The 228,328-nt window shown below is 71.7% G+C and carries 206 protein-coding genes, 1 tRNA gene and 4 pseudogenes; 129 read left to right on the top strand and 82 right to left on the bottom strand.

Annotation, left to right across the window (positions count from 1 at the left end):
• The first annotated feature begins 346 nt into the window (after positions 1-346).
• Positions 347-1,078 (top strand): tetratricopeptide repeat protein, encoded by a 732-nt coding sequence (locus LMU33_RS07110; protein ID WP_228619062.1) that lies wholly within the window; start codon positions 347-349, stop codon positions 1,076-1,078.
• Positions 1,079-1,179: 101 nt separating this feature from the next.
• Here the strand turns inward: LMU33_RS07110 and LMU33_RS07115 are convergent, their stop codons facing one another.
• Positions 1,180-2,466 carry a DUF1015 domain-containing protein gene (locus LMU33_RS07115; RefSeq protein WP_228618389.1) on the bottom strand — a complete coding sequence of 429 codons (1,287 nt, stop codon included), beginning with the start codon at positions 2,464-2,466 and terminating at the stop codon, positions 1,180-1,182.
• A gap of 73 nt (positions 2,467-2,539) precedes the next feature.
• Here LMU33_RS07115 and LMU33_RS07120 point away from each other — a divergent pair, with 73 nt between their 5' ends.
• The 4 genes from LMU33_RS07120 to LMU33_RS07135 are packed head-to-tail and all read left to right on the top strand — an operon-like array spanning position 2,540 to position 6,558.
• Complete coding sequence (locus tag LMU33_RS07120) at positions 2,540-3,568, top strand: HAD-IIA family hydrolase (RefSeq protein ID WP_228618390.1); 1,029 nt, start codon at positions 2,540-2,542, stop codon at positions 3,566-3,568.
• A gap of 55 nt (positions 3,569-3,623) precedes the next feature.
• Complete coding sequence (locus LMU33_RS07125) at positions 3,624-4,667, top strand: FecCD family ABC transporter permease (RefSeq protein WP_228618392.1); 1,044 nt, start codon at positions 3,624-3,626, stop codon at positions 4,665-4,667.
• Entirely contained in the window at positions 4,664-5,710 is a 1,047-nt protein-coding gene (locus LMU33_RS07130; RefSeq protein ID WP_228618394.1) for a FecCD family ABC transporter permease, read from the top strand. The genes LMU33_RS07125 and LMU33_RS07130 overlap by 4 nt, the downstream gene beginning before the upstream one ends.
• Positions 5,707-6,558: an ABC transporter ATP-binding protein gene (locus tag LMU33_RS07135; RefSeq protein WP_228618396.1), complete on the top strand. Its 852-nt coding sequence runs from the start codon at positions 5,707-5,709 to the stop codon at positions 6,556-6,558. The genes LMU33_RS07130 and LMU33_RS07135 overlap by 4 nt, the downstream gene beginning before the upstream one ends.
• On the opposite strand, the gene LMU33_RS07140 is transcribed toward LMU33_RS07135, so the two are convergent.
• Positions 6,542-6,889 carry a sterol-binding protein gene (locus LMU33_RS07140; protein WP_228618398.1) on the bottom strand — a complete coding sequence of 116 codons (348 nt, stop codon included), beginning with the start codon at positions 6,887-6,889 and terminating at the stop codon, positions 6,542-6,544. The genes LMU33_RS07135 and LMU33_RS07140 overlap by 17 nt on opposite strands.
• A 42-nt stretch (positions 6,890-6,931) precedes the next feature.
• Between LMU33_RS07140 and LMU33_RS07145 the strand changes: the two genes are divergently transcribed.
• The 6 genes from LMU33_RS07145 (at position 6,932) to LMU33_RS07170 (ending at position 12,943) form a co-directional block, all read left to right on the top strand.
• A complete protein-coding gene (locus tag LMU33_RS07145; protein WP_228618399.1) occupies positions 6,932-7,252 on the top strand; it encodes a hypothetical protein in 321 nt (106 codons plus the stop codon).
• 7 nt (positions 7,253-7,259) lie between these two features.
• The gene (locus tag LMU33_RS07150) at positions 7,260-8,075 is read left to right on the top strand and encodes a TlyA family RNA methyltransferase (RefSeq protein WP_228618401.1); all 816 of its coding nucleotides are present in this window, start codon (positions 7,260-7,262) and stop codon (positions 8,073-8,075) included.
• On the top strand, positions 8,072-8,989 hold the full coding sequence (locus tag LMU33_RS07155; protein ID WP_228618403.1) for an NAD kinase: 918 nt from the start codon (positions 8,072-8,074) through the stop codon (positions 8,987-8,989). The genes LMU33_RS07150 and LMU33_RS07155 overlap by 4 nt, the downstream gene beginning before the upstream one ends.
• A gap of 39 nt (positions 8,990-9,028) precedes the next feature.
• Entirely contained in the window at positions 9,029-10,771 is a 1,743-nt protein-coding gene (gene recN, locus LMU33_RS07160) for a DNA repair protein RecN (RefSeq protein WP_228618405.1), read from the top strand.
• Positions 10,772-10,794: 23 nt separating this feature from the next.
• Complete coding sequence (locus LMU33_RS07165) at positions 10,795-11,538, top strand: hypothetical protein (protein ID WP_228619063.1); 744 nt, start codon at positions 10,795-10,797, stop codon at positions 11,536-11,538.
• A 268-nt stretch (positions 11,539-11,806) separates the two neighbouring features.
• Positions 11,807-12,943: a glycosyltransferase family 4 protein gene (locus LMU33_RS07170; RefSeq protein WP_228618407.1), complete on the top strand. Its 1,137-nt coding sequence runs from the start codon at positions 11,807-11,809 to the stop codon at positions 12,941-12,943.
• 15 nt (positions 12,944-12,958) lie between these two features.
• On the opposite strand, the gene LMU33_RS07175 is transcribed toward LMU33_RS07170, so the two are convergent.
• The 3 genes from LMU33_RS07175 to LMU33_RS07185 all read right to left on the bottom strand — a co-directional run bounded on the left by LMU33_RS07175 (position 12,959) and on the right by LMU33_RS07185 (position 18,019).
• Positions 12,959-14,605: a PucR family transcriptional regulator gene (locus LMU33_RS07175; protein ID WP_228618408.1), complete on the bottom strand. Its 1,647-nt coding sequence runs from the start codon at positions 14,603-14,605 to the stop codon at positions 12,959-12,961.
• 44 nt (positions 14,606-14,649) lie between these two features.
• A complete protein-coding gene (locus LMU33_RS07180; protein ID WP_228618410.1) occupies positions 14,650-16,008 on the bottom strand; it encodes an FAD-binding oxidoreductase in 1,359 nt (452 codons plus the stop codon).
• 208 nt (positions 16,009-16,216) lie between these two features.
• On the bottom strand, positions 16,217-18,019 hold the full coding sequence (locus LMU33_RS07185) for a glycoside hydrolase family 15 protein (protein ID WP_228619065.1): 1,803 nt from the start codon (positions 18,017-18,019) through the stop codon (positions 16,217-16,219).
• Between the two features lie 581 nt (positions 18,020-18,600).
• Here LMU33_RS07185 and pyrG point away from each other — a divergent pair.
• The 11 genes from pyrG (at position 18,601) to LMU33_RS07240 (ending at position 31,546) form a co-directional block, all read left to right on the top strand.
• On the top strand, positions 18,601-20,271 hold the full coding sequence (gene pyrG / locus LMU33_RS07190) for a CTP synthase (RefSeq protein WP_228618412.1): 1,671 nt from the start codon (positions 18,601-18,603) through the stop codon (positions 20,269-20,271).
• Positions 20,272-20,354: 83 nt separating this feature from the next.
• Positions 20,355-20,981 carry an NUDIX domain-containing protein gene (locus LMU33_RS07195; protein ID WP_228618414.1) on the top strand — a complete coding sequence of 209 codons (627 nt, stop codon included), beginning with the start codon at positions 20,355-20,357 and terminating at the stop codon, positions 20,979-20,981.
• A gap of 182 nt (positions 20,982-21,163) precedes the next feature.
• The gene (locus LMU33_RS07200) at positions 21,164-23,230 is read left to right on the top strand and encodes a tetratricopeptide repeat protein (protein WP_228618416.1); all 2,067 of its coding nucleotides are present in this window, start codon (positions 21,164-21,166) and stop codon (positions 23,228-23,230) included.
• Positions 23,231-23,376: 146 nt separating this feature from the next.
• Positions 23,377-24,492: an alanine dehydrogenase gene (gene ald / locus LMU33_RS07205; protein ID WP_208903681.1), complete on the top strand. Its 1,116-nt coding sequence runs from the start codon at positions 23,377-23,379 to the stop codon at positions 24,490-24,492.
• A 379-nt stretch (positions 24,493-24,871) separates the two neighbouring features.
• Positions 24,872-26,005, top strand: coding sequence for a ParA family protein (locus LMU33_RS07210; protein WP_201842358.1), 1,134 nt, complete (start codon positions 24,872-24,874; stop codon positions 26,003-26,005).
• Positions 25,990-26,538, top strand: coding sequence for a hypothetical protein (locus LMU33_RS07215; protein WP_228618418.1), 549 nt, complete (start codon positions 25,990-25,992; stop codon positions 26,536-26,538). The genes LMU33_RS07210 and LMU33_RS07215 overlap by 16 nt, the downstream gene beginning before the upstream one ends.
• Positions 26,539-26,913: 375 nt before the next feature.
• Positions 26,914-27,987 (top strand): segregation and condensation protein A, encoded by a 1,074-nt coding sequence (locus LMU33_RS07220; protein WP_372477905.1) that lies wholly within the window; start codon positions 26,914-26,916, stop codon positions 27,985-27,987.
• On the top strand, positions 27,984-28,631 hold the full coding sequence (gene scpB / locus LMU33_RS07225; RefSeq protein WP_228618422.1) for an SMC-Scp complex subunit ScpB: 648 nt from the start codon (positions 27,984-27,986) through the stop codon (positions 28,629-28,631). The genes LMU33_RS07220 and scpB overlap by 4 nt, the downstream gene beginning before the upstream one ends.
• Positions 28,632-28,644: 13 nt before the next feature.
• Positions 28,645-29,718: a pseudouridine synthase gene (locus LMU33_RS07230; protein WP_228618424.1), complete on the top strand. Its 1,074-nt coding sequence runs from the start codon at positions 28,645-28,647 to the stop codon at positions 29,716-29,718.
• 66 nt (positions 29,719-29,784) lie between these two features.
• The gene (locus tag LMU33_RS07235; RefSeq protein WP_228618426.1) at positions 29,785-30,792 is read left to right on the top strand and encodes an ADP-ribosylglycohydrolase family protein; all 1,008 of its coding nucleotides are present in this window, start codon (positions 29,785-29,787) and stop codon (positions 30,790-30,792) included.
• A 4-nt stretch (positions 30,793-30,796) separates the two neighbouring features.
• On the top strand, positions 30,797-31,546 hold the full coding sequence (locus LMU33_RS07240) for a nucleotidyltransferase domain-containing protein (RefSeq protein WP_228618427.1): 750 nt from the start codon (positions 30,797-30,799) through the stop codon (positions 31,544-31,546).
• 322 nt (positions 31,547-31,868) lie between these two features.
• On the opposite strand, the gene LMU33_RS07245 is transcribed toward LMU33_RS07240, so the two are convergent.
• Entirely contained in the window at positions 31,869-32,582 is a 714-nt protein-coding gene (locus LMU33_RS07245; RefSeq protein ID WP_228618429.1) for a nucleotidyltransferase domain-containing protein, read from the bottom strand.
• A gap of 22 nt (positions 32,583-32,604) precedes the next feature.
• Positions 32,605-32,991, bottom strand: a complete 387-nt coding sequence (locus LMU33_RS07250) for a Rieske (2Fe-2S) protein (RefSeq protein ID WP_228618432.1) — start codon at positions 32,989-32,991, stop codon at positions 32,605-32,607.
• Between the two features lie 145 nt (positions 32,992-33,136).
• Between LMU33_RS07250 and aroH the strand changes: the two genes are divergently transcribed.
• From aroH to der, 5 genes are all read left to right on the top strand, one after another.
• A complete protein-coding gene (aroH, locus tag LMU33_RS07255) occupies positions 33,137-33,499 on the top strand; it encodes a chorismate mutase (RefSeq protein WP_228618434.1) in 363 nt (120 codons plus the stop codon).
• Positions 33,496-34,581, top strand: coding sequence for a prephenate dehydrogenase (locus LMU33_RS07260; protein WP_228618435.1), 1,086 nt, complete (start codon positions 33,496-33,498; stop codon positions 34,579-34,581). Before aroH ends, LMU33_RS07260 begins: the two co-directional genes overlap by 4 nt.
• A 104-nt stretch (positions 34,582-34,685) precedes the next feature.
• Entirely contained in the window at positions 34,686-35,381 is a 696-nt protein-coding gene (gene cmk, locus LMU33_RS07265) for a (d)CMP kinase (protein WP_228618437.1), read from the top strand.
• 53 nt (positions 35,382-35,434) lie between these two features.
• A complete protein-coding gene (locus LMU33_RS07270; RefSeq protein WP_228619066.1) occupies positions 35,435-36,022 on the top strand; it encodes a lysophospholipid acyltransferase family protein in 588 nt (195 codons plus the stop codon).
• 91 nt (positions 36,023-36,113) lie between these two features.
• On the top strand, positions 36,114-37,598 hold the full coding sequence (gene der / locus LMU33_RS07275; protein ID WP_228618438.1) for a ribosome biogenesis GTPase Der: 1,485 nt from the start codon (positions 36,114-36,116) through the stop codon (positions 37,596-37,598).
• Positions 37,599-37,660: 62 nt separating this feature from the next.
• Here der and LMU33_RS07280 read toward each other — a convergent pair whose 3' ends face one another.
• Together LMU33_RS07280 and LMU33_RS07285 are read right to left on the bottom strand one after the other, a co-directional pair.
• Complete coding sequence (locus LMU33_RS07280; RefSeq protein WP_228618440.1) at positions 37,661-38,077, bottom strand: hypothetical protein; 417 nt, start codon at positions 38,075-38,077, stop codon at positions 37,661-37,663.
• Positions 38,078-38,180: 103 nt separating this feature from the next.
• Entirely contained in the window at positions 38,181-38,966 is a 786-nt protein-coding gene (locus tag LMU33_RS07285) for a DUF8842 C-terminal domain-containing protein (RefSeq protein ID WP_228618442.1), read from the bottom strand.
• Positions 38,967-39,505: 539 nt separating this feature from the next.
• Here LMU33_RS07285 and LMU33_RS07290 point away from each other — a divergent pair.
• Positions 39,506-40,168, top strand: a complete 663-nt coding sequence (locus LMU33_RS07290; protein WP_228618444.1) for a LysM peptidoglycan-binding domain-containing protein — start codon at positions 39,506-39,508, stop codon at positions 40,166-40,168.
• A 77-nt stretch (positions 40,169-40,245) separates the two neighbouring features.
• Positions 40,246-41,295 (top strand): helix-turn-helix transcriptional regulator, encoded by a 1,050-nt coding sequence (locus LMU33_RS07295; RefSeq protein WP_228618446.1) that lies wholly within the window; start codon positions 40,246-40,248, stop codon positions 41,293-41,295.
• Here the strand turns inward: LMU33_RS07295 and ctaD are convergent.
• Positions 41,183-42,868, bottom strand: a pseudogene (ctaD, locus tag LMU33_RS07300) (aa3-type cytochrome oxidase subunit I); the annotation flags it as partial. The gene LMU33_RS07295 and the pseudogene ctaD overlap by 113 nt on opposite strands.
• A 412-nt stretch (positions 42,869-43,280) precedes the next feature.
• Between ctaD and LMU33_RS07305 the strand changes: the two are divergent.
• On the top strand, positions 43,281-43,496 hold the full coding sequence (locus LMU33_RS07305) for an I78 family peptidase inhibitor (RefSeq protein ID WP_228618448.1): 216 nt from the start codon (positions 43,281-43,283) through the stop codon (positions 43,494-43,496).
• Between the two features lie 118 nt (positions 43,497-43,614).
• Here the strand turns inward: LMU33_RS07305 and LMU33_RS07310 are convergent, their stop codons facing one another.
• Together LMU33_RS07310 and LMU33_RS07315 are read right to left on the bottom strand one after the other, a co-directional pair.
• On the bottom strand, positions 43,615-44,628 hold the full coding sequence (locus LMU33_RS07310; RefSeq protein WP_228618450.1) for a phosphatase PAP2 family protein: 1,014 nt from the start codon (positions 44,626-44,628) through the stop codon (positions 43,615-43,617).
• 237 nt (positions 44,629-44,865) lie between these two features.
• Complete coding sequence (locus tag LMU33_RS07315; protein WP_228618452.1) at positions 44,866-46,182, bottom strand: glycosyltransferase family 39 protein; 1,317 nt, start codon at positions 46,180-46,182, stop codon at positions 44,866-44,868.
• A 259-nt stretch (positions 46,183-46,441) separates the two neighbouring features.
• Between LMU33_RS07315 and LMU33_RS07320 the strand changes: the two genes are divergently transcribed.
• Entirely contained in the window at positions 46,442-48,091 is a 1,650-nt protein-coding gene (locus tag LMU33_RS07320) for an MFS transporter (RefSeq protein ID WP_228618453.1), read from the top strand.
• Between the two features lie 89 nt (positions 48,092-48,180).
• Positions 48,181-49,371 (top strand): acyl-CoA dehydrogenase family protein, encoded by a 1,191-nt coding sequence (locus LMU33_RS07325; RefSeq protein ID WP_228618455.1) that lies wholly within the window; start codon positions 48,181-48,183, stop codon positions 49,369-49,371.
• A 37-nt stretch (positions 49,372-49,408) separates the two neighbouring features.
• Here LMU33_RS07325 and LMU33_RS07330 read toward each other — a convergent pair whose 3' ends face one another.
• Positions 49,409-49,846 (bottom strand): cell division protein SepF, encoded by a 438-nt coding sequence (locus LMU33_RS07330; RefSeq protein ID WP_228618457.1) that lies wholly within the window; start codon positions 49,844-49,846, stop codon positions 49,409-49,411.
• 268 nt (positions 49,847-50,114) lie between these two features.
• Here LMU33_RS07330 and LMU33_RS07335 point away from each other — a divergent pair, with 268 nt between their 5' ends.
• From LMU33_RS07335 to LMU33_RS07385, 11 genes are all read left to right on the top strand, one after another.
• Positions 50,115-51,296, top strand: a complete 1,182-nt coding sequence (locus LMU33_RS07335; protein ID WP_228618459.1) for a DUF5685 family protein — start codon at positions 50,115-50,117, stop codon at positions 51,294-51,296.
• Between the two features lie 430 nt (positions 51,297-51,726).
• Positions 51,727-51,888 (top strand): hypothetical protein, encoded by a 162-nt coding sequence (locus LMU33_RS07340; RefSeq protein ID WP_228618461.1) that lies wholly within the window; start codon positions 51,727-51,729, stop codon positions 51,886-51,888.
• Positions 51,885-53,645: an FAD/NAD(P)-binding protein gene (locus LMU33_RS07345; RefSeq protein ID WP_228618463.1), complete on the top strand. Its 1,761-nt coding sequence runs from the start codon at positions 51,885-51,887 to the stop codon at positions 53,643-53,645. Before LMU33_RS07340 ends, LMU33_RS07345 begins: the two co-directional genes overlap by 4 nt.
• Positions 53,642-53,791 carry a hypothetical protein gene (locus tag LMU33_RS07350; protein ID WP_228618465.1) on the top strand — a complete coding sequence of 50 codons (150 nt, stop codon included), beginning with the start codon at positions 53,642-53,644 and terminating at the stop codon, positions 53,789-53,791. The genes LMU33_RS07345 and LMU33_RS07350 overlap by 4 nt, the downstream gene beginning before the upstream one ends.
• Before the next feature lie 3 nt (positions 53,792-53,794).
• Positions 53,795-54,892 (top strand): LLM class flavin-dependent oxidoreductase, encoded by a 1,098-nt coding sequence (locus LMU33_RS07355; protein ID WP_228618466.1) that lies wholly within the window; start codon positions 53,795-53,797, stop codon positions 54,890-54,892.
• On the top strand, positions 54,889-56,157 hold the full coding sequence (locus LMU33_RS07360) for an NtaA/DmoA family FMN-dependent monooxygenase (RefSeq protein ID WP_228618468.1): 1,269 nt from the start codon (positions 54,889-54,891) through the stop codon (positions 56,155-56,157). The genes LMU33_RS07355 and LMU33_RS07360 overlap by 4 nt, the downstream gene beginning before the upstream one ends.
• 50 nt (positions 56,158-56,207) lie before the next feature.
• Positions 56,208-56,990: a DUF1684 domain-containing protein gene (locus tag LMU33_RS07365; RefSeq protein ID WP_228618469.1), complete on the top strand. Its 783-nt coding sequence runs from the start codon at positions 56,208-56,210 to the stop codon at positions 56,988-56,990.
• 237 nt (positions 56,991-57,227) lie between these two features.
• Positions 57,228-58,127 (top strand): S1 family peptidase, encoded by a 900-nt coding sequence (locus LMU33_RS07370; protein WP_228618471.1) that lies wholly within the window; start codon positions 57,228-57,230, stop codon positions 58,125-58,127.
• Positions 58,128-58,434: 307 nt separating this feature from the next.
• A complete protein-coding gene (locus tag LMU33_RS07375; RefSeq protein WP_228618472.1) occupies positions 58,435-59,517 on the top strand; it encodes a S1 family peptidase in 1,083 nt (360 codons plus the stop codon).
• Between the two features lie 218 nt (positions 59,518-59,735).
• Positions 59,736-63,209, top strand: a complete 3,474-nt coding sequence (locus LMU33_RS07380) for a DNA polymerase III subunit alpha (RefSeq protein WP_228618474.1) — start codon at positions 59,736-59,738, stop codon at positions 63,207-63,209.
• Positions 63,206-64,219, top strand: coding sequence for a DNA polymerase Y family protein (locus tag LMU33_RS07385; RefSeq protein WP_228618476.1), 1,014 nt, complete (start codon positions 63,206-63,208; stop codon positions 64,217-64,219). Before LMU33_RS07380 ends, LMU33_RS07385 begins: the two co-directional genes overlap by 4 nt.
• Here the strand turns inward: LMU33_RS07385 and LMU33_RS07390 are convergent.
• Positions 64,197-64,571, bottom strand: coding sequence for a cupin domain-containing protein (locus LMU33_RS07390; RefSeq protein ID WP_228618477.1), 375 nt, complete (start codon positions 64,569-64,571; stop codon positions 64,197-64,199). The genes LMU33_RS07385 and LMU33_RS07390 overlap by 23 nt on opposite strands.
• 86 nt (positions 64,572-64,657) lie before the next feature.
• On the opposite strand from LMU33_RS07390, the gene LMU33_RS07395 reads away from it, so the two are divergent.
• Positions 64,658-65,104, top strand: coding sequence for a MarR family winged helix-turn-helix transcriptional regulator (locus tag LMU33_RS07395; RefSeq protein ID WP_228618479.1), 447 nt, complete (start codon positions 64,658-64,660; stop codon positions 65,102-65,104).
• Between the two features lie 167 nt (positions 65,105-65,271).
• The gene (locus LMU33_RS07400; protein WP_228618481.1) at positions 65,272-66,135 is read left to right on the top strand and encodes an esterase/lipase family protein; all 864 of its coding nucleotides are present in this window, start codon (positions 65,272-65,274) and stop codon (positions 66,133-66,135) included.
• 50 nt (positions 66,136-66,185) lie between these two features.
• Here LMU33_RS07400 and LMU33_RS07405 read toward each other — a convergent pair whose 3' ends face one another.
• The 3 genes from LMU33_RS07405 to LMU33_RS07415 all read right to left on the bottom strand — a co-directional run bounded on the left by LMU33_RS07405 (position 66,186) and on the right by LMU33_RS07415 (position 68,947).
• Complete coding sequence (locus LMU33_RS07405) at positions 66,186-67,148, bottom strand: lytic polysaccharide monooxygenase auxiliary activity family 9 protein (protein WP_228618482.1); 963 nt, start codon at positions 67,146-67,148, stop codon at positions 66,186-66,188.
• A gap of 290 nt (positions 67,149-67,438) precedes the next feature.
• Entirely contained in the window at positions 67,439-68,269 is an 831-nt protein-coding gene (locus LMU33_RS07410) for an FkbM family methyltransferase (RefSeq protein ID WP_228618484.1), read from the bottom strand.
• Between the two features lie 102 nt (positions 68,270-68,371).
• Positions 68,372-68,947 (bottom strand): CGNR zinc finger domain-containing protein, encoded by a 576-nt coding sequence (locus LMU33_RS07415; RefSeq protein WP_228618486.1) that lies wholly within the window; start codon positions 68,945-68,947, stop codon positions 68,372-68,374.
• A 103-nt stretch (positions 68,948-69,050) separates the two neighbouring features.
• Here LMU33_RS07415 and LMU33_RS07420 point away from each other — a divergent pair, with 103 nt between their 5' ends.
• On the top strand, positions 69,051-70,223 hold the full coding sequence (locus LMU33_RS07420) for an epoxide hydrolase family protein (protein ID WP_228618488.1): 1,173 nt from the start codon (positions 69,051-69,053) through the stop codon (positions 70,221-70,223).
• A gap of 75 nt (positions 70,224-70,298) precedes the next feature.
• The gene (locus tag LMU33_RS07425) at positions 70,299-70,757 is read left to right on the top strand and encodes a GNAT family N-acetyltransferase (protein ID WP_228618489.1); all 459 of its coding nucleotides are present in this window, start codon (positions 70,299-70,301) and stop codon (positions 70,755-70,757) included.
• A gap of 13 nt (positions 70,758-70,770) precedes the next feature.
• Here the strand turns inward: LMU33_RS07425 and LMU33_RS41350 are convergent, their stop codons facing one another.
• Positions 70,771-70,905, bottom strand: coding sequence for a hypothetical protein (locus LMU33_RS41350; RefSeq protein WP_283844101.1), 135 nt, complete (start codon positions 70,903-70,905; stop codon positions 70,771-70,773).
• A gap of 112 nt (positions 70,906-71,017) precedes the next feature.
• On the opposite strand from LMU33_RS41350, the gene LMU33_RS07430 reads away from it, so the two are divergent.
• On the top strand, positions 71,018-71,641 hold the full coding sequence (locus LMU33_RS07430; RefSeq protein ID WP_228618491.1) for a class I SAM-dependent methyltransferase: 624 nt from the start codon (positions 71,018-71,020) through the stop codon (positions 71,639-71,641).
• A gap of 88 nt (positions 71,642-71,729) precedes the next feature.
• On the opposite strand, the gene LMU33_RS07435 is transcribed toward LMU33_RS07430, so the two are convergent.
• Entirely contained in the window at positions 71,730-72,230 is a 501-nt protein-coding gene (locus LMU33_RS07435) for a ribonuclease FAU-1 family protein (RefSeq protein ID WP_228618493.1), read from the bottom strand.
• Entirely contained in the window at positions 72,211-73,140 is a 930-nt protein-coding gene (locus tag LMU33_RS07440) for a GNAT family N-acetyltransferase (protein ID WP_228618495.1), read from the bottom strand. The genes LMU33_RS07435 and LMU33_RS07440 overlap by 20 nt, the downstream gene beginning before the upstream one ends.
• A gap of 71 nt (positions 73,141-73,211) precedes the next feature.
• Here LMU33_RS07440 and LMU33_RS07445 point away from each other — a divergent pair, with 71 nt between their 5' ends.
• Positions 73,212-73,580, top strand: coding sequence for a GntR family transcriptional regulator (locus LMU33_RS07445; RefSeq protein ID WP_228618496.1), 369 nt, complete (start codon positions 73,212-73,214; stop codon positions 73,578-73,580).
• 3 nt (positions 73,581-73,583) lie between these two features.
• On the opposite strand, the gene LMU33_RS07450 is transcribed toward LMU33_RS07445, so the two are convergent.
• Both LMU33_RS07450 and LMU33_RS07455 read right to left on the bottom strand, forming a co-directional pair.
• The gene (locus tag LMU33_RS07450; RefSeq protein ID WP_228618498.1) at positions 73,584-74,354 is read right to left on the bottom strand and encodes a DUF72 domain-containing protein; all 771 of its coding nucleotides are present in this window, start codon (positions 74,352-74,354) and stop codon (positions 73,584-73,586) included.
• A gap of 15 nt (positions 74,355-74,369) precedes the next feature.
• Positions 74,370-75,479 carry a DUF5925 domain-containing protein gene (locus tag LMU33_RS07455; protein WP_228618499.1) on the bottom strand — a complete coding sequence of 370 codons (1,110 nt, stop codon included), beginning with the start codon at positions 75,477-75,479 and terminating at the stop codon, positions 74,370-74,372.
• Between the two features lie 130 nt (positions 75,480-75,609).
• Here LMU33_RS07455 and LMU33_RS07460 point away from each other — a divergent pair, with 130 nt between their 5' ends.
• Positions 75,610-77,028, top strand: coding sequence for a GH39 family glycosyl hydrolase (locus tag LMU33_RS07460; RefSeq protein ID WP_228618501.1), 1,419 nt, complete (start codon positions 75,610-75,612; stop codon positions 77,026-77,028).
• 27 nt (positions 77,029-77,055) lie between these two features.
• Here LMU33_RS07460 and LMU33_RS07465 read toward each other — a convergent pair whose 3' ends face one another.
• The 5 genes from LMU33_RS07465 to LMU33_RS07485 form a co-directional block, all read right to left on the bottom strand.
• Complete coding sequence (locus LMU33_RS07465; RefSeq protein WP_228618503.1) at positions 77,056-80,868, bottom strand: polysaccharide biosynthesis C-terminal domain-containing protein; 3,813 nt, start codon at positions 80,866-80,868, stop codon at positions 77,056-77,058.
• A complete protein-coding gene (locus LMU33_RS07470; protein WP_249813499.1) occupies positions 80,861-81,634 on the bottom strand; it encodes a polysaccharide deacetylase family protein in 774 nt (257 codons plus the stop codon). The genes LMU33_RS07465 and LMU33_RS07470 overlap by 8 nt, the downstream gene beginning before the upstream one ends.
• A gap of 19 nt (positions 81,635-81,653) precedes the next feature.
• Positions 81,654-82,643 (bottom strand): glycosyltransferase family 2 protein, encoded by a 990-nt coding sequence (locus LMU33_RS07475; RefSeq protein WP_228618506.1) that lies wholly within the window; start codon positions 82,641-82,643, stop codon positions 81,654-81,656.
• Positions 82,640-83,461, bottom strand: coding sequence for a glycosyltransferase family 2 protein (locus LMU33_RS07480; protein ID WP_228618508.1), 822 nt, complete (start codon positions 83,459-83,461; stop codon positions 82,640-82,642). The genes LMU33_RS07475 and LMU33_RS07480 overlap by 4 nt, the downstream gene beginning before the upstream one ends.
• A gap of 405 nt (positions 83,462-83,866) precedes the next feature.
• Positions 83,867-84,265: a hypothetical protein gene (locus LMU33_RS07485; protein WP_228618510.1), complete on the bottom strand. Its 399-nt coding sequence runs from the start codon at positions 84,263-84,265 to the stop codon at positions 83,867-83,869.
• A 240-nt stretch (positions 84,266-84,505) separates the two neighbouring features.
• Here LMU33_RS07485 and LMU33_RS07490 point away from each other — a divergent pair, with 240 nt between their 5' ends.
• Positions 84,506-85,300, top strand: coding sequence for an SGNH/GDSL hydrolase family protein (locus LMU33_RS07490; protein WP_228618511.1), 795 nt, complete (start codon positions 84,506-84,508; stop codon positions 85,298-85,300).
• Between the two features lie 18 nt (positions 85,301-85,318).
• Here LMU33_RS07490 and LMU33_RS07495 read toward each other — a convergent pair whose 3' ends face one another.
• The 4 genes from LMU33_RS07495 to LMU33_RS07510 form a co-directional block, all read right to left on the bottom strand.
• On the bottom strand, positions 85,319-86,962 hold the full coding sequence (locus tag LMU33_RS07495) for a serine/threonine-protein kinase (protein WP_228618513.1): 1,644 nt from the start codon (positions 86,960-86,962) through the stop codon (positions 85,319-85,321).
• Between the two features lie 60 nt (positions 86,963-87,022).
• Positions 87,023-88,522, bottom strand: coding sequence for a HoxN/HupN/NixA family nickel/cobalt transporter (locus LMU33_RS07500; RefSeq protein ID WP_228619068.1), 1,500 nt, complete (start codon positions 88,520-88,522; stop codon positions 87,023-87,025).
• A gap of 29 nt (positions 88,523-88,551) precedes the next feature.
• Positions 88,552-90,129, bottom strand: coding sequence for a tetratricopeptide repeat protein (locus LMU33_RS07505; RefSeq protein WP_228618515.1), 1,578 nt, complete (start codon positions 90,127-90,129; stop codon positions 88,552-88,554).
• 93 nt (positions 90,130-90,222) lie between these two features.
• Positions 90,223-91,782 (bottom strand): DUF4331 domain-containing protein, encoded by a 1,560-nt coding sequence (locus tag LMU33_RS07510; protein WP_228618516.1) that lies wholly within the window; start codon positions 91,780-91,782, stop codon positions 90,223-90,225.
• Between the two features lie 219 nt (positions 91,783-92,001).
• On the opposite strand from LMU33_RS07510, the gene LMU33_RS07515 reads away from it, so the two are divergent.
• From LMU33_RS07515 to LMU33_RS07525, 3 genes are all read left to right on the top strand, one after another.
• The gene (locus tag LMU33_RS07515) at positions 92,002-92,544 is read left to right on the top strand and encodes a sigma-70 family RNA polymerase sigma factor (RefSeq protein ID WP_228618518.1); all 543 of its coding nucleotides are present in this window, start codon (positions 92,002-92,004) and stop codon (positions 92,542-92,544) included.
• On the top strand, positions 92,541-93,377 hold the full coding sequence (locus tag LMU33_RS07520) for an anti-sigma factor (protein WP_228618520.1): 837 nt from the start codon (positions 92,541-92,543) through the stop codon (positions 93,375-93,377). The genes LMU33_RS07515 and LMU33_RS07520 overlap by 4 nt, the downstream gene beginning before the upstream one ends.
• Before the next feature lie 126 nt (positions 93,378-93,503).
• Positions 93,504-93,773: a hypothetical protein gene (locus tag LMU33_RS07525; RefSeq protein WP_228618522.1), complete on the top strand. Its 270-nt coding sequence runs from the start codon at positions 93,504-93,506 to the stop codon at positions 93,771-93,773.
• A 110-nt stretch (positions 93,774-93,883) separates the two neighbouring features.
• Here the strand turns inward: LMU33_RS07525 and LMU33_RS07530 are convergent, their stop codons facing one another.
• The 4 genes from LMU33_RS07530 to hmgA all read right to left on the bottom strand — a co-directional run bounded on the left by LMU33_RS07530 (position 93,884) and on the right by hmgA (position 98,512).
• Positions 93,884-95,092: a CaiB/BaiF CoA transferase family protein gene (locus tag LMU33_RS07530; protein WP_228618523.1), complete on the bottom strand. Its 1,209-nt coding sequence runs from the start codon at positions 95,090-95,092 to the stop codon at positions 93,884-93,886.
• A gap of 111 nt (positions 95,093-95,203) precedes the next feature.
• Entirely contained in the window at positions 95,204-96,358 is a 1,155-nt protein-coding gene (locus LMU33_RS07535) for a type ISP restriction/modification enzyme (protein ID WP_228618525.1), read from the bottom strand.
• A gap of 24 nt (positions 96,359-96,382) precedes the next feature.
• The gene (locus LMU33_RS07540; protein WP_228618527.1) at positions 96,383-97,132 is read right to left on the bottom strand and encodes a GntR family transcriptional regulator; all 750 of its coding nucleotides are present in this window, start codon (positions 97,130-97,132) and stop codon (positions 96,383-96,385) included.
• 45 nt (positions 97,133-97,177) lie between these two features.
• Positions 97,178-98,512, bottom strand: a complete 1,335-nt coding sequence (gene hmgA / locus LMU33_RS07545) for a homogentisate 1,2-dioxygenase (RefSeq protein WP_228618529.1) — start codon at positions 98,510-98,512, stop codon at positions 97,178-97,180.
• A 163-nt stretch (positions 98,513-98,675) separates the two neighbouring features.
• Here hmgA and LMU33_RS07550 point away from each other — a divergent pair, with 163 nt between their 5' ends.
• The 10 genes from LMU33_RS07550 (at position 98,676) to LMU33_RS07595 (ending at position 110,594) form a co-directional block, all read left to right on the top strand.
• Positions 98,676-99,233: a hypothetical protein gene (locus LMU33_RS07550; protein WP_228618531.1), complete on the top strand. Its 558-nt coding sequence runs from the start codon at positions 98,676-98,678 to the stop codon at positions 99,231-99,233.
• Between the two features lie 64 nt (positions 99,234-99,297).
• Entirely contained in the window at positions 99,298-99,915 is a 618-nt protein-coding gene (locus tag LMU33_RS07555) for a TetR/AcrR family transcriptional regulator (protein ID WP_228618533.1), read from the top strand.
• Between the two features lie 116 nt (positions 99,916-100,031).
• A complete protein-coding gene (locus tag LMU33_RS07560) occupies positions 100,032-102,263 on the top strand; it encodes a molybdopterin oxidoreductase family protein (RefSeq protein WP_228618534.1) in 2,232 nt (743 codons plus the stop codon).
• Positions 102,264-102,389: 126 nt separating this feature from the next.
• On the top strand, positions 102,390-103,775 hold the full coding sequence (locus tag LMU33_RS07565) for a CitMHS family transporter (RefSeq protein ID WP_228618536.1): 1,386 nt from the start codon (positions 102,390-102,392) through the stop codon (positions 103,773-103,775).
• 31 nt (positions 103,776-103,806) lie between these two features.
• Positions 103,807-105,042, top strand: coding sequence for an MFS transporter (locus LMU33_RS07570; protein WP_228618537.1), 1,236 nt, complete (start codon positions 103,807-103,809; stop codon positions 105,040-105,042).
• Positions 105,043-105,142: 100 nt separating this feature from the next.
• Complete coding sequence (locus LMU33_RS07575; protein WP_228618539.1) at positions 105,143-105,832, top strand: hypothetical protein; 690 nt, start codon at positions 105,143-105,145, stop codon at positions 105,830-105,832.
• Positions 105,819-106,505, top strand: a complete 687-nt coding sequence (locus tag LMU33_RS07580) for a class F sortase (protein ID WP_228618541.1) — start codon at positions 105,819-105,821, stop codon at positions 106,503-106,505. Before LMU33_RS07575 ends, LMU33_RS07580 begins: the two co-directional genes overlap by 14 nt.
• A gap of 136 nt (positions 106,506-106,641) precedes the next feature.
• Positions 106,642-107,982 carry an ABC transporter ATP-binding protein gene (locus LMU33_RS07585; RefSeq protein WP_228618542.1) on the top strand — a complete coding sequence of 447 codons (1,341 nt, stop codon included), beginning with the start codon at positions 106,642-106,644 and terminating at the stop codon, positions 107,980-107,982.
• Between the two features lie 125 nt (positions 107,983-108,107).
• Entirely contained in the window at positions 108,108-109,496 is a 1,389-nt protein-coding gene (locus tag LMU33_RS07590) for an aldehyde dehydrogenase family protein (RefSeq protein WP_228618544.1), read from the top strand.
• A 15-nt stretch (positions 109,497-109,511) separates the two neighbouring features.
• Entirely contained in the window at positions 109,512-110,594 is a 1,083-nt protein-coding gene (locus LMU33_RS07595) for a Zn-dependent alcohol dehydrogenase (RefSeq protein WP_228618545.1), read from the top strand.
• Between the two features lie 3 nt (positions 110,595-110,597).
• Here the strand turns inward: LMU33_RS07595 and LMU33_RS07600 are convergent, their stop codons facing one another.
• The 3 genes from LMU33_RS07600 to LMU33_RS07610 all read right to left on the bottom strand — a co-directional run bounded on the left by LMU33_RS07600 (position 110,598) and on the right by LMU33_RS07610 (position 113,102).
• Complete coding sequence (locus LMU33_RS07600; protein WP_228618546.1) at positions 110,598-111,536, bottom strand: DMT family transporter; 939 nt, start codon at positions 111,534-111,536, stop codon at positions 110,598-110,600.
• Positions 111,537-111,688: 152 nt separating this feature from the next.
• Positions 111,689-112,402: an ArsR/SmtB family transcription factor gene (locus LMU33_RS07605; protein WP_228618548.1), complete on the bottom strand. Its 714-nt coding sequence runs from the start codon at positions 112,400-112,402 to the stop codon at positions 111,689-111,691.
• 40 nt (positions 112,403-112,442) lie between these two features.
• Positions 112,443-113,102, bottom strand: coding sequence for a TetR/AcrR family transcriptional regulator (locus tag LMU33_RS07610; protein ID WP_228618549.1), 660 nt, complete (start codon positions 113,100-113,102; stop codon positions 112,443-112,445).
• A gap of 102 nt (positions 113,103-113,204) precedes the next feature.
• Here LMU33_RS07610 and LMU33_RS07615 point away from each other — a divergent pair, with 102 nt between their 5' ends.
• From LMU33_RS07615 to LMU33_RS07625, 3 genes are all read left to right on the top strand, one after another.
• On the top strand, positions 113,205-114,356 hold the full coding sequence (locus tag LMU33_RS07615) for an acyl-CoA dehydrogenase family protein (RefSeq protein ID WP_228619069.1): 1,152 nt from the start codon (positions 113,205-113,207) through the stop codon (positions 114,354-114,356).
• Between the two features lie 87 nt (positions 114,357-114,443).
• The gene (locus LMU33_RS07620; protein WP_228618551.1) at positions 114,444-114,731 is read left to right on the top strand and encodes a YiaA/YiaB family inner membrane protein; all 288 of its coding nucleotides are present in this window, start codon (positions 114,444-114,446) and stop codon (positions 114,729-114,731) included.
• A 73-nt stretch (positions 114,732-114,804) separates the two neighbouring features.
• Positions 114,805-115,428: a TetR/AcrR family transcriptional regulator gene (locus tag LMU33_RS07625; RefSeq protein ID WP_228618553.1), complete on the top strand. Its 624-nt coding sequence runs from the start codon at positions 114,805-114,807 to the stop codon at positions 115,426-115,428.
• A gap of 10 nt (positions 115,429-115,438) precedes the next feature.
• Here the strand turns inward: LMU33_RS07625 and LMU33_RS07630 are convergent, their stop codons facing one another.
• Positions 115,439-115,900 carry a MaoC family dehydratase gene (locus LMU33_RS07630; protein ID WP_228618555.1) on the bottom strand — a complete coding sequence of 154 codons (462 nt, stop codon included), beginning with the start codon at positions 115,898-115,900 and terminating at the stop codon, positions 115,439-115,441.
• A 116-nt stretch (positions 115,901-116,016) separates the two neighbouring features.
• On the opposite strand from LMU33_RS07630, the gene soxR reads away from it, so the two are divergent.
• Positions 116,017-116,475 (top strand): redox-sensitive transcriptional activator SoxR, encoded by a 459-nt coding sequence (soxR, locus tag LMU33_RS07635; RefSeq protein ID WP_228618556.1) that lies wholly within the window; start codon positions 116,017-116,019, stop codon positions 116,473-116,475.
• 27 nt (positions 116,476-116,502) lie between these two features.
• Here the strand turns inward: soxR and LMU33_RS07640 are convergent, their stop codons facing one another.
• On the bottom strand, positions 116,503-117,570 hold the full coding sequence (locus LMU33_RS07640; protein ID WP_228618558.1) for an RNA ligase (ATP): 1,068 nt from the start codon (positions 117,568-117,570) through the stop codon (positions 116,503-116,505).
• A 148-nt stretch (positions 117,571-117,718) separates the two neighbouring features.
• On the opposite strand from LMU33_RS07640, the gene LMU33_RS07645 reads away from it, so the two are divergent.
• A complete protein-coding gene (locus tag LMU33_RS07645) occupies positions 117,719-118,453 on the top strand; it encodes a hypothetical protein (RefSeq protein ID WP_228618560.1) in 735 nt (244 codons plus the stop codon).
• Here the strand turns inward: LMU33_RS07645 and LMU33_RS07650 are convergent.
• Both LMU33_RS07650 and LMU33_RS07655 read right to left on the bottom strand, forming a co-directional pair.
• Positions 118,399-119,127: a 3-keto-5-aminohexanoate cleavage protein gene (locus LMU33_RS07650; RefSeq protein ID WP_228618561.1), complete on the bottom strand. Its 729-nt coding sequence runs from the start codon at positions 119,125-119,127 to the stop codon at positions 118,399-118,401. The genes LMU33_RS07645 and LMU33_RS07650 overlap by 55 nt on opposite strands.
• Positions 119,128-119,239: 112 nt before the next feature.
• On the bottom strand, positions 119,240-119,842 hold the full coding sequence (locus tag LMU33_RS07655; protein WP_228618563.1) for a hypothetical protein: 603 nt from the start codon (positions 119,840-119,842) through the stop codon (positions 119,240-119,242).
• A gap of 219 nt (positions 119,843-120,061) precedes the next feature.
• Between LMU33_RS07655 and LMU33_RS07660 the strand changes: the two genes are divergently transcribed.
• Positions 120,062-122,848, top strand: coding sequence for a penicillin acylase family protein (locus LMU33_RS07660; protein ID WP_228618564.1), 2,787 nt, complete (start codon positions 120,062-120,064; stop codon positions 122,846-122,848).
• 27 nt (positions 122,849-122,875) lie between these two features.
• On the opposite strand, the gene LMU33_RS07665 is transcribed toward LMU33_RS07660, so the two are convergent.
• Positions 122,876-124,174 carry an alpha/beta hydrolase family protein gene (locus LMU33_RS07665; RefSeq protein ID WP_228618566.1) on the bottom strand — a complete coding sequence of 433 codons (1,299 nt, stop codon included), beginning with the start codon at positions 124,172-124,174 and terminating at the stop codon, positions 122,876-122,878.
• 93 nt (positions 124,175-124,267) lie between these two features.
• On the bottom strand, positions 124,268-125,488 hold the full coding sequence (locus tag LMU33_RS07670; protein WP_228618568.1) for an exo-beta-N-acetylmuramidase NamZ family protein: 1,221 nt from the start codon (positions 125,486-125,488) through the stop codon (positions 124,268-124,270).
• A gap of 104 nt (positions 125,489-125,592) precedes the next feature.
• Here LMU33_RS07670 and LMU33_RS07675 point away from each other — a divergent pair, with 104 nt between their 5' ends.
• From LMU33_RS07675 to LMU33_RS07685, 3 genes are read left to right on the top strand one after another with little or no spacing between them, the layout of a single operon-like run.
• Positions 125,593-126,366, top strand: coding sequence for an SDR family oxidoreductase (locus LMU33_RS07675; protein WP_228618569.1), 774 nt, complete (start codon positions 125,593-125,595; stop codon positions 126,364-126,366).
• A complete protein-coding gene (locus LMU33_RS07680; RefSeq protein ID WP_228618571.1) occupies positions 126,363-128,042 on the top strand; it encodes a class I adenylate-forming enzyme family protein in 1,680 nt (559 codons plus the stop codon). Before LMU33_RS07675 ends, LMU33_RS07680 begins: the two co-directional genes overlap by 4 nt.
• Positions 128,043-128,067: 25 nt before the next feature.
• Entirely contained in the window at positions 128,068-128,661 is a 594-nt protein-coding gene (locus tag LMU33_RS07685; RefSeq protein ID WP_228618572.1) for a TetR/AcrR family transcriptional regulator, read from the top strand.
• A gap of 132 nt (positions 128,662-128,793) precedes the next feature.
• Here LMU33_RS07685 and LMU33_RS07690 read toward each other — a convergent pair whose 3' ends face one another.
• The 3 genes from LMU33_RS07690 to LMU33_RS07700 all read right to left on the bottom strand — a co-directional run bounded on the left by LMU33_RS07690 (position 128,794) and on the right by LMU33_RS07700 (position 131,496).
• The gene (locus tag LMU33_RS07690; RefSeq protein ID WP_228618574.1) at positions 128,794-130,008 is read right to left on the bottom strand and encodes an acyl-CoA dehydrogenase family protein; all 1,215 of its coding nucleotides are present in this window, start codon (positions 130,006-130,008) and stop codon (positions 128,794-128,796) included.
• A 6-nt stretch (positions 130,009-130,014) separates the two neighbouring features.
• Entirely contained in the window at positions 130,015-131,037 is a 1,023-nt protein-coding gene (locus LMU33_RS07695; protein WP_228618576.1) for a phosphotransferase family protein, read from the bottom strand.
• 159 nt (positions 131,038-131,196) lie between these two features.
• Positions 131,197-131,496: a hypothetical protein gene (locus LMU33_RS07700; RefSeq protein ID WP_228618578.1), complete on the bottom strand. Its 300-nt coding sequence runs from the start codon at positions 131,494-131,496 to the stop codon at positions 131,197-131,199.
• 56 nt (positions 131,497-131,552) lie between these two features.
• On the opposite strand from LMU33_RS07700, the gene LMU33_RS07705 reads away from it, so the two are divergent.
• Together LMU33_RS07705 and LMU33_RS07710 are read left to right on the top strand one after the other, a co-directional pair.
• A complete protein-coding gene (locus LMU33_RS07705) occupies positions 131,553-132,506 on the top strand; it encodes an NADP-dependent oxidoreductase (protein WP_228618579.1) in 954 nt (317 codons plus the stop codon).
• Between the two features lie 34 nt (positions 132,507-132,540).
• Positions 132,541-132,675: pseudogene (locus LMU33_RS07710) on the top strand (zinc-binding dehydrogenase); the annotation flags it as partial.
• Here the strand turns inward: LMU33_RS07710 and LMU33_RS07715 are convergent.
• Genes LMU33_RS07715 through LMU33_RS07730 form a run of 4 tightly spaced genes read right to left on the bottom strand, consistent with a single transcriptional unit; the run spans position 132,672 to position 134,831 of the window.
• On the bottom strand, positions 132,672-132,995 hold the full coding sequence (locus tag LMU33_RS07715; RefSeq protein ID WP_372477899.1) for a DUF202 domain-containing protein: 324 nt from the start codon (positions 132,993-132,995) through the stop codon (positions 132,672-132,674). The pseudogene LMU33_RS07710 and the gene LMU33_RS07715 sit on opposite strands and share 4 nt — an antisense overlap.
• Complete coding sequence (locus tag LMU33_RS07720; protein WP_228618583.1) at positions 132,983-133,375, bottom strand: YidH family protein; 393 nt, start codon at positions 133,373-133,375, stop codon at positions 132,983-132,985. Before LMU33_RS07720 ends, LMU33_RS07715 begins: the two co-directional genes overlap by 13 nt.
• Positions 133,376-133,396: 21 nt before the next feature.
• Positions 133,397-133,912 carry an NUDIX hydrolase gene (locus LMU33_RS07725; protein WP_228618585.1) on the bottom strand — a complete coding sequence of 172 codons (516 nt, stop codon included), beginning with the start codon at positions 133,910-133,912 and terminating at the stop codon, positions 133,397-133,399.
• Between the two features lie 22 nt (positions 133,913-133,934).
• Complete coding sequence (locus tag LMU33_RS07730) at positions 133,935-134,831, bottom strand: DMT family transporter (RefSeq protein WP_228618586.1); 897 nt, start codon at positions 134,829-134,831, stop codon at positions 133,935-133,937.
• 329 nt (positions 134,832-135,160) lie between these two features.
• On the opposite strand from LMU33_RS07730, the gene LMU33_RS07735 reads away from it, so the two are divergent.
• The 3 genes from LMU33_RS07735 (at position 135,161) to LMU33_RS07745 (ending at position 137,578) form a co-directional block, all read left to right on the top strand.
• Positions 135,161-136,138 carry a hypothetical protein gene (locus tag LMU33_RS07735; protein WP_228618588.1) on the top strand — a complete coding sequence of 326 codons (978 nt, stop codon included), beginning with the start codon at positions 135,161-135,163 and terminating at the stop codon, positions 136,136-136,138.
• 101 nt (positions 136,139-136,239) lie between these two features.
• Positions 136,240-136,968, top strand: coding sequence for a molybdopterin-dependent oxidoreductase (locus LMU33_RS07740; RefSeq protein WP_228618590.1), 729 nt, complete (start codon positions 136,240-136,242; stop codon positions 136,966-136,968).
• Positions 136,952-137,578, top strand: a complete 627-nt coding sequence (locus tag LMU33_RS07745; RefSeq protein WP_228618591.1) for a cytochrome b/b6 domain-containing protein — start codon at positions 136,952-136,954, stop codon at positions 137,576-137,578. Before LMU33_RS07740 ends, LMU33_RS07745 begins: the two co-directional genes overlap by 17 nt.
• Here LMU33_RS07745 and LMU33_RS07750 read toward each other — a convergent pair.
• The 4 genes from LMU33_RS07750 to LMU33_RS07765 are packed head-to-tail and all read right to left on the bottom strand — an operon-like array spanning position 137,575 to position 141,364.
• Entirely contained in the window at positions 137,575-138,600 is a 1,026-nt protein-coding gene (locus tag LMU33_RS07750; protein WP_228618593.1) for an L-idonate 5-dehydrogenase, read from the bottom strand. The genes LMU33_RS07745 and LMU33_RS07750 overlap by 4 nt on opposite strands.
• A gap of 31 nt (positions 138,601-138,631) precedes the next feature.
• Positions 138,632-139,396, bottom strand: a complete 765-nt coding sequence (locus LMU33_RS07755; RefSeq protein WP_228618594.1) for an SDR family oxidoreductase — start codon at positions 139,394-139,396, stop codon at positions 138,632-138,634.
• Positions 139,397-139,409: 13 nt separating this feature from the next.
• Entirely contained in the window at positions 139,410-140,807 is a 1,398-nt protein-coding gene (locus LMU33_RS07760) for a GntT/GntP/DsdX family permease (protein WP_228618596.1), read from the bottom strand.
• A gap of 38 nt (positions 140,808-140,845) precedes the next feature.
• Complete coding sequence (locus LMU33_RS07765; RefSeq protein ID WP_228618598.1) at positions 140,846-141,364, bottom strand: gluconokinase; 519 nt, start codon at positions 141,362-141,364, stop codon at positions 140,846-140,848.
• Positions 141,365-141,504: 140 nt separating this feature from the next.
• Between LMU33_RS07765 and LMU33_RS07770 the strand changes: the two genes are divergently transcribed.
• Positions 141,505-142,206, top strand: a complete 702-nt coding sequence (locus tag LMU33_RS07770; protein ID WP_228618599.1) for a FadR/GntR family transcriptional regulator — start codon at positions 141,505-141,507, stop codon at positions 142,204-142,206.
• Between the two features lie 6 nt (positions 142,207-142,212).
• On the opposite strand, the gene LMU33_RS07775 is transcribed toward LMU33_RS07770, so the two are convergent.
• The gene (locus tag LMU33_RS07775) at positions 142,213-142,587 is read right to left on the bottom strand and encodes a YchJ family protein (protein ID WP_228618601.1); all 375 of its coding nucleotides are present in this window, start codon (positions 142,585-142,587) and stop codon (positions 142,213-142,215) included.
• Between the two features lie 174 nt (positions 142,588-142,761).
• Between LMU33_RS07775 and LMU33_RS07780 the strand changes: the two genes are divergently transcribed.
• Entirely contained in the window at positions 142,762-143,076 is a 315-nt protein-coding gene (locus tag LMU33_RS07780; protein ID WP_228618602.1) for a dsRBD fold-containing protein, read from the top strand.
• A gap of 6 nt (positions 143,077-143,082) precedes the next feature.
• On the opposite strand, the gene polX is transcribed toward LMU33_RS07780, so the two are convergent.
• The 4 genes from polX to LMU33_RS07800 all read right to left on the bottom strand — a co-directional run bounded on the left by polX (position 143,083) and on the right by LMU33_RS07800 (position 150,497).
• Positions 143,083-144,813 (bottom strand): DNA polymerase/3'-5' exonuclease PolX, encoded by a 1,731-nt coding sequence (polX, locus tag LMU33_RS07785; protein ID WP_228618604.1) that lies wholly within the window; start codon positions 144,811-144,813, stop codon positions 143,083-143,085.
• Between the two features lie 9 nt (positions 144,814-144,822).
• Positions 144,823-146,160, bottom strand: coding sequence for a M1 family metallopeptidase (locus LMU33_RS07790; RefSeq protein ID WP_228618606.1), 1,338 nt, complete (start codon positions 146,158-146,160; stop codon positions 144,823-144,825).
• A gap of 71 nt (positions 146,161-146,231) precedes the next feature.
• Positions 146,232-150,158: a Pls/PosA family non-ribosomal peptide synthetase gene (locus tag LMU33_RS07795; protein WP_228618608.1), complete on the bottom strand. Its 3,927-nt coding sequence runs from the start codon at positions 150,156-150,158 to the stop codon at positions 146,232-146,234.
• 251 nt (positions 150,159-150,409) lie between these two features.
• Positions 150,410-150,497, bottom strand: a tRNA-Leu gene (locus LMU33_RS07800).
• A 215-nt stretch (positions 150,498-150,712) separates the two neighbouring features.
• Between LMU33_RS07800 and LMU33_RS07805 the strand changes: the two genes are divergently transcribed.
• From LMU33_RS07805 to LMU33_RS07815, 3 genes are all read left to right on the top strand, one after another.
• Positions 150,713-152,038: a M20/M25/M40 family metallo-hydrolase gene (locus LMU33_RS07805; RefSeq protein WP_228618610.1), complete on the top strand. Its 1,326-nt coding sequence runs from the start codon at positions 150,713-150,715 to the stop codon at positions 152,036-152,038.
• A gap of 155 nt (positions 152,039-152,193) precedes the next feature.
• Complete coding sequence (gene chpH / locus LMU33_RS07810; RefSeq protein ID WP_228618612.1) at positions 152,194-152,427, top strand: chaplin ChpH; 234 nt, start codon at positions 152,194-152,196, stop codon at positions 152,425-152,427.
• A gap of 169 nt (positions 152,428-152,596) precedes the next feature.
• The gene (locus LMU33_RS07815) at positions 152,597-153,427 is read left to right on the top strand and encodes a chaplin (protein ID WP_228618613.1); all 831 of its coding nucleotides are present in this window, start codon (positions 152,597-152,599) and stop codon (positions 153,425-153,427) included.
• An 84-nt stretch (positions 153,428-153,511) separates the two neighbouring features.
• Here the strand turns inward: LMU33_RS07815 and LMU33_RS07820 are convergent, their stop codons facing one another.
• Positions 153,512-153,700, bottom strand: coding sequence for a DUF5703 family protein (locus LMU33_RS07820; RefSeq protein ID WP_014671721.1), 189 nt, complete (start codon positions 153,698-153,700; stop codon positions 153,512-153,514).
• Positions 153,701-153,747: 47 nt separating this feature from the next.
• Here LMU33_RS07820 and LMU33_RS07825 point away from each other — a divergent pair, with 47 nt between their 5' ends.
• Positions 153,748-154,473, top strand: coding sequence for a hypothetical protein (locus LMU33_RS07825; RefSeq protein WP_228618615.1), 726 nt, complete (start codon positions 153,748-153,750; stop codon positions 154,471-154,473).
• A 91-nt stretch (positions 154,474-154,564) separates the two neighbouring features.
• On the opposite strand, the gene LMU33_RS07830 is transcribed toward LMU33_RS07825, so the two are convergent.
• Both LMU33_RS07830 and LMU33_RS07835 read right to left on the bottom strand, forming a co-directional pair.
• The gene (locus LMU33_RS07830; protein ID WP_228618617.1) at positions 154,565-156,925 is read right to left on the bottom strand and encodes a helix-hairpin-helix domain-containing protein; all 2,361 of its coding nucleotides are present in this window, start codon (positions 156,923-156,925) and stop codon (positions 154,565-154,567) included.
• Positions 156,922-157,905 (bottom strand): aldo/keto reductase, encoded by a 984-nt coding sequence (locus LMU33_RS07835; protein WP_228618618.1) that lies wholly within the window; start codon positions 157,903-157,905, stop codon positions 156,922-156,924. Before LMU33_RS07835 ends, LMU33_RS07830 begins: the two co-directional genes overlap by 4 nt.
• Positions 157,906-158,066: 161 nt before the next feature.
• On the opposite strand from LMU33_RS07835, the gene LMU33_RS07840 reads away from it, so the two are divergent.
• Both LMU33_RS07840 and LMU33_RS07845 read left to right on the top strand, forming a co-directional pair.
• A complete protein-coding gene (locus tag LMU33_RS07840) occupies positions 158,067-159,122 on the top strand; it encodes an LLM class F420-dependent oxidoreductase (protein WP_228618620.1) in 1,056 nt (351 codons plus the stop codon).
• A 166-nt stretch (positions 159,123-159,288) separates the two neighbouring features.
• Complete coding sequence (locus LMU33_RS07845; protein WP_228618622.1) at positions 159,289-160,077, top strand: ferritin-like domain-containing protein; 789 nt, start codon at positions 159,289-159,291, stop codon at positions 160,075-160,077.
• Between the two features lie 25 nt (positions 160,078-160,102).
• Here the strand turns inward: LMU33_RS07845 and corA are convergent, their stop codons facing one another.
• Positions 160,103-161,098 (bottom strand): magnesium/cobalt transporter CorA, encoded by a 996-nt coding sequence (gene corA, locus LMU33_RS07850; RefSeq protein ID WP_228618623.1) that lies wholly within the window; start codon positions 161,096-161,098, stop codon positions 160,103-160,105.
• Between the two features lie 62 nt (positions 161,099-161,160).
• On the opposite strand from corA, the gene LMU33_RS07855 reads away from it, so the two are divergent.
• The 4 genes from LMU33_RS07855 (at position 161,161) to mshC (ending at position 164,685) form a co-directional block, all read left to right on the top strand.
• Positions 161,161-161,847 (top strand): histidine phosphatase family protein, encoded by a 687-nt coding sequence (locus tag LMU33_RS07855; protein WP_228618625.1) that lies wholly within the window; start codon positions 161,161-161,163, stop codon positions 161,845-161,847.
• A 112-nt stretch (positions 161,848-161,959) separates the two neighbouring features.
• Positions 161,960-162,550 carry a DUF3090 domain-containing protein gene (locus LMU33_RS07860; RefSeq protein WP_228618626.1) on the top strand — a complete coding sequence of 197 codons (591 nt, stop codon included), beginning with the start codon at positions 161,960-161,962 and terminating at the stop codon, positions 162,548-162,550.
• The gene (locus tag LMU33_RS07865) at positions 162,514-163,353 is read left to right on the top strand and encodes an SCO1664 family protein (RefSeq protein WP_228618628.1); all 840 of its coding nucleotides are present in this window, start codon (positions 162,514-162,516) and stop codon (positions 163,351-163,353) included. The genes LMU33_RS07860 and LMU33_RS07865 overlap by 37 nt, the downstream gene beginning before the upstream one ends.
• A gap of 102 nt (positions 163,354-163,455) precedes the next feature.
• Complete coding sequence (gene mshC / locus LMU33_RS07870; RefSeq protein WP_228618629.1) at positions 163,456-164,685, top strand: cysteine--1-D-myo-inosityl 2-amino-2-deoxy-alpha-D-glucopyranoside ligase; 1,230 nt, start codon at positions 163,456-163,458, stop codon at positions 164,683-164,685.
• An 86-nt stretch (positions 164,686-164,771) separates the two neighbouring features.
• Here mshC and LMU33_RS07875 read toward each other — a convergent pair whose 3' ends face one another.
• From LMU33_RS07875 to LMU33_RS07905, 7 genes are all read right to left on the bottom strand, one after another.
• Positions 164,772-165,692: a PAC2 family protein gene (locus tag LMU33_RS07875; RefSeq protein ID WP_228618631.1), complete on the bottom strand. Its 921-nt coding sequence runs from the start codon at positions 165,690-165,692 to the stop codon at positions 164,772-164,774.
• A gap of 175 nt (positions 165,693-165,867) precedes the next feature.
• Positions 165,868-166,539: a FadR/GntR family transcriptional regulator gene (locus LMU33_RS07880; protein WP_228618633.1), complete on the bottom strand. Its 672-nt coding sequence runs from the start codon at positions 166,537-166,539 to the stop codon at positions 165,868-165,870.
• 44 nt (positions 166,540-166,583) lie between these two features.
• Positions 166,584-167,129 carry an SMI1/KNR4 family protein gene (locus LMU33_RS07885; protein ID WP_228618634.1) on the bottom strand — a complete coding sequence of 182 codons (546 nt, stop codon included), beginning with the start codon at positions 167,127-167,129 and terminating at the stop codon, positions 166,584-166,586.
• 166 nt (positions 167,130-167,295) lie between these two features.
• Entirely contained in the window at positions 167,296-168,912 is a 1,617-nt protein-coding gene (locus LMU33_RS07890) for a glycerol-3-phosphate dehydrogenase/oxidase (RefSeq protein ID WP_228618636.1), read from the bottom strand.
• A gap of 48 nt (positions 168,913-168,960) precedes the next feature.
• Positions 168,961-170,499, bottom strand: coding sequence for a glycerol kinase GlpK (glpK, locus tag LMU33_RS07895; RefSeq protein WP_228618637.1), 1,539 nt, complete (start codon positions 170,497-170,499; stop codon positions 168,961-168,963).
• 65 nt (positions 170,500-170,564) lie between these two features.
• Positions 170,565-171,359, bottom strand: coding sequence for an MIP/aquaporin family protein (locus LMU33_RS07900; protein WP_228618639.1), 795 nt, complete (start codon positions 171,357-171,359; stop codon positions 170,565-170,567).
• Positions 171,360-171,725: 366 nt separating this feature from the next.
• Positions 171,726-172,490 carry an IclR family transcriptional regulator gene (locus tag LMU33_RS07905; RefSeq protein ID WP_228618640.1) on the bottom strand — a complete coding sequence of 255 codons (765 nt, stop codon included), beginning with the start codon at positions 172,488-172,490 and terminating at the stop codon, positions 171,726-171,728.
• A 281-nt stretch (positions 172,491-172,771) separates the two neighbouring features.
• Between LMU33_RS07905 and metH the strand changes: the two genes are divergently transcribed.
• The 4 genes from metH (at position 172,772) to LMU33_RS07925 (ending at position 180,899) form a co-directional block, all read left to right on the top strand.
• On the top strand, positions 172,772-176,284 hold the full coding sequence (gene metH / locus LMU33_RS07910; RefSeq protein ID WP_228618642.1) for a methionine synthase: 3,513 nt from the start codon (positions 172,772-172,774) through the stop codon (positions 176,282-176,284).
• A gap of 201 nt (positions 176,285-176,485) precedes the next feature.
• Positions 176,486-177,187 (top strand): HAD family hydrolase, encoded by a 702-nt coding sequence (locus LMU33_RS07915; RefSeq protein ID WP_228618644.1) that lies wholly within the window; start codon positions 176,486-176,488, stop codon positions 177,185-177,187.
• 432 nt (positions 177,188-177,619) lie between these two features.
• Complete coding sequence (locus LMU33_RS07920; protein WP_228618646.1) at positions 177,620-179,224, top strand: ABC transporter substrate-binding protein; 1,605 nt, start codon at positions 177,620-177,622, stop codon at positions 179,222-179,224.
• 97 nt (positions 179,225-179,321) lie between these two features.
• Positions 179,322-180,899: an ABC transporter substrate-binding protein gene (locus LMU33_RS07925; protein ID WP_228618648.1), complete on the top strand. Its 1,578-nt coding sequence runs from the start codon at positions 179,322-179,324 to the stop codon at positions 180,897-180,899.
• Between the two features lie 75 nt (positions 180,900-180,974).
• Here LMU33_RS07925 and LMU33_RS07930 read toward each other — a convergent pair whose 3' ends face one another.
• Together LMU33_RS07930 and LMU33_RS07935 are read right to left on the bottom strand one after the other, a co-directional pair.
• Complete coding sequence (locus LMU33_RS07930; protein ID WP_228618649.1) at positions 180,975-181,646, bottom strand: response regulator; 672 nt, start codon at positions 181,644-181,646, stop codon at positions 180,975-180,977.
• A gap of 14 nt (positions 181,647-181,660) precedes the next feature.
• The gene (locus LMU33_RS07935; RefSeq protein ID WP_228618651.1) at positions 181,661-182,692 is read right to left on the bottom strand and encodes a PD-(D/E)XK nuclease family protein; all 1,032 of its coding nucleotides are present in this window, start codon (positions 182,690-182,692) and stop codon (positions 181,661-181,663) included.
• Positions 182,693-183,366: 674 nt separating this feature from the next.
• On the opposite strand from LMU33_RS07935, the gene LMU33_RS07940 reads away from it, so the two are divergent.
• The 3 genes from LMU33_RS07940 (at position 183,367) to LMU33_RS07950 (ending at position 186,717) form a co-directional block, all read left to right on the top strand.
• Entirely contained in the window at positions 183,367-184,848 is a 1,482-nt protein-coding gene (locus LMU33_RS07940) for a site-2 protease family protein (RefSeq protein ID WP_443728962.1), read from the top strand.
• Between the two features lie 132 nt (positions 184,849-184,980).
• On the top strand, positions 184,981-185,883 hold the full coding sequence (locus LMU33_RS07945; RefSeq protein ID WP_228618655.1) for a tRNA (adenine-N1)-methyltransferase: 903 nt from the start codon (positions 184,981-184,983) through the stop codon (positions 185,881-185,883).
• A gap of 252 nt (positions 185,884-186,135) precedes the next feature.
• Positions 186,136-186,717, top strand: coding sequence for a hypothetical protein (locus LMU33_RS07950; protein ID WP_228618656.1), 582 nt, complete (start codon positions 186,136-186,138; stop codon positions 186,715-186,717).
• 19 nt (positions 186,718-186,736) lie between these two features.
• Here LMU33_RS07950 and LMU33_RS07955 read toward each other — a convergent pair whose 3' ends face one another.
• Complete coding sequence (locus LMU33_RS07955; protein WP_228618658.1) at positions 186,737-187,039, bottom strand: ferredoxin; 303 nt, start codon at positions 187,037-187,039, stop codon at positions 186,737-186,739.
• Between the two features lie 522 nt (positions 187,040-187,561).
• Between LMU33_RS07955 and arc the strand changes: the two genes are divergently transcribed.
• The 6 genes from arc to prcA all read left to right on the top strand — a co-directional run bounded on the left by arc (position 187,562) and on the right by prcA (position 193,705).
• The gene (arc, locus tag LMU33_RS07960) at positions 187,562-189,328 is read left to right on the top strand and encodes a proteasome ATPase (RefSeq protein WP_228618660.1); all 1,767 of its coding nucleotides are present in this window, start codon (positions 187,562-187,564) and stop codon (positions 189,326-189,328) included.
• 234 nt (positions 189,329-189,562) lie between these two features.
• The gene (dop, locus tag LMU33_RS07965) at positions 189,563-191,074 is read left to right on the top strand and encodes a depupylase/deamidase Dop (RefSeq protein WP_372477900.1); all 1,512 of its coding nucleotides are present in this window, start codon (positions 189,563-189,565) and stop codon (positions 191,072-191,074) included.
• 171 nt (positions 191,075-191,245) lie between these two features.
• The gene (locus tag LMU33_RS07970) at positions 191,246-191,464 is read left to right on the top strand and encodes a ubiquitin-like protein Pup (protein ID WP_023551933.1); all 219 of its coding nucleotides are present in this window, start codon (positions 191,246-191,248) and stop codon (positions 191,462-191,464) included.
• A gap of 392 nt (positions 191,465-191,856) precedes the next feature.
• Entirely contained in the window at positions 191,857-192,090 is a 234-nt protein-coding gene (locus LMU33_RS41630; RefSeq protein ID WP_308280764.1) for an endonuclease VII domain-containing protein, read from the top strand.
• Positions 192,042-192,887, top strand: coding sequence for a proteasome subunit beta (gene prcB, locus LMU33_RS07980; protein ID WP_228618661.1), 846 nt, complete (start codon positions 192,042-192,044; stop codon positions 192,885-192,887). The genes LMU33_RS41630 and prcB overlap by 49 nt, the downstream gene beginning before the upstream one ends.
• Before the next feature lie 62 nt (positions 192,888-192,949).
• Complete coding sequence (prcA, locus tag LMU33_RS07985; protein ID WP_228618663.1) at positions 192,950-193,705, top strand: proteasome subunit alpha; 756 nt, start codon at positions 192,950-192,952, stop codon at positions 193,703-193,705.
• A 73-nt stretch (positions 193,706-193,778) separates the two neighbouring features.
• Here the strand turns inward: prcA and LMU33_RS07990 are convergent, their stop codons facing one another.
• Entirely contained in the window at positions 193,779-194,807 is a 1,029-nt protein-coding gene (locus LMU33_RS07990; protein ID WP_228618664.1) for a LacI family DNA-binding transcriptional regulator, read from the bottom strand.
• 108 nt (positions 194,808-194,915) lie between these two features.
• On the opposite strand from LMU33_RS07990, the gene LMU33_RS07995 reads away from it, so the two are divergent.
• The 16 genes from LMU33_RS07995 to LMU33_RS08070 all read left to right on the top strand — a co-directional run bounded on the left by LMU33_RS07995 (position 194,916) and on the right by LMU33_RS08070 (position 211,436).
• Positions 194,916-196,175: an MFS transporter gene (locus LMU33_RS07995; protein WP_228618666.1), complete on the top strand. Its 1,260-nt coding sequence runs from the start codon at positions 194,916-194,918 to the stop codon at positions 196,173-196,175.
• Positions 196,176-196,184: 9 nt separating this feature from the next.
• Positions 196,185-197,546 carry a Pup--protein ligase gene (pafA, locus tag LMU33_RS08000; protein ID WP_228618667.1) on the top strand — a complete coding sequence of 454 codons (1,362 nt, stop codon included), beginning with the start codon at positions 196,185-196,187 and terminating at the stop codon, positions 197,544-197,546.
• A gap of 143 nt (positions 197,547-197,689) precedes the next feature.
• Positions 197,690-198,691, top strand: coding sequence for an FKBP-type peptidyl-prolyl cis-trans isomerase (locus LMU33_RS08005; RefSeq protein ID WP_228618668.1), 1,002 nt, complete (start codon positions 197,690-197,692; stop codon positions 198,689-198,691).
• A 110-nt stretch (positions 198,692-198,801) separates the two neighbouring features.
• A complete protein-coding gene (locus tag LMU33_RS08010; RefSeq protein WP_228618670.1) occupies positions 198,802-199,173 on the top strand; it encodes an FKBP-type peptidyl-prolyl cis-trans isomerase in 372 nt (123 codons plus the stop codon).
• Between the two features lie 181 nt (positions 199,174-199,354).
• On the top strand, positions 199,355-200,308 hold the full coding sequence (locus tag LMU33_RS08015) for a helix-turn-helix transcriptional regulator (RefSeq protein ID WP_228618672.1): 954 nt from the start codon (positions 199,355-199,357) through the stop codon (positions 200,306-200,308).
• Between the two features lie 15 nt (positions 200,309-200,323).
• Positions 200,324-201,313 carry a helix-turn-helix transcriptional regulator gene (locus LMU33_RS08020; RefSeq protein ID WP_228618674.1) on the top strand — a complete coding sequence of 330 codons (990 nt, stop codon included), beginning with the start codon at positions 200,324-200,326 and terminating at the stop codon, positions 201,311-201,313.
• A gap of 210 nt (positions 201,314-201,523) precedes the next feature.
• Complete coding sequence (locus LMU33_RS08025; protein WP_228619074.1) at positions 201,524-201,784, top strand: hypothetical protein; 261 nt, start codon at positions 201,524-201,526, stop codon at positions 201,782-201,784.
• 10 nt (positions 201,785-201,794) lie between these two features.
• Positions 201,795-201,989 (top strand): hypothetical protein, encoded by a 195-nt coding sequence (locus LMU33_RS08030; RefSeq protein WP_228618675.1) that lies wholly within the window; start codon positions 201,795-201,797, stop codon positions 201,987-201,989.
• Positions 201,990-202,249: 260 nt separating this feature from the next.
• Positions 202,250-202,528, top strand: coding sequence for a Sec-independent protein translocase subunit TatA (gene tatA, locus LMU33_RS08035; protein WP_228618677.1), 279 nt, complete (start codon positions 202,250-202,252; stop codon positions 202,526-202,528).
• A gap of 47 nt (positions 202,529-202,575) precedes the next feature.
• Entirely contained in the window at positions 202,576-203,526 is a 951-nt protein-coding gene (tatC, locus tag LMU33_RS08040; protein WP_228618679.1) for a twin-arginine translocase subunit TatC, read from the top strand.
• Between the two features lie 87 nt (positions 203,527-203,613).
• Positions 203,614-206,466 carry a DEAD/DEAH box helicase gene (locus tag LMU33_RS08045; RefSeq protein ID WP_228619076.1) on the top strand — a complete coding sequence of 951 codons (2,853 nt, stop codon included), beginning with the start codon at positions 203,614-203,616 and terminating at the stop codon, positions 206,464-206,466.
• A 342-nt stretch (positions 206,467-206,808) separates the two neighbouring features.
• Positions 206,809-208,476, top strand: coding sequence for an ATP-binding protein (locus LMU33_RS08050; protein WP_228618680.1), 1,668 nt, complete (start codon positions 206,809-206,811; stop codon positions 208,474-208,476).
• A complete protein-coding gene (locus LMU33_RS08055) occupies positions 208,473-208,877 on the top strand; it encodes a roadblock/LC7 domain-containing protein (protein ID WP_228618682.1) in 405 nt (134 codons plus the stop codon). Before LMU33_RS08050 ends, LMU33_RS08055 begins: the two co-directional genes overlap by 4 nt.
• Positions 208,874-209,302, top strand: coding sequence for a DUF742 domain-containing protein (locus tag LMU33_RS08060; RefSeq protein ID WP_228618684.1), 429 nt, complete (start codon positions 208,874-208,876; stop codon positions 209,300-209,302). Before LMU33_RS08055 ends, LMU33_RS08060 begins: the two co-directional genes overlap by 4 nt.
• Positions 209,283-209,903, top strand: a complete 621-nt coding sequence (locus LMU33_RS08065; RefSeq protein WP_228618686.1) for a GTP-binding protein — start codon at positions 209,283-209,285, stop codon at positions 209,901-209,903. The genes LMU33_RS08060 and LMU33_RS08065 overlap by 20 nt, the downstream gene beginning before the upstream one ends.
• A gap of 45 nt (positions 209,904-209,948) precedes the next feature.
• The gene (locus LMU33_RS08070) at positions 209,949-211,436 is read left to right on the top strand and encodes a cytochrome P450 (protein ID WP_228618688.1); all 1,488 of its coding nucleotides are present in this window, start codon (positions 209,949-209,951) and stop codon (positions 211,434-211,436) included.
• A gap of 44 nt (positions 211,437-211,480) precedes the next feature.
• Here LMU33_RS08070 and LMU33_RS08075 read toward each other — a convergent pair whose 3' ends face one another.
• Positions 211,481-212,431: an RluA family pseudouridine synthase gene (locus LMU33_RS08075; RefSeq protein WP_228618689.1), complete on the bottom strand. Its 951-nt coding sequence runs from the start codon at positions 212,429-212,431 to the stop codon at positions 211,481-211,483.
• 65 nt (positions 212,432-212,496) lie between these two features.
• On the opposite strand from LMU33_RS08075, the pseudogene LMU33_RS08080 reads away from it, so the two are divergent.
• From LMU33_RS08080 to LMU33_RS08090, 3 genes and pseudogenes are all read left to right on the top strand, one after another.
• Positions 212,497-212,937, top strand: a pseudogene (locus tag LMU33_RS08080) (GNAT family N-acetyltransferase); the annotation flags it as partial.
• Positions 212,934-213,285, top strand: a pseudogene (locus tag LMU33_RS08085) (ABC transporter permease); the annotation flags it as partial. The pseudogenes LMU33_RS08080 and LMU33_RS08085, both read left to right, overlap by 4 nt.
• 11 nt (positions 213,286-213,296) lie before the next feature.
• Positions 213,297-214,229, top strand: a complete 933-nt coding sequence (locus LMU33_RS08090) for a 5'-nucleotidase (RefSeq protein ID WP_228618691.1) — start codon at positions 213,297-213,299, stop codon at positions 214,227-214,229.
• Positions 214,230-214,242: 13 nt separating this feature from the next.
• Here the strand turns inward: LMU33_RS08090 and LMU33_RS08095 are convergent, their stop codons facing one another.
• Both LMU33_RS08095 and LMU33_RS08100 read right to left on the bottom strand, forming a co-directional pair.
• Positions 214,243-215,088, bottom strand: a complete 846-nt coding sequence (locus LMU33_RS08095; protein WP_228618693.1) for a siderophore-interacting protein — start codon at positions 215,086-215,088, stop codon at positions 214,243-214,245.
• Between the two features lie 130 nt (positions 215,089-215,218).
• Positions 215,219-216,148: a 5'-3' exonuclease gene (locus LMU33_RS08100; protein WP_228618694.1), complete on the bottom strand. Its 930-nt coding sequence runs from the start codon at positions 216,146-216,148 to the stop codon at positions 215,219-215,221.
• Positions 216,149-216,564: 416 nt separating this feature from the next.
• Here LMU33_RS08100 and LMU33_RS08105 point away from each other — a divergent pair, with 416 nt between their 5' ends.
• Together LMU33_RS08105 and LMU33_RS08110 are read left to right on the top strand one after the other, a co-directional pair.
• Positions 216,565-217,134, top strand: coding sequence for a helix-turn-helix domain-containing protein (locus LMU33_RS08105; RefSeq protein WP_228618696.1), 570 nt, complete (start codon positions 216,565-216,567; stop codon positions 217,132-217,134).
• Positions 217,134-217,853, top strand: coding sequence for a helical backbone metal receptor (locus LMU33_RS08110; protein WP_228618698.1), 720 nt, complete (start codon positions 217,134-217,136; stop codon positions 217,851-217,853). The genes LMU33_RS08105 and LMU33_RS08110 overlap by 1 nt, the downstream gene beginning before the upstream one ends.
• On the opposite strand, the gene LMU33_RS08115 is transcribed toward LMU33_RS08110, so the two are convergent.
• The gene (locus LMU33_RS08115; RefSeq protein WP_228618699.1) at positions 217,765-218,928 is read right to left on the bottom strand and encodes a TDT family transporter; all 1,164 of its coding nucleotides are present in this window, start codon (positions 218,926-218,928) and stop codon (positions 217,765-217,767) included. The genes LMU33_RS08110 and LMU33_RS08115 overlap by 89 nt on opposite strands.
• A gap of 70 nt (positions 218,929-218,998) precedes the next feature.
• Here LMU33_RS08115 and LMU33_RS08120 point away from each other — a divergent pair, with 70 nt between their 5' ends.
• Both LMU33_RS08120 and LMU33_RS08125 read left to right on the top strand, forming a co-directional pair.
• Positions 218,999-219,952 carry a LysR family transcriptional regulator gene (locus LMU33_RS08120; protein WP_228618701.1) on the top strand — a complete coding sequence of 318 codons (954 nt, stop codon included), beginning with the start codon at positions 218,999-219,001 and terminating at the stop codon, positions 219,950-219,952.
• A gap of 212 nt (positions 219,953-220,164) precedes the next feature.
• Positions 220,165-221,127 carry a phosphotransferase gene (locus tag LMU33_RS08125; protein ID WP_228618703.1) on the top strand — a complete coding sequence of 321 codons (963 nt, stop codon included), beginning with the start codon at positions 220,165-220,167 and terminating at the stop codon, positions 221,125-221,127.
• A 34-nt stretch (positions 221,128-221,161) separates the two neighbouring features.
• On the opposite strand, the gene LMU33_RS08130 is transcribed toward LMU33_RS08125, so the two are convergent.
• Both LMU33_RS08130 and LMU33_RS08135 read right to left on the bottom strand, forming a co-directional pair.
• Positions 221,162-221,869, bottom strand: a complete 708-nt coding sequence (locus tag LMU33_RS08130; protein WP_228618705.1) for a gamma-glutamyl-gamma-aminobutyrate hydrolase family protein — start codon at positions 221,867-221,869, stop codon at positions 221,162-221,164.
• 52 nt (positions 221,870-221,921) lie between these two features.
• A complete protein-coding gene (locus LMU33_RS08135) occupies positions 221,922-222,659 on the bottom strand; it encodes a FadR/GntR family transcriptional regulator (protein ID WP_228618706.1) in 738 nt (245 codons plus the stop codon).
• Between the two features lie 95 nt (positions 222,660-222,754).
• Between LMU33_RS08135 and LMU33_RS08140 the strand changes: the two genes are divergently transcribed.
• Genes LMU33_RS08140 through LMU33_RS08150 form a run of 3 tightly spaced genes read left to right on the top strand, consistent with a single transcriptional unit; the run spans position 222,755 to position 226,292 of the window.
• Positions 222,755-224,113 carry a glutamine synthetase family protein gene (locus tag LMU33_RS08140; RefSeq protein WP_228618708.1) on the top strand — a complete coding sequence of 453 codons (1,359 nt, stop codon included), beginning with the start codon at positions 222,755-222,757 and terminating at the stop codon, positions 224,111-224,113.
• A gap of 11 nt (positions 224,114-224,124) precedes the next feature.
• Complete coding sequence (locus LMU33_RS08145; protein ID WP_228618710.1) at positions 224,125-225,513, top strand: aldehyde dehydrogenase family protein; 1,389 nt, start codon at positions 224,125-224,127, stop codon at positions 225,511-225,513.
• Positions 225,510-226,292: a 3-oxoacyl-ACP reductase gene (locus LMU33_RS08150; RefSeq protein WP_228618711.1), complete on the top strand. Its 783-nt coding sequence runs from the start codon at positions 225,510-225,512 to the stop codon at positions 226,290-226,292. The genes LMU33_RS08145 and LMU33_RS08150 overlap by 4 nt, the downstream gene beginning before the upstream one ends.
• 9 nt (positions 226,293-226,301) lie before the next feature.
• On the opposite strand, the gene LMU33_RS08155 is transcribed toward LMU33_RS08150, so the two are convergent.
• Entirely contained in the window at positions 226,302-227,504 is a 1,203-nt protein-coding gene (locus LMU33_RS08155) for an amino acid deaminase/aldolase (protein WP_228618713.1), read from the bottom strand.
• Positions 227,505-228,328: the final 824 nt, after the last annotated feature.

A 228,328-nucleotide genomic window follows, 5' to 3' on the forward strand; every position in this document is an offset into this window, starting at 1 on the left:
TGGGTTCCGCCGTGATGACCGGGGTGGCGACCGTCCGTCCTTCCGCCGCGACGACGACCGAGGCGGTTACGGCCGGCGCGACGACCACCGAGGCGACCGCGGCGGCTTCCGCCGCGACGACCGACGTGACGACCGCGGTGGCGACCGCCGCGATGACCGTGGTGAGCGCGGTGGGTTCCGTGGTCGGGACGACCGTGGGGGCCGTGGGCCCCGTCGGGATGACCGCGGTGGTCGCCCCGGTGGCTTCCGGGGCCGTGACGACCGGCGTGACGACCGGCGTGACGACCGCCGGGGCGGTGGCCGCTTCCGTGACGAGCGTGACCGCGACCGCGAGCCGATCAAGCGGCTGCCGATCCCCGAGGACGTCACCGGTGACGAGATCGACACGGACGTCCGGCAGGAGCTCCAGAGCCTGCCCAAGACGCTCGCGGAGGACGTCGCCAAGAACCTGGTGATGGTGGCCCGGCTCATCGACGAGGACCCCGAGGGCGCCTACGCCTACTCCAAGGTGGCGCTGCGTCTGGCGTCCCGCGTGGCCGCCGTACGCGAGGCGGGCGGGTTCGCGGCGTACGCCAACCAGAAGTACGCCGAGGCACTCGCCGAGTTCCGGGCCGCGCGGCGGATGACCGGGAACGTGGACCTGTGGCCGGTGATGGCCGACTGCGAGCGCGGGCTCGGGCGGCCGGAGAAGGCGCTGGACATGGCCGGTGCCCCGGAGGTGCACAAGCTGGACAAGGCCGGTCAGGTCGAGATGCGGCTCGTCGCGGCCGGTGCCCGGCGTGACATGGGTCAGCTCGACGCGGCCATCGTGACCCTGCAGAGCCCGGAGCTGGCGTCCAACTCGCTCCAGCCGTGGACGGCGCGCCTGCGCTACGCGTACGCCGACGCCCTGCTGGCGGCCGGTCGCGAGGGCGAGGCGCGCGAGTGGTTCGCGAAGGCCGTGGAGGCCGACCGGGACGGCAGCACGGACGCCTCCGACCGGCTCGCCGAGCTGGACGGTGTGGAGTTCGTCGACGCTCTGGACGAGAGCGAGGGCGAGCCGGAGAAGCCGTCGCATGAGGACGGCGACGAGGGCTGACGGCAGTCGCCGGAAGGCAGCCACCGAAAGCCGCCGGAAGACAGTCAGTGAAAAAGGGGGCAGGTTCCCGTGGAACCTGCCCCCTTTCGCGTTCCGGGTACTCAGATCTCCAGCGCCCGCAGTACCAGCCCCGACGCCGGCTTCGGGCCGAACGACGTCGACTTGCGGGGCATCGTCACACCCTGGCGGGCCAGGTCGCGTACGACCTCCTCGCGGACGGGATGCATCAGGACGGCCGTACCGCCGTCGCGTTCCGCCTTGGCGACCGTCGCGGCCGTGTCGTGGATGTACGCGATGTGGGCCGGGGAGTCCTCGGGGATGTGCCAGACGTGGTCGAGGAGCGTGGCGTGCAGGACCGTGGCGTCGAGGGAGCGCCAGGCCGCCGGGCGGTCGGCCGGAATCGTCCGGGCCAGCAGGTCCGGGTCCGGGCGGTCCAGGAGGTGGAAGGCGCCGTCGCCGGCCAGCAGGAAGGCGTTGCCCGCGCAGGACGCGTCCGCCAGGGCCTCCAGCGCCTCGGCGAGCGGCGTGTCGAGGCGTCGTACCCGGAACAGGCCCTCCACCGCCGCGAGCGCGTCCGCGACCGGAAGCCCGTGCAGCAGGCGGTGGATGGCGCGTACGCGCAAGGGATAGCGGGCGGTGTCGACGAGGAGGACCAGGCCGTGGTCCCAGGGGCTGGGGGAGGGGTGCTCGGCGCGCAGCCGCAGGTAGGTGGCCCAGCGGTGGTGGCCGTCGGCGATCAGGGCCTGCTGGTGTGCGAGGTCGGACTGGATGCGGGCCAGGTCGGCGGGGTCGGTGACGGACCAGAGGCGGTGGTGGAAGCCGTCCTCGGTGGTCGTGTCCAGCAGCGGGGGCTTCTCCGCGGTGCGCTCGACGACCTCGGCCGCCGCCGTGCCGTCGCCGCGGTAGGTCAGCAGCAACGGCTCCAGGTTCGCGCGTGTGGCGCGCATCAGGGCCGCGCGGTCGGCGACCACCGGCGGCATGACGTCCTCGTGCGGCAGCACCACGCCCTCGGCCGGCTCCGAGACGCGCAGCGCGCCGATGACGCCGCGCTGGAGCATGCCGCTCTCGTCCCGCTGCTCGTAGACGTACAGGCCGGGCTCGGGGTCCGCGGTGAGGATGCCCTCGTCCAGCCAGCGGCGCAGGGTGTCGGCCGCCTGTTCGGTGCGGGCGGTCGGGGTGCCGGCCTGGGGCAGGATCAGCCGGACGATGTTGTACGGGTCTGCGGACTGGAGGTGGTGCACCCCGTCGGGGCGTACGACGACGTCGTACGGCGGTGAGGTGACGGAGGCGAGGCTGCCGACCCGGTCGGGGTCGTAGCGAAGGCCGCGGAACGGGGTGAGTTCCAGGCCCCGGCGCGCCGTTGCTTCCGAGTGACCTGCAGTGTTCATCCCGGCATCGTACGTGTGTCAGTGGCGTGCGGGATGATCGGGGGAAAGACGGTCGAACGAGGAGCGATGTGGAATGAGCCAGGCGGTCAGGACGAGCCCCGAGGGCAGTGGGCAGCCCCTGAGCGAGGCGTACGACACGGCGCTGCTCGATCTGGACGGGGTGGTGTACGCGGGCGGGAACGCCATTCGGCATGCCGTCGACTCGCTGGCGGTGGCCCGCTCGGGCGGGATGCATCTGGCGTACGTCACCAACAACGCGCTGCGGACCCCGGACACGGTGGCCGAGCATCTGACGGAGCTGGGCATACCGACGGGCGCCGATGACGTCATCACCTCCGCGCAGGCGGTCGCGCGACTGATCAGCGAGCAGGTGCCGGCCGGGGCGCGGGTGCTGGTGATCGGCGGCGAGGGGCTGCGGGTGGCGCTGCGCGAGCGCGGGCTGACTCCGGTGGAGTCGGCGGACGACGATCCGGCGGCGGTCGTGCAGGGGTACGGCGGGCCGGATCTGACCTGGGGCCGGTTCGCCGAGGCGTCGTACGCGGTGGCGCGCGGGGTGCCGTGGTTCGCGTCCAACACCGACCTGACGATTCCCAGTGGGCGGGGCATCGCGCCGGGCAACGGGGCGGCCGTGGAGGTCGTACGGATCGCGACGGGCAAGGAGCCGCAGGTGGCGGGCAAGCCGCTGCCGCCGATGCACCGGGAGACGATCATCCGGACCGGCGCCGAGCGGCCGCTGGTGGTCGGGGACCGGCTGGACACGGACATCGAAGGCGCGTTCAACGGCGGGGTCGACTCGCTGCTGGTGCTGACCGGTGTCACCGACGGCGCCCGGTTGCTCGCGGCGCCGCCGCAGCACCGGCCGACGTATGTGGACGCCGATCTGCGCGGGCTGCTCACCGGGCAGCCGGAGGTCACCGCTCTCACGTCCGGGTTCCGGTGCGGCGGGTTCGCGGCGACGGCCAGGGCGGACCGGCTGGAGCTGGAGGGCGACGGGGAGCCGCTGGACGGGCTGCGGGCGCTCTGCGCGGCGGCCTGGACGGCGGCGGGCGACGGCTCCTGCGAGCTGGACGGGGGGAAGGCGCTGGCGCGTCTCGGACTGTGACGCATTCGCGCCCCGGGGATCGAGGTCAATAGCGAGGGTAGGCTAACCTAACCTCGTGTTGGTCGACAGTCCTCCGGAACAGCGCGCGGAGACCGCCCCCGCGCCCCCAACCCGCCGGGCGGCAAGGGCCCTTGGGCTCCTGCTCTCCGTCCTGATCCTGGTGCTCGTCGCTCTGGCGAGCATCGCGATCGGCGCGAGAGCACTGTCTCCGGACCAGGTCTGGCACGGCCTGTTCCACGACACGGGGACCTACGGCGACGTCGTCGTGGACGAGCGGATCGCGCGCACGCTCCTGGGCCTGCTGGCCGGTGCCGCGCTCGGCCTGGCGGGCGCGGTGCTCCAGGCACTCACCCGCAACCCGCTGGCCGACCCCGGACTGCTCGGCATCAACGCGGGCGCCTCGGCCGCCGTCGTCACGGCCATCACCTGTTTCGGCGTCACCAGCCTCACCGGCTATGTGTGGTTCGCCTTCCTCGGGGCGGCTGCGGTCGGTGCGCTGGTGTGGTTCCTCGGCGGCAGCCGGGGCGCCACCCCGGTGCGGCTGGCGCTCGCCGGTACGGCGATCAGCGCCGCCCTGTACGGCTATCTCCAGGCCGCGATGATCCTGGACGACGCGGCGCTGGGCAGGATGCGCTTCTGGACGGTGGGTTCCCTGGCCTCGGCCACCGACTCGACCATCCTGCAGGTGCTGCCGTTCCTCGCGGCCGGCATGGTCCTCGCGCTCGCGCTGGCCCGGCCGCTGAACGCGGTCGCGATGGGCGACGACACCGCCCGCGCCCTCGGCGCCAACCTGGGCCGCACCCGCGCCCTGGCCATGCTGGCCGCCACCGTCCTGTGCGGTGCCGCGACCGCAGCCTGCGGCCCGATCGTGTTCGTCGGCCTGATGGTGCCGCACGTCGTGCGCTCCTTCACCGGCCCCGACCTGCGCTGGATCCTGCCGTATGCCACCGTCCTGTCGCCCGTGCTGCTGCTCGGCGCCGACGTCATCGGCCGGGTCGTGGCCCGCCCCTCGGAACTCCAGGTCGGCATCGTCACCGCGATCATCGGCGGCCCGGTCTTCATCTTTCTCGTACGACGGCGGAGGACGGCCCAGCTGTGAAGACCCGATCCACGACCCGGGCCGTACGCACCCCCGGCGGGCTCTCCCTGCGCCTGGACCTGCGGGCCCTGCTCGTCGTCGTCCTGCTGCTGGCCGCCGCCTGTGCCGCGGGCGTCGCGCTGATCGGCACCGGCGACGCGAAGATCCCGGCGGCCGACGTGCTCAGGACCCTCGCCGGGAACGGCAACGCCTACCAGGACTTCATCGTGAACGAGCTGCGGCTGCCCCGTGTCCTGGTCGGCCTGCTGGTCGGCGGCTCGCTGGGGCTCGGCGGCGCGCTGTTCCAGTCCGTCTCGCGCAACCCGCTCGGCAGCCCGGACGTGCTGGGCCTCTCCCAGGGCTCGACGGCCGGCGCGCTCGTCGTCATCGTGCTGCTGTCCGGCACGAGCACGCAGGTCACCGCCGGCGCGCTGATCGGCGGCCTGGTGACCGGACTCGCCATCTATCTGCTCGCCTGGAAGCAGGGCGTGCACGGATACCGGCTCGTCCTGGTCGGCATCGGCGTCTCCGCCGTCGCCACCGCGGTCAACGGCTATCTGCTCACCAAGGCCGACCTGGTCGACGCGGCCCGCGCGGTCGTATGGATGACCGGCTCCCTGGGCGGCCGGGACTGGGACCAGGTCTGGCCGCTGCTCGCCCTGTGCGCGGTACTCGTCCCGCTGGTCCTCGTCCATGCGCGCGGCCTGCGGATGCTGGAGATGGGCGACGACGTCGCGAACGCCCTCGGGGTGCGCGTGCAGCGCGTCCGGCTGGTGCTGATGGTCTCCGCGGTGCTGCTCACCGCGGCCGCCACGGCCGCCGCCGGACCCGTCAGCTTCGTCGCCCTCACCGCGCCCCAGCTGGCCCGGCGCCTGACCCGCTCGCCGGGCCCGAACCTCGTCCCCTCCCTCTGCATGGGCGCCGCCCTGCTGGTCGCCGCCGACTGGGCCTCACAGCGCGCCTTCGGCGCCGACCAACTGCCCGTCGGCGTGGTCACCGGCGTCCTCGGCGGCGTCTATCTGCTGTGGCTGCTGGTCACCGAGCGCAGGGCGGGCCGGATATGAGGGCCACCCCCGAGTCAGACAGCAAGAGGAGCACCGTGAACCGCCTGTCCGCCGAGAACGTCACCCTCGCCTACGACCAGCGCGTCATCGCCGAACAGCTGTCGGTGGAGATCCCGGACAACTCCTTCACCGTGATCGTCGGCCCGAACGCGTGCGGCAAGTCGACGCTCCTGCGGGCCCTGTCGCGGATGCTCAGGCCGGGCGGGGGCCGGGTGCTGCTCGACGGGCAGGTCATCCAGTCGATGCCCGCGAAGAAGGTCGCCCGGACGCTCGGTCTGCTGCCGCAGTCGTCCATCGCGCCCGACGGCATCACCGTCGCCGACCTCGTCGGCCGGGGCCGCTACCCGCACCAGGGTCTGCTGCGCCAGTGGTCGGCGCAGGACGAGCGGGTCGTGAGCGAGTCGATGCGGCGGACGGGGGTCGCCGAGCTGGCCGAGAGGTACGTCGACGAGCTGTCCGGCGGGCAGCGGCAGCGGGTGTGGATCGCCATGGCGCTCGCCCAGCAGACCCCGCTGCTGCTCCTGGACGAGCCGACCACCTACCTGGACATCCAGCACCAGATCGACGTCCTCGACCTGTGCGCCGAGCTGCACGAGACCCAGGGCCGGACCCTGGTCGCCGTCCTGCACGACCTCAACCACGCCGCCCGCTACGCCACCCACCTCATCGCACTGCGCGACGGCCGGGTGATCGCCGAGGGCGCCCCGAACGACATCGTCACCGCCGAGCTGGTGGAGCAGGTGTTCGGGCTGCGCTGTCAGGTCATCGACGACCCGGAGACCGGGACGCCCCTGGTGGTACCGGCAGCCCGGAAGGCGCGTGCCGAGCGGATCACAGCAGCTTCCTGAGCCGGAACAGATCCAGCAGGCTCGCCTCCAGCCGCACCCGGCCCCTGCCCCAGGCGGTCGCGAAGTTCAGCTCGCCGTCCACCAGGTCCACCAGGTCGTCCCCGGCCATGGCGAGCCTGATCTGCGCCTTCTCGTGCGGCGGGCCGGGGTGCGTCTCGTCCACCTCGATCCGCCCGCCGGTCATCCGGCCGGCGAAGGTGACGTCCAGGTCGGTGATGTGACAGCTCACCGAGCGGTCCAGGGCGGCGGCCGCGCGCACGTCGCCCTCGGCGCCCTGCATGTTGTCCGAAAGCTTGCCCAGTGCGGCGCGGCACTCCTCGATCGTGGCCATCGCCCATGACGGTACCCCAGCGGTTCGCGGTAGCGTCGGGGCATGAGCGACTCGGTTCCGGAGACGGAGATCCCGCAGGATTCGGTGCAGGAGGCGGCGGAGGCACTTCAGGCGTACGACCCCGCCGCGCCCGCCCCCCTGAACGTCCCGCGCACCCCCACCGGCAACGCCGAGGTCGACGCCCAGCTGGAACGGCTGGCCGACGCCGACCACCTCGCCACCGACGGCCACATCGAGGTGTACGAGGATGTACACCGAGGACTGCGCGACGCGCTCACCGCGCTCGACGCCCGCCCGGGACCTCCGGCGCCCTCACCGTCGTACCCGAAGGCGCCTTCACCGGCGTACCGACACAGGAGCTGAACCGAACGTGGCAGGAGTCGCACGCCGCCGTCTGGACGCGGAGCTGGTCCGCCGGAAGCTCGCGCGCTCGCGCGAGCATGCCGGCCAGCTGATCGCCGCCGGGCGGGTCACCGTCGGCAAGACCGTGGCGACCAAGCCGGCCACCCAGGTCGAGACCGCGGCCGCGATCGTCGTCCAGGCCGACGCCGGCGACCCGGACTACGTCTCCCGCGGCGGGCACAAGCTCGCCGGCGCGCTCGAGGTCTTCGTTCCTCAGGGGCTCGTGGTCGAGGGCCGGCGCGCGCTGGACGCGGGCGCGTCCACCGGTGGCTTCACCGACGTCCTGCTGCGCGCGGGCGCCGCGCACGTCGTCGCGGTGGACGTCGGATACGGACAGCTCGCCTGGTCTCTCCAGAACGATGAACGCGTCACCGTCAAGGATCGTACGAACGTACGCGAGTTGACGCTCGAGGCGATCGATGGAGAACCTGTGGATCTTGTCGTGGGCGACCTTTCCTTCATTCCGCTCGGCCTGGTGCTGCCGGCCCTGAAGCGGTGCGTGAAGCCGGACGCCGACCTGGTGATGATGGTCAAGCCGCAGTTCGAGGTCGGCAAGGAGCGGCTCGGCAGCGGGGGTGTCGTACGGAGTCCGCTCTTGCGGGCGGAGGCCGTGCGGGGAGTGGCCGAGAAGGCCTGGGAGCTGGGGCTCGGGGTGCAGGGAGTCACCGCCAGTCCGCTGCCCGGCCCCTCGGGGAACGTCGAGTACTTTCTCTGGCTGCGGGCGGGCGCACCCCAGGTGGACCCGGCCGACGTAGACCGTGCAGTGGCGGAGGGGCCGCGTTGACACAGAACCTGGCGCGTACTGTTTTCCTGCTCGCCCACACCGGGCGGCCCGCGGCGATCCGCAGTGCGGAACTCGTCGTCAAGGGCCTGCTGCGGCATGGCATCGGGGTGCGGGTGCTGGAGGAGGAGGCGTGCGACCTGCCGCTCCCGGGCGAGGTGCAGTTGGTGAAGGAGGCCACTCCGCAGTGCCTCGACGGGTGCGAGCTGCTGATCGTCCTCGGCGGCGACGGCACGCTGCTGCGCGGGGCGGAGTTCGCCCGGGCGTCCGGGGTGCCGATGCTCGGCGTCAACCTGGGGCGGGTCGGATTCCTCGCGGAGGCCGAACGCGACGACCTCGATCGGGTGGTCGACCGGGTGGTGGCGCGGTCGTACGAGGTCGAGGAGCGGATGACCGTCGACGTCGTCGTGCACCGCAACGGGGACATCGTGCACACCGACTGGGCGCTGAACGAGGCGGCCGTGCAGAAGGCCGGCGCCGAGAAGCTGCTGGAAGTCGTGCTGGAGATCGACGGGCGCCCGGTGACGGGCTTCGGGTGCGACGGGGTGGTCCTGTCGACGCCCACCGGATCCACCGCGTACGCGTTCTCCGCGGGCGGGCCCGTGGTGTGGCCCGAGGTGGAGGCGCTGCTGATGGTGCCGATCAGCGCGCACGCGCTGTTCGCCAAGCCGCTGGTCACGTCTCCGGATTCGGTGCTCGCGGTGGAGGTGCTGCCGCACATTCCGCCGGGCGTGCTGTGGTGCGACGGGCGGCGGACGGTCGAGCTGCCGCCGGGGGCGCGCGTGGAGGTACGGCGAGGGGCGGTGCCGGTGCGGCTTGCACGCCTCCATCACTCTTCGTTCACGGATCGGCTGGTTGCGAAGTTTGCGTTGCCGACGACCGGATGGCGGGGCGCGCCGCACCACTCGGCGGAGTGACAAAGGCGGGCCGTGTGCACTCCGCACCCCAGACCTCGTATGGTCTGTTCCGTGTTGGAGGAGATGCGGATACGGTCGCTCGGGGTCATCGACGATGCCGTCGTCGAGCTGTCACCGGGATTCACCGCCGTCACCGGTGAGACGGGTGCGGGCAAGACCATGGTGGTCACCAGCCTCGGGCTGCTGCTCGGTGGGCGGGCGGACCCGGCGCTCGTGCGGATCGGCGCCGAGAAGGCGGTCGTGGAGGGGCGGCTCACCGTCCCCGCGGACGCCGCCGCCGTCGTACGCGCCGAGGAGGCCGGGGCCGAGCTGGACGACGGCGCCCTGCTGATCAGCCGTACCGTTTCCGCCGAGGGGCGTTCCCGGGCCCATCTGGGCGGGCGCTCGGTGCCGGTCGGGCTGCTCGCCGAGCTGGCCGACGACCTGGTGGCCGTGCACGGGCAGACCGACCAGCAGGGGCTGCTGAAGCTGTCCCGGCAGCGGCAGGCGCTGGACCGGTACGCCGGGGACGCGGTCGCCGTGCCGCTCGCCAAGTACACCGAGGCCTACCGGCGGCTGCGGGCCGTCTCCGCCGAGCTGGAGGAGATCACCACGCGCGCGCGTGAGCGGGCGCAGGAAGCCGACATGCTGCGGTACGGCCTGGAGGAGATCGCCGCCGTCGAGCCGCGTGCCGGAGAGGACGCCGAGCTGGCCGAGGAGGCGGAGCGGCTGGGGCACGCCGAGGCGCTGTCGTCCGCCGCGACGGCCGCGCACGCCGCTCTGGCGGGCAATCCCGAGGACCCCGAGGGCATCGACGCCTCCACCCTCGTCGCGGGCGCCCACCGGGCGCTGGAGGCCGTGCGCTCGCACGACCCTGCGCTGGCCTCCCTCGCCGACCGGATCGGGGAGATCGGGATCCTGCTCGGCGATGTCGCCGGGGAACTGGCGGGGTACGCCGACGACCTGGACGCCGACCCGCTGCGGCTGGCGGCCGTGGAGGAGCGGCGGGCCGCCCTGACCGCGCTGACGCGCAAGTACGGCGAGGACGTGAACGCCGTCCTCACCTGGGCCGAGCAGAGCGCCGCCCGGCTCACCGAGCTGGACGGCGACGACGAACGGACCGACGAGCTGACCGCCGAGCGGGACGCGCTGCGCACCGAACTGGGCGGTCTGGCACAGGCGTTGACGGACGCGCGGACGGAGGCCGCCGAGCGGTTCGCCGCCGCCGTGACGGCCGAGCTGGCCTCGCTGGCGATGCCCCACGCGCGCGTGTCCTTCGCCCTCCGCCAGACCGAGGACCCGGAGGGCGTCGAGGTCGGCGGGCGAACGGTCGCGTACGGGCCGTCGGGCGTGGACGAGGTCGAACTGCTGCTCGCCCCGCACCCGGGCGCCCCGCCGCGGCCCATCGCCAAGGGCGCCTCCGGCGGTGAGCTGTCCCGCGTGATGCTCGCCGTGGAGGTCGTGTTCGCGGGCACCGACCCCGTGCCGACGTACCTCTTCGACGAGGTCGACGCCGGCGTCGGCGGCAAGGCGGCGGTCGAGATCGGCCGCCGCCTGGCCAAGCTCGCCAGGACCGCCCAGGTCGTCGTCGTCACCCACCTGCCCCAGGTGGCCGCCTTCGCCGACCGGCAGCTGCTGGTGGAGAAGACCAACGACGGCTCGGTCACCCGCTCCGGCGTCAAGGTCCTGGAGGGCGAGGAGCGCATCCGCGAACTCTCCCGCATGCTGGCCGGCCAGGAGGACTCCGAGACGGCCCGCGCCCACGCCGAGGAACTGCTGGCGACGGCCCGGGCGGACCTGTAGACGGGTTCTGGGGTGGCGGGATGATGGCCGAACGAAAGTCCCGCTCCCTCCTGCTGTCCGCCGCGCTCACCCGGGCCGGCCAGGCACTGCTCCGTACCGGTCCACCCGGCGGGCGGGAGCGCTGGGAACGGAAGAACCACGCCGGGCGCACGGTCGGGCTGTACGCCGGTCCCGCCGCCGCGGCCGGGGTGGCGCTGGCCGCGGGGCGGGTGCGTCCGGCTGCCGGGGCCGCCGTGCTCGCCGCCGGGATCTGCGGGGCGTACGACGATGTCGCCGGGGACGAGCGGCGGGGCTTCCGGGCGCATCTGCGGGCGTTGCGGGACGGTGAAGTCACCAGCGGGGCCGTGAAGTTGTTCGGTATCTCGGCCGCGGGGCTGGTCGCGGGAGCGGTGATGAAGGAGCGGGTGCTGGACAAGGTGCTCGCCGGGGTGGTGATCGCCGGTGCCGCGCACTTCGTGAACCTCGTCGACGTACGGCCGGGGCGGGCCGCCGGTGCGGTGCTCGCGCTCGGGGCGCCGGTGCTGTTGCGGAAGGGTCCGGGGGCCGGGCTGGCGGCCGCCGCGATGGGTGCCGCCGCGGCCGTCCTGCCCGACGACCTCGGGGAGCGCGTGATGATCGGGGACACGGGGGCGCATGCGCTCGGTGCCGCGCTGGGGGCGGCCGTCGTGGCGGGCAACCGGCGCGCGGGACTGCTCGCGCACGCCGTCGCGGTCGTGGCCGCCGCCGTCCACGGGGACCGGGTGAGCGCGTGGGCGCGGGCGCTGTGAGCGTCTGACCTCGCCGGACGCGGGCACACGGCGTTCGGCCCTGCCGGGATTCCCCTCACCCGTGTGGGTGACGTGCTCCGGCGCATTGCCCCGGCCCGCCGCACAGTGCGCCCTCCGGATTTCCCGTAACGGCCGTTCACCCTGGCATGCTTGAGGGCACACGGTCCGCGCGGGAGGCGCGCGGGGTACGTCCTTCCGCCCCTGTGAGCCCGCTACCTTCTGTACGTTTCCTCGTGACCGCCCACGCCGAACCAGGAGCCCCGGCCCCGTGAGCCCCCTGAGCAGCAACGCACCGCACGGCCAGTCGCCGCTGCGCACCGTGCAGGTGCTGGGCGGAGGCAACGCCGGCAGCAGCGCGCACGTGCGCTCGCTGGCCGAGGGGCTTGTGGCGAGGGGCGTACGGGTCACGGTGTGCGCCCCCGTCGAGGCCGACCGCGCCTACGACTTCACCGGCGCCGGTGCCGAACACGTGCACGTGCCGCGCAGCAGTGACCCGGTCTCGGTGGCCGCGCTGCGCACCGCCTGCGCCAACGCCGACCTGGTGCACGCGCACGGGCTGCACGCCTCCTTCCGGGCCGTCCTCGCGCTCAGCGGCCGGCCCACCCCGCTGGTCGTCACCTGGCACAACCGGGCACAGGCCGAGGGCCCGCGGGCGCATCTGCTGCGGGTGCTGGAGCGGCGGGTGGTGCGGACGGCGGCCGTCGTCCTCGGCACCAGCTCCGACCTGGTGGACCGGGCCCGGCGCACCGGCGCGCGGGACGCCCGGCTCGCCGCCGTAGGCCTGCCCGGGCAGCGGCGGCCCGTCGTCCTCGACGACCCCGACCGGCTGCGCCCCAAGGTACGGGCCGAACTCGGCGCCACCGGCCGTCCGTTGCTCATCGCGGTCGGCTCCCTCGACCGGCACCGCGGCTACGACCTCCTGCTCGACGCGGCCCGCGCCTGGCGGGACCTCGACCCCCTGCCGCTGGTCGTCATCGCCGGGGAGGGGCCGCTGCGGGCGGCGCTGCAGCAGCGGATCGAGGACGAGGAACTGCCGGTGCGGCTCATCGGGAGCCGGGAGGACGTGCCCGAGCTGCTCGCCGCCGCCGATCTGGCGCTGCTGACGAGCAGTTGGGAGTCGAGGTCCGTCCTCGCCCAGGAGGCCCTCCACGCACGCGTGCCGCTCGTCGCGACCCGGGTCGGCGGCATCCCCGACCTCGTCGGCGACGCGGCCGAACTCGTCCCGTACGGCGACCCGGAGGCGCTCGCCTCCACCGTCGTACGGCTCCTCGCGGACCCGGAGCGCCGGGAGGAGCTGCGCGAGCGCGGGGTGCGGCAGGCCGCCAGCTGGCCGACCGAGGACGAGACGGTCGCCCAAGTGCTCAGCGTCTACGACGAGTTGACACAGCCCCGGCCGCTGGCTTAGGGCACGTGTCCGCGCTCAGGGCACGTGTCTGCGGGCCCGCAGAGCAAGGCTCAACGCCAGTACCGTCTGCGGGTCGTCGAGGTCGGTGCCCAGCAACTCCCCGATACGGGCGAGCCGGTTGTAGAGGGTCTGCCGGTTGAGGTGCAGCTCGCGCGCCGTCTCCGCCTTGCGGCCGGCGTGCGCCAGATAGGTCTGCAGGGTCGGCAGCAGCGGCGGCCTGGACCGGTTGTCGTGGTCGCGCAGCGGGCCGATCGCCCGGTCCACGAACGCGGCGAGGTCGGGGTGGTCGCGCAGCCGCCACAGCAGCAGGTCGATGTCGAGGCGGCGGGCGTCGTACCAGGGCCGGTCGGTCAGGCCCTGGGCCGCGGTCGCGGTCTCCGCCGCGTGCCTGAGCCCCGCCGACGCGGCCGCCCAGCCGCCCGCCACGCCGACCACCACGACCGGCGGCGGCGAGCCCGGCCGGCGCATCCCGGCCCGCTCCACGCCCGCCCTGAGCGCCGCCGCCACCCGGTCGGCGACCGCCGAGCGCTCCGACTCCGAGCGCAGCCCGAGCAGCACCAGCACCCGGCCCTCCACCGGCCGCACGCCCAGCAGCACCGGCACGCCCACCGCGGCCAGCTCCTCGGAGACCGCACGTGCCAGCACCGCCCAGCCACCGCCGGGGGAGAGGCTGTCCCCGATCCGCATCACCACGGGCAGCAGCGGGCTGTCGCCGGGCTTGAAGCCGAGGACCCGGGCCTGCGCCGGGGCGTCCTCCGCGGTGATCCGGCCCTCGGCGAGATCGGTGAGGAAGTCACCGCGCCCGCGCGCCGCCAGTTCCTCCTCCTGCCGGGCCTGCATCAGCACCACGGCCAGGATCCCCGCCGCCCGCTCGGCGGCGATCCGGTGCACCGGGGCCAGCGGTGCGCGGACCGGCAGCAGGACCAGGCGGGCGCGCACCGAGCCCGCCGTACCGGGGCCGCCGCCGGGCACGTCCACCAGCACCGAACCGGCGGGCGGCGGTGCGTCCTTGTGCGGGCCGCGCAGCCCCTCCCACACCTGGAGCGGGTCCGCGCCTTCGGGCCCTTCCCCGGCGGCGTACAGCAGGCGGCCGTCGGCCGTCTCCAGGAACACCGGGTTGCCGCTGAAGTCCGCCAGGATGCCCAGCACCTGCGGCACCCCGCCGCCGCCCAGCAGCGCCTCGGTGCAGCGCCGGTGCACCTCCTCGGCGCGCTGCAGCAGGGCGTAGTGGCCGTTGACGATCTCGGTGTGGATCTCCTCGGTCACCGTCACGAACGGCACTTCGCGGTGCAGCTGGACCAGCGGCAGCCCGGCGGCGCGGGCGGTGTCCACCAGGGCCGCGGGCAGCCGGCTGAAACGCGGGCCCAGCTCCACCACCAGGGCGGCGATCCCGCGCTCGGCGAGGGTGCGCACGAACGCCCGCTGCTCGGCCGGACGGGTGCCGAGGCCGTAGCCGGTGGTGAGCAGCAGTTCGCCGCCCTTGAGCAGCGAGGCGATGTTGGGCACCTCGCCCGCGTGCACCCAGCGCACCGTGCGGCCCAGCCGGTCGGCACCCGCCAGGATCTCCGGGAGCCCGCTGCGCAGCCCCGGCAGTTCCAGCGCCCGCTGAACGGTGATCCCGGCGCCCTGGGTGTCGAATCGGTTGTCCGTACGGCTGTCCATGCACCGGACGCTACCTGCGTAAACGCCCTCGGGACAGCTCCCCGTCAGACGGGCTTGACGTTGTGGTTGAAGCGGAAGACGTTGTCCGGGTCGTAACGGCGCTTGACCTTCTCCAGCCGCAGCAGGTTCCCCGCGCCGAGGCCAGCCCGCACCCGCTCGGGGCCCTCGTCGCCGACGAGGCCCAGGCAGACGGCACCGGCGCTCCACGGCCGCACGTCGGCGCACGCGTCCCGCACCCAGGCCGTCGCCCGCTCGTCGTCGGCCGGGTCCGCCCAGCAGGCGAAGGGGTGCACCAGCCATGACGCGTCCCGGTACGGCACGGGGTAGTCACGGGGTCCGGCGGCGATCGCGCCGCCCAGCGGGAAGACCACGTGCCGGCTGCCGTTCGATCCGGGCATGCGGTCCGCGCGGGCGTGGAAGAGATCCACCAGCTCGTCGGGCAGATCCGTCAGGCACTCGGCCGACCAGTCGCCCCGCAGGCCCGACGGGGGGTCCAGCATGCACTGCACGTCCGCGTAGGGCAGCGCGCCGACGACCTCCGTCTCGTGCGGCAGCGCCAGCAGCGGCTCGGCGAACTTGCGCAGGCCGGCCTCGCCGCCCACGTACGTCAGCAGGGCACCGCACAGGAGCGGGAATTCCCCGGGCGGACCGGCCAGGTACAGCACGGTGCCGCCCAGCTCGTCCGGACCGGTACGGATGATCTCGCGGAAGGCGCGGACCACGTCGGGTCCGGACTCCGGCAGGCCCAGCAGCAGCGCCACCGAGAACTCCGGCAGCTCGTGCAGCTCCAGGGTGAGCGCGGTGGCGATGCCGAAGTTGCCGTCTCCGCCGTGCAGCGCCCAGAACAGCTCGGGGTTCTCGTCGGCGTTGGCGTGCACACGCTCGGCGTCGGCGGTCACCAGCTCCACGCCGAGGAGGTTGTCCGCGGCCAGGCCGAAGGCGCGGTCCAGCCAGCCGGTGCCGCCGCCCAGGACGTACCCGGCGACGCCGGTGCCCGAGGCCCGGGCGCCGGTGGTCGCGAGGCCGTACGGCTGGGTCGCCCCGTCCAGGTCGCTCGTCGTGGCCCCGCCCTCGACCCGGACCGCCTCGCCCGCCGGGTCGACGGTCACCTCGTGCATCAGGCGCAGATCCACGGCCAGCGCGCCGTCGACCCGGGCCCCCGCCAGGCCGTGCCCGCCGCCGCGGACGGCGATGTGCAGGTCCAGGTCCCGCGCGAAGCGCACGGCCCGGACGACATCGGTCGCGTTCGCGCACTGGGCGATCACCGCCGGGCGTCGGTCGATCATCGCGTTGAAGACCGTACGGGCGTCGTCGTAGCCCGTGTCCCCCGGGGCGAACACCTCCCCGGCCAGATCCTCCCGCAGCGCGGCGAGAGCCGTGCGCGCCTTCGAAGGGGGAGCCATGGCCGCCCCCTTTCCGGAAAGGGGTTTCGTCCGGTTACAGCTTAGGCGTGCCGGCGAGGCCCCGGGCGGCGGTCACCGACCTGCTGAAGGACGCCGACCTCCCGGACCTGCGCGGAACGACCCGGCGCGGGGCCCAACCGGCCGCCCATGAAGGGCAGTTACGCCGGCTCGCCGCCGAGCATGCCCGAGTGACGGCGACCGGACGGGCTCAGCCGCCGTACGCCCCCGAAGCCGTCAGCCGCAGCGCCGTGTCGATCAACGGCACGTGGCTGAACGCCTGCGGGAAGTTGCCCACCTGGCGCTGCAGACGCGGGTCCCACTCCTCGGCGAGCAGGCCGAGGTCGTTGCGCAGCGCGAGGAGCCGCTCGAACAGCTTGCGGGCCTCGTCGACGCGGCCGATCATCGCCAGGTCGTCCGCCATCCAGAACGAGCAGGCCAGGAAGGCGCCCTCGTCGCCCGGCAGGCCGTCGACGCCCGCGTGGGCGCCCTCCGTCGGGTAGCGCAGGATGAACCCGTCCGGGGTGGACAGCTCGCGCTGGATCGCCTCGATCGTGCCGATCACCCGCTTGTCGTCCGGCGGCAGGAAGCCCATCTGCGGGATCAGCAGCAGCGAGGCGTCCAGTTCCTGGGAGCCGTAGGACTGCGTGAAGGTGTTGCGCTCCTTGTCGTAGCCCTTCTCGCAGACGTCCCGGTGGATGTCGTCGCGCAGTTCCTTCCAGCGCTCCAGCGGGCCGTCCGCGTCACCGGACTCGATCAGCTTGATGGTGCGGTCCACCGCGACCCAGGCCATCACCTTGGAGTGCACGAAGTGCCGGCGCGGGCCGCGCACCTCCCAGATGCCCTCGTCCGGCTCCTGCCAGTGGTCCTCCAGGTAGCGGATCAGCTTGAGCTGGAGCAGGGCCGCGTAGTCGTTGCGGGCCAGGCCCGTCATGTGCGCCAGGTGCAGGGCCTCGGTGACCTCGCCGTACACGTCCAGCTGGAGCTGGTGCGCGGCGCCGTTGCCCACCCGGACCGGGGCCGAGTTCTCGTAGCCCGGCAGCCAGTCCAGCTCGGCCTCGCCCAGTTCGCGCTCACCGGCGATGCCGTACATGATCTGCAGGTTGTCCGGGTCGCCGGCGACCGCGCGCAGCAGCCACTCGCGCCAGGCGCGGGCTTCTTCGCGGTAGCCGGTGCGCAGCAGGGAGGACAGGGTGATCGCGGCGTCGCGAAGCCAGGTGTAGCGGTAGTCCCAGTTGCGGACGCCGCCGATGTCCTCCGGGAGAGAGGTCGTCGGGGCCGCGACGATGCCGCCGGTGGGGGCGTACGTCAGGGCCTTCAGGGTGATCAGGGAGCGGACCACCGCCTCGCGGTACGGCCCGTGGTACGTGCAGTGCTCGACCCACTCGCGCCAGAACTCCTCCGTCGCCTCCAGCGAGGCCTCCGGCTCCGGCAGCGCCGGGGGCTCCTTGTGCGAGGGCTGCCACGAGATGGTGAACGCGATCCGGTCACCCGGGGCGACCGTGAAGTCGGCGTACGTCGTCAGCGACTTCCCGTAGGTCTCGGCCTCGGTGTCGAACCAGACCGAGTCCGGCCCGGCGACCGCCACCGTACGGCCCTCGTGCTTGTGCACCCAGGGCACGACACGGCCGTAGGAGAACCGCATCCGCAGCGCCGAGCGCATCGGCACCCGGCCGGTGACGCCCTCCACGATCCGGATCAGCTGGGGCGCGCCCTCACGCGGGGGCATGAAATCGGTCACGCGGACCGTGCCGCGCGGAGTGTCCCACTCCGACTCGAGGATCAGCGAGTCGCCCCGGTAGCTCCGCCGGGCGGCCGTGGGCGGCGGGCAGTCGGCCGCGTGGGCCGGGCCGAGCCGCCAGAAGCCGTGCTCCTCGGTGCCCAGCAGGCCGGCGAAGATGGCATGCGAGTCGAAGCGGGGCAGGCACAGCCAGTCCACCGTGCCATCCCGGCAGACCAGGGCTGCGGTCTGCATGTCTCCGATGAGTGCGTAGTCTTCGATGCGCCCGGCCACGTGCAACTCCAGTCGAACGGCCACGTCGCCCCCGCGCAGGGGGGCTGTCGCTAGTGCGGTCAAGGGGTCGTTGTTATGCGTCGTTGAGCGGTGAAGCAAAGCAGCCCGCCGAGCCCTGAGGCAACACGACAGTCTTTGCTCAACGAACTGCCGCGCTCACGTTGTTCCGGGTGATGGTGGCGGGGGTGTGCCGTCGTTCCGGCCGGGCTCGGCAGCGAGTGTCCGAGCAGGATACGACGCACGTAGATGATCTGCGCGCCCCTCGGGGCAACCCGTGTGAGCCGAACGGGTGAGCAGCGGGTGATAACCATGTGACCTGCGTGTGCCTGTAGTGACAGGTGTGGCGACCTGCGCTGTCCTGGGCCGGGGGAGCCGCCCTGTTCCGGCGTGACGGAGCCGCCCCGTACCCGGGCGAGCGCGGAGCGTGGCCGGAAGCCATCTGCTCCAGGCGCTGATACCCTGGTAGCCCGTGGACCGGTGGGCCCGAAACCCCCGAACCGCAGCGACGGCACCTCCGGAGGCATCCGGGACGGCAGCCGCACCGCATCACAGACAGCGACCACGGGAGCCCCCTCTTGGCCATGCCGCCGAAATCTACGACGACCAAGCACATCTTCGTCACCGGGGGTGTCGCCTCCTCGCTCGGCAAGGGCCTCACCGCCTCCAGCCTGGGCATGCTGCTCAAGGCCCGCGGCCTGCGCGTCGTGATGCAGAAGCTCGACCCGTACCTGAACGTCGACCCGGGCACGATGAACCCCTTCCAGCACGGTGAGGTGTTCGTCACGAACGACGGCGCCGAGACGGACCTGGACATCGGACACTACGAGCGCTTCCTCGACCGTGACCTGGACGGCACCGCCAATGTCACTACAGGCCAGGTGTACTCGACGGTGATCGCCAAGGAGCGGCGCGGCGAGTACCTGGGCGACACGGTGCAGGTCATCCCGCACATCACCAACGAGATCAAGCACCGGATCCGGCGCATGGCCACCGACGAGGTGGACGTCGTCATCACCGAGGTCGGCGGCACCGTCGGTGACATCGAGTCGCTGCCGTTCCTGGAGACCGTCCGCCAGGTCCGCCACGAGGTCGGCCGGGACAACGTCTTCGTGGTTCATATTTCCCTCCTGCCCTACATCGGGCCCTCCGGCGAGCTGAAGACCAAGCCCACCCAGCACTCCGTCGCCGCGCTGCGCAACATCGGTATCCAGCCCGACGCGATCGTGCTGCGCTGCGACCGCGAGGTCCCGACCGCGATCAAGCGCAAGATCTCGCTGATGTGCGACGTCGACGAGGCCGCCGTGGTCGCCTGCCCCGACGCCCGCTCGATCTACGACATCCCGAAGACCGTGCACGGCGAGGGCCTGGACGCCTATGTCGTCCGCAAGCTCGACCTGCCCTTCCGTGACGTCGACTGGACGACCTGGGACGACCTGCTGGACCGCGTCCACAACCCCGACCATGAGATCACCCTTGCACTCGTCGGCAAGTACATCGACCTGCCCGACGCCTATCTGTCGGTCACCGAGGCGCTGCGCGCCGGCGGCTTCGCCAACCGCGCCCGTGTGAAGATCAAGTGGGTGACCTCGGACGACTGCAAGACCCCGGCCGGCGCCAAGGCCCAGCTGTCCGACGTGGACGGCATCTGCATCCCGGGCGGCTTCGGCGACCGCGGTGTGCTCGGCAAGGTCGGTGCGATCAAGTACGCCCGCGAGAACAGGATCCCGCTGCTGGGCCTCTGCCTGGGCCTGCAGTGCATCGTGATCGAGGCCGCGCGCAACCTGGCCGACATCCCGGACGCCAACTCCACCGAGTTCGACCCGGCCACCGGCCACCCGGTCATCTCCACCATGGCCGAGCAGCTGGACATCGTCGCCGGCGAGGGCGACATGGGCGGCACCATGCGTCTCGGCATGTACCCGGCGAAGCTCGCCGATGGCTCGATCGTGCGCGAGGTGTACGACGGCAAGGAGTACGTCGAGGAGCGGCACCGTCACCGCTACGAGGTCAACAACGCCTACCGCGCGGAGCTGGAGAAGAAGGCCGGCATCCTCTTCTCGGGCACCTCGCCGGACGGCAAGCTCGTGGAGTACGTGGAGTACCCGCGTGACGTCCACCCCTACCTCGTCGCCACGCAGGCCCACCCCGAGCTGCGCTCGCGGCCGACGCGTCCGCACCCGCTGTTCGCCGGCCTGGTGAAGGCGGCCGTGGAGCGTCAGCAGGCGGCGGACGCCCAGAAGATCTCGAAGTAACACAAGGGTTGTACGGTGGCCGGGGCGCGAGCATTCAGAACGATCGCGCCCCGGCCGTTCGCGCATGTGGGGAAGGACAGGGCATGACGATCAAGGACACCCCCGAGGAGTGGGAGGTCCGGGCGACGGAGACCCCCTTCACGGGCAACAAGACCTCCGTCCGCACGGACGACGTGGTCATGCCCGACGGTTCGGTGGCCCGCCGCGACTACCAGGTCCACCCCGGTTCGGTCGCCGTCCTCGCCCTGGACGAGGAGGACCGGGTGCTGCTGATCAACCAGTACCGCCACCCGGTGCGGCACAAGCTGTGGGAGATCCCGGCCGGCCTGCTCGACGTGCCCGGCGAGAACCCGCTGCACGCCGCCCAGCGCGAGCTGTACGAGGAGGCGCACGTCAAGGCCGAGGACTGGCGGGTGCTGACCGACGTCTACACCACGCCCGGCGGCTGCGACGAGGCCGTACGGATCTTCCTCGCCCGTGATCTGTCCGAGGCCGAGGGCGAGCGGTTCGAGGCGGAGCACGAGGAGACCGACATGGAGCACGCGCGCGTGTCGGTCGAGGAGCTGGTGCGCCGCGTCCTGGCCGGCGATGTGCACAACAACTGCCTGGTCGTCGGCGTCCTCTCCCTGGTGGCCGCGCGTGGCGGGGACGGCCTCGACGCACTCCGCCCGGCCGACGCACCCTGGCCGGCCCGGCCCTTCCAGTCCTGAGCCGCACGCGCCGCCCCGAACCGCACCCGTTCGTCGTACTGGTGTGACGATCGCCTGATCCGATCAGGGGATCTGTCCGTCGCGCTCCGCACGGCGCCTCGCAGAGCGTGAACTAGGCTCTTGCACGCCCGCAGCGGAAGATCCGGCGGGCTTGCGCGTGCGGTGGGACGGGAGTGTGGCCCGTGACGGATCAGGTGGTGCACCCAGGCGGCGTGCGACTGTCGGCGCACGAGGGCACACGAGACCATTTCCTGGGCCGCACAAGGGAGTTGAAGGAGCTGCGCGCCGACATCGAGCGCGCCGGCCTGGACACCCTCTCCGGCCGCAAGGCGCCACGCGCGCGCGTGCTGCTGATCGCGGGCCGCCCCGGCTCCGGCCGGACCGCCCTGGCCGAGGAACTCGTACGAAAGGTCGAAGGCCGCTACCCGGACGGGGTGCTGCGGGCCCGGCTCAGCGAGCCCGACGGCACCCCCGTCCCCATCGCGCGCGCCGCCCGCGAACTGCTCGCCGCCCTGGAGCTGCCCGCCCCGGCCGGCGCCGCCGAGGACGACCTCACCCAGGCGCTGCGCACTGCCCTCGCCGACCGGCGGGCCCTGCTGCTCCTCGACGACGCGGCCGGCGCCGAGCAGGTCGACGCGCTGCTCCCTCAGGCCCCGGACTGCCTGGTGGTGGCCGTCTCCTCGGGCCCGCTCACCGGCATCGCGGACGTCCGCCCCTGCACGCTCGGCGGCCTGGACACCAAGTCGGCGGTGGAACTCCTCACCCGCTACACCGGCACCGTCCGCATCACGGTCGACCCGCGCTCCGCCGAGAGCCTGGCGGAGGCCTGCCAGGGCCATCCCGCCGCGCTCGTCCTGGCGGGCGGCTGGCTCGCCGCCCGCCCCAAGGCCGCCGTCTCCGACCTCGCCAAACGGCTGCACACGGCCGCCGAGGACGGCACGGACGGCACCCCGCTGGCCCGCGTCTTCCGGCACGTCCACAGCGAGCTGCCCGGCCCGGCCGCCCGGATGCTGCCGCTGCTCTCCCTCGCCCCGGCCGGCCTGATCGACCCCCACACCGCCTCATCCCTCGCCGGCTGCTCGGTGAGTACCGCCCGCGCCGTCCTGGACGACCTCGTCGCCCTCGGCCTGCTGCGCGCGGTGGACTCCCCGCTGCCCCAGTACGACGTCCCCGGCTGTCTGCACCCGCTGCTGCGCGCCTACGCCCAGGCCCAGGAGCGCCCCGCGGAGTTGCAGCTGGCCCGGGCCCGGATGCTGGAGCGGACCGTACGGCTGCTGCAGGCCTGCCGGGCGATCACCGAGACGGACAGTCCGCAGGCCCGGGAGAAGCTGAACGCGATGCCCCACGAGGTGCGCTTCCCCACCCCGCGGGCGGCCGCCGACTGGCTGCTCATCCGGCGCCCCGCCCTGCTGGCGTCCGCACGTCTGGCGGTGGCCGACGGCGAGCTGGACACCCTCGCCCGGCGGCTGATGTCCCAGCTGGTCAGGGCCATGGTGGCGCACGTCGGCACGCAGTCCGCCGCCCACGACCTGTACGAGGTGCACAGCCTGGTCCTCGACGTCGCCGAGCGGCGCGGGCTGCCCCGGGAGCAGGCCGCGGCCCTGCTGAACCTGGGCGACGTGGACGCGCAGACCGGCCGTACCCAGGACGCGCTGGCACGATATCGGTCGGCCTTGGACGCCGGACGCAGAGCAAATGACCCGTACGCCATCGGTCGCGCAATGGAATCCGTAGGTGGCGCCTACCAAGAGCTCGCGGATCACGACCGGGCCGCGGACTGGTTCGGCCGGGCCCTCGCCGAGCGGCTGGCCCGCGGCGAGCGCGATCAGGCCGCCCGGCTGTACGGCCGTATCGCCACCGCCCACACCTACGCGGGCCGCTACGGCGAGGCCCTCAGGAACTGGCGGGCCGCCGTCGCCGGCTACCGCAGGAGCGGCGATGTCGCCGCCCACGCGCGGGCGTTGAGCGAGCTGGCCCGGGTCCAGGAGTACGCGGGACGGTTCGAGGAGTCCCTGCGTACCTGCCACGAGGCGGTGGAGTGGGCGCGGCGCGCCGACGACGTCCGGCTGCAGGCCGCGCTGCAGCTCCGGCTCGCCGACACGCTGGAGCACCTGGGGGACCCGACCGCGGCCCGTCTGCACCGCGCGGCGGCCGGGCGCATGCTGGACCAGGAGGCCCCGAACGACGAGGCAAGCCCCAAACAGGACGTTGAAGCCTGCGAAATCCGTAGTGCATCCAGCGAAGATTGATGCAATGAAAGGCTAGACACGCGGAACGCCTTCATTAGACTGGCTCTGCCGCACGTTCTCCTGCGGTGTCTCCCGGTATGCCCCCGCATGTCTGGGTACGTCTTTAAAGCACCCCCATACCCTCTGAGCCAAGGACCGTGATCTACGTGAAGGTCGGCATCCCCCGCGAGGTCAAGAACAACGAGTTCCGGGTGGCCATCACCCCCGCCGGTGTGCACGAGCTGGTGCGCAACGGGCACCAGGTCGTCATCGAGCGGGGCGCCGGCCTCGGCTCCTCGATCACGGACGAGGAGTACGTCTCCGCCGGTGCCGCGATCCTCGGCACCGCCGACGAGGTGTGGGCCACCGCCGACCTGCTGCTGAAGGTCAAGGAGCCCATCGCGGAGGAGTACCACCGTCTCCGCAAGGACCAGATCCTCTTCACCTACCTGCACCTGGCCGCCTCCAAGGAGTGCACGGACGCGCTCATCGAGTCCGGCACCACGGCCATCGCCTACGAGACCGTCGAGCTGCCGAACCGCGCGCTGCCGCTGCTCGCCCCGATGTCCGAGGTCGCGGGCCGCCTCGCCCCGCAGGTCGGCGCCTACCACCTGATGCGCGCGGCCGGTGGCCGTGGCGTGCTGCCGGGCGGCGTCCCGGGCGTGACCCCGGCCAAGTGCGTCGTCATCGGCGGCGGCGTCTCCGGCTGGAACGCCACCCAGGTCGCCGTCGGCATGGGCTTCGACGTGACCCTGCTCGACCGCGACATCAACAAGCTGCGCGAGGCCGACAAGATCTTCGGTACGAAGGTCAAGGCGATCATGTCCAACTCCTTCGAGCTGGAGAAGGCCGTCCTCGACGCCGACCTCGTCATCGGCGCGGTCCTCATCCCGGGCGCCAAGGCCCCGAAGCTGGTCACCAACGAGCTGGTGGCCCGCATGAAGCCCGGAAGTGTCCTTGTCGACATCGCGATCGACCAGGGCGGCTGCTTCGAGGACTCCCACCCGACCACGCACGCCGAGCCGACCTTCCAGGTGCACAACTCGGTCTTCTACTGCGTCGCCAACATGCCCGGCGCGGTGCCCAACACCTCCACCAACGCCCTCACCAACGCGACGCTTCCCTACATCGTCTCCCTCGCCAACAACGGCTGGGTCGAGGCGCTGCGCCGCGACGCCGCGCTCGCCAAGGGTCTCAACACCCATGACGGCAAGGTCGTTTACAAGGAGGTCGCCGAGGCCCACGGCCTGGAGCACGTGGAGCTGGAGACCCTGCTCGGCTGATGCAAAAGGCGATTCGTCAACACGAGTAGTCAACAGCGCGCACCCGGCCGGACCTTGCCCGACAAGGTCCGGCCGGATGTGTGTATGGTCACTTGGCGACTCTTGGTCAACTCGCCTCGAACGCAACCCTTCGACCGATTCGTACACCGGTGAAACCTGCTGTGCGACGGCCGTACGCCCTTGACAGCGAGATGTTTCATTGCCGACACATCCTGCCGGGTCCGGCGGATTGTGTTGCTGCGGACCGCCGACACGCCATAGAGTCGCCAACCGTCGGCATGGTGCCACGCTGACCTTGTCTAGAAGTTTCCTGGTCACCAAGGAGGTAAGACGACTTGTGAATGAGTCGACATTTTCTCCCGGGGGTGGTCAACCAGGAATGCCGGTCCGGGGCCAGGGCCCCGCGGGATTCGAGGCTGTCGGCTCCGTAGCTGTGCGCACCTTCGCAGCCCACCAGAGTTCCGGTCCGCAGGCGGCCGGGACAGCACACCAGAGCATGGATGGCCATCACGTGAACGCCATGGCCGGCGACGGAAGTGGCGCGCCCCACAACCACTTCGCCGACTACGACGAACTGCCCGAGGGGCACTTCTACGACCCCGACGCCGAGTACGAGCCCGATCCGGAGTACGCGGCCACGCTCGCGCCCGACGCGGCCCGCCAGCGCCGCGAGCGCGTCGGCCCGACCGGACGCCCGCTGCCGTACTTCCCGATCCCGGGCCCGCTGACCGACCACGGCCCCGCGAAGATCATCGCGATGTGCAACCAGAAGGGCGGCGTGGGCAAGACGACGTCGACCATCAACCTGGGTGCCGCGCTCGCGGAGTACGGCCGGCGCGTGCTGCTCGTGGACTTCGACCCGCAGGGCGCGCTGTCGGTGGGACTCGGCGTCAACCCCATGGAACTCGACCTGACGGTCTACAACCTGCTCATGGAGCGGGGCATGTCCGCGGACGAGGTCCTGCTGAAGACGGCGGTCCCCAACATGGATCTGCTGCCCTCCAACATCGACCTGTCGGCCGCCGAGGTGCAGCTGGTCTCCGAGGTCGCCCGCGAGTCGACGCTGCAGCGGGCCCTGAAGCCGCTGCTGCCCGACTACGACTACATCGTGATCGACTGCCAGCCCTCGCTCGGCCTGCTCACCGTCAACGCCCTGACGGCCGCTCACAAGGTGATCGTGCCGCTGGAGTGCGAGTTCTTCGCCCTGCGCGGTGTGGCCCTGCTGACCGAGACCATCGAGAAGGTCCAGGAGCGGCTCAACCCCGAGCTCGAACTGGACGGCATCCTCGCCACGATGTACGACTCGCGCACGGTCCACAGCCGCGAGGTCCTGGCCCGTGTGGTCGAGGCGTTCGACGACCACGTCTACCACACGGTCATCGGCCGTACGGTCCGCTTCCCGGAGACCACGGTCGCCGGTGAGCCGATCACCACCTACGCCTCCAACTCCGTCGGTGCCGCCGCCTATCGCCAGCTCGCCAGGGAGGTGCTCGCCCGGTGTCACGCCGAGTGAGTCTGCCCGGGGCCGACGAACTCTTCCGTACGACAGGGGGGATGGCGCTTCAGCCGTCGACTCCTCGGCGCGCGGCGGGTGGTGAGGCCCGGGTGCCGGCTCCCGCGGGGGAGAGCGACGACGTGGCCGCCGCCGAGGATGCACCGCAGTCGGTGCCGGTCCAGGGCGGCGACGGCGAGGGCGCGGAGCATGTCGCGGCGGAGGCCGAGCAGGACGGGGCCGGCGAGTCCCGCATCCGCCCCGCGCGTCGGCAGGCGGCGCAGGAAGGTTCTGGCGCCGCGCAGCCACGCAAGAAAGGGCGCGCGGCCACGCGCCGGCCCAGCGGCCGTGAGCGGCACGACGAGAAGATCACGGTGTACGTGTCGGCCGAGGAGCTGATGGACCTCGAACACGCCCGTCTGGTGCTCCGCGGCGAGCACGGACTGGCGGTCGACCGCGGGCGCATCGTCCGCGAGGCGGTGGCCGTGGTCCTGGCCGACCTGGAGTCCCGCGGGGACGCGAGCATCCTCGTACGCCGGCTGCGGGGGCGGTAGGGGTAGCCTGCGGGGGCTATGACCTCGAACGACGTTCCCCTCCCCGGCACCGGCGCCGGCCGTCGGCGTGCGCTGGGGCGGGGTCCAGGGGTTCCGGCGGTGGCGCCGAAGACCGAGCCGGCGCGGGCCGACGGCCAAGACGGCCTGCCGTCAGAGGCACCCGCAGCCATCCCACCCGACGAACCGGCGTCCGCACCGCCGGAAGAACCGACACCCGCCGAACCGGAAGCACCGACACTCGCTGAGCCCGAAGCTTCCGTAGCCGCCGGGCGGGAAGCCTTGGCAGTCGTCGAGCGTGAAGCTGCCGCGGTCGGCGAGCCGGGAGGGCCTGTAGCTGCCGACTCCGATGGGTTCGCGCCTGCCGGGCGGGAGACGCTGGGGGCTGCTGAGCCCGGAGCTCCCGTGGCCGCCGGGCCGGAAGCTTTCACAGTTGCCGCGCCCGAAGCTCCCGTAGCCGCCGAGGCGAAAGCCTTCACAGTTGCCGCGCCCGAAGCTCCCGCAGTCGGTGAGCCGGAGGCGCTGGGGGCTGCTGAGTCCGGAGCTTCCGCCGGTGCCGGGCCGGAAGTGTCCGTGATCGCCGGTGGCGGGGTGGCCGCAGTTGGTGGAGCCGGGGAGGGCGTGGAGCCCCAGGGGGCCGCGGACGGGGTCTTCAAGGTGCGGCTCGCCAACTTCGAGGGGCCCTTCGATCTGCTCCTGCAGCTGATCTCCAGGCACAAGCTGGACGTCACCGAGGTCGCCCTCTCCAAGGTCACCGACGAGTTCATGGCGCACATCCGGGCCATGGGACCCGACTGGGACCTGGACCAGACCACGGAGTTCCTCGTCGTCGCCGCCACGCTGCTCGACCTGAAGGCGGCCCGGCTGCTGCCCGCCGCCGAGGTCGAGGACGAGGCCGACCTGGCGCTGCTGGAGGCGCGGGACCTGCTGTTCGCACGGCTGCTGCAGTACCGCGCCTACAAGCAGATCGCGGACATCTTCAACCAGCGGCTCGATGACGAGGCCCGCCGCTGGCCCCGTACCGTCGGCCTGGAACCGCAGCACGCCGAGCTGCTGCCCGAGGTCGTCATCAGCATCGGCCCCGAGGGCTTCGCCAGGCTCGCGGTCAAGGCGATGCAGCCCAAGCCCAAGCCGCAGGTCTACGTCGACCACATCCACGCCCCGCTGGTCAGCGTGCAGGAACAGGCCGGAATCGTGGTCGCACGGCTGAAGGAGCTGGGCGAGGCCAGCTTCCGCGCGCTGGTGGAGGACACCGACGACACCCTCACCGTCGTGGCCCGGTTCCTCGCCCTGCTGGAGCTGTACCGCGAGAAGGCCGTCGCGCTGGAGCAGGAGACCGCCCTCGGCGAACTGCTCGTGCGCTGGACCGGCGGGGACACCGACACCGCACCGATGGTCACCGACGAGTTCGACCGGCCGCCCGAGCAGCCCAAGGAGGAGAAGAAGGCATGAGCGAGACCACAGAGCTTCCGCCGGGGCTGCGCGGCGCCGCCGACCTCGACCTCAAGCCCGCCCTGGAGGCGATGCTCATGGTCGTGGACGAGCCCGCGACCGAGGAGCACCTGGCCAAGCTGCTGGAACGGCCGAAACGGCAGGTCGCGGACGCGCTGCGGGAGCTGGCCGACGAGTACACCGTGCAGGGCCGCGGCTTCGAGCTGCGGTACGTCGCGGGCGGCTGGCGTTTCTACACCCGGGCCGAGTACGCGCCCGCCGTCGAGCGGCTGGTCCTGGACGGCCAGACCGCCCGGCTCACCCAGGCCGCGCTGGAGACCCTCGCGGTCGTCGCCTACCGCCAGCCGGTCAGCCGCAGCCGCGTCTCCGCCGTACGCGGAGTCAACTGCGACGGTGTGATGCGTACCCTCCTGCAACGGGGTCTGGTCGAGGAGGCGGGCACGGAACCCGAAACAGGTGCGATCCTGTACAGGACGACGAACTACTTCCTGGAGCGGATGGGCCTGCGCGGCCTGGACGAGCTTCCGGAGCTCGCGCCCTTCCTCCCGGAGGCTGAGGCGATCGAGGCCGAGACCCAGGAAGGGGTGCCGTCGTTCGACCCGGACGCGCCCGACGCGCCCGGTGCTCAGGACGCAGACGACTAAGACGGAAACCTTGATGCGAAGCAGCGGCAGCGGCAGTAACAGCGGCGGGCGCGGTAACTACCGCGGCGCCGGCAACAACCGGGACGAGCGGCAGGGGCAGGGGCGTCCCCGCAAGCCCCGCCCGGAGGAGCGCCGCTACGACGTGGGCCCCGGCGCCTCCCAGGACGGCCCCAAGTCCGGGCGCGGCGGCACCGCGCGCGGCGGCGCCAAGGGCGGCCCCAAGCAGCCCCAGCAGGGCGGCGGGCGAGGCCGTACCGCCCCCGCGCGCTCGCGTGAGTACGAGACGCGCGTCGAGGAGCGCAACCGGGAGCGCTACGCCGGCAAGAAGGACGTCAAGCTCCCCAAGACCTTCCCGGGTGCCGAGCAGGAGGGCGAGCGGCTGCAGAAGGTCCTCGCGCGCGCCGGCTACGGCTCGCGGCGCGCCTGCGAGGAGCTGATCGAGCAGGCACGGGTGGAGGTCAACGGCGAGATCGTCCTGGAGCAGGGCCGCCGGGTCGACCCGGAGAAGGACGAGGTCAAGGTCGACGGCCTGACGGTCGCGACGCAGTCGTACCAGTTCTTCTCGCTGAACAAGCCCGCGGGCGTGGTGTCCACCATGGAGGACCCGGAGGGGCGGCAGTGCCTCGGGGACTACGTCACCAACCGCGAGACCCGGCTGTTCCACGTGGGCCGGCTGGACACCGAGACGGAGGGCGTCATCCTGCTCACCAACCACGGTGAGCTGGCGCACCGCCTGACCCACCCCAAGTACGGCGTGAAGAAGACCTACCTCGCGGCGATCGTCGGCCCGATCCCGCGCGACCTGGGCAAGCGCCTGAAGGACGGCATCCAGCTGGAGGACGGCTACGCGCGCGCGGACCACTTCCGGGTCGTGGAGCAGACCGGCAAGAACTACCTGGTCGAGGTGACCCTGCACGAGGGCCGCAAGCACATCGTGCGGCGCATGCTCGCGGAGGCCGGCTTCCCGGTCGAGAAGCTGGTCCGCACCGCCTTCGGGCCGATCACCCTCGGCGACCAGAAGTCGGGCTGGCTGCGGCGCCTGTCGAACACGGAGGTCGGGATGCTGATGAAGGAAGTCGACCTCTAAAACGCCTTGCCGCGATCACCATCCCCCTTTATTGTCAGAGTGACGATAAAGGGGGATGGTGATCCTATGTCCAAGCGCGCCGCCACCGGGGCACTCCTGGGCCTCGCCCTCGGGGACGCCCTCGGCTTCCCGACCGAGTTCAACGACGTACCGTCGATCCTCGCCAAGTGCGGGCCCTGGCGGGAGATGGAGCTGCCGCGGCGCGCCTTCGTCTCCGACGACACCCAGATGACCCTCGCCGTCGGACGCGGGCTCAGGACGGCCATGGACCGCGGGTACCTCGCGCCGAAGCGGCTGGAGCGGCCGCTGCGCGAGGAGTTCGTGGACTGGTACCACTCCCCGGACAACAACCGCGCCCCCGGCCGCACCTGCCTGACCGCGTGCGCCCTGCTCAAGGAGGAGGGCCGGGCCTGGCAGGACGCCAGCCAGGTCGGCTCCAAGGGCTGCGGTGCCAACATGCGGGTCGCCCCCGTCGGGCTTGTCCCCGGTCTGAGCCCCGAACAGCGCTCCGGGGCCGCCCAGTTGCAGTCCGCGCTCACCCACGGCCACCCCACCGCGCTCGCCGCCTCCGACCTGACCGCCCACGCCGTCCACCTGCTCGCGCAGGGCACCGACCCCACGGGGCTGGTCGGACAACTCCGCTCCTACGCCCTGGACCACCGCACGCACTACGACCACACGTGGCTCGGCGACCTGTGGACCCGCTCCCAGGACCCCAGTCCCGAGCACTTCATCGCGCGCGGCTGGGACGAGTGCCTCGCCGTCCTCGACCGGCTCCAGCAGGCCGTGCGGACCGTCTCCCCGGAGACCGACCCGTGTCTGGCCACCGGCGCGGGCTGGATCGCAGAGGAGGCCCTCGCCACCGGGCTGCTGTGCTTCCTGCTCTTCCCCGACGAGCCCGTCACCGCCCTGCGCCGGGCCGCCTGCTCCGCCGGCGACTCCGACTCCATCGCCTGCCTCACCGGCGCGTTCGCGGGTGCCTGGCTGGGCGAACAGGCCTGGCCGGCGGACTGGGCGGAGCGGATCGAGTACCGGGGCGATCTGTCGGCCCTGGGAGCACTCTGGGACGCTTAGGCCCATGATCGACGACCTCGACATCGACCTGAAGCCCGTGGTCGCGGAGCAGCCCGACCCCCTGCTGTTCGCGACCGTCTCCGGAGCCCATCTGTACGGCTTCCCCTCGCAGGACTCGGACGTGGACCTGCGGGGCGTCCATCTGCTCCCGGCGGCCGATCTCGTCGGGCTGCGCGAGCCGGAGGAGACCCGCTCCCGGGCCTGGGTGCGCTACGGCGTCGAACTGGACCTCGTCACCCACGATCTGCGCAAGTTCGTACGGCTGATGCTGCGCCGCAACGGCTATGTGCTCGAGCAGCTGCTCTCGCCGCTGGTCGTGCACACCGGGGACGCGCACCGGGAGCTGGCCGCGCTCGCCCCCGGCGTCCTCACCGGCCACCACGCCCACCACTACCGGGGGTTCGCGGTGACCCAGTGGCGGCTGTTCGAGAAGACGGGCGAACTCAAGCCGCTGCTCTACACGTTCCGGGTGCTGCTCACCGGCATCCACCTCATGCGCAGCGGGGAGGTCCAGGCGCACCTGCCCACGCTCCTGGAGCAGCTCGACGCCCCCGGCTATCTGCCCGAGCTGGTAGCCGAAAAAGCGGAGCGGGAGCACGGCAGCGCCACCGTCCCGCACGCGCGCGTGGAGGCCGACGTCGAACGGCTGCACGCCGAGCTCGACGAGGCCCAGTCCACCTCGTCCCTCCCGGACACGCCGACCGCGCACGACGCCCTGCACGACTTCGTGGTCCGGGTCCGCCTGGCGGGCTGAACGGGGCGAGTCAGGAGCGTGGCCCTGTGGCCGACAGGTCCGCGGGGCCGCTGTGACGAGGGAGTGCGTGCGGGCGAACGGGGCGTGAGCAGCCACGCCCGCCGGACCGGCAGCGGCCGGGAGACGCCACCCACCGGAACGGGACGGCGGCGCCGCACCTCGCACCCCGGGACCAGCGGCTCCCGCCGGAATCGCACGCGAGCGACACCTTCGGCCCGCTCGCGCCGCATGCGGGAATCAACCCACCGGCCGGCGCGACCACGCACGGGCGACACCGCCGGTCAGCCCGGCCCGCGCCGCATGCGGAGGCCGGGGGCTGTGGTCATCGCAGGTCCGGTGCCGTGGCGGCGAGTGCCTCGTACGCCGATGCCCGGCGGGCCCGGTGGAGGAAGTCGGCCACCCGTGCCTCGTCCGGGTCGGGCGGGAGCGGGGTGCGGTGCAGGGCCTGTTCCGTCTCCGTCCCGAGCCGGGCCATCCACCTCTCGGCCTCGGCCCAGGGGACCTCGCCCCGCTTCACCGCGAGCAGCGGCTCCCGCTGGTCGCCGACGTCGATCCGCAGTTCACCGGTGCGCAGCAGGTCACGGGCGCTCATCAGCAGGCGCAGCAGGTGCATGGCGTGCTTCCACCGCGGGACGCCGTGCGTGCGGATGCCGGCGTCGAGCTTCCTGCGCTGGCCGAGGGCGTAGCGGGTGAAGGTGTCGTAGGCCCGGCGGGAGAGGAAGGCCCCGCGCAGGGACAGCAGCTCCCGGCCGGTGTCGTCGACCTGCTCCACCAGCGGGGAGTGCAGGCACTCCAGGATGTTCGGGTTGCCGCGCAGCGCCAGCTCGCAGAACCGCTCCAGCTCCCAGGAGAACTGCTCCTCGCCCGGCCCCTCCACATGCGTCGGCGGCTTCTCGAACCGCCAGAACAAGGGGGTGGGGGCGAGGAACACACCCCGCCGGTCGGTGTCGCTCGTGTCCGTCGCCAGACCGAAGGCCCGCGAACCCATGACACAGGCGTAGACGGTGTGGTCGCGTACCAGGGTCTCGGGCTGCATGCCCGGAGCGTACGCCGACCCCTCACGTCAGTTTGATCGAATTTCCCTGCACCTTGATCGACTTCGCCGGAAGCGGCCTTTTCGCAGGCCCGTGCGCCACGGAGCCGTCGGCGATGTGGAACTTGCTGCCGTGACAGGGGCAGTCGATCGTGCCGTTCGCGACCGTGCTCACCGTGCAGCCCAGGTGCGTGCAGATCGCCGAGAAGGCCTTGAAGTCGCCCTTCTTCGGCTGGGTGACGACGACCTTCTTGTCCTTGAAGATCTTGCCGCCGCCCTCCGGGATGTCCTTGGTGCTGCCCAGATCTCCGCCACTGGCTCCGTCGGCGTTGCCGCCGCATGCCGCGACGGGTGCGACGACCGCCGCCGCGCCCGTCGCCAGAACCGTGCGCCGCGTCGCGCCCTCGGTCATGCCAGCCTCCGTACAGAAGTCGAAATCGGTAGGTATCGGATGGTTCGCATCGTCTCAGTGATCGGGCGCCGTGCGCTGCCTCCGCGCTGGCTGACTACGCTGGACGGACCAAGAGCAGATCCGCATGTCAGCAGGGAGCAGCGCCGTGGCGGTACGAGCGGTCCGGGGGGCCGTCCAACTGGAGCGGGACGAGGCCGGGCACATGGACGAGCAGGTCGGAGCCCTGCTCACCGCGGTCCTGGAGCGGAACGGACTGACCGCCGACGACCTGATCAGCATCTGGTTCACGGCCACCCCCGACCTGCACAGCGACTTCCCGGCCGCCGCCGCCCGCAAGATCGGCATCGTCGACGTGCCGCTGATCTGCGCCCAGGAACTGGACATCGAGGGCGCGATGCCCCGGGTCGTACGGCTGCTGGCGCACATCGAGTCGGACAGGCACCGCTCCGAGATCAACCACGTCTACCTCGGCGCCGCGGCCGCCCTGCGCAAGGACATCGCCCAGTGAGAACCGCACTCGTCATCGGCACCGGCCTCATCGGCACCTCCGCCGCCCTGGCCCTCGGCCGGCGCGGCGTCACCGTCCACCTCGCCGACCACGACCCCGAGCAGGCCCGTACGGCCGCCGCGCTGGGCGCCGGCACCGACGAGGCCCCCGAGGGCCCGGTCGACCTGGCCATCGTGGCGGCCCCGCCCGCCCACGTGGCCGGCGTCCTCGCCGACGCCATGCGCCGGGGCGTGGCCCGCGGCTATGTCGACGTGGCCAGCGTCAAGGGCGGCCCGCGCCGTGAGCTCCAGGCGCTCGGCCTGGACCTGTCGGCGTACATCGGCACGCACCCCATGTCCGGCCGCGAGAAGTCCGGCCCGCTGGCCGCGACCGCCGACCTTTTCGAGGGCCGCCCCTGGGTGCTCACCCCGACCCGGGACACCGACACCGAGGTGCTCAACCTCGCCCTGGAGCTGGTCTCGCACTGCCGGGCCGTACCGGTCGTCATGGACGCCGACGCCCACGACCGCGCCGTCGCCCTCGTCTCCCACATGCCCCACCTGGTGTCCAGCATGGTGGCCGCGCGCCTGGAGCACGCCGAGGAGGCCGCCGTACGGCTGTGCGGGCAGGGCATCCGGGACGTGACCCGGATCGCCGCCTCCGACCCGCGGATGTGGATCGACATCCTCTCCGCGAACCCGGGACCGGTCGCCGACCTGCTCTCCGACGTCGCCGCCGACCTGGGCGAGACCGTCGAGGCGCTGCGCGCCCTGCAGTCCTCCGACGAGGCCAAGCGGCGCGAGGGCACCGCCGGCATCGAGGACGTGCTGCGCCGCGGGAACGCCGGTCAGGTGCGGGTGCCCGGCAAGCACGGGTCCGCGCCACGGGTCTACGAGACCGTCGTCGTCCTCATCGACGACCAGCCCGGCCAGCTCGCCCGGATCTTCGCCGATGCGGGCCGGGCGGGGGTCAACATCGAGGATGTCCGCATCGAGCACGCGACGGGGCAGCAGGCCGGCCTGGTCCAGCTGAGCGTGGAGCCCAAGGCGGCGCCGGTGCTGAAGGAGGCGCTGCGGGAGCGGGGCTGGGCGCTGCGGCAGTAAAGGCGGCCGCATGCGTCCGGACGAGTGACCCGCACCCAGTAACCTTGTGCAGGGCGCTCATGCCCCCCGCATCCGCCCACACCGCACCAGGAAGGTGTCCCTCCGTGGAAAACGGCGCCGCCCCGACCGCCAAGCCCGTGATCGTCGCGATCGACGGCCCCTCCGGCACGGGCAAGTCGAGCACGTCGAAGGCCGTCGCCGCGCAGCTCGGCCTGAGCTACCTGGACACCGGAGCCCAGTACCGGGCGATCACCTGGTGGATGGTGAACAACGGCATCGACCTGGAGGACCCGACCGCCATCGCGGCCGTCGCGGGCAAGCCGGTGATCGTCTCCGGCACCGACCCGGCCGCCCCGGCCATCACGGTCGACGGCGTCGACGTGGCCGGCCCGATCCGCACCCAGGAGGTCACCTCCAAGGTCAGCGCGGTCAGCGCGGTGCCCGAGGTACGCTCCCGGATCACCGAGCTGCAGCGCTCGATCGCCGCCGACGCCGAGAACGGCATAGTGGTCGAGGGCCGCGACATCGGTACGACCGTCCTCCCGGACGCCGACCTGAAGATCTTCCTCACCGCGTCCCCGGAGGCCCGTGCGGCCCGCCGCAGCGGCGAGCTGAAGGGCGCCGACATCCACGCCACCCGCGAGGCCCTGATCAAGCGGGACGCGGCCGACTCCTCCCGGAAGGCCTCGCCGCTCGCCAAGGCCGGCGACGCGGTCGAGGTGGACACCACCGAGCTCACCCTCGCCCAGGTCATCGAGTGCGTCGTCACCCTGGTCGAGGAGAAGCGGGCCGGGAAGTGAACCTGCCCTCCGAGAGGGGCGCCGAGGTCGGGCGGCGCATCGGTGTCGGCCTGATGCGCGGGCTGTTCAGGCCGCGCGTGCTCGGCGCCTGGAAGGTGCCCGCGAGCGGCCCGGTGATCTTCGCCGTGAACCACTCGCACAACATCGACGGCCCGATGGTCATGGGTGTGGCGCCCCGGCCGACGCACTTCCTGATCAAGAAGGAGGCGTTCGTCGGCCCGCTGGACCCCTTCCTGACCGGCATCGGCCAGCTGAAGGTGGACCGCGCCGCCGCCGACCGCACCGCGATCACCCGGGCCCTCGGGGTCCTGGAGGCCGGCGGAGTGCTGGGCATCTTCCCGGAGGGCACCCGGGGCGAGGGCGACTTCGCGGCGCTGCGCGCCGGGCTCGCCTACTTCGCCGTACGCAGCGGGGCGCCGATCGTGCCCGTCGCCGTACTGGGAAGCTCCGAGAAGCGGGGACGGTTGATAAAGGCGCTGCCCCCGTTGCGTTCCCGCATCGACGTCGTCTTCGGCGAGCCCTTCGAAGCGGGCGACGGAAGCGGCCGGCGTACGCGCAGGGCGCTGGACGAGGCGACCGAGCGCATCCAGAAGCAGCTCACCAGCCACCTGGAAAACGCCAGGCGCCTCACCGGGCGCTAGGCGACACTTGAGTAGTGGATCAGCCCACCGGGTTCGTCCCGTCAGGGCCTGTTCCACCGATCACCACAATGAACGACGAGGTACGGACTACATGAACGACGACATCCAGCCCGGCGACTCGGCTGAGCACGAGTACGACCACGGGGCTCTCGGCGACGCCGAGTACGCGGAGTTCATGGAGCTCGCCGCGGAAGAGGGCTTCGACATCCAGGACGTCGAGGGCGCCATCGAGGCGGCGGGCCACGGCCCGCTGCCCGTGCTCGCCGTCGTCGGCCGCCCCAATGTCGGCAAGTCGACCCTGGTGAACCGGATCATCGGCCGCCGTGAGGCGGTCGTCGAGGACAAGCCGGGCGTCACCCGCGACCGCGTCACCTACGAGGCCGAATGGGCCGGCCGCCGCTTCAAGGTCGTCGACACCGGCGGCTGGGAGCAGGACGTCCTCGGCATCGACGCCTCCGTGGCCGCCCAGGCCGAGTACGCGATCGAGGCGGCCGACGCGGTCGTCTTCGTCGTGGACGCCAAGGTCGGCGCGACCGACACCGACGAGGCGGTCGTACGGCTGCTGCGCAAGGCCGGCAAGCCGGTCGTGCTGTGCGCCAACAAGGTCGACGGCCCGAGCGGCGAGGCCGACGCGGCCTACCTGTGGAGCCTCGGCCTCGGCGAGCCGCACCCCGTCTCGGCGCTGCACGGCCGTGGCACCGGCGACATGCTGGACGCCGTGCTCGAGGTGCTGCCGGCCGCGCCGCGCGAGACCTTCGGCGGGGGCGGCATCGGCGGCCCGCGCCGGATCGCCCTGATCGGCCGGCCGAACGTCGGCAAGTCCTCCCTGCTGAACAAGGTGGCGGGCGAGGAGCGCGTCGTCGTCAACGAACTGGCGGGCACCACCCGCGACCCGGTCGACGAGCTGATCGAACTGGGCGGCGTGACCTGGAAGTTCGTCGACACGGCGGGCATCCGCAAGCGCGTCCACCTCCAGCAGGGCGCCGACTACTACGCCTCCCTGCGCACGGCAGCGGCCGTGGAGAAGGCGGAGGTCGCCGTCATCCTGATCGACGCCTCCGAGAACATCTCCGTGCAGGACCAGCGGATCGTCACCATGGCCGTCGAGGCGGGCCGCGCGATCGTCATCGCCTACAACAAGTGGGACACCCTCGACGAGGAGCGCCGCTACTACCTGGAGCGGGAGATCGAGACCGAGTTGGGCCAGGTCGCCTGGGCCCCGCGCGTGAACGTCTCGGCGCGCACCGGCCGCCACATGGAGAAGCTGGTCCCGGCCATCGAGACCGCGCTGGCCGGCTGGGAGACCCGCGTCCCCACCGGGCGCCTGAACGCCTTCCTCGGCGAGCTGGTCTCCGCCCACCCGCACCCGATCCGGGGCGGCAAGCAGCCGCGCATCCTGTTCGGCACCCAGGCCGGCACCAAGCCCCCGCGCTTCGTCCTCTTCGCCTCCGGCTTCATCGAGGCGGGCTACCGGCGCTTCATCGAGCGCCGCCTGCGCGAGGAGTTCGGCTTCGAGGGCACCCCGATCCACATCTCCGTCCGGGTGCGCGAGAAGCGCGGCGCGAAGAAGAAGTAACGGCGGTACGACGTCAAGGGCGGCCCCTGGAGATCCAGGTGCCGCCCTTCACCGTGCGCCGGTCACACGCCCCGGCGCGGCCCCGGAGGCAGCGCCGCCGGAACATGCTGCATCCCGGTGTCCTGCTGCTGCCGCCCGAGGCCGCCGACCCGCTGCCACTGCGACTGCTGCCGCGCGCTGTAGGCCCCGGCGCTGTAGGCGCTGTACGAGCTGCTGAACGACCCCGGCCGGTGGCCGCCGTACGGGCCGGTGGCATAGGTGCCCGTACGGTCCTGCAGGAGACCGAAGGGACTGAACCTCAGCCCCTCCTCCCCGCTGCGGTCACCGGGCAACGTGCGGAAGGTCTTGACCCACTCCGCGTAGAGCATGTCGTAGATCGGCGTCGCCGAGGCGCCCCCGACCCCGTCCTGCGTCGCCCGAGCGGACGGAACGGAGCCGAAGGCGGACCGGCGTGGGGGAGGAATGTCGTATGCGTGCACGTGTGTCCAAACGACCGGGGCGTCAAAGAGATGCGGTTGTGCAACCCCCTGGGGGTGCCCGGGGCGCCGGCGACGCACAGCCCTCGTCCCTCGGGCGGGAAGATCAGGTACCCGCGAGCGGAAGCGCCGCCGCGACCAGCTTCCCGCTCGCCGCGGCCTTGTCGAGGGACTCCCGCAGCAGATCCTCCCGCGGCTGCCGCCCGATCGACCCCACCGGCGCCGCGAACAGCACAACCTGCTGGTGCTTGTTCGCGGCGGCCCGCCAGCTGTCCGTGACCTGCAGCGGCTGGTGCGCCTGCCACCAGGCGACCGGCTGCCCGCCGTGCGCCGAGGGCTGCAGCACCGCGTGCAGCCGGCCCACGGCCAGCAGGACCGACCAGCCGTGCAGCACCGGCGGCACGGACGCCAGCTCCGTCAGCGGCATGAACCCCTGTTCGATGAGGAGCGGGAGGAAGTCGTCGCCGGCCCCGGTGGAGCCCGGGCGCACGATCGGCGAGGTCGGCTCGACCACGAGCGCGGGGTGCAGTTCGCCCTCGATCAGGACGAGCCCGCTGGTCACGCCGAGCACCGCCTGCTCGGGCGCGGTCTGTCGCTGCTCGCCCGCCGCGGCGCCGACGCCGCCGATGGACCGGACGGCGCCCTGCAGCTGCTCCTCGGTGACCTGGACGACCTGCGAGGGCAGGCAGCTGGCGTGGGCGAAGGCGAGGACGGCGGTCTCGTCGCCGACGAACAGAACGGTGCTGGTGCGCTCCTGCTCGGAGTCGCCCGGGGTGCGGCAGGACGTGCAGTCGTAACTGCCCGGGGCGTTCTCTCCGGCGAGCAGCCGGTCGGCTTCTTCGTCGCCGATCTCGGCGCGTACGGCGTCACTGACGTCGAGCATGCGCGGCACGATGGCTCCCTCGGGATGCGTGCTGAGGTCGGCCGGGTGGCTCCCGGCCGCTGAGTTCCGGGGTTCCGGGCTCATGAAGAAGACAACGGACGTCCTGTGGTGGGAGTCACGCCCCGGGTGCGACCGGTTCGAACCAACCAGCGCATACGGTCACCGTCGGTCCGGAATGTGCTACTCACGGTCAACTCGTCCCCACGTCAAGGAACTTGACGGGGTGAAGTGAATCACAGATCGCTTCTGCCGTTGGTCGACAAATCCGGAAATCAGCGAATGTAGTGGGTGGCCTAAAATCGCCGATACTCGCGGTAACCGGCAACTGGCCTGGAATGACAAGGAGTTGGTTGATTCCGACCGCTCGCCCTCCCTACATTCCTCCGCCGTGTGCAACGAGCACCGCTCGGGTACGTCCGACACCCGGCACCGGCACAGCACCACCGCCGGCACCGGTCACGCGGACGGGGCGGGCACGAGCAACCGCGGTCCTGCGCGGCGAGGCGTGCTCCGCCCGGGGGAACCCGGGTTCGTGGAGAGGGAATTACATGTCCGAGTGTGCCGATACCACCCGCAACACCGCCCGTCCCGACGGCGCCCGCAAGGGCCGTACGACGGCCGCGCTGGCCGGGGCCGCGCTGCTGGCCCCGCTGGGACTGCTGGCCGCCACCGGCAACGCCGCCGCGGCCGACAACGGAGTGTGGGACCGCATCGCCCAGTGCGAGAGCGGCGGCAACTGGCACATCAACACCGGCAACGGCTACTACGGCGGGCTCCAGTTCTCCGCCGGCACCTGGCGCGCGTACGGCGGCACCGCCTACGCCCCGACGGCCGACCAGGCCTCCAGGGGAGCGCAGATCGCCGTCGCCACCAAGGTCCAGCAGGCCCAGGGCTGGGGCGCCTGGCCGGTCTGCTCGGGCCGCGCCGGAGCCTCCGGCGCCGCCCCGGCGGCCGCGACCACCGGTACGAGCGTCGACAAGGGCAGCGTGACGGCGAAGTCCGCCCCGGCGAAGGCACCGGAACACCCGGCCGGCCACACCAACCGCAGCGAGTCCCGGGGCACGGGTGACTACACCGTCCGCGAGGGCGACACCCTGAGCGCCGTCGCCGAGCGGCACGGCACCACCTGGCAGCGGCTCTACGCCGCCAACAAGAAGGTCATCGGCGACGACCCGAACCTGATCGTGCCGGGCCAGCGCCTCGCGCTCTGATCACCGGGCACCCGCGCAGAGCAGCCGCTGTCCGTCGAGGACAGCGGCTGTCCGCGTTCCCTGACAGACTCGGCCCCATGTTGGAGACCTCGGCACGTCTGCTGCGGCTGCTCTCGCTGCTCCAGGCCCACCGCGAGTGGTCCGGCGCCGAACTCGCCGACCGGCTCGGCGTCACGACGCGCACGGTCCGCCGGGACGTGGACCGGCTGCGCGAGCTCGGCTACCCGGTCAACGCCAGCCCCGGCACCGGCGGCGGCTACCAGCTGGGCGCGGGCGCCGCACTCCCGCCGCTGCTGCTGGACGACGACGAGGCCGTGGCCGTCGCCGTCGGCCTGCGCACCGCCGCCGGGCAGGGCATCGAGGGCATCGGCGAGACCTCCGTACGGGCCCTCGCCAAGCTGGAACAGGTGCTGCCGGGCCGGCTGCGCCGCCGGGTGAGCGCCCTGGGCGCCTTCACCGTGCCGATGCTGCGCGGCGGCCCGCCGGCCGCGGACGTCGACCCGGCGCTCCTCACCGAACTGGCCAACCTGTGCCGGGACGCCGAGCGGCTGCGCTTCGCGTACCGCACGCACGACGGCGCGGACAGCCGCCGTACCGTCGAGCCGCACCGGCTGGTGTGCACCGAGCGGCGCTGGTACCTGGTCGCCTGGGACGTCGACCGGGCGGACTGGCGCACCTTCCGCGTCGACCGCATCACCCCCACACCGCCGCACGGGCCCCGCTTCACCCCGCGCGAGCCGCCCGCGGAGGACCTGGCCGCCTACGTCTCGAAGGGCGTCTCCACGCGCGCGTACGCCACGCATTCCGCGGTACGGCTGCTGGTGCCGCTGCACGAGGCCGCCGAGCGGATCTCGCCGTCGGCCGGGACGCTGGAGGCCGACGGCGAGGACACCTGCGTCCTGCGCAGCGGGGCGCCGAACCTCGAGGTGATGGTCATTCACATCATGATGACCGGCTTCGCGTTCGAGGTGATCGAGCCCGCCGGGCTGACCGAGGAGATCAGGAGGATCCGGGACCGGCTCGATGCGGCGCTGGCGCGGACCGCGGTACCTGCTCCTTCGCCACGTACTCCGGGTGATGCAGGTCGAACGCCGGGGACTCCGAGCGGATCCGGGGCAGCGCGTTGAAGTTGTGCCGGGGCGGCGGGCAGGAGGTCGCCCACTCCAGGGACCGGCCGTAGCCCCAGGGGTCGTCGGTCTCGACCTTCTCGCCGTACCTGGCGGTCTTCCAGACGTTGTAGAGGAACGGCAGCGTCGACAGGCCCAGCAGGAACGCGCCGATCGAGGAGACGGTGTTGAGCGCGGTGAAGCCGTCGGCCGCCAGATAGTCGGCGTACCGGCGTGGCATGCCCTCGGCGCCCAGCCAGTGCTGCACCAGGAACGTGGTGTGGAAGCCGACGAACAAGGTCCAGAACTGGATCTTTCCGAGCCGCTCGTCCAGCATCTTCCCGGTGAACTTCGGCCACCAGAAGTAGAAGCCGCCGAAGACCGCGAAGACGACCGTGCCGAACACGACGTAGTGGAAGTGCGCGACGACGAAGTACGAGTCCGTGACGTGGAAGTCCAGCGGCGGAGACGCCAGGATCACCCCGGTCAGGCCGCCGAACAGGAAGGTCACCAGGAAGCCCGCCGCCCACAGCATCGGCGTCTCGAAGGACAGCGAGCCGCCCAGCATCGTGCCGGTCCAGTTGAAGAACTTCACGCCCGTCGGCACCGCGATCAGGAACGACATGAAGGAGAAGAACGGCAGCAACACCGCGCCCGTGGCGAACATGTGGTGAGCCCACACCACGACCGACAGCCCGGTGATCGCCATCGTCGCGGCGACCAGCGTCAGGTAGCCGAAGACCGGCTTACGGCTGAACACCGGGATGATCTCCGTGATGATCCCGAAGAACGGCAGCGCGATGATGTACACCTCGGGGTGCCCGAAGAACCAGAACAGGTGCTGCCACAGCAGCGCCCCGCCGTTCGCCGCCTCGAACACCTGCGAACCGAACCGCCGGTCCGCCTCCAGCACCAGCAGCGCCGCCGCCAGCACCGGGAACGCCAGCAGGATCAGGATCGACGTGAACAGCGTGTTCCAGGTGAAGATCGGCATCCGGAACATCGTCATGCCCGGCGCGCGCATCCCGACGATCGTGGTGATGAAGTTGACCGCGCCCAGGATCGTCCCGAAGCCGGACAGTGCCAGCCCCATGATCCACAGATCCGGACCGACGCCGGGGGAGTGCAGGGAGTCGTTGAGCGGCGCGTAGGCGAACCAGCCGAAGGCCGCGGGCCCGTCCGGGGTGAACAGCGAGCCGAGCACGATCAGCCCGCCGAAGGCGAACAGCCAGTACGACAGCATGTTCAGCCGCGGGAAGGCCACGTCCGGCGCGCCTATCTGCAACGGCATCAGCTCGTTGGCGAAGCCCGCGAAGCTCGGGGTCGCGAAGAGCAGCAGCATGATCGTGCCGTGCAGCGTGAACAGCTGGTTGTACTCCTCGTTGCTCATGATCTGCAGACCCGGCCGGGCCAGTTCGGCACGCATCAGCAGCGCCATGACCCCGCCGGCCAGGAAGAAGCCGAACGCCGTGACCAGGTACAGATGCCCGATCTTCTTGTGGTCGGTGGTGGTGAGCCAGTCGACCACCACCCGGCCGGCCCGGTCCCTGCCGCGCACCGGCCCTGCCGTCGCCCCCGCGGTCTCCGTCCCCATCGCTTCGCCGCCTCTTCGCATCGTCGCGCCCGGGCCCGCCGCGGCACGCCTACCCGCGGACCGGCGCCATGATGCTCGCGGGGTCATCCGCTCCGACAGGGGGCGTGCGGCGTTGATGTGCTGAATCCGTGAAAATTCCCATGCGGCGTCAGATGCCCTGGCATCACTGCCGGATTCCGCGGGTAATCACATACCCGGACCCGTCAGGAGCCAGGGAGTGGAACTTTCCGCCGGGTAATTCGACGGGCTGCTCAGGGGGGCGCCAATTCTGTTCGATTATCCCGGCGCGGCTCTTCCCGAAACGCCCGTACGTGTGACCCGGTTCGAGGGAAACGCGGCCCCACAGCTGTGACAGAAGTGTGACGGTAGCCGGATACGGCTCTTACCTTGCGCTGCGCGGTAGCGTGGCGGCATGCCACCGATTCCCACTCCGCCAGCGGAGCCCCAGGACAGTCCGGACGGGTACGTCGGCCTCGACGCCGAGCACGCGGAGCGGCTCGCTCGGGACCGGGGATGGTCGACGGTACGGTCGCTGCCGCCGGGTGCGATCATCACCATGGAGTACCGGGCGGGCCGGCTGAACTTCGAGGTGCGGGACGGCGTGGTGGCCCGTGCCTGGAAGGGCTGAGGGCCGCCCCTTTCGGGCACATGCAGGGCGAAGGCCCCGTTTCCCTCCTTCGGGAAGCGGGGCCTTCGTCGTGTGCGCGGGGCCGTTGTGCGTACCGGGCCCGGGCGTCAGCGGCGCGTCACGGCCGGGCCGGCTGGGTCGTGCCGCGCGGGAGGCGGTCGGCGTGCGGCGGGCGGCGGCTGCCCGCCGGGGTGACCGGAGTGCGTTCCGAACGGGTCGTGTGCGGTCCCGGGGCCAGATGCGCCGGGCCTCTGGAGGCGCGGGCCGAGGCGACCGGCTCGCGCGCCGGGGCCGGCTGCTCGGCCGGTGCGCCGAGCGGCCTGAGCGCCACCGGTGTGACCGGCACTGCCGGTTCGGCCACGGGACGGCCGCGGCGGGCGCGCCAGCGGTCGCGCAGATCGAACAGGGCGGTCTCGGCCCTGGCGATCAGCGGCTCGAACCACGGCAGGGCGAGCAGGATCAGCAGACCGGCGGCCCAGCCCAGCAGCACGTCGCTCAGCCAGTGCGTACCGAGGTAGACGGTGGTGAGGCCGACGCCCAGCGACGTGATCGCGGACAGCGCCGACAGCCAGCGGCGCGCTCTCGGGGTGGAGGCCAGATAGGCCAGGATGCCCCAGGTCACCACCGCGTTGGCGGTGTGGCCGCTGGGGAATATATCGCCGCCCAGGCCCATCTCGTTCGAGCCGATCACGGTCGCGTAGTGCGGACCGAGGCGCCCCATGCCGAGCTTGGCGGCGCCGACCGTGATGTTGAGCAGCAGCAGCGAGGTGGCCAGGGTGAGCAGCGGGCGCAGCGTGTGCTGCCGCCAGGAGCGCCAGCCCAGCCAGGCCGCGACCATCACCGCGGTGGGGCCGCGCTGGCCGAGCACCACGTAGTAGTCGAGGAAGGCGTGGATCTGCGGCCACTGCTGGTACGGCCGGAAGAACATGACCTGCCAGTCGAGCCGGACCAGCCAGGACGTGATCACCACGGCCCACACGATCGCCAGGTAGAAAGCCAGGGTCGCGGTGAAGAGAACGACCCGGTGCCGGCTCATACTTGGCACATCGATGTGGGCCGGTCGTTCCGGCTCACGGTCGAGTCTGGCGAACACCCGGTCCAGACGCCGGGTGAGGTTTCGTTCGGTACGCACCCAATCGACGTTACAGCGGGTGAGCTGTGGTCCCGGTCGAAACAGCGGGTTTGTGATGACGATGTGATGTGGGAAACCTCTCAAGCGCGGCCCGAATTCCAGGCATTCCGCAATCCTGTGAGGTCGTTCTCTTCAATTCCTTTGATCATGCCGGGCGTTGTTTATATGCCGCTTATGAATGCGTTAACCCGGTCCTGGCGCGGAATTTTCCGGGGCGTCATCGGCCGGTGAAGTCGATCATGGAGGACCGGAGCCGTTCAGCCAGAACGCCCCGTAGACCGCCGTGGCGACCGCCAACCCGGCCGTGACCAGCACGGATCGGGACGTGCGCAGCCGGGCGAGGGCGCAGGCGAGCGGCAGCAGCACGGGGAAGGCGGGCATCAGCAGCCGTGGCTTGGAGCCGAAGTAGCTCGACGCGCACAGGGCGAGGGCGAGGACGACTCCGGTGTACACCAGCAGCTCGACCGGCTGACGCCTTCGGACGCCGGTCGCGTACAGCCACAGCAGCAGGGCCACCCCGATGATCAGGCCGGCCCCGGCGAACGCGGACGGAAATGACGTGAACTTGTCGGCCACGAAGCGTGCGAACGCATAGCCGCCGTCGAACCCGTTGCGCCATCCGGCCTGAACGTCCAGGTACCCGAGCACTCCTCTTCCGGTCCGCCGCCCGACCCAGAGCACGTAGCCGGCGGCGCCGAGCGGAGCGATCACCATGCCGAGCACACGGCGCCACGCGGGGGCGGGTGGGGCGCAGGGGGCGTGAGTGGCTGCCGGTGCTTCAGGGAGCTGTGGGTTGTGGGAAACGTTGCGCGCGCCGGGTGTGCGAGCGGGGGCTTGCGTGCCGCCGGACGCGCCCAGCGCGGGCGCGGGGGCGCGTCCGTCATTGTGCGTGCCGGGTATGTGCATCGCGCTCCGGTGCCGCACGAACGAGAGCACGCCCGCCACCCACACCGCCGCGACCACCGCCGCGCCCACCGGCCGGGTCAGCCCCGCCAGCGCCGCCAGCGTGCCCGCGGTGATCCACCGGCCGGTCAGCAGCGCGTACAGCGACCAGGCCGCCAGCGCCGTGAACAGCGACTCGCTGTACGCCATCGACTGCACGATCCCGACCGGCAGCACGGCCCACAGCAGGACGGCGCACATCCCCGCCCGCGGGCCGTACACCCGCTCGGCGACGGCGAAGATCCCGCAGGCCGCGGCGAGCGAGGCGAGCAGGCTGACGACGAAACCGGCGTCCGCGTACGACAGCGGGGTGACCGCGTGCAGCAGCCGCTCCAGCCACGGCAGCAGCGGAAAGAACGCGAGATCGGAGTGCACGTCGCCGTTCGGCAGCCGCACCTCGTAGCCGTACCCCGGCCCGGCGACCCGGGTGTACCACAGCGAGTCCCAGCGTGCGGTCAGCAGGGTGTACGCGCTCTTGCCGCGCGCGGCGCTCCACAGCGCCAGCACGACCAGCCCCAGGGCGCGCACCGCCGCATAGCCCAGGAGGGCCGGGGCCGCCCGGCGCAGAAGTGGGGCGTGGGGCGGGGCCCCGCGCGTGTCAAGATCGGTCACGGACTCGATTATCGACGGGCGGCGGAACCGGACCGGCCCCCGGGGCGTGGTCAAGGGGGGCCGACGTGGCGTACGCCACACGGGTTCCGTCCTGCGTGTGAGAGGTCCGCCACGTGTCGTGCTGGTGAACTCGCGTACGCTGACGAGTCACCCGCGTGGGTTTGCGCAGGCCGGAGACCCCGCTCCTCTCCGGCCGTACGACAGGGAGTCCCCACCTTGTCGGTCCGCCCCGCGCGCGGCACATCTGGGAGGTACGTACATGTCCGGGACGACCACGGCTGCCGTACGGCCGCGCCGTCGGGCGGCCGGTGCCGGTGCCAACCGCTGGGTCGTCCTCGTCGTCCTCTGCGTCAGCCTGCTGCTCGTCGCCCTCGACGCGACCGTGCTGCACGTGGCGGTCCCCGCCGTCACCGCGGACCTCAAGCCCAGTGCCATAGAACTGCTCTGGATCGTCGACGTCTATCCGCTGGTCTGCGCCTCGCTGCTGATCCTCTTCGGCACCCTCGGCGACCGGGTCGGCCGCAGACGCGTCCTGCTGCTCGGCTACGGCCTGTTCGGCGTCGCCTCCGCCGTGGCCGCCCTGGCACAGACCGCCGAGACGCTGATCCTCGCCCGCGCGCTGCTCGGCGTCGGCGGCGCCATGATCATGCCGGCCACCCTGTCGATCCTGCGTCAGGTCTTCCCCGACCGGCGCGAGCGCGCGCTCGCGATCGGCATCTGGAGCGCGGTGGCCGCCGTCGGCGCGGCCGTCGGCCCGCTGCTCGGCGGTTTCCTGCTGGAGCACTTCTGGTGGGGCGCGGTCTTCCTCGTCAACATCCCGCTGATGCTGGTCAGCCTGCCGGTGGGCCGGATCCTGCTGCCCGAGTCGCGCGGGAAGCAGAGCGGCCCCTGGGACGTCGTCGGCGCCCTGATGGCGGCCGGCGGCCTCTTCGGCGTCGTCCTCGGCGTGAAGCGGCTGGGCGGGGGAGAGGCACCGGCGAGTCCCTTCACCCTGCTGCCGTTGCTGGCCGGCGCGGCCCTCCTCGTCCTCTTCGTACGGCGCCAGCGCAGGCTCGCGCATCCGCTGGTGGACCTGCGGATGTTCCGCCGGCCCGCGTTCAGCACCTCGGTGGGCTGCATCGTGCTGGCGATGCTCGCACTGGTCGGCCTGGAGCTGATCGCCGCCCAGTACCTGCAACTGGTGCTCGGGCTCTCCCCCCTGGAGACCGGCCTGAGGCTGCTGCCCCTGACCGTCGCGGCGATGGCGGCGGGCCTGGCGGGCGCGCGGATGCTGCGCCGCTTCGGACCGCGCCGGATGGTCTGCTTCGGCTTCTGCCTCACCGCCGCCGCGGTCGTGACGCTCACCGCGATGGGCGGCACCGACAACGCACCGCTGCTGCTGTCCGGTTTCGTGCTGCTCGGCTTCGGTCTGGAGACCACGCTCTTCGGCGCGTACGAGTCGATGCTCAGCGAGTGCCATGCCGACCAGGCCGGCGGCGCGGCGGCGATCGGCGAGACCTCGTACCAACTCGGCGCCGGCATCGGCATCGCGCTGCTCGGCAGCGTGATGAACGCGGCCTACGCGCCGCATCTGCGCTCGGTGCCGGGCGTTCCCCAGCACGCCTCGGACGCGGCCGGCCACTCGCTCGGCGAGGCCTACGAGGTCGCCGGGCGGCTCGGTGGCCCCGTCGGGGCGGCGCTGCGCCGGACAGCGCGGGACTCCTTCGTGCACGGGCTGCATGTGACGCTGCTGGTGAGCGCGGTGCTGTTGCTGCTGGGCGCGGTGATGGCGCTGCGGCTGCCGCGGGTCATGCAGTGCGCGGAGCCCGCGGCGACGGTGGAACTGCCCGCGCCGCGGGAAGAGGAGAGGGAAGCGGAGAGCGAACAGCAACGGGAAACGGCGGCGGTGGAGTCCGGCGTCTCGGCCTGACGTACTGGACGTGCGGGACACCGCGCCGTAACGTCGGCGGCAAACAACTGGCTAGCGGTGCTAGTTTTCTGTGTGCCGGAGGGTGTCCCATGTCCGCGTCCGCGAAGTTGCCCCCCTTCGATCCCGCCGACCCGCTCGGGATCGACGACCTGCTGGAACCGGAGGACCTGGCCGTGCGGGACACCGTGCGGGCCTGGGCGGCGGACCGTGTGCTGCCCCACGTCGCCGAGTGGTACGAGAAGGGGGAGCTGCCCGGCATCCGTGAGCTCGCCAAGGAGCTCGGCGGGATCGGGGCGCTCGGGATGTCGCTCAGCGGATACGGGTGCGCGGGGGCCAGTGCCGTGCAGTACGGCCTGGCCTGCCTGGAACTGGAGGCCGCCGACTCCGGCATCCGGTCCCTCGTCTCCGTGCAGGGCTCCCTCGCCATGTACGCGATCCACCGGTTCGGCAGCGAGGAGCAGAAGCAGCAGTGGCTGCCCCGCATGGCGGCCGGCGAGGTGATCGGCTGCTTCGGGCTGACCGAGCCCGACCACGGCTCCGACCCCGCCTCCATGCGCACCCACGCCAAGCGCGACGGCGACGACTGGGTCCTCAGCGGCCGCAAGATGTGGATCACCAACGGGTCGGTCGCCGGGGTGGCCGTCGTCTGGGCGCAGACCGAGGACGGCATCCGCGGCTTCGTCGTTCCCACCGACACCCCCGGCTTCTCGGCGCCGGAGATCAAGCACAAGTGGTCCCTGCGCGCCTCGGTCACCAGCGAACTGGTGATGGACGACGTACGACTGCCCGCAGACGCCGTACTCCCGGAGGGCACCGGACTGCGCGGACCGCTCAGCTGTCTGTCGCATGCCCGCTACGGCATCGTCTGGGGCGCGATGGGCGCGGCGCGCAGCAGCTTCGAGGCGGCGCTCGACTACGCGAAGACGCGGGAGCAGTTCGGGCGGCCCATCGGCGGCTTCCAGCTCACCCAGGCCAAGCTCGCCGACATGGCGGTCGAACTGCACAAGGGGATCCTGCTCGCCCACCATCTCGGGCGGCGGATGGACGCCGGCCGCCTGCGCCCCGAGCAGGTCAGCTTCGGCAAGCTCAACAACGTCCGCGAGGCCATCGAGATCTGCCGTACGGCGCGGACGATCCTCGGTGCCAACGGGATCTCCCTGGAATACCCCGTGATGCGGCACGCCACCAACCTCGAGTCGGTGCTCACCTACGAGGGCACCGTCGAGATGCACCAGCTCGTGCTGGGCAAGGCGCTCACCGGGCTCGACGCCTTCCGCTGATCCCCGTCAGCAGGCAGGGCCGGTGAGCGGCCCTGCCTCAGCTCTGGTTGAAGAAGCCGTCCTCGCGGTGGGTGGACGCCTCGCCGCTGATGATCTGTGTGTCGGCCGGCGTGAGCAGGAACACCCGGTTGGACACGCGGTCGATCGAGCCGCGCAGACCGAAGATGAGCCCCGCCGCGAAGTCCACGACCCGCTTGGCGTCGCCGGGCTCCATGTTGGTGAGGTTCATGATGACCGGGACCCCGTCCCGGAACAGTTCGCCGATGGCGCGGGCGTCCCGGAAGCTGTCCGGGTTGACCGTGCCGATCCGGCGGCCCTTCTCCTCGGCCGTGTCCGAGGCCACCTTCACCCGGGGGTCGGTGACCCAGGCGCCCTCGGATTCGGTGCCCTCGGAGTACTCGTCGTCGTAGTAACGCTCGTCATCGTTGTCGTCGACGAGGCCGAGCCACGCACTCGCCTTGCGTACCGATCCCATGGACGCCTCCTCTCACAGCGGTCTTTTTCTGCTTTCCGCGTCCCTATGGTCATCCATGATGCGGACGGCGCGCCAAGTGGATAGACGCCGCGCGGGGGGTTTGTGACGGTACTGGTGCACAGCCGATCCGTCGAGAGTCCTTGTGCCCCAAGGGTCACGACACGTACGGCTGCTGACTGAGAGTGAAATATGATAGTCAGCGGCGGATGGGTGATGATCGGTGCGTCCGGGTGAACGTCAACGTCGTACCACATCACGGGGGATCGTCGTGTTCGGAATCGTCAGACCGTGCTCTCATCGACTCGGTGAAGTCCTCAAGGCCGAGTGGATGGCGCACTTGTGCGGGCTCTGTCTCGCCCTGCGCCGTGATCACGGGCAGCTCGCGCGTATTGTTACAAACTATGACGGCCTTCTCATCTCGGTCCTGACGGAGGCTCAGGCCGGACGGACCGCCGACGGCCGCCGTACGGCCGGGCCGTGCGCGCTGCGCGGGCTGCGCACCGCGTCCGTCGCCCAGGGCGAGGGCGCCCGGCTCGCCGCCGCCGTCTCGCTGGTGCTCGCCGCGGCGAAGGTGCGCGACCATGTCGCCGACCGGGACGGGCTGCTGGCCCGCCGCCCCATGGCCGCCGCCGCGCGCCGGGTCGCCGCGGGCTGGGGCAGGGCAGGCGCCCACAGCGGCGCCGCGGTCGGCTTCGACACCGGCGTCCTCGTCGAGGCCGTCGACCGGCAACTGGGCCTGGAGACCCTGGCCGGGCACGGCACCCCGATCCTGACGGTCACCGAGCCGACCGAGACGGCGACGGCGGCCGCCTTCGCGCACACGGCGGTGCTGGCCGGACGGCCGGGCAACGCGCAGCCCCTCGCGGAGGCGGGCCGGCTCTTCGGCCGGCTCGCGCATCTGCTGGACGCCGTGGAGGACCAGGAGGCCGACGCCGCGTCGGGCGCCTGGAACCCGCTCACCGCCACCGGCACCTCCCGCGCCGAGGCGCGCAGACTCGCCGACGACGCCCTGCACGGCATCCGACTCGCCCTGCGGGAGGCCGAGTTCGCCGACGGCAAGCTGGTCCATCTGCTGCTCGTGCACGAACTGCAGCGCTCCGTGGACCGCGCGTTCGGCACGCGCTCGTGCGGACACGCGCCCGAGGCCTCGTTCGGACCGCCGCCCGGTCACCACGCACCGAACGCGCCGGGCCACCCGTACGGCAACCCCTTCGGCGGGCAGCCGCCGCACCCGGACAAGCGGGGCTTCTGGGCCGGCTGCGCGGCCGCCCTCGGTCTGTGCTGCACCTGCAAGGTGTGCTGCGCCGACGAGTTCGAGGGCCCCTGGTCGCGGAAGAAGCGCGAGGGCTGCTGCGCCGACTGCGACTGCGACTGCGACCTGTCGTGCTGCGAGGCCTGCCAGTGCTGCGAGTGCTGTGAGTGCTGCTCCTGCTGTGACTGCGGGCTGTGACCGTGCCGTTCAGTTCGTCGGTTTCCTGGGTGATCTCCTGAAGCGAAAAGGGGTGCGAAGCGTGAGGGGAGGGGCGCGTGTGAAGGCGTGACGAAAGAAGCGGGAGAACGCGAGGAGGGCGCCCGCCGGACGGCAGGCGCGCGCAGGGGGTCAGCTCAACAGGAACAGGACCACACGCGACCGAAGTCGATGTGGGAGCGGGTGACCAGCCACTGCTGTGGATGCATGGGCCCAAGTGGAACAGGCATCCGGTTCCGCGTCAACTGATCTGAGACGTACGGCTCACAGTCCGGACAGCCTTGACAGTGCACCGAAACGCCCGCGTACTCTCGGTGGACGGCCCTGCTGAGGGGCTCGGCCGTACCCGCGCCGCTCGGCGCGCCCGTGTGAAGGCACCACCCGTGTTCCGCTCACGTCACGGAGCCTTCGCATGTCTTCCGGCACCCTCGCCACAGTCACCACCGCGGTGGAGACACCCGAGCCCGCCAACGCCCCACGGATCGTCCCGCAGCGCCGGTACGGCCGGTGGGCAGCGTTCGGCCGGCACCACATCGACAAGTACTACGCGCGCGGCACGGAGCACGCCCGATGAGGCCGCAGCTGGTGATCGTGGGAGCCGGGCCACGGGGGACCGGGCTGCTGGAACGCATCGCCGCCAACGCCCCCGAGCTGTACGCCGGTCGGGGCCTGGACATCCACCTGGTCGACCCGCACCCGCCGGGCGGCGGCCGCATCTGGCGCCAGGCGCAGTCACCGCTGCTGTGGATGAACTCGCACGCCGAGGACGTCACCATGTTCACCGACGAGACGGTGCTCATGGCCGGCCCGGTGCGCGAGGGCCCCACCCTGCACGAGTGGGCGGGCCTCGACGGCAGCACCTTCGCCGACCGGCAGCTCCAGGGCAGCTATCTGCGCTGGGTGTACGAGCGCGCACGGGCCGAGCTGCCCGAGGGCATCACCGTTCGGCACCATCCCCGGCGTGCCGTCAGGATCGGCGGTCCGCGCGAGGGCCGCCAGCAGGTGTGGCTGGAGGGCGACCCGCGTCCTCTCCCGGCCGACCTGGTGATCCTCGCGATCGGCCACCTTGACGCCCAACTCGGCGATGAACAAGTGGGGTTGGCCGCGTACGCCCGCGAGCACGGCCTGGTGCACCTGCCGCCCGACTTCACCGCCGACAGCGAGCTGTCCCCGCTGAAGCCCGGCGAACCCGTGCTCGTGCGCGGCTTCGGTCTGGCCTTCGTCGACCTGATGGTGCTGCTCACCGAGGACCGCGGCGGGCGGTACGAGGGCGACACCTACGTTCCCTCGGGCCGCGAGCCGGTGCTCTACGTCGGCTCCCGGCGCGGTGTGCCGTACCACGCGAAGATCGGCTACGGCTGGACCGGCGACCGGCCCCCGCTGCCCCGCTTCCTCGGCCCGGCCCAGGTCGAGGACCTGCAGAACCGTCCCGGCGACCTCGACTTCAGGCGCGATGTGTGGCCGCTGGTGGAGAAGGAGCTGGGCTTCGCCCACTACCACCGCCTCTTCACCGCCCATGCCGAACGTACGGCGATGGCCTGGGCCGACTTCGAGGAGAAGTACGCGGCCGCGAGCGACTCCGCCGAGGTGCAGGCGCTGGTCGCCGCCGCCGTTCCGGATCCGGCCGACCGCCTCGACCTCACCGCGCTCGACCACCCGCTGGACGGGGTGCGGTACGCCTCCCACGAGGACTTCCAGGAGGGCCTGCGGGGGTACGTCGAGGCGGACCTGAGCCGCCGTCACGATGCCTCGTACAGCGCGGACCTCGGCGTCTTCCTCGGGCTGCTCTCCGTCTACGGGCAACTCGTCCGCCTCGGGAACATCGGCCCCTGGTGGCACGGCTTCTTCAGCTACCTGGCGTCCGGGCCGCCCGGACCCCGGCTGCGGCAGATGCTCGCACTGTCCCGGGCCGGCCTGCTCAGGTTCGTCGGCGCCGACATGACCGTCACCGCCGAGGACGGGGTGTTCCGGGCCACGAGTCCCACCGTGCCGGGCTTCGCCGTCGAGGCCCGGGCGCTGGTCGAGGCCCGGCTGCCCGAGCCCACCGTCGGCCGGGCCCGCGACCGTCTGCTGCGGGAACTGCATGCCGACGGCGCCGCCGAGACCCGCGACGGACTGCTGCGGGTCGACCCCGGCGACGGCCGGATCCTCGACGGCGCCGGGCGGCCGCATCCGCGGCGCTTCGCGCTCGGCCCGTACACCGACGCCCGTACCCCCGGCGCCTTCACCCGGCCGCGCACCGGAGGGGCCGCGTTCCGGCAGAACGACGCCACCGCCCGGGCGGCGCTGGCCTTCCTGGGCATCTCACTCGAAAGGGAGAACGCGCGATGAGCGATCCGGAGAAGGAGGCGTCGGCGGGCGCGCGCCGGCTGCTGGAGAGGGTCGTCCGGGAGCCCGGGGTGCTGCTGTTCGACGAGCCGGCCTCGGCGCTCGTCGTCACGCACGAGCCCCGGGCGCTTCTGGCGAAGGTGCTGTGAGGCATGGGTGTCTCGTACGGCCGTGGGCCGCTGCATCTCGCCGCCGCCGTGGATCTGCCGGACTGTTTCGGTGCCGAACCGTACCTGGAGCTGGTCCGGCTGGCCGAGCGCGGCGGGCTGGACTTCGTGACGCTGGACGACTCCTTCGCCCGGCCCGGGCCCGACGCGCTCGCCGTGCTGTCCCGGGCGGCGCCCGCGACCCGGCGCATCGGTCTGGTCCCGACCGTCACCACCACCCACACCGAGCCCTTCCGGGTGCAGGCGGCCGTGGCGACGCTGGACTGGGTCAGCGGCGGGCGGGCCGGCTGGCGGATCGGCGTGTCGGCCGGTGAGGGCGAGGCCCGGCTCTTCGGCCGCCGGCCCGCGGCGCCCGGCCCGGACTTGTGGGACGAGGCGGGCGAAGTCGCCGATGTGGCGGCGAGGTTGTGGGACAGCTGGGAGGACGGCGCCGAGATCCGGGACCTGCCGTCCGGCCGTTTCCTGGACCGGGACAAGCTGCACCGCGTCGACTTCACCGGCGCCGCCTTCTCGGTCCGGGGCCCCTCGACCGTGCCCCGGCCGCCGCAGGGCCACCCCGTCCGCCTGGTCGACGCCACCGAGCGCCAGGCCCGCACCGTCGCCGCCCGGTACGCCGACGTGGCCCTGGTCCGCGCCGCGAACCCGGCGCAGGCGACCGCCGCACGCGACGAACTGCGTGACCGAGCCCAGGAGTTCGGGCGGAACCCGGACACCCTGCGGGTCCTGGTGAGCCTGCTCGTCGACCTCGGCGACGGCGAGCACGCGGCCGAGCCCGGACACGGGGGCGGGGGCCCGCGGGCGACCGGGCGGGGGCCGCTGTACCGGGGCGGCCCGGTCGACCTGGCCGACCTGGTCGCCGGCTGGCACGCCGACGGTGTCACCGACGGCTTCCACCTGGTGCCCGTCGAGCCGCGCCGTGACCTGGAGCGGCTGGTCAACGGCACGGTGGCGCTGCTCCAGCACCGCGGCCTGTTCCGCACCTTCTACCCGGGCAGCACCCTGCGCGAGCACCTGGGCCTGACCCGGCCCGCCAACCGGTACGCCGTGACCGGGAGGAACGTCATGACCGGGGGAATGTCATGACCGTACGCCCGCAGATGCACCTGGCGGTACGGTTTCCGGCGGCCGGCGACACAGCGGCCGGTGACACCGTGGTGCGGACCGGTCCGCGCACCGGCTCGCGGATCGCGTTCCCCGCCTGCGAACGCCTCGCCCGCACCGCCGAGCGCGGGCGGTTCGACTTCCTGCTGCTCGACGAGGGACTGCGGCTGCCCGAGCACCGGGGGCGGCTGCACGAGCTGGACCCGGTGGGATGGCCGGAGCCGGTCGCCGTACTGAACGCGCTCGCCGGGGTCACCACGCGGCTGGGGCTCGCCGCCACGGCGGACACCGCCTGCGGCGAGCCGTATGAACTCGCCCGCAGAATAGGCACGTTGGACCATCTGAGCGGGGGCCGGGCGGCCTGGCGGGTGGCGGCCACGCCGGAGGCCGCCGAGAACTTCCGCCCCGGCTTCCATCCGGAGCACGCTCCCCGCTCCACGAGGACCGCCGAGTTCGTCACCGTGGCGCAGTTGTTGTGGGACTCCTGGACACCCGACGGGACGCCCCGGCCGTTCACGCACCGGGGCCGGCACTTCGACCTCGCCGGCGAGTTCGGGCTGCCACGGTCACCGCAGGGGCGGCCCGTGGTGATCCGGGGCGACGACTGCGAGGAGGCACGGGAGCCGGCCGCGGCCACGGCCGATGTGCTCCTCACCCGGCATGCCCCGCTTGCGGCGGCCCGTGCCCGTCGTGCCGAGCTCGGGCGGCGGCTCGCGGCACACGGCCGTGCGCCGCGGGACGTGAAGGTCATGCCCGCCGTCACCGTCGTCCTCGGGGACACCGCCGCCGAGGCGCAGGAGCGGGCCGCCGGGATCAGACGGCAAAGGGTCACCCCGCAGTATGCGCTGTACGCGCTGGAGCGGCTCTGGGGCGTGGACCTCTGCGGCCACGACCCCGACGGCCCGCTGCCCGGGATCGCCCCGCGCAGCGGGGACCGCGAAACCCTGGCGCGCGTCGGGAGATTGCGGGCGCTGGCGGAGGAGAAGGGGCTCTCCAGCCGGGAGACCGTGATCGAGGCGAGCGGCAGGCCGTCCTTCGTCGGCACGCCCGACGCGGTCGCCGCCGATCTCGACGCCCATGTCCGCGAGGGAGCGGTGGACGGTTTCCTGCTCGCGGCCGACGGGCTGGAGGAGTTCGTGGACCGGGTGGTGCCGCTGCTCCAGGAACGTGGTGTGTTCCGCACGGAATACAAGGGCGCCACTCTTCGCTCCCACCTCGGGCTGGATCACCCGGCACGGGAAGGCTGAACACGGTTGAAGGAGTTGGCGCAGGTGACGCGGACGAAAGGAAGGACGGCATGACGACGGAAGCCGCCGATGCGTGGAAGCACTGGCACGAGACGCGCCTCGACGGGGTCTCGGCGCCCTACGGCCCGCTCGCGCTGACCGCCACGCACTGGGTCGAGGACCATCCGGACGGGCGACTTCCGGACATTCCCGGGACTTGGGTTGCCGATGGGGAGGGCGTGGTGCTCACCGCCGGCGAGGCCGACGGCCTGAGCGTGGACGGGCGGCCGTTCGCGGGCGAGGTCCGGCTCACCGCCGACCGCGGTCCGGAGGCGGAGGCGCGGGTCGCGCTGGGGGAGAAGCGGCTGGTCGTTCTGGTGCGCGAGGGCGTGTGGGGCGTGCGGGTCTACGATCCCGGGTCCGCCGCCCGCCGCGCCTTCAAGGGCATCGAGGCCACCCCGTACGACGCCCGTTGGTCGGTGCCGGGGCGGTTCACACCGTACGACGACACCCGCACCGTGCGGGTCGGCAACGCGGACGGGCGCGAGCGGGGGCTCGCCCTTGCCGGTGAGCTCGCCTTCGCCCTGGACGGACAGGAGCTGACGCTGCGGGTCGCACAGCAGGGCGACGGGCTGCTGTGGGCGGTGTTCGCCGACGCCACAAGCGGCGGCAGCAGCTTCCGGTTCCGCTTCCTGTACCCGGCCGCGCCGGACGCCGAGGGGCGTACGACCGTCGACTTCAACCGGGCCCAACTCCCGCCGTGCGCCTTCGCCGACCACTTCGTCTGCCCGTTCCCGCCGCCCGGCAACACACTGGACGTGGCGATCGAGGCGGGGGAGCGCGCGGTGAGCTGACGCGGTGCGGGCCGCGGCGCGTGTGGGCCGAACCGGTGTCAGGGGCTCCTGCGTAAAGGTGGTTTAAAGGCCAACGGCCGAAAGGCACTCTTGTGGCGACCGGTCGTTCGGCCGAATACTCCCCCTCAGCGCTTGTCAGGGGGCATGGATGTTCGGAACCCGGCGCCGCCCCCTGGCTGCGCCTCACGGGCACCGACCCCACATGGGCCCCCGACTTCCCCTGGGAGGGAACGAAAAGTGAGGATCAAGCGCAATACTCCCCACAACGGCACCGCGAGACGGACCCGGCTGATCGCCGTGGCCACCGGCCTCCTGGCCACGGCAGCGTTCGCCGCCCCCACAGCGAACGCCAGCGACGGCCACGCGTTCAGCGCCGCCCAGCTCAGCAAGGCCGACAACGCCGTCCTCAAGGCCGACGTACCCGGTACGGCCTGGGCGGTGGACAGCAAGACCGACCGCGTCCTCGTCACCGTCGACAGCACCGTGTCCAAGGCCGAGATCGCCAAGATCAAGCGGCAGGCCGGCGCCAACGCGGACGCGCTCACCATCAAGCACACGCCCGGCAGGTTCAGCAAGCTGATCAGCGGCGGCGACGCCATCTACGGCGGCCAGTACCGCTGCTCGCTCGGCTTCAACGTGCACAGCGGCAGTACGTACTACTTCCTCACCGCCGGTCACTGCGGCCAGGTGGCCTCGACCTGGTACAGCAACTCCAGTCACAGCACGGTGCTCGGCACCAACGTCGGCTACAGCTTCCCGGGCAACGACTTCGCTCTGGTGCGCTACACCAACTCCTCCATCTCGCACCCGAGCGCGGTGGGCGGTCAGTCCATCACGAGCGCGGCCACGCCGTCCGTGGGCACGACCGTGTACCGGCGTGGTTCCACCACCGGTACGCACAGTGGCCGGGTCACCGCGCTGAACGCCACCGTCAACTACGGCAGCGGTGACATCGTCTACGGGCTGATCCAGACCACGGTGTGCGCCGAGGGCGGCGACAGCGGTGGTCCGCTGTACGCGGGGACCGTGGCCTACGGTCTGACCTCCGGCGGCAGCGGTGACTGCACCTCCGGCGGTACGACGTTCTTCCAGCCGGTGACCGAGGCGTTGAGCTACTACGGGGTCACGCTGCCCTGACACTCCGGCTCGGGTCTTCGGGAGGCCCCCGCACACCAGGTGGTGTGCGGGGGCGTCTCGTTTCGGCCAGGTGGTGTCGTCACCGTCCGGTGAGGGTTACGTGCGTGTCGTGTTTGCTGTGCGAATTCCCCCTGGATGACTGTGCACGGTCAAGCGGAAGGAGGGGTGCAAGCCCTGTCCGTGCGCGTCCTGAAGTCAACCTTGTGTGCTCCCTGTGCCGTTCGGAAGAGTGGACGCTCGTCAACCAGCCTTCCGGTCCGTGGAGTCCCCACGACACGCGGACCATCCCCCCACAGGAGGACGTGAGTTGAAGCACCGACGCATAACCGGGCGGCGGGTCGCCGTGGCCGGTGCGGCAGTCGCCGCACTGGTCGCCGCGGGTGTCACCTTGCAGAATGCGAACGCCAGCGAGCCCGCGAAGTCCGCTCCGGAGCCGAAGGTTCTGTCCGCCCCGGCGGCCGGAAATCTCGCCTCGACCCTGCTGAAGAGCCTCGGCTCCGATGCCGCCGGCAGCTACTACGACGCCCGGGCCAAGAGCCTCGTCGTCAACGTGCTCGACCAGGCCGCGGCGAACGCCGTCGAGGCGGCCGGGGCCAAGGCGAGACTCGTCACCAACTCGTTGGCCGCGCTCGACGGCGCGCGGACGACGCTGAAGAAGGACGCGACCATACCGGGGACGTCATGGGCGACCGACCCGGTCGGCAACAAGGTCGTCGTCACCGCCGACAAGACGGTCTCCGGTGCGCAGTGGGCCAAGCTGAGCAAGGTGGTCGACGGACTGGGCGGCAAGGCCGAACTGAAGCGGTCGAAGGGGGAGTTCAGGCCCTTCGTCGCGGGTGGCGACGCGATCAGCGGGTCCGGCGGGCGCTGCTCGCTCGGCTTCAACGTGGTCAAGGGCGGGCAGCCGTACTTCCTGACCGCCGGGCACTGCACCGCGGCCATCTCCACCTGGTCGGACTCCAGCGGCAAGGAGATCGGGCAGAACGCGGAGTCCCACTTCCCGGGGACCGACTTCGGTCTGGTCAAGTACACGTCACAGGTGGACCACCCGAGTGAGGTCGACCTGTACGACGGGTCCACTCAGAAGATCACCGGTGCCGCCGAGGCGACGGTGGGGATGAAGGTGACGCGCAGCGGGTCGACGACCCACGTGCACGACGGGACGGTCACCGGCCTGAACGCCACGGTGAACTACCAGGAGGGCACCGTCAGCGGTCTCATCCAGACCGATGTGTGCGCCGAGCCCGGGGACAGCGGCGGATCGCTGTTCTCGGGGAGCAGCGCCATCGGGCTGACCTCCGGCGGCAGCGGTGACTGCACCTCCGGCGGGGAGACGTTCTTCCAGCCGGTCACCGCCGCGCTGTCCGCCACGGGGGCGCAGATCGGCTGACGCGTTCGGGCGTGCGTTTCATGGAGCCCCGTCCCCGGGTGTGCGGGGGCGGGGCTCCGTGCTGGGTGTCGCGGGTGACCAGCGTCAGGGCGTTTGCGCAGGTGAGGGACGGTCTCGCGGATGTCGTACACACGTTCGAGAATGGGGGTATGGTGGAGGTGGAAGTAGGGAACTGATGTTCGAGAGCCGTTCGGGGCTCACGAGTGCGGGAGGTGCGTGTGCCGGGCTTCGCGCATCTGCACACCGTCTCCGGGTTCTCCCTGAAGTACGGGGCATCCCATCCGGAGCGGCTGGCCGAGCGCGCCTCGGAGCGGGGGATGGACGCGCTCGCCCTCACCGATCGGGACACCGTCGCGGGGGTGGTGCGCTTCGCCAAGGCCTGCGCCGGGGTGGGGGTGCGGCCGGTCTTCGGGGTGGATCTGGCGGTGGGCGAGGCCGAGGCCGTACGGGCCGTGCGGGGGAGGCGGCGGGTACCGGTGCGTGGTGGTGCCTTCGTGGACGAGTCGGCTCCGCGTGTCACCTATCTCGCCCGGAATGCCCGAGGATGGGCAGACCTGTGCCGGATCATCACGGCGGCGCACAGGAGCGGGGACGCCCCCCTGCTGCCCTGGCCCGACAATCACGGCGACGGCCTGACCGTCCTGCTCGGTCCCGGGTCGGATGTGGGGCGGGCCCTTGTCGCGGGGCGTCCCGACCGGGCCGCACGGCTTCTCGGGGCGTGGCGCGAGGTCTACGGCGACGCCTTGCGGCTGGAGGCTGTGTGGCACGGGCGTGCGGGCACGGGGCCCGGGTCCCTGCGGCTCGCCGCCCGTACCGTCGGGTTCGCCGCCGAGCAGGGCGTACGGCCGGTGCTCAGCAACGCCGTGCGGTACGCCGATCCCGGGGCGGGGCCCGTTGCCGATGTGCTGGATGCCGCGCGGCGGCTGGTTCCGATCGACCCGCGCGGGGAGCTGGACTCCGGTGAGGCCTGGCTGAAGGACGCACAGGCCATGCTGCAGGTCGCCGAGCGGGTCGTGGAGGCTGCCGGGTACCGGCGGGACACCGCCCACCGGCTGCTGGAGCAGACCCTGGCCACGGCCGCCGAGTGCCGGGTCGACCCCGAGGAGGATCTCGGCATCGGGACCGTTCACTTTCCCGAGGCGCATCTGGTGGGTGCCGGGCGGCGCACCGCCCAGCGGGCCCTTGCCTCGCGGGCGGTGGCCGGGATGGTGCGGCTCGGGTACGGCGGGCGGCGCGAGTACTGGGAGCGGATGCACCACGAGCTGGACGTCATCGCCCATCACGGCTTCGCCTCCTACTTCCTGACGGTGGCCCAAGTGGTCGATGACGTACGGGAGATGGGGATCCGGGTGGCCGCTCGCGGTTCCGGTGCGGGCTCCCTCGTCAATCACCTTCTGGGGATCGCGCACGCCGATCCGGTCGAGCACGGGTTGCTGATGGAGCGCTTCCTCTCCAAGGAGCGTGTGGTGCTGCCCGACATCGACATCGACGTGGAGTCCGCGCGCCGGCTGGAGGTCTACCGGGCGATCATCGGCCGGTTCGGCACCGAGCGGGTCGCGACCGTGTCCATGCCGGAGACCTACCGGGTGCGGCATGCCATCCGGGACGTGGGCGCCGCCCTGTCCATGGATCCGGGTGAGATCGACCGGATGGCCAAGTCCTTTCCGCACATCCGGGCCCGGGACGCGCGCGCCGCGCTGGAGGAGCTGCCGGAGCTGAAGCAGCTCGCGAGGGAGCTTCAGCGGGGAGGGGAGAAGTACGGCAGGCTGTGGGAGCTCGTCGAGGCGCTCGACGCCCTGCCCCGCGGGGTCGCCATGCATCCGTGCGGGGTGCTGCTGTCCGACGCCTCGCTTCTCGCCCGTACGCCGGTGGTGCCGACCAGCGGTGAGGGGCTGCCCATGTCGCAGTTCGACAAGGAGGACGTGGAGGACCTCGGGCTGCTCAAGCTCGATGTGCTGGGCGTGCGGATGCAGTCGGCCATGGCGCACGCGGTCGCCGAGGTGGAGCGGGTGACGGGCGAGCGGATCGACCTGGACGCGGTGCCGCCGGGGGACCCGGAGACGTACCGGCTGATCCGTTCCACCGAGACGCTGGGCTGCTTCCAGATCGAGTCGCCCGGTCAGCGGGACCTGGTGGGGCGGCTGCAGCCGAGCACCTTCCACGACCTGGTCGTGGACATCTCGCTGTTCCGGCCCGGGCCCGTCGCCGCCGACATGGTGCGGCCGTTCATCGAGGCGCGGCACGGGCGGGCGCCGGTGCGCTGTCCGCACCCGGATCTGGAAGAGGCGCTGAAGGGGACGTACGGCGTCGTCGTCTTCCACGAGCAGGTCATCGACATCGTCGCCATCATGACCGGATGCGGCCGGGGCGAGGCCGACAGGGTGCGGCGGGGGTTGTCCGACCCGGAGTCGCAGGGGCGGATCAAGGTGTGGTTCGCGCAGCAGGCCGCGGCCAGGGGGTATGGGGCGGAAACGATTCAGCGGACCTGGGAGATCGTGGAGGCCTTCGGGTCCTACGGGTTCTGCAAGGCGCACGCCGTCGCCTTCGCCGTACCGACCTACCAGTCGGCCTGGCTGAAGGCCCATCATCCGGCGGCCTTCTACGCCGGGCTGCTCACGCACGACCCCGGGATGTATCCGAAGCGGCTGCTGCTGGCGGACGCGCGGCGGCGCGGGGTGCCGATCCTGCCGTTGGACGTGAACGTGTCCGGGGTCGCACACAGGATCGAACTGGTGTCTGAATCCCCTGGAGTGTGGGGACTTCGGCTCGCCCTCTCCGACGTGCACGGCATCAGCGAGGCCGAGGCGAAGAGGATCGCGGACGGGCAGCCGTACGCCTCCCTGGTGGACTTCTGGGAGCGGGCGCGGCCGAGCCGGCCGCTGGCGCAAAGACTCGCCCAGGTCGGGGCCTTGGACGCCTTCGGCGCCAACCGGCGCGATCTGCAGCTGCACCTGACCGAGCTGCACCGGGGCGCCCGGGGCGGTGGCGGCGGTCAGCTGCCTCCCCCACTGCTTAACGTGTGGGAGGTGCCCCCAGCGGGCGGGCGGAAGACCGCGCCGGCGGGCCTGCCGGACCTGACGTCGGCGGAACGGCTCAGCGCCGAGCTGGGTGTGCTGTCCATGGACGCCTCGCGCAATCTGATGGACGACCACCGGGAGTTCCTCAGGGAGCTGGGCGTGGTCTCCGCGCGCAGGCTGCGCGAGGCGCGGCACGGCGAGACCGTGCTGGTCGCGGGCGCCAAGGCGGCCACCCAGACCCCGCCGATCCGCTCCGGCAAGCGGGTCATCTTCTCCACGCTGGACGACGGCACGGGGCTGGTCGACCTGGCGTTCTTCGACGACTCGCACGACGCCTGCGCGCACACCGTCTTCCACTCCTGGCTGCTGCTGGTGCGCGGAGTGGTGCAGCGGCGCGGCCCGCGCAGCCTGAGCGTGGTGGGTTCCGCCGCCTGGAACCTCGCCGAGCTGGTCGAGCTGCGCGCCGAGGGCGGGCTCGAGGAGGTGGCGGCGCGGCTCGCGGAGCCGGTGGCCGAGGGCGCGGGTGGCGATCCGACCGGTGGGCGGCGGATCCAGCTGCCGACCGGATACCAGATGCATCCGTGGGCCGACCTGCGGCCCGCGGGACAGGAGGCCGCACAAGGGCCTGCTGCCGTACGGAAGTTGTGGCACCAGAGTCCGGGGAGTGCGGGATGACCATTCTCTGCGTACGTTTCCAGCTGCCGCCGATGCACGAGGCGGCCCTGCCGGGACTGCTCGGGTTGCTGGAGGACTTCACCCCGGTCGTGGAGGCGCTGCCGCCGGACGGGGCGCTGGCCGATCTGCGCGGTGCCGAGCGGTACTTCGGGCGCAGCGCGGTGGAGCTGGCCTCGGTGATCCGGGTGCGGGCCCTCGCGTTGTACGGCGTCGACTGTGTGATCGGCGCCGGTCCCGGCCCGATGCTGGCCCGCGTGGCGCTGCAGGGCGCCCGGCCCGGGGTGACGTGTGCCGTGCCCGAGGACCCGGACGGCATCGCGGAGTTCCTCGCCGAGCGGCCCGTGTCCGCGCTGCCCGGAGTCGGCACGGCGACCACCCGCACCCTGAGCGAGTACGGCCTGGACACCCTGGGCCTGGTCGCCGCCGCGCCGCTGTCCACGCTCCAGCGGCTCATCGGCGCGAAGGCCGGCCGCGAGCTGCGCGAGAAGGCGAGCGGCATCGACCGGGGCCGGGTCGTGCCGAACGCCGTGTCGCGGTCGCTGGCCACGGAACGCGCCTTCGACCTCGACGAACTGGACCCCGACCGGCACCGCAGGGCGCTGCTGTCCGCCGCCGAGGAGCTCGGCGCCCGGCTGCGCGCGGTGCAGAAGGTCTGCCGCACCCTGACCCTCACCGTGCGCTACGCCGACCGGTCCTCGACCACCCGCAGCCGCACCCTGAAGGAGCCGACCGCGCACTCGGCGGCCCTGACCAGGGCGGCCTACGGCATGTACGAGGCGCTCGGCCTGCAGCGCGCCCGGGTCCGCGCGCTCGCCCTGCGCGCCGAGGGTCTGGCCCCCGCCGACCAGGCCTCCTATCAGCTCACCTTCGACCCCGTGGACGAGAAGGCCCGCCGTATCGAGGAGGTCGCGGACCGCGCGCGGGCGAAGTTCGGGCCCAGGGCGGTGATGCCGGGGGCGCTGGGGCGTGGCGGCGGCTCCACGTCGGTCAGTTGGCCCAGGGCGGCGTGAGGCGGGTGCCGTCGGCCAGCTCCGCCTCCAGGCCGACGGAGGTGGTGACCCAGGAGAGCGCGGTGTGATCGGTCGGGTTCTCCAGGGCGAGGGTCGTACCGGGGTTGACGATCACCGTGTCACCGGCGGAGATCCGCTCGGTTCGACCGTCGAGCGTGACCAGCAGTTCCCCGACGAGCAGATGGAAGATCTCCTCACGGTTGACGGTGTGCGCGGGCGCCTTGGTGCCGGCCGGAATCTCCCCGCGCCAGGCGCAGAGCTCCTTGCTCCCGGTGAGCGGGGTGGCGTACGAGACGAAGCGGGCGCCGTGGATCTCATGGGTGGTGGCCTCGGACGAGCGGACGACGGGCATGGCGTGATCTCCGTTCGAGTGGTCAAGTGGCTTGACTATATGGTCAAGCTGCTTGACCAACATGTCAAGGGTGTTTCAATGCCTCCGTGTACAACTCCGAAGCCATGGCCCTGTCCGCCGCCCTGCTCGCCGTCGCCGGCGACCTCACGCAACGCATCCATGACGGGGTGACGGCGCGCGGGTTCGCCGATCTGCGGCCGGCCCACGGCTTCGCCTTCGCGCGGCTCGCCCCGGACGGGGCCACCGTCACCGACCTCGCGGTGCACCTCGGGGTGACCAAGCAGGCCGCGAGCCAGCTGGTGGACGAGATCGTGCGGAAGGGATACGCGGAGCGGCGGCCGCATCCGCAGGACGCGCGGGCCCGGCTGGTCGTGCTGACCGAGCGCGGGTGGGCCTGCACCCGGGCGGCGGAGGCGGCGGCGGCCGAGGTCGTGAGCGGGTGGGCGGGGCTGCTGGGCGAGGGGGAAGTGCGCGCGCTGGGGGAGCGTTTGGCGCGGATCGCTCCCTATGGTCCGATCAAGCCCGCCTGGTGACGGTCCGTCAGCGTTCGGCGGCACTCTGGTTATCACTGGAAGTTTTTACTGACGCGTAACTTCACACGTGTGCTACTCGCCCGTAACTTGACGAATGAACAGCATCCTCGTGATCCGGATCACAGGGCAAGGCCCCCACCTCCCTTGAGCCGCAAGGAGATCACACGATGCTGCCTTGGAAACGAGCGCTCAGACCGCTCGCCGCGCTGCTCCTCACCGCTGCCGTCGCCACCGTTCCCGCCGCAACGGCCGCCGCCGCAGACACCGCCCCCAGCAGTGGCTGGAACGACTTCTCCTGCCAGCCCTCCGCCGCCCACCCCCGTCCGGTCGTCCTGGTGCACGGCACCCTGGGCAACTCGGTCGACAACTGGCTCTCCCTCGCCCCGTACCTGAAGGACCGCGGATACTGCGTCTACTCCCTGGACTACGGCCGGCTGACCGGCGTCCCCCTCTTCTACGGCCTCGGCCCCATCGACAAGTCCGCCGAGCAGCTGTCGGCCTTCGTGGACAGGGTGCTCGCCGCGACCGGAGCCGCCAAGGCCGACCTGGTCGGGCACTCCCAGGGCGGCATGATGCCCCGCTACTACCTGAAGTTCCTCGGCGGAGCCGCCAAGGTGAACGCCCTCGTCGGCCTGGCCCCGGACAACCACGGTGCCACGCTGAGCGGCCTGACCAACCTGCTGCCGTACTTCCCCGGCGCCTCGGACCTGATCAAGGCCACGACCCCCGGCCTCGCCGACCAGATCCCCGGCTCCGACTTCCTCGCCAAGCTCAACGCGGGCGGCGACACCGTCCCCGGAGTGCACTACACGGTCGTCGCCACCAAGTACGACGAGGTGGCCACCCCCTGGCAGAGCCAGTACCTGAGCGGTTCGGACGTCCACAACGTCCTGCTCCAGGACCTGTGCCCGCTCGACCTCTCCGAGCACGTCGCCATCGGCCTGTTCGACCGCATCGCCTTCCACGAGGTGGCCAACGCGCTCGACCCGCCCCACGCCACCGCCACCACCTGCGCGTCCGCGTTCAGCTGACGTGCCGCCGGGGCCTGTCCGGCCTGAGCCGCCGGACAGGCCCCGGAACCTCAGCGGCGGTGGGCGCCACCCGTCGCGCGCCGCCGCACCGACAGGAACAGCGCCGCCGAACCGAGAGCCAGCGCCGCCGCGCCGCCGATCGCCACGTAGGCGGTGCCGGCCGAGGCGCCGGTCTCCGCGAGGTCGCGCGAAGTACCGGCCGCCTTCGGCGCGTTGGGCGCGCTGGAGGGCTGCTGTGCGGGGGCGGTCGTCTCGTCACCGCCCCGACCGTGGTGCCGCATCGTCGACTTGCCGGCACCGTCCGCGATCTGCCGGTCGGAGGGCGCGGAGGCGGCCGGCGCGGGCTCGGTACCGGTGTTTCCCCGATGGCCGCCGCCGAAGTCCACGTCCGAACAGGAGTAGAACGCCTCCGGGCTGTCCGAGCGCTGCCAGATCGCATACAGCAGCTGCCGGCCGGACCGTTCGGGAAGCGTGCCGGAGAACGTGTAGAAGCCGCCCGCGGCGACCGGGTCGGTGACCGTCGCCACCGGATGTCCCAGATCCAGCTCGGACCAGGCCAGCGGCTTGGCAGGGTCGTAACCGGGCTTGGTGAGATAGACCTTGAAGGTCCCCTTGTGCGGCGCCGTCACCCGGTACTTGAAGGTGTACGACCCGCCGTGCACGCCGGTCGCCGGCCAGTCGGCGCGGGCCAGGTCCAGGCCCTTGAACTCCTCGTTGTTCGCGCTGCACAGCCTGCCGTCCGGGATCAGCTTCCGATGCTGTCCGGCGGCGTCGCCGATCCGGATGCCGTTCCAGTCGTACAGCGCCTGCGTGCCGCCGGCCGCCACGGCCGCCTTGCACGCGGCCGACTTCGGATTCTCCGGACCTTCCGCATAGCACTGCGAGACACGGCTGACCGGATCGCCCATCGAACCGTGCGCGGAGGCCGGGGCAGCGGCGAGCACGGTCAGGGCGAGGGGCGGTAGACCGAGCGCGGCGACGGCGGCGGCCGTGCGGCGGGCACGAGCGGGCATACGGAACTCCTCGGAAAGACGGTCCCTCGGCGGGGCGGGAACCCGTGGGGGTGATCCGAAGCTAGCCCCAGAAAACCGCGAAATCGCCTGCTGGAGAGGGCTGGAGGAGATCCTTATGGTGCCGTTAAGGCCGGACTAACCGGGGGCTCAGGAAGAGGGGGAGCGACCGCCCTGCCCAGCTGCGCCCGAGCAGCCCTGCCGTCCGTTGCGGTCCGTGTTCGTCCGCAGTCGGACGCCTCCGTCGCGACGCAGCGGGCAGACAGAACCAGAGGCTGCGGGGTGCTGCGCGCTCAGGGCCTGACCGCGAACACCATGCCGATGTCGCCGGCCTGCTGCACCGGGTCCTGCTCGGTGCTGACCGTGAAGCCGTGCGCGAGGAGGACCTCGCAGACCGTGTCGCGGTTCTGCTGCCAGCGCTCCACCTCGACGACGGCCTGGCGGACAAGCGGCCAATGCCGTTCCTCGATGCCTCTGAGCACATCGAGTTCGGCGCCTTCCACATCGACCTTGAGCAGGTCGATGTGGTCGATGCCCTGCTCGTCGAGCGCTGATGACAAGGGCCTGACCTTCACCCGGTGCGTCTCAAGCCGTCGCATCACCCGCAGCTTGCGGCTGACGAGAAGGGCGAGGACGGGAGCGGGTACGCGGCGCAGGACCGGTCCCAGGCCGCCCTGGCGGATCATTTCGACGACGCTGGCGGTGACCCGCCGCCGCTCAGCCTCGATGTTCCCCTGGTCCCGCGAGGAGGACGAGAAGATCGTGGCGGCCGGAACGTAGCTGAAATCGAGCTCCTCGTCACGGGACGCCAGGCCGTAAGGGAGCGCGGTCAGGCGTCCGTTGAAGAACTCGCGAGCGTTGCGTTCGAGTGTCGCGTGCAGTGGCGGCACCGGTTCGAAGGCGTAGATCCGCACGTCCCCGTCCAGCCGCTCATAGACGGCCGCCGAGAACACACCGATGTTGGCGCCCACGTCGAGCACCGTCGCGCCCGGGGTGCACTCGACGCCGTGGGTGAAGTAGCCGCCCACCTCCTCGCGCAGGAAGGACGCCTCCCAACGATTGATACTGTGCAGTTCAATCGCTTTCATGGCCATGACAATGTGATGTATCAGGGTTGGAGCCAACAATCCAGCCCGCAGGCCTCACATCGGGCCGGGGATCAGAGAGGCCGGGGTTTGGCGCGGTTGTGGCACGAACCTCTGCCGTGCTGGGTAGCGGGATAACGATCAGTCCGCTGATCTGGGGTTTTTGCGCTGGTTGGCATTGAAGCGTGCTTTCTTCTGACGATTCCCGCACGTGTTCATGTCACACCATTTGCGGGTGCGGCTCTGGCTGGTGTCGAAGAAGGCGGCTTGGCAGGTTGGTGATGCGCACAAGGCCAATTTTCCGTCTCGTTCGCCTGCGATGATGCTGATCGCGTCGGCGGCGATCACGCTGAGGGCATCTTCCACGCAGGAAGCCGAGCTGAGCCGCCATCGCCGCTTGCCCTCGGGCGTCAGGACGGCCGCGGCTCGACCCTGAGCGCTGCAGTCATTGATGACTTGGACAGCGGAGGCAGGGAGAGTGTCCTGGATCGCGGCCGCTGTCGCGGCGGCGTGAATCGACTCCCTCAGTTCCCGAGCGAGGTCGAGCTGGGCAGGGGTGCAGGAGTCCACGGCGAGGCCGCTCACCGCCAGCCAGTCGACGAGTCGCTGCGGCGTGGGAATGCGCTCCACGGCGTCGCCGTGACGCTCCGACAGAGTCCCCGTGAAGCTGGTCGCCAGCACCTTACCGAGGCGGAAGTCGGGGAACGCAGGACGCATGGAACCACCTTAGCCGGTTGCGGCGTGGCTCGGAGAACTGCTAGAACCGCCTTAGCCGGTTCGCGATGGATCGTAGCCGGTTCCCCGACGGTCAGGAGGTCTCATGCCCCGTCCAACCGGCGACGTGCAAGCATTTGAAACCCACGCAACCGACGCTGACCTCGACGATCTACGCGCGCGACTGGCCGCGGCGCGGCTACCGGAGGCTGAGACGGTCTATCGCGCCGGGCCCGACCCTCGCCGATGGGAACAGGGCGTTCCTCTCGCCGACCTCGTCGATGCCGTGAACTACTGGCGCACCGGGTACAACTGGCGGTCGTTCGAAGCGCGCCTCAACCGGATCGGCCAGTTCCGCACGACCATCGATGATCTGGGAATCCACTTTCTGCACCGCCGATCCGTGCGCGCAGATGCCACTCCTCTGATCTTGACGCACGGGTGGCCGGGCAGCATTGCCGAGTTCATCGATGTAGTGGACGAACTGGCAGATCCGAAAGATGCAGACGCGCCGGCGTTCCACGTCGTGGTCCCGTCGCTGCCGGGCTTTGGTTACAGCGACAAGCCGGCCACCACCGGGTGGGGAACCGAAAAGATCGCGGCCGCATGGGTGGAGCTGATGGGAAGGCTCGGCTACAGCGAGTTCGTAGCCCACGGCGGCGACTGGGGAGGAAATATCACCACGGTTCTCGGCGGCAGGTTCCCGGCGCACGTTCTCGGCATCCACACATTGTTCGCGGAGGCGCCGCCCGGGCTGACAACGGACGGGCTGACGGCGGTCGAGCGCAAGTGGACCGAGGAAACCCGCGATTTCTGGCGCCACCGCGCGGCGTACGCGAAGCAGCAGGCGACCCGACCGCAGACCATCGGCTACTCGCTCGTCGACTCACCGGTCGGGCTTCTTGCCTGGATCCTCGACAAGTTCGCCGAGTGGTCAGACACCGAAGACAGCCCGTTCGAGAAGATTTCCAGAGACCGCGTTCTTGACGACGTCACCCTGTATTGGCTGACGCGGACCGGCGCATCGGCGGCCCGCATCTACTACGAAAGTCACAACTCGTTGGACCCCGAACTCCGGGTCGACGTCCCGTCGGCAATCACTATGTATCCCCGCGATATCGAGAAGTGTCCGCGCCCCTGGGCGCAGGAGCGGTACCGGCAGATCGTCCGATGGAGGTCGCCCGAAGCCGGGGGGCATTTTCCGTCGCTGGAGGTTCCCGGGTATTTCGTCAAAGATCTGCAAGAGGGCCTCGCGGCGGTGCTGGCCGCCAATCGGTGAACGCGGCCGGGTGCCGGCACTCGATCACCGTCCAAGGACGCGCCCAGGCTGCGCTCGGACAGATAGCGTGCGCCCATGACCGAAGAGATCCCGGAGCGTGTCCGGCCCGCTGTCGTCGACGACGTGCCGGCCGTCAAGGCCGTGACGGACGCGGCCTACCGGCACTACATCGAGCGCATCGGGGTGGTGCCACAGCCCATGGAGACGGACCACGCCGCGAACGTGGCCGCCGGGAAGGTGTTCGTCACGGGAGAGCCCGTCGACGGGCTGGTCGTGATCGAGGCGTTCGCCGGCCATCTGTTCCTGGACAGCATCGCCGTCCGCCCCGGCGCCCACGGCACGGGCGTCGGACGGCGGCTGCTGCGTTTCGTCGAGGCACGCGCGCGTGAGCTGGGCCTCGGCGAGATCAGGCTCTACACGAACGCGTTGATGTGGGAGAACCGGAGGATCTATCCGAAGTACGGATACGAGGTCGTGGAACGCCGCGTCGACGGGCCCTACGACCGCATCCACTACCGCAAGCGGCTGGACTGACGGCCCCGGCGGTTCAACCGTCGGGCCACCAGGTGCGTGCGACGTCCTTGCGCACTTCGGGGCGCCCGCAGGGGCGCTCCTCCGCCTCGTCGCGGATCCGGCGGCCGTCCGTCCTCTTCAGGGGCTTCTGCACGGTTGTGCGGCGCATGACTGCCTCCTTCAGCGCCTACCGAGTTTCCGTGTTGTCACGGAGGTAGACGCTTTTGGCGAGAGTTCCTCATCGGAGCCGGGTTGTCAGTGGCGGCTGTCACTCTTCGGGTATGACGAACGTGAACGACGACACGGTTGCGGCGGGTGCCCCGGAAGTCGACTGGGACGCCGAGGCCGACGCCTTCGACGACGAGCCCGACCACGGTCTGCGCGACTCCGGGATCCGTGCGGCCTGGGCGGACCGGCTCCGTTCCTGGCTGCCCGAGCGCCCCGCCGACCTCCTCGACCTGGGCTGCGGCACCGGCAGCCTGTCGCTCCTCGCGGCCGAACAGGGACACCGGGTGACCGGCGTGGACTCCTCCCCGGCCATGGTCGAGCGGGCCCGCGCCAAGCTCGCCGGGCGCGACGCGGTGGTCCTGCGCGGGGAGGCCGCCGCCCCGCCGGTCGGGGAGCAGCGCTTCGACGTGGTCCTCGTACGGCATGTGCTCTGGACCCTGCCGGAGCCCGGCCGGGCCCTGCGGCACTGGCGGGACCTGCTGCGCCCCGGAGGCCGCCTCGTCCTGGTGGAGGGCGTCTGGGGCACCCTGCACCCCGTGGGCATACCCGCCGCCCGCCTCACCGCGCTGCTCGCACCGCTGAGCCCGGACGTGCGCGTGGAGCGACTGTCCGGCGACCCGGTGCTGTGGGGCAAGGCCGTGGCGGACGAGCGGTACGCGGTGGTGGCGAGGGTGTGAGAGCGGGGGCCTGGAGCCGTCGCCGACTGTGCGGCGGCCCGCGCCGGGCGTGAGCCGGCGTGTGCCGGGCGGGCGGTGGCCGAGGGTGTCAGCACAGCAACTCCTCGAAGCCGCCGGCGCGGGCCAGCGCCTCCAGCTCGTCCAGGGCGGCCAGCGCGGCGGACGCGGCCTCCGGGTCCCTCTGCGTCAGCCCGCTCTCCGCGAACTCGTCCTCGTCCAGCCGCCGTACGTCCGTGCCGTCGGCGGAGCGCCACAGGTCCAGGTCGAGGTCCTCCACGACCAGTTCACCGCCGGTGCGGACCGCCGGGCGGGTGACGTCGCAGTACCAGCCCTTCACGGTGCCGTCGGCGGCGCGCACCTCCTTCACCGAGTACCAGCGGTTCCGCCAGTAGTACTCGGTGAAGACATCGCCCGCCTCGAAGCGGACGAAGCCGAAGTCGCGGTCGCCGGAGCCCGCCCAGGGCGCGCGTACGGTGATGCGGGTGCCGTCGTCGCCGAGCAGCTCGGCCGGGTAACGGATCTTCGTCCGGCCCGCCTTGACCAGGACGATGTCCAGCGGGGCCGCCGGTTCAGCCGAGTTCGCGGACATAGCGCACCTCCGCCGCACAGATCCCGTACCCGAGCCACTTGTTGACCGCGAGCATCGGGCCGTTCCCGGAGTCGTTGCCCGTGAAGGCCTCCCGGAACCCGGCGGCACGGGCCCGGTGCAGGGAGTGGGCCTTGACGAGCTTGGCCAGGCCGCGGCCCCGCTGGGCGCGCACGGTGCCGGTCATCGCGGTGGAGTAGCGGGTACCCCCGTCGGTGTAGGCCACGCTGAAGGCGACCGGACGGCCGTCGACACAGGCCGCCACCGTCAGCTCGCGGTCCAGCAGCGGATGCTTCCAGTACTGCTCGATCCAGGCTTCGTAGTCCGTGTACTCGAAGTCGACGTCGCCCGGTTCGTCCAGCATGGTCTCCGCGTCCAGCTCGAACAGCGGCCGCGGGTCGTCCGCGAAGTCCGCGGCCGTGCGCAGCTCGACGCCCGGCGGGGTCGCAGGGACGGCGGGGAGGCCGGCGTCCGCCAGGTCGAGGCGGAGGAAGTGGGCGGACCGGCTGCCGTGATAGCCGTGCCGTTCCGCGAAGGCGCGGTTGGCCGGCTCGTCGAGGACCCAGCTGAGCAGCCTGGTCGCACCCTGGGCGGCGAGGTACTCCTCGGCCGCCCGCAGCAGCAGCCCGCCGGCGCCGCGACCGGTCCGGTCCGGCCGCACGTAGATGTTCAGCAGGCCCTGGCCCGGCTCGGTGCTGTCGTGGGCCAGATGGACCTGGGCGGTGCCGATCACCTCGCCGTCCTCCTCCGCGACCAGCGGGCGGTAGCGGGCCTCGGGGGGCATGTGGGCGGCGTTGTGACGCACCGAGTCCGAGGTGAACAGGATGTAGGGCAGGGCGAGATGGCGGACCCGGGCGAACCCCTCGGTGTCGGCCGGCACATCGGGTCGCAGGTCGCGCACGATCACTGTCATGGGTAGGCACCGTAGGCGCAGGCGTGCCGGGGATGCCTCCGATTTTCCGGCGGGTGCGGGACAATCGGCCCGTGAGCCTGAAGATCCGCATCGATGACAGCGCGCCCCCGTACGAGCAGGTGCGAGCGCAGATTTCCGAGCAGGCGCGGTCCGGGGCACTGCCGGTGGGGTACCGGCTGCCGACCGTGCGGGGGCTGGCCGAGTCCCTGGGCCTCGCGGTGAACACGGTGGCCAAGGCGTACCGGGCGCTGGAGAGCGACGGGGTGATCGAGACGCGGGGGCGCAACGGAACGTTCGTGGCTGCCGCCGGCTCGGCCGCGGAACGCGAGGCTTCCCTGGCCGCTCAGGCGTACGCGGAGCGTGTGCGGCGGTTGGGGCTCGGGGAGCCGGAGGCGCTGGCCGCCGTACGGGATGCCCTGCGGGCGGCCTACGGGGGCTGAGGGTCAGCGCAGTTTCGCCGGCTCCGGGATCCGTGTCACCCTCAGCCCCGCCCGTCCCGCCGCCCTCCCGAACGTCACCGCGTCCCGCACCGCCGCACCCCCCGGATCGTTGTTGAAGTACGCGTACACGTCCTGCCCCCGCTCCCAGGTCGTCGCGATGCGGTCGACCCACGTCTCCAGGGACCGCTTGCCGTAGTGGGGCCAGGGGTGGGCGCGGCCCTGGTGGAAGCGGACGTAGCCCCAGTCGGTGGTGCGCCACAGCGGGGTGACCGGGCGGGCCAGGACGTCCGCCCAGCACAGGGCCGCGCCCCGGGCCGACAGGACGTCCCGCACCTGTGCCGTCCACCAGGAGTCGTGGCGCGGTTCGACCGCGACCCGCGTACCGGAGGGGAAGCAGGCCAGGCAGGCGTCCAGGAGCGCGGGGTCGGCGCGCAGGGTCGGGGGGAGCTGGAGGAGGACCGGGCCCAGGCGGTCGCCGAGGCCCGCCGCGTGGCTCATCAGGCGGTGAACCGGTTCCTCGGGCTCCTTCAGGCGCTTGATGTGGGTCAGATAACGGCTGGCCTTGACCGCGACCGTGAAGTCCTCCGGGACCCGGTCCCGCCACGCCTCGAAGTTCTCGCGGGAGGGGAGGCGGTAGAACGCGTTGTTGATCTCCACCGTCGCGAAGAGGCGCGTGTACTCCTCCAGCCACAGCCGTGCCGGGACCCCGGCCGGATAGACGAGGTCCCGCCAGTCCTTGTACTGCCACCCGGAGGTGCCGACCAACAAGGTCACAGCACCATCAAAGCACTACAGGTACAGGCCCGCGTCCGCGCCGTCCCGCGCCCCGGGCACCGAGGTCGGTGACGTGCCCCGGCGCAGTGCGAACAGCTCGGCCAGCGTCGCCCCGTCCCGGCCGACGGCCTCCTCCCGGCCGTCGGCCTCGCCGCCGAGCCAGCTCACCGCCTCCCGCTGGGTCAGCCTGCCCACCTCGATGCGGGCCAGACAGCGGCCGGGGCGGACCACGGCCGGGTGCAGACGCTCCAGGTCCTCGTTGGTGGTGACGCCGACCAGGACGTTGCGGCCCTGGCCGAGCAGGCCGTCGGTGAGGTTCAGCAGCCGGGACAGGGCCTGGCCCGCCGTGTGCTTGGCCTCGCCGCGGATCAGTTCGTCGCAGTCCTCCAGCAGCAGAAGACGCCAGCGGCCCTTGCCCGCCGAGTCCTCCTCGCCGATCGCGATGTCCATCAGATAGCCGACGTCGGAGAAGAGGCGTTCGGGGTCCAGGACGCAGTCCACCTGACACCAGTCGCGCCAGGAACGGGCCAGGGTGCGCAGGGCGGAGGTCTTGCCGGTGCCCGGCGGGCCGTGGAGGAGGAGCAGCCGGCCCGCGATGTCCTCCGGGGTCGTCTTCATCAGGCGGTCCATCGCCTCCGCCACCGGTGCCGTGTAGTTGGGCCGGACCTCCTCCCAGGTGCCCGCGGAGATCTGCCGGGTGGTGCGGTGCGGGCCGCGCCTGGGGGAGACGTACCAGAAGCCCATCGTGACGTTCTCGGGCTGTGGCTCGGGCTCGTCGGCGGCGCCGTCCGTGGCCTGGTCGAGGACCTTCTTGGCCAGTTCGGCGCTGGTCGCGGTCACCGTGACGTCCGCGCCGCGGTTCCAGCGGGAGACGAGCAGGGTCCAGCCGTCACCCTCGGCGAGGGTGGCGCTGCGGTCCTCGTCGCGGGCGACCCGGAGGACGCGCGCGCCGTCGGGCAGCAGGGTCGCGCCGGTACGGACGCGGTCGATGTTCGCCGCGTGCGAGTACGGCTGCTCGCCCGTCGCGAAGCGGCCGAGGAACAGCGCGTCGACGACGTCGGACGGCGAGTCGGAGTCGTCGACGTTGAGCCGGATCGGCAGAGCGTCGTGCGGGTTAGCAGACATGCGGCCATGATCCGCCACCGGTGCGCTCCGCGCACGGCATTTCCTCCCCTTGTTCCGGGTGTTCCAAGACTGTTCCGGGTGTTCCCAAGACCTGCCCGAGGCGCCGCTTCCGCCGCTACCGTTGTCCTTGATGGGACGTCATGGGTGGGATTCGGATACTCGGCGGTGGCGGCTCACCGCCCTGCTCGGTGTGGGTGCGGCCGCGCTGGCCCTGGCCGTGACCCTGTTCAGCACGCTGTCCGGCGGACCCAGCACGGCCGGCACCATACGTGACGGCGACAAGGTGCACGGCACCCCCGCCCGTCCCGGCGCGAAACCGGAACCGTACGTCGGCTGGGGTTTCACCCACACCCAGTACAGCGCCGACGAGGGCGCAGGCGAGGCGACCGCGCGCGTGCGGCGACTGCTCGGGCAGGATGCCGGTCTGGCGCAGAACCAGCACATCATGGGCTGGGGCGCGGACAATCCCGAACCGGTCGAGGGGCGCTACGACTTCGGCGCCCTCGACCGCCGTGTCGACTTCATGCGCGCCTCCGGCGCCACCCCGGTGATCACGCTGTGCTGCTCCCCGGACTGGATGAAGGGCGGCAGGGCCGGCGTCGGCAACACGGACTGGAGTCAGGCCGCCCTGGAGAAGGCACCCACCCCCGGCCACTACCAGGACTTCGCCGACCTCGCCGCCACCGTGGCCCGCCGCTACCCGGACGTGAAGCACTTCGTCGTCTGGAACGAGTTCAAGGGCTTCTGGAACGACGCCAGGTCCCGCTGGGACTACGAGGGCTACACCAGGATGTACAACCTCGTGTACCAGGCACTGAAGAAGGTCGACAGGAACATCATGGTCGGCGGGCCCTACCTGGTGATGGACAGCGTCGACCCGCGGGACCCGAACGCCTCCACCGCGCTGAAGGGGCCCTGGGGCGCCATGGACCAGCGGGTGCTCGACGCCTTCTCCTACTGGAACGCGCACAGGACGGGCGCCGACTTCACCGTGGTCGACGGCTCCAGCTACACCCGTGACGACGACATGCTGCCGAACGAGTTCGCGGCCACCGACAAACTGACGGCGGTCAGCACATGGGTACGACAGCAGACCCACGGCCTGCCGCTGTGGTGGGCCGAGTACTACGTCGAGCCCGGCGACGGCAACGACGACCGCAAGGGCTGGACCGAGCCGCACCGCGTCGCCGTACAGGCCACCGGGATGATCGCCATGGTCAAGGGCGGTGCCGAGTCCGGCTTCTACTGGAACCCGGAGGACAAGGCGGGCACCGACTGCGCCGGCTGCCTGTGGACGCCCACCGACAGCGCCGGCGGCGGCAGGGCCCTGCCCATGTACGACCTGGTGTCCCGGTTCGCCAGGGCGTTCCCGCCCGGCACCAGGTACGAGACGGTCCAGGTCGCGCCGGACGACGTGCCCAACGTCCGCGTCCTGGCCGACGCCAGGACCGTCCTCGTGGTCAACACGCAGAACCGGACCATCAGCGCCCAGGTCGACGGCAGGCGGTTCGACATGCAGCCCTACGAGGTGAAGTGGCTCGACCGCTGAGCCACCCCACACCCGTCACCCCATGCGTCACTTCATGGTCAGGAACCGCTGCACCAGCGAGGCCAGCACCACCGCCAGCAGCGGCAGCGAGAACCAGAACGCGCCCTGCAGCGACCGCAGTTGGCGTACGCCGGGCCGGACGGCGACCCGTGCGACCTCCCGTCCGGCCAGCAGCAGGATCAGGACGACGGCGGCCAGCGCGCCGACCACCGACCACGGGGTCCAGGTCACCTGGGGCCCGATCGGCCCCGGGTGCGGATTCGGCACCGGGCCCGCCGGCTGCCTGCGCAGCGCGAACACGGTGACGTCGTCGTTGACCAGGACCTTCGTCAGCTCCTGCCGCTCGTCCAGGTTCTCGATCAGCCGGGGCTCCCAGGTCGTGGAGTAGCCCGCGTCCAGCCGCAGATAGGTCACCTGACTCTTGTTGATCATCAGATACGAGTTCGGGCCGGCGTCCTTGAGCGCCTTGACCAGGCCCGACACCAGTACCGGGTCGGTCGGCGCGAGCGTCGGCACGTAGTTCACCCGCTCCATGTCCTTCGATCCCCACGGCATCGCCGGGGTTACGTCGTTGACCGTGTCCTGGGTCAGCCACAGCAGCCGCAGTGTCGGCTTGTCGTGGGCGTACACCCAGTTCATGGCCGCGACCTCGCCGGGCCGGGTGCGCTCGAAGGGCTCGTTGCCCCAGCGGGCCACCAGGAAGCCGCCCATCAGCAGCAGCCCGGCCAGCAGCGCGGCCAGCGGAGCGAGGCTGACCCGGTCCTTCTCGCGTTCCCTCGCGGTGACGCCGGTGCGCGGGAAGAGGGCGAGGGCGCCGAGCAGGGCCGCGCCGGGCACCGCGAACATGAAGACGCGCAGCGCCATCTCGCCGCCGTACGACTGCATGCCGAAGCCCAGGAACGGCACGAAGGTGAGCACCAGCAGCGAGCGTTCGCGGTAGCGGTGGAAGCGCCGGCGCCACCAGCCCCAGCAGGCGAAGGTCATGACCGAGCCGGCCAGCAGCACCCGGGTGTACAGCACCAGCTTGTGGGTCGAACTGCCGCCCTGGATCCGGCCGGACACGGACGTGGAGACATTGCTGCCGACTCCGCCGACCCCGCCGAACAGGTCGTTGAAGTGCCCCGACCAGTACGGCTCGGCCATGAAGCCCACCCAGACGGCGACCAGCACCGCGAACAGCAGCGGCAGCCCGCGCAGCTCGGACCGGCCCAGCAGGACGAGGGCGGCGAGCACGCCGAGCATGACGAACGGGGTGAGCTGGTGCGCGGGCACGCTCGCCGCGTACAGGCCGATCAGCACCAGCAGGAGGACCGCCCGCTGGCGGCGGCCGGCCGGTTCCACCTCGGCCTCGCCCGGACGGAACTTCGTCCAGATCACCCGCGGCGGGCGGAACCAGACCAGCAGGATCGCCACGAACACCAGGTACAGGAGGTAGGTGAAGCCCTGGGGCGAGAAGTAGTCCTGGCCCACCCAGCCGCACAGCACGAACAGCCAGACGCCGGTCCACTTCGCCCGCCAGCTCGCCCGCAGGGAGCGGGTGAGCAGGAACATCGGTGCGAGATAGGCGAGTTGTACGGCCGTCGGCCACCAGCGGATGACCTCGGTGAAGTCGGTGACCCCGCAGGCCCGGCCGACGAACGCGGCCACCGCGAAGAAGCCCGGCCAGCTCCAGCGGGCGTCCAGGTCCGGCACGGCGGACCCGGTGCGGTCGATGTAGTCGATGAACCCCAGGTGCTGCCAGGCCGTCGGGAACCGCGGCTCGGTCTCGATCAGCGCGGGCAGCGCGTGCAGCGACACGACCGTCGCCACCAGCGTGAGCAGCAGCAGCGCCCGGTGCTCGCGACGCAGCCAGAGCAGCGCGGCGAAGACGATCACCAGCAGGGCCGCTCCGGCCAGCGTCGGCAGCGGCAGCACCGAGACCAGCCCGAGCCCGCCCATCCGGTCCAGGTCGGCCTCGCCGAGCCGCAGCGCGGGCACCCAGTACAGCAGCAGCGCGGCGATCAGCAGACAGCCGAGGACCACACCGGTGCGGGTGGGCAGCAGCCGTTGCCGCGGCGACACCGGCTCGTCCGGTACGGCGGTGTCCGCCCGGGCCTGCGCGCGGGGTGCGTCGGTCCCTGCCACGGAGTCGGTCCTTCCGACGGACGCGTCCAGTTCCTCCGCCGTGAACGGCGCGTCGACCTCGGCGGCCTCCGCCTCCCGCAGCAGTTCCGCCTCGGCCGGGCCGACTGAGGCCTCGGTGCCGGGCGCCCTCTCCTCCACCGGGAGACCGACCGGACGCGCCGCCGGCACCGGCGTACCGGCGGGCGGGGTGCCGGGGCCCGGGCGGACGTCCGGCCGGCGCTCCACGTGGTCGAAGTCGACGTGGATGCCGAGGGCGAGGGTGTCGGAGTCCAGCGCCCAGGCCGGGCTGTGCCGGCGCGCCGGGGAGGCCGGGATCCCGGGTGCTCCCAGGTCGGCGAGGTCCCCGTCCGGTGCCGCCGAGTCGGGCACGGCGTCGGTCGCGGCCCGGATCGTCCTCCAGAGCCTCGGCGCGGCGATCGCGGCGATCACCGCGAGGCTGGCGGCCTCGGCGAGGCCCGCGCCGGTCAGCCCCATCCGGGGCAGGAGCAGCAGGGTCAGGCCCAGCGTCAGGGCGCACAACAGGCCCTGGAGCCAGGCGAGTCCGGCGGTGCGGCTGCGGGCGCGCAGCACCGCGAAGTACGTCTCGATCACGACCCGCAGCACCGAGCCGACCGCGAGCCAGCGCAGCAGCGGGGTCGCCGCGTGCGCGTAGCCCGCGCCGAACACGCCGAGGATCCAGGGCGCGCCGATGATCCACAGGGCCGCGATGGGCAGCATGATCCGGGCCATCCGCTTCAGCGCGGCGCGGGTGTAGGAGGCCAGCCGTGCCGGGTCGTGCGAGCCCTCGACCGTGAGGGACGCGCCCATGTTGATGGCGAGCAGGTCGGTCGTGCCGCCGATCGTGGTGGCGATGTAGAAGTACGCGTTCTCCGCCGAGCTGACCTGCGAGGCGACGATCACCGGAACCAGGTAGATCACCGCGAGGGAGAACAGCGAGCCGGTGTAGTCCCCGGCCAGGAACCGGCCGACCTGTTTCAGTGTCGGCGGCTCGGTGCGCCCCTCGGTCGCCTTGACGTGCCGGGGCGCCAGCCGCCGGAACACCAGCCAGCCCAGCGGCACCACCGAGGTGGCGATCGCGGCCACCCAGGAGACGAAGACGCCGGTGGTCGGGATGGCCGCGGCGAACGCGACGAGCAGGGCCAGCTTCACCGCCGAGAACACGGTGTTGCCCACCGGCACCCAGGTGGCGCTGCGCAGCCCGGTCAGCACACCGTCCTGCAGGGTGAGCACGTTCCACGCGACGACGGCCGCGATGAAGCCGAGCCCGTTGACCGTCCCGTGCAGGAAGCGGTACGACGGCCCCCAGGTGTCCAGGGTCAGCAGGAAGGCGCCCGCCGCGACCGCCACCAGCAGGGAACTGCCTGCGTAGGTACGGAAGACGAGCCGCCCGGTGCGTCTGCCGGCCACCGGGATGAACCGGGCCAGTGCGCCGGTCAGGGTCACCGCGGTCAGCCCGGCGAGGAACTTCATCGCGGCGATGGCGGCCGAGCCCTGCCCGACCGCCGACTCGGAGTAGTAGCGTGCCGCGGCCAGCCAGAAGCCGAGTCCGAGGACGGCGGAGATGCCGGTGTTGAGCATCAGCGCGTAGGCGTTGCGGAACAGCGGGCTGCCGCCGGAGGACCGGCCGGTGCCGGGCAGCCTGAGGCGGCGCCCGGACTTGTGGGGCGGCTCGGCGCCGGTCGTCGTGGACTCGGTCGTGGTCGTCGTGTCAGACACGGGAACGGATGGCCTTCCGGCGGACCTGACGGGCTCTGCGGACGAGGGCGTAGCCCTTGGTGAGGGCGCGGTCCCTGGCGAAGGTGCGGACGACGGCCCGGCCGTGGAGCAGCCGCTCGAACTCCTCCACACCGGTGGCGCGCCGCACCGTGACCCGCTGGAGGGCGTACGGCCCCTGGCGGCGGCGGGCGAGCGCGTTGCCGACGGCGAGGGCCTGTGCGTACCCGTCCTCGTGCACGGCCCGGCGGACCCTGCGGTCGGAGTAGCCGTAGGGGTAGGCGAACGACACCGGCCGGGTGCCGAGTTCGTCCCTGGCGATCTGCGTGCAGCGGGTCAGCTCCGTGCGCAGCGCGTCGTCGCCCAGCTGGTCGAGCTGCGGGTGGGTGTGGCTGTGCCCGCCGATCTCGACGCCTGCGGCGGCCAGTTCGCGCACCTGCGGCCAGTCGAGCATGGCGTCCAGGCCGCCCCCGGTGTCGTACGCGCCCCTGATCCAGCCGGTGGAGACGAACAGGGTGGCCGGGAAGCCGTGCTTGGCGAGGACGGGGAGGGCGTGCCGGTGCACCCCCTCGTAGCCGTCGTCGAAGGTGATCAGCACCGGCCGGGCGGGCAGCGGGCGGCCGGAGCGCCAGCGGGCCGCGAGGTCGGCGGTGCTGACCGGGGTCAGGCCCAGGTCGCCGATGAGCGCCATCTGCTCGGCGAAGGCCTCCGGCGCGACCGACAGGGCACGGGTGGCGTCGTTGGGCGCGGTGGCGACGGAGTGGTACATCAGGATCGGTACGGCAGTGTCACTCACCGGTTCCCCCTTCGATCGGCGCCACCGAGAACGTCGTACCGCCGCGCCGCGCCCGCAGGCTGCCCAGCGCGTAGCCGCCGGCGGCGCTCAGCACCCCGGCGACGATCGCGCCCGCGCGTCCCGCGCCGCCCGGCCGGGCCAGGAAGGCGTCCCGCAGGCCACGAGCGACCCCCGCGGGCAGCACCCTGGTGGCGTACCGGCGTTCGGACTCCAGTCCCTTGTCCGCGCCGACGCTCCGGGCGACCAGCGCCTTGGACAGGCCCTCGGCGTAGGTGCGGGTGCGGAAGTACGCGAAGTGCTCGCGCGGCGCGGGCACCCGGTGGTGGATCACCGCGCGGTCGTCGATGAGCAGGACGGCGTCGGGGCGGGCCCGGGTGAGCCGGATGCACAGCTCCGTCTCCTCGCAGCCCAGCGGGCGGCGGTCGCCGTCGCGGCCGATGCCGGTCGCGAAGCCGCCCGCCGCCTCGAACGCCGTACGCCGGAAGGAAGCGTTTCCGCCGAGCACGTTGCGCACCCGGACCCGGCCCGGCGGCAGCCCCTTGTACGTGCAGCCCACCACCCAGTCGAACTCCTCCGGGAACCAGGCCGGCCGCCGGCCCGACGCCCAGACGGGCACCGTACGGCCGCCGACCGCCATGACGCGCGGGTCGGCGTAGCCCTCGGCGAAGCGGCGCAGCCAGTCGCGTTCGGCGACGGCGTCGTCGTCCAGGAAGGCGATGACCTCGCCGTGGGAGGCGGCGATACCGGTGTTGCGGCCGGCGGACAGGCCGCGCGGGCCCGCGTTGGCCAGCACCCGGACGCCCGCGCTCTCCTTGTACTCGCGCTCCAGCCGGTCCTTCAGGGCCGGGTTGTGGTCCACGACCAGGAGCGTCTCCAGCGCCGGGTACGACTGCGCGCGCACCGAGGAGACCGCCGCGAGGATGTCCCCCCAGCGGTCCTCGGTGTACACGCAGATCACGACGGAGATGCCGGGATCTGTCAAGACACCTCTCCCCGGACCGTGTCGAGCATCGGCGAGTGGCGTTCCTGGCGGCGCAGTTCACGCCGGTTGGAACGTTCCCCGAGGATGACCTTGAGCACCCGGAACCCGTCGCGCACGGCCCGCAGGTTGCTGGTGCCGTGGATGCGGAGGTACTCGTGGCTGGGTATCTCCTGGACCTTCAGGCCGGCCTTGACCACTCTGATGTTCATCAGCGTCTCGACCTCGAAACCCGTGCAGTCGAGGTCGATCTTGTCCAGGCAGTGCCGCCAGAACGCGTTGTAGCCGTAGCACAGGTCGGTGTAGCGGGCGCCGAACTTGCGGTTGACGACCGTGCACAGCGCCCAGTTGCCGAGCTTTCGGATGAAGGTCATGTCGTCGGTGCCGCCGCCGTTGGCGAAGCGCGAGCCCTTGGCGAAGTCGGCGCCGGAGACCAGGGCGGAGACGTACGACACGATCTCGTTGCCGTCGGCGGAGCCGTCCGCGTCGACCATCACGATGATGTCGCCGCTGCAGGCCTCGAACCCGGTGATCAGGGCATCCCCTTTGCCCTTGCCCCGCTGTTCGACGACCTTGACGTCCGGCCACAGCGAACGGGCCACTTCGACGGTGTCGTCCGTGGAATTGCCGTCCACCAGGACGACTTCGTGTATCCAGTCCGGAAGGGTCTTGAAGACGTAGGGCAGATTCTCCGCCTCATTCATGGCGGGAATCACCACGCTCACCGGCGGCGTGATCGCCAGGTGGGAGGAGATCGGCCGGTAGTGCGCGGCGATTAAAGGATCTTGGCCCGAACTCGGCGGGCGCAGGACGGAACTCATGTGTCTTTTCCCTCTCGTCCGGTGGACCGCCCACCCCCGGGCGGCCCGGCTCTGTCTCCGGTTCGAAAGGGGGGTTGTCGTCATCTTCGGCACGGGGGACCGAGCGGCGAATCGATCTGCGAATCGACTGCGAACCGATCTCCGTGCACGTCGATGAGCTGGCAAAGCTGGCCGTCTGCCGGAGAAGAACGGCAGCCGGTCGCGCGGCACGACTCGGTCACAGTTGCGGTCACCGAGCACGGCACCCCCCTACCGCGCCCCGCGCCGGTGGACGCCGCGGCCCTGAGCCCTCCCCTGGAGCCGTGTGCCGACGTGCCGGTGCGGGTGAGATGTACGACGTTATTGACGATTGAACCCGAAAGGCAACCCCTGGGGGACTGCCTCACGGTTTTGTTGGTTTGGCCGTTACACAACCTTGGCCGGTGCTGTTCGGGTTTGTGTGCGTTTTCCGGAAATTCGTTCCCGGATCAGGCTCAGGAGCAGGAGCAGCAGACTCAGCACGGTCACCGCGACCACCCCGCCGCGGACCGACCAGCGGTGGACCGCGAGCATGCCTTGGGCGACCAGCATGTTGACGACGACCGAGCCCGCAAGTGCGCAGAGCGCTCGGCCGAAGGGATTCAGCCCGCGCAGCGCCGCGGCGAGCGCCACGGCCGGTGCCGTGATCAGGAAGAACAGGGTGCACGGGCCGCGCAGCGGAGAAGCGGAGTCGATGAGAGCGAGCAGCGCGCCGAACCCCGCGACAGCGGTCGCGGCCCCCGCGAGCAGCGGCAATGAAGATGTCTTGATGCGTATGGTCTGCATGACCGACTTTGCCCCCCGACGCGCCGGATGCCGGGCTTCAATGTGGCGCAGTCCATGTGGGGCCGTCAAGACGGCGGTTGTCGAATCGTCAACAGGACTGGCATGTCCATGCAATAGATGAGCCGTGAACGTTTCGCGTTGATCCTGTTGAGACCACAAAAGTCTTGGCATGGACACTTCCCGTCAACACGCGTAGTTGCTACGACAGTTGTGGCAGAGATCCTGCTAAAGGGAGGTTCCATGAGACGTTCCCGACTTACCGGATTCGTTACCTCGCTCCTCCTCGCCGCCGGCCTCGGTCTCACCGGGGCCGGCCATGCGACCGCCGCCACCGGTGGCTATGTGGCCCTCGGCGACTCCTACTCCTCCGGAGTCGGCGCGGGCAGCTACATCAGCTCCAGCGGCTCCTGCGACCGCAGCACCAAGGCGTACCCGTACCTGTGGAACGCCGCCCACAGCCCGTCCTCGTTCGCGTTCAACGCCTGCTCGGGCGCCACGACGGACGACGTCATGGCGGGCCAGCTCGGCTCGCTCAGCTCCTCGACCTCACTGGTGTCCATCACCATCGGCGGCAACGACGCCGGCTTCTCCGACGTCATGACGACCTGTGTGATCCAGTCCGACAGCGCCTGCATCGACCGGATCAACACCGCGAAGGCGTACGTCGACTCCACGCTCCCCGGCAAGCTGGACACCGTCTACAACGCGATCAGCGCCAAGGCCCCCAACGCCCGGGTGGTCGTGCTCAGCTACCCCCGCTTCTACCTGCTGGGCCAGACCTGCCTCGGCCTCTCCGACACCAAGCGGTCCGCGATCAACGGCGCGGCCGACTACATCGACGCCGCCATCCAGAAGCGCGCCCAGGCCCACGGCTTCGTCTTCGGCGACGTCCGCACCGCCTTCTCCACCCACGAGATCTGCTCCGGCGACTCGTGGCTGCACAGTGTCAACTGGCTCGACATCGGCGAGTCCTACCACCCCACCGCGGCCGGTCACTCCGGCGGCTATCTGCCGGTGTTCACGAACAACGCGTGACCCGAACGGGCTCGCCCCTCAGGGTGAACTCCCCGGCGAGCCCGATGCCGAAGCGGAGGCCCCGCCCGACGGGGTCTCCGTCGCCGTGGCCGTCGTACAGCTCACCGAGAACGGGACCGCGTTCGACGTGGTCTGCACGGGAGCGCGCACCTTCACACCGATCCGGTCCTCGGTCGTCCCGCTGCCGCGGTACACCGTCAGGGTCACCCGCACCTGCCGGCTCTTCCCGCCGCCGTCCGGGAACGACAGGGTGTGCCACCCCGGGTCGGACACCGATCCACGGGTCGTCACCCACCGGTACTCCACCTGCGCGGGCAGCCGCCCCACCGTGAACGTCGCCGTGAAGGAGGGCGTCTGCCCGTCCGGCGGCGGACAGCTCCCGGAGTACGTCGTGTGCGCGCCGGCCACGGTGACGTCCACGGACTGCGCCGGCTGTGCGCTCGACGACGTGCTGCCGCTCGGCGACGGCGGCGGTGTCGTGCCCGAGCCGGTGCTGCCGTGCGCGGTCGGCGTCCGTGCGCCGCCGCTCGCCCGGGCGCGGCCGCCCGCGTTCCCCTGACCGCGGCCGTTGTCACGGTTCAACAGCGCGTACGTCAGCCCCGCGAGCGCGAGCGCGAGGACGAGCAGGCCCGCCACCAGGACCGCGCCCGCCCGCCGGCCGCGCTGGGGCGCGTCGGAGCCCGTGGACGCCGTTGACGCCGTGGGTGTCGTGGCGCCGGACACGGGCTGCGGCGGAGTGGGGTAGGGCTGCTGGTACGGCGCGGCGGCCGTCGGCGCGCTGTACGGCGGCACCGGCAGCGTGGCCGCCCGGGGCGCACCTCCCCCAGAGGGGGCACCCCCGGCCGCGACGATCCGCAGCTCGTGCTCCGCCCGCCCGGCGTCCAGCCGTTCGGCGGGATCCTTGCGCAGCAGACCCTCGATGACCGGGGCCAGCGGACCGGCCCGGTGCGGCGGCGGCAACTCCTCGTCCACGACGGCACGCAGGGTGCTGATCGGGGTGTCGTACCGGAACGGCGAGACGCCCTCCACCGCCGCGTACAGCAGCACGCCCAGCGACCACAGGTCCGACTCCGGCCCCGGCGTCCGCCCCAACGCCCGCTCCGGGGCGAGGAATTCGGGCGAGCCGATCACCTCACCGGTCATGGTCAGCGCGGAGCTGCCCTCGACCGAGGCGATCCCGAAGTCGGTCAGCACCACCCGGCCGTCGTTGGCGAGCAGCACGTTGGCCGGCTTCACGTCCCGGTGCAGCACCCCGGCGGCGTGCGCGGCGCGCAGCGCGGACAGCACCTCGGCACCGATGTGCGCCGCCCGCTGCGGCGACAGCGGGCCCTCCGCCTCCAACTGGTCGGCGAGCGACAGCCCGCGCACCAGCTCCATCACGATCCACGGCCGGCCGCCCTCCAGGGCCACGTCGTACACCGTGACGACGTTGCGGTTGGCGACCCGGGCCGCCGCCCACGCCTCCCGCTCCAGGCGCGCGTACATCCGCTCCACGTCGGAGGCCGGCAGCCCGGCCGGGGCCCGCACCTCCTTGACGGCCACCTCGCGGTGCAGCACCTCGTCCCGGGCGCGCCACACGGTGCCCATGCCGCCCTCGCCGAGCGGGGACAGCAGACGGTAGCGGCCCGCGATCACACGTTCGCGGCCCGGCTCTTCGGACACGGGCGCCCCCAAGGCAAGTCGTGTGATTTCTCCCCGTCGCGTGATTCACCCCAAGTTAGCTCAGCCAAGCGCGGATGCGGCCCCTTTGAGCACCAATCCGGCGCCCAGGGCCATGACGACCAGCGCGGACGCGAGCGGTACGGAGCGGCGCACCAGCCCGGCCACCGGGTGGGCGGTCCAGCGCGGACGCCGCTCCAGCACCCGGCTCACCCCCGACCCCAGCCGCACCACGGCGAACCCGGCCGCGGTGAGCGTCAGCGCGAGCCCGGCACCATAGGCCACGACGAGCAGCAGCCCGAACCAGGCCTTCCCGAGCGCGGCGGCACCGACGAGAACCACCACGGCGGACGGGCTGGGGACAAGGCCCCCGGCGAAGCCGAGCAGGAGGGTGCCGCGAAGGGTGGGGGCGGCGGGGTGGGTGTGGGTGTGGCCGCCGTGGGCATGGGTCTGGCCGCCGTGGCTGTGGGTGTGCCCTTCATGGGTGTGGGCATCACCGGAGTCGCCGTGGCTGTGGGCGTGTCCACCATGGGTGTGCTCCCCATGGGTGTGTTCCCCATGCTGATGGGGCTGAGGGTGGCGGGTTGACCAGACCCTCCGTACGAGACCCGCGCCGGCCGCCAGGACCAGGGCCCCGCCGGCGATGCCCAGCCAGGCGATCACCGACGGCGTGGCGGCGGAACCGGCGGTGACGAGCAGGCCCAGGGCGACCACGCCCAGGGTGTGGGTCACGGTGACCGAGGCGGCCAGCGGCAGTACGTCCCGAAGCCTTGCCCGGCCCCCGCGGGCCGCAGCTGCCGCGGCCATCAGGGTCTTGCCGTGGCCGGGCGCGAGCGCGTGCATCGCGCCGAGGACGACCGCGACGAGCAGCGCGAGCGCGGCGAAGCCGACGGTGAGGTCGTGGCGGGCCACCAGGTCGTCCAGCGCGCGGGTCCAGCGGTCGGCGCCCCGCGGCAGGATCGCGGCGCCCGGTTCCGCCTGCCGCTCCTCGGCGAGGGCCGGGCCGCCGGGGCGCAGGCGCACGGAGGCGGCGGTGGTGTCGGCGGGCGAGGACAGCAAGTCCTTCGGATACGTGGTCAGTTCGTGCGAGACCGACGTCTTCGGCACGTCCGTCCCGGTCAGTGTCATACGGTCGCCGCGCGCGGTGATCTCCCGCCAGCCGGGTCCGCCGGTGGCGCCCGCGCTGTGGAAGCCGAGGGTCACGGTGGCGCCGCGGGGGAGCGGGGCGGTCAGCCGGCACTCCACCCGGAGGGTGTGCAGCCCCGCCTGACCGGGACGCAGCCGCGCCGTGGCGCCGACGGCGGTCAGCGTGGCCGTACGGCCGTCGACGCTCAGCCTGCTGTCCTCGGCGGCCCGCGCACACCGCTGCCGGGCCCACTGCGCCGTGCCCAGCCGCTGCAGGTCGGGCCCGGCCTGGGTCGCCGGGATCTCGGCGAGGTCCTCCACATGGTCGATGCGGAGCTGCCCGGGAGCGGCGACCAGGCCGTCGTAGCGGTTGACCGTGAAGTTCCCGAGCGGATGCGCGCTCGCCGCGCCGGCCGGCAGCAGCGCGAGCGCGCTCATCGCGAGGAGCAGGAAGGGGAGGCGGAGCTTCACTTCGTCGCCTCCAGGGCGGTGCGGGCCTCGGCCGCGCCGAGCGGGGAGAAACCGGGGTTCAGGCGCAGGGCCGCGGTGAGGGAGGCGCGACCGGCCGTGCGCCGGTTTGCGGCCAGCTCGATCATGCCCCGGTGGTACAGGAAGGCGGCGTTGCGGTAACCGGTGGCGGTGGCCCGGCGGGCGTACGGCAGCGCCTCGGCGTCCCGGCCGTTCACATGCAGCGCCCAGGCCAGCGCGTCCGCGGTGTGCACGGTGTGCCGGCGGGCCCATTCGGCGCGGGCCGCGCGCAGGGCGGCCGCCTTGTCGCCGTGGTCGGCGGCGGCCAGTGCGGTGTCGAGGTCGGCGTTGACTCCGTTGGCCTTGGCCAGTGCGATCCAGGCGTCCACGAGGGCGTACTGCCGGCGCGCCCTGGCCCGGTCGCCGGCCGCGCCCCGCGCCTCGTAGAGCTCGCCCAGTTCGACCAGCGGACCGGGCAGCGGATACCGGGACACCACGGTCTCCATCCCCTTGATCGCCGCCGCGCGGTCCCCGCTCGCCGCCTGCGCACGCGCACGGCCCTCCAGCGCGGGCAGGTAGGTGTCGTCGGCGGCGAGTGCGCGGGCGTAGTACGCGAGGGCGGCCCGGTAATCGCCCTGGTTCCAGGCGAGTTGGCCGAGCTGGGTGGCCACGTAGGCGATGTCGCCGGGTGACGTGGCTCCGGCCAGGGCCTGCTTGAGTACCCGGCGTGCGGTCGCCACGTCACCTCGCAGCTCATGTACATACGCGTACCGCGTGAAGACCGGCACCCCCGGTTTGCGTGTGTCGGCGGTCTCGGCGGCTTTCAACGCCTCCGGATACCGGCCGAGTTCGACCAGGCCGTCGATACGGGAGGACAGCGCGCGCTCGCTGTACGGGTTCTGCCGCAGTGCCCGGTCCGCGTAGGCCAGGGCGTCCTTGAAGTCGTGCCGGGCCGCGGCGAGGGCGGCGCGGCCGGCCAGCGCCTGGTCGTTGTCCGGGGTCAGCGCGAGGGACCGGTTCAGCGCCCGTTCCGCCTGCGGGTAGCGGGCGGGGTCGCCCTTGGTCCGCGCCTGCTCGACATAGGCCAGGCCCAGCGTGGCCCAGCTTCCGGAGTCCTTGGGCTGGGTCCGCAGATGCGCCTGGAGCGCGGCGATGCTCGCGTCCAGGTCACCGCCGCCGAGCACCCCGGGGTCCACGGCAGCGGAGGCAGCCGGCACGGTGGCGGGCGCCCGACCGGCCCCCAGGGCGATGGCCCCGCCGGTCAACGCGACCGCCAACAGAGCGGCGCACCCCGCGAGTCGGGCGCCCCGCCACCGCCGCCCGGCAGCGGCGAACCGCCGAACGGCGGCCACACGCTCATCGGGACCGGAGCCGACGGAGGCCGACTCCGACGGCTCTTCGGGCGCGGGTCGGTGGGAGCCGGTGGATGAGGGTTCGCCGGAGCCGCCGTGGGCGATGTGCTGGGTGGGGTGGGGGTCGGAGCGGTGGGCTGGGGGCTCTTCGGGGGCGGTGGCGGCGGTGGCGGTGCCCGTGCCCTTCTGCCCGTTCGTGTCGTCGTCCTGTCTGCGCGGGCCCATGCCGTCTCCTGCGTGCTCGGTCGTGTCGGATGGCGCGGCCCGCCGTGGGGGAGGGGAAGGTGCGGGCCGCGCCGGTCTGGGTGGGGGCGGGGGTCAGTACGGGCGGCGTATGCGCCGGCGCCACCAGCCGACGGCCGTGCCGAGGAGCAGGATTCCGGCCGCGCCCGAGGCCGCCGACGCGGCGATCAGGACCGTGTTGCCGGAACCGGAACCGCCGGAGGACCCGGCCGGTTGCAGGGCGTCGCCGAGCTGGCTGCGGACGTCCGTGCCCGCCGTCGTGCCCTTGGCGAGCGGGCCGCGCGAACCCGAAGTGGGCTCGGCGACGTACGGGAAGTACTTCTCGAAGCCCCGGTCGTTCTTGTCCACCGCGTCGCCCAAGTCGTTCTTGGAGCCGACCAGTTCGCCCTCGACGACCTGCAGCGCCTCGTCGATCACGTCGTCGGTGAGCCGGCGCCCGTTCGGGAAGCCCGCGTTGTCGCCGTCGAGAACACCGAGCCGCTTGGGATGCATGGCCGGCTTGATCGAGGTGTTCAGGCGCAGTTCCTCCGAAGGGCGCACGTTCGGGGGCTGGTTGAGGCCCTTGACGCCCTTCAGGAACACGTCGACCAGGTCGTTGCGCGGCTCGCTCGGCGCCTTGATCTTGTAGATCGACTCGATGAGCTTCGGCAGTTCGGGGTTGGTGACGTTCTTCAGGAACTGGGCGTCGTACGCGGGCTGCGAGGCGTTGAACCTGTCCTTGTCCTTCTGCGGGTTCACCACCTCGTTGACCAGCGGGTTGCCCAGGCGCGAGACCTGCGTGTAGTAGCCCTGCGCGTTGCGGCGCTGGGTGGTGGACCAGATGCCGACGACCGGCTGCCCGGCCGACTCCCGGATCAGGTCGGTCGGCACCTGCAGGGCGATGGTGTTGACGTTGTAGCCCTTCAGGGTGTCCCGCCCGACCTCGCTGAGGTTCCCGCCGTACAGCAGGTCGAAGACGCGCAGGTCCGCGAAGAACGGGTCGTCCGCCTGCCCGGCGAAGGTCGCGGCGCCGCCCGCCGTCTTGTAGACGGCCTGGGCGCGCAGCTTGCCGTAGTCCGGCATGGACGCCTTGCCGACGTCCGACGGTGCCGCCGGCACGTCGTCCGCGAGCTTCGTCCGCGACACCGCGTGCCCGTGCTTGAGCCGGAGCAGATCGATGTCGTACGTCTGCGTGATGTTGAGGTCGGGATCGGCCAGGTTGGTGACCGGACCCGTGTTGTACAGGAACGTGTTCCCGTTCTTCGTGTGGGTCGTGAAGGTGTAGCGGAACACCATGTCGTCCTGCGCGTCACCGTTGCTGTCGATGTGGATGTCGTACTGGGCGTCGTCGGCGAACGTGTAGAAGTTCGGCCCGCCCGCCGGCTCCTCGAACGGGATCCAGTTCGCCACGATCGTCGTCGTGTCGGGCCTGTCCGGGCTGACGAACGCGTACAGGTCGGTGTTGTCGTACTGCGGGGTCCCCGAGATCAGTGGGGCCTCCCGGTGGGAGGAGGCGGAGGCCGTCCCGGGTTCCAGCGTGGCGACGCCGGCGGCCGCGAGCCCTCCGGCCGCCAGCGCACCGCACAGGAGCGTGGCCAGGCCCGTACGTCCCCTGGCGCTTCTGGAGAGGAGACTCCTGGAGAAGAGAGGTGTCATGCGTCCGTCCTCAGTGCCGACTTGCCTTTGACGGTCGGGTCTTCGGAGCGGGCCCGGGGATCGGATTGGTCGGACGGAGAAAATCCGCGGAAAAACTTTGGGCCCGCCCCGACCCGCGTTTTCGGCCCGCCGATCCGTATCTCCCGCGGGAGGTGTGCCTACGTGCGGATGCGTGGAGTGCGCGGAAGGGCCGGCTGCGGCCACGGAGAGGGGGCCCGGGTGCGGGCGGACGAGCTTCTGGTGCTCGTCGCGGGCGGCGACCAGCGGGCGTTCGAGGACCTGTACGCACTGGTGTCCGGGCCGGTGTACGGGCTCGTACGACGGGTGGTGCGCGACCCGGCACAGTCCGAGGAGGTCGCCCAGGAGGTGCTGTTGGAGACCTGGCGCTCGGCCGCCCGGTACGACCCCGGCCGGGGCAGCGCGCTGTCCTGGATCCTCACCCTCGCCCACCGCCGCGCCGTCGACCGGGTGCGCAGCGCCCGCGCGGCCGGCGAACGCGAGCAGCGGGAGGCGGTGCGGGCCGGGGAGCCCGCGTTCGACCAGGTCGCCGAGGAGGTCGAGGCCGGCATGGAGCGCGAGTGGGTACGCCGCTGTCTGCGCCGGCTCACGGACCTGCAACGCCAGTCCGTGACCCTCGCCTACTACGACGGCTACACCTACCGTGAGGTGGCCGAGCGGCTCTCGCTGCCGCTCGGCACCGTGAAGACGCGGATGCGCGACGGGCTCACCCGGCTCCGCGAATGCCTGGGAGGCGCCGCATGAGCATCCTCGGCAAGCTGCTGCGCCGCGAGGACCTGCACTCCCTCGCCGCGCCCTACGCCCTCGACGCCCTGGAACCCGGCGAGCGGCGCCGGTTCGAGAAACACCTGCAGGGCTGCGACCGGTGCGCCGCCGAGGTGCGGGAGCTGGCCGAGGACGCGGTGCGCCTCGCCTGGTCCACGGCCGCCCACGCACCCCCCGAGCTGCGCCACCGGGTGCTGGCCGCCGTACGCACCATCCCGCAGGAGCAGGCCCGGGTCCGAACCCAGGCCCAGGCACCGGTCCGGGAGCGCACGCCGCAACTGCCGCCGCACGTCTGGGGCACCCAGCCCCCGCCGGGACGCGCCCGTACACCCCGCACGCGCCCCCTTTTCGTGCCGTTCGCCACGGCCACCGCGGCGGCTGCCCTCGTCGTCGCCTCGCTCTTCGCCGTGCAGGCGCAGCGCACCGAGGACCGGCTCGCCGCGGAGAAGGCCCGGGGACGTGAGATCGCCCACGTTCTGGCCGCGGCCGACGCCCGCGCCACCACCAGCAAGGACGCACGGGGCCGCGCGATCGGAGTGATCGCTTCCGCCTCGCAGGGAGAAGCCGTCGTCACCCTCAGCGGATACGGCAGCCCGCCCGCCGGCCGCGTCCGCCAGCTCTGGCTCATGCGACCCCGGGCGCAGCCGCGCTCCCTCGGGCTCCTCGCGGGCGACACGCCCTTGGTCGCGAAAGGCCTCGACACCTCCTCGACGTCACTCGCCGTAACCGTCGAGCCTGACGGGGGCTCAGCGCAGCCCACCGGCCAGCCCATAGTCCAACTCACCCTGAAATCGGTCGGATTCGGAGAGTAGTCAACGTGGGATGGTCAACCGCCTTGCAGGGAAGGTGAATCCTGTGGACGCGATACACGCGTGCCGCCCTGGGGCGATAGGGTTACTCTGCCCGGGCCGGGTGGACTCGTACGGGTGGGGAGTGACATGGAGCAGATAACAGTGCGCAGCAGGGCCAGGGTCCCTGCGATCACCTGCGGCAGCAGCGCGACCAGTTCGCGCCTCGACCGCCATCTGTCGGTGCTGGCGGGTCCCGCCATACCGCAGCGGGAGACGGTCGAGGCGACTTCGCTGATGCGCGAGCTGACGGCGCGTGACACCGCACAGCAGCGCAGCGACCGGGGCAGGCGGGTCAGCCGCGTCTCCCTCTTCGCACCGCTGCGTCGGCTGCGTCGCTCGCTGTTCGGGGGTCACTGAGCGGCAGCTGACCGACCGCTGAGCAGAAGCTGAGCGGCCGTCGAGCCACCACCGAGCCGCCGCCGACCCGGCCACACACGGCCCCTGGACCCCTTCCGGGTCGCCGGCGCTCAGGCCGTCACACCGTCCCGGCGCATCGCTGCGATCTCGTCGTCCGTCATCCCCACGGCACGCAGCAGCGCCTCGGTGTGCTGCCCGAGCGCGGGCACATCACCCATCCGTGCCTCGTCCCCGCCCGGCAGTGTGATGGGAGGCAGCAGCGCCTTCAGCGGCCCGACCGGCGAACCCACCTCACGCCACCGCTCCCGGGCCGCCAGCTGCGGGTGCCCGGCCAGTTCGTGCAGATCACGCAGCCGGGCACAGGCGATGCCCGCCTTCTCCAGCCGGGCCAGCGCCTCCTCGGCGTCCAGCGCGCCGAGCGCACGCGCCACCAGCTCGTCCGTCCTCTGCCGGTTCGCGACCCGTGACGCGTTCGTGGCGTACGCCGGGTCCGTCCCCAGCTCCGGTCGGCCCATGACCTGTTCGGCCAGCCGCCGCCACTCCCGGTCGTTCTGCACGGACAGCAGCACCCGTCCGCCGTCCGCCGTCGGATAGGCGTCGTAGGGCGCGATGACGGCGTGCGCGAGGCCGGTGCGCGCCGGGGGCTCACCTCCATGCATCGCATGGTGCAGTGGATGCCCCAGCCACTCGGCGAGCGCCTCCAGCATCGACACCTCCACCGGCCCGCCCCGCCCGGTCGTCCCCCGCCGCACGAGGGCCGCCAGCACGCCGGAGAACGCGTACATGGCCGCCGCGATGTCCGCCGCCGGGACGCCCGCCTTCACCGGCTGCTCCGGCGTGCCGGTCACCGACACGAGCCCCGCCTCGCACTGCACGAGCATGTCGTACGCCCGCTTGTCCGCGTACGGCCCCGAGGAGCCGTACCCGGAGATGTCCACGGCGATCAGCCGCGGATGCGCCGCGCACAGCGTGGCCGCGTCGAGACCGAGCCGGGCCGCCGCCCCGTGGGCGAGGTTCTGCACGAACACGTCCGCGTCCGCGATCAGCCGCCGTACGACGTCCAGGCCCCGCGGATCCTTCAGATCCACGGCGATGGACTCCTTGCCGCGGTTGCACCACACGAAGTGCGAGGCGAGACCGCGGGCCGCCGTGTCGTAGCCGCGCGCGAAGTCGCCGCCGTCGACCCGCTCCACCTTGATGACCCGGGCTCCCAGGTCGGCGAGCTGCCGGGTCGCGAAGGGCGCGGACACGGCTTGTTCGACGGCGACGACGGTGATGCCGGCAAGGGGCAGGGGCTGGGTGTCCGTGGGCTGTTCCATGACCGGATCATGGCCCGCGACCGGCGGGTTTGTCAGCAGCCCGGCAACCGGTGAACCGCGAACGCGCCGAGCGTCGACCCGCGCTCCTGAGGAAGCCGCTCCACGCCGCCGCTAGATCAGGGCGAACTGGCCCTCCGGGCCCTCCTCGTGGTGGTCCAGGACCGAGGCGGGGCGGCGGGAGGACTCCGGCGCCGGGAGGATGCCCGCCTCCCGCAGGCCGGTCGCCGTGATCGAGGTCGTCACCTTCAACTCGGCCCGCTGCGGCCGCAGTTCGGCCAGCAGGGCCAGAACCGTGATCAGTTCCAGCAGTTCCGACGTCCAGGCCTGCGGCCAGCCCGCCGGGCGGATCGCGGCCAGCGTGCCCGGTTCGGCCGCCGTCGTGCGGGCGGTGAACCAGGACTCCAGGACCCGGACCCCGGCCACCTCGTAGTCCCAGGCCTGCGGTGGCACGGGGGAGATGCGGCCCTCGTCGACGTGGAGGGTCTCGTCGTCGGAGTCGTAGAGAAGAGTGCCGGGCCGGGTCGGCAGGGGTGCGCGGACGTAGGGGCGGCGGCCGCCCGGCAGCTTGGGGCGTTCGCCGTCGCGGCGCATCAGCCACAGCATGCGGCGGCCCAGTTCGACCCCGGCCGACCAGATGTCCGGGTCGTCGGTGAGCGGGACGGTCAGGGCGGGAGTGGTGGCCGCCAGGATCCAGGAGAGTACGTCGACCGGAGCGGGGGACTCGCCCAGGCGGTCGGCAAGGTGGGCCGCGAGGCCCGGCGCGAGATTCGGTTCGTTGCCACCGGGGCGGCGGTACAAGGGGCGGACGCGGCCGGTGCGGAGCGTGGGCAGCAGCGAGGTCGCCAGGAGCGGGCCGTCCTCGTCTCCCGTCTCCACCGTGAAGACCTGGTGCGCGTCCGCCACCCGCCACAGCTCCGGGCGCGCGGCGTCGATCAGCCGGTGGTCCGGGATCAGCCACTGCTCGTCGAAGGGCGCCGACAGGACGCGGACCGGCTCGGCGCAGGGGCCCTCGGCGCGGGCCAGCCGCTCGGTACCGGTGGACTGGCCCGGGAGCTGGCCCACCGCGGAGTGCGGCGTGCGGGCCCGGGTCGGCTCGAAGAGGGCCTCGCGGTCCGGTCCCTCGGCCTTGAGCAGGGCCTCCCACCGGGCCTTCAGGGAACCGGGATCGGGTGCCGTCGGCCAGGCGCGGCCAGGCCGCAGCGGTGCGACGGACCACGGCATGAGGTCCGCCAGCAGCGGAGCGTCGTCGTGCGTCACGCAGGGCATGGTAAGGCCTGTGCCCGACCGGTATCAGGTCGCATCCAAGGTGACCGTGAACGAGAACCGGTCCCCCCGATACTGGATCACCGCCACATCCAGCACCCGCCCACCGCTGTCATAGGTCACCCCGGTGTAGTGCAGGATCGGACTGAGCAGCGGCACCTGCAGCAGCCGCGCGGTCTCCGGGTCCGCGAGCCGCGCCTCCACCGTGTCCGTGATACGGCTGATGTCCGCCCCGACCACGTCCCGCAGTACCTTCGTCATCGGCCAGCGGACCAGGTCCTCCAGGTCGATGCGCGCGGCGAGTTCGGGGCGGACGTGGTTGACGGCGTGGTTGGTCGGCTCGCCGGTCTTCTCGTCGCTGCGGAGGCGGTGGTACGTCATCACCTCCGCGAGGTCCGGGAAGTACTCGGCGGCCCCGGCCGGCACCGGTGTCATCCCGTGGTCCAGCAGCTCCGTCGTCATCCCGGACTGCTGGGCCACGATCGCGTCCACCGAGCCCAGCAGCCGGACGGGCGCCCCCCGCCGGACGCCGGGCTCGATGAACGTGCCCCGCCTCCGGTGGCGGCTGATCAGCCCCTCGTCCTCCAGTTCCTTCAGTGCCTGCCGCATGGTCAGCACGCTCACGCCGTAGTGCTCCGCCAACTGCTCCTCCGTGGGCAGCCGCAGCGGGTCCTCGGGGGAGCGGCCGAGTATCGAGGCGCGCAGCGACTGCGACACCTGGTACCACAGCGGCAGCTTGCGGTTCAGGACGATCGAATCCGGGGCGAAGGAGGTCACTCGGCTATCCGTACCTGTCGATGAACGTCAGGCGCAACAGAGGCGTCATGCGCGGAAATGGCGCTGGAGCCCCTGCCACACGTCGTCGTAGCGCCGCTGGAGGTGGTCCGCACCGGCCGCGTGCGGGGTGAGGGTCACCGGCCAGCGGGTCTCGAACATGAACGCCAGCCCGTCGTCGATCTTCTGCGGCCTGAGCTCGGCCGCGCTGGCCCTGTCGAAGGTCTCCCGGTCCGGGCCGTGCGCCGACATCATGTTGTGCAGCGAGCCGCCGCCCGGCACGAAACCCTCCGCCTTGGCGTCGTACGCGCCCTCGACCAGGCCCATGTACTCGCTCATCACGTTCCGGTGGAAGTACGGCGGCCGGAAGGTGTCCTCGCCCACCAGCCAGCGCGGGGCGAAGACGACGAAGTCGACGCCGGCCAGGCCCGGGGTGTCCGACGGAGAGGTCAGGACCGTGAAGATCGAGGGGTCCGGGTGGTCGTAGGAGATGGTGCCGATCACATTGAAACGGCGCAGGTCATAGACGTAGGGCACATGGTTGCCGTGCCAGGCGACCACATCGAGCGGGGAGTGGTCGTAGGTGGCCGTCCAGAGGTTGCCGCAGAACTTGTTCACCACCTCCACCGGGCCCGCCACGTCCTCGTACGCGGCGACCGGCGCCCGGAAGTCCCGGGCGTTGGCGAGGCCGTTGGCGCCGATCGGACCGAGGTCGGGCAGCTGGAAGGGCGCGCCGTAGTTCTCGCACACATAGCCCCGGGCCGTCGGGCTCTGCCCGCCATCAGACGCAGTGTCAAGCAGTTCCACACGGAAGCGCACCCCACGGGGAATCAGCGCCACATGTGCCGGCTCCACAGCGAGCCGGCCGAACTCGGTGTGCAGCAGCAGTCCGCCGCGCTCCGGGACGATGAGCAGCTCCCCGTCGGCGTCACTGAACACACGCTCCATGGAGGCGTTGGCGTGGTACAGGTGCACGGCCATGCCCGTGCGCTGCGTCGCATCGCCGTTGCCGCCGAGCGTCCACAGGCCGGCGAGGAAGTCGGTGCCGGCCGGCGGCTCCGGCAGCGGGTTCCAGCGCAGCCGGTTGGGGTCGGGGACGGTCTCGGTGAAGGGAGCCGTGCGGATCGCGCCGTTGCCGGTGCGGGTGAACGCCGGGTGCGCGGCCGAGGGGCGGATGCGGTAGAGCCACGAGCGACGGTTGTGTGCCCGCGGCTCGGTGAAGGCCGTACCGCTCAGCTGCTCCGCGTACAGCCCGAGCGGTGCGCGCTGCGGTGAGTTGCGGCCCTCGGGCAGCGCGCCCGGCACGGCCTCCGAGGCGTGTTCGTTGCCGAATCCGGTCAGATACGACAGTCCCGCGGCGGTCTTCCGCGCGTCCCCGCTCATGATCGCTCCCTTGCGCTCCCTGATTCCTATGTATCACCGTAGGAATAGGCGGAGGCAGGCGCAAGAGGTCCGCGCATACTCCGCCAGGGGGACCTCGCGGGGCGGACGGAACCAGACTTCAGACGGATTCGGGTGAGCGGAGGGTTGTTCTACTCTCCAGGGCATGCCGAGGACGTCGTGGACCCGCAGGACGCTCGCCGCGCTCGCGGCGTGCGTCCTGCTGCCGCTCGGCGCGGCGGCCTGCGCGTCCGGGCACACCCACGACGGCACGGTCCCGCCCTCGCCGGTCGGCAAGGTCCTGGACGACACCGACTCGACCGGCCGGCATCTGCGCGAGGTCGACAAGAGGGACGCACCGCAGGTCGGTGTCGAGGTGACCCCGCACTCCGGCGGGGGCTGGGACGTCCGGCTGACCTTCCGCCACTTCCGCTGCTCCGCACCCGGTAGCGGGTCCACGGCGGTCAGCGGACGCGGGCTCGTGTACCTCTTCGTCGACAGCCGCCGGATCACCGGGCTGCGCGCCGGCGGGTACCACCTGCCCGACGCTCTCGTCCCGCGCGGCACCCACCACGTCACCGCCCGCCTGTACGCCGACGACGGCACCGTGTGGGCCGTGCACGGCAAGCCGGTGCAGAGCAGCGCCGACATTACGGTGTCGGACCCGGAGACGGCGTCGGGCGGGCCCCCGGCCGGCGCGGCGGCCCCGGTCGCCGGGAAATGAGTGCACCGGCCACTCTTCGCCGTACTGGAGGGCGAGGTTCACCCGGTCCCGGCGGAGAGGCATCATGAAGTCCGTGCCCCACGCGACATCGCTCCGCCGTGCGCCCGTCCAGCGGCGCAGCGCCGAACGGCTGACCAGGATCCTCGACGCCTGCGCCGAACTCCTCGACGAGGTCGGCTACGACGCCCTGAGCACCCGCGCGGTCGCCCTGCGCGCCGGTGTGCCCATCGGCTCCGTCTACCGCTTCTTCGGCAACAAGCGGCAGATGGCCGACGCCCTCGCCCAGCGCAACCTGGAGCGGTACACCGAGCGGGTCACCGAGCGGCTGAGGAAGGCGAGCACGGGGGACTGGCGGGCCGCGATGGACGCCGTCCTGGACGAGTACCTGGCCATGAAGCGCACCGCACCCGGCTTCGCCCTGGTCGACTTCGGCAACCAGATACCGGTCGGCGCCCGCCATGCCGAGCCCAACACCCGCGTCGCCGACCGCCTCACCGACCTGCTCTCCGGCTACCTCGGCCGCACCCCCGACGACGACCTGCGCCGGGTCTTCCTGGTCGCCGTGGAGAGCGCGGACGCCCTCGTCCAGCTGGCCTTCCGGACCGACCCGGACGGCGACGAGGCGATCATCGCCGAGACCCGGGAGCTGCTGCGGGCGTATCTGGCCCGCGTCCTGGACTGACCTTCGACGGCCATCGTTCACATGAAGAGACCTCCCCTCCATGCATACCGGTCGGTATGCTCGCCTCGAGCCGCTCCGCGCTCGCCCGGTACCGCCGCCGACCTCCGGGAGGACCCGTGTCCCGCACCGCCCTGCGAATCTGCCCCCTGTGCGAGGCCACCTGCGGGCTGACCCTCACCATCGAGGGCACCCGTGTCACCGGCGCCCGCGGTGACCGCGAGGACGTCTTCAGCAAGGGCTTCATCTGCCCCAAGGGCGCCTCCTTCGGCGCCGTCGACTCCGACCCCGACCGGCTGCGCACCCCGCTCGTGCGCCGGGACGGCGAACTGCGCGAGGCCACCTGGGAGGAGGCCTTCGACGCGGTCGCCGCAGGGCTCCGCCCCGTGGTGGAGGGGCACGGCGCGGACTCCGTCGGCGTGGTCCTCGGCAACCCCAACGTGCACACCGTGGCCGGTGCCCTCTACCCGCCGGTCCTCCTCGCCGGCCTGCGCACCCGCAGCCTGTTCACCGCCTCCACGGTCGACCAGATGCCCAAGCACGTCTCCAGCGGGCTGCTCTTCGGCGACGCGAACGCCATCCCCGTGCCGGACCTGGACCACACCGACCACCTGCTGCTCATCGGCGCCAACCCGCTGGAGTCCAACGGCAGTCTGTGCACCGCCCCCGACTTCCCGGGCAGGCTCAAGGCGCTCAAGGCCCGCGGCGGCCGGCTGACCGTGGTGGACCCGCGCCGCACCCGCACCGCGCGGCTCGCCGACCGGCACCTGGCGATCCGCCCCGGCGCCGACGCCCTGCTGCTCGCCGCGATGGCGCACACCCTCTTCGCGGAGGACCTGGCCGACCTCGCCCACCTCGCCCCGCACGTCCAGGGCCTCGACGAACTCCGGGAGTCCATACGGGACTTCACCCCCGAAGCCGTGGCCGGGGCCTGTGACATCGACGCGCCGACCATCCGCAGCCTCGCCCGTGAACTCGCCGCCGCCCCCACCGCCGCCGTCTACGCCCGCATCGGCAGCTGCACCGTCCCGCACGGCACCCTGGCCAGCTGGCTGGTGGACGTCCTCAACGTCCTCACCGGCAATCTGGACCGGCCCGGCGGCGCCCTCTTCCCGCAGGCCGCCACCGACAGGACGCCCCGCCCGGCAGGCCCGGGCCGCGGCTTCGGGCTCGGCCGCTGGCACTCCCGGGTACGGCACCTGCCCGAGGCCAAGGGCGAGTTGCCGCTCTCCGCGCTCGCCGAGGAGATCGACACCGTGACGGACCAGGGCGAGCCGGTCCGTGCGCTGATCGTCGTGGCCGCCAACCCGGTGCTGTCCGCACCCGACGGCGACCGCCTCGACAAGGCCCTGGACTCCCTCGACTTCATGGTCAGCGTCGACCCGTACCTGAACGAGACCTCCCGCCACGCCGACGTCGTCCTGCCCCCGCCCCCGCCCTCGCAGAGCCCGCACCACGACTTCGCCTTCAACACCCTCGCCGTACGCAACCAGGTCCGCTACACCCGTCCCGCGGTCCCGCTGGAGCCCGGCCGCATGGCCGAGAGCGAGATCCTCGCCCGGCTGATCCTCGCCGCCACCGGCATGCACGGCGCCGACCCCGCCGCCGTGGACGCCATGGTCGTCGACCAGGCCCTGGGCAAGGCCGTCCAGGAGAAGCACTCGCCGGTGTACGGCCGTGATCCGAAGGAACTCGCCGGGCAGCTCACCGGCGAGAGCGGCCCCGAGCGGCGGCTGGACATGATGCTGCGCCTCGGCCCGTACGGCGACGGCTTCGGCGTACGACCCGACGGGCTGACCCTGGCCAGGCTGCTCGCCCACCCGCACGGCATCGACCTCGGCCCCCTGCGTCCGCGCCTGCCGCAGCCGCTGAAGACCCGCAGCGGCAAGGTGGAGCTGCTGCCCGAGCCGATCGCCGCCGACCTGCCCCGGCTGCGTCAGGCCCTGCGCGAGCGGCCCGCCGGGCTCGTCCTCGTGGGCCGGCGCCATCTGCGGTCCAACAACAGCTGGATGCACAACGTGCCCGCGCTCACCGGCGGCTCCAACCGCTGCACCCTGCACATCCACCCCGAGGACGCGGCCCGGCTCGGTGTCCGGGACGGGGCGGACGTACGGGTGAAGGGCGCCGGGGGAGAGGTGGTGGCGCCGGCCGAGGTCACCGATGCCGTACGGCCCGGGGTGGTGAGCCTCCCGCACGGCTGGGGCCACGACCGCCCCGGCACCCGCCTCGGCCACGCCGCGACCGCACCCGGCGTCAACGTCAACCAGCTCCTCGACGGCAGCCTGCTCGACCCACTCTCGGGCAACGCGGTCCTCAACGGCATCCCCGTCCAGCTCGCCGCAAGCCTGTGACCTGGACTTTCGCGCTTATTGCTCATGCGTCAACATCTTGTTAACGCCAGTCGACGGGACCTAACGTCATCGCACCGCCGACCCCCAGGTGGGATGTTCAAGGGCGAACGTTAGGTATCCACTCATATGCTGACCATCCTCGGCTTCGCCATGATCGCGACCTTCCTGGTCCTGATCATGTTGAAGAAGATGTCGCCGATCGCGGCGCTCGTGCTCATACCCGCGCTGTTCTGCGTTTTCGTGGGCAAGGGCGCCGAGCTCGGCGACTACGTCATCGACGGCGTCACCGGCCTCGCCCCCACCGCGGCGATGCTCATGTTCGCGATCGTCTACTTCGGTGTGATGATCGACGTCGGCCTCTTCGACCCGATCGTGCGAGGCATCCTCAGGTTCTGCAAGGCCGACCCGCTGCGCATCGTCGTCGGCACGGCGGTGCTCGCCGCGATCGTCTCCCTCGACGGCGACGGCTCCACCACCTTCATGATCACCGTCTCGGCGATGTACCCGCTGTACAAGCGCCTGAAGATGTCCCTGGTCGTGATGACCGGCGTGGCCGCCATGGCCAACGGAGTGATGAACACGCTGCCGTGGGGCGGCCCGACCGCCCGGGCCGCCACCGCGCTGAAGGTCGACGCGAGCGACATCTTCGTGCCGATGATCCCGGCCCTCGCCGTGGGCCTGCTGTTCGTCCTCGTCCTCGCCTACGTCCTCGGCCGCCGCGAGCGCAAGCGGCTCGGGGTGCTCACGCTGGACGCGGTGCTGGTGGAGGAGAAGGAGACCGTCCTGGTGGGCGCCGGCTCCGGAAAGTCCCCGGCGAACAGCGGAACTTCGGGCCCCGGTCTGCCCGAGGGCCCGGACGGCGACGACGGCTTCCAGGGCCTCGACCCGCACCGCGAGACCCTGCGCCCCGGGCTGTACTGGTTCAACGGGCTGCTCACGGTCGCCCTGCTCACCGCCATGATCATGGAGTGGCTGCCGATCCCGGTGCTGTTCCTCATCGGCGCGGCGCTCGCCCTGACCGTCAACTTCCCGCACATGCCCGACCAGAAGGCCCGGATCGGCGCCCACGCCGAGAACGTCCTGAACGTCTCCGGCATGGTCTTCGCCGCCGCCGTCTTCACCGGCGTCCTCCAGGGCACCGGCATGGTCGACCACATGGCCAAGTGGCTGGTCGGCAACGTCCCCGCCGGCATGGGCCCGCACATGGCCCTGGTCACCGGCGTGCTGAGCATCCCGCTCACCTACTTCATGTCCAACGACGGCTTCTACTTCGGCGTCCTTCCGGTGCTCGCCGAGGCGGGCCACGCGCACGGCGTCTCCTCCCTGGAGATAGCCCGCGCCTCGATCATCGGCCAGCCGCTGCACATGTCCAGCCCGCTCGTCCCCGCCGTCTACGTCCTGGTCGGCACGGCCAAGGTCGAGTTCGGCGACCACACCCGGTTCGTGGTCAAGTGGGCCGCCCTGACATCCCTGGTGGTGCTCGGGGCAGGAATCCTCTTCGGCATCATCTGATCCATCGACTCGATCGACGGAGGTCGTCATCATGGCGCCCGGTGGGAACCGCGGCTGGCTGTTCCGCCTCGTCCTCGCCTTCGGCTTCGCGCAGGGGGCGGTGTCGATGGCCCGGCCCGCCGTCTCCTACCGGGCCCTGGCGCTCGGCGCCGACGAGCGGGCGGTCGGCGTCATCGCCGGCGTCTACGCCCTGCTCCCGCTCTTCGCCGCCGTACCGCTCGGCCGGCGCACCGACCACGGCCGCTGCGCACCGCTGCTCCCGGCGGGCGTGGTCCTGATCACCGGCGGCTGCGCGCTGAGCGGACTGTCCGGGTCCCTGTGGACGATGGCCCTGTGGAGCGGGGTGATGGGCCTCGGCCACCTCTGCTTCGTCATCGGCGCCCAGTCGCTGGTCGCCCGCCAGTCCGCGCCGCACGAACAGGACCGCAACTTCGGGCACTTCACCATCGGCGCCTCCCTCGGCCAGCTCATCGGCCCGCTCGCCGCCGGCGCCCTGATCGGCGGCCCCGACATGGCCCGCAGCAGCGCGCTCGCGCTCGTGGTGGCGGGCGCCGGCGCGGCGGTCGCCTGCACCTCGCTGTGGCGCATCGAGGACCGTACGGCCGTCAACTCCCGTCCGGCGCAAGGGGAGCGGGTGCCGGTCGGCCGTATCCTGCGCGCCCGTGGCGTGCCGGCGGGCATGCTCGTCAGCCTGTCCGTCCTGTCCGCGACCGACATCCTCACCGCCTACCTGCCGGTGGTCGGCGAGCACCGGGGCATCGCCCCCTCGGCGGTAGGCGTCCTGCTCAGCCTCCGCGCCGGTGCCACCATCGCCTGCCGCCTGGTCCTGACCCCGCTGCTCCGGCTGCTCGGCCGCCCCGCACTGCTGACCCTGACCTGCCTCCTGGCGGCGCTCCTGTGCGCGGGAGTCGCCCTGCCGGTGCCGGTGTGGGCACTGGCCGTGATGCTCACGCTCCTGGGCTTCTGCCTGGGAGTCGGCCAGCCGCTGTCGATGACGACGGTGGTGCAGGCGGCGCCCGAGGCGGCCCGCTCCACGGCGCTCGCGCTGCGGCTGACCGGCAACCGGCTGGGCCAGGTCGTGGCCCCGGCCGCCGCCGGCCTGGTCGCGGGCCTGGCCGGGGTGGCGGCGCCGTTCGTGATGCTGGGGGCGTTGCTGCTGCTGTCGTCGGCGGTGGCGCGGCGGTCGCCGGAGCGGCCCGAGGGGCGGGCGGACACCCCGCGGCAGGGGCGGGCGGGCTCCGGACTGCGCCACACGAGCGAACTCTGACGGCGCACCGGGTGTCGGTTCGTCAGTAGAGGTGGACATCAAGCACAGTCCAGTCGAAAGAACGATTTGTATGAAAATCGTCTGACTCGGAGGAATGTGCATGCCCACCACAACCTCACCACGTGCCTTCCGCTCCCGTGCGGGCGCCACTGTCGTCCTCACCGCCCTCGCCGCGGCGGGTGCGTCGTGGGTGGTGGCGCCGACCGCTGCGGCCCAAGGGGAAAACGGCGACATCAGGGTGCACAGCGTGGGCGTTCCCTACGGTGTGTCGAGGGACGAGCCGACCGTCTGCAGGTTCTACCTCGATGCCGTCAACTTCGACATCCTGCCCAACATCCCCTACATCATCCAGGCGCAGCCCCCACTGCCCAGCGCCGCCACCGTCACCGGTGTCATCCAGCTCGCCGGCGGCGCCGGACACACCGACGCGATCGGCCTGACCGACGGCCAGTACAAGCTCACCTGGGTCGCCGCGGGTGCCGTCAAGGAGAAGCTCTTCCGCGTCAACTGCCATGAACGGCACGACGAGGGGCACGACGAGGGGCACGGTCCGAACGGTCAGATCGAGGACCACCGCGACCACGACCACAGGGACCAGGACGGCCCGGGCTGGGGCAGGAGGGACGACAACGATCCGCCGAGGGGCGGTGTGCACGCGGGCGGTGGTGGACTCATCGACACGGCCGCCGCGTACTCGCCCGTTGCCGCCGCGGGTGCCGTGGGCCTGATCGCGGTCGGCGGTGGCGTGTACGTCCGCCGGAACCGCCGCCGGCCTCATGGCGCCGCGTAGACGCAAGAGGAGGCCCTGGTACCGGACCCGCGCCTACCGCCTCACCAGGACGGCCCTGCTGGTGACCGTCCTGGTGACGGTCGGCAGCAGGTGCGGGGGCGGCCACGCCGGGACCGGCCGGCCGGGCGACCCGGACGCGGTGGCGGCCGCCGGCGGACCGGGCGGCAGCGGGGAGCGATCCTGCGAGCCCCCCGCCGGACCCCCGCCCGGCCCGCTGCCCCGGTCCCGGCCGACGTCCTTCCGCGTCCCCTCCCTGGGCATCGACGCACCGATCACGGCCATCGGGCTCGACAGGGAACGACAGCTGGAGGCTCCGCCCGTGGACGAGCCCAAGCTGGTCGGCTGGTACGAGGGCGGCCCCACGCCGGGCGAGTCCGGCACCGCGATCGCCGTCGGCCACCGGGACACCAGGACCGGCCCCGCCGTCTTCGCCGCGCTCGCCCAGGTCAAGCCCTGCAGGCTCATCGAGGTGCGGCGCGCCGACGGCCGTACCGCCGTCTACGCCGTCGACAGGATGAAGGTCTACGACAAGGCCGGCTTCCCGGACAAGGAGGTCTACGCCCAGACCGGCCGACCGGAGCTCCGCGTGCTGACCTGCGGCGGCTTCTACACCCGGCGCTCGGGCTACACGAGCAACGCGGTGGTCTTCGCACACCTGATCGCGACCAAGTGACGGGACGGGCCGCGCGATGTCTTCCCCCGGCCCGCCACATTCCGTTAACTTCCGTGACTCACAGGCCCCGTTCGACCCGCGGGGTCTTCGGACCACGGAGCAGCGGCGCTCCGGACAGCCCCCGAGGGCGGCACGCATGACACGCGCCATCGCACTGCACGACGTGAGCAAGTCCTACGCACGCGGCCAGCGCGTGGTCGACGGCCTCTCGCTGGACATCGCGCCCGGCGAGTTCCTGGTCCTGCTCGGCCCGTCCGGCTGCGGCAAGTCCACCGTGCTGCGGATGATCGCCGGCCTGGAGGACATCGACGCGGGCGAGCTGCTGCTCGACGGGGAGTTCGCCAACCACTGGCAGCCCTCCGAGCGGGGCATGGCCATGGTCTTCCAGAACTTCGCCCTCTATCCGAACATGACCGGACGCGACAACATCGGCTTCCCGCTGCGCATCGAGGACCCCGGCGCCGACCCCGCCCCCCGCGTCTTTGCCACCGCCCGCATGCTGGGCATCGAGGACCTGCTCGACCGCTTCCCCAGCCAGCTCTCCGGCGGCGAGCGGCAGCGCGTCGCCATGGGCCGGGCCATCGCCCGCCACCCCTCCGCCTTCCTGATGGACGAGCCGCTGTCCAACCTCGACGCCAAGCTCCGCAACCACCTGCGCGCCGAAATATCCCAGCTCACCCGCGAGTTGGGGGTGACCACGGTGTACGTCACCCACGACCAGGCCGAGGCGATGTCCCTCGGCGACCGGGTCGCCGTGCTGCGCGGGGGAGTGCTCCAGCAGGTCGGCACCCCGCGCCAGGTCTACGCACTGCCCCGCAACGTCTTCACCGCAGCCTTCATCGGCACCCCGCGCATCAACCTGCTGCGCGGCCTGGTGCGCGCCCCGCTGGACGGCGCCATGACGATCAGCCTGGGCAAGCAGGCCCTCCGGCTGCCCGAACCGCTGTCCCTGGACCACCAGTTGCTGCGCGTGCAGCAGGGCCGCGAGGTCATCGTGGGACTGCGCTCGGAGGCGGTGCGCATCGCCAGGCACAGCTCCGCCCGGCCGGGGGAGGTGGCGATCACCGGACTGGTGGAGCATGTGGAGTTCCAGGGGCACGAGATCCTCGTCCACTTCAACACCGGCTCCCGCCCCGCCGTCGTACCCGAACTGGAGGCCCCGCGCCCCGCCGCCCGGCCGGCGCGACGGCGGCGCAGGGAAGGTGCGACCGTGCTGGACCGGCTGCGGGAACGGGCGGGGTCGCGGCGCGCCGGGCCGGTGGTGGTGCTCGAACACCCCGGGGACACCGGGCCCGAGCCCGCGCCGCCGGAGGGCCGGCTCCCCGGCGACCTGGTGGTGCGCACCACCCCGGACCTCCGGCTGCAGCACGGCATGCAGGTCCCGCTCCTCGTCGACCTCGCCCATCTCTTCGTCTTCGACCAGCAGGGCGACCGCATCTGCCCGTCCCCCGACCGGCTGCCCGACCTGGACGAGTGAGCTGGACCACCCGCACGAGTGAGTACCGCCCGCCCCGGCGATGATGTCCTGGTACGTCTGGCGCCAAAAAACTAACATCGCTAGTTTGTGTGCCGGACGACGCAGACCCGCCGGGAGGAAGCAGCATGAAGGCACACGACGGCCTGTACATCGACGGCGCCTGGCGCCCCGCCGAGAACACGGATGTCATCGAGGTCGTGAACCCGGTCGACGAGCAGGTCATCGCCAGGGTCCCGGCGGGTGGCGCCCTCGACGTCGACACCGCCGTGCGCGCGGCCCGCGCCGCCCTGCCCGCCTGGGCCGCAACGCCGCCGGCCGAGCGCGCCGCCCGCCTCACCGCCCTCCGTGACGTCCTCGTGGCCCGCAAGGACGAGATCGCCGAGACGGTCACCGCCGAACTGGGTGCCCCGCTGCAGTTCTCGCAGGCCGTGCACGCGGCCGTGCCGATCGCCGTCGCCGGCTCCTACGCCGGGCTGGCCGCGACCCACTCCTTCGAGGAGAAGGTCGGCAACTCCACCGTGCTGCACGAGCCCGTCGGGGTGGTCGGTGCGATCACCCCCTGGAACTACCCCCTGCACCAGATCGTCGCCAAGGTCGGCCCGGCGCTCGCCGCGGGCTGCACGATCGTCCTCAAACCTGCCGAGGACACCCCGCTCACCGCCCAGCTGTTCGCCGAGGCCGTCCACGAGGCCGGCGTGCCGGCCGGTGTGTTCAACCTGGTCACCGGCCTCGGCCCGGTCGCCGGTCAGGCGCTCGCCGAGCACCCGGGCGTGGACCTGGTCTCCTTCACCGGCTCCACCGCGGTCGGCAGGCAGATCGGCGCGGTGGCGGGCGCGGCCGTCAAGAGGGTGGCCCTCGAACTCGGCGGCAAGTCCGCCAACGTCATCCTGCCGAGCGCCGACCTCACCAAGGCGGTGAACGTCGGTGTGGCGAACGTGATGTCCAACTCCGGCCAGACCTGCAGCGCCTGGACCCGCATGCTGGTCCACCGCGACCAGTACGACGAGGCGGTCGAGCTGGCCGCCGCGGCCGCCGCCAGGTACGGCGAGCGCATCGGCCCGGTCGTCAACGCCAAGCAGCAGGCACGGGTGCGCGGTTACATCGAGAAGGGCATCGCCGAGGGCGCCCGCCTGGTCGCCGGCGGCCCCGAATCCCCTCAGGAGAAGGGCTACTTCGTCAGCCCCACGGTCTTCGCGGACGTGACCCCGGAGATGACGGTCGCCCAGGAGGAGATCTTCGGCCCGGTCCTGTCGATTCTGAGGTACGACGACGAGGAGGACGCCCTGCGCATCGCCAACGGCACGGTCTACGGCCTCGCCGGCGCCGTCTGGGCGGGCGACGAGGCCGAGGCGGTGGCCTTCGCCCGGCGCATGGACACCGGCCAGGTGGACATCAACGGCGGCCGGTTCAACCCCCTCGCCCCCTTCGGCGGCTACAAGCAGTCCGGGGTCGGCCGGGAACTCGGCGCGCACGGACTCACCGAGTACCTCCAGACCAAGTCCCTCCAGTTCTAAGGAAGTACCCGAGACATGGCCGTACGAGCCGCCGTCCTGCCCGCCATCGGCGCACCCCTGGAGATCACCGGCATCGAGCTGCCCGACCCGGGCCCCGGACAGGTCCGGGTCCGCCTCGCCGCCGCCGGCGTCTGCCACTCCGACCTGTCCCTGTCCAACGGCACCATGCGCGTCCCGGTCCCGGCCGTCCTCGGCCACGAGGGCGCCGGCACGGTGGTGGCCGTGGGCGAGGGCGTCACCCATGTCGCCGCGGGTGACGCCGTCGTCCTCAACTGGGCCCCGTCCTGCGGGAGTTGCCACGCCTGCACGCTCGGCGAGGTCTGGCTGTGCGCCAACGCCCTGAACGGCGCCGCCGACGTCCACGCCCGCACCACCGACGGCACCGACCTGCACCCCGGCCTGAACGTGGCCGCGTTCGCCGAGGAGACGGTCGTCGCCGCGTCCTGTGTGCTGCCCCTGCCGGAGGGCGTGCCGCTGGTGGACGCCGCCCTCCTCGGCTGCGCCGTCCTCACCGGCTACGGCGCCGTCCACCACTCGGCGAAGGTCCGCCCGGGCGAGACGGTGGCCGTCTTCGGCGCGGGCGGAGTCGGCCTCGCCACCCTCCAGTCGGCCCGCATCGCGGGCGCGTCCAGGATCATCGCGGTCGACGTCTCCCCGGCGAAGGAGGAGCTGGCCCGCGCGGCCGGCGCCACCGACTTCGTCCTCGCCTCCGGGAACACCCCCCGTGAGATCCGCGCCCTCACCGGCAAGCAGGGCGTCGACGTCTCGGTCGAGTGCGTGGGCCGCGCGGTGTCGATCCGCGCCGCCTGGGACTCCACCCGCCGGGGCGGGCGTACGACGGTCGTCGGCATCGGCGGCAAGGACCAGGAGGTCACCTTCAACGCGCTGGAGATCTTTCACTGGGGCCGCACCCTGTCGGGCTGTGTCTACGGCAACACCGACCCCGCCCGCGACATCCCGGTGCTCGCCGGCCACGTGCGGGAGGGCCGCCTGGACCTCTCCGCGCTGGTGACGGAGCGGATCGCCCTGGAGGGCATCCCGGCCGCCTTCGAGAACATGCTTGCGGGCAAGGGCGGCCGGGCGCTGGTGGTGTTCTGAGGGTCAGGTGACCTTCTCGGGTCGCGGCTCCTCGCCGGCCGCGACCCGGACCGTCCGGCCGCCACGGGCCCGGGACCGCGACACCGCCACGCCCGCGAGACACAGCACACCGCCGCCCAGCGTGAGCGCGCCCGGCACCTCGCCGAGCGTCAGCCACGACATCAGCACCACCAGCGCGGGCACCGCGTACGTCGTCACGCCCATCCGGCTGGCGGTCGTACGGGCCAGGGCGTAGGCCCAGGTCGTGAAGGCGAGGGCGGTCGGGAAGACACCCAGGTAGACCATGTTCAGGGTCGCCGACGCGGGCGCGTGGGCCACCTCGTGCGCCAGCTGCCCGGCGAACGGCAGACACGCCACGGCCCCGACCAGACACCCGAACGTCGTCACCTGCAGGGCACTGGCGTGCCCCAGGGCCGGCTTCTGCGCGACGACGCCGGAGGCGTACGCCACGGCGGCGAGCAGGCACAGCACCACGCCGAGCACCGAGTTGCCGCCGCCGCCCGACATCGACAGTCCCACGGTCACCGCGCCCGCGAACGACACGGCCATCCCGGCCAGCAGCCGCGGCGGCATCGGATCACCGAGCAGCCGGGCGCCGAGCAGGGCGATCAGCAGCGGGCCGACGTTCACGACGAGAGCGGCGGTACCGGCGTCCACCCGCTGCTCGCCCCAGTTCAGGACGGCCATGTAGAAGCCGAACCACAGCAGCCCGGAGAGCAGGATGCCGCGCCAGGCGGCCCTGGGCGGCAGCCCCTCGCGGCGTACGGCCCATATGACCCCCAGCGCGAGGGCCCCCGACGCCAGCCGCCCGAGGGCCAGCGCACCGGGGGAGTACTCCTGCCCCGCACTCCGGATCGCCACGAAGGCCGACGCCCAGAGCACGACGGTCACGCAGGCGGCGCCGGCGGGGAGAAGACGTTGACGTGGGTCGGCGTTCATCATGCTCCCGAGGTTAGATACCGGTCTTCTTGCGGGCTGGCGGATATCGGACAGGGCGCCTGCAGCGCCCCGTGAGGGGCGCGGGGAACCGCGCGAGCAGCCCACCACGGACCGCACTCGGCGGACCAGGGCACGTCCCACCCCGGTAGCCGCACTCAGCACAGCTCCTCCCGCGAGATACCCAGCAAGGACGCCAACTCCCGCTCCCCCGACGGAGTCACCTTCACCGCCCGCTGCGACCCGATCCGCACGCACCACCCGGCATCCAGCGCATGCCGGCACAACGCGGCCCCCGCCACCCCCGCGAGATGGGGCCGCCGCTCGGTCCAGTCCAGGCATGCACGGGCCAGCGGACGCCGGCCCGACACCTCAAGAGCGATCCCCGCCGCACGGAACCAGTCCACGCCCGTGTCCGTGAGCGCGAACCCGGTGTCCTGCCGCAGCAACCCCCGCAGGGTCAGCGCGTCCGTGACGGCGATCCCGAGCCGCCCGGCGAGATGGTCGTAACAGGTACGCCCCCGAGCCATCGCGGACCCTGCACTCGATTCCCGCAGCGTCCGCGGAGAGTGCCGTACAGCCGCCGGAGGCAACCGCGCGGCGAGGTCCTCGACGAGCTCCGCCGCGCGGGCGTCGGCGAGCCGCACATACCGGTGCCGCCCCTGCCGTTCCTCCGCGAGCAGGCCCCCGGCCACCAGCTTGTCCAGGTGCTCGCTGAGCGTCGATGCGGCGACCCCCGCGTGCCGGGCCAGCTCACCGGCCGTCCAGGCCCGCCCGTCGAGCAGGGCCAGCAGACAGGCGGCCCGGGTCTCGTCGGCGATCAGGGCGGCGAGCGCGGCCAGGGCGGCGGCCTGCGGATCCTTGGCGGTCATACCGCCCAGCATGCGACACGGACACTTCGGCCCCACCGAATTATCGCTGCACGCTCTGCTGTACCTGCTGCCGTACCTGCTCGTACTGCTGTGCCAGCCCGTCCAGCAGCGCCGTCAGGCCGGTCTCGAAGGCCCGCTCGTCGATCTTCTCCTGCTGCTCGGCGAGCAGATGAGCCTGGCCGAGGTGGGGATAGTCGGCCGGGTCGTACGCGCTCGCGTCGTCCACGAAGCCCCCGGCGAACGAACCGAGCGCCGAGCCCATGATGAAGTACCGCATCAGCGCGCCGATGGAAGTCGCCTGGGCCGGCGGCCAGCCGGCGTCGACCATCGCGCCGTACACCGCGTCCGCGAGCCGCAGGGCGGCCGGGCGGCGGCCCGGGCCCCGGGCCAGTACCGGGACGATGTTGGGGTGGTCGCGCAGGGCGGCCCGGTAGGAGACGGCCCAGTCGTGCAGCGCGGTGCGCCAGTCCCGGCCGTCCTCGAACATCGACAGGTCCACCAGACCGCTCACCGAGTCGGCGACCGCCTCCAGGATCTCGTCCTTGGTGCGGAAGTGGTTGTAGAGCGAGGGTCCGCTCACCCCCAATTCGGCGGCGAGCCGGCGGGTGGAGACGGCCGCCAGGCCCTCCCGGTCCACGAGTTCCCGGGCCGTCTCGACGATCCGGTCGGTGCTGAGGAGGGGCTTGCGCGGTCGGGCCATGGCGCACATAGTAGGGCTGCGTGCGGAAACTAGCAGTGCTAATTTAAATGTACGGCTTTCAAGATCCGTCGCTGGATTCTTTCTGTGTGGGGTGATCGCGTGGTGAACCTGGAGCTGAGCGAGGAGCAGGCCGCCGTACGGCAGCTCGCCCGGGACTTCGTGGAGCGCGAGATCGCCCCGCACGTCGTCGCCTGGGACCGGGCCGAGGAGGTCGACCGGGGCATCGTGAAGAAGCTCGGCGAGGTCGGCTTCCTGGGGCTGACCATCGACGAGGAGTACGGCGGCGCCGGCGGTGACCACCTCGCCTACTGCCTGGTCACCGAGGAACTGGGCCGAGGGGACTCCTCGGTCCGCGGGATCGTCTCGGTCTCCCTCGGGCTCGTCGCCAAGACGGTCGCCGCCTGGGGCGACGAGGAGCAGAAACGGCGCTGGCTGCCGGGGCTGACCGCGGGCGAGTACGTGGGCTGCTTCGGCCTCACCGAGCCCGGCACCGGCTCCGACGCGGGCAACCTCACCACCCGCGCCGTACGCGACGGCGACGACTACGTCATCAACGGCACGAAGATGTTCATCACCAACGGCACCTGGGCCGATGTGGTCCTGCTCTTCGCCCGTTCCACCGGCGACCCCGGCCACAAGGGCGTCTCCGCCTTCCTCGTGCCCACCGACACCCCCGGCCTGACCCGCCGCGCCATCCACGGCAAGCTCGGCCTGCGCGGCCAGGCCACCGCCGAACTCGTCCTGCAGGACGTGCGGGTGCCCGCGTCGGCGATGCTGGGACAGGAGGGCAAGGGCTTCTCCGTCGCCATGTCCGCGCTCGCCAAGGGGCGGATGTCGGTCGCCGCGGGCTGTGTCGGGATAGCCCAGGCGGCGCTGGACGCCGCCGTGCGGTACGCCGGCGAGCGCGAGCAGTTCGGCAAACCGATCGCCCGCCACCAGCTGGTGCAGGAGCTGATCAGCGACATCGCCGTCGACGTGGACGCCGCGAGGCTGCTCACCTGGCGCGTCGCCGATCTGATCGACCGCGGGCAGCCGTTCGCCGTCGAGTCCTCCAAGGCCAAGCTGTTCGCCTCCGAGGCCGCCGTCCGCGCCGCCAACAACGCCCTGCAGGTCTTCGGCGGTTACGGCTACATCGACGAGTACCCGGCCGGCAAACTCCTGCGCGACGCCCGCGTGATGACCCTCTACGAGGGCACCAGTCAGATCCAGAAGCTGCTCATCGGGCGTGCCCTGACCGGGGTTTCGGCGTTCTGAGCACTTCCCGGACACACGTCGTCCCTGAGTACGTGTCTGAGTACTTCGGCGGATGTGGCGCGGGACACGTCCGCCGATGCTTCTGCCATGAGTGACACACCGGTCAAGCAGCAGAGCACGGCCGCGTTCTACGGGCAGGCCGTCGCGTCCTTCTCCATCGCCATGGCGGCCACGGCCGTCGGCATCTACCAGCTGGACACCAGCGCCTGGGTCCGGGCCTTCCTCGCCATCGCCGTCCTCTACCTCGTCACCTCCGCCTTCACCCTCGCCAAGGTGATCCGGGACCGCCAGGAGGCCGGCCAGATCGTCAGCCGCGTCGACCAGGCGCGGCTGGAGAAGCTGCTGGCCGAACACGATCCCTTCGAAAAGCTCTGACCGGCTGCACTAAGCGCTCGCTCACCGTCGACGGTATGGTGGTGCTCCTGCCATCGAGAGGGGCGAGCGAGCGATGAGTACGGCGGAGGAGACGACCGGCGGCGAAGTGGAGCCGTGGGAAGAGGTCACCCCGGACGCGGCCCGACGGCTGCTCGTCGCCGCCGTGGAGGCCTTCGCCGAGCGCGGCTACCACGCGACGACCACCCGCGACATCGCGGGCCGGGCCGGCATGAGCCCGGCCGCGCTCTACATCCACTACAAGACCAAGGAAGAGCTGCTCCACCGGATCAGCCGGATCGGGCACGACAAGGCCCTCGACATCCTGCGCACGGCCGCGCGGCGGGAGGGCACCGCGACCGAGCGGCTGGCCGACGCCGTCAGCTCCTTCGTCCGCTGGCACGCCGGGCGGCGCACCACCGCCCGGGTCGTGCAGTACGAACTCGACGCCCTCGGCCCCGAGGCCCGCGCCGAGATCGTCGCGCTGCGCCGCCAGGTCGACGCCGAGGTGCGCGGGATCATCGAGGACGGCGTGGCCTCGGGCGAGTTCGACGTGCTGGACGTGCACGGCACCACGCTCGCCGTGCTGTCGCTGTGCATCGACGTGGCCCGCTGGTTCACCGTGAACGGCCCGCGCACCCCCGAGGAGGTCGGCGCGCTCTACGCCGACCTCGTGCTCCGGATGGTCGGGGCCCAGTAGGGCCCTGGGCTCAGACGTAGTACCGGGACACCGACTCCGCGACGCACACCGGCTTGTCGCCGCCCTCGCGCTCCACGGTGAAGGCGACGGCCACCTGGACGCCGCCGGTGACGTCCTCGACGCCGGTGATCCTCCCGGTGGCGCGCAGCCGGGAGCCGACGGGGACGGGGGAGGGGAAGCGGACCTTGTTGGTGCCGTAGTTCACGCCCATCGTCGCGCCCTCGACCCGGATCAGCTGCGGGCCGAACAGCGGGAGCAGCGAGAGCGTGAGATAGCCGTGGGCGATGGTGGTCCCGAAGGGGCCCGTCGCGGCCTTCTCGGGGTCCACGTGGATCCACTGGTGGTCGCCCGTGGCCTCGGCGAACAGGTCGATGCGCTTCTGGTCGACCTCCAGCCAGTCGGTGTACCCCAGCTGCTCGCCGACGGCCGACTTCAGCTCGTCGGGGGAGGTGAAGGTCCTCGGTTGTGCCATGTGCCCGGCCTCTCGCTCGCATGTCGCCCACGTCTCTAAGCAACTGCTTAGCATGGTCGGGTGTGGGGCGCCTGTCAACGATCGGGACGGGCACCGGGACGACTAGGCTCTGAGGAGTGCCCCAGATTCCCGAGAAGATCCACGAGCTGACCGTCGGCCAGTTGGCCGCGCGCAGCGGCGCCGCGGTGTCCGCCCTGCACTTCTACGAGTCCAAGGGCCTGATCACCAGTCGCCGCACGCCCGGCAACCAGCGCCGCTACAGCCGTGACACCCTGCGCCGGGTCGCCTTCGTACGGGCCGCGCAGCGGGTCGGCATTCCGCTGGCCACGATCCGGGACGCCCTCGCCGAGCTTCCCGAGGAACGCACGCCGACGCGGGAGGACTGGGCGCGGCTGTCGGAGAAGTGGCGCTCGGAGCTCGACGAACGCATCAAGCAGCTGAACCGGCTGCGCGACCACCTCACCGACTGCATCGGGTGCGGGTGCCTGTCCCTGGAGAACTGCGTGCTGTCCAACCCGGACGACGTGTTCGGCGAACGGCTGACCGGGTCGCGGCTGTTGGCGGAGGGGCGCTGAGATCCGGGCAACCGCAGCGCCGTCGCCTCACTCGTACTCGGTCCCGCCCTTGCGCGTCAGGTACGCCGGGCTCACCGCCTTCGCGATCGCCCGGCCGCCGGTCACCGCGCTGTACCGCTCCACGGCGGGCCGTACCACCAGGCCCTCCCGCAGATGCAGCCCCCGCCCGGACACCGTCTCCCGTCCGCTCGCGCACTCCAGCACCCGGTCGATGTCGTACGGCCCCACGTACAGCCGAGGCACCACCGGCAGCTCCCCCGCCAGCAGCTCCGCCGCGTCCAGCCAGCGCACGGCGCCGTCCACGTCCGCCGAGACGTCGAACGCCGCGTACCCCAGGGTGTCCCGCCGCCCGTCGGCGCCGTACGACAGGTCCTGCACGCCCGCGCCGTACACCTCACCGAAGATGCCGATCCGGCGTGCACCGAGCCGCTCGGCCAGCCGGGCCGCCGCCTCGGCGACGCCGTGTCCCCGGATCGCCCGCCAGTACAGGTTCCGCGGATCCTCCTTCAGGGCCAGCGACTTGGCGCCGAAGCCCTTGGAGGACACGAACACCCGCCCCTCGTCGGCGACATACGTCAGCAGGCAGGCCGAGCCGTGGAGCTTCTCCGTCAGGACGACCGGCTCGCCCGGGGTGAAGATGTCCGGGTAACGCTGGATGTTCTCGATGTCCACCCACGGCAGCAGGTCGGGAGCGGACTCCACCTCGCCGTTCATGGTCGGCGGGATCGGCGGCACCCACTTGGTGATGCCCAGCCGCTCCGCGAAGTCCGTCCCCTCGGCCGCCGCCCGCACCAGGTCGACGTCCGCCAGCGCCTTCGGCCGGCACACGATGCCCTGCGACAGCTCGCCGCGCAGCCGCACCGCCTTGACCCGGTTGGCCTCGCCGCCCGCCAGCCGTCCCGTCAGACCCAGCTCCTCGATCAGCCCGGCCGGGAGCACGGACTGCTCGGGGACGTAGACGGCGGCCTCACCGGTGCGGTACGCACCCTTGGCGACGACGGCCCGGTACAGGCCCACCTGGGCCAGCTCGAGCGCGTCGGCGTTCGGATGGTCGTGGACGGTCAGCACTTCGGCGGTGACCCGCAGGGTGGACATGGGACTCCCCGTGTTCATCGGTTCGGTTTCATCGGCTCCACTGTCCGGACGGAAATCGGGTGGAGCGAGCCGATTTACGGCTGATAGCGTCAGCGTCTTCGGCCGGCCCGGCGCCGCGCACGGAGTATCGAACGGGGGCCCGACTCCCTTGCCCACGCCCGCCCTTGCCGCCGCGCTCGCGGACATCGACACCGTCTTCAACGGCTTCTCCAGCCCCACGGAGACCGGCTGCGAGCGCTGTTTCGCGCCGGAGGAGACGGCGTATCTGCGCACGCCCTGCACACGTCTGCCACCCGCCCTGCTGAGCCGGTTCGTGCGCAAGGTCCCGGACCACTTCGAGGACCACGCCGCCGTGCTGCGGCGCCTGCTGCCCCAGTGCGCGCACGCGATGGCGGACGGCACCCTGGACGACGTCGGCTGGGCACCGCACGGGCTGAGCCGGGTGGAGTGGCGATCGTGGCCGGCCGAGCAGGCCTCGGCCGTCGAGGCGTTCGTGCTCGCCTGGTGGGAGGACGTGCTCGCGGCGCCCGAGCCGCCGTACAGCGCCGAGCACGTCTTCGAGACCTGCGCCTCGATCCTGCGCACCCTGACCCCGCTGCTCGACCGGTGGCCGGCCGGTCCCGTCGCCGACGCCCACCTCGCCGGCTGCGCCCGCTCCTGGCTGTACGACCTGGTCAACGACGACTGGCCGTTCACCTGGTGGGAGCCGGAGGACCGGGCCGCCGGTGTCGCCGAACTGCGGTCCTGGCTCGCCCGGCACGCCCCCGAGCGGCTGCGGGCCCGGGGCGAGCCGGATCTGGCGATCCGTGCCCGGCTCGTCGGCCTGCCCTACGACGAGCGCTGGAACGACCCGTACTGGACCAGCCCCTCCGCGACCAGCTGAGCATTCCCCGCCGCCCGTCGGCCGTCCGGCAGGAACAGGGTGTCCTCCAGACCGATGCGGGCGGCCAGGCCCAGCCGTCCGGCCAGCCGCAGCACCGGCCAGGTGCCGCCCTCCTCGCCGTGTAGGAGCACCGGCCGGCCGTGGGCCGTGCCCAGCTCGGTGAGCAGGGTCCGCGCCGAGGCCTCGGCGGTCGCCGGGTCCGGGTCGGTCACCTCCGCCAGCACGCGCAGCACCCTCGGCCCGAGCGGCGAGGCCGCGAACCGGGCCGCGCCGTCGGTGCCGGACCAGATGCCCGCCTCGACGCCCACACCCATGGCGACGAGCTGGTCGGCGACCGCTTCGGCGCCCGGCTCATGCCAGTTGACCGAGGCGAAGTCGGGCAGCACGGACCAGCCGCGCACCCGGGCGAGCCGGGCTTCGGGATCGGGCTCCGCCCAGGCGCCGGTCGTCACACCGACCGGCACCGGCACCTGCGCCCGTATCGCCTCCAGGGCCGGAGCGAGGACGCGCGGGGAGAGGCTGTCGTGTCCGCACGGCGTCTTCGGGTGGACGTGCACCGAGGTGGCCCCGGCCGCCACGGCCTGGGCCGCGGAACGGGCCATCTCCTCGGGGGAAGTCGGCAGCCCCGCACTCTCGGCGGCCGTGCGGCTTCCGTTGAGACACACCTGCATCATGCTGTTGATGGTGCCGGCCACCACTGACAACGGCCCCCCGTCACCGCACCGCAGGGGGCGCGGCATCCCCCAACGCACCCCCCGGACATGCCCCCCGTTGGTACAGCACTGCTCAGGCCGACATCAGCAGCCGCCCCCGCCTCGCGAACTCCAGTGCCTGCGGCGTCAGTACCGGACGCGGCACGAGGATGCCGCAGTCCGTGCAGACCGGGCCGGACGACGGTTCGTGGTCCAGGCCGTACCGCCAGACCAGACGGTCTCCGCCGCACACCGGGCAGCCCGAGCCCGGTTCCCGCTCCAGGGCGGCGATCAGCCGGCGCAGCACCTCGGCCAGCGGCGCCCCCGGATGGACCCGCGGGTCGTCGCACCAGGCGACCCCGAAGCCTCCCCAGGTCAGCCGGTGCCAGTCGTCCACGCTGCCCGGCCTGCGCAGCCCGTCGTGCTTCTCCTTCCTGCGCCGCTCGGTGAAGTCGGTCTCATAGGCGAGCCAGACGGACCGGGCCTCCTCCAGCTCCTCCAGTGCGGCCACGAGCCGCGCCGGGTCGGGGGAGCGGTCCTCGGGGCCGAAGCCCGCCCGGGAGCACAGATGGTCCCAGGTCGCCCGATGCCCGTAAGGGGCGAACTTCTCAAGGCACTTGCGCAGTGAGTAGCGCCGCAGTGCCAGATCGCAGCCCGGATCGCGTACCTGTCTCGCCAGACTCCGGAAACCGGCCATCGCCCTGCACCTCCGTCACACCTGCACCTGTACTTCGGTCACTTCGGCGTCGTCGCACGGACGTCGCCGAATAGACGTATCGACAGGCGATTCGGCTCCATCTCTTCGCGTGCTGTCTTCTGCTTTCTGCTTGCGGACTCCGGAAAGTGACGCATGTTCACCTTTAAAGCTGGGGATACCGGCGGTAACGTTCGGCCACCTCTGTCGCTAGGAGCTGCCATGCCACGGCGAACCCCACGTATCACCCTTGACAGACTGAGAACGTCCCGCCGCTTCAACGGGTTCCTGAAGACGGCGTCGATATGCGTTCTCGTCGCCGGACTTCTCTCCCCACTCACCCAGACCGCGTCCGCCGCCGAGGCCACGGCCTCGAACGACTACTGCGGCGGCCAGTGCTCGGACATCCTGCCGCCGGGCGAGAACGGCAACGCCACACTCGCCCAGATCCTGCTCAACCAGGCCTTCGGCACCCAGCCCTCGCACGCCGAGGACCAGCTCGGCCCGTACGCCAACCTGGCCGGCGGCTACAAGGGCCTCACGGACGCCACGATCAACAACTTCTTCAACGACGCCTCCTTCGGCGTCCCGTCCGACCAGGTCGCCTCCACCGAGCAACCGGGCGGACGCGGTGACGTGAAGATCGTCCGGGACAAGAAGTCCGGTGTGCCGCACATCACCGGCACCACCCGCTACGGCACCGAGTACGGCGCCGGGTACGCGGCGGCCGAGGACCGGCTGTGGCTGATGGACGTCTTCCGGCACGTCGGCCGCGGCCGGCTGACATCATTCGCCGGCGGCGCGGCCGCCAACCAGGGCCTGGAGCAGCAGTTCTACCGCAACGCGCCCTACACCGAGGCCGACCTGCAGGCGCAGATCGACAACGCCGTCGCCAAGAACGGGGCCCGCGGCCAGCAGGCCCTCGCCGACGTCAAGGCCTATCTCGACGGCGTCAACGCCTACATCGACGCCTCGGACAGCGGCCGCTACTTCCCCGGCGAGTACGACCTGACCGGCCACAAGGACCCGATCACCAACGCCGGCACCATCGATCACTTCAAGGTCACCGACCTCGTGGCGCTAGCCTCCGTGATCGGCTCGCTGTTCGGCGCCGGCGGAGGCGGCGAGGTCAACAACGCCCTGTCCCTGATGGCCGCCCAGTCCAAGTACGGCGTCGAGGAGGGCACCAAGGTCTGGGAGTCCTTCCGCGAACGCAACGACCCCGAGGCCGTCCTCACCGTCCACGGCGGCGAGAGCTTCCCCTACGGCGGCAGGCCCGCCGACGCCAAGGGCGAGGCGCTGCCCGACGCCGGCTCGGTCACCCAGGAACCGCTGGTCTACGACCGTACGGGCAGCGCGGCCACGGCCGCCGCCAGGAGCACGTCCGCCACCGCCGCCAAGGCCACCCTCGGCTCGGCCAGACGCGGGATGTCCAACGCCCTCGTCGTGAGCGGCAAGTACACCGCGAGCGGCCACCCGATCGCCGTCTTCGGACCACAGACCGGCTACTTCGCCCCGCAGCTGCTCATGCTCCAGGAGATCCAGGGCCCGGGCATCAGCGCGCGCGGCGCCTCCTTCGCGGGTCTGAGCATGTACGTCGAACTCGGCCGCGGCCAGGACTACTCCTGGAGCGCGACCACCTCCGGCCAGGACATCATCGACAGCTACGCCGTCGAGCTCTGCCAGGACGACTACCACTACCTGTACCACGGCACCTGTACGGCGATGGACAAGGTCGAGCAGAAGAACTCCTGGTCGCCGACCACGGCCGACAGCACGCCGGCGGGGTCGTACACCATGCGGGCGTGGCGGACGAAGTACGGACCGGTGGAGTACCGGGCGACCGTCGGCGGCAAGAAGGTCGCCTACACCACCCTGCGCTCCTCGTATCTGCACGAGGCCGACTCGATCATCGGCTTCCAGATGCTGAACGACCCGGACTTCGTCAAGGGCCCGAAGGACTTCCAGAGCGCGGCCCAGCACATCAACTACACCTTCAACTGGTTCTACGCCGACGCCCAGCACACCGCGTACTACAACAGCGGTGACAACCCGGTCCGCGCGGCCGGCGTCGACGCCGAGTTCCCGGTCTGGGCGCAGCCGGCGTACGAGTGGCAGAACTGGGACCCGGCCACCAACACCGCCGACTACACCCCGGCCTCCGCCCACCCCAACTCCATCGACCAGGACTACTACGTCTCCTGGAACAACAAGCAGGCCAAGGACTACTCGGCAGCGGGCTGGGGCGACGGTTCCGTGCACCGCGGCAACCTGCTCGACGACCGGGTGAAGAAGCTGGTCGCGGCCGGCGGGGTGACCCGCACCAAGCTGGTGCAGGCCATGGCGGACGCGGCCCTCGCCGATCTGCGCGCCGAGGACGTGCTGCCGAAGCTGCTCAAGGTGATCAACTCCTCGGCGGTGACCGACTCCACGGCCGCCGCGGCGGTGGGCAAGCTGCAGGCCTGGGTGGACGCGGGCGCCAGGCGCACGGAGACCGCCGCCGGTTCGAAGGCCTACGCCGACAGCGACGCGATCCGCATCCTGGACGCCTGGTGGCCGCTGCTGGTCAAGGCGGAGTTCGAACCGGGCCTCGGCAGCGACCTGTACACGGCCCTCACCAACAACCTGTCGGTCGACGAGGCCCCCTCGGCCGGTCACGGTCCGACCGGCTCGCACGCCGGAAGCTCCTTCCAGTACGGCTGGTGGAGCTATGTCGACAAGGACATCCGGGCGGTGCTCGGGGAGAACGTGCAGGGCGGGCTCGCCGAGAAGTACTGCGGCGGCGGCAGCCTCAGTGCCTGCCGGGACGCGCTGATCAGCACCCTCGACCAGGCGGCCGGAATGACCGCCGCCCAGGTCTATCCGGGCGACGACCAGTGCTCGGCCGGCGACCAGTGGTGCGCCGACTCGATCGTCCAGCGCACCCTGGGCGGCATCAAGCACGGCAAGATCAGCTGGCAGAACCGGCCGACGTTCCAGCAGGTCGTGGAGTACACGTCGCACCGGTGAACCGGTCGGCGTGATGCGGGCGGCGGGTCAGCCGATACGGCCCGCCGCCAGCACCAGCCGTGCCAGTTCGGGGTGCACGATGTCGCTGTGCGCCCCGGCCGGCGGGCCGCCGTGGCAGACGACCGCGGCGGCGTCGACGTTCACGCACCCCGTCGCGGGCAGCGGGCCGGCGAGGGCCGCCGCGAGGTCCAGCCGGGCGGTGCCCGGCACCGCCTGCACCCCGTCGTGGCCCATGGCGCCCCACTCCGGACCCAGCACGGCCGCGATCTCGCTGCCCACGCACGAGCGGTCGTCCCCGGCGAGCCGGGAGGCCAGCGGATAGAACGTGCCGAGTGCCGCGTCGAAGCGCGAGTAGCAGCACACCAGCGGGCCGTCGATCCGCCGCTGCCGGTCCTTGAGCGTCCCCGCCTTGTCCGGGTCCTGCGGCAGCCGGTCCGCGAACGCGTAGTGCGAGAAGGCGCCTTGGAGGAGGGTCACGGACTTCACCGTGCTCACCCCGTCGGGCAGCCCGCGCAGCGCGAACGACACCAGCCGCCCGCCGAAGCTGTGCCCCACCAGGTGCACCCGCACCCCGGGCGCCGCCTGCGCCAACTGCCCGATCACCGGCCCGAGTCCGTGCTCGCCGACCGTCCCGCCCCGCCGCTTCATCGTGTAGTACGCCGCCTGCCGCAGCAGCTCCTTGGCGCCCTCCCAGGGGTTCGGGATGCTGAAGTCGGCCGGTGCGCCGGGCGACCGTACGGCGGCCAGCGCCTCGGCGAACTCGTCGCAGGCGGTCGCCGGGTCCTCGGTGAACACCAGCGGCTCGCCCTCCTGGCTCGTGTCGGCCACCCCGGGCCGCTCCCCGTCCACCAGCAGCCGCACCAGCCGCCCGAACTCGGTCAACCGGCCCTCGCCGTCCGGCTGTTCGTCCAGCATCCGGGCCAGCTGGTCGATCACGGGGGCCCGCCCCGGGAACGTCCTCAGCAGCGCGTTGCGGGTGTCCTTGTCCAGCGCCGGACCCGGTGCCCGCTGCGCGGCGACGGCCGCCACCGACTTCGGGAAGTCCGGGATCGGCTCGTCGCTGAACCGCATCGACGGCCAGATCACGCCGACGTAGCCGAGCCGGGCCCGTGGCGCGAGCGCCGGCACCGGTGCGAAGAAGCGCCGGTACAGCGCGGTCGCGCCCGAGCGGTCCTCGTTCCAGCCGTGCGCGAAGACGATCAGGTCACGGACGCCGTGCGCCGTGACCTGCGCGATCAGATGGTCGCGTTCGGGGCCGTCCACGTCCCCGTCCGCGTCGAAGGTCAGCTCCCAGTAGGGAGTCACGCTCATCCCGGGATCCGCCATGCCAGGCTCCCTCGTCCCGCCGGAAACGATGCGTAACGATGTGGTGCGGACGCATCGTCCTGCGCCGGGGCGGGGTTGGCCATACACCGCGGCTCATCTGTACAGGAGATATTCCTTGCGAACCCGCCGGAACGCGGCGAGCTCCTCCTGCCAGGCGCCGGTCACCTCGTCGGTGGCCGCCCCCGCGTCGATCATCGTGCGCACCCGGGTGGAGCCGGTGAGCCTGTCGATCCAGTTGTCCGGCCGCCACGCGAAGCCGGCCCAGGCCTTGCGGACGGTCACCAGCAGCGCGATCCCGGTGCGCACGGGGTCGTAGGCGGCCCGGTCCTGCACATGGATCTGCACCCCGCCGACCGTCCTGCCCTGGAACTTGGAGAAGGTGGGCGCGAAGTACGCCTCCCTGAACCGTACGCCGGGCAGCCCGAGTTCGTTCGCCGCGGCGGCCCAGCGGCCGTCGACGCCCTCGGCACCGAGCAGTTCGAACGGCCTGGTCGTGCCCCGGCCCTCCGAGACGTTGGTGCCCTCGAACATGCAGGTGCCGGAGTACACGAGAGCCGTGTCCGGGGTCGGCATGTTCGGGCTCGGCGGCACCCAGGGCAGCCCCCAGGAGTCGTAGAACTGCGTGCGCCTCCAGCCCGTCATCAGTACGGTGTCCAGCGCGACCGGCCTGCTCAGGAACTCCCCGTTGAACAGCCGTGCCAGCTCCGCGACGGTCATGCCGTGCGCCTGGGCGATCGGCTGCCGGCCGACGAACGTGGCGAACTCCTTGTGCAGGACCGGCCCCAGGGCCTCCCGGCCGGTCACCGGATTGGGCCGGTCGAGGACGACGAACCGCTTGCCCGCGAGCTGCGCGGCCTCCATGCAGTCGTAGAGCGTCCAGATGTAGGTGTAGAAGCGGGCACCGACGTCCTGGATGTCGAAGACGACCGTGTCGACGGCGGCGGTGGTGAAGATGTCGGCGAGCTGCTGTCCGCTCTTGAGGTAGGTGTCATAGACGGGCAGCCCCGTCGCCGGGTCGTCGTACTTGCCCTCGGAGCCGCCCGCCTGAGCGGTGCCCCGGAAGCCGTGCTCGGGACCGAAGACCGCCGTCAGCTGCACACGGGGGTCCCTGTGCATGACGTCGACGATGTGGGCGGTGTCCCTGGTGATGCCGGTCGGATTGGTGACGACGCCGACGCGCCGGCCCTTCAGCAGGGAGTAGCCGTCGGCTGCGAGTCTTTCGAAACCGGTGTGCAGTTCCGCACGGTGGGCGGGCGTGGGCGCGAGGGCGGCCAGGGGGGCCGATGCGAGCAGGTTCCGTCGGGACAGATGCATGGCTAGAGGTTGGTGCGGTGGCCCTTCCTTCACACATACCGACCGGTTAGTCTGAGGCGATCAGGGCCGACGCGCGCCGCGCGAAGTCGTGTCGAGGGAGACCGATGGTGGAAGCCGTGCAGGATGCGGGAGTGGTCGTCACCGGGGCCGGCGGGGGGATCGGGGCCGCGCTGGCCCGGCGTTTCGCCGCCGAGGGGGCCCGGGTCGTCGTGAACGACCTGGACGGCGAGCGGGCCAAGGCGGTGGCCGAGGAGATCGGCGGGATCGCCGTACCGGGCGACGCCTCCGCGATCGTCGGCGACGCCCGCGACGCGCTCGGCGGCACCGTCGACATCTACTGCGCCAACGCCGGTGTCGCCTTCGAGGACGGCGACGAGGGCGGGCCGCTCGACGAGAGGTCCTGGGCCCTCGCCTGGGACGTCAATGTGATGGCGCACGTCCGCGCCGCCCACGCGCTGCTGCCGTCCTGGCTGGAGCGGGGCGCCGGCCGGTTCGTGTCCACCGTGTCGGCCGCCGGGCTGCTCACCATGATCGGCGCGCCCTCCTACAGCGTCACCAAGCACGGCGCCTACGCCTTCGCCGAGTGGCTGTCGCTGACGTACCGCCACCGGGGCCTGAAGGTGCACGCGATCTGTCCGCAGGGTGTGCGCACGGACATGCTGGCCGCCACCGGCAGCGCCGGGGACCTGGTGCTGCAGCCCACCGCGATCGCGCCGGAGGCCGTCGCCGACGCCCTGTTCCGGGGCATCGAGGAGGACCGCTTCCTGATCCTGCCGCACCCCGAGGTGGCCGAGTACTACCAGGCCCGGGCCACCGATCCGGATCGCTGGCTGAGGAGCATGAACCACATCCAGCGCAAGTGGGAGCAGGCCCGGTGAGCGCCTCCCGGTACGCGGCACGCCCCTGGCTGGCCCTGCTCGACGAGGCCCAGCGCGGCCCGGTCGACCCTGCCGACTCGCTGGTGCACGCCCTGCGGACGGCCGTCGCCGAGGCGCCCGAGCGCACCTTCCTCGCCTACTTCGACGCCCGGCTGAGCTACCGCGAGGTGGACGAGCTCAGCGACTCCGTCGCCGCCCACCTCGCCGCGCGCGGGCTGGAGCGCGGGGACCGGGTGGCGGTGCTGCTGCAGAACTCCCCGCACTTCGTGCTCGCCGTCCTCGGCGCCTGGAAGGCCGGCGCGACCGTCGTCCCGGTCAACCCGATGTACAAGTCGGCCGAGATGGAGCACATCCTGCGGGACGGCGAGGCGGCCGCGCTGATCTGCTCCGACCGGGCCTGGGAGGCGTACCTCAGGGAGACGGCGGCCGGGTCGCCGGTGCGGATCGTGCTCACCGCGAGCGAGGTGGACTTCCAAACCCGCAACGACGCGCGCGTGCTCGGATTCGAGTGGCTGCCGCAGGCGCCGGACGCCGACGACCTCGTGGCCGTCGCCCGCCAGGGCGGCAAGGCGCCCGAGGACCGCGACCCGCGCCCGGACGACATCGCGCTGATCAGCTACACCTCCGGCACCAGCGGCACCCCCAAGGGCGCCACCAACACGCACCAAAACATCATGCACAACGCCGAACGGCAGCGGACCGGGCTCGCGCTGCCCGAGGCGCCGGTCTACTACGCGCTCGCGCCGCTGTTCCACATCACCGGCATGGTCTGCCAGTTCGGTGCCTGCCTGAACAGCGCCGGCACCCTGGTGCTCGCCTACCGCTTCGAGCCCGGGCTCGTCCTGGAGGCCTTCGCCGAGCACCACCCGCACTACACGGTCGGCCCCTCCACGGCCTACATGGCGCTCGCCGCCCACCCGGACGTCACGCGCGAGCACTTCGCCTCCTTCGTGAACATGTCCTCCGGCGGCGCGCCCGTGCCCCCGGCCCTGGTGGAGAGCTTCCGCGAACGCTTCGGGCCGTACATCCGCGTCGGCTACGGCCTCACCGAGTGCACCGCCCCCTGCGCCTCCGTCCCGCCCGGCCTCGAGGCGCCCGTGGACCCCGTCTCCGGGACGCTGTCGGTGGGCCTGCCCGGCGCCGACACGGTCGTCCGGATCGTGGACGAGCAGGGCGAGGAGGTGCCCTTCGGGGAGCAGGGCGAGATCCTCGTACGAGGGCCCCAGGTCGTTCCCGGCTACTGGCGGCGCCCGGACGCCACCGCCGAGTCCTTCCCGGACGGCGAGCTGCGCACCGGCGACATCGGATTCATGGACGAACAGGGATGGCTGTACGTCGTCGACCGCAAGAAGGACATGATCAACGCGTCCGGCTTCAAGGTCTGGCCCCGAGAGGTCGAGGACGTGCTGTACACCCACCCGGCGGTGCGCGAGGCGGCCGTCGTGGGCGTTCCCGACGGCTACCGCGGCGAGACCGTGAAGGCGTACATAAGCCTGCGTCCGGGCGCCGAGGCGGCCCCGGACGAACTCGCGGTGTACTGCAGGGAGAGACTGGCCGCCTACAAATACCCGCGTCAGGTGGAGATCCTGCCCGACCTGCCCAAGACGGCAAGTGGGAAGATCCTCCGGCGGGAACTGCGTTCCCGCGCGCGGGACCTCGCGCAGGACATTCGGTAAGCATCACGGAAGGCAGGTGGCGGCAGTGCCCAGGACGACGGACGGAGACGGGACCCCCGTTCCGCAGCGGCTGCTGGCCGCCGCCACCCGGCTCTTCGCCGAGCAGGGATACGACCGCACCTCCGTGCAGGAGATCGTGGAGGCGGCCGGCGTCACCAAGGGGGCGCTGTACCACTACTTCGGCTCCAAGGACGACCTCCTGCACGAGGTGTACGCGCGCGTGCTGCGCATCCAGCAGGAGCGGCTGGACCACTTCGCCGGGATGGACGCGCCGGTGGAGGAGCGGCTCAGAGCCGCGGCGGCGGACGTGGTCGTCACCACGATCGACAACCTCGACGACGCGATGATCTTCTTCCGGTCCATGCACCACCTCAGCCCGGAGAAGAACAAGCAGGTCCGCGCCGAGCGCCGGCGTTACCACGAACGGTTCCGGGCGCTCATCGAGGAGGGCCAGAAGGCGGGCGTCTTCTCCACGGCGACCCCGGCCGACCTGGTGGTGGACTACCACTTCGGCTCGGTCCACCACCTGTCCACCTGGTACCGCCCGGACGGCCCGCTCACCCCGCAGCAGGTCGCCGACCACCTCGCCGACCTGCTGCTGCGGGCACTGCGCCCATGAAGCGACCGTCCGTGAGATGACGGACGAGGTCCGCGGCCGCCGGATGGCAGAGCCTCGTGGACGTGGAGCGCGCCGCATCCGGCACGCTCCACGTCCACACACTGTCGCCGGCCCCTTGCCGAACGGGGCAGCTCAGACGTACTTCTTCAGCTCCCGCCGGGCCAGCGACCGCTGGTGTACCTCGTCCGGGCCGTCGGCCAGCATCAGGGTGCGGGCGCTCGCGTACAGCTCGGCCAGCGGGAAGTCCTGGCTCACCCCGCCCGCGCCGTGCAGCTGGATCGCGCGGTCCAGGATGCCGACCACCGCGCGCGGCGTGGCGATCTTGATGGCCTGGATCTCGGTGTGGGCGCCCTTGTTGCCGACGGTGTCCATCAGCCAGGCCGTCTTCAGCACCAGCAGCCGCAGCTGCTCCACCGTCACCCGGGCGTCGGCGATCCAGTTCTGGACCACACCCTGCTGGGCCAGCGCCTTGCCGAAGGCGGTACGGGAGACGGCACGCCGGCACATCAGCTCGATGGCCCGCTCGGCCATGCCGATCAGCCGCATGCAGTGGTGGATCCGGCCGGGGCCGAGCCGCGCCTGGGCGATGGCGAAGCCGCCGCCCTCCTCGCCGACGAGGTTGGCGACCGGCACGCGAGCGTGGTCGAAGATCACCTCGGCGTGGCCGCCGTGCGAGTGGTCCTCGTAGCCGAAGACCTGCATGGCGCGCTTGACGGTCACGCCCGGGGTGTCCCGTGGGACCAGGACCATGGACTGCTGGCGGCGGATGTCGGCGCCGTCCGGGTCCGTCTTGCCCATCACGATGAAGATCTTGCAGTCCGGGTTCATCGCGCCGGAGATGTACCACTTGCGGCCGGTGATGACGTACTCGTCGCCGTCCCGCTGGATGTGCGTGGTGATGTTGGTGGCGTCCGAGGAGGCCACCTCGGGCTCCGTCATCGCGAACGCCGAGCGGATCTCACCGGCGAGCAGCGGCTCCAGCCACTGCTTCTTCTGCCGCTCGTCGCCGAACTGCGCCAGCACCTCCATGTTCCCGGTGTCGGGCGCGGCGCAGTTGGTCGCGGTGGGCGCCAGATGCGGGGAGCGGCCGGTGATCTCGGCGAGCGGCGCGTACTGCAGGTTGGTGAGGCCCGCGCCGTACTCGGCGTCGGGCAGGAAGAGGTTCCACAGGCCCTGCCTGCGGGCCTCGGCCTTCAGCTCCTCGACCACGGCCGGGGTGTCCCACGGCGAGGCCAGCGCGGCCCGCTGCTCCTCCGCCACCGCCTCGGCCGGGTGGACGTACTCGTCCATGAAGGCGAGCAGCTTGGCACGCAGTTCCTCGGTGCGCGCGTCGAACGCGAAGTCCATGAGCGGTCAGCCTTCCTGAAGAGTGGTCAGTCCGTGGTCGATGAAGACGGGCACGAGGTCGCCGATCCGGTCGAAGCCGCGCCCGACCGTCTGGCCCAGCGTGTACCGGTAGTGGATGCCCTCCAGGATCACGGCGAGCTTGAACCAGGCGAACGCCGTGTACCAGGAGACGCCGGAGACGTCCCGCCCCGAGCGCTCGGCGTAGCGCTCGATCAGCTCCCGTGGGGAGGGGTGTCCCGGGGCCTCGGCGGTGGTGGAGACCGGGGAGTCCGCCATGCCCAGCGGCTGGCTGTACATCACGAGCAGCCCCAGGTCGGTGAGCGGGTCGCCGAGGGTGGACATCTCCCAGTCGAGGATCGCCTTGATCCGGTCGTCGTCCCCGATCAGCACGTTGTCGAGCCGGTAGTCGCCGTGTACGACGGCGGGCGCGGGGGAGTGCGGCAGCTCCCGGCCCAGGGACGCGTGCAGTTCGTCGATGCCGGCCAGTTCGCGGTTGCGGGAGGCGTCCAGCTGCTTGCCCCAGCGGCGCAGCTGCCGGTCCAGGAAGCCCTCGGGGCGGCCGAAGTCCTCGAGGCCCACCGCGGCGGGGTCGACCGCGTGGAGTTCGACCAGCGTGTCCACCAGGGACAGCACCGCGTTCCGGGTGCGCTCGGGGCCGAGCGGGGCGAGCTGCTGGGCCGTGCGGTACGGGGTGCCCTCGACGAACTCCATGACGTAGAACGGCGCCCCGAGCACCTCCTCGTCCTCGCACAGCAGCACCGGGCGCGGGACCGGCACCCGGGTCGGGTGCAGGGCGCTGATCACGCGGTGCTCGCGCTTCATGTCGTGCGCGGTGGCCAGGACATGGCCGAGCGGCGGCCGGCGTACGACCCACCGGGAGGTGCCGTCGGTGAGCGCGTAGGTGAGGTTCGACCGTCCGCCCTCGATCAGCCGGCCGGTGAGGGGGCCGGCCGCCAGACCGGGGCGCTCGCGGTCGAGGTGGGCGCGCAGCCGGTCCAGGTCGAGTCCGGGCGGGTGGTCGGCGCTCATTCATCACTCCTACGAACGGGTGAACAGGACTCGACTCATGATGCCGACCGGTCGGTATGCCGTCCAGTGGATGTACCCGTCAGGAGGTGAAACGTGACAGGAGCCACGATAGGCCGACTGCTCCCCGGCGCGCTGCCCGGAAAGCCGTCGGCCCTCGCGTCAGTGGTCGTCCCAGTGCCCCTCGTGCTCGGCGTGCCGGTGGCCGCCGTGCAGATAGTCGATGTGGTCGCCGTGCGGCACCTGGGCGTGTCCGCACTCGTCGTAGTGCACGTGCTCGTGCCCCTCGTGGACGGTGTGCCCGGCCGGCTCGCACTCGTCCCAGTGCCCCTCGTGCTCGCGGTGCAGATGCCCGTCGTGCGCGTAGTCCAGGTGGTCGCCGTGCGACACGGCGCTGTGCCCGCAGCCCGGACCGTGGCAGTGCGTGCCGTGTTCGGTGTGTTCCTGGTGCAAGGTGGTCATGGTGCTCACCTTCGTACCGCTTGCGTGAGGTTCGAGTACCCCGGAGGGTCGAGGGCATGAAGGGCGTCAGCTACCGCCGCTACGGCGGACCCGAGGTGCTGGAGTACGGCGAGGTGCGCGACCCCAAGGTCGGCCCCGACCAGGTTCTGGTCGCGGTCCGTGCCGCGGCCGTCAACCCGGTCGACTGGAAGTGCCGCGAGGGGTATCTCGACGCGGTCCTGGACGCCGTCTTCCCGGTGGTCCCCGGCTGGGACGTCAGCGGGGTGGTCGTCCGGCCCGGCGCCTCGGTCACGGAGTTCGCCGCCGGCGACGAGGTCATCGGCTACTGCCGCGAGGACTTCCTCTCCCGCGGCACCTTCGCCGAGTACGTCGCCGCGCCGGTGCGCACCCTGGCCCGCAAGCCGCGCAACCTCTCCTTCGAGGAGGCCGCCGGCCTTCCGCTCGCCGGGCTCACCGCCTATCAGGTGCTCGTGAAGGTGCTGGAGGCGGGGCGCGGCGAGACCGTGCTGGTGCACGCGGCGGCCGGCGGGGTCGGCTCCCTCGCCGTCCAGATCGCCGCCCACCTCGGGGCCCGGGTCATCGGTACGGCGAGCGAGCACAACCACGACTATGTGCGCGGGCTCGGCGGCGAGCCGGTGACCTACGGCGAGGGCCTCGCCGGACGGGTGCGCGCGCTCGCCCCCGAGGGCGTGGACGCGGTCTTCGACACCGTCGGCGGCGACACCCTGAAGACCTCGGTCAACCTGCTCGCCCCGGAAGGCCGGCTGGCGTCGATCGCCGACCCCGAGGTGGTGAGCCACGGCGGCCGCTACTTCTTCGTCCGCCCGGACGCGGAGGACCTGGACGCGCTCTCCCGGCAGGCCGAAGAGGGCGTCGTCTCGGTGCACGTCCAGGAGGCGTTCCCGCTGGAGCGGGCGGCGGATGCGCACCGGTTGAACCAGGAGGGCCGCACCCGCGGCAAGATCGTGGTCACGGTGGGCCGGCGAAGCGGGGAGGGCGGGGAGGGCTAGAGGACCGGCGCGGCCGCGTGCAGTGCCGCCGGGGCAGGGGGTCGTCTCGGTGTACGTCCAGGAGGCGTTCCCGCTGGAGCGGGCGGCGGATGCGCACCGGTTGAACCAGGAGGGCCGCACCCGCGGCAAGATCGTGGTCACGGTGGGCCGGCGGAGCGGGGAGGGCTAGACGACCAGCGCGGCCGCGCACACCGCCAGCGCCACCGCGCACAGCGCCGCCGCCGTGGCGTGCCGGGGAGCGAGCGCCGAAGGGCGGGGTCCGGCCGCGAGGGCCCGGATCCGGCGGTGGGCCACGGCCAGAAAGCCCAGGAAGAGCACACAGCACAGGGCGCAGACGGTCACTCCGGTGGCCGAGACGCCGCCGTGCAGGACGGTCTTGACGGCGAGTACGGCGGCCATGGTGGCCGAGAGGGTCGTACGGCGCCAGGCCAGCCGGGTCCGCTCCGGCTGCAGCCCCGGGTCGCGCCCGGCCGTGCTCACCCCGCCCATCCGGCGAGCACCACCACGACCATCGCCACCGCCACCACCGCGACGACCAGGCTCAGCAGGGCCGGGAACCGGGACGCGGGCAGGTCCTCACCGCGCCGGATCGCCCGCTCACAGCGCACCCAGTGGTTCACCGCGCGCAGGGAGCACAGCACCCCGGCGCCGAGCAGCGCGAGCGCGAGCCCGACCCGCCAGGCCCAGCGCAGGTCCGGCAGGAACTGGTCCACCGCGAATCCGCCGCCGATCAGCGCGAGCGCCGTGCGCAGCCAGGCGAGAAAGGTGCGCTCGTTGGCCAGCGAGAACCGGTAGTCGGGCGTGTCGCCCTCGTCCCGCACCTGTTCCGGCGCGAACCACAGCCGGATGTTCTGTACGAATTCGCTCACGCGGCCGACCCTACCGGTCGGTCACCGGCCCGCCCGGAACGCCCGCAGCCTCTCGTAGGCCGCCAGCCCGTCCGGCACCCACTCCCAGTCGCCGAGCCGCCGCTCGACCTCCTCCTCGGGCAGGAAGTCGTGCCACTGGACCTCCTCCGCCTGCGGCCGCACCGGCAGCTCGCAGCGCACCTCGTACACCGCCGACCACCAGCTCTTCCCGGCCCCGTCGTCGTACAGGAACTTGAACAGGTACGCCGGCCGGGGCAGCCCCGTCACGCCCAGTTCCTCCTCGGCCTCCCGCAGCGCGGCCTCGTCGTAGGACTCGCCCGCCCCGACGACGCCGCCGACGAACATGTCGTACAGGGCCGGGAAGACCAGCTTGGTCGCGGTGCGCCGGTGGACGAAGAGCCGGCCGGCCGCGTCCCTGGCCTGGACGAACACGCACCGGTGGCGCAGTTTGCGGGCGTACGCCTCGCCGCGCGGGTACTGGGCGATCACCCGGTCGTGCTCGTCGACGATGTCGAGGATCTCGTCAGCGGGGTTCATGCGAGCCATCCAAGCAGAGGGCTCAGCGCCGCTGGAGGTCCCGGGCCGACGGCTCCGTCTCCGTCGCGCCGCACGGCATCGCCGGGTGCAGCCCCAGCAGCACGATGCCCACGACCACCGCCGCGAGCCCGGCCGCCTCCCACGCCAGCGCCCCGGTGTCGGTACGCAGCCGGTCACCGAGGAAGCCGACCCCGCACAGGATCCCGGCGAGCGGCTCGGCCGCGGTGAGCGCCGGCAGCGACATGCGCAGCGGGGCCGTCTCGAAGGCGCTCTGCACCAGGACCAGACCGGTGACCCCGCAGGCCAGCACGCCGTACGGCTGCCAGCCGGTGAACAGCTCGGTGAAGCCGCCCTCGGAGAAGCGGGTGCCGCTCACCCGGGTCAGCGCGTCCTGCACCCCGTACAGCAGCCCGGCGGCGGTGGCCAGCAGCACCGGGCCCCAGCTCAGCCGGGAACGCTTGCCGTACGTCGTGAGCACCAGGGCCGCGCCGACCATCGCGCCGATGATCAGCCAGTGCCGCAGCGGATCGGAGATGGCGCTGCCGGCCCGCGGCTCGCCCGCCATGATGAACGCGCTCACCCCGCCCGCGAGCAGCAGCAGCCCGGCCCAGCCCTGGCGGCCGAGGGGCTGTCTGGTCTGGTGCCGGGACAGGGCGAGCGCGAACAGCAGATTGGTCGCGAGCAGCGGTTCGACCAGGGAGATCTCCCCCTTGCCGAGGGCGATCGCGCCGAGCACCATGCCGGCCACCATCAGGCCGAGCCCGCCCAGCCAGCGTGGCACCCGCATCAGGTCGAGCAGCAGCCGGAAGGACAGGAAGTCGCTCAGCGGTGCCTTCTGCGCCGCGTTCTGCTGGAGCACGAAACCGAAGCCCAGACAGCAGGCCGCACTCACGGCGAGAAGGAGAACCAGAACGGACACGCTGCGTACCTCGATCATCCGGCCGGGCCACGGGTGCGTAGTGGCCGACTGTAGCGCCCCCGGGACGGCATCGACCCGGAAGTGCGGGGAACAGGGCGGTTGACTCGCCATGCTCCGGTGCCGGCCGGCGCGGCGCCATGGCGTACGCCACAGCGGACCGTCGGGTGCCCCCGCCGAGTCCGGCCCACCTGCGCGGAGTACCCCCAAGTTCCCTGTGCGTCACGCTAGTTGAAGTCAGTAACAGCCTGGTTCCGCTTGACGCAAACCTTGGCTGGGGGTTTGCTGTGAGTGATCGGTCGATGGCAGCCCGAGAAACAGGAAGTCCCGCGGTGCCCCCTTCCCCACCCCTGCTCGGCGCTCGCCGGGTCCTCACGGACCAGTCCGGCGACACCGCCCCGGACGACTCCGGCGCCTTCGACGACGCCCTCGACGACGCCGAACTGCGCACCGCGCGCGCCGCGTTCACCCAGGGCCGGCGGCAGGCCGCCCGCTCCCTGCTCCGGCACACCGGCGACGACTGGGACCGCCGCGGCCACCGCCTCACCGTGCTCGCCGGGGAGCCGTACGCCGTGGCCTGGGCCCGCGACTGGCTGCACGCCGAACCCGGCTCCGCCGACGCCGCCGCGCTGTACGCCCTCGCCCTGGTCCGGCGTGCCCTGCGCGACAAGGAGGACCCCGGCCGGGCCCGCGAGGCCTGCGCCACCGCCGCCGCGCTCGCCCCCGAGGACCCCACCCCCTGGCTGGGCTCACTCCTGCTGGCCCGCACCCTCGGCCCGGAGCGCGAGGTGTTCGCCGCCTTCACCGAGCTGCGCCGCCGCCACCCCGAACACCACCACGCCCACCATCTGCTCCTCGCCCGCCTGGCCGAACGGCCCGCCGGCGGCCGGGCGGCCGAGGACCACGAGGCGTACGACCTCGCCGAACTGGCCGCCGCCGAGGCCCCCGCCGACTCCCCGCTCGCCGTCCTGCCGGTCGTCGCCTACGCCGAGCGCTACCGCGTCCTCGCCGCCACCGGTCTCGCCCCCGCCGACCCCGCCGCCTCCGGCCACTGGTCCGGCCCCCGGGCCCGCCGCATCCTGCGCTCCTGCTTCGACTGGTGGCTGGAGTGGGAGCACGACGAACACCCCCGGCGCCACATCGACCTCAACCACCTCGCCTTCGCCCTGTCCTGCGCCGGCCGCCCGGCCGAGGCGGCGGCCCTCTTCCGGCGCATCGGCCGCCACGCCACCCGGGCACCCTGGTCCTACGCCCGCCGCGACCCCCGCACGGCCTTCCGGACGGCCCGCGCCCACGCGCTCGGGCACTGAACGGCATGCCTGTCCGTGACGTATGCAAGAAGTGATTACAGAACTCTGACCACTGACCGGACCCTCTGGCCCCCCGGGGCCCCGAGTGCTCGAATGAACGCGTGAACTCCGAACCATCCGAGGAGCGGGACGGCACGCCCGTCGGCCGCCGCGTCTTCCTCGGCACCCTCGGCCTGGGCGCGCTCGGCCTCGTCGCCGCGCCCACGCTGCAACGCGGCCTGGAGGGCGTCCTCGGCGCCGTCGCCGGAAAGGACCCCACGGGCCTGACCGGCCTGCTGCCCAACGGCGGGGGATTCCGCTACTACTCCGTCGCCGCCTCGGTACCGCACCTGAACGCCACCGACTACCACCTGAAGATCGGCGGCCTGGTCGACCGCCCGCACACCTACACCCTGGCGGATCTGCGCGCCCTGCCGCAGACCCGGCTGGTCAAGGACGTCCAGTGCGTCACCGGCTGGCGGGTCCCCGGCACCCCCTTCGAGGGCGTACGCCTGTCCGACCTGCTGGACGCGGCCGGAGTCCGTCCCGGTGCGAAGGCGATCCACTTCACCTGCTTCGACGGCACCTACACCGAGAGCCTCACCCTCGACCAGGCCCGCCGCCCGGACGTCCTGGTCGCCCTGCGCATGCAGGACAAGGACATCTCCCACGACCACGGCGGCCCGGTCCGCCTCTATGTCGCCCCCATGTACTTCTACAAGTCGGCCAAGTGGCTCTCCGGCATCACGGTCACCGACCAGGTCGAGCCCGGCTACTGGGAGCGCCTCGGCTACGACGTCGACGCCTGGGTCGGCCGCTCGAACGGACGCACCGATGAGCCTACGAGCTGACGCCCCCGCCCCGCCCGGCGCCCGTGTCCGCCGCTTCAGCCGGGCCGAACGCTGGGTCCACCGCACGACGGCCGCGCTGATGGGGATCTGCGTGGTCACGGCGGCCATCCTCTACATCTCCCAGCTGGCGGTCATGGTCGGCCGCCGCGAACTGGTCGTCCGCGTCCACGAGTGCGCCGGGATCGCCCTCCCCGTCCCGGTGCTGCTGGGCCTGGCCTCCCGCGCCTTCCGCACCGACCTGCGCTTCCTCAACCGCTTCGGCCCGCACGACAAGGTCTGGCTGCACGCCGCGCTGGTCCGCGACAAGCGTCGCGGCTCCCGTCCGGCGGGCAAGTTCAACGCCGGCCAGAAGGTCTACGCCGCCTGGATCGCCGGCGCCACCCTGGTCATGCTCGGCACCGGCCTGCTGATGTGGTTCACCCACCTCGCCCCGCTGGTGTGGCGCACCTCGGCGACCTTCGTCCACGACTGGCTCGCCCTGACCATCGGCGTGGTCCTGGCCGGCCACGTCGGCATGGCCCTGGGCGACCCGGAGGCGAGACGGGGGCTGCGCACGGGGACGGTGAGCAGGGAGTGGGCGAAGCGGGAACACCCGCTGTGGCGCCCCTAGGTCCCGAACTCCAGCAACACCTTGCAGGACCGGCTCCGATCGGCAGCCAGCACCAGCGCGTCCTCGGCCTCCGCCATCGGAACCACCGCGCTGACCAGCGCGTCGAACTCGCCCCGCGCGGCCAGCAGTTCCAGTGCGCCGTCGAACCCGGCGGCGAATCGGAACGCCCCCCGCAGCTCGATCTCCCGGCTCACCAGCAGGTTCCCGGCGAACGGCGACTGCCCCGGCGGCAGCATCCCGAGCTGTACGACCACACCACCGCGCCGTACGCGCCGCAGGCAGGTGTCGAGCCCGGCCGCGACCCCCGACGCCTCGACGGCCACGTCCACCTCCTCGGGCCACCCGGCATCACCCGGATCGTCGGCCCGCACCAGCGTGTCGGCCCCGGCCACCGCCGCGTACCCCAGGGCCTGGGGCACCAGGTCGGTCACCGTCACCCGGGCCGCGCCGGCCGCCTTCGCCGCCGCGACCACCAGGCACCCGATCGGCCCCGCCCCGGTCACCAGCACATGCCGGCCGGACACGTCCCCGGCCCGCCGCACGGCGTGCAGCGCGACCGCCAGCGGCTCGGCGAGGGCGGCCCGCCGCAGCCCGAGTCCGGCCGGCAGCGCCCGCAGCTGCCCGGCCGGTACGGCGATCCGCTCGGCGAAGCCGCCCTGGACATGCGGAAAGCGGGCCGCGCTGCCCAGGTACCGGGTGTCCCGGCACACGTTCGCGCGCCCGTCGGCGCACTCCGGGCAGTGCCCGCACGGGGTGGCGGGGTGCACGGCGACGGCCGTACCCGGCGCGGGACCCTTGGCCCCGGTGCCGTAGGCCACCACCGTGCCCACCACCTCGTGCCCGAGCAGCATCGGCTCCCGGAGCCGGAAGTCCCCGACCCCGCCGTGCCGCCAGTAGTGCAGATCGGAGCCGCAGACCCCGCCGTAACGCACGGCCACCAGGGCCTCGCCGGGACCGGGTTCGGGCACCGGCAGCTCCGCCACCCGCAGATCGCCCGCGCCGTGGATCACACAACCCAGCATTCCCGCATCCCCTTTCAGAGCGCAGCGCCTTTCACAGGACGCTCGTCATGCCGCCGTCGACGTACAGGATCTGGCCGCCCATGAAGTCGGCGGCCGGCGAGGCGAGGAAGAGCAGGGCGCCCACCAGGTCCTCGGTACGGCCCCAGCGGCCGGCCGGGGTGCGCCGGCGGACCCAGGCGCTGAACTCCTCGTCGTCCACCAGGGGCCGGGTCAGCTCGGTCTCGATGTAGCCGGGGCCGAGGCCGTTGACCTGGACGCCGTGCGGTCCCCAGTCGGCGCACATGCCCTTGGTGAGCATCTTCAGGGCGCCCTTGGTGGCGGCGTAGGGCGCGATGCCGGGGCGTACGACCTCGCTCTGCAGTGAGCAGATGTTGACGATCTTGCCGTGGCCGCGCTCCGTCATCCGCCGGGCGGCTTCCCGGCCGACGAGGAAAGCGCTGGTGAGGTTGGCGTCCAGGATCCGGTGCCAGTCGGCGTCGGTGAACTCCAGCAGCGGGGCGCGCAGTTGCATGCCCGCGTTGTTGACGAGGATGTCGAGCGGGCCCACCCGCTCCTCGACGTCCGCGATCCCGGCGGCCACGGCCGGACCGTCGGTGACGTCGAACGCCGCCGTGCGGACCCGGTCGCCGGGCAGTTCGGACGCGGCCTCGGCCAGCCGGTCCGGGTCGCGCCCGTTGAGGACCACCGTGCAGCCGGCCTCGGCCAGCCCCCGGGCGAGCGCGAGGCCGATGCCCCGGCTGGAGCCCGTGACCAGGGCGGTGCGGCCGCCGATGTCGAAGAGAGGGTGAGCCGTCATCGTCGTACTCCTCCTACAGGACCAGCGACAGCAGCAGGACCAGACCGCCGGCGACCACCGAGAGGATCGTCTCCATGATCGACCAGGTCTTGACGGTCTGCCCGACGCTCAGCCCGAAGTACTCCTTCACCAGCCAGAAGCCGGCGTCGTTGACGAAGCTGAAGAAGAGCGAGCCGGCGCCGATGGCCAGGACGAGCAGGGCGGTGTGGGTGGTCGACGTGCCGGCCGCGAGCGGCGCGATCAGACCGGCCGCCGAGACCGTCGCCACCGTCGCCGAGCCCGTCGCGAGCCGGATCACCACCGCGATCAGCCAGGCCAGCAGCACCGCCGGGATCGACCAGTTCTTGGAGACGTCCAGGATCATCTGGCCGACACCGGAGTCGATCAGGGTCTGCTTGAAGCCGCCGCCCGCGCCGACGATCAGCAGGATGCCGGCGATGGGCATCAGGCCCTTCTCGACGGTCTGCTGCAGCCGCTCCTTGCTGAACCCGGCGGGCCGGCCCAGCGTGAAGAAGCCGACGAGCACGGCGGCGAGCAGCGCGATCATCGGGGTGCCGATGATGTCGAAGACGCGCTGGGTGGTGGTGGTCGCGTCGTCGACGACGATGTCCACCAGCGCCTTGGCCAGCATCAGCACCACCGGCAGCAGCACGGTCGCCAGGGTCACGCCGAACCCGGGGCGGCGCTCCAGCTCCTGCGACGGGCGCTGGGGGAGCATCCGCTCGGGTGCCGGGACGTCGACCCAGCGGGCCGCGACCTTCGAGAACAGCGGACCACCGACGATCACGGTCGGTATCGCGACGAGGATGCCGAGCGCGAGGGTCACACCCAGGTTGGCGTGGAGTGCGTCGATCGCGACCAGCGGGCCGGGGTGCGGTGGGATCAGGCCGTGCATCACGGACAGACCGGCGAGCGCCGGGATGCCGATGCGCATCAGGGAGTAGTTGCCGCGCTTGGCGACCATCAGTACGACCGGGATCAGCAGCACGATGCCGACCTCGAAGAACAGCGGCAGACCGATCACGGAGGCGATGAGCACCATCGCCCAGGGCATCGCGCGCCCGCCGGCCTTGGCGAGGATGGTGTCGACGATCTGGTCGGCGCCACCCGAGTCGGCGAGGAGCTTGCCCAGGATCGCCCCGAGCGCGATCAGGACGCCCACGCCGGCCACGGTGGTGCCGAGCCCGGTGGTGAAGCTGGTGATGGCCTTGTCGAGCGGCGCTCCGGCGACCGCGCCCAGCGCCAGTGACCCGATGGTCAGCGCCAGGAAGGCATGGAGCTTGAACTTGGTGATGAGCAGGACGATCACGGCCATGCCCACCAGGACGGCGATGCCCAGCTGGGCGTGTCCGGCGGAGGTGATCGGCGGAGGTGCGTCCGCTGCCAGCATCTCGACGCTGAGTCTGGTCACGGGGGTTCCCTTGCGTTACGGGGGGACGGGGGTGAGTGCTACGCGGTGGTGTCGGGAAGCGCCTCGAGTGCTTTCACTGCGCGCTCGGTGATCTCCTCGGGGCTGCCGGTGACGTCCACGGCGACTCCCGTCTCGTCCGGCTCCAGGGGCTGCAGCGTGGCGAACTGGGAGTCCAGCAGCGCGGTCGGCATGAAGTGCCCCTGCCGCTGCGTCATCCGGTCCTCGATCAGCTTCCGGTCGCCGGTGAGGTGCACGAACACCACACCGGGAGCGGCGGCCCTGAGCCGGTCGCGGTACGCCCGCTTCAGCGCCGAGCTGCTGACCACCCCGCCCAGTCCGGCCCGCCCGTGCGCCCAGTGACCGATGGCGTCCAGCCAGGGCCACCGGTCGTCGTCCTCGAGCGGGATCCCGGCCGACATCTTGTCGATGTTGGCCTGCGGGTGGAAGTCGTCGCCCTCGGCGTACGGGACGCCCAGCCGCGCGGCGAGCAAGGGACCGATCGTGGTCTTGCCCGTCCCCGCGACGCCCATCACGACGACGACCTGGGGGGTTCGCATCACTGCCTCGCTGTCTTCCTCGACATCCGACGCCACGGCGGCGTCGCCACACTGAAACCCATTAGGTACGACGAATTCAAGAGTCTGTGACATATAAGTCTGACTTTTTCCGTCGGTGATCCACGCCGTACGCTGAGTGCATGACCACACCGGGCCGGGGGCTGCACGGCCATGTACTGGACACCCTCGGCCCCGCGATCACGGCGGGCGAGTACCCGCCCGGCAGCGTGCTGCGCACCGACGAACTGGCACAGCACTTCGAGGTGTCACGCTCCGTGATGCGCGAGGCGGTCCGCGTGCTGGAGTCCATGCACCTGGTCGAGTCCCGCCGCCGCGTGGGCGTCACCGTCCGCCCCAAGGCGGAGTGGAACGTCTACGACCCGCAGGTCATCCGCTGGCGCCTCGCGGGGGCCGACCGCCCGCACCAGCTGCGCTCACTGACCGTGCTGCGCTCCGCGGTCGAACCGGTCGCGGCCGGCCTCGCCGCCAGGCACGCCACGGCGGAGCAGTGCGCCGAACTCACCCAGTGCGCGCTCGGCATGGTGGCCAACTCACGCGGCCACAAGCTGGAGGAGTACCTGGTCCACGACATCGCCTTCCACCGGGTCATCCTGAACGCCTCCGGCAACGAGATGTTCGCCCGGCTCGGCGACGTCGTCGCGGAGGTCCTGGCCGGCCGCACCCATCACGAGGTCATGTTCGAGGACCCCGACCCCGCCGCCGTCACCCTGCACGTCCAGGTGGCGGAGGCGGTCCGCGAGGGCGACGCGACCCGCGCCGAGGAGCTGACCAGGGAGATCACCGTGGGCGCCCTGCAGGAACTGGACATCCTGGCGCCCTAGCAGGCGCTAGTCCAGGAAGTCCCCGTCCACGTACGCCCAGGCCCCGCCGACCCGCGCGAACCGGCTGCGCTCGTGCAGCGAGCCGCCCCGGTAGGAGGCGCGGAAGGTCACCGTGCCCGTGCTGTGGAAGGCGGACCCGTCGGTGGTGTCCAGGATCTCCAGCCCCGTCCACTTCATCCGCGGATCGAGGTCCAGCCGCTCCGGCCGGGTCCGTGGATGCCAGGTGCGCAGCAGATAGCCCGCGTCGCCCGTCACGAACGCGCTGTACCGCGACCGCATGAGCAGCTCGGCGGTCGGCGCGGCGGCCGGCCCCGCGTGGAACCGGCCGCAGCAGGCGTCGTAGGGCCGGGGGAGTCCGCAGGGGCAGGTGCGCGAGGTCATGGCCCACATTCTGCCTGGCCGAGGGGAGGCGCCCGCTGGTGCCGGGGTGCAAAGTAGAAGCGCTGGAATTGTGTGCCCCGTAAAGGGCGCGGGGAACTGTGCGACCAGCCAGGACGGCGCCGCACACGACCGACGGCCCGTCGCGGCACAACCCGCGGAGCGAGGTGGCGGACTATGACTCGACCCATGACCAGCCGTGCTCCGGCCGTCAAGGAGTGGCGGCTGAACCTGTACCTGTCCGAGCACGACCCGGACACCACCGCCCGGATCATCCTGGACACCGGCGACAACGTCCTGGAGAGTCATGCGGAGGCCCGCCGGAACCCGTACGACCCCGACGTACCGGAGATAGGCGACGAACTCGCCGCCGGACGCGCCCTGATCGCCATGGGCCGCAGGCTGCTGCGCGCCGCGGACGGGGACATCAAGGCGGTGGGGGCCGCCGACACGGAGGAGGACCTGTCACCCCTGTGGCTGGACCGGGAATGACGCCCCTCACCCGCTCTTGCGGCCCTTCTGCAGGAACCGCCGCAGCCTCGTCAGCGGCCAGGTGTTGATCACGTCGTCCCGGGTGAGCCAGCCCCGCTGCGCCGTGCCGACGCCGTAGCGCAGCTGCGCGAGGTGCGGGACGGAGTGGGCGTCGGTGTTCACGGCGAACCGCACGCCGTGCTCCCTGGCGCGCAGGATGTCCTCGTCGCGCAGGTCGAGTCGGTCCGGCTGGGCGTTGACCTCCAGCGCGGTGCCGGTGCGCGCGCAGGCCGCGAACACCTCGTCCCAGTCGGCGTCGACGCCCGCCCGCTTGCCGATCAGCCGGGTCGTCGGGTGCCCGATGACGTTGACGTACGGGTTCTCGCAGGCCCGCACCAGCCGCCGGGTCATCGCCTTGCGGTCCAGGTCGAAGTGCGAGTGCAGCGAGGCCACGCACAGGTCGAAACCGGCCAGGAACTCCTCGGGCCAGTCCACCCCGCCGTCCGGGTCGATGTTGAGCTCCGTGCCGTGCAGCAGCCGCATCCTGCGGTGGGCGCCGTCCAGCTCCCGCACCCGCTCCCGCTGGGCGAGGATCTTCTCGTCGGTCATGCGCTGCATGTACAGGTTGGGCGCGTGGTCCGTGACCGCGTAGTACGCGTAGCCGCACTCGGCGGCCGCCGCCACCATCTCCTCCAGCGGGGCCAGCCCGTCCGTGAGGTCGGTGTGGGTGTGCAGGTCACCGCGGATGTCCTTCTCGGTCACCACCTCGGGCAGCTCGCCGTTCAGGGCCGCCTCGACCTCCCCGCGGTCCTCCCGCAGCGTCGGCTCGATCCACGGCAGCCCGAGCCGGGCGTAGACCTCCTCCTCGGTGCGCGAGGCCAGCGACTTCCCGCTCTCGGCGTCGAACAGGCCGTACTCGGACAGCTTCAGCCCCTGGTGCACGGCGATGGTGCGGGTGCGGATGTTGTGCGCCTTCGAACCGGTGAAGTACTGCATCGCGGCACCCCACGACTCCGGCGGCACCACCCTGAGGTCCACCTGGAGCCCCTTGGCCGTGCGGATCGACGTCTTCTTCGAGCCCCGCGCGATGACCTCCGCGGTGGCCGGCAGCTCGCACAGCGCCGCCATGAACGGCTCCGACTTCTTCGCCGCGACCAGGACGTCCAGATCCCCGACGGTCTCCCGCATCCGGCGCAGGGAGCCGGCGTACGCGCAGCGCCCGCACCCGGTCACCGCGGACAACTGCGCGACGATCTCCTCGGCGGTGTCCAGGGCCAGCGACAGCGGCACCCGGGCGCCCGCCCGCTGGAGCAGCTCGATGCCGTGCCGGATGTTGTCCTGCGTCTTCTCGCCGAAGCCCTTCAGATCGGCCAGCGCGTCCGCCTCGATCGCCGCGGCCAGCTCGCTGACCGAGGAGATGTGCAGGTCCTCGTACAGCCGCAGCGCCTTCTTCGGGCCCAGGGTGGGGATCGTGATCAGCTCGCGCACCCCCGCGGGGATCTTCGCCCGGCGCTCCTCGACCACCGCCATCGTGCCCGTGCGCAGGTACTCGGCCACCTTGTCGGCGATCGACTTCCCCACGTTCGGGATCTCCTTCAGCCCGTCCTCGTCGAGCTTGGAGATGTCGGCCGGATACCCGCCGATGGCACGCGCCGCCTTCTCGTAGGCGCGCGCCTTGAAGGCGTCGCCTCCCGTGATCGCGATGAGGTCCGCGTACTCCCGCAGGAGCGCCTCGACCTCGTCATTGGGCCGGGCCACCCTTCAAGTCTAGGAAACTGTCCCGAGCACCGGCAGCGGCGGCAGCTTCGCCCCGTACACCCACTCCTGGAACAGCCCGGCCGACGGCTCGACGGCGAAGCGGGCGACGTGCTCGGTGAACGCCTCCGTCGTCACCGACCCGTTCCGGTGCAGCCGCACCCAGCCGCGCAGCATGCGGAAGAACGCGTCGTCGCCCAGCGCGCAGCGCACCGCGTGCAGGGTCAGGCCACCCCGCTCGTAGAGCCGGTCGTCGAACATCGCCTTGCGGCCCGGGTCGGCCAGACTGAGGTCCTGCGGCAGCGTGGCCAGCAACCGGTGTGCGACGGCGGCCAGTTGCTGGGCGCTGCGGCCGCCGGAGCGCTCGGACCACAGCCATTCGGCGTACTTGGCGAACCCCTCGTTCAGCCAGATGTGCCGCCAGTCGGCGATGGACACGCAGTTGCCGAACCACTGGTGCGCCAGCTCGTGCGCCACCAGCCGCTCCGAACCCCGCACGCCGTCCACGTGGTTGGAGCCGAACAGCGACAACCCCTGTGCCTCGACCGGCACATCGAGCTCCTCCTCGGTCACCGCGACCGCGTAACCGTCGAACGGGTACGGCCCGAACAGCTCCTGGAACAGCTCCATCATCGCCGGCTGCCGCGCGAAGTCCCGCGAGAACTCGGGCAGCAGCCGCGCCGGGATGTGCCCGTGCTGCGGCACGCCACCAGGGCCCGGGTCGCCCAGCAGCACCGTCTGGAACCGGCCGATCGCCAGGCCGACCAGATAGCTGGACGTGGGCGCGGCCTGCTCGTACACCCAGGTCGTGGTGGAGGCCTTCGTCGTACGGGTCAGCAGGCGCCCGCCCGTGACCACCGCGTACGCGGACGGAACGGTGACCGAGATCTGGTAGGACGCCTTGTCGGCGGGCCGGTCGTTGCACGGGTACCAGGACGGCGCCCCGACCGGCTGGCTCGCCACCAGCGCCCCGTCCGCCAGCTCCTCCCAGCCGAGCCCGCCCCACGGGCTGGCCACCGGCCTGGGGTTGCCGGACCAGTGGACCTCCACGGTGAACGCGGCGCCGGCCCGGACGGGCTTGGCCGGGCGGATCCGCAGCCGTCCGCCGCGATGCGTGAAGTGCGGCTGCCGGCCGTCCACCCGCACCCGGCCGATCCTGAAGTCGGCCAGGTTGAGCTGGAACTCCGTGAGCGGCGCACGGCCCGCTATGGCGTTGATCCGGGCCGTGCCGGACAGCCGGTTCGGGCCGGGGCGGTAGTCCAGCGCGAGTTCGTAGCGGTGCACCCGGTAACGGGAGTCACCGTTGTCCGGGAAGTACGGGTCCTGGCCGACCGACTGCTGAACTGCCACTGCTGTGTCCGCTCCCTGCGCTGTGCCACCCCTGGGGGCCGGTGCGCCCACCGGCCCCGCGCGGCCCGCGCTCAGGGACGCCATGCCTCGATCGGGTTGCCGAGCCAGCGGGTGTCGTCCGGGACGGACTCCGCGGCCATGACGAGCGACGCGGGCCCCAGGGTCGTACGGGCCCCGACCGTGCTGCCGGGCAGCACGATCCCGCCAGGGCCCAGCGTGGCGCCCTCACGGAGGACCACAGTATCCGTCCGCAAGATCCGGTCGTGGAAGAGGTGTGTCTGCAGCACACAGCCACGATTGACGGTCGCCGCGTCCTGAACGGTCACCAGGTCCGTCTCCGGCAGCCAGTAGCTCTCCACCCACACGCCCCTGCCGATACGCGCGCCGAGCCCGCGCAGCCACGCCGTCAGCACCGGCGTCCCCGGCACGGCCCCGGCCAGCCACGGCACCGCCAGCACCTCGACGAACGTGTCCGCCAGCTCGCCCCGCCACACGAACGAACTCCACAGCGGATGCTCCCCGGCCCGGTGCCGCCCCACGAGCAGCCACTTCGCGAGGACCGAGACGACCGCCGCGACCACACCGGCCCCCAGCAACACCGCGCCCGACAGGGCCCACGCCCACGGCCCGAGCGCACACAGCACCGCCACCGTCCCCGCGGCCAGCGCCGCCGAGCACAGCACCGGCACGATCCGGAACAGCTCCACGAGACCGCGCGCCCACAGCAGCCCCGCCGGCGGCTCGTACGTACGGCTCTGATCCCCGCCCGCCGCACTGCGCGGCAGCTTCACCGGCGGCAGCCCCAGATACGAGGTGCCCTTCTTCGCCTTCTTCGGCGTCGCCGACAGCACGCCGACGAGACCGCCGTCCGGCACGCTCCGGCCCGGCCCGGTCATCCCGGAGTTGCCGAGGAAGGCCCGCCGCCCGATCTCCGCGCGCCCGATCCGCATCCAGCCGCCGCCCAGCTCGTACGGCGCCGTCAGCGTGTCGTCCGCCAGGAACGCCCCGTCGCCGACCGTGGTCAGGCTCGGCAGCGCCAGCACGGTCGACACCTCGGCGCGGCGCCCGATCCGCATGCCGAGCAGCCGCAGCCACACCGGCGTGATCAGTCCCGCGTACAGGGGGAACAGGGTCTCGCGGGACCGGTCCATCAGCTGCGTCACGGTCCACGCCTGCCAGCCGACCCGGCTGTGCGTCGGATGCGTGCCCTCGCGCAGCCCCACACCGAGCATGCGCACGGCGACCAGGATCAGCAGCGCGTACGCCAGCCCGTAGGCGAGCGTGGCCGGGACCAGCCCGAGCGCGGCTGCGCGCAGCGCCCGGGGCAGTGAGCCCCCGGGCGCCACGAAGAGCCGGGCGACCAGCAGCGCGGCCAGGCCCGCGAGCAGCGGCAGGGCACCGAGCCCGATGCCCGCCACGCCGTACATCACCCGCCAGTACGTGCCCCGCTGCGGCCGCTCCTTGGGCCAGGTGCGCTTGGCCTTGCCGAGCTTGACCGCGGGCGCGCCCGCCCAGCGCTGGCCGGTCGAGACCTGCCCGCCGACCGCCGAGCCGGGGGCCACCTCGGCCCGCTTGCCGACGCGGGCGCCCGGGAAGAGCATGCTGCGGGTGCCGACGGTGGCGTGCGCGCCGACCTTGACCGGCCCGATCTCCAGACGGTCGCCGTCCAGCCAGTGTCCGGACAGGTCGACCTCGGACTCCACGGCCGCGCCCCGGCCCAGCTTGAGCATGCCGGTGACCGGCGGCAGCGAGTGCAGGTCCACCTCGGGCCCGACCTTCGCGCCCAGCGCACGGGCGTAGCGCTCCAGCCAGGACCCGGTCAGCGAGGTGGCCCCGCTGAACTCGGCCAGCCGCTCGGCCGTCCACAGCCGCAGATGCACGCTTCCGCCGCGCGGGTACCGGCCCGGCCCGACGCCCCGCAGCAGCAGCCGCGCCCCGCCCGCCGCGAGCGCGATCCGGCCGGGCGGGGTGAAGAACAGCAGCGCACCGGCCGCGAGCAGCCACCAGGGGGCGGTCGGCAGCCAGGAGTAGCCGGGCAGCAGGTTCCCGACGGCGGCCAGGACCACCGTCCAGCGCAGCCCGAGCAGGGTGAACAGCGGGAGCAGCAGCAGGAGCTGCACGGCCTGGGCGCGGACCGGAACCGGCGCGATGGTGCGGGCCCCGCCGTCGTCCTGCGCCGAGGCCTCCAGCCGCCGGGCCAGCTTGCGCAGGACGGGCTGCTGGTAGATGTCGAGGACGGCCGCGCTCGGGTAGCGGGTGCGCAGCCGGGTGGTGAGCTGGGCGGCGGCCAGCGAGCCGCCGCCGATCGCGAAGAAGTCGTCGTGGGCGCCGGTCACCGGGATGCCCAGGACCTCCGCCCACTGCTCGGCGAGCCAGGCCTCGGTGCCGTAGAGCTGCTCCTTCGCCGGTGCCTGGAGGCCTTCCAGGGGCCAGGGCAGGGCGTTTCGGTCCACCTTCCCGGAGGTCCGGGTCGGCAGCTCGGCGACGGGCGCGAGCAGCGGCACCAGCGCGGAGGGCAGCTCGGCGCGCAGCTTCTCGACGGCGGCCGCATGGTCCCAGCCGTCCTGGGTGACCACGTAACCGACGAGGAGCTGGTTGCCGCCGCGGGCGGTGCGCACGGCGGCCGCGGCTCCGGCGACCCCGGGCAGGGCCTGCAGCGCGGCATCCACCTCACCGAGCTCGATCCGCCGCCCGCCCAGCTTGATCTGCTCGTCGGCCCGGCCCAGGAAGATCAGCCCCTCGGGCTCGGCCCGGACCAGGTCCCCGCTGCGATAGGCCCGCTCCCAGCCCAACGAGTGCAGCGGCGCGTACTTCTCGGCGTCCTTCTCGGGATCGAGATACCGCGCGAGCCCGACGCCGCCGATCACGAGCTGCCCGCTCGCGCCCATGGGCACCGGCTCACCGGCCTCGTCGACGACGGCGAGCTCCCAGCCGTCGAGGGGCAGCCCGATCCTGATGGGCTCGGCACCGGTCAGCAGCGCCGCACAGGCCACGACGGTCGCCTCGGTCGGACCGTAGGTGTTCCACACCTCGCGCCCCTCGGTGACGAGCCGCTGCGCCAGCTCGGGCGGGCAGGCCTCGCCGCCGAAGATCAGCAGCCGTACGTCGTTGAGCGTCTCCGGCTCCCACAGCGCGGCGAGCGTGGGCACCGTCGAGACGACGGTGATCTCCTGCTCGACCAGCCAGGGCCCGAGATCGGCGCCGCTCCTGACCTGCGACCGGGGCACCGGCACCAGACAGGCGCCGTACCGCCAGGCCAGCCACATCTCCTCGCAGGAGGCGTCGAAGGCGACGGAGAGTCCGGCCATGACCCGGTCGCCGGGCCCGATCGGCTCCTCCGCGAGGAACAGGGCCGCCTCGGCGTCCACGAACGCGGCCGCGCTGCGATGGGTGACGGCGACGCCCTTGGGCTTCCCGGTGGACCCGGAGGTGAAGATGATCCAGGCGTCGTGCTCGACGCCTGGCCGCGCGGCGGGGGACGCGGAGGTGCCCTGGACGGTGCCGGACGCGCCCGCTCCGGTGCCGGACGTGCCCTGGACGGTGCCGGACGTGCCCTGGACGGTGATGGTGTGCCCGGCCCCGACGACGGCCCGTACCTCCGCCTCCCCGAACACCAGCTCCGCCCGCTCGTCCGGGTCCTCGGCGTCGACGGGGACGTAGGCGGCACCGGCGGCGAGTACGGCGAGGATCGAGACGTAGAGTTCGTTGGTCCCCGAGGGGACCCGCACCCCGACCCGGTCCCCGAGCCCGACCCCCGCACCGGCGAGCCGTCGCCGCAGCCGCTCCACCTCGACGGCCAGCGCACGGTAGGTCAGGCACGTCGTGCCGTCGTCCAGCGCCGGCTCGTCCGGATGGGACCGCACGGTCGCGTCGAAGACGTCGACCAGCGTGCGCGGCGACGCCGCGGGCCGCGCGGAGAAGCGTGCCCGGTCGCCGAACTGCGTGCGGATCTCGTCGTCGAGCAGGCCGAGAGCGCTGCTCTCGTCTATGGCTGCCATCGGGTCCTCACGTCGGTCCGGCTCAGTGACAAGCCGGAAATATTAGTACGACGTTAGGCTCCATCCCCTTCAACCGGCCGTCCGAGAGGGCCGTCCGGGTGGCTGCGGCCCGGCGGCTGTGGCCCCCTGACCTGCCGACCTTCACGCGGGGCGAGACATGCCTCACACACCGTCAAGGAGTGGGCGGTCCGGGGCAGTTGGGCCTCGCCCGCAAGCAAGACGAAGGGCCCCTGCTGAGCAGGGGCCCTCACTGGTGTCCGAGGGGGGACTTGAACCCCCACGCCCGATAAAGGGCACTAGCACCTCAAGCTAGCGCGTCTGCCATTCCGCCACCCGGACAAGGTGTCTGTCGTGCGGTAGAACCCTTTTGGCGGGGTTTCCCTCGCGGCGACGAAGGAAACATTACCAGGCTTTCGGGGGTGGCTGATCACCCCCGCCCCCGGAGCGCGTCGCGCGTGAACGGCGTGTGACGGGCCGGGACCGGTCTTGGGCGGCGGGCGGGGGAGAGGGAGGATGTGGAGGACCACCAGCAGCGACAGCGCGGGAGGAAGCACGTGAGCGAGACGGACACGGCCAGGAGCGTCACCGGCGAGGACGAGGTCGTGGACCTCTGCCGCGAGCTGATCCGGTTCGACACCAGCAACTACGGCGACCACTCCGGCCCAGGCGAGCGCAAGGCGGCCGAGTGGGTCGCGGAGAAGCTCGCCGAGGTCGGTCTCGAACCGAAGGTCTTCGAGTCGCATCCGGGCCGCGCCTCGACGGTGGCCCGCATCGAGGGGGAGGACCCGTCCCGGCCCGCGCTGCTGATCCACGGCCACCTGGACGTCGTACCGGCCAACGCCGCGGACTGGACCCACGACCCGTTCTCCGGCGAGGTCGCCGACGGGTGCGTCTGGGGGCGCGGGGCCGTCGACATGAAGGACATGGACGCCATGACCCTCGCGGTCGTGCGCGACCGGCTCAGGAGCGGGCGGCGGCCCCCGCGGGACATCGTGGTCGCCTTCCTCGCCGACGAGGAGGCGGGCGGTACGTACGGCGCCCGCCACCTGGTCGACCGCCACCCCGAGCTGTTCGAGGGCGTCACCGAGGCGATCAGCGAGGTCGGCGGCTTCTCGTTCACCGTGAACGAGCAGCGCCGGCTCTACCTGATCCAGACGGCCGAGAAGGGCATGCACTGGATGAAGCTGACCGTGGCCGGCACCGCCGGGCACGGCTCGATGATCCACCGCGACAACGCCATCACCGAGCTGTCCGAGGCCGTGGCCCGGGTCGGGCGGCACAAGTTCCCGGTGCGGGTCACCAAGACCACCCGGGCGTTCCTGGACGAACTGGGCGACGCGCTCGGCACCGAGCTCGACCCGGAGGACATGGAGTCCACGCTCGTCCGGCTCGGCGGCATCGCCAAGTTCATCGGCGCCACCCTCAGCAACACCGCCAACCCCACCCAGCTCAACGCCGGCTACAAGGTCAACGTCATCCCGGGCGAGGCCACCGCGCACATCGACGGCCGCTTCCTGCCGGGCTACGAGGAGGAGTTCCTCGGCGACCTCGACCGGCTGCTCGGACCCCATGTCCGCCGCGAGGACGTGCACACCGACAAGGCCGTCGAGACCACCTTCGACGGGGCGCTGGTGGAGGCCATGCAGGCCGCGCTGCTCGCCGAGGACCCCACCGCCAAGGCCATCCCCTACATGCTCTCCGGCGGCACCGACGCCAAGTCCTTCGACGACCTGGGCATTCGCGGCTTCGGCTTCGCCCCGCTGAAGCTGCCGCCGGAGCTGGACTTCGCCGGCATGTTCCACGGCGTGGACGAGCGGGTGCCGGTGGACGGGCTGCGGTTCGGCGTGCGGGTGCTCGACCGGTTCATCGACGCGTCGTGAGGTTCTGGGCCGGGATGACCGGCGTATTCGGGCGCTCGTACGAGATCGACTGGAACGGGTGAATGCGACGATCGGTTCGTAGCTTCATTAGTTCCTCCTCGTTACAGGTGATGTGACTCCGCACCTTGGGGTCGCTTTGCCAACAAGGAGGAATAATGATCAAGAAGGTCGTCGCTGCTGCGGCTGCCACCGGTGGGCTGGTTCTCGCGGGCGCGGGCCTTGCCGTCGCCGACTCGGGTGCCCAGGGTGCCGCCGTGCACTCCCCGGGTGTCGTCTCCGGCAACGTCGTTCAGGTGCCCGTGCACGTCCCGGTGAACGTCTGCGGCAACACGGTCAACGTGATCGGGCTCCTGAACCCCGCCTTCGGCAACACCTGCGTCAACAAGTGACGACGACCTCCTGAGGGGGGCGTCATTTTCGAGCCGTCGGCCCCGGAGCGCGTGCCATGCGCTCCGGGGCCGACCGGCCTCTGGCGCGGCGGCACGGTCCGCGAGGGCCGTGCGCGCCACGCCACCGCGAGGCACGCACAGCAGGATCGAAGGCAGGGGAACAACGGAAATGCGACAGGGCACCCGTAAGGGCCTGATGACCATGGCGGCGGCCACGGGTGTGATCGCCGCCGCCAGTGGCTACGCTCACGCCGCCGCGGGCGCGGCCGGCACCGCCGCCGGCTCGCCCGGCGTACTGTCCGGCAACACGGTGCAGGCGCCGGTGCACGTGCCGGTGAACGTGTGCGGCAACACCGTGAACGTCGTCGGGCTGCTCAACCCGGCGGTGGGCAACAGCTGCACCAACCAGGGCGGCACCTCCGGCGGCACGTCCGGGGGCCACAGTGGCTCCGGCGGCTCGCACGCGGGCGGGCACAGCGCCGGATCGCCCGGCGTCGGCTCCGGCAACACCGTCCAGGCGCCGATCGACGTCCCGGTGAACGTCTGCGGCAACAGCGTGAACGTCATCGGAGTCGGCAACGCCACCGCGGACAACGACTGCGCCAACGGAGGCGGCGGTCACCACGGCCACGGCAACCCGCCCGGGCAGCCGGGACACCCCGGACAGCCGGGCCACCCCGGGCACCCGGGCCACCCGGGTCATCCCGGGCACCCGGGCCACCCGGGTCATCCCGGGCAGCCGGGCCACCCGGGTCATCCCGGGCAGCCGGGTCATCCGGGCGGCCCGACGACCCCGCCCGGCCAGGGCGGTCACACGCCCCAGGGACCCCATGGGTCCACCCAGGTCAGTCAGCACGGCGGCCGCTCCGCCGAGCCTCTGACCAACGCCCAGCTCGCGCACACCGGCAGCGAGCTGCCGCTGGACCTCGTGCTGCCGGTCGGCGCGGGCGCGCTGCTCGCGGGCGCGGTGCTCTACCGCAAGGCCCGGCCCACGTCGTAGCCGGAAGCCCCGGGTACGGCACGCGGTGAACGGAGCGGGCCCCGTCATGACAGACGGGGCCCGCTCCGGTTCAGGTCGTCGGCCTCACCACGTGGCACGCACCTGGCGGATGATCCGCCGGCGCAACCGCACCCTGCGGCTGCCGTCCCGCAGCAGGCTCAGTCGGTCCAACTCCCAGTGTCCGTACTCTGCATGGTCCGTCAGCAGACGTGTTGCCTCCTTGCGGGAGACCCCGCGAGGCACATACACGTCGACAAATTCGTATTCCGGCATCGCATCTATTGTGCGGGCTGGGGCCCGGTACGGATAGCGTCTGCACTATGTCTGATGCTGCGCAGCCCACCGCTGCCGAGGTACGCGCCGCCGCCGAGGCGGTCAAGACCGCGCTCGACCGTCATCTGGCCGCGGTCGAACGCAGGTCGGGTGAGGACGACCCGGCGGTCTTGGAGGCGTTCAACCAGCTGGCCGCGGCCGCCGAGGTGTACGACGAGCTGCTCTACGACCGCTACGACGAGGTCACGCCCTTCGAGATCCCCGGTGCGGAGGAGCTGCCGCCGTACGCGGGTCCCGAGGAACCGAACGCGATCAGCGTGCTGATCCGCCGCGACTACGCCGTGGTGGAACCCCAGCGGCTGCTGGCGCAGGCCCAGCGGGTCGAGGCGGCGGAGTACGAGGCCGCGGGCGGCCTGGCCGAGGATGCCGCCGGTACGGTTCCGGGCGCGCTGGGCATCCTCTTCGGCGAGTTCGAGCCGGACGAGATCGCTTCCCGGCACAAGGAGTTCGGCCTGGAGGAGGGCGACTCCACGCTCTGGGTCACCGCGGCGGAGGAGACGCCCGAGGCAGGGGAGTGGCTGGAGGCGCCGTTCGAGCACATCGATGCGCAAGGGGTGGTGTGCCGGTTCGACGTCAGTGCCGTCTTCGACGACGAGGACGAGTCCGACGAAGAGGACGATCTCGAGTTCGACGAAGACGAGGACGACGGCGAGGACCGGGACGAGGACCGGGCCGACGACCAGGATCTGGAGCCGCTGGACGCCGAGAAGTGACCGGGCCGGCGGTGCCGGGGGCGGCCTGGGGCCGGCTCGGCACCGCCGGATTCCGCCGTCGAGGCCGATCAGCGTCGCGGCGGAGGGAGATTCACACCCGCAGCAGCGTCTGCAAGCGGGTCGTGCGGGGCTTCGCCGGTGTCTCCGCCACCGCCTTCGGCAGGGCCTGTTCCACGCCGTGGACCACGGAAAGATGCCGCTCCGCCCGGCCGAAGGCCGTGTACACCCAGGGTCTGCTGAGCGCCTGCGCGGCGTCGCCGGGCAGCACGACGACCGCCGCCGGCCAGCGCGTGCCCACCGCCTGGTGCGCGGTCAGCGCCCAGCCGTGCCGTACGGCGCCCTCCACCCGCTCACGCGGTACGACCACTGCCGTGCCCGCGCACGACAGGTGCAGCCCGTCCGCGTCGGCCTTCACCACCGTGCCCGGCACCGTACGGCCCGGGGCGGGGGAGTAGGCGATCCGGTCGCCGGGGTCGAAGCCGCCGAAGCGGCCCGGGCCGGGGTTGAGGCGCTCCTTCAGCGCCGAGTTGAGGGCGCGGGTGCCCGCGGCACCGCCGTGGCCAGGGGTGATCACCACCGTCTGGTCGGCCGGCACACCGAGCGCCCGCGGCACCGAGTCGGCGACCAGCTGGACGGTCCGGTGCACGGCCTCGCCCGCGTCCCGCACCGGGACGATGACGATCTCCTTGCCCGGAGCGGCGACCTGGTTCAGTTCGCCGATGCCGATACCGGAGACCAGCTCGCCGATCGGGCCCGGGTCGGGGAGGCGGGAGGCGACCTGCGGGCAGACGCGGGCGGCGAGCAGATCGGCGAAGACCCGCCCCGGTCCCGCCGACCACAGCAGCGCCGGGTCGCCGCTGAGCACGAGCCGGGCCCCGTCGGGCAGCGACTCCACCAGCATCGCGGCGCTCTCCACATCGAGCTGCGGCGCGTCCAGCACGATCAGCAGATCGAGTTCCAGCGCGCCGTCCGTGTCCCGCCCCGGTCCCTCGGCGCCGGACAGCAGACCGGCGACCGTGCCCACGCCGTGCTCCGCCGGGTCCGCGCCCGGCAGGGCGGCGAGGCGGTGGCGTCCGTCGGGGGTGTGGCAGACGGCGAAGGCCCGCAGGCCCGCGGCGTGGGCGGCACCGAGCAGCGCGGCCGGTTCGGCGCGGGCCGCCTCCGCGCCGGTGTGCAGTACCAGGCCGTGCCCGGCGACCGCGCGGACCAGCTCGGCCGCGCCGCCGGAGACGGCGTCGACCGCCGCCTGCCACGCCTGTCCGGCCTCCTCGGGCAGCGAGTTGACCAGCCGGGCCAGGCCGTCGGCGAGGCTCTCCTCGGCCAGCGCGTACCGCTCCAGGCCGACGAGGACCCGGACCGGCCGCTCCTCCGCGTCCGCGTCCTCTTCCGCCGCCTGCGCCGCGGCGGCTCCCGGTGCCTCCAGGGCGTCCTGGAACGCCAGGGCCTCGCCCTCCGCGAGCGTGCTCTGCACCGCCGCGTCCGGGTCCGGGACGTCGTGCTTGCCCAGCGCCGCGGTGAGCGTGGCCAGCTCCAGCGCGGTGTGCCCGGCCAGGGCCGCCTGCTCCAGCAGCCAGACGGTGATCGCGCGAGCCCGCCGCTCGTCGCCCGGGCCGCAGGCGGCGCCGAGCAGGGCGCGGGCGAAGCCGTCGGCCTGCTCGGGCCGTACGCCGCTGATCCGCAGCAGCTGCCAGGGGTCCTCGCGCAGCGCCGCGTCGGCGCCCTCGCCGAGCGCCGCGGCCACCTGGGGAGCCAGGGCCTGCGGCGCACCGCCCTCGGCCAGCACCCGGCGCGCGCCCTCCACCGCCTGCGGTGCCGGAGCGGCGGCGGTGACGACGGCCGGTGCGGGCGCGGGCTGCGGCCGGCGTACGGGCTCCGGGGCCGGGCGGCGCGGCGCGGGCGCGGGCTCGGCGAAGACCGCGGCCACCGGTTTGTCGCCGCTCTCCACAGCCCGCACCGCCGCGAGCAGGTCGGCCGCCGTGCCGCTGAGCTTGGCGCCGCTCTCGATCGGCCCCTTCTTCTCGGCCTTGCGCCGCGCGATCCGCTCCCGCTCAACGCGCTGCGCAGCCAACTCGGCCTCGGCCTCGGACGCCTGGGCGGCGTCAGCGCCTTCGCCTTCGGCCTCGGACGGCTGGCTGGAGTCTGCTTCTTCGCCCTCGACGCCGTCCGTGATCGCCGCCGCTTCCGCGCCCTCCGAGCCGCCGGCGACCGCCGCCCCATCGGCGCCCTCGCCCCCGGTACCGGTCGGGCCGCCCGCGCCCTCGCCGCCGCGCGGGCCGTCCCCGCTCCGGCCTCCGCCGCCGACCGCGCTCTCGCCCTCGCTCGCGCCCTCCGCGCTGCTCGCTGCGAGGGCGTTCGTGCGGCTCCCCGGGGGCACGGCCTCCGCGCCCGGGCCTTCGGGCGTGTCCGGTGTCCCCGGCCCGGCTTTCTCCGTGGTCTCCGGCTCCGTGCTCACAGCGTGCTCCAGTCGTGATCGGGATAGCGGTGCACGGGCGCCGACACATCGTCCAGCGCCCGGCAGATCTCGTCAGGAAGACTAAGGGCCTCCACTGACAATGCGGCCGTGAGCTGCTGCGCGTTGCGCGCGCCGACGATCGGCGCGGCCACCCCGGGCCGGTCCCGGACCCAGGCGAGGGCCACCTGGAGCGGGGTCACGGCGAGCCCGTCGGCGGCCGTCGTCACCGCGTCCACGATGCGGGTCGCCGTGTCGTCCAGGTACGGCTCGACGAACGGCGCCAGATGCTCGGAGGCGCCGCGCGAGTCCGGGGGAGTGGTGTGCCGGTACTTGGCGGTCAGCACGCCGCGGCCGAGCGGCGAGGACGGCAGCAGCCCGACCCCGAGATCCAGCGCGGCGGGCAGCACTTCCCGTTCCACACCCCGCTGCAGCAGTGAGTACTCCATCTGCGTGCTGGCCAGTCGCGTGCGCGTGCCCGGCGCCGCGAGCTGCCAGGTGGCGGCCCTGGCTAGCTGCCAGCCGCAGAAGTTGGAGACGCCCGCGTACCGGGCGCGGCCGCTGCTGACCGCTATGTCCAGGGCCTGGAGGGTCTCCTCCAGCGGGGTCCCGGGGTCGAAGGCGTGGATGTGCCACACGTCGACGTAGTCCGTGCCCAGGCGGGCCAGGGAGGCGTCGAGGGCGGCGAGCAGATGGCCGCGTGAGCCGTCGACACGGCGGTCGGGATCGGGGATGCTGCCCGCCTTGGTGGAGATCACCAGGTCCCGGCGCGCCACCAGGCCGTCCATCAGCTGCCCGAGCAGGTACTCCGCCTCGCCGTTGCCGTACACGTCCGCGGTGTCGACCAGGGTCCCGCCGGCTTCCCAGAACGCCTTCAGCATGTCCGCGGCGTCGTGCTCGTCGGTGTCCCGGCCCCAGGTGAGGGTGCCGAGCCCGATCCGGGACACGCGCAGGCCGGTACGGCCGAGATGCCTCTGCTCCATGCGGGCGAGATTACTGGCCAGAACCGGTGCGGTGGGTTGCCTGTGGATAACCCGATCGGGCTGCGCCTCGGTCTTTTCACGCGCCCGGCGCCTGCCCCGGCCTCCGTCCCCGCGCTAAGGTCGCCCCACCAGGACGTTACTCATGGGTAAGGGGATCGGCGATGGAGCTCGGGATCAACCTCGGCTACTGGGGTGCGGGAATGGACGGGGACAATCTGGCCGTGGCCCAGGAGGCCGACCGGCTGGGCTTCTCCGTGTGCTGGGCCGCCGAGGCCTACGGCTCCGACGCGGCGACCGTGCTGTCCTGGGTCGCCGCCCAGACCGAGCACATCGACGTCGGCTCGGCCATCTTCCAGATCCCGGCCCGCCAGCCCGCGATGACCGCGATGACGGCCGCGACGCTCGACTCGCTGTCCGGCGGGCGGTTCCGGCTCGGGCTCGGTGTCTCCGGCCCGCAGGTCTCCGAGGGCTGGTACGGCGTCAAGTTCGACAAGCCGCTGGCCCGAACCCGCGAGTACGTCGAGATCGTGCGCAGGGCGATGACCCGGGAGCGGCTGACGTACGAGGGCGAGCACTGGACGCTGCCGCTGCCCGGCGGCCCGGGCAAGCCGATCAAGCTGACCGTGCACCCGCAGCGCGAGCACATCCCGCTGTACATCGCCGCCATCGGCCCGAAGAACCTGGAGCAGACCGGTGAGATCGCCGACGGCGCCCTGCTGATCTTCCCCGCCGCCGACCACCTCGAGGACACCACCCTCAAGTACCTGCGCGCCGGCCGGGAGAAGGCGGGCAAGACCCTCGACGGCTTCGACGTCTGCCCGACCCTGCCCATCGCCGTCGGCGACGACAAGGACGTGGCCCGGCTCGCCGACACCTTCCGGCCGTACACCGCGCTGTACGTCGGCGGCATGGGCAGCGCCAAGCAGAACTTCTACAACCAGCTCGCCCAGCGCATGGGATACGAGAAGGAAGCCGCCGAGATCCAGCAGAAGTACCTGTCCGGCGACAAGCAGGGCGCCGCGGCCGCGATCCCGCAGGACCTCATCGACAAGACGACCCTGCTGGGTTCCGTCGAGCGCATCGCCGACCGGATGAGGGCATACGCCGCCGCCGGTGTCACCACGCTCAGCCTGTCGCCGGCCGGCTTCACCCTGGAGGAGCGGCTCGCCTCCCTGCGGGCCGGCCGCGAGGCCCTGGAGCGCGCCGGGCTGTCCTAGGGAGCTTCAGCGGCCGTGGTGGGGGCTCGGGGGTCTTCCCCGCCACGGCCGTCACCGTGAACAACGCGCCGGGCGCCGCACGGTTACGACCGGGGAGTCATCCTTTTGGCCGAGCGGACACGCACAGCTGTTGCATGCCCCATACCGTCCGCATTTGACTCTATTCATGCTTTCGGCCAAGAGTCTGTTCAAGGAGATCCTCGACAACGACGAGGCCTTCCGGCTCTTCTGCTCGATCGCCGCCAGCGGGGAGTCCCAGGGCGGCTGGGAGAACGGGCGGATCGCCGCGCTGGTCCCGCCCGGCGAACGCGCCCTGGCCCCGAAGATCGCCCGGCACGGCGCCGACGAGGACAAGCACGGCCGCATCTTCAACGCCCTGATGAGGAAGCGCGGGCTCACCCCCGTCGCCGTGCCGCCCGAGACCGACTACACGATGCTGCTGGAGCGGCACGGCATCGGCCTCGCCCACGACAAGCTCCGGCGGGACGAGCCGCTCACCGAGCGGGACGTCATCGTCTACCTCGCCCACAGCCGCGTCACCGAGCAGCGCGCCGCCGAACAGATGGAGCTGCTGCTCAGGGTGTTCGCCGACCATCCCGACGTGGGCCGGGCCGTACGCATGATCTCCGACGACGAGGACAAGCACCTCGCCTACACCCATGAGGAACTGCTGCGGTTCGCCGCCGCCGGGCACGGCCGGCTGATCCAGCGCACCCTGCGCGAGTGCGCCCTCGCCGAGATCCGCGTGCACCGGGACGTCAGCCTCGCCGTGATGGCCCGCATGGGCCGCATCCTGGGCTGGTCCCGGGCCAGGTACGTCCTGCTCGCGGCCGGCATCCACGCGGTGTACGCCTACGAGCGCCTGGCCGGCTGGCGCCGCATGGTCACCCTCACCCTCCCCGAGCGCCGCGACCCCCTCGGCGGCCCCGCCACCCCCGCCCACGAGTTCGCCTGAGCCGCAGACGTCGGCGGCGAAAAGCTCACAGCCAGCCGCGATGCTTGAACAGGCGGTACAGCAGCACCTCCAGAGCGGCCATCGCCAGGATCACCGCCGGATACGACCACAGCCAGTGCAGCTCCGGCATGTGGTCGAAGTTCATGCCATAGATCCCCGCGATCATCGTGGGGACCGCGGCCATCGCCGCCCACGCGGAGATCTTCCGCATGTCGTCGTTCTGCCGCACGCTCATCTGCGCCAGATGCGCCGACAGGACGTCCGACACCAGCCGGTCCAGGGCCTCCACCGACTCGTTCACACGCGTCAGGTGGTCGCCCACGTCCCGGAAGAACGGGCGCGCCTTGTCGTTCACGAACGGCACCGAGGCGCCCAGCGGTGCGGTGCCGGCCAGCCGGGTCAGCGGCAGCGCCAGCGGGCCGGTGGCCCGGCGGAACTCCAGGACCTGCCGTTTGAAGCCGTAGATCCGGGACGCGGTGCCCCGCGAGCCGCCGCCCTCCGGCAGGAACACCTCCGCCTCCAGCTCCTCCAGGTCGTTCCCCAGTTCCGTCGCCACCTCCAGATAGTGGTCGACGACGGCGTCGGAGATCGCGTACAGCACGGCGGTCGGGCCCTTGTCGAGCATCTCCGGCTCCTCCTCCAGCCGGCGCCTCACGGCGGCCAGCGGCGAGCCCTCGCCGTGGCGCACGGTGACCACGAAACAGGCGCCGACGAAGACCATGATCTCGCCCGACGAGACGGAATCGCTCTCGGTCTCGTACACGACCGGTTTCAGCACCATGAACAGCGAGTCGTCGTACACCTCGAGCTTGGGCCGCTGATGCGCGTTCAGCGCGTCCTCGACCGCCAGCGGATGCAGCCCGAACTCCTGGGTGACCAGGTCGAACTCCCGCTCGGACGGCTCGTACAGGCCGATCCACACGAACCCGCCCTCGGCCTGCGCCTCGGCGAGCGCGTCGGACAGGTCCTCCGGCCCCTCGGTGCGGAGCCCGTGCCGGTAGATGGCGCAGTCGACGATCACGGAGCGCATTCTCCCTTCGCCCGGTCAGCAGTGCATGTGCTGATACGCCTACCCTGGGCCGCATGCCCACGCTGATCCTCGTCAGGCACGGACGTTCCACCGCCAACACCTCCGGTGTGCTCGCCGGCTGGACGCCAGGCGTCACCCTGGACGAGCGCGGCGCCGCCCAGGCCGCCGCGCTCCCCGGCCGGCTCGCCGCACTGCCGATCTCCGAGGTCGTCACGAGCCCCCTGGAGCGCTGCCAGGAGACCGTACGGCCGCTGCTCGAGGCCCGCCCCGGACTGCGCGCCCACACCGACGAGCGGATCGGGGAGTGCCACTACGGCGACTGGTCCGGCCGCAAGCTCGCCGAGCTCAAGGACGAGCCGCTGATGGAGGTCGTCCAGGCCCACCCGTCGGCCGCCGCCTTCCCCGGCGGCGAGTCCATGCGCGCCATGCAGACCCGCGCCGCCGAGGCCGTACGCGAGTGGAACGCGCGCGTGGAGCGCGAGCACGGCGCCGACGCCGTCTACCTCATGTGCTCCCACGGTGACATCATCAAATCCCTGGTGGCCGACGCCCTCGGACTCCACCTCGACCTCTTCCAGCGGATCTCCGTGGAACCGTGTTCCGTCACCGCGATCCGCTACACCCGGCTGCGGCCGTTTCTCGTTCGCCTCGGCGACACCGGGGATTTCGCTTCGCTCTTCCCGCGCGAGGAACCTGGTGAGGGCGACGCACCGGTCGGAGGTGGTGCGGGCGCACCGTGATCGTCGGCCGCAGTAGGGTGAAGCGATCCGCACAGTCGCGTATCCGTGGGCGGCCCGCACCGCTGAAACCTACGAACCAACTCTCCGCACTCACTCTCAATGGAGACAGGACGTGTCCCGTCAGGTGTTCCTCTACGACCCGCCGGACCGCTTCGTGGCCGGCACGGTCGGACTGCCCGGACGCCGTACGTTCTTCCTCCAGGCCACCGCAGGCTCCCGGGTGACCAGCGTGGCTCTGGAGAAGACCCAGGTGGCCGCGCTCGCCGAGCGCATGGACGAACTGCTCGACGAGGTCGTACGGCGCAGTGGCGGCAGCGCCGCCGTCCCCGCCATGGCGCCCACCGAGATCGCCGACACAGCACCGCTGGAGACCCCCATCGAGGAGGAGTTCCGCGTCGGTACCATGGCGCTGGCCTGGGACGGCGAGGAACAGCGCATGATCGTCGAGGCGCAGGCCCTGGTGGAGCTGGACGCCGACACCGAGGAGGACCTCGCCGAGGCCGAGGAGCGGCTGCTGCAGGACGAGGAGAACGGGCCCCCGATGCTGCGGGTCCGGCTGACCGGCGCGCAGGCACGGGCCTTCGCCAAGCGCGCCCTCGACGTCGTCAACGCCGGGCGGCCGCCGTGCCCGCTGTGCAGCCTCCCGCTCGATCCGGAAGGACACGTATGTCCGCGCCAGAACGGATACCGCCGCGGAGCGTGACGCCCACCGACGCCGCAGCCGACTCGGCCGCCGCCGAGCTGCTCGCGCAAGGTGAGCTGACCGTGCGCGGACGGATCCGCGAGGCGTCCAACGCCGCGCTGTTCTGCACCATCGCCCTCGACGGCCGGGAAGCCTCCTGCATCTACAAGCCGGTGGCCGGGGAGCGCCCGCTGTGGGACTTCCCCGACGGCACGCTGGCCGCCCGCGAGGTGGCCGCCTACGAGGTCTCCGAGGCCACCGGCTGGGGGCTGGTCCCGCCGACCGTGCTGCGCGACGGGCCGTACGGCGAGGGCATGTGCCAGCTGTGGATCGACGTCCAGGCCGAGGCCGAGCTGCTCGCCCTGGTCGAGGCGGAGGAACCGGAGCCGGGCTGGAAGGCGATCGGCCTGGCCGAGGTCGGCGAGGGCCGCACCGCGCTCCTCGTGCACGCCGACGACGAGCGGCTGCGCCGGCTCGCCGTCCTCGACGCCGTGATCAACAACGCCGACCGCAAGGGGGGTCATCTGCTGCCCACCACCGACGGCCGGCTCTACGGCATCGACCACGGCGTCACCTTCAACGTCGAGAACAAGCTGCGCACGCTGCTGTGGGGCTGGGCCGGGGAGCAGCTGACCACCGAGGCCCTCGACGCCCTCCGGACACTGCGGGAGGCCTTGAGCGCGCCGCTGGCCGAACGGCTGACCGCCCTGATCACCCCGGCCGAGATCCACGCCACACGCGCGCGTGTCGAGGCGTTGCTCACCACGGGAGTGCACCCGGAGCCCAACGGCGAGTGGCCCGCCATCCCCTGGCCGCCGGTGTGAGCCTGCTCAGCACATCGCGCGCCGATGCACAAGACCGCACAACCGGCCATCCGGCGCGATCCCGTTCGTATACGCAGCTCGTGGCCGGTTAGGCTCATGTACATGCATGCCTGGCCCGCTTCCGAGGTCCCCGCCCTGCCTGGTCAGGGCCGCGACCTGAGGATCCACGACACCGCGACCGGCGGCCTCGTCACCCTCGACCCCGGTCCCGTCGCCCGTATCTACGTCTGCGGCATCACCCCGTACGACGCCACCCACCTGGGGCACGCGGCGACCTACAACGCGTTCGACCTCGTTCAGCGCGTGTGGCTCGACACCAAGCGGCAGGTCCACTACGTCCAGAACGTCACCGACGTCGACGATCCGCTGCTGGAGCGCGCGGAGCGGGACGGCGTCGACTGGGTCGCCCTCGCCGAGAAGGAGACGGCCCTCTTCCGCGAGGACATGACCGCCCTCAGGATGCTCCCGCCGCAGCACTACATAGGCGCGGTGGAGGCGATACCCGGCATCGTCCCGCTCGTGGAGCGGCTGCGCGAGATCGGCGCGGCCTACGAGCTGGAGGGCGACATCTACTTCTCCGTCGAGTCCGACCCGCACTTCGGGCAGGTCTCGAACCTCGACGCGGCCGCCATGCGGCTGCTGTCCGCCGAGCGCGGCGGCGACCCGGACCGTCCGGGCAAGAAGAACCCGCTGGACCCGATGCTGTGGATGGCGGCCCGCGAGGGCGAGCCCAGCTGGGACGGCGGCACCCTTGGCCGGGGCCGGCCCGGCTGGCACATCGAGTGCGTGGCCATCGCCCTCGACCACCTCGGCATGGGCTTCGACGTCCAGGGCGGCGGCTCGGACCTCGCCTTCCCGCACCACGAGATGGGCGCCTCGCACGCCCAGGTGCTCACCGGCGAGTTCCCCATGGCCAAGGCCTACGTCCACGCCGGCATGGTCGCCCTGCACGGCGAGAAGATGTCGAAGTCCAAGGGCAACCTCGTCTTCGTCTCGAAGCTGCGCCGAGACGGCGTCGACCCTGCCGCCATCCGCCTGGCCCTCCTCTCCCACCACTACCGCGCCGACTGGGAGTGGACCGACCAGGTCCTCCAGGACGCCGTGGCCCGCCTCGCACGCTGGCGCTCGGCCGTCTCCCGCCCCGACGGCCCGCCCGCCGGCACCCTGGTCGAGGAGATCCGCGAGGCCCTGTCCAACGACCTCGACGCCCCCGCCGCCCTCGCGGCGGTGGACCGCTGGGCGGCCCGGCAGGAGCAGGACGGCGGCACGGACACGGGCGCACCGGGCGTCGTCACGCGTGCCGTGGACGCGCTGCTCGGGGTGGCCCTGTGAACACCGTGAGGCCGGGCGCCCGGTAGGGGGCGCGGGAACAGAAGAAGGGGCGCTTCCCGACACGGGAAGCGCCCCTTCGCCGTACCTCAGTCCTCCGAACCGTCCTCGTCATCCTCCTTGGCCCCGCCGCCGGAGGCAGGGGGCCGCGGTTTCCCGCCCGGAGGGCTCACGTCCCGGCGTCGCAGATACCGTTCGAACTCGCGGGCGATCGCCTCACCCGACGCCTCCGGCAGCTCCGCGGTGTCCCGCGCCTCCTCCAGCGTCTGGACGTACTCGGCGACCTCGCTGTCCTCGGCGGCCAGCTGGTCCACGCCCACCTGCCAGGCACGGGCGTCCTCCGGCAGCTCCCCCTGCGGGATGCGCAGGTCCAGCAGGTCCTCCAGCCGGTTGAGCAGCGCCAGCGTGGCCTTCGGGTTCGGCGGCTGGGAGACGTAGTGCGGTACGGCCGCCCACAGCGACACCGCCGGGACGCCGGCGTGCGTGCAGGCCTCCTGCAGGACGCCGACGATGCCCGTCGGGCCCTCGTACTTGGTCTCCTCCAGGTCCATCCGCTGGGCCAGGTCCGGGTCGGACGTCACCCCGCTGACCGGCACGGGACGCGTGTGCGGGGTGTCACCGAGCAGGGCGCCCAGGATGACCACCAGCTCCACGCCGAGCTCGTGCGCGAAGCCCAGCAGCTCGTTGCAGAACGAGCGCCAGCGCATGGACGGTTCGATGCCGCGCACCAGCACCAGGTCACGCGGCTTCTCACCGCCGACCCGCACCACCGACAGCCTTGTCGTCGGCCAGGTGATCTTGCGCACACCGGCGTCCATGAACACCGTGGGCCGGTTCACCTGGAAGTCGTAGTAGTCCTCGGCGTCCAGCGCCGCGAACACCTCGCCCTTCCATTCGCGTTCCAGATGCGCGACCGCCGTGGAGGCGGCGTCGCCGGCATCGTTCCAGCCCTCGAACGCGGCCACCATGACTGGGTCGATCAGCTCGGGAACCCCCTCCAGCTCGATCACCCAGTGCCTCCTTCCGACGTGCCCTCGCTTGACTCACCAACCTTACGGCGTCCGGCGGGGGCGCCCGCAGCCCCCTTGCGTGGGCCAGTGACCGGATCACTGCCCCGTTCGCCACTGTGGAACACCCCCCGTCAACCCGGAGCCCGACCGGACCGGCACAGGCGTTTGCCCATGCTCACAGGGTGCTGCGCAGCCACTGCTCCACGCTCGCGATGTGCACGGTCGCCCAGGAGCGGGCCGCCTCCGCGTCCCGGTCGCGCAGCGCGGACAGGATCGCCCGGTGCTCGCGAAGGGTGCGGCCGACCGCGTCCTCCTGGGTGAGACCCCGCCAGATCCGGGCCCGGGTGGTCGGCCCCGACAGGCCGTCCAGCAGCGAGCACAGCACCGAGTTGCCGGCGCCGCGCACGATGCCGCGATGGAACTCCAGGTCGGCGGCGACCAGCTCCTCCACCGAGGGCTGGTCGCCGAGGGCCTCCAACTGGGCGGACAGCGCGTCCAGTTGCTGTTCGCCGATCCGGAAGGCCGCCATCGCGGTCGCGGCCGGCTCCAGGATCCGGCGCACCGCGAGGAACTCCAGCACGGTGTCGTCGCGGTGGAAGTCCACGACGAAGCTCAGCGCCTCCAGCAGCAGTTGCGGATCGAGACTCGTGACGTACGTGCCGTCTCCCTGCCGCACGTCCAGGATCCGGATCAGCGACAGCGCCCGTACGGCCTCCCGCAGCGAGTTGCGCGACAGTCCCAGCTCGGCGGCCAGCTCGCTCTCCTTGGGCAACCGGTCCCCGGGCCGCAGCGCACCGGAGACGATCATGCCCTTGATCTTCTCGATCGCCTCATCGGTGACTGCCATGACCGGCCTCCCTGGTCGCCAGACATCGGATGTCTCAGCGGCCATTATGCGGGCGCGGCGTCGAACCACTCCCTGCCGTCCGCCCAGTGCCGCACCCAGCCGGCGAAGCCGGGCTCGCCGGCGGTGTGACCGAACTCCGCCCCGAAGGGCACCGCTCCCTCACCGGTGATCTGCCATATGTGACCCCGGTGCGGGCCCGTGACGATCAGGTGCCAGTCCATGCCGCAGCCGTCGGTCCCCAGCCGCAGGGAACCGTCGTGGGCCACCCGCTCGATCACGGGCTCGGGGTCCTCGTACGGGCCGTCGTCGTCCTCCCACACCCAGGCCCGGGTGAGCGGGAACGGCTCGGCGAGCCGCTGGTGCTCTGCGCCCCCGCGCAGCCCGGCCATCCCGTACTCCGGCGGCCCCTGCAAGGACCCGTCGGTCGCCTCGGCCACGAACGTCCGGTACGGCTCGGGCAGCACCACGCGGTGCTCCGCCTCGAAGGCGTGCACGGCCGCCCAGCCGAGGGCGGACGCGCCGCCGTCGTCCACCGCGAAGGCCTCCCGCAGAGCCGCCAGTTCGGCGGGATCCGCTTGATCGTTGTTCATGCCCCCATGGAAGCACCCGGCACTGACAACGCCCCCCGGGCAGGCGAGAGGGGCGGCCCCATCGGCGTGGGGCCGCCCCTCTCGGTCGTCCGGACCCGGTGCGGCGGTCCGGCGCTGCGGAGGCGGCCGGTCCCGGTCAGGGAAACGGACCGGACGCCACCGAGGCCTACTTCTTGTCGAGCAGGTCCTGCACCTTCGCGCGGACCTCGTCCGTGGCCAGGCCCCGGATGGTCAGCGTGGTGCGGCGGCGCAGCACGTCGTCCGGCGTCTCGGCCCACTCGTGGTCACGGGCCCAGACGACCTGCGCCCAGATCTCCGGCGCGTCGGGGTGGACACGCTCGGCCAGCTCCGGGTCGTCGTTCGCCAGGCGGGCGATGTCGAAGGCCAGGGAGCCGTAGTGGGTGGCCAGGTGCCTGGCGGTGTCGGCGGCCATGCGCGGACCCGGAGCCGGCCGGTCCACCAGCAGACGGTGGGCGACGGCGCGCGGGTTGGCGACACCGGGCAGCGGCAGCTTCTTCGGCAGCGAGGAGATGGGCTCGAAGTCGTCGCCCAGGGGGTGGCCCGGCAGCGCCTCCAGCTTCTGCATCACCGTACGGCCGATGTGCCGGAAGGTGGTCCACTTGCCGCCCGCGACGGACAGCATGCCGCCCTTGCCCTCGGTCACCACGGTCTCGCGCTTGGCCTTGGCGGTGTCCCCGGGGCCGCCCGGCAGCACCCGCAGGCCGGCGAAGGCGTAGGTGATCAGGTCGCGCTGGAGCTGCTGGTCCCGGACGGAGAACGCGGCCTCGTCCAGGATCTGCGCTATGTCCTTGTCGTTGACGGACACGTCCGCCGGGTCGCCCTCGTACTCCTCGTCGGTGGTGCCGAGCAGCAGCATGTCCTCCCAGGGGAGGGCGAAGGTGATGCGGTACTTGTCGATCGGGGTCGCGAGCGCGGCCTTCCAGGGGGAGGTGCGCTTCAGGACCAGGTGCGCGCCCTTGGACAGGCGGATGGACGGTGCCGCGTTCGGGTCCTCCATCCGGCGCAGGTGGTCGACCCAGGGGCCGGTCGCATTCAGCACCAGGCGGGCGTTGACCCCGAACTCCTCGCCGGACAGGCGGTCCTTGAGCTCGGCGCCGGTGACCCGGCCGTTGGTGAAGCGCAGGCCGGCGACCTCGGCGTGGTTCAGGACGACCGCGCCCGCCTCGACGGCCGCGCGGACCGTCATCAGCGCCATGCGGGCGTCGTTCATCTGGTCGTCGCCGTACACGGCCACGGCCTTGAGGTTCTCGGTGCGCAGCTCGGGCACGTCCTGCGCCGCCTTGGCGGGGGAGAGCAGGTGGCCCACGCCGTCGCCGAACGCGGAGAGCGCGGAGTAGGCGAACACGCCCGCGCCGAGCTTCGCCGCGCCGTGCGGCCCGCCCTTGTACACGGGGAGGTAGAAGGTGAGCGGGTTCGCCAGGTGGGGGGCCACCTGGCGGGAGACCGCACGGCGCTCGAAGTGGTTCTCCGCCACCAGCTTCACCGCGCCGGTCTGCAGGTAGCGCAGACCGCCGTGGAGCAGCTTGGAGGAGGCGGAGGAGGTGGCACCGGCGAAGTCGCCGGCGTCGACCAGAGCCACCCTCAGGCCGGACTGCGCGGCGTGCCAGGCGGTGGAGATGCCCAGGATGCCGCCGCCGATCACCAGAAGGTCGTACGACGCCTTGGAGAGTTGCTCCCTGGTCTCGGCCCGGCTCGGGTTGGAGCCGGAGGCCGGGTGCGTCCCCAGGGCAGGCACGGAACTCAGGGTGGACTGACTGGTCATGTCGGGTACTTACTCCTCGTCAGAGATGTCTGAGCTGGTGTGGGCCGCTCAGCTCTCGTCCTCGATCCAGCCCATGGTCCGGTCGACGGCCTTGAGCCAGTTCTTGTACTCACGGTCGCGGGTGTCCGCGTCCATCTGGGGGGTCCACTCGGCGGCCCGGCGCCAGTTGGCGCGCAGTTCGTCGGTGCTGGACCAGAAGCCGACGGCGAGACCGGCGGCGTAGGCGGCGCCGAGGCAGGTGGTCTCGGCGACCATCGGGCGCACCACGGGCGCGTCCAGGACGTCGGCGAGGGTCTGCATCAGCAGGTTGTTGGAGGTCATGCCGCCGTCGACCTTCAGGGTCACCAGCTCGTCGCCGGAGTCCTTGACCATGGCGTCGGCGATCTCGCGGGTCTGCCAGGCGGTCGCCTCCAGCACCGCGCGGGCGAGGTGCGCCTTGGTGACGTACCGGGTCAGACCGGCGATCACACCGCGGGCGTCGGAACGCCAGTGCGGGGCGAACAGACCGGAGAAGGCCGGCACGAAGTAGGCGCCGCCGTTGTCCTCGACCGAGAGCGCGAGCGTCTCGATCTCGGCGGCGGTGGAGATCAGGCCCATCTGGTCGCGCATCCACTGCACCAGCGAGCCGGTGACGGCGATCGAGCCCTCCAGGGCGTAGACCGTCGGCTGCTCGCCGATCTTGTAACCGACCGTGGTCAGCAGACCGGCGTAGGAGTTGATGATCTTGTCACCGGTGTTCATCACCATGAAGGTGCCGGTGCCGTAGGTGGACTTGGTCTCGCCCTCGGAGAAGCAGGTCTGGCCGAACAGGGCCGCCTGCTGGTCGCCGAGCGCGGAGGCGACCGGGACGCCGCCGAGCACGTCGCCGAGCTTGCCGCCGGTGACCTCGCCGTAGACCTCGGCGGAGGAGCGGATCTCCGGCAGGATCGCCAGCGGCACGCCGATGGACTCGGCGATCTTCTCGTCCCACTGCATGGTGTGCAGGTTCATCAGCATGGTGCGGGAGGCGTTGGTGACGTCGGTGACGTGCTTGCCGCCGTTGACACCGCCGGTCAGGTTCCAGATGACCCAGGTGTCCATGGTGCCGAAGAGGATGTCGCCGGCCTCGGCGCGCTCCTTCAGGCCGTCGACGTTGTCGAGCAGCCAGCGGGCCTTGGGTCCGGAGAAGTACGAGGCCAGCGGCAGGCCGGTCTCGCGGCGGAAGCGGTCCTGGCCGACGTTGCGGCCCAGCTCCTTGCAGAGGCTGTCGGTGCGGGTGTCCTGCCAGACGAGGGCGTTGTGGACGGGCTCACCGGTGTTCTTGTCCCACAGCACGGTGGTCTCGCGCTGGTTGGTGATGCCGATGGCCTTGATGTCGTCACGGGTGATGCCGGCCTTGGCGATGGCCCCGGCGACAACTTCCTGGACGTTGGTCCAGATCTCGTTGGCGTTGTGCTCGACCCAGCCCGGCTTGGGGAAGATCTGCTCGTGCTCCTTCTGGTCGACGGAGACGATACGGCCGTCCCGGTCGAAGACGATGCAGCGGCTGGAGGTCGTGCCCTGGTCGATCGCGGCGATGAACGGGCCTGCGGTGTGGGCGTCGGTCACTGTGTGCTCCTGAAAGGATCCGTGGTAAGGGGGCTGTCCGTACGGCGCGTGCTTCGAGGCGTTGTCTAGGCGAAGGCGACGTTGTAAATGCCCGCGGCGATGGCGCCGCCGATCAGCGGACCGACGACCGGGACCCAGGCGTAGGCCCAGTCGGAACCGCCCTTGTTGGGCAGCGGCAGCAGGGCGTGCACGATGCGCGGCCCCAGGTCACGGGCCGGGTTGATCGCGTAGCCCGTCGGACCGCCGAGGGACAGACCGATCGACACCACCACGAACGCGGTGATCAGACCGCCGAGGATGCCGAGGCCGTTGCCCTTGTCGTTCAGGCCCTGCGTGAGGACCGCGAGGATCAGCACGACCGTGCCGATGATCTCCGTGGCGAGGTTCTGCGCCGCGTTGCGGATCTCCGGACCGGTGGAGAAGATGCCGAGGACCGGGCCCGCGCCCTTCTCCTGGGCCTCGACCGCCTTGGCCGCGGTGGCCTGCGCGCCGGGACCGCCGACGATCTCCTTGTCGGTCAGGTGGGCGTGGAACTGGCCGTAGTAGGCGACCCACACCAGCGTCGCGCCGATCATCGCGCCGAGCAGCTGGCCGGCGAAGTAGACCGGGACGTTGCTCCAGTCGCTGTTCTTGATGGCGAGAGCCACCGTGACGGCGGGGTTGAGGTGGGCGCCGGACAGCGGTCCGGAGATGTACACGGCCGTCATGACGGCGAAGCCCCACCCGAAGGCGATGGCGAGCCAACCGGCGTTACGGGCCTTGGAGGCCTTCAGCGTGACGGCCGCGCAGACGCCGCCGCCGAGCAGGATGAGTATGGCGGTACCGATGGTCTCGCCGATGAAGATGTCGGAGCTGGACACCCGCGACTCCTTTGTCCTTCGTCCAGGGATAGCCGAACCCCGGGTCCCTCCGGTGGTTCTGCCGCCCTCGGGGGTGAGAGCGATTGCCGGTCCTTGGCGTTGTCACACTCTAGCGCGTATTGCCGGTAGGTGTTCGACAATGCCGACCGATGGACGGGAGTCTTGCTTCGGCGTTACGCATGCGTCAAGAGTTCTGTTATCGAAAACAGGATCGTTATTGATCGCCGCCGGATATCACTCTTCGCGCGCTGACGTGGGCATTGGCCCCATATGTCGGTTTCAGGGTAGGGCGAGAACCGGAACGCCGCCCGGCGTTCCGGTCGTCCCTGGGGGGCCCAGGTGTGCCGTCGAGGGAGCGCCGAGCGCTCAGAACCGTCCCGCGCCCAGGTCCCTGGACACCGCGCGGGCGCAGTCGCGCACCGCCGCGATCAGCTCGGGAAGCAGCTGCCCGTCCCGGCACAGCCGTTCCACGGCTCCGGTGATGCCGACCGCGCCCACGGGCATACGGCGCCGGTCGTGGATGGGCGCGGCGACCGACGCCACGCCCTCCCAGGTCTCCTCGACGTCCGCCGCGTATCCACGCGCGCGTGTGATGTCGAGAAGGTGCTCGAAGTCCTCCATGTCGCACACCGTGCGGTCCGTGAAGGGCTTCCGGTCGGCCTCCAGCGCCTCGCTGTGCGCCACCGGGTCGTAGGCCGACAGCACCTTGCCGAGCGCCGTGGAGTGCAGCGGCTGCATGGCGCCGATCTCCAGCACCTGCCGGCTGTCGTCCGGCCGGAAGACGTGGTGCACGATCAGCACGCCCTGCTGGTGCAGGACCCCCAGATACACGCTCTCCCCGCTGGAACGGGCCAGGTCGTCGGTCCATACCAGGGCCCTGGCCCGCAACTCGTGCACGTCCAGGTACGTGGTGCCCAGGCGCAGCAGCTCCGCGCCCAGCTGGTAGCGCCCGGAGGCGTCGTCCTGCTCCACGAAGCCCTCCTGCTGGAGGGTGCGCAGAATGCCGTGGGCCGTGCCCTTGGCGAGGCCGAGTGACGAGGCGATGTCCGACAGGCCGAGCCGCCGCTCGCCGCCCGCGAGCAACCGCAGCATCGCGGCCGCCCGTTCGAGCGACTGGATGTTCCGTGCCATCGCCGTCCTGCCTCCGTCTTCCTCGACTGCCGCCGGCGGTGCTCGACAACACCGTTCGGCAATGTCGAACACTACCGGTCCATGCCGATCTCCCGCCAATGGTCCGACGGCACTTGTTACATCACACGTGGCCCCACTGTGGGGTACCCGCCACCCGGCGTCCGCCTCGTGGACGCCGGTGCCCATCCAAGCCGACTCCCGGTTAGTCTGGCGCCGTGCGGCCTCCTCGCCTGCCGGGGATACCGCATAGCCGACAGCCGTCGCATCTAGGGAGCCCCTCCATGGCCTCGTTGCCACCGTCCCCTTCCGCCGACAGCCGGACCCGTGCGTCCGCGCTCCGAGAGGCGCTCGCCACACGCGTGGTGGTCGCCGACGGAGCCATGGGCACCATGCTCCAGGCCCAGGAACCCTCACTCGAGGACTTCCAGCAGCTCGAGGGCTGCAACGAGATCCTCAACCTCACCCGCCCCGACATCGTCCGCTCCGTCCACGAGGCGTACTTCGCCGTGGGCGTCGACTGCGTCGAGACCAACACCTTCGGGGCCAACCACTCCGCCCTCGGCGAGTACGACATCTCCGAGCGCGTGTACGAGCTGTCCGAGGCCGGTGCCCGAGTGGCCCGCGAGGTCGCCGACGAGTTCACCGCCCGGGACGGCCGCCCCCGCTGGGTGCTGGGCTCCATCGGCCCCGGCACCAAGCTGCCCACCCTGGGCCACGCCCCCTACACCACCCTGCGCGACGCCTACCAGCGCAACGCGGAAGGCCTGGTCACCGGCGGCGCCGACGCGCTGCTCGTGGAGACCACCCAGGACCTGCTGCAGACCAAGGCCGCCGTCCTCGGCGCCCGCCGGGGCCTTCAGGCCCTCGGCCTGGACCTGCCGGTCATCGTGTCGGTGACCGTCGAGACCACCGGCACCATGCTGCTGGGCTCCGAGATCGGCGCCGCGCTCACCGCGCTGGAGCCGCTCGGCATCGACATGATCGGCCTGAACTGCGCCACCGGCCCGGCCGAGATGAGCGAGCACCTGCGCTACCTCGCCCGCAACGCCCGCGTCCCGCTGTCCTGTATGCCCAACGCGGGCCTGCCCGTCCTCGGCAAGGACGGCGCCCACTACCCGCTGACCGCACCCGAGCTCGCCGACGCCCAGGAGACCTTCGTCCGCGAGTACGGCCTCTCCCTCGTCGGCGGCTGCTGCGGTACGACGCCGGAGCACCTGCGCCAGGTCGTCGAGCGCGTCCGGGACCTGACCCCGACCGAGCGCGATCCGCGCCCCGAGCCCGGGGCCGCCTCCTTGTACCAGACGGTGCCGTTCCGCCAGGACATCTCCTACCTGGCCATCGGCGAGCGGACCAACGCCAACGGCTCGAAGAAGTTCCGTGAGGCCATGCTGGAGGGCCGCTGGGACGACTGTGTGGAGATGGCCCGGGAGCAGATCCGCGAGGGCGCGCACATGCTGGACCTGTGCGTGGACTACGTCGGGCGCGACGGTGTGGCGGACATGGAGGAGCTGGCGGGCCGGTTCGCGACGGCCTCCACGCTGCCGATCGTGCTGGACTCCACCGAGGTCGAGGTCATCCAGGCGGGGCTGGAGAAGCTCGGCGGCCGCGCGGTGATCAACTCGGTGAACTACGAGGACGGTGACGGCCCCGACTCCCGCTTCGCCAGGGTCACCCGACTGGCCCAGGAGCACGGCGCCGCTCTGATCGCCCTCACCATCGACGAGGAGGGCCAGGCCCGCACCCCCGAGAAGAAGGTCGAGATTGCCGAACGGCTGATCGCCGACCTGACCGGGAACTGGGGCATCCGCGAGGAGGACATCCTCATCGACACCCTGACCTTCACCATCTGCACCGGTCAGGAGGAGTCCCGGAAGGACGGCATCGCCACCATCGAGGCGATCCGCGAGCTGAAGCGCCGCCATCCGGATGTGCAGACCACCCTCGGCCTGTCCAACATCTCCTTCGGCCTGAACCCGGCCGCCCGCATCCTGCTCAACAGCGTGTTCCTGGACGAGTGCGTGAAGGCGGGCCTGGACTCGGCGATCGTGCACGCCTCCAAGATCCTGCCGATCGCCCGGTTCAGCGAGGAAGAGGTCGGCACGGCCCTGGACCTCATCCACGACCGGCGGGCCGAGGGCTACGACCCGCTGCAGAAGCTGATGCAGCTCTTCGAGGGTGCCACGGCGAAGTCGCTGAAGGCGGGCAAGGCCGAGGAACTGGCGGCCCTCCCGCTGGAGGAGCGCCTCAAGCGGCGGATCATCGACGGCGAGCGCAACGGCCTGGAGGCCGACCTCGACGAGGCCCTGAAGGACCGCCCGGCGCTGGACATCGTCAACGAGACCCTGCTGGACGGCATGAAGGTCGTCGGCGAACTGTTCGGCTCCGGCCAGATGCAGCTGCCGTTCGTGCTGCAGTCCGCCGAGGTGATGAAGGCGGCCGTCGCCCATCTCGAGCCGCACATGGAGAAGTCGGACGCCGAGGGCAAGGGCACGATCGTGCTGGCGACCGTGCGCGGGGACGTGCACGACATCGGCAAGAACCTGGTCGACATCATCCTGTCGAACAACGGCTACAACGTCGTCAACCTGGGCATCAAGCAGCCGGTCTCCGCGATCCTGGAGGCGGCCGAGGAGCACCGGGCCGATGTGATCGGTATGTCGGGGCTGCTGGTGAAGTCCACGGTGATCATGAAGGAGAACCTGGAGGAGCTGAACCAGCGCGGCCTGAGCGCCCGCTTCCCGGTCATCCTCGGCGGCGCGGCCCTCACCCGTGCCTATGTCGAGCAGGACCTGCACGAGATCTATGACGGCGAGGTCCGCTACGCCCGCGACGCCTTCGAGGGCCTGGGCCTGATGGACGCCCTCATCGGCGTCAAGCGCGGCGTGCCGGGCGCCAAGCTGCCCGAGCTGCGCCAGCGCCGGGTGCGGGCCACCGCCGTCGAGGTCGAGGAACGCCCCGAGGAGGGGCACGTCCGCTCCGACGTCGCCACCGACAACCCGGTGCCGACCCCGCCGTTCTGGGACACCCGGATCGTCAAGGGCATCCAGCTCAAGGAGTACGCGAGCTGGCTCGACGAGGGCGCGCTGTTCAAGGGCCAGTGGGGCCTGAAGCAGGCCCGCACCGGCGAGGGGCCGTCGTACGAGGAACTGGTGGAGAGCGAGGGCCGCCCGCGGCTGCGCGGTCTGCTGGACCGGCTGCAGACGGAGAACCTGCTGGAAGCGGCCGTCGTCTACGGCTACTTCCCCTGCGTGTCCAAGGACGACGACCTGATCATCCTGGACGAGCGGGGCAACGAGCGCACGCGGTTCACCTTCCCGCGCCAGCGCCGCGGCCGCCGGCTGTGCCTGGCCGACTTCTTCCGCCCGGAGGAGTCCGGCGAAACCGACGTCGTAGGCCTCCAGGTCGTCACCGTCGGCTCGCGCATCGGCGAGGAGACCGCGAAGCTCTTCGAGGCCAACTCCTACCGGGACTACCTCGAACTGCACGGCCTGTCCGTCCAGTTGGCGGAGGCGCTCGCCGAGTACTGGCACGCACGCGTCCGCGCGGAACTCGGCTTCGCCGGTGAGGACCCGGCCGACATCGAGGACATGTTCGCCCTGAAGTACCGGGGCGCCCGCTTCTCCCTCGGCTACGGCGCCTGCCCCGACCTGGAGGACCGCGCCAAGATCGCGGACCTGCTCCGGCCGGAGCGGATCGGCGTCCACCTGTCCGAGGAGTTCCAGCTGCACCCCGAGCAGTCCACGGACGCGATCGTGATCCATCATCCGGAGGCGAAGTACTTCAACGCCCGCTGAGCCCTCCGGCGGTTTCGCCCTTGCCGGCTTCGCCGCACACCCACGGCCCTCTGGCCTGCGCCGGGGGTGATCCAAGGGATACCCCCGGCCGCGAGTGATAAACGAGGCGTTTCCGTCGCCGGAGACGTACACTGGTCGGTCCACCAGGCCGGTTCCCTGTCCGGGAACCGGCCTGATCGTCCCTCGAGGAGGTGCGCCCGGATGACCAGCACGGTCCCCGCGCTCGGAACCCTTACGGCCGAAGGCTCCGCCCTGCAGGCGGTGCTCCTCGACATGGACGGCACCCTGGTGGACACCGAGGGATTCTGGTGGGACGTCGAGGTGGAGGTCTTCGCCGCCCTCGGCCACACCCTGGACGAGTCCTGGCGGCACGTCGTGGTCGGCGGACCCATGACGCGCAGCGCCGGCTTCCTCATCGAGGCCACCGGCGCCGACATCACCCTCGCCGAACTCACCGTGCTGCTCAACGAGGGCTTCGAGGACCGCATCGACCGTGCCCTGCCGCTGATGCCGGGCGCCGCCGGCCTGCTCGCCGAACTCCACGAGCACGGCATCCCGACGGCCCTGGTCTCGGCCTCCCACCGGCGCATCATCGACCGCGTGCTGAGCATCCTGGGCGCCCACCACTTCGACCTGTCCATCGCAGGCGACGAGGTCTCACGCACCAAGCCCTTCCCCGACCCCTACCTGCTCGCCGCGGCGGGACTCGGGGCCCGGCCGGACAGATGCGCGGTGGTGGAGGACACCGCGACCGGTGTCGCCGCCGCCGAGGCCGCCGGCTGCCGCGTCGTCGCCGTACCCTCCGTCGCCCCCATCAGCCCTGCCGCCGGACGCACCGTGGTGACCTCTCTGGAACAGGTCGACCTGGCATTTCTGCGCGGCCTGATGACGGAAATGCTCTAGCCGTTCACCCAGCGTAAAAGTCCATTGGCCGGGCTGGACAAATTTCCGAGGAAGTACACCCAAGTGGAATTCATGGCCAGCCGCCGGGCCGAATTCCACTGACTCCCCGCACAGTTGGGAGTGTGACGTTCCCCACCCCGAAGGCCCTCGACAACCAGGGTCAAGTGTGCAGAAGGGCCCCGTTCGGCCCGGAACGACGGGTCTTTGTGTCCCGATTGATGGGATGCTGCACTAATCCTGCCGCTGTCGGGTTTTCGGTGTGTCCGCACCTGGTTTCGCTGCGTGATGGGGGGTCAACTCGCGGGGCCGTGAACCCTCCTGCGGGCGCGGACTAATCTCATCGCGAGAACATCGCCGCAACCCCCCGTGATCTGCCGCACCACCCATGCATGTCGGATACACGGACCCGAACAGCTCTGGAGAAACTCCCGCATGAACCGCAAGACTTTGGTGCTGCCGGCGGTGGCCGGCCTGCTCACCCCGGTTCTCGCCGCGTGTGGCGGATCCGGCAGCGGGAGCAAGAGCGGTGACGCCATCGTCGTCGGCACCACGGACCGGTTCACCACCACCAGCGACGCCCCGGCGCCCCTCGACCCCGCCTACGCCTACGACGTCGGCACCTGGAACATCCTGCGCCAGACCGTGCAGACCCTGATGGCCCAGCCCAAGGGCGAGGGCGAACCCGTCCCGGACGCCGCCGACAGCTGCTCCTTCACCGACAGCGGCAGCGAGCGCTACGCCTGCAAGCTCCGCGACGGCCTGAAGTTCGCCAGCGGCGACCCGGTGACCGCCCAGGACGTCAAGTACTCCATCGAGCGCGCCCTGCGCATCAAGTCCAGCAGCGGTGTCGCCTCCCTGCTGAACACCATCGACACCATCGAGACGCAGGGCGACCGCGAGGTCATCTTCCACCTCAAGACCGCCGACGCCACCTTCCCGTACAAGCTGTCCACCCCGGTCGCGGGCATCATCAACCCGAAGGACTACCAGAAGGACAAGCTGCGCGACGGCTTCGAGATCGACGGCTCGGGTCCCTACACCTTGCAGGCCGACGTCAGCGGCAACGCGATGTCCGCCGCCACCTTCACCAAGAACCCCAACTACAAGGGCTACTTCAAGGTGAACAACGACAAGGTCGAGCTGCGCTCCTTCGCCGACGCCGACGCCATGGGCGCCGCCATCGACAAGGGTGACATCGACGTCATGACCCGCACCATGTCGCCCGCGCAGATCCAGAAGCTGGACGCCGGCGGCGACGACAAGGTCGACCTCGTCGACATGCCGGGTCTGGAGATCCGCTACCTCGCCTTCGACACCAACGCGCCCAGCGTGAAGTCCAAGGCCGTACGCCAGGCCATGGCCCAGCTCATCGACCGCGCGGAAGTCGTCTCCAAGGTCTACGGCACCCAGGCCGAGGCGCTGTACTCGCTCGTCCCCGCCACCGTCACCGGCCACTCCAACTCGTTCTTCAACAAGTACGGCAACCCCAGCGTCGCCAAGGCCAAGGACCTGCTGACCAAGGCCGGCATCACCACCCCGGTCAAGCTGACCCTGCACTACACCACCGACCACTACGGCTCCGCCACGAAGAAGGAGTTCGAGGTCCTGCAGAAGCAGCTCAACGACAGCGGGCTGTTCGACGCGTCCATCCAGGGCCACCCCTGGGACGTCTTCCGGCCCGCCGAGCAGAAGGGCCAGTACGACGTCTACGGCATGGGCTGGTTCCCCGACTTCCCGGACGCCGACAACTTCCTCGCGCCCTTCCTCGACAAGGACAACTTCCTCGGCTCGCCGTACTCCAACAGCACCATCCAGCGCACCCTGATCCCGGAGTCCCGCCGCGAGGCCGACCGGCTCAACGCCGGCAAGAGCCTGACGGCGATCCAGGACATCGTCGCCGAGGACGTCCCGGTCCTGCCGCTGTGGCAGGGCAAGCAGTACGTCGCCGCACGGGACGACATCACGGGCGTTGCCTACGCCCTCAACTCCTCGTCTACGCTCCAGCTGTGGGAGCTCGGCCGCGGTGTGAGCGGCTGACGGCTCTCTCGTCCGGGGGCCAGGGACGGCTGCCCCGGACAGCCCGGGACCAGGACGGCGGACCCGGGTGACGAACCGACGACAAGGCACATTTCAAGTGAACATGCGCAACCAGTGGCCAGTCCTGCCGATCGTGGCGGGGCTGGCCTCCGGCCTGTTGACCGGCTGCGGCTCGGAGAGCGGTGATTCCGGGGGCACCGGCTCCTCCGTGGTGATGGGGATGTCCGACGACGTCCTCGCCACGGACCCGGCCTCCGGCTACGACCCCGGCTCCTGGCTGTTGTTCGACAACGTCTTCCAGTCGCTGCTCAGCTTCCCCAAGGGCCAGACCGAACCCCAGCCGGAACTGGCGAAGGAATGCTCCTTCACCGACTCCCGCGCCACGGTCTACCAGTGCACCCTCAAGGACGGCCTGAAGTTCAGCAACGGTGACGCCCTCACCTCGAAGGACGTCGAGTTCTCCTTCGACCGCATGCTGAAGATCAACGACCCCGCGGGGCCCGCGGTCATGTTCCCGATGCTCGGCAGCATCGACACCCCGGACGCCAGGACGGTCGTCTTCCACCTGAAGACCTCCGACGCCACCTTCCCCAGCAAGATCGCCTCCGGCGCCGGCTCCATCGTCGACCACCGCCAGTACGACGCGAACGGCCTGCGCACCGACCACAAGGCCATCGGCTCCGGCCCCTACAAGCTGGACTCCTTCGACAAGGACCAGGCGGTCTTCTCCGTCAACGGCAACTACAAGGGCACCGCCAAGGTCAAGAACTCCGGCGTCACCATGAAGTTCTTCCACGGCGACCGCGCAGCCCTGAAGAAGGCCCTCCTCGACGGCAACGTCGACATCGCCTACCGAGGCCTGTCCGCCTCCGACATCGCCGGTCTCGACCAGCAGGAGGGCAAGGGCGTCGACGTCATCGAGGGCAGCAGCGCCGAAGTCCAGCACCTGGTCTTCAACATGAAGGACCCCGTCGCCGGAAACCTCGGTGTCCGCAAGGCCATGGCCTACCTCGTCGACCGCGACGCCCTCATCAAGAACGTCTACCAGGGCACCGCCACCCCGCTGTACTCGATCATCCCGGCGGGCATCGTCGGCCACAACACGGCCTTCTTCGACACCTACGGCGCCCGCCCCTCCCAGGCCAAGGCCGCCGCCGCACTGCGCGCCGCCGGCATCAACCGCAAGGTCGAGCTCACCCTGTGGTCCACGCCGTCGCGCTACGGCCCCGCCACCGACGAGGAACTGAAGGCCATCGCCGGGCAGCTCAACGCCAGCGGACTGTTCCGGGCCGACGTCAAGTCGGTCGCCTTCGACCAGTACGAGAAGAACATCGCGGCCGGCAAGTACGGCGTCTACGTCAAGGGCTGGATCCCGGACTACCCCGACGCCGACAACTTCACCGCACCCTTCTTCGGCAAGGGCAACGTGCTGGACAACAACTACAGCAACCGCACCATCAACGGCACCCTCATCCCCGACACCGCCGCGCAGAGCGACCGGGCCGCCACCGACAAGGACTTCGGCCGGCTGCAGAACATCGTCGCCACCGAACTGCCCGTCCTGCCCGTGTGGCAGGCCAAGCAGTACGCGGTCGCCCGCGACGGCGTCTACGGCCTGGAGTACTGCCTGGACGCCTCCACGGTGTTCCGGTTCTGGGAACTCAGCAAGAGCTGACGCCCGTTGACACCGAGGGCGCCCGTCTCCACACGGGAGGGGCGCCCTTCGCCGTCGTACCGGACGTGTGCGCGCTCACTGCGCGCCGGGGCGCACCAGACCGCTCTCGTACGCGTACACCGCCGCCTGCACCCGGTCCCTCAGGCCCAGTTTGGTCAGCACATGCCCCACATGCGTCTTCACGGTGGTCTCGCTGACGAACAGGTCGGCGGCGATCTCCGCGTTCGACAGACCGCGCGCCACCAGCTTCAGCACCTCCACCTCACGGTCGGTGAGGGTGTTCAGCGTGTCCGGCACGGGCTCCTCACCGGAGGGCAGATGTGTGGCGTACTTGTCCAGCAGCCGGCGCGTGATGCTCGGCGCCAGCATCGCCTCACCCGCCGCCACCACACGGATCGCCTGCACCAGCTCGTTCGCGGGCGCGTCCTTCAGCAGAAAACCGCTCGCACCGGCGCGCAGCGCCTCCACCACGTACTCGTCCAGATCGAACGTGGTCAGCACCAGTACCTTCGCCGGACCGGACCGGTCGGGCCCGGTGATCTGCCGGGTCGCCTCCACCCCGTCCATCCGAGGCATACGGATGTCCATCAGCACCACGTCCGGCTGCAGGGCCCGCACCTGATCGAGGGCCTGCAGACCGTCACCGGCCTCGCCCACGACCGCGATGTCCTGCTCGGCCTCCAGGATCATCCGGAAACCCGTACGCAGCAGGGGCTGGTCGTCGACCAGTAGGACACGGATGGCCACCTGACACTCCTTCGCTAGTCCGGGCCCATTCTGCCCTGCGACACGCTCCCCGACTCGCGCGCCCTCACCGGCAACGGATACGGCGGGGGAGTGCCGCCGAACTCCGGGCAGTGCGCCTGGTGGTCGCACCAACCGCACAGCTTGGTCGGGCGCGGCCGCCACTCCCCGGTCTCCGTGGCCTGCCTGATGGCGTCCCACAGCGCGTGCAGCTTGCGCTCCACCCGCTCCAGATCGGCCAGGACCGGGTCGTACGTCAGCACATCCCCGCTGCCCAGGTACACCAGCTGCAGCCGCCGCGGCACGACCCCCTTCAGCCGCCACACCACCAGGGCGTAGAACTTCATCTGGAACAGCGCGCCCTCGGAGTACTCCGGCCGCGGCGCCTTCCCCGTCTTGTAGTCGACGATCCGCACCTCACCGGTCGGCGCCACATCCACCCGGTCGATGATCCCGCGCAGCCGCAGCCCCGACTCCAGCTCGGCCTCCACGAACAGCTCCCGCTCGGCCGGCTCCAACCGCGTCGGATCCTCCAGCGTGAACCAGCGCTCGACCAGCCGCTCCGCCTCCTGAAGCCACCCGGCCAGCCGCTCCCCGCCCGGGTCGTCCGCGAACAGCTCCGTCAGCTCCGGCCTGCTCTCCCGCAACCGGTCCCACTGGCCCGGGACCAACGCCTTGGCCCTGGGCGCGGTCCGCTCCGCCGCGGGCGCGTCGAAGAGCCGCTCCAGCACCGCGTGCACCAGCGTGCCCCGGGTCGCCGCCTCGCTCGGCTTCTCCGGCAGCCGGTCGATCACCCGGAACCGGTACAGCAGCGGGCACTGCATGAAGTCGCCCGCCCGGGACGGGGACAGCGAGGTGGGCGGTATGGCCACGCGCTCGGCACCGGTCTCCGGCGGCGCCGGCACGGCGGAGTCCGGCCCGGAGGCCTCCACAGCGGTCGAGGGCGCCGGCACCGACGCCGCCACGGGCGTCGGTCGCGGCGCCTCGGCCGGATCCGTCTGCTCGGCGCCGCCCGACAGGGCTCCGGCGTCCTCGATGCTGCTGTCCATGTCCACAGACCTTACGGCCCACCACTGACAGTGACCCAGCCGCCGCCCGCCTCCGGCCCCGCGACCGCGCGGCAAACACAAGGGGTGCCGGGGCGAAACGCGTCACCAAGGCCGCATACCATCGACCACAGACCCTTCCGTCCGGCAGGTGCGGAAGACGCTTCGAACGAGGGGACACCGTGGACGTGAGCGGCGGGAGCGGGCAGCCGCGGTCCGGCAAAGACAAGCCGGCCGAGCACCCCGCAGGTCCAACGGCCCCGACGACCGACCGCACCGGCCATGCGGGCCCGGAGCCCGAACCCGCGACGCCCACCGCGGACCACATCCGGGCCGAGTCCGACAACAAGGGGCACGCCGCCGACCGCCCGGCCGCCCCACGCCCCGCCCAGGCCGACGCGGACACTACCGCGAACCCGGAGAGCACGGACCGCACCGCCGCCGGCCCGGACGCCACCGCCCCTCCAGAGGGCACGGGCAGCTCCGTGCCCCCGCAGAGCACGGACGGCGTCGACCACGGCCCGGACGCCACCGCGCCCGCGCGCACGGACGACACCGGCGCCGCCCGCGGCTCGGGCCCCACCGTGCCTCCCGCGGGTACGGCCGCCACCGAGCGCGGCTCGGACACCGACAGGACCGACGGCGACCCGGCCGACACCGGCAACGCGAGGGCTGACATCGGCGAGACCGGCACCAGCAGCCCCGGCACCGGCAGTGCGAACTCGGCCGGCACCGAGGGCAGCCCCCGTACGACCGGCACCGGTGAGGGCACGGGCGCCGACGGGGGCACCCGTGACTCGCAGGCCACCGGCACCGGCGTCACGACCGGCGACACCGGCGGCTCGAAGACCCCGTCCCGTGAAGCGACCGTCCCGCCCGACACCCCCGACCCCTCCGACGTACCCGGAAACGCCCCCGGCCCCGGCACCGCGCCGGACGAGCAGCACCGCACCCTCGCCCACTCCGGAATCGCCAAGGGCGAGCCACCCCAGCCGCGGCCCAAAGAGCCCGGTGGCGGCATCCTCATGGGCCGCCCCTTCGGCGTGCCGGTGTACGTCGCACCGAGCTGGTTCCTCGTCGCCGCGCTCATCACCTGGGTCTTCGGCGGCCAGCTCGACCGCGTACTGCCCGAGCTGGGCGCCGCCCGCTACCTGGTCTCCCTGTTCTTCGCCGTCGCCTTCTACGCCTCCGTACTGGTCCACGAGCTCGCCCACACCGTCGCCGCGATCCGCTTCAAGCTCCCGGTCCGCCGCATCCAGCTGCAGTTCTTCGGCGGCGTCTCCGAGATCGAGAAGGAAGCCGAGACCCCGGGCCGCGAGTTCGTCCTGGCCTTCGTCGGACCCCTGCTCTCGCTCGTCCTGGCCGGCCTGTTCTACCTCGCCATGAAGCCCGTCGAACCCGGCACCGTACCCGGCGTCCTGCTGGCCGGCCTGATGATCTCCAACCTCATCGTGGCGATCTTCAACCTCCTTCCCGGCCTGCCCCTCGACGGCGGCCGCATGCTCCGCGCCGTCGTCTGGGCCATCACCGGCAAACCCATGAGCGGCACCGTCGCCGCCGCCTGGGTCGGCCGCGCCCTCGCCGTCGCCGTCCTGATCGGCCTGCCGCTGCTCAACCACTCCGGCGCCCTCGGCGGCAGCGGCGAGGACACCGGCGGCATGGACACCGTCACCGACGCCCTGCTCGCCGCCATCCTCGCCGCCATCATCTGGACCGGCGCCGGCAACAGCCTGCGCATGGCCCGCCTGCGCGAACACCTCCCCGAACTGCGCGCCCGCACCCTCACCCGCCGCGCCGTACCCGTCGAGACCAACACCCCGTTGTCGGAAGCGCTGCGCCGCGCCAACGCCGCCGGCGCCCGCGCCCTGGTCGTCGTCGACGCTCACGGCAACCCCATCTCCCTCGTCCGCGAGTCCGCCATCGTCGGCGTACCCGAACACCGCCGCCCCTGGGTCGCCGTCAGCGGCCTCGCCCAGGAGCTCACCGACGGCATGCGCGTCTCCGCCGAGCTTGCCGGAGAAGAACTCCTGGACGTCCTGCGCGCCACCCCGGCCACGGAGTACCTGGTGGTCGAGGAGACCGGCGAGATCTACGGCGTCCTGTCCGCGGCCGACGTGGAACGAGCCTTCGTCAAGGCGATGGCACGCCCCGCCTCATGACGCCCTGCGCCGCCGCGCCCCGAAAGCGGGCGCGGCGCCGCATCGACGTGCGGCCGCCGCCGCACGTCGGCCCGCCCAGCCCCACCCCCTCCGGCGGCCAAACCCCCGGACGGGAACCGGTACGCTGGTCACATGTCCGAACCGACCGGTGCCGCCCGCAGGCGCGGGCCCTTCAAGGTCGGGGACCAGGTACAGCTGACCGACCCCAAGGGCCGCCACTACACGTTCACGCTCGAAGCCGGGAAGAACTTCCACACCCACAAGGGTTCCTTCCCGCACGACGAACTGATCGGCGCTCCCGAGGGCAGCGTTGTCCGCACCACCGGCAACGTCGCCTACCTCGCGCTGCGCCCCCTGCTCCCCGACTACGTCCTGTCCATGCCCCGCGGGGCAGCCGTCGTCTACCCCAAGGACGCGGGGCAGATCCTCGCCTTCGCCGACATCTTCCCCGGCGCACGCGTCGTCGAGGCCGGCGTCGGCTCCGGCTCGCTCAGCAGCTTCCTGCTGCGCGCCATCGGCGACCAGGGCATGCTGCACTCCTACGAGCGCCGCGAGGACTTCGCCGAGATCGCCAAGCAGAACGTGGAACGCTACTTCGGCGGCCCCCACCCCGCCTGGCAGCTCACCGTCGGCGACCTCCAGGACAACCTCTCCGACACCGACGTCGACCGCGTCATCCTCGACATGCTCGCCCCCTGGGAATGCCTCGAGGCCGTCTCCAAGGCACTCGTCCCCGGCGGCATCCTCTGCTGCTACGTGGCCACCACCACCCAGCTCGCCCGGACCGTGGAGTCCATCCGGGAGATCGGCTGCTTCAACGAGCCGACCGCCTGGGAAACCATGATCCGCAACTGGCACATCGAAGGCCTCGCCGTCCGCCCCGACCACCGCATGATCGGCCACACCGGCTTCCTGCTCACCGCCCGCCGCCTCGCCGACGGCGTCGAGCCGCCCATGCGCCGCCGCCGCCCCGCCAAGGGCGCCTACGGCGAGGACTACGCCGGACCCAACGCCGACGGCGGCCCCGGCCGCTGACCCACCCCGCACACAGCCAACGCAAGGGCGCCGTGCCGCAGTTCCCGCACACCGACGGGAACTCCGGCACGGCGCCCACTCGTTGACAGGCCACCAGGGGCCCCACCGCACGGCACCCGCACGGCGCGCGCGCCCACCACAAGCGCGCGCCGCCGCCTGCGGGAATCCCCGACCCCGCCGTTCCCCCGCACTGTGACGTGTGGCACCATGCTGGCCACCCCACCGGCACAGCCCTCACAGGAGACACTCCTAGTGCAGCAATCCGCCGTTCCGGAGCTCGCTCACAGCCAGACCCGGCCCATCCACTGGGTCGCCACCGCCACGGCCGTCGCCGGCGTCGTAGCCCTCTCCTCCGTCGTACAACCCGGATCGGCCACCGCCGCCCAAACCCACACCGACACCCGCGGCAAGTCCGCCCCCGCCGCCGTCGCAGCGCCCAGCACCACCGGCGTCGACTTCCCCCTGCAATGCGGACCCGTGAAAGCCGTGGTCGCCAAAAAAGCCACCGGAGACCTCGACGGCGACGGCAGACCCGAAACGGTCGCGGTGGTCCACTGCGACTCCGCCATGGGCACACCCCCCGACGGGGCCTACGTCCTCACCCGCTCCGCGGACAGCGACCAACCACGCATCGTGGCCACCCTCGTCGACCCCAAGGACCGGCTCACCGTCACCGACTTCTCCATACGCGCGGGCACCGTCGCCGCCACCCTGCTCGGCTACTCCTCCGACGCCGTCCCCAACTGCTGCCCCGACCTCAAGACGCCCACCAAGTGGCACTGGAACGGCACCGCGTTCATCCGCTCCACCCCCACAGACGCCCACAGCGTCTGACACACGTCCGGGCCCGGCCTCACTCCGCGTCGGGCCCGTACACCTCGACCCTGTCCGAAACCCGGCGCACATGAATGCACTCACCGGGACACTCCCGAGCCGAGTCCACCACATCCGCCAGCAGCGGCAACGGCACCGGCGCCACCGCACCCACCGCCTGCAACAGCTCCGCGTCCGCACCCTTCACATAGGCCAGCCCGTCGATGTCCAGCTCGAACACCTCAGGCGCGTACTGGGCGCAGATCCCGTCACCGGTACACAGATCCTGGTCGATCCAGACCTCCAGCGCCTCCCCGCCCAGGGCCTCCTGCTGCACGGTCACCTCTCCTGCCGTCGGTATGCCGGGCGGAACCGGCACCCCAAGGGTCAGCCGGGTCCGCACCAGCGGCTGTTGAACACCCCCGACCCTACCTCCGCCGGCATTCCGGCCACGTTCCACCGGCACCGGGTTTCCACTCCCGCCCCCTCGGGTAACAGCGCCCGACCAGGACAGACATGACATCGGCCACGGCACCCACCACTTCAAGCCGGACCGGCCGTCACACCTGTCATCCGGACCGTCGCTCAGCGTGATGACCGCGAGAGCGTACCGCGGGCTGCCCACCTCCCGGGCCCACCAGCCCGGACCGGACAACTCCGGCCACTCCCGAAGGGTTTTGACCATGCGATGCCCGGAACAAGTCGCTTCCGCATCACGTTGAGTGGGTATCCCCTCCGTGCGAGGGAGAGCGCAACGGGTGACCGACGACACACCTTGACAGTCTTGGTGATCTAGGGGTTTCAATCGACACCCACCCAGGTAGGGTCTGGAAGCGTCCAGCTCCCCTTGGAGGAGGTGAGGACCGTGGCAGCCCACGACGACGACATGAACCGCGGCATCCGCCCGGGACGAGGGTCCGACGACCCGGCCGGGCAGATCGCCTACCTTGAGCAGGAGATCGCCGTCCTGCGACGCAAGCTCGCCGACTCTCCGCGACACACGAGGATTCTCGAAGAGCGGATCGTCGAGCTGCAGACCAACCTGGCCGGCGTGTCCGCCCAGAACGAACGGCTGGCCAACACCCTCCGCGAGGCCCGCGACCAGATCGTGGCCCTCAAGGAAGAGGTCGACCGGCTCGCCCAGCCGCCCGCCGGCTTCGGCGTCTTCCTGCAGGCCAACGAGGACGGCACCGCCGACATCTTCACCGGAGGCCGCAAACTCCGCGTGAACGTCAGCCCCAGCGTCGACCTCGACGACCTGCGGCGCGGCCAGGAAGTCATGCTCAACGAAGCGCTCAACGTGGTCGAAGCCATGGAATACGAGCGCGTCGGCGACATCGTCACCCTCAAGGAAATCCTCGAGGACGGCGAGCGCGCCCTCGTACTGGGGCACACCGACGAGGAACGGGTGGTACGGCTCGCCGAGCCACTGCTGGACGTCACCATCCGCGCCGGCGACGCCCTCCTGCTCGAACCCCGCTCCGGCTACGTCTACGAAGTCGTCCCCAAGAGCGAGGTCGAAGAACTCGTCCTCGAAGAGGTCCCCGACATCGGCTACGAGCAGATCGGCGGACTCGGCAACCAGATCGAAGCCATCCGCGACGCGGTCGAGCTGCCGTACCTCTACCCCGACCTGTTCAAGGAGCACGAGCTGCGCCCGCCGAAGGGCGTCCTGCTCTACGGCCCCCCCGGCTGCGGCAAGACACTCATCGCCAAGGCCGTCGCGAACTCGCTCGCCAAGAAGGTCGCCGAGGTCACCGGCCAAGCCGCCGGCAAGAGCTTCTTCCTCAACATCAAGGGCCCCGAGCTGCTCAACAAGTACGTCGGCGAGACCGAGCGGCAGATCCGCCTCGTCTTCCAGCGTGCCCGGGAGAAGGCCAGCGAGGGCACCCCCGTCATCGTCTTCTTCGACGAGATGGAGTCCCTCTTCCGCACCCGCGGCTCCGGCGTCAGCTCCGACGTGGAGAACACCATCGTCCCGCAGCTGCTCGCCGAGATCGACGGCGTGGAAGGCCTGGAGAACGTGGTCGTCATCGGCGCCTCCAACCGCGAGGACATGATCGACCCCGCCATCCTGCGCCCCGGCCGCCTCGACGTGAAGATCAAGATCGAGCGCCCCGACGCCGAAGCCGCCAAGGACATCTTCGGCAAGTACCTCACCGAACGCCTCCCGCTGCACGCCGACGACCTCGGCGAACACGGCGGCGACAAGGCCACCACCGTCCAGAGCATGATCCAGACGGCGGTCGAGCAGATGTACGCCGAATCCGAGGAGAACCGCTTCCTGGAAGTCACCTACGCCAACGGCGACAAGGAAGTCCTCTACTTCAAGGACTTCAACTCCGGCGCCATGATCGAAAACATCGTCGGACGCGCCAAGAAAATGGCGATCAAGGACTTCCTCGAAAAGAACCAGAAGGGCCTCCGCGTCTCCCACCTCCTCCAGGCCTGCGTGGACGAGTTCAAGGAGAACGAAGACCTCCCCAACACCACCAACCCCGACGACTGGGCCCGCATCTCCGGAAAGAAGGGCGAACGGATCGTCTACATCCGTACCCTCATCACCGGAAAGCAGGGCGCAGACACCGGACGCTCCATCGACACGGTGGCGAACACCGGTCAGTACCTGTAACAGCAGGGCGGCTGCGGGTGCCCTCACCGGGGTACCCGCAGCCCTTGCGTTTTTCAGGCCACGACCGGAGCAGCCAATGACGCAAATGATCTCCCCACCAGCGCAAAGGCGTTCTAGGCTCGTTCCTACCGCCGAGTCGCGCAGTGCGGGGACGGGCACCGCACACGCACCGGAGCGCCAGCGGTACGTGAGCGGCGCCCACGACCGAGGGTGCCGCCGGGCAAGGAGGGCCGCATGACCGTACGGCGAGTAATGGGCATCGAGACGGAGTACGGAATCTCCGTCCCCGGCCACCCCAACGCCAATGCCATGCTCACCTCGTCCCAGATCGTCAACGCCTACGCGGCGGCGATGCACCGGGCCCGCCGGGCCCGCTGGGACTTCGAGGAAGAAAACCCGCTACGGGACGCGCGAGGCTTCGACCTCGCCCGGGAGGCCGCCGACGCCAGCCAGCTCACCGACGAGGACATCGGCCTCGCCAACGTCATCCTCACCAACGGTGCGCGACTCTACGTCGACCACGCCCACCCCGAATACAGCGCCCCCGAGGTCACCAACCCCCGCGACGCCGTCCTCTGGGACAAGGCCGGCGAACGCATCATGGCCGAAGCCGCCGAACGAGCAGCCCAGCTCCCCGGCGCCCAGCCCATCCACCTCTACAAGAACAACACCGACAACAAGGGCGCCAGCTACGGCACACACGAGAACTACCTGATGAAGCGGGAAACCCCCTTCTCGGACATCGTGCGCCACCTCACCCCCTTCTTCGTCTCCCGCCAGGTCTTCTCCGGCGCCGGCCGCGTCGGCATCGGCCAGGACGGCCACGAACACGGCTTCCAGATCAGCCAGCGCGCCGACTACTTCGAAGTCGAGGTCGGCCTCGAAACCACCCTCAAGCGCCCCATCATCAACACGCGCGACGAACCCCACGCCGACGCGGAGAAATACCGCCGCCTCCACGTGATCATCGGCGACGCCAACCTCTCCGAGATCTCCACCTACCTCAAACTGGGCACGACCTCCCTGGTCCTGTCCATGATCGAGGACAGCTTCATCGCGGTGGACCTCGCCGTCGACCAGCCGGTAAGGACGCTCCACCAGGTCTCCCACGACCCCTCCCTGAAGCGCCTGATCACGCTCCGCAGCGGCCGCACCCTGACCGCCGTACAGCTCCAGATGGAGTACTACGAGCTGTCCCGCAAGTACGTGGAGGAGCGCTACGGCGCCGACGCCGACGACCAGACCAAGGACGTCCTGACCCGCTGGGAAGACACCCTCACGCGGCTCGAGAACGACCCCATGAGCCTCGCCGGCGAACTCGACTGGGTCGCCAAACGCGAACTGATGGAGGGCTACCGCCGCCGTGACGGCCTCGACTGGGACGCCGCCCGCCTCCACCTCGTCGACCTCCAGTACGCCGACGTGCGAGCCGAGAAAGGCCTCTACAACCGCCTCGTCGCCCGCGGCCGCATGAAGCGGCTCCTGGACGAGGCCGAGGTCGACAGGGCCCGCACCAAGCCGCCGGAGGACACCCGGGCGTACTTCCGCGGCCGCTGCCTGGAGCAGTACGCCGACGACGTCGCCGCCGCCTCCTGGGACTCGGTCATCTTCGACCTCCCCGGCCGGGACTCGTTGCAGCGCGTTCCAACCCTGGAACCGCTACGCGGAACGCGAAATCACGTCAAGGAGCTGCTGGACCGCTGCCGCACCGCAGAAGACCTGGTCAGGGTCCTGTCAGGCGGCTGAGCGGGCCAGGGGGGTACTCGGTGCGGCTCGGGCGGCAGGGTGGAAATCCTGCCGCCCGGGAATCATCGAGATGGCCCCCGTACGTTGGAGAAACTGCGGGGCCGATGTCGGACCCGGCTTGTAGGGTCTGATCATCACCGATCGGCAGGCGAACTGAGCGGGGTGAGGGTTATGGCAACCAAGGACACCGGCGGCGGCCAGCAGAAGGCCACGCGCGCGACCGAAGAGGTCGAGGAGCAGGCGCAGGACGCGCAGGCTTCGGAGGACCTCAAGGAGCGGCACGAGAAACTGAGCGACGACGTGGACTCCGTCCTGGACGAAATCGATGACGTGCTCGAGGAGAACGCAGAGGACTTCGTTCGAAGCTTCGTTCAAAAAGGCGGCCAGTAGCCTTCGAATTGAAGGTGGCGAGGGGGGCTGGCTTGGGAAGCGAAGAAGGTGTGAAGCGCTGCTCGCGGTGCAAGCAGCACAAACCGCGGGCAGCGTTCGCGCGGAACAAGGCGATGCGTGACGGGCTGCAGGTCTCTTGCCGGGAGTGCGCGTCGGCGTACCACCAGCAGCGTCAGGTGGCCAAGGGGCGCAACGTTCGTCCAGGAGTGAATGTGCCCCCTGGTCACAAGTACTGCCGTACCTGTGGCGAGATCAAGCCGCACAGCGAGTGGACTCGGAACAGCAGCGCCTCGGACGGCCTGGCGACTCTCTGCGAGGCGTGCAAGGCAGTGAAGGGTCGGCAGCACCATCTCAAGTGCGACTACAACCTCACCGAAGCCGAGCGGGACGCGATGATCGCCTCCCAGCGGGGCCTGTGTGCGATCTGTCCAGATGCCCCGCCGGTGCATGTGGATCACTGCCACAAGACGGGTAGGGTCCGTGGCGTACTGTGCTTCAACTGCAATTCGGCCATCGGCAAGTTGCGAGACGACCCTGACGTTGGCCGTCGTGCCGTTGCTTACCTGGAAGGAAACTTGTGGAAGCCAATACTCGTGGCACCGGGCGTCTACCAGCTGCCTTCCTGACGCCTGGGTCCTCCTCCTTCATGGACTTCCTGTCCGAGCACCAGCCCGAGATGCTGCCCGGCAACCGGCAGCTGCCGCCCACGCAGGGTGTGATCGAGGCACCCCACGGCACCACCATCGTGGCCGTGACCTTCCCGGGCGGCGTGGTGCTGGCCGGTGACCGTCGGGCCACCATGGGCAACATCATCGCTCAGCGGGACATCGAGAAGGTGTTCCCGGCGGACGAGTACTCGGCTGTCGGTATCGCCGGCACCGCCGGTCTCGCCGTGGAGATGGTCAAGCTCTTCCAGCTGGAGCTGGAGCACTTCGAGAAGGTCGAGGGTGCGCAGCTGTCGCTGGAGGGCAAGGCGAACCGGTTGTCGACGATGATCCGGTCGAATCTGGGCATGGCGATGCAGGGGCTGGCGGTCGTGCCGCTGTTCGCGGGGTATGACCTGGACCGGGAGAAGGGGCGGATCTTCTCCTACGACGTCACGGGTGGCCGCAGCGAGGAACACAACTTCGCGGCGACGGGTTCCGGCTCGATCTTCGCGCGTGGTGCGATGAAGAAGTTGTTCCGCGACGACCTGACGGAGGAGCAGGCGACCACGCTGGTGGTGCAGGCTCTCTATGACGCGGCTGACGACGACTCGGCGACCGGTGGTCCCGATGTCGCCCGCCGGATCTACCCGATCATCACCGTGATCACCGAGGACGGTTTCCGCCGGGTGACGGAGGAGGAGTCCTCCGGGATCGCTCGTGCGGTGCTGCAGAAGCGCCTGGAGGAGCCGGACGGCCCGAAGGCCGCCCTGCTCTGAGTGCGGGCCCCGGTTCTTATCAAGGTGATCCAGTGACCATGACAGAAAGGGACGGATAACCGGTGTCGACGCCGTTCTATGTCTCCCCTCAGCAGGCCATGGCCGACCGGGCGGAGTACGCCCGGAAGGGCATCGCCCGTGGCCGCAGCCTGGTCGTGCTGCAGTATGCCGACGGCATTGTGTTCGTCGGTGAGAACCCGTCCCGTGCGCTGCACAAGTTCAGCGAGATCTATGACCGGATCGGTTTCGCGGCCGCCGGTAAGTACAACGAGTACGAGAACCTGCGCATCGGTGGTGTTCGTTACGCCGACCTGCGTGGTTACACCTATGACCGTGATGATGTGACCGCCCGTGGTCTGGCGAACGTGTACGCCCAGACGCTCGGCACGATCTTCTCGTCGGCCGCGGAGAAGCCGTACGAGGTGGAGCTGGTCGTGGCCGAGGTGGGGGAGACCCCGGAGGGCGACCAGATCTATCGGCTGCCGCATGACGGGTCGATCGTGGACGAGCACGGTTCGGTCGCGGTGGGCGGCAACGCCGAGCAGATCAGCAGTTTCCTGGACCAGCGTCACCGTGACGGCATGTCGCTGGCGGAGGCTTTGAAGCTGGCGGTGCAGGCCTTGTCCCGTGACACCAACGGCAGCGAGCGGGAGATTCCCGCGGAGCGGCTGGAGGTGGCGGTGCTGGATCGTACGCGTCCGCAGAAGCGCAAGTTCAAGCGCATCGTCGGTCGTCAGCTGTCGCGTCTGCTGGCGGCGGACGGCGCAACCACCGAGGCGGAGAGCTCGGAGGAGGAGGACGGCTCCGAGGAGGAGTGATCCGCCGCCCTGTTTGCCTGCTCCCGTGTGCCCCGGCCGTTCTCCTGGCCGGGGCACACGGCGTTCGCGTTGGTCAGCGTGGGGCCTGGGCGGCGCGTGGTGGGGCCGTGGAGCCGCGTACGACGAGGCGGACCGGGATGTCCCCGCTCTCGGGTTGCCGGCCTTCCAGGACGGCGAGGAGGGCTTGCATGCCGCGTTCGCCGAAGAGCTCGGCGTCCAGTCGTACGGTGGTGAGTTCGGGGTCGATGGCGGTGGCGAGGCCGAGGTCGTCGACGCCCGTGACGGAGACGTCGTCGGGTACGCGCAGGCCGAGGCGGCGCAGGGCTTTGTAGGCGCCGGCTGCGAGTTTGTCGTCGTCGCAGACGACGGCGGTGGGCCGGGGTCCGGGGGCGGTGAGTGCGCTCTCGGTTGCGGTCAGGGCGCCTTCGATGGAGATGGGGGCCCGGGTGGTGCGCACGTGCGTCCCCGGTACGGCGGCCATGCGTGTCGCGAGTTCACGCGCGCGTACCTCGAAGGTCCAGGAGGGGACGTCGGCGGCCAGGTGGAGGATGCGGCGGTGGCCGAGGGTGAGCAGGTGGTCGGTGACCTGGCGGAAGCCGTCGGCGATGTCGAGGTTGACGGTGGCGGCGCCGAGGCTGCCGTCGGGGTCGCTGTCGAGCATGACGAGGGGGAGTTGGTCGCCGCGGATGGCGGTGAGGGCGTCGGCGGCCATGGAGGAGGCGATGACGCCGTCGAGGGCGGCCTGGGCGGAGGCGAAGGGGTCGCGGGCGGGGCCGATGCCTTCGGGGGAGGGGTAGAGGACGACGCCGAAGCCGTTTTCGGCGGCGACGCGTGCGGCGCCGGTGTAGACGCCGGCGAAGAACTCCGTCGTCAGGGCCGGTACGACCAGCAGGACGGTGCGAGTGTGGCCGAGGCGGAGGTTTCGGGCGGCGAGGTTGGGGCGGTAGCCGAGTTCGCGTGCGGCGTCGCGGACTCGTTCGGCGGTGGCTGCGGAGACTCGGCCGCGCCATTTGTCGCCGAGTACGAGGGAGACGGCGGCCTGGGAGACCCCGGCTGCCTGGGCGACGTCCCGGCTGGTCGGGCGCGTGCTGCTGCGTGCCACGGTGGGCTGCCCCTGTTCTTCTGGTCGTTCGCCTGGACGTTGGAACAGCGCACATGGTACGTATGACGACGGACGTTATACGTAAAACGTGGGGCTGGAGGGCGGCACATGGCCACGGGATATCTGGAGATACTCCGGGCGCGGCATGCGCTGCGGCTGCTCACCGGCACGCTGGTGGGGCGGCTGCCGAACGCGACGGCCGCGATCGCCCTGGTGCTGTTCGTCCGTGCCGAGGGCGGGACGTACAGCCTCGCGGGTGCCCTCGCCGCGGTCTACGGCGTCGCCAACGCCGTGGGCCAGCCGGTGCTGGGCCGGCTCGTGGATCTGCACGGCCAGCCGCGTGTACAGCTGCCGGCGGCGGTGCTGGCGGCCCTGTCGATGGCGGTCTTCGCGTTCTCCGGCACCGATCCGCTGCCGCTGGCGTATGCGGCCGTGGCGGCGGCCGGGCTGTTCACGCCGCCGCTGGAGGGGGGCCTGCGCGCGCTGTGGCCGTCGGTGCTGGGGCGCGAGGAACAGGTGCACACGGCGTACGCGATGGACGCGATCGCGCAGGAGATCATGTTCACGGTGGGGCCGCTGCTGGTGACGTTGTGCGTGTCGCTGTGGGACGAGCGCGCCGCCCTGCTGGTGCTGAACCTGCTGGGGGTGCTGGGTGCGCTCTCCGTGGCCATGTCGCCGCCCTCGCGCGCGTGGCGCTCGGCGCCGCGTGAGGCGCACTGGCTCGGCGCGCTGCGCTCGCCGGGTCTGCTCGTGCTGCTCGGTGCCTTCCTGTTCGTGGGGATCGCGCTGGGCTCGATCACGGTCGCGTCGGTGTCGTACGCCGACGGTCATGGCGGTGACGCGGTGTACGGCTGGATGATGGCGGGGCTGGGCCTGGGTGCGCTGGTGGGTGGCACGGTGTACGGGGCCCGTCGGTGGGGCGGTTCGCCGGAGCGGCGACTGAGTGGGCTCGTGGCCCTTCTGGCGGTGTGTTACCTGCCTTTGATGCTGACGCCGGGTGCGCCGGCCATGGTGCTGCTGTCGGTGCTCTCCGGGGTGTTCCTCGCGCCGTGTATCGCCTGTGCGTTCATCATCGTGGACCGGCATGCGCCGAGCGGGACGGTCACCGAGGCCTTCTCCTGGCTTGTGACGACGTTCACCGTGGGTGCCTCGGTGGGAACGGGTGTGGCGGGGCCCGTGGTCCAGGCCGGTGGCACGGTGTGGGGGTTCGCGGTTCCGGGGGCGGCGGGGGCCGTGTCGTTGCTGGTGCTGCTCGCCATGGGGCGGGTCCTCGCAGCTCCCGCGCGGGGCGGGGTCGTTGCGTCTTCATCGGAAAATGATCCAAATCGTGCTGCCGAACCCCGTTTCAGCTCGGGGGATCGGGCGTAATGTTCAGTCATGGACCGCCGCATTTTCGGGCTGGAGAACGAGTACGGCGTCACGTGCACGTTCAGGGGACAGCGCCGCCTGTCTCCTGACGAGGTGGCGCGGTACCTCTTCCGCCGTGTCGTGTCATGGGGCCGCAGCAGCAATGTCTTTCTGCGAAACGGCGCCCGGCTCTATCTCGACGTGGGCTCACATCCGGAATACGCGACCCCCGAATGTGACAACGTGATCGAACTGGTCACCCACGACAAGGCCGGCGAGCGCATTCTCGAAGGACTCCTGGTGGACGCGGAGCGACGCCTGCACGAGGAGGGAATCGCGGGCGACGTCTACCTGTTCAAGAACAACACGGACTCCGCGGGCAACTCGTACGGCTGCCATGAGAACTATCTGGTGGCCCGGCACGGGGAGTTCTCGCGGCTCGCGGACATCCTCATCCCGTTCCTGGTGACGCGGCAGTTGCTGTGCGGTGCGGGGAAGGTGCTGCAGACGCCGCGTGGTGCCGTGTACTGCGTGAGTCAGCGTGCGGAGCACATCTGGGAGGGTGTGTCCTCGGCGACGACCCGTTCGAGGCCCATCATCAACACGCGTGACGAGCCGCACGCGGACGCCGAGCGCTACCGCCGGCTGCATGTCATCGTCGGTGACTCGAACATGTCCGAGACGACGATGCTGCTGAAGGTCGGCGCGACGGACCTGGTGCTGCGCATGATCGAGGCGGGCACGGTGATGCGTGACCTGACGCTGGAGAACCCGATCCGGGCGATCCGTGAGGTCAGCCACGACATCACGGGCCGGCGCAAGGTGCGGCTGGCCAGCGGCCGGGAGGCCTCGGCGCTGGAGGTGCAGCGGGAGTACTTCGACAAGGCCGTGGACTTCTGTGACCGCCGGGGGATCCGTACCGGCACGGTCGCGCAGGTCCTGGAGCTGTGGGGCCGCACCCTCGACGCGATCGAGAGCGAGGAGCTGGACCGGATCGCCACCGAGATCGACTGGGTGATGAAGTACAAGCTCATCGAGCGCTATCGGGCCAAGAACAACATGACGATGTCGCATCCGCGGGTCGCCCAGATAGACCTCGCCTACCACGACATTCATCGTCGTCGTGGCCTGTACTACCTGCTGGAGAAGAAGGGCCAGGCGGCCCGGGTCTGCAACGACTTGAAGATCTTCGAGGGCAAGTCGGTTCCGCCGCAGACCACTCGGGCGCGGCTGCGCGGTGACTTCATCCGGCGGGCACAGGAACAGCGCAGGGACTTCACGGTCGACTGGGTGCATCTGAAGCTCAACGACCAGGCGCAGCGCACTGTGTTGTGCAAGGACCCGTTCCGTTCGGTGGACGACCGGGTGGAGAAGCTGATCGCCGGTATGTAGGCGAAAGCGGGTGAGTCAAGCGTTTCGGGTGTGAAATGCCGGAACGCCACACGGGCGTCGTACGTTTACCGTACGGCGCCCTTCTCGCGTCGTAGAGTTGCGCGCACGCCATCCGCAAGATCGATTGATTACGAGGCTCTCCCGTGCGCCGACGTTCACTTCTCCTCGCCGCCGTTCCCGCAGGGCTGGTCACACTGGCCGCGTGCGGTGACGGCAAGTCCGGCTCCAGCAAGGCCGGTGTCTCGCCGTCGCCGTCGGTGTCGACGGTGCCTCCGCCGAAGATCGTGGACGCTCCGCTGCCGGCGATCACGGCGGGCACGAAGTTCGGTGAGAAGCCGACCGTGGCCAAGGGGCCGGGCGAGCCGTCGAAGAACCTGGCGGTGAAGACGGTGATCGCGGGCGGTGGTCGTACGGTCGCGGAGAACGACTTCGTCCAGGCGAACTATCTGGGTCAGATCTGGGACACGGGCAAGGTCTTCGACAACTCCTACGACCGCAAGATCCCGCTGGTCATCCAACTCGCCCAGGGCAGCAGCATCGACGGCTGGCGGTACGGGCTGGCGGGCAGGAAGACCGGCAGCCGTGTCTTGATGGCGGTGCCGCCCACCTGGGGCTACGGCAAGTCGGGCGAACCGCAGGCGGGCATCAAGGGCACCGACACGATGGTCTTCGTCGTCGACCTGATCGACGTCTTCAACTCCAAGAGCTCCTCCCACGGCAAGCCGGTCCCGCAGAGCGACACGGCGCTGCCGGAGGTCGCCACGAACACCGACGGCACGGTTCCCAAGGTCACCATCAGGCAGCCGCACCCGCCGAAGAAGCTCGTGTCCACCTACGTCCTGGAGGGCGACGGCCCCGAGCTCAAGGCGGACCAGACGGTCCTGTGCCAGTTCCAGGGGCTGGTCTGGGAGGGCGGCAAGACCTTCGAGCGGACGTACGGTTCGGGGCGGCTGAGCCAGTTCCCGCTGTCGCAGATCCAGCAGGTGGTCCCGGGCCTGGCGCAGGGGCTGACCGGCAAGAAGGTGGGCAGCCGCGTGCTCGTCGTCGTACCGCCGGAGCTGGGCTACGCCACCCCTCCGCCCGGCGGCGTCGTCAAGAAGGACTCCACGCTCGTCTACACGGTGGACATCCTCGCGGCGATGTAGCCGGTGGTGTCCGTGGCCGGTGGGGAAGCTGGTGTCCATGGCGGGCGTTGGGGCTGCCGAGATGAAAGACTGTCCACGTTTCGTGTCGTACACAAGCAGGAGCTTTTGACGTGAGCATCGAGAAGCCCGAGATCGACTTCCCTGGTGGCGAGCCCCCGGCGGACCTCGAGATCAAGGACATCTGGGAGGGCGACGGGCCGGTGGCGCAGGCGGGTCAGACCGTCACCGTCCACTATGTGGGTGTCGCCTTCAGCACCGGCGAGGAGTTCGACGCCAGCTGGAACCGTGGCACTCCGTTCCGCTTCCCGCTGGGTGCGGGCCGGGTCATCGCGGGCTGGGACCGGGGTGTGCAGGGCATGAAGGTCGGCGGCCGTCGCCAGCTGACCATCCCCGCCCACCTCGCCTACGGCAACCAGAGCCCGACCCCGGCGATCAAGCCGGGCGAGACGCTGATCTTCGTGGTGGACCTGCTGGGCGTCTGATCCCCGCCCGGTCCCGTTGTGATCCACACGTGATCCACACCTGATCGACCGGTCGTGTCCGACCGGTTCCGATCACCTGGGGCCCATGCCTGCTCGGGCATGGGCCCTCGGCTTTTGCCACCGCCGTGAGGAGCGGTACGGTCATCGGTCGGAAGCACCATAGGAAAGGCGAAGGGCGTCGATGGCCATTGCCAAGGCCGAGCGGCTGATGAACCTGGCGCTGTGTCTGCTCGGCACACGGCGGCCGCTCAGCAAGCGCGAGCTGCGGGAGAGCATCGAGGCCTACCTGGAGGCGGGCTCCGACGACTCCTTCAACCGGATGTTCGAGCGGGACAAGGACGACCTGCGTGAGCTGGGCCTGGTCATCGAGACGGTGGAGAACCTGGACGGCGAGGTCGGCTATCTCGCCCGCCGCGACAGCAACCGGCTGCCGCCCATCACCCTGGACGCCGAGGAGGCCGCGGCGCTCGGTCTGGCCGCGAAGGTGTGGCAGCAGGCCCGACTGGCCGGCGCGGCCAGCGGTGCTCTGCAGAAGCTGCGCGCCGCTGGTCTGCCCGAGGACGTCGACCCCTACGAGGCGCACGGCGCCCTGGAGCCCCGGATCCCGGTGCACGAGGCCGCGTTCGAGCCGCTGATGCTGGCCTGCCGGGACCGCCGCCCGGTCGTCTTCGACTACCGCAAGGCCTCCGCCGCCCGCCCCGAGCCCCGGCATGTGGAGCCGTGGGCGCTGGAGTGCTGGCGCGGGCACTGGTACCTGGCCGGTTTCGACCGGGACCGGGGCGCCGAACGCGTCTTCCGGCTCTCCCGGATCACCGGCCGGGTCCGCTCGCGCGGTACGGGCTTCACCGCAGCCGTGCCCGACGTCGTCACCGTGCGCGAGACCGTGGCGAGCTGGGCGGGCGAGATCGCCGACGGTACGGCGCTGATCCGGCTGCGTTCCGGGGCCGGTTACCCCCTTCGGGCGAAGGCCGCCCGGGTGCGGGAACTCGGCGACGGCTGGGACGAGTTGGAGATTCCGTACGGGCACGGACTGGACGCCTGGCTGGTGGAGTTCGGGCCGGACGTGGTGGTCCTGGAGCCGGCCGAGCTGCGCGCGGACGTGGTGGACCGGCTGCGTGCCGTGGCCAAGGGCTGAGGGGGGAGCAGGACTGTGGCAGGCAAACCGGTCAGGCCCGTGAACGCCATCGACCAGACCCGGCGGATGCTGTCCCTGGTGACCTACCTCAGGGAGCGCCCCGGCGCCCGGATCGCGGACGTCGCGCGTGCCTTCGGCATCACCGAGGACGAGCTGGTCGCCGACCTCGATCTGCTGCCGATGTGCGGCACGAGCTTCCGCGGCGGCGATCTGCTGGACATCGACACCGACGGTGAGCGGATCTGGTGGCACAACCCGGCCGCGCTGGGCGAGGAGGCGGCGGAGCCGCTCAGACTGGCCGCCGACGAGGCCACCGCGCTGCTGGTGGCGGCCCGGGCCGTCTCGACCCTGCCGGGCCTGCGCGAGGGCGACCGTCAGGCCCTGCTGCGGGCCACCGCGAAGGTGGAGGCCGCCGCCGGTGAGGCCGCCGGGGCCAGCGCGCGGCTGTCGGTGACCTTCGAGTCCGAGGGCGGGGTCTTCGCCGACGTCGACCGGGCGATCTCCGAGCGCCGCCGGCTGTGGATCCGCTACTACTCCCCGGCCCGTGACGAGGTCACCGAGCGCGAGATCGACCCGATCCGCCTGGTCAGCGTCGGGCACACCTATGTCGAGGCATGGTGCCGGCGCTCCGAGGCCCGGCGCACCTTCCGGCTCGACCGGGTCGCGGAGATCCGGATACTGGACGAGCCGTCCGCGCCGCCCGAGATGGAGCTGCGCGACCTCTCCGAGGCCCTGGTGCAGCCCGCGGCCGAGGACCCGGAGGTCGTGGTCGAGGTCGGCCCGGGCGGCCGCTGGGTGGCCGAGTACTACCCGCACGACAGCGCCGATGAGCTTCCCGACGGCGGGCTGCGTATCACTCTGCGCACCCCGGATCCGGCCTCCCTGCGCCGGCTGGCACTGCGGCTCGGCGCCGACGGCCGGATCGTGTCCCCGCCGGAGCTGGCCGACAGCGCCCGCAGAGCGGCGGCGGAGGCGCTGGCGGCGTACGACACGGCGTCGCGGTGAGGCAGCGCCCCGAAGGGGCGCAGGGCTGTGTTCGACATGCGGCTGCGCCGCGATGCGGGTCCCCACGGTTCGAGCGAAGCCGAGAGCTCGGGGGAGCGACCAGCCACGACGGCACCGCAGACGCGCGACGGAGGACGGTGGCACTTCCGGCGGCGCCTTGGCGGACGACCAGGAGAAGGAGCGAGGGCTGTGAGCGAGCGTGCGGGTGAGATGACGGTGGCGGCCGCCTTCGCAGGGATGAGGAGAGCGGTCCCCGTGGTGTTCAAGGCGGGCTGCCCGGACTGCCGGGGCCGCTTCGAGCTCGCCGCGAGCGCGCTGCGCCTCGCCATCGGCGCCACCAGCCGGACGACGTTCTACTCCTTCACCTGCCCCGAGTGCGGGGCCGCCGTGCGCAAGCCCGCCGGGGAGCGCATCGTCGAGCTGCTCACCGGCGGCGGGGTGCGCACGCTGCGGCTGCACACCACCGTCTAGTCTCGACGTCATGTTCTGGCCGATGTGCGCGGTAGCGTTGGGTTTCCTGGGTCTCGCGGTGCTGGGGGTGCTCGCCGTCCGGGTCTTCCTGGAGGCGCGGCGTCTCGGACAGCAGGTCGCGGACTCGGCGCGCCGTATCAACAGGGCGGCGGAGGACCTGGAGCGTTCGGCGGCCCGTGCGGCCCGTGCCGTGGATGCGCTGTGAGCTCCTCCGGGTGATGCCGGTGAGTCCTGCGGGGCAAGCGCTTTGTGTCACTTCGCCCTGTCATGCTGCCCAGCTGGACAGGTACGCTGCTTGTCGTGGTGCGGAGAACGAGGCCCGCATCGTGGACCGGGCGTACGCACGGGGATTGCCTCACGTTTACCCCTGAGCGTTACGATCGCTGCCAGCGCGACCATCGGACACATGTCCGACTGGTCGGACGGCACCCCACCCCAGCCGCCTCGGTGAGAAGGTAAAGACTTATGTTCGGAAGGCTCGGAGCCCCCGAGATCATTCTCATCCTCGTCGTCATCGTCCTGCTGTTCGGCGCGAAGAAGCTTCCGGACATGGCCCGCTCGCTCGGCAAGTCCGCGCGCATCCTCAAGAGCGAGGCCAAGGCGATGAAGGAGGAGTCCAACGCCTCCGCCCAGGCGCCGGCCTCCGACGAGCAGCCTCCGGCGCAGCGCACCATCCAGGCGGCCCCCGGCGACGTGTCCAGCTCGCGGCCGGTCAACGAGCCGACGGACACCACCCAGCGCTGACGCAGGGCCGGATATCCCCGGCCTCCCGCACGAGATGAGGACGTGGGTTGCTCAAGTCTGCCCGCAAGAAGGAGAAGGATCCCGAGGGGCGGATGCCCCTTGCGGATCATCTTCGTGAGCTCCGCAACCGGCTCGCGAAGGCGCTGCTGGCCATCGTCGTCGTGACGATCGTCGCAGCCTTCTTCTACAACGACATCATCAACTTCCTGACCAAGCCGATCCTCGACTCGGTCGGTTGCGCACAGACCTTCGAACAGCTGGCGAAGTCCAAGGGCGGACACCAGTGTGCGGAGATCACGATCAACGGGCTCCTCGCCCCGTTCACGCTGGCCCTCCAGGTTTCGCTGATGGCGGGCGTCGTGGCCGCCTCGCCGATCTGGCTGTACCAGCTGTGGGCGTTCGTCGCGCCGGGCCTGCACCGGCACGAGAAGAAGTACGCCTACGCCTTCGTCTTCACCGGGGCCCCGCTGTTCTTCGCCGGTGCCTTCTTCGCGTACGAGGTGCTGCCCACCACCGCGAAGGTGCTGATCGACTTCACGCCGAACGGCAACATCAAGAATCTGCTGCCGCTGGACGACCTGCTGCAGCTGGTCACCCGCATGGTGATCGTCTTCGGTCTCTCCTTCGAGCTGCCGCTGTTGCTGATCATGCTCAATCTCACCGGGATACTGAGCGGCCAGCGCATGCTCGGCTGGTGGCGCGGCATGATCCTCGGCATCACGGTCTTCGCGGCCGTGGCCACGCCCAGCACCGATCCGCTGTCCATGCTGGCCCTCGCCGGACCGATCTGGGTGCTGTACTTCGGCGCGGTGCTGTTCTCCCTGGCGAACGACAAGCGCAAGCGCCGCCGCGAGGAGGCGGGCCCCGCCGACGACGAGGCCTCCGACCTGGACCTCACCCCCGAGGCGATCGGCGAGATCGAGCCCGTCGCGGCCAACCGGGCCCTGCCCGAGCAGAGCGGCCCGGAGCGGGTCAACGGCTACGACGACGTGACTTGAGCCTCGCGCCCGACCGCACCACACCGGATGCCCCCGCCCTGATGGGCGGGGGCATCCGTGTTCGCGGGCCGGCCCATGTTCCGGATAATGATCGTCCTGTTGTCAGTGCGGCCCGGTACGCTCGAAAGCACGATGACAGAGGACCTCTCTCCGGCCGAGCGGTACGCGGCAGCCCGCAGGCGGGCAGCCGAGCAGGCCACCACGCTCGCGTCCTTCCGCGAGATGTACGACTTCGGCCTCGACCCCTTCCAGATCGAGGCCTGCGAGGCACTCGAGGCGGGCAAGGGCGTACTGGTGGCCGCCCCCACCGGCTCGGGCAAGACGATCGTGGGCGAGTTCGCCGTCCACCTCGCCCTCACGCAGGGCAAGAAGTGCTTCTACACGACGCCCATCAAGGCGCTGTCGAACCAGAAGTACGCCGACCTGTGCCGACGCTACGGCACCGGCAAGGTCGGCCTGCTCACCGGCGACAACAGCGTGAACTCCGACGCCCCGGTGGTCGTGATGACCACCGAGGTCCTGCGGAACATGCTCTACGCCGGCTCCCAGACCCTCCTCGGCCTCGGCTATGTGGTCATGGACGAGGTGCACTACCTCTCGGACCGCTTCCGCGGCGCCGTCTGGGAGGAAGTGATCATCCACCTCCCCGAGTCGGTGACCCTGGTGTCACTGTCCGCGACCGTGTCCAACGCCGAGGAGTTCGGGGACTGGCTGGACACCGTCCGTGGCGACACCGAGGTGATCGTCGCGGAGCACCGGCCCGTGCCGCTGTTCCAGCACGTCCTCGCCGGGCGGAGGATGTACGACCTGTTCGAGGAGGGCGAGGGCCACAAGAAGGCCGTCAACCCCGACCTGGTCCGCCTCGCCCGGATGGAGGCGAGCCGGCCGTCGTACCAGGACCGCAGACGCGGCCGCGCGATGCGCGAGGCCGACCGGGAGCGGGAGCGCAGACAGCGCTCGCGGGTGTGGACGCCGGGCCGGCCCGAGGTCATCGAGCGCCTGGACTCCGAGGGCCTCCTGCCGGCCATCACGTTCATCTTCAGCCGCGCCGCCTGCGAGGCCGCCGTCCAGCAGTGCCTGTACGCGGGCCTGCGGCTGAACGACGAGGAGGCCCGGGAACAGGTCCGCGCGCTGGTCGAGGAGCGCACCGCGCACATCGCGACGGAGGATCTGCACGTCCTCGGGTACTACGAGTGGCTCGAGGGCCTGGAGCGCGGCATCGCCGCCCACCACGCGGGCATGCTGCCGACCTTCAAGGAGGTCGTCGAGGAGCTGTTCGTACGCGGCCTGGTCAAGGCGGTGTTCGCCACCGAGACCCTCGCGCTCGGCATCAACATGCCCGCCCGCTCGGTGGTGCTGGAGAAGCTCGTCAAGTGGAACGGCGAGCAGCACGCCGACATCACGCCGGGCGAGTACACCCAGCTCACCGGCCGCGCCGGCCGCCGGGGCATCGACATCGAGGGCCACGCGGTCGTGCTGTGGCAGCGCGGCATGAGCCCCGAGCACCTCGCCGGCCTCGCGGGCACCCGCACCTATCCGCTGCGCTCCAGCTTCAAGCCGTCGTACAACATGGCGGTCAACCTGGTCGAGCAGTTCGGGCGGCACCGCAGCCGTGAGCTGCTGGAGACCTCCTTCGCGCAGTTCCAGGCCGACAAGTCGGTCGTCGGGATCTCCCGCCAGGTGCAGCGCAACGAGGAGGGTCTGGCCGGCTACAAGGCCTCCATGACCTGCCACCTCGGCGACTTCGAGGAGTACGCGCGCCTGCGCCGCGAGCTGAAGGACCGGGAGACCGAGCTGGCCCGGCAGGGGGCGAACCAGCGGCGGGCCGAGGCGGCCGTGGCGCTGGAGAGGCTCAAGCCGGGCGACGTCATCCACGTCCCCACGGGCAAGTACGCCGGCCTGGCCCTGGTGCTGGACCCCGGTCTGCCCGCAGGGCGTTCCAACGGCCACCGCGGCTTCGACCACGTCGACGGTCCGCGCCCGCTGGTGCTGACCGCCGAGCGTCAGGTCAAGCGGCTGGCGGCGATGGACTTCCCGGTGCCGGTCGAGCCGCTGGACCGGATGCGGATCCCGAAGTCGTTCAATCCGCGCTCGCCGCAGTCCCGCAGGGACCTCGCCTCCGCGCTGCGCACCAAGGCCGGGCACATCCCGCCGGAGCGGGCCCGCAAGAAGCGCGCAGAGGCAGCCGACGACCGTGAGATCGCCCGCCTGCGGACCGCGATCCGCGCGCACCCCTGCCATGGCTGCAACGACCGTGAGGACCACGCCCGTTGGGCCGAGCGGTACCACCGGCTGCTGCGTGACACCTCGCAGCTGGAGCGCCGCATCGAGGGCCGCACGAACACCATCGCGCGGACCTTCGACCGGATCGTGGCCCTGCTGACCGAGCTGGACTACCTGCGCGGCAACGAGGTCACCGAGCACGGCAAGCGCCTGGCCCGGCTGTACGGCGAACTGGACCTCCTGGCCAGCGAATGCCTGCGCGAGCGGGTCTGGGAGGGCCTCGGCCCCGCCGAACTCGCCGCCTGCGTCTCGGCGCTGGTGTACGAGGCACGGGTCGGCGACGACGCGATGGCGCCCAAGCTGCCCTCGGGCAAGGCGAAGGCCGCGCTCGGCGAGATGGTCCGGATCTGGGGCCGGCTGGACAGTCTGGAGGAGGAGTTCCGGATCAACCAGACCGAGGGCGTGGGCCAGCGGGAACCGGATCTCGGCTTCGCCTGGGCCGCGTACATGTGGGCCTCGGGCAAGGGGCTCGACGAGGTGCTGCGCGAGGCGGAGATGCCCGCGGGGGACTTCGTGCGGTGGTGCAAGCAGGTCATCGACGTTCTCGGCCAGATCTCCGCGGCGGCTCCCGTGGAGGGCTCGACCGTGGCCAAGGCCGCGCGCAAGGCTGTGGAACAGCTGCTGCGGGGGGTTGTCGCCTACTCGTCGGTCGGGTGATCTCCGGTTCGCCGGAGCGGATGACCATGGGGGCCCTTTCGGGCCCCCATTCGCTTATCACGGTGAGTCACTTTCGCACGCCCGTACACCGTGACCGAACGTGTTCGAATATGTGCCGAGCGTGCAAATGGAGTCGAGCGTACTCCTGGGGTACGGGCTATTTCAGGTGCTTGCCGAATATGACACGGCGATGATCCGGTCGGACTAAGCTCGCCCGCGGCGCACCGAGTTGAGCTGAATTCGTGCGTCTGTTCCCAAACATGCGATAAATCCCGACAGTTCCATGAACCTTCCCCGCAAAAGCTCCCCCGACACCCAGCCGACTCGTCTCAGAAGGCATCCATGGTGAGTGTTCAGAAGCCTCCCGGTGGCCGTGAACGTCCCTACGCGCGCGTCCTGTTGCCGCCGGCCATACTGATGGCCGCCGCGACCGGCGCGGCCGTCGCCCTGGGGCCGGCGTCGGCCCGGATCGCCGTCGGCGCGGTCGGGGCCGTGGCCCTGCTGCTGATCCTCGCCACCGGCGGGGAGGCCGCCCGCCGCGGCCGCAGGCTCCGCGAGGAACAGGCCGAGCACGCCCGTCACAGCGCGTATCTGGAGCACCGGCTCGCCGCCCACGACGATCTGGTCGGGCGCTTCGCGAGCGACATCATCCCCCACGGCCATCTGCGGCTGCGGGCCGGAGAACCGCTGCGCGACGTGATGGTCAACGGCTACGACGTCGACCCCGAACTGCGCAGCCTGCCCGACTCCTACCGGGAGATGTTCCGCGCCGCGATGCGCGGCGCCGACCGTGAGATCAACATGCGCGACGCCACCGAGCGCTCCTTCGTGAGCATCGCCCGTCGCGTCCAGGCCATCGTCCACCAGCAGTCCAACGAACTGCGGGAGATGGAGGAGGACCACGGCCGCAACCCCGAGGTCTTCGACGACCTGCTGCGTATCGACCACGGCACCTCGCTGATCGGCCGGCTCGCCGACACCATCTCCGTCCTCGGTGGCGGCCGCCCCGGCCGCCAGTGGCCGCTGCCGGTCTCCCTCTACAGCACGCTGCGCGGTGCCATGTCGCGCATCCTGGAGTACCGCCGCATCCAGCTGAACTCCATCGTCAACATCAACATCAAGGGCACCTCCGTCGAGCCGGTCATCCACGCCGCCGCCGAGCTCTTCGACAACGCCACCCGCTACTCGCCCCCCACGGCCAAGGTGCACGTCACCGCCACCGAGGTGCAGACCGGCATCGCCATCGAGATCGAGGACGCCGGCGTCAGCCTCAGCGAGGAGTCCCGCGCCCGCATCGAGAAGATGATCGAGGACGCCAAGAACCTCGACGACGCCCACAACCTGGGCGAGAACCCGCGCCTCGGCCTCGCCGTGGTCGGCCGCCTGTGCAAGATGTTCGACATGGAGGTCTCGCTGCGGGCCTCCGCCTACGGCGGTTGCCGCGCGATCCTCATCGTCCCGCGCGTGATGACGACCACCGAGCCCGGTGTCGGCGCCGCTCACGGCATCGGCGCCACCGGCACGCCGATCCCCGCGCTCGGCGCGGTCGAGGGCCCCAAGCGCCCGCCGAAGCGGCGCCGCCCCACCAGCCCCAAGATCCCGGCCGGGATCTCCATGGAGGACGACGTCCCGGTGGTCACCGAGTGGACGGCGGGCGGTCTGCCGCAGCGCCGCAGCCGGATGAAGACCCCGATCAGCCAGCGCTTCGCCGAGCAGGCCGAGGTCGAGCAGGCCGAACGCGAGGGCAGGCCCACCGTCTGGTCGCAGCCCAAGCCCGAACGGCAGCCCGAGATGGACCCCCAGCGCAAGAAGCTCATGGAGCGGCCGATCGGCCAGGGGATCGAGGACTTCTGGAACGGCCTGCGCAAGGGCATGCCCGAGGGCGCCACCGGGCCGGAACTGACCGACTTCACGAGGCACCCGGAAAAGTACGTGCACTTGCTCAACGACTACGCGGACGAGCCCGTCGAGGGCACCACCGAGGCCGACGACGAGGGGGACCGAAAGTGATCCAGCAGCGAGGCAACATCGACTGGATGCTCAAGCAGCTCAACGACGGCGTGCCGGGCATCGAGATGATCGTGGTCCTCTCCGCGGACGGACTGCGCATCGCCCGCTACGGCGGCGATCCCGACGCCGCCGACCGCGTGGCCGCCGCCTGCGCGGGCGTGCAGAGCCTGGCCGGCGCCATCATCAAGGAACTCCCCGGCGCCGGCGACATGCAGGTCGTCGTCTTCGAGATCGACGGCGGCTACTTCTACCTGATGAACGCCGGCGACAACGCCTTCCTCGCCGTACTCGCCGACGTCACCTGCGAGCCGGGCCGGATGAGCGGCATGATGCGCGACCTCGTCGTCCGGATCGGCGCCCATCTCACCAGTCCGCCCCGGCGGAACGGGCAGAGCGTATGACTCCTCCACGACGCAAACGGCGCGAGCCGAAGCCCCCGCCGCCTCCGCAGCCGCAGCCGCAGCCACCGGCGCCCGAGCCGGCGGACGGCGAGGCCGAGCCGAAGAACCCCGAACGGCTCTACACCGTCGCCGGATCCGAGGACGGCGCACGCGCCGAACTCGACCTCGTGACGTTAATCGTGGCGCGCGACGCGCCCCAGATGGCCGCCTCACCGGAGCAGGCCGCGGTCCTGCGGCTCTGTGCCAACCCCCTGTCCGTGGCCGAGCTCTCGGCCTATCTGAACCTGCCGTTCAGCGCGATGACAGTCCTGATCACCGAGCTGATCACGGCCGAACTGGTGCAGGTGCGCGCCCCGATCGTCCGCCGGGCGCTCCCCGACCGTTCACTCCTCGAAGCGGTGATGCATGGACTTCAACGGCTCTGACACCATCCCCGGACCACGCACCGAGGATCATCTGCCGCACACGGCCGAGACCGCGGTGAAGATCGTGATCGTGGGCGGCTTCGGCGTCGGCAAGACCACCATGGTCGGTTCCGTCAGCGACATCAGGCCGCTGACCACCGAGGAGACCATGACCCAGGCCGGCATCGGCGTGGACGACAACTACGGTTCCGAATCCAAGACGGCCACCACCGTGGCCATGGACTTCGGCCGCATCAGCATCACCGAGAAGCTGGTGCTCTACCTCTTCGGCACCCCCGGCCAGGAACGCTTCTGGTTCCTGTGGAACGGGCTGTTCGAGGGCGCGCTCGGCGCGGTCGTCCTCGTCGACACCCGGCGCCTGGAGGTCAGCTTCGACGTCATGGGCCGACTGGAGGAGCGCGGCGTGCCCTTCGTCGTCGCCATCAACTCCTTCCCTGACGCGCCCCGTTACCCCGTCGAGGAACTGCGCACCGCACTCGACCTGACCCCCGAGATCCCGATCATGGATTGCGACGTACGCCGCCGGGCCTCCAGCAAGGACGTGCTGATGACCCTGATGCGCTTCCTGCACTCGATCGCCCTGTCCCGCGCCCTCGTCTGATCCCCCGCCGACCGATCCCCTCCCCTTTCGTTCCGGAGCGACACCGTGACGTCTGAACCCTCCTCCCTGACCGACACAGACCCCAACGCCGGACCGCCGCCGGGCTGCCCCGCGCACCGACCGGGCCCCGGCGGACTGCACAGGCTCTACGGCCCCGACGCGGAGGACTTGGGCGGCCTCTACGAGCGGCTGCGGGACCAGCACGGCCCCGTGGCACCCGTGCTGCTGCACGACGACGTACCGATGTGGGTGGTCCTCGGGCACGCCGAGAACCAGCAACTGGTGCGCAGCCCCTCCGTGTACACCCGCGACAGCCGGGTCTGGACCCCGCTGGTGGAGGGCATGGTCAAGCCCGACCACCCGCTGATGCCGCACATCGCCTGGCAGCCGATCTGCTCGCACGCCGAGGGCGACGAGCACCAGCGGCTGCGCGCGGCGGTCACCGCTGCCATGGGGACCATCGACCACCGCACCGTGCGCCGCCACATCGGCCGCCACACCCAGGGCCTGGTCAACAGCTTCTGCGAACGCGGCCGGGCCGACCTGGTCTCCCAGTTCGCCGAGCATCTGCCGATGGCCGTCATGTGCGAGATCCTCGGCATGCCCGAGGAGTACAACGACCGGATGGTGCAGGCCGCCCGGGACGCCCTGAAGGGCACCGAGACCGCCATCCAGAGCCATGCCTACGTCATGGACGCGCTGAACCGGCTCACCACCCGGCGCCGCGCCCGGCCCGAGGAGGACTTCACCAGTCACCTCATCACCCACCCGGCCGGGCTCAGCGACGACGAGGTCCGCGAACACCTGCGGCTCGTCCTCTTCGCGGCCTACGAGGCCACCGCGAACCTCCTGGCCAACGCGCTGCGCATGGTCCTCACCGAGCCGGGTTTCCGCGCCCAGCTCAACGGCGGCCAGATGACCGTGCCGGAGGCGATCGAGCAGTCCCTGTGGGACGAGCCGCCGTTCAGCACCGTCCTCGGCTACTACGCCAAGCAGGACACCGAGCTGGGCGGGCAGCGCATCCGCAAGGGCGACGGCCTGCTCTTCGCGCCCGCGCCGGGCAACCTCGACCCGCGCATCCGCCCCGACCTGTCCGCGAGCATGCAGGGCAACCGCTCCCACCTCGCCTTCGGCGGCGGCCCGCACGAGTGCCCCGGCCAGGACATCGGCCGCGCCATCGCCGACGTCGGCGTGGACGCGCTGCTGATCCGGCTGTCTGACATCCAACTCGACTGTGCCGAGGAGGAGTTGCGCTGGCGTGCGTCCATCGCCTCCCGGCACCTGGTGTCACTGCCCGTGCGCTTCGAGCCCAAGCCGCAGCAGGACGTCAACGTCCTGCCGAGGCCCGTGCCCCTGCCGCCGCAGCGCACCTGGCAGCCCGGCACCCCGGGCCCCGACCGGCCCGCGGTCGCCGAGCCCCGCCCCGCCACCCCCCGTCCGGTCACGCCCGAGCCCCACCCCACGGCTCCGCAGCCGGCGGCGCGCCGCCGGGGCGTCTGGCGGCGGTTGCTCAACTGGTGGCGCGGGGAGTAACCGCACCCGGAGGACGGCCCGTCGCGGCTCACCCGGCGGAGCGCTCAGCCCCGGCCCGCCCAGCCGTCGTACGACTCCCAGGCCTGGAGCACGCGTCCGCTGACGAACGTGTGTTCCACGCCGGTGACCGGATCGGTGAACTCCAGCCTGCGGGCAAGCAGTTGCAGCGGGCGCCGGAAGTCGCCGGCCGGCACCGGGGCGGTCACCTCCGGATACAGAGGGTCGCCGAGGATGGGCACGCCGAGCGCGCTGAGATGAACCCGCAGCTGATGGGTCTGCCCGGTCGCCGGGACGAGCCGGTACCGGGCGAGCCCGCCGCGCCGCCCGGCCGACTCGACGTACGTCTCGGCGTTCGACTCGCCCTGGACCTCCCGGGCCGCCTGCACGCCGCGCTCCTTCACGATCCGGCTGCGCACGGTCCGGGGCAGGGCGAGCGAGGGGTCGTACGGCGCGATCGCCTCGTACTCCTTGCGCACCCGCCGGTCCCGGAACAGCGTCTGGTACGCCCCGCGCTCCTCGGGCCGCACGATGAACAGCACCAGCCCCGCCGTCAGCCGGTCCAGGCGGTGCGCGGCGCTCAGCGTCGGGATGCCCAGCTCGCGCCGCAGCCGGGCCAGCGCGGTCTCGGTCACATGGCTGCCTCGCGGGGTCGTGGCGAGGAAGTGCGGCTTGTCGGCGACGACGATGTGCGCGTCCCGGTGGACGACCTCCACCGGGAACGGCACCGGGACCTCGGCGGGCAGCTCGCGATGGAACCACACGAACATCCCCGGCTCGTACGGCGCGTCCGGCGCCACCGCGTGCCCGTCGGCGCCGACGATCAGCCCGGAGTCGAGCATCTGCTCGACCATGCCGGGCGCGGCCCCCGTCAGCCGCTCCACCAGATGCTCGCGCACCGTGGCCCACGTCCCGCCGTACGGCAGCCGCACCCGCACGGGGTCGACCCCGTTGCGCTGGGGGAGCGGGGCAGGCGGGGGTGGTGTACGGCGTCTCATCGGGGTCAAGGGTACGAGGCGGAAACCGGTGGGCGGGCGGCCGTGCGGTGGGCAGGATGTGGATCATGCCCTATCTCAACAGCCCGGTCGTTCCGGCCGGCACTCTCGCCCGAGTCCCGCAGCCCAGCCTGCCCGGCGGTGACGGGCTGCTGCTGCGCCCCTGGCGGGCGAAGGACGCGCCCGCGGTGTACGCCGCCTTCCAGGATCCGCTGATGCACCAGTGGCACATCAGGTCCGCCGACTCCGAGCAGGAGGTCGCGGACTGGATCGCGCAGTGGCAGAGCTGCTGGACGGACGAGTGCCAGGCCCAGTGGGCCGTCGTGGACGCGGACACCGACGAACTGCTGGGCCGCGTCGCGCTGCGCCAGATCCTGCTCGACGACGGCTGCGCCGAGGTCGCGTACTGGACGGTGGCACGCGCGCGCGGCCGGGGCGTCGCGGTGCGGGCCACCACCACGCTGTCCCGCTGGGCGTTCGAGGAGATCGGTCTGCACCGTCTCGAACTCTCGTGCTGGCAGCCGTCCTGCTCGGCACGGTCTTCGGCGCCCTGTCCCAACGCGCTCGGCATGCTCGTGCGCGAACGCGAGTCGATCAGCGGCATCAACACCTTCCTGCTGCTGCCGCTGACCTTCCTCTCCAGCGCCTTCATGGCACTGTCGCAGATGCCCGGCTGGATGCGGCACATCGCCGACTTCAATCCGCTCGACTGGGCGATGGTGGCGGGCCGTTCCGCGATGTCCGGGCGTTCCGACTGGGGCGTGGTCCTCAGCCGGGGCGGCGCGCTGCTCGGGCTCGCCGTCGCGGCGGTGTGGCTGTCGATCCGCACCTTCCGTTCCTACCAGCGGTCGGTGTGATGATGTAGGACATGCCGCCCTACGACCTCGCGAACCGGCTCGTCGTCGGTGTCGCCTCCAGCGCCCTGTTCGACCTGCGGGAGTCGGACGCGGTCTTCCGCGAGCAGGGCGAGGAGGCCTACCGGGCCTACCAGGAGCAGAACGTCGACAACACGCTCCGGCCCGGCGTCGCGTTCGCGTTCATCCGCAGGCTGCTGTCGCTGAACGACCTCGGCGAGCCGGGCGATCCGCTCGTCGAGGTCATCATCCTCTCCCGCAACGACCCCGACACCGGCCTGCGGGTCATGCGGTCGATCGAGGCCCATGAACTGCCGGTCAGCCGGGCCGTGTTCATGCAGGGCAGGGCGCCGTACGCGTTCATGACCGCGCTGAACATGTCCCTGTTCCTGTCCGCGAACGGCGACGACGTACGCGAGGCGGTCGCGGCCGGCCTGCCCGCCGGGCATGTGCTCGGATCGTCGTACGCGGACGACCCGGACGACCCGGAGCTGCGGATCGCGTTCGACTTCGACGGGGTGCTCGCCGGCGATGCCGCCGAGCAGATCTACCAGTCCGGCGGTCTGGAGGAGTTCCGCGCGCACGAGACCCGCAACGCGGCGACCCCGCACGACCCGGGACCGCTGCGGGACTTCCTCGCCGGTGTGAACCGGATACAGCGGCGCGAGGAGGAACGGCGCAGGACCGACCCGGACTACCCGAGCCGGGTCCACGTCTCCATCGTGACCGCGCGTGCCGCGCCGGCCCACGAGAGGGCCGTGCGGAGCCTGAAGCAGTGGGGTGTGACGGTCAACGGCGCCTTCTTCCTCGGAGGCATCGAGAAAGGCGCGGTGATGAAGGTGCTCAGACCGCACATCTTCTTCGACGACCAGGTCACACATCTGCAGAGCACGTCGCGGACCACACCGAGCGTGCACGTCCCGTTCGGCAAGATCAACGAGACGTGAGCGCGGGCCGGTCTCAGGCCGCCGCCGCGCCGCTCTCCTGCTCGGCCTCGATACGGGCGTTCCACTCGCGCTTGGAGGCCTGCCAGCCGTCCTCGTTGTGGCCCAGGCGCCAGTAGCCGGAGATCGACAGGTCCTCGCGCGGGATGCTCAGGTCGACCCGCAGCAGCCGGCGCAGCTCCTTCACGAAGCCCGCCTCGCCGTGCACGAACGCGTGCACCCGGCCCTCGGGGAACTCAAGGGCGCGTACGGCCTCCAGCAGCGCCTCGCCGACCGGCCGGTCGCCGCGGTGCAGCCAGACGACCGCCACATCGGAGTCGATCTTCTGCTCCTCCTCCGGGCCGGACACCTCCACGAAGGCATGGGCGCGGGCGCCGGCGGGCAGCGCCTCCAGGGACCGCGCGATCGCGGGCAGCGCGCTCTCGTCACCGGCGAGCAGATGCCAGTCGGCCGCGGGGTCGGGGGCATAGGCGCCGCCGGGGCCCATGAAGCGCACCGCCTCGCCCGGCCGCACCCGGGCGGCCCACGGCCCGGCCAGGCCCTCGTCGCCGTGGACGACGAAGTCGAGGGTCAGCTCGCGGTGTTCGGGATTCCAGGCGCGCACGGTGTAGGTCCGGGTCACCGGCCACTGCTCCCGCGGGAACTCCGCCCGGATCCGCTCCAGGTCGAAGGGCTCCGGGTAGGTCACGCCCTCGGGGCCGAAGAGCAGCTTCACATAGTGGTCGGTGCAGGTGTCCGCCGCGAAGTCGGCCAGGCCCTCGCCGCCGAGCACCACCCGCTGCATGTGCGGGGTCAGCCGCTCGGTGCGGACCACATGGGCGGTGCGGGTCTTGCGCGGCTTCCGTACCGGACGCTCTGCCATCACGACCTCCAGCAAGATGGTTAGGTTTACCTAAGTTAGCACCTCGCTCTGTGGTCACACCTCGCTCCCGGCCCCTGACGGAGAGCCCTTTGCCGGAATATTCCGGTCGCCGCGCATATTCAGGTCACCGTCACCCGGGTTCCACGGCGAGTGTGGTCAACAGCCGCTGCAGGGAGCCGCCGAGCCCCCAGCGCCTGGCCAGCTGCTCCAGGCCCGCCGGGTCCCGAGGGGCGTGCGGCAGGGCCGTGTCGACGTCCGGCAGCGGTACGTCGTCCGCCACCCGCACCACCTTCGGCGCGACCGCCAGGTACGGGCCGGCCTCGGTGAGCCGCTTGCGCTGCGACGGCGTGAGCCTGGCCCGCGGGTCGTCGACCGCCGTCATGATCCCGGCCAGGTCGCCGAACTCGGCGAGCAGCTTGGCAGCCGTCTTCTCGCCGATCCCGGGCACGCCCGGCAGGCCGTCGCTCGGGTCGCCGCGCAGCAGCGCCAGATCCGCGTACCCCCGCCCGTCGACGCCATACTTCTCGCGCAGCACCGCCTCGTCGGTCAGCTGCAGGGTGCCGACGCCCTTCAGCGGATACAGCACCCGGATCCCGCGCGCGTCGTCCACCAGCTGGTACAGGTCGCGGTCGCCGGTGACGATGTCCACCGGGCCCTCGGCGCGCGCGGTGAACGTGCCGATCACGTCGTCCGCCTCGTACTCCGCGACGCCGACCCGGGCGATGCCGAGCGCGTCCAGCACCTCCTCGATGACCGGAACCTGCGGGGAGAGGGTGTCCGGCACGACCTCCTCGTCCGGCGCGTCCTCGTGTTCCTCGGCGACCCGGTGCGCCTTGTAGGTGGGGATGAGGTCCACCCGCCACTGCGGCCGCCAGTCGGCGTCCATACAGGCCACCAGGTGCTGCGGCCGGTGGTCCCTGACCAGCCGGTCGATGAAGTCCAGCAGTCCGCGTACGGCGTTCACCGGCGTGCCGTCCGGTGCCTTCACGGAGTCCGGGACGCCGAAATAGGCGCGGAAGTACAGCGATGCGGTGTCGAGCAGCATGAGTCGTCCGGTCACGTTCGCATCATGCCGCACCGCACCGACAGCGCCGTGTTCGCCGGGCTCGAGCGCGCCCGTGCCAGGAAGGAGCCGGTCGCCGGCGCCCTGTGGTCCCGCCCTGGCGCGGCGCTTTCCCGGCACGGTAAGGATCCGGCCAACCACGGTCCGTGACGACCCTTGGCCCCCGCCCGGGCCCCCGGCCCTGCTGGTCGGCATGTTCGCCCCGGGCCCGGACCCCGCCAGGGACCGGCCCGGGGCCCCGTCACGCTGGCGCGAACCGTGAGGGTGGCGGCTCGGCAGCATGTCGGGTATGTGACAGCGACGTGAAACGGTTTGCCGAACATGCGTAGGGTGCAGAGAAGTCATCAGAAGAGGTGTGCCCCGAGCCGGGCACCCGGACAGTGGCACGACGAGCGAGGGAGGGAGCCGGAGCGATGGGCGACCACAAAGAGCAGCCCGTGCGGGTGGGCGCGGCCGTCCGGCGACGCCGCCGTGCCCTGGACCTGACCCTCGCCGCCGTGGCCGAGCGCAGCGGTCTGTCGGTGCCCTTCCTCAGCCAGGTCGAGAACGACCGGGCCCGCCCCAGCCGCACCTCGCTGGAGAAGCTCGCCGACGCCCTGCGCACCACGGCCGTCGAACTCCTCGCCGCCGCCGACCCGGCGGCCAGTGTGGACGTCGTACGCGCCGACCCGGCGGCCGAGGGCGGCTTCGAACCCCGGACCCGCTCCCTGGTGCGCGGCCACCACCAGCTGCACGCCTCCGAGTTCACCGGTGACCACGACGCCGGCCGCGAGTTCCAGCACCGCAACGACGAGCTGATGTACGTCGCCGACGGCGCGGTGGAGATAGAGGCCGAGGGGCGCGCGTATCGCCTCGGTCGCGGCGACACCCTGTATCTGACCGGTGGGGTCCGCCACCGGTGGCGGGCGACGGTGCCGGACACCCGGGTCGTCGTGGTGGCGGTCGCCGAGCACATCGAGGCCGTTCAGGACCGGTCGCGGTAGTGCGGGTCGTCTCCCTGGTCCCGTCCCTCACCGAGGCGGTGGCCGTGACGCTGCCCGGGGTGCTGGCCGGCGCCACCGACTGGTGCACCCACCCGGCGGACCTGGACGTCACCCGGATCGGCGGCACGAAGAACCCCAAGCTCGACCGCATCCTCGCCCTCGCTCCCGACCTGGTGATCGCCAACGAGGAGGAGAACCGCGCCCCCGACCTGGACGCCCTGCGCGCCGCAGGCCTCGATGTGCTGGTCACCGAAGTGCGCAGCGTGCCGCGGGCCTTCACCGAACTGGAGCGCGTCCTCACTGCGTGCGGCGCGCCGGGGCGCCCGCGCTGGCTCGCCGAGGCGGAGGCGGCCTGGACCGCGCTGCCGCCGCCCGAGGGCCGTACGACGGCCGTGGTGCCGATCTGGCGCCGCCCCTGGATGGTCCTGGGCCGGGACACCTTCGCCGGCGACGTCCTGGCCCGCCTCGGCGTCGACCACCTGTACGCCGGTCACCCCGACCGTTACCCCCGCGTCCCGTTGGACGAACTGCGGGCGGCGGCCCCGGACGTGGTGGTGCTGCCCGACGAGCCCTACCGCTTCACCGCCGACGACGGCCCGGAGGCCTTCCCCGGCCTGCCCTGCGCCCTGGTCAGCGGGCGGCACCTGACCTGGTACGGCCCGTCTCTGGCCGAGGCGCCAGGGGTGCTGGCCGAGGCGCTGCGAGCAACTCGCCGCTGAGCAGCCCGCGTACGGTGCCGGCGGCGGCCGCCGCCCAGGCCGCGGCGAGCAGGGCGTACAGCCCGACGGCCAGCGCGTCGAAGACCGCCAGGCCGGTGTGCCGGGCGAGCGCCATGGCGCCGGTGACACACGTACCCACCGGGAAGGTGAACGCCCACCAGCTCATCGCGAACCTCATGCCCCGCCGGCGGGCCCGCACCACGTGCGCGGTCGCCAGCGCCAGCCACAGCAGCGCGCACCCCATGACCGGCACCCCGTACAGGACGGCGAAGACGGGCAGGCCACGGGCGTCCGCGGCCGGGACGACCCCCGGAGCCGCGTCCGCGATCTTGCCGACCGCGGTGGTGGACTGCCCGAGCGGGCCGAGGACCAGGAACAGGGTCGGGGTGAGGGCGAGCGGCAGCGGGTCCGAGACCAGCCGCGCGAAGACCAGCGACAGCATCAGCAGCGTCGCGAGCAGGCTCAGCCCGAACAGCGCGAGACAGGCCAGCAGCAGGGTCTCGCGGGGCTGGCCCGCCGGCAGGTACGGCACCAGCAGCGGGCCGAGCGCGGCCGACACCATGGGCGCGACCAGCGGCAGCAGCCAGGCCGGACTCGCCTGCGCGGGCTCGACGCGATGCCGTACGGCCATCAGGTACGGCACGGCCACGGCGGCGGCGAGCCCGACCGCCGTACCCGCGGTGAACAGTACGGCGTCCAGGGCGACGGCCGTGCCGGTGCCGATCAGGTCCCGCCCGGCCGTCATGGCACCGCCGCCGACCGCCAGCAGGGCCATCGACAGGCAGCCGTAGAAGGGGGCCATGGCCGGGTCCAGGAGATCCGCGCGGGCCCGGTCGCCATGGCGGGTCCAGCGCAGGGCCCGGGCCCCGAGCAGGGTCACCAGCATGATCAGGGACAGGACCCAGGTTCCGGCGAAGACATGGCGCAGAGCTGCCGCGTGCGCGGGCAGCGCGACGCCGGCCGAGCCGAGGATGGCGGTGCCCATGACGGTGGCGTACCAGTTGGGGCCGAGGTGGCGGACGAGGGCGGTACGGGGGACGGAAGGGGCGGGCAAGGGCTGGGCTGCGGTGACCATGGGATCACCGTGCCGCCGCCGCTCGCCCCTGACCAGGGGGTTCCTGTCTATCAGGGCATAAGCTGGTCTTATGAGTGAGGCGGAGGGACGGCGAGAGCCCACGGACCGAGAGCGCCGGGAACCGGAGCGCACGGCGTCACTGGCGCACCGGGTGCCCGACCTGGCCGCGCTGGAACTGCTGCTGGCGGTGGCGCGGCTGGGCAGCCTCGGTGCGGCGGCGCGCGAGGTCGGCATCACCCAGCCCGCCGCCAGCAGCCGGATCCGCTCCATGGAACGGCAACTCGGTGTTGCCCTCGTCGACCGCTCGCCCCGCGGCTCCCGGCTCACGGACGCGGGCGCCCTGGTGACGGACTGGGCCCGCCGTGTGGTCGAGGCGGCGGCGGCCTTCGACGCGGGCGCGCGGGCGCTGCGCGACCGGCGGGACTCGCGCCTCAGGGTCGCGGCGAGCATGACCATCGCCGAGTACCTGCTTCCGGGCTGGCTCCTCGCGCTGCACGCCGAGCGGCCCGACACGGCCGTGTCGCTGCTCGCGGGCAACTCGGCGAAGGTCGCGGAACTCCTGCTGGCCGGGGAGGCGGACCTCGGGTTCGTGGAGGGCCTGTCGGTCCCGACGGGACTGGACTCCGCCGTCATCGCCCGCGATCGCCTGATCGTCGTCACCGCGCCCGGCCATCCCTGGGCCCGCCGCCGGCGCCCCGTGACGGCGGAGGAACTGGCGGGCACTGCGCTGATCCTCCGTGAACGCGGCTCCGGCACCCGGCAGGTCCTGGACGCGGCGCTCGGCGGCCTCGCCCGGCCCCTGATCGAGCTGTCCTCGACCACGGCGGTCAAGGCATCGGCCGTCAGCGGCGCGGGCCCCTCGGTCCTCAGCGAGCTGGCGGTGGGGGAGGAGCTGGCGATGCGACGCCTGGTCAGCATCCCGGTGGAGGGTGTCTCCCTGCGGCGCGACCTGCGCGCGGTCTGGCCGACGGGGCACCGGCCCACCGGCCCGGCACGGGAACTGCTGTCGCTGACGCGGGGGTGACGGGTGCGGCCCGGCCGGGGCCGGCGGGGTGGGGTCGGCGGGGTGGGATCGCTTGCCTCGAAGCCGCCGGTACTGCAGCTCCCCAAGGGGCGCGGGGAACTGCGCGACCGGCCCGCCACGCACCCGCACCCGGCAATCGACGGCGAACTCCCGCGACGGCGGACCGCAAAACCCTTCGCCAAGCACCGCAGCGGCCAGGCACCATGATCCGCATGACCGTCACCGCCCCGCCCGCCGCAGGCGTCCGCGCCCCCTGGGAAGACCTCCCGACCGCCGTCCGTGAGGCCGTCGGCGAGATGCTCGGGTCGCCGGTCGTACGGTCGCAGACCCAGCACGGCGGTTTCTCGCCCGGCGTGGCCGCGCGGGTGCGGACCGCCGCGGGCGGCACCGGTTTCGTCAAGGCGGTGAACGGCGAAGCCAATCCGCACAGCCCCGGCCTGCACCGCCGGGAGGCCCGGATCGCCGCCGCGCTCCCGGCCGTCGTACCCGCGCCCCGGCTGCTCGGGACGTACGACGACGGCACCTGGGTGGCGCTGGTCTTCGAGGAGGTGGCCGGGCGCCAGCCGCACGTGCCCTGGCGGCCGGACGAGTTGCGCCGGGTGCTCGACGCCGTGACCGTGCTCGGCCGTACCGGCACGCCCTGCCCCATCGACGTCCCGCCCGTCGCCGAGGATCTGGCGGACACCTTCAACGGCTGGCGCCGGCTGCTCGACGGCGAGGCCGGCGGGGCCGGTGAGGTGCGCGACCGGCTCGGTGTCTGGACCGCCGGCCATCTGCGCGACCTCGCCGCGCTGGAAGCCGGCTGGGCCGAGGGCGCCTCGGGGGACACCCTGGCCCATGCGGACCTGCGCGCGGACAACGTGCTGCTCACGACCGACGGAGACGTGGCCTTCGTGGACTGGCCGCACGCCGTGCGCGCCGCGCCCTGGTTCGACCTGCTCGTCATGCTGCCGTGCGTGCGGGCGCAGGGCGGGCCCGATCCGGAGGAGGTGTTCACCGCGCACCCGCTGGGCCTCGCCGCCGACCCGGACGCCGTGACCGCCGCGCTGGCCGGCCTCGCCGGCTACTTCCTGCGCAGCTCCCTGAACCCGGCACCGCCGGGCCTGCCCACCCTGCGTCGCTTCCAGCGCGCCCAGGGCGACGCGGCCCTGGAGTGGCTCAGGAAGCGGCTGTGACCCAGTCGGAAGCCGGGGCCGTCCGGGGCCCGGACTACGGCCGTCCCGCCGTGCCCCGCGTGGCGGCTGTGACCAGGGCCGACATCACCCGCAGGTCCTCGCCCATCTCGGGGTGCCACTGCACGCCCAGCACCCAGCCCCGGTCCGCGGGCAGCTCGACCGCCTCCACCGTGCCGTCCGCCGCGTAGGCCGACGGCACCAGTCCCGCGCCGAGCCGGTCCACGGCCTGGTGGTGGTAGGTGGGCACGGTCGTCTCCTCCGGGACGATCCCGGCGTACCGGGTCCCCGGCACCGGCTTCACCGGGTGGCCGCCGAACACGCCGACCACCTCCGCGTGCCCCTCCAGGTGCTGGACCAGCGTGCCGCCGAGCGCCACGTTCAGCAGCTGCATGCCCCGGCAGATGCCCAGCACCGGCGTTCCGGCGTCCAGCGCTGCCCCGATCAGGGCCAGTTCCCAGGCGTCACGGGCCAGGGCGGGCGGACCCGTACGGGGCTCGCGCTCGGCGCCGTACCGGGCCGGGTCCACGTCCGGGCCGCCGGCGATCACCAGGGCGTCCAGCCGGGCCACCGTCTGCGCCGCGCGCTCGGGCACGTCCGGCGGCAGCATCGCGGCCAGTCCGCCGGCCCGCTGCACCAGCCGTGGATAGCCGGCCGGCAGCAGCGCCGCGTCCAGCTCCCACACGCCCCAGCGCGCCCCGGACTCCAGATAGGTGCTGATGCCGATCAGTGGTCGTACGGTCATGCCACCCTCCACGGAAGTCAAAGGTTCACGCCGATACCTTTCCAGACCCGCCTCACGTCAGGAAGCCCCGCAGCAGCGCCGCCGTGCCCGCGCAGTGCTCCCGCATCATCTCCCGCGCGCCGTCCGCGTCCCCGTCCAGCACCGCCTCCACCAGTGCGGTGTGCTGGTGCTGCGAGTGCTCCAGGTTGCGCACCAGCAGCGGGATGCAGTCCAGCAGGTCGTTCACCGTGGCCCGGACCGCCGCGTACTGCGCGGTCAGGGAGGGCGAACCGCACAGCTCGGCGAGGGTCAGGTGGAGCAGGGTGTCCAGCCGGCGGTAGTCCGCCAGCGGGGCGTCGTGCGTGCGGGCCAGCGCCTCGCGCAGCCGGTCCGCCTGCTCGCCGGTCAGCCCGTGCGCCGCGCACAGCCCGGCCGCGCCCACCTCCAGCACCTCACGGAACCGCAGCACGTCCTCGATGTCCACCTCGGCGATCCGCCGCCGCAGCTCGTCCTCGCCGCCCGCGTCCGTGCGCGGCAGCACGAACGTTCCGCCGTAGCGCCCGCGCCGCGCCTCCACCAGCCCCTGGTCCTGGAGCACCTTCAGCACCTCGCGCAGCGTCACCCGGCTGATCCCGAGCCGCTCCGCCAGTTCCCGCTCGGCCGGCAGCCGTTCCCCGCCCGGCACCAGGCCGAGCCGCACGACCTGGAGGATCTGCTCCAGCGCCTCCTCGAAGCCGTTGCCCGCCCGCACCGGCCGCAGCACCGGAGCGAGCCGGTCACCCAGCCCATAGGGACCGATGTCCTGCGACATCCGCCGTACCCCCTTCCCAAGCAATGGTTCTGAGCAATACCTTATGGCTCCCGGCCCGGCCGAAAAAGCGCGAAGGCGCCGAAGGAGGCTCTCCCGTGGCAGACCGCACACCCCCGCTCGGCGTCGAGGAACTGCACGCCCTCGTCGCGAGCGGTGAGATCGACACTGTCGTCCTGGCCTTCCCCGACATGCAAGGGCGGCTGCAGGGCAAGCGGTTCGCCGCCCGATTCTTCCTGGACGAGGTCCTGCGGCACGGCACCGAGGGCTGCAACTACCTCCTCGCCGTCGACACCGAGATGAACACGGTCGACGGCTACGCGATGTCCTCCTGGGACCGCGGCTACGGCGACTTCGCCATGCAGCCGGACCTCACCACCCTGCGCCGCATCCCCTGGCACCCCGGCACCGCCCTGCTCGTCGCCGACCTCGCCTGGAACGACGGCTCCCCGGTCGTCGCGGCGCCCCGCCAGATCCTGCGCCGCCAACTGGAGCGGCTCGCCGAGCTGGGGTACACCGCCCAGGTCGGCACCGAGCTGGAGTTCATCGTCTTCAAGGACTCCTACGAACAGGCCTGGGACGCCGGCTACCGGGGCCTCACCCCGGCCAACCAGTACAACATCGACTACTCCATCCTCGGTACCGGCCGCATCGAGCCCCTGCTGCGCCGCCTGCGCAACGACATGGCCGGCGCCGGCCTCACCGTCGAGTCCGCCAAGGGCGAGTGCAACCCCGGCCAGCACGAGATCGCCTTCCGCTACGACGAGGCACTCGTCACCTGTGACCAGCACGCGCTGTACAAGACCGGTGCGAAGGAGATCGCCGCCCAGGAGGGTGTCTCGATCACCTTCATGGCGAAGTACAACGAGCGCGAGGGCAACTCCTGCCACATCCATCTCTCCCTCGCCGACGCCGACGGCGGCAACGCCATGGCCGACGGCGACGGAATGTCCGACGTCATGCGGCACTTCCTCGCCGGACAGCTCGCCGCCCTGCGCGACTTCTCGCTCCTCTACGCCCCGAACATCAACTCCTACAAGCGGTTCCAGCCCGGCTCCTTCGCCCCCACCGCCGTCGCCTGGGGTCACGACAACCGCACCTGCGCCCTCCGCGTGGTCGGCCACGGCCGCTCCCTGCGCTTCGAGAACCGCCTCCCCGGCGGGGACGTGAACCCCTACCTCGCCGTCGCCGGGCTCCTCGCGGCCGGCCTGTACGGCATCGAGCAGAAGCTGGAACTGCCCGAGCCGTGCCCGGGCAACGCCTACACCGCCGGCTTCGAGCACGTGCCGACGACTCTCCGCGAGGCCGCCGAGCTGTGGGAGAACAGCCCCATCGCCAAGGCCGCCTTCGGCGACGAGGTCGTCGCGCACTACCGCAACATGGCGCGCGTCGAGCTGGAGGCCTTCGACGCCGCGGTCACCGACTGGGAGCTGCGCCGCTCCTTCGAACGCCTGTGAAAGGTCACCACGTGTCCGACCCGCACGAGCTCGTCGTCCTCAACCCCGCCACCGAAGAGGTCGTCGCCACCGTCCCCGCCGCGAACGCGGAGGACGTGGCCGCCGCCGTCGTACGGGCCGCGCGCGCCCAGACCGGGTGGGCCGCCCTCGCCCCCGCCGACCGGGCCCGGCTGCTGCGCCGCTTCGCCGACACCGTCGACGCGCACATCGAGGAACTCGCCCAGCTGGAGGTCCGCGAGGCCGGTCACACCGTCGGCAACGCCCGCTGGGAGGCCGGCAACGCCCGCGACCTGCTGCTGTACGCGGCCGGTGGCGCCGAACGCCTCCTCGGCAAGCAGATCCCGGTGCCCGGCGGATGGAACGTCACCTTCCAGGAACCCCTGGGCGTGGTGGGCGTGATCGCGCCCTGGAACTTCCCCATGCCGATCGCCGCCTGGGGCTCGTTCCCGGCGCTCGCGGCCGGCAACGCGGTCGTCCTCAAGCCCGCCGAGACCACCCCGCTCACCGCGCTCCGCCTCGCCGAACTCGCCCTGGAGTCGGGCCTGCCCGAGCACGTCTTCCAGGTGCTGCCCGGTTACGGCCATACCGCCGGACGCGCCCTGGTGGACCATCCGGACGTCGCCAAGATCGTGTTCACCGGCTCCACCCGCACCGGCCGCGAGGTCATGGAGCGCTGCGCGAGGCTCGTCAAGCCGGTCACCCTCGAACTCGGCGGCAAGAGCCCCAACATCGTCTTCGCCGACGCCGACCTGAAGGCGGCCCTCGACCCCTTCTCCTTCCTGGACAACTCCGGCCAGGACTGCTGCGCCCGCACCCGCATCCTCGTGCAGGAGCGGCTGCTGGAGGAGGCCCGAGAGTTCCTCGCCGACGCCCTCGCCTCCGTCGTCGTGGGCGACCCGGCCGACGAGAAGACCCAGATGGGCCCGCTGATCTCGCGTCAGCAGCTGGACCGCGTACGGTCGTACGTTCCCGAGGACGCTCCCGCGCTGCGCGGCAGCGCCCCCGACGGCCCCGGCTTCTGGTTCCCGCCGACGGTCCTGACGGGGGAGCGGCCGGACGGCCGGGCGGCCCGCGAGGAGATCTTCGGCCCCGTCGCCGTCCTCCTGCCCTTCACCGACGAACAGGACGCGATCCGCCTCGCCAACGACACCCCCTACGGCCTGTCCGGCTCCCTGTGGACCCGGGACCTCGGCCGCGCCCTGCGCGTCTCCCAGGCCGTCCGCGCGGGCAACCTGTCCGTCAACTCCCACTCCAGCGTCCGCTACTGGACCCCGTTCGGCGGCTACCAGCAGTCCGGCCTCGGCCGCGAACTCGGCCCCGACGCCCTGACCGCCTTCACCGAAACCAAGAACGTCTTCATCAGCAACGTCTCCCCCAGCACGGAGGGCCCCGCACAGTGACCGCAGAATCTGTTTGCCGCCGCCTGGTCGGCCGTACCGCCGTCGTGACCGGAGCCGGCAGCGGCATCGGCCTCGCCACCGCCCGCCGGCTCGCCTCCGAAGGCGCCCACGTGGTCTGCGCGGACGTGGACGAGGTCCGCGGCAAGGCCGTCGCCGACGAGGTGGGCGGGCTCTTCGTCAAGGTCGACGTCACCGACCCCGAACAGGTCGAGGCGCTGTTCAAGACGGCGTACGACACCTACGGCAGCGTCGACGTCGCCTTCAACAACGCCGGCATCTCCCCGCCCGACGACGACTCCATCCTGGAGACCGGCCTGGAGGCCTGGAAGCGGGTCCAGGAGGTCAACCTCACCTCCGTCTACCTGTGCTGCAAGGCCGCCATCCCCTACATGCGGCGCCAGGGCAAGGGCTCCATCATCAACACCGCGTCCTTCGTGGCGCGGATGGGCGCGGCGACGTCGCAGATCTCGTACACGGCCTCCAAGGGCGGCGTGCTCGCCATGTCCCGTGAGCTGGGCGTGCAGTTCGCCCGGGAGGGCATCCGCGTGAACGCCCTCTGCCCGGGCCCCGTCAACACCCCGTTGCTGCAGGAGCTGTTCGCCAAGGACCCCGAGCGGGCCGCGCGGCGTCTCGTCCACATCCCGGTCGGCCGGTTCGCCGAGGCCGAGGAGATCGCCGCCGCCGTCGCCTTCCTGGCCAGCGACGACTCCTCCTTCGTCAACGCCACCGACTTCCTGGTGGACGGCGGAATCGCGGGCGCGTACGTCACGCCCCTGTAGGCCGGCCGGTCAGAGGAAGGTCTGCCCCTCACCCCGGTAGGTGGGCACGGTCGCCGCGACCGTGTCCCCCTCGATCAGGTGCAGGGCCTCGAACCGCTCGCACAGCTCGCCCGCCTTGGCGTGCCGGAACCACACCTTGTCGCCGATGAGCAGGTCGTCGGCGGGCGAGCCGAGCAGCGGGGTCTGCACCTCGCCGGGGCCCTCCTGGGGGTCGTACTTCAGGCCCTCGGGAAGGTACGGCACCGGCAGCCGGTCGGGACCGGCCGCACCCGAGGCCGGGTAGCCGCCGCCGAGCACGGTGACCACGCCGACCCCCGGGCGCCGTACCACGGGCTGGGCGAACAGGGCCGCCGGACGGCCGGTGAACGACGTGTAGTTGTCGAAGAGGCGCGGCACGTACAGGCCCGAACCGGCCGCTATCTCGGTCACCGCGTCCTCGGCGGCGGTGTGCTGCACACTGCCCGTGCCACCGCCGTTGACGAACTCCAGGCCGGGGACGACGGCCCGTACCGCGCGTACGACCGCGTCCCGCCGCTCGGCCAGTTCCCGGCGCGCGGCCGCCTGCATCAGCCGGATGGCCCGGGACCTCAGCGGCCGCCCGGCCACCGCGTCCCCGACGCCCGCGATGTGCCCCTCGTACGCCATGATCCCCACCAGCCGGAAGCCCGGCCGCCGGGCCACCGTCCGGGCCAGCTCGGCGAGTTGGGCGGGGGAGCGCAGCGGAGAACGCCTCGCGCCGACCCGGACCCGGCCCCCGAGCAGCTTCAGCGAGGTGTCCAACTCCAGGCAGACCCGCACCACTTCGCGTCCGCCGTCCCGTGCGGCGTCGATGAGGTCGAGGTGCGCCGGGTCGTCCACCATCACGGTCACCGCACCGGCGAGCTTGGGATCGGCGGCCAGTTCGGCGAAACCGGCCCGGTCGGCGGACGGGTAGGCCAGCAGGACGTCGTCGAACCCGAAGCGCGCCAGCCACAGCGACTCGGCCAGCGTGAACGACATGATGCCCTGGAAGCCGTCCATCGCCAGGACGCGCTCCAGCAGGGCCCGGCAGCGAACCGACTTGCTGGCGACCCGGACCGGCTTGCCGGCGGCCCGGCGGACGAGATCGGCCGCGTTGGCGTCGAAGGCGGCCAGGTCCACGATCGCGAGAGGGGCGTCGAGATGGGCGGTGGCCCGGTCGTAACGGGCCCGGTCGGCGGCGCGCGCAGTCATGACGGAAGCCTGCCAGACAGGATTACCGCAGGGTAGGGGGACGTTCCGGGCAGATGCCCCGGCGTCCCGGACTGGTTCTTATTCCGGCCCGGACAACCCGTAGAGTGACGCGCACGTACGGCGGAACGCCCCCGGCCGCATCGCTGAACCGGGATGCCTGTCCGACCGTACGGGTATGCGTGTCCGGACGGATCTTCCGCGCCGGGCACAGCCGAGCAGCGCAGCGGCCCGCGTACGTGAGGACGGCCCGGGCACGAGGAAACGGGGGGTGCATGAGCACGGAAGCGCGCCACGCTCCCATCCCGCCGCGCCCCTCGACCCCGCCCCGCCCGTCCACCCCGCCCGACGACCCCGACGACGAGCCGTCGGTCTTCACACCGCGCGCCGGACGCGTGTCCAACGGGAGCACGGCGGCCGTGGAGGAACCTTCTGCGCAGGCAGCGGCGAACGACGGCCGCCCGTCACCCGAGGGCTTCGCCGGCAGCGGGGGGCCGTTGGACGGGTCGGCTGCGGTCGGGGGTCGCGGGTCGGCGCCCCGAGGTGACTCCTCGCCCTCGATCGGGCGGTCCATGGCCGGCGGCTCGTCCTCGGCCTGGCGTCCCGTACGCGACGGCTCGCCTTCTTCCCCGGGGTCCGCGGCGAACGGCGCGCCGTCGGTCGGTCGGTCTGCGGTCGGCGGCTCGCCCTCGGCCGGTCGGCCCGCCGGCAGCGGCTCGCCTTCTGCCGAGGACGCCGGGCGTGACGGCCGGGCTTCCCGTAGCGGCGTCGGTGCTCGGGCCGAGCAGGGTGCTCGGCCCGGCGCGCCGCACACTGCCGTACCCGCC

The organism is Streptomyces barringtoniae (genome assembly GCF_020819595.1).
In the GTDB taxonomy this organism is placed as follows: domain Bacteria; phylum Actinomycetota; class Actinomycetes; order Streptomycetales; family Streptomycetaceae; genus Streptomyces; species Streptomyces barringtoniae.

What these genes read in the sequence shown, in the direction of transcription:
- LMU33_RS07115 (WP_228618389.1), bottom strand. Translation starts at nt 2,466, where the DNA reads ATGAACACTGCAGGTCACTCGGAAGCAACGGCGCGCCGGGGCCTGGAA.
- LMU33_RS07120 (WP_228618390.1), top strand. Translation starts at nt 2,540, where the DNA reads ATGAGCCAGGCGGTCAGGACGAGCCCCGAGGGCAGTGGGCAGCCCCTG.
- LMU33_RS07135 (WP_228618396.1), top strand. Translation starts at nt 5,707, where the DNA reads ATGAGGGCCACCCCCGAGTCAGACAGCAAGAGGAGCACCGTGAACCGC.
- LMU33_RS07140 (WP_228618398.1), bottom strand. Translation starts at nt 6,889, where the DNA reads ATGGCCACGATCGAGGAGTGCCGCGCCGCACTGGGCAAGCTTTCGGAC.
- LMU33_RS07145 (WP_228618399.1), top strand. Translation starts at nt 6,932, where the DNA reads ATGAGCGACTCGGTTCCGGAGACGGAGATCCCGCAGGATTCGGTGCAG.
- recN (WP_228618405.1), top strand. Translation starts at nt 9,029, where the DNA reads ATGGTCTGTTCCGTGTTGGAGGAGATGCGGATACGGTCGCTCGGGGTC.
- LMU33_RS07165 (WP_228619063.1), top strand. Translation starts at nt 10,795, where the DNA reads ATGGCCGAACGAAAGTCCCGCTCCCTCCTGCTGTCCGCCGCGCTCACC.
- LMU33_RS07175 (WP_228618408.1), bottom strand. Translation starts at nt 14,605, where the DNA reads ATGGACAGCCGTACGGACAACCGATTCGACACCCAGGGCGCCGGGATC.
- LMU33_RS07180 (WP_228618410.1), bottom strand. Translation starts at nt 16,008, where the DNA reads ATGGCTCCCCCTTCGAAGGCGCGCACGGCTCTCGCCGCGCTGCGGGAG.
- pyrG (WP_228618412.1), top strand. Translation starts at nt 18,601, where the DNA reads ATGCCGCCGAAATCTACGACGACCAAGCACATCTTCGTCACCGGGGGT.
- LMU33_RS07195 (WP_228618414.1), top strand. Translation starts at nt 20,355, where the DNA reads ATGACGATCAAGGACACCCCCGAGGAGTGGGAGGTCCGGGCGACGGAG.
- LMU33_RS07210 (WP_201842358.1), top strand. Translation starts at nt 24,872, where the DNA reads ATGCCGGTCCGGGGCCAGGGCCCCGCGGGATTCGAGGCTGTCGGCTCC.
- scpB (WP_228618422.1), top strand. Translation starts at nt 27,984, where the DNA reads ATGAGCGAGACCACAGAGCTTCCGCCGGGGCTGCGCGGCGCCGCCGAC.
- LMU33_RS07230 (WP_228618424.1), top strand. Translation starts at nt 28,645, where the DNA reads ATGCGAAGCAGCGGCAGCGGCAGTAACAGCGGCGGGCGCGGTAACTAC.
- LMU33_RS07235 (WP_228618426.1), top strand. Translation starts at nt 29,785, where the DNA reads ATGTCCAAGCGCGCCGCCACCGGGGCACTCCTGGGCCTCGCCCTCGGG.
- LMU33_RS07240 (WP_228618427.1), top strand. Translation starts at nt 30,797, where the DNA reads ATGATCGACGACCTCGACATCGACCTGAAGCCCGTGGTCGCGGAGCAG.
- LMU33_RS07245 (WP_228618429.1), bottom strand. Translation starts at nt 32,582, where the DNA reads ATGCAGCCCGAGACCCTGGTACGCGACCACACCGTCTACGCCTGTGTC.
- LMU33_RS07250 (WP_228618432.1), bottom strand. Translation starts at nt 32,991, where the DNA reads ATGACCGAGGGCGCGACGCGGCGCACGGTTCTGGCGACGGGCGCGGCG.
- LMU33_RS07270 (WP_228619066.1), top strand. Translation starts at nt 35,435, where the DNA reads ATGCGCGGGCTGTTCAGGCCGCGCGTGCTCGGCGCCTGGAAGGTGCCC.
- der (WP_228618438.1), top strand. Translation starts at nt 36,114, where the DNA reads ATGAACGACGACATCCAGCCCGGCGACTCGGCTGAGCACGAGTACGAC.
- LMU33_RS07290 (WP_228618444.1), top strand. Translation starts at nt 39,506, where the DNA reads ATGTCCGAGTGTGCCGATACCACCCGCAACACCGCCCGTCCCGACGGC.
- LMU33_RS07295 (WP_228618446.1), top strand. Translation starts at nt 40,246, where the DNA reads ATGTTGGAGACCTCGGCACGTCTGCTGCGGCTGCTCTCGCTGCTCCAG.
- LMU33_RS07305 (WP_228618448.1), top strand. Translation starts at nt 43,281, where the DNA reads ATGCCACCGATTCCCACTCCGCCAGCGGAGCCCCAGGACAGTCCGGAC.
- LMU33_RS07320 (WP_228618453.1), top strand. Translation starts at nt 46,442, where the DNA reads ATGTCCGGGACGACCACGGCTGCCGTACGGCCGCGCCGTCGGGCGGCC.
- LMU33_RS07325 (WP_228618455.1), top strand. Translation starts at nt 48,181, where the DNA reads ATGTCCGCGTCCGCGAAGTTGCCCCCCTTCGATCCCGCCGACCCGCTC.
- LMU33_RS07330 (WP_228618457.1), bottom strand. Translation starts at nt 49,846, where the DNA reads ATGGGATCGGTACGCAAGGCGAGTGCGTGGCTCGGCCTCGTCGACGAC.
- LMU33_RS07340 (WP_228618461.1), top strand. Translation starts at nt 51,727, where the DNA reads ATGTCTTCCGGCACCCTCGCCACAGTCACCACCGCGGTGGAGACACCC.
- LMU33_RS07345 (WP_228618463.1), top strand. Translation starts at nt 51,885, where the DNA reads ATGAGGCCGCAGCTGGTGATCGTGGGAGCCGGGCCACGGGGGACCGGG.
- LMU33_RS07350 (WP_228618465.1), top strand. Translation starts at nt 53,642, where the DNA reads ATGAGCGATCCGGAGAAGGAGGCGTCGGCGGGCGCGCGCCGGCTGCTG.
- LMU33_RS07355 (WP_228618466.1), top strand. Translation starts at nt 53,795, where the DNA reads ATGGGTGTCTCGTACGGCCGTGGGCCGCTGCATCTCGCCGCCGCCGTG.
- LMU33_RS07360 (WP_228618468.1), top strand. Translation starts at nt 54,889, where the DNA reads ATGACCGTACGCCCGCAGATGCACCTGGCGGTACGGTTTCCGGCGGCC.
- LMU33_RS07365 (WP_228618469.1), top strand. Translation starts at nt 56,208, where the DNA reads ATGACGACGGAAGCCGCCGATGCGTGGAAGCACTGGCACGAGACGCGC.
- LMU33_RS07385 (WP_228618476.1), top strand. Translation starts at nt 63,206, where the DNA reads ATGACCATTCTCTGCGTACGTTTCCAGCTGCCGCCGATGCACGAGGCG.
- LMU33_RS07390 (WP_228618477.1), bottom strand. Translation starts at nt 64,571, where the DNA reads ATGCCCGTCGTCCGCTCGTCCGAGGCCACCACCCATGAGATCCACGGC.
- LMU33_RS07400 (WP_228618481.1), top strand. Translation starts at nt 65,272, where the DNA reads ATGCTGCCTTGGAAACGAGCGCTCAGACCGCTCGCCGCGCTGCTCCTC.
- LMU33_RS07405 (WP_228618482.1), bottom strand. Translation starts at nt 67,148, where the DNA reads ATGCCCGCTCGTGCCCGCCGCACGGCCGCCGCCGTCGCCGCGCTCGGT.
- LMU33_RS07415 (WP_228618486.1), bottom strand. Translation starts at nt 68,947, where the DNA reads ATGCGTCCTGCGTTCCCCGACTTCCGCCTCGGTAAGGTGCTGGCGACC.
- LMU33_RS07420 (WP_228618488.1), top strand. Translation starts at nt 69,051, where the DNA reads ATGCCCCGTCCAACCGGCGACGTGCAAGCATTTGAAACCCACGCAACC.
- LMU33_RS07425 (WP_228618489.1), top strand. Translation starts at nt 70,299, where the DNA reads ATGACCGAAGAGATCCCGGAGCGTGTCCGGCCCGCTGTCGTCGACGAC.
- LMU33_RS41350 (WP_283844101.1), bottom strand. Translation starts at nt 70,905, where the DNA reads ATGCGCCGCACAACCGTGCAGAAGCCCCTGAAGAGGACGGACGGCCGC.
- LMU33_RS07430 (WP_228618491.1), top strand. Translation starts at nt 71,018, where the DNA reads ATGACGAACGTGAACGACGACACGGTTGCGGCGGGTGCCCCGGAAGTC.
- LMU33_RS07435 (WP_228618493.1), bottom strand. Translation starts at nt 72,230, where the DNA reads ATGTCCGCGAACTCGGCTGAACCGGCGGCCCCGCTGGACATCGTCCTG.
- LMU33_RS07440 (WP_228618495.1), bottom strand. Translation starts at nt 73,140, where the DNA reads ATGACAGTGATCGTGCGCGACCTGCGACCCGATGTGCCGGCCGACACC.
- LMU33_RS07455 (WP_228618499.1), bottom strand. Translation starts at nt 75,479, where the DNA reads ATGTCTGCTAACCCGCACGACGCTCTGCCGATCCGGCTCAACGTCGAC.
- LMU33_RS07460 (WP_228618501.1), top strand. Translation starts at nt 75,610, where the DNA reads ATGGGACGTCATGGGTGGGATTCGGATACTCGGCGGTGGCGGCTCACC.
- LMU33_RS07470 (WP_249813499.1), bottom strand. Translation starts at nt 81,634, where the DNA reads ATGTACCACTCCGTCGCCACCGCGCCCAACGACGCCACCCGTGCCCTG.
- LMU33_RS07480 (WP_228618508.1), bottom strand. Translation starts at nt 83,461, where the DNA reads ATGAGTTCCGTCCTGCGCCCGCCGAGTTCGGGCCAAGATCCTTTAATC.
- LMU33_RS07485 (WP_228618510.1), bottom strand. Translation starts at nt 84,265, where the DNA reads ATGCAGACCATACGCATCAAGACATCTTCATTGCCGCTGCTCGCGGGG.
- LMU33_RS07490 (WP_228618511.1), top strand. Translation starts at nt 84,506, where the DNA reads ATGAGACGTTCCCGACTTACCGGATTCGTTACCTCGCTCCTCCTCGCC.
- LMU33_RS07500 (WP_228619068.1), bottom strand. Translation starts at nt 88,522, where the DNA reads ATGAGCGCGCTCGCGCTGCTGCCGGCCGGCGCGGCGAGCGCGCATCCG.
- LMU33_RS07505 (WP_228618515.1), bottom strand. Translation starts at nt 90,129, where the DNA reads ATGGGCCCGCGCAGACAGGACGACGACACGAACGGGCAGAAGGGCACG.
- LMU33_RS07510 (WP_228618516.1), bottom strand. Translation starts at nt 91,782, where the DNA reads ATGACACCTCTCTTCTCCAGGAGTCTCCTCTCCAGAAGCGCCAGGGGA.
- LMU33_RS07520 (WP_228618520.1), top strand. Translation starts at nt 92,541, where the DNA reads ATGAGCATCCTCGGCAAGCTGCTGCGCCGCGAGGACCTGCACTCCCTC.
- LMU33_RS07525 (WP_228618522.1), top strand. Translation starts at nt 93,504, where the DNA reads ATGGAGCAGATAACAGTGCGCAGCAGGGCCAGGGTCCCTGCGATCACC.
- LMU33_RS07530 (WP_228618523.1), bottom strand. Translation starts at nt 95,092, where the DNA reads ATGGAACAGCCCACGGACACCCAGCCCCTGCCCCTTGCCGGCATCACC.
- LMU33_RS07535 (WP_228618525.1), bottom strand. Translation starts at nt 96,358, where the DNA reads ATGCCCTGCGTGACGCACGACGACGCTCCGCTGCTGGCGGACCTCATG.
- hmgA (WP_228618529.1), bottom strand. Translation starts at nt 98,512, where the DNA reads ATGAGCGGGGACGCGCGGAAGACCGCCGCGGGACTGTCGTATCTGACC.
- LMU33_RS07550 (WP_228618531.1), top strand. Translation starts at nt 98,676, where the DNA reads ATGCCGAGGACGTCGTGGACCCGCAGGACGCTCGCCGCGCTCGCGGCG.
- LMU33_RS07555 (WP_228618533.1), top strand. Translation starts at nt 99,298, where the DNA reads ATGAAGTCCGTGCCCCACGCGACATCGCTCCGCCGTGCGCCCGTCCAG.
- LMU33_RS07565 (WP_228618536.1), top strand. Translation starts at nt 102,390, where the DNA reads ATGCTGACCATCCTCGGCTTCGCCATGATCGCGACCTTCCTGGTCCTG.
- LMU33_RS07570 (WP_228618537.1), top strand. Translation starts at nt 103,807, where the DNA reads ATGGCGCCCGGTGGGAACCGCGGCTGGCTGTTCCGCCTCGTCCTCGCC.
- LMU33_RS07575 (WP_228618539.1), top strand. Translation starts at nt 105,143, where the DNA reads ATGCCCACCACAACCTCACCACGTGCCTTCCGCTCCCGTGCGGGCGCC.
- LMU33_RS07580 (WP_228618541.1), top strand. Translation starts at nt 105,819, where the DNA reads ATGGCGCCGCGTAGACGCAAGAGGAGGCCCTGGTACCGGACCCGCGCC.
- LMU33_RS07585 (WP_228618542.1), top strand. Translation starts at nt 106,642, where the DNA reads ATGACACGCGCCATCGCACTGCACGACGTGAGCAAGTCCTACGCACGC.
- LMU33_RS07590 (WP_228618544.1), top strand. Translation starts at nt 108,108, where the DNA reads ATGAAGGCACACGACGGCCTGTACATCGACGGCGCCTGGCGCCCCGCC.
- LMU33_RS07595 (WP_228618545.1), top strand. Translation starts at nt 109,512, where the DNA reads ATGGCCGTACGAGCCGCCGTCCTGCCCGCCATCGGCGCACCCCTGGAG.
- LMU33_RS07600 (WP_228618546.1), bottom strand. Translation starts at nt 111,536, where the DNA reads ATGATGAACGCCGACCCACGTCAACGTCTTCTCCCCGCCGGCGCCGCC.
- LMU33_RS07605 (WP_228618548.1), bottom strand. Translation starts at nt 112,402, where the DNA reads ATGACCGCCAAGGATCCGCAGGCCGCCGCCCTGGCCGCGCTCGCCGCC.
- LMU33_RS07610 (WP_228618549.1), bottom strand. Translation starts at nt 113,102, where the DNA reads ATGGCCCGACCGCGCAAGCCCCTCCTCAGCACCGACCGGATCGTCGAG.
- LMU33_RS07620 (WP_228618551.1), top strand. Translation starts at nt 114,444, where the DNA reads ATGAGTGACACACCGGTCAAGCAGCAGAGCACGGCCGCGTTCTACGGG.
- LMU33_RS07625 (WP_228618553.1), top strand. Translation starts at nt 114,805, where the DNA reads ATGAGTACGGCGGAGGAGACGACCGGCGGCGAAGTGGAGCCGTGGGAA.
- LMU33_RS07630 (WP_228618555.1), bottom strand. Translation starts at nt 115,900, where the DNA reads ATGGCACAACCGAGGACCTTCACCTCCCCCGACGAGCTGAAGTCGGCC.
- LMU33_RS07640 (WP_228618558.1), bottom strand. Translation starts at nt 117,570, where the DNA reads ATGTCCACCCTGCGGGTCACCGCCGAAGTGCTGACCGTCCACGACCAT.
- LMU33_RS07650 (WP_228618561.1), bottom strand. Translation starts at nt 119,127, where the DNA reads ATGATGCAGGTGTGTCTCAACGGAAGCCGCACGGCCGCCGAGAGTGCG.
- LMU33_RS07655 (WP_228618563.1), bottom strand. Translation starts at nt 119,842, where the DNA reads ATGGCCGGTTTCCGGAGTCTGGCGAGACAGGTACGCGATCCGGGCTGC.
- LMU33_RS07660 (WP_228618564.1), top strand. Translation starts at nt 120,062, where the DNA reads ATGCCACGGCGAACCCCACGTATCACCCTTGACAGACTGAGAACGTCC.
- LMU33_RS07665 (WP_228618566.1), bottom strand. Translation starts at nt 124,174, where the DNA reads ATGGCGGATCCCGGGATGAGCGTGACTCCCTACTGGGAGCTGACCTTC.
- LMU33_RS07670 (WP_228618568.1), bottom strand. Translation starts at nt 125,488, where the DNA reads ATGCATCTGTCCCGACGGAACCTGCTCGCATCGGCCCCCCTGGCCGCC.
- LMU33_RS07675 (WP_228618569.1), top strand. Translation starts at nt 125,593, where the DNA reads ATGGTGGAAGCCGTGCAGGATGCGGGAGTGGTCGTCACCGGGGCCGGC.
- LMU33_RS07690 (WP_228618574.1), bottom strand. Translation starts at nt 130,008, where the DNA reads ATGGACTTCGCGTTCGACGCGCGCACCGAGGAACTGCGTGCCAAGCTG.
- LMU33_RS07695 (WP_228618576.1), bottom strand. Translation starts at nt 131,037, where the DNA reads ATGAGCGCCGACCACCCGCCCGGACTCGACCTGGACCGGCTGCGCGCC.
- LMU33_RS07700 (WP_228618578.1), bottom strand. Translation starts at nt 131,496, where the DNA reads ATGACCACCTTGCACCAGGAACACACCGAACACGGCACGCACTGCCAC.
- LMU33_RS07705 (WP_228618579.1), top strand. Translation starts at nt 131,553, where the DNA reads ATGAAGGGCGTCAGCTACCGCCGCTACGGCGGACCCGAGGTGCTGGAG.
- LMU33_RS07715 (WP_372477899.1), bottom strand. Translation starts at nt 132,995, where the DNA reads ATGGGCGGGGTGAGCACGGCCGGGCGCGACCCGGGGCTGCAGCCGGAG.
- LMU33_RS07725 (WP_228618585.1), bottom strand. Translation starts at nt 133,912, where the DNA reads ATGAACCCCGCTGACGAGATCCTCGACATCGTCGACGAGCACGACCGG.
- LMU33_RS07745 (WP_228618591.1), top strand. Translation starts at nt 136,952, where the DNA reads ATGAGCCTACGAGCTGACGCCCCCGCCCCGCCCGGCGCCCGTGTCCGC.
- LMU33_RS07750 (WP_228618593.1), bottom strand. Translation starts at nt 138,600, where the DNA reads ATGCTGGGTTGTGTGATCCACGGCGCGGGCGATCTGCGGGTGGCGGAG.
- LMU33_RS07755 (WP_228618594.1), bottom strand. Translation starts at nt 139,396, where the DNA reads ATGACGGCTCACCCTCTCTTCGACATCGGCGGCCGCACCGCCCTGGTC.
- LMU33_RS07765 (WP_228618598.1), bottom strand. Translation starts at nt 141,364, where the DNA reads ATGCGAACCCCCCAGGTCGTCGTCGTGATGGGCGTCGCGGGGACGGGC.
- LMU33_RS07770 (WP_228618599.1), top strand. Translation starts at nt 141,505, where the DNA reads ATGACCACACCGGGCCGGGGGCTGCACGGCCATGTACTGGACACCCTC.
- LMU33_RS07775 (WP_228618601.1), bottom strand. Translation starts at nt 142,587, where the DNA reads ATGACCTCGCGCACCTGCCCCTGCGGACTCCCCCGGCCCTACGACGCC.
- LMU33_RS07780 (WP_228618602.1), top strand. Translation starts at nt 142,762, where the DNA reads ATGACTCGACCCATGACCAGCCGTGCTCCGGCCGTCAAGGAGTGGCGG.
- LMU33_RS07795 (WP_228618608.1), bottom strand. Translation starts at nt 150,158, where the DNA reads ATGGCAGCCATAGACGAGAGCAGCGCTCTCGGCCTGCTCGACGACGAG.
- chpH (WP_228618612.1), top strand. Translation starts at nt 152,194, where the DNA reads ATGATCAAGAAGGTCGTCGCTGCTGCGGCTGCCACCGGTGGGCTGGTT.
- LMU33_RS07815 (WP_228618613.1), top strand. Translation starts at nt 152,597, where the DNA reads ATGCGACAGGGCACCCGTAAGGGCCTGATGACCATGGCGGCGGCCACG.
- LMU33_RS07820 (WP_014671721.1), bottom strand. Translation starts at nt 153,700, where the DNA reads ATGCCGGAATACGAATTTGTCGACGTGTATGTGCCTCGCGGGGTCTCC.
- LMU33_RS07825 (WP_228618615.1), top strand. Translation starts at nt 153,748, where the DNA reads ATGTCTGATGCTGCGCAGCCCACCGCTGCCGAGGTACGCGCCGCCGCC.
- LMU33_RS07835 (WP_228618618.1), bottom strand. Translation starts at nt 157,905, where the DNA reads ATGGAGCAGAGGCATCTCGGCCGTACCGGCCTGCGCGTGTCCCGGATC.
- LMU33_RS07840 (WP_228618620.1), top strand. Translation starts at nt 158,067, where the DNA reads ATGGAGCTCGGGATCAACCTCGGCTACTGGGGTGCGGGAATGGACGGG.
- LMU33_RS07845 (WP_228618622.1), top strand. Translation starts at nt 159,289, where the DNA reads ATGCTTTCGGCCAAGAGTCTGTTCAAGGAGATCCTCGACAACGACGAG.
- LMU33_RS07855 (WP_228618625.1), top strand. Translation starts at nt 161,161, where the DNA reads ATGCCCACGCTGATCCTCGTCAGGCACGGACGTTCCACCGCCAACACC.
- LMU33_RS07865 (WP_228618628.1), top strand. Translation starts at nt 162,514, where the DNA reads ATGTCCGCGCCAGAACGGATACCGCCGCGGAGCGTGACGCCCACCGAC.
- mshC (WP_228618629.1), top strand. Translation starts at nt 163,456, where the DNA reads ATGCATGCCTGGCCCGCTTCCGAGGTCCCCGCCCTGCCTGGTCAGGGC.
- LMU33_RS07880 (WP_228618633.1), bottom strand. Translation starts at nt 166,539, where the DNA reads ATGGCAGTCACCGATGAGGCGATCGAGAAGATCAAGGGCATGATCGTC.
- LMU33_RS07885 (WP_228618634.1), bottom strand. Translation starts at nt 167,129, where the DNA reads ATGAACAACGATCAAGCGGATCCCGCCGAACTGGCGGCTCTGCGGGAG.
- LMU33_RS07890 (WP_228618636.1), bottom strand. Translation starts at nt 168,912, where the DNA reads ATGACCAGTCAGTCCACCCTGAGTTCCGTGCCTGCCCTGGGGACGCAC.
- LMU33_RS07905 (WP_228618640.1), bottom strand. Translation starts at nt 172,490, where the DNA reads ATGGCACGGAACATCCAGTCGCTCGAACGGGCGGCCGCGATGCTGCGG.
- metH (WP_228618642.1), top strand. Translation starts at nt 172,772, where the DNA reads ATGGCCTCGTTGCCACCGTCCCCTTCCGCCGACAGCCGGACCCGTGCG.
- LMU33_RS07915 (WP_228618644.1), top strand. Translation starts at nt 176,486, where the DNA reads ATGACCAGCACGGTCCCCGCGCTCGGAACCCTTACGGCCGAAGGCTCC.
- LMU33_RS07920 (WP_228618646.1), top strand. Translation starts at nt 177,620, where the DNA reads ATGAACCGCAAGACTTTGGTGCTGCCGGCGGTGGCCGGCCTGCTCACC.
- LMU33_RS07935 (WP_228618651.1), bottom strand. Translation starts at nt 182,692, where the DNA reads ATGGACAGCAGCATCGAGGACGCCGGAGCCCTGTCGGGCGGCGCCGAG.
- LMU33_RS07945 (WP_228618655.1), top strand. Translation starts at nt 184,981, where the DNA reads ATGTCCGAACCGACCGGTGCCGCCCGCAGGCGCGGGCCCTTCAAGGTC.
- dop (WP_372477900.1), top strand. Translation starts at nt 189,563, where the DNA reads ATGACCGTACGGCGAGTAATGGGCATCGAGACGGAGTACGGAATCTCC.
- LMU33_RS07970 (WP_023551933.1), top strand. Translation starts at nt 191,246, where the DNA reads ATGGCAACCAAGGACACCGGCGGCGGCCAGCAGAAGGCCACGCGCGCG.
- LMU33_RS41630 (WP_308280764.1), top strand. Translation starts at nt 191,857, where the DNA reads ATGATCGCCTCCCAGCGGGGCCTGTGTGCGATCTGTCCAGATGCCCCG.
- LMU33_RS07995 (WP_228618666.1), top strand. Translation starts at nt 194,916, where the DNA reads ATGGCCACGGGATATCTGGAGATACTCCGGGCGCGGCATGCGCTGCGG.
- pafA (WP_228618667.1), top strand. Translation starts at nt 196,185, where the DNA reads ATGGACCGCCGCATTTTCGGGCTGGAGAACGAGTACGGCGTCACGTGC.
- LMU33_RS08015 (WP_228618672.1), top strand. Translation starts at nt 199,355, where the DNA reads ATGGCCATTGCCAAGGCCGAGCGGCTGATGAACCTGGCGCTGTGTCTG.
- LMU33_RS08025 (WP_228619074.1), top strand. Translation starts at nt 201,524, where the DNA reads ATGACGGTGGCGGCCGCCTTCGCAGGGATGAGGAGAGCGGTCCCCGTG.
- LMU33_RS08030 (WP_228618675.1), top strand. Translation starts at nt 201,795, where the DNA reads ATGTTCTGGCCGATGTGCGCGGTAGCGTTGGGTTTCCTGGGTCTCGCG.
- tatA (WP_228618677.1), top strand. Translation starts at nt 202,250, where the DNA reads ATGTTCGGAAGGCTCGGAGCCCCCGAGATCATTCTCATCCTCGTCGTC.
- LMU33_RS08045 (WP_228619076.1), top strand. Translation starts at nt 203,614, where the DNA reads ATGATCGTCCTGTTGTCAGTGCGGCCCGGTACGCTCGAAAGCACGATG.
- LMU33_RS08050 (WP_228618680.1), top strand. Translation starts at nt 206,809, where the DNA reads ATGGTGAGTGTTCAGAAGCCTCCCGGTGGCCGTGAACGTCCCTACGCG.
- LMU33_RS08060 (WP_228618684.1), top strand. Translation starts at nt 208,874, where the DNA reads ATGACTCCTCCACGACGCAAACGGCGCGAGCCGAAGCCCCCGCCGCCT.
- LMU33_RS08065 (WP_228618686.1), top strand. Translation starts at nt 209,283, where the DNA reads ATGGACTTCAACGGCTCTGACACCATCCCCGGACCACGCACCGAGGAT.
- LMU33_RS08075 (WP_228618689.1), bottom strand. Translation starts at nt 212,431, where the DNA reads ATGAGACGCCGTACACCACCCCCGCCTGCCCCGCTCCCCCAGCGCAAC.
- LMU33_RS08090 (WP_228618691.1), top strand. Translation starts at nt 213,297, where the DNA reads ATGCCGCCCTACGACCTCGCGAACCGGCTCGTCGTCGGTGTCGCCTCC.
- LMU33_RS08095 (WP_228618693.1), bottom strand. Translation starts at nt 215,088, where the DNA reads ATGGCAGAGCGTCCGGTACGGAAGCCGCGCAAGACCCGCACCGCCCAT.
- LMU33_RS08105 (WP_228618696.1), top strand. Translation starts at nt 216,565, where the DNA reads ATGGGCGACCACAAAGAGCAGCCCGTGCGGGTGGGCGCGGCCGTCCGG.
- LMU33_RS08115 (WP_228618699.1), bottom strand. Translation starts at nt 218,928, where the DNA reads ATGGTCACCGCAGCCCAGCCCTTGCCCGCCCCTTCCGTCCCCCGTACC.
- LMU33_RS08120 (WP_228618701.1), top strand. Translation starts at nt 218,999, where the DNA reads ATGAGTGAGGCGGAGGGACGGCGAGAGCCCACGGACCGAGAGCGCCGG.
- LMU33_RS08125 (WP_228618703.1), top strand. Translation starts at nt 220,165, where the DNA reads ATGACCGTCACCGCCCCGCCCGCCGCAGGCGTCCGCGCCCCCTGGGAA.
- LMU33_RS08130 (WP_228618705.1), bottom strand. Translation starts at nt 221,869, where the DNA reads ATGACCGTACGACCACTGATCGGCATCAGCACCTATCTGGAGTCCGGG.
- LMU33_RS08135 (WP_228618706.1), bottom strand. Translation starts at nt 222,659, where the DNA reads ATGTCGCAGGACATCGGTCCCTATGGGCTGGGTGACCGGCTCGCTCCG.
- LMU33_RS08155 (WP_228618713.1), bottom strand. Translation starts at nt 227,504, where the DNA reads ATGACTGCGCGCGCCGCCGACCGGGCCCGTTACGACCGGGCCACCGCC.